Genomic DNA, 230,686 nt, shown 5'->3' on the forward strand with positions numbered 1-230,686 from the left:
TCTGTCCTAACCAATAAATATGCAGAAGGTTACCCTGGTAAACGTTACTATGGTGGCTGTGAGCATGTAGATGTAGTAGAAAATATTGCACGTGATCGTTTGAAAGAAATTTTTGGTGCAGAACATGCCAATGTACAACCACATTCAGGTTCTCAAGCAAATATGGCAGTGTACATGACTGCATTGCAACCAGGTGACAAGATCTTAGGGATGAATTTATCCCATGGTGGGCATTTAACGCATGGTTCTCCTGTCAATTTTAGTGGTATTCAATATAATTTTATCGAGTACGGTGTTAACAAAGAAACGGAACTAATCGATTATGAAGAAGTTCGTGGAATTGCACTAGAGCACAAGCCGAAAATGATCGTTGCTGGAGCAAGTGCGTATTCACGTACTATTGACTTCGCTAAATTCCGTGAAATTGCAGATGAAGTGGGTGCATACTTATTTGTAGATATGGCACATATTGCAGGTTTAGTTGCTGCTGGCCTTCATCCAAACCCAGTACCCCATGCACATTTCGTAACATCTACAACACATAAAACATTACGTGGACCACGTGGTGGCTTAATCTTAACGACTGAAGAGTTTGCAAAGAAAATTGATAAAACAATTTTCCCAGGGATTCAAGGTGGCCCATTAATGCACGTAATCGCAGCAAAAGCTGTAGCATTTGGCGAAGCGCAAAAACCTGAATTTAAAGAGTATCAAGCACAAGTGATTGCCAATTCAAAAGCTTTGGCAGAAAGTTTAACAGAAGAAGGAATCCGTATTGTTTCTGGTGGTTCCGATAATCACGTCATGTTATTAGATGTATCTGCTCTTGGCCTAACGGGTAAAGTAGCGGAACATGTCCTTGATGAAGTTGGAATTACAGTCAACAAAAACACAATTCCATTTGATACGGCAAGTCCATTCATCACATCCGGTGTCCGCATTGGTACACCAGCTGTGACATCGCGAGGATTTAAAGAAGCAGAGATGAAAGAAATTGCATCTATCATTGCTAAACTATTAAAAAATAATGAGGATGCAGAAGTATTAAAAGAAGCAAAAGAAAGAGTTGCAACTTTAACGAGTAACTTCCCATTATACGAATAACCTAATAAGCATTAAAGCCAGCTACGTAATTATTAGTAGCTGGCTTTAATTTTGAACACAAAACTCTAACATGTACTTCGTTTTATCATCACTAATCCTTGTGAAGCAAAAATCTAATTTTATTTACTAATCCACAGTTTTAATCTCTCTCTATAAGTTATTTACATAAGTTATCGATAGCGAAATGAAAATGGACAGAAGCTTTATCCAAGAGATTCATAATTCGGGTGCTAAAACAATTGTCCAAACGCTAAACTACTCGCTAAAAACCTAAACTTAATCGTGGTGCCGAAGGAATAGAGACTATAGAACAGGTGGAAATATTGAATGAGTTAAAATGTCCGGTTTGGCCAAGGGTTCTATTTTTTCAAACCTATGCACTTAAATCAAATAGACGCAATATTAAAAACGTAGGATTACTGTTTGTATCCCGTGTTTTTTGTTATAATTAGTAGAATTTAAATAAAATAAAAGGAGATGCTGCTAGTATGCCGAAAGTATTTGTATTTGACCACCCTCTTATTCAACACAAACTTACATATATTCGCGATGTAAAAACAGGCACAAAAGAGTTTCGTGAATTAGTGGATGAAGTAGCTACACTTATGGCGTTTGAAATTACACGTGAAATGCCATTGGAGGAAACAGAAGTAGAAACTCCAGTTCAACTAACAAAATCTAAAATTCTTGCAGGAAAAAAATTAGGAATAGTTCCTATTTTACGTGCTGGAATTGGAATGGTTGATGGAATTCTAAAGTTAATACCTGCTGCAAAAGTAGGACATATCGGACTTTACCGCGACCCACAAACATTGAAGCCGGTTGAATATTACGTGAAATTACCTGCAGATGTTGCAGAACGTGATTTTATATTAGTAGATCCTATGCTAGCTACAGGTGGTTCAGCGATTGAAGCGGTAAACTCACTGAAATCACGTGGAGCGACAAGCATTAAGTTCATGTGTTTAATCGCAGCACCTGAAGGAGTAGAGGCTCTTCAACAGGCACATCCGGACGTAGACATTTATATTGCCGCTTTGGATGAAAAGTTAAATGATCATGGATATATTGTTCCTGGATTAGGTGATGCTGGAGACCGGTTGTTTGGCACAAAATAAAAGGAGTGTTTGTATTTCATGCGTAAATATAAAGTAATGACGATTTTTGGTACGAGACCTGAGGCTATTAAAATGGCTCCACTTGTCTTGGAACTTCAAAAACACCCAGAAGAGATTGAATCACTTGTAACGGTGACCGCTCAACATCGTCAAATGCTTGACCAAGTATTGGATACATTTAACATAAAACCAGACTACGACTTGAATATGATGAAAGACCGTCAAACATTAGTAGATATTACGACTAGAGCGCTTGAAGGTTTAGATAAAGTCATGAAAGAAGCAAAACCTGATATTGTACTTGTTCATGGAGATACTTCCACTACTTTTGTGGCTAGTCTTGCAGCATTTTACAATCAAATCGCAATCGGACATGTAGAAGCAGGATTACGCACATGGAATAAGTTTTCACCTTTCCCAGAAGAAATGAACCGTCAGCTTACTGGAGTAATGGCAGATATCCATTTTGCTCCTACTATCAAATCTGAAAGAAATCTATTAGATGAGAATAAGCGTCAAGATACCATTTTTGTTACTGGTAATACTGCGATCGATGCTTTAAAAACAACAGTAAGAGAAGATTATACACATCCACTTTTGGAACAACTTAAGGGAAGTAGAATTATCTTGTTGACTGCTCATCGCCGTGAGAACTTGGGTGAACCAATGCGTAATATGTTCCGTGCTATTAATAGATTGCTAAAGGAACACAAAGACGTACAAGTAATTTATCCAGTTCATATGAATCCAGCTGTGAGAGATATTGCTAACGAAATTTTAGGTGATAATGAGCGAATCCATTTAATAGAACCTTTAGAAGTTCTGGATTTCCATAACTTTGCTGCACGTTCTCATATAATCCTGACGGATTCAGGTGGTGTTCAAGAAGAGGCACCTTCACTTGGAAAGCCTGTAATAGTACTTCGTGATACTACTGAACGACCAGAAGGTATTGAAGCGGGAACCTTGAAACTTGCTGGTACAGAAGAAGAAACAATCTACCAACTAACAAATGAGTTGCTAACAGACGAAGTTGCTTATAATGAGATGTCTAAAGCAAGTAACCCATACGGAGATGGTAAGGCTTCACAAAGGATAGTAGAAGAGTTGATAAATTTTCTTCAAAAAGATGAAAATTAAAATTTGTCAATAAAATGTCGGAAAGTATTACAGTCATAAGTTTTTCACTATAAGCAATTGACATCATTTTGCCCCTATTGTATGCTTACAAAGGATAATCATGATAGGGGTTTCATGCTTGAAACACTTGTCAGGTTAACTTTCTACTAGATTCACAGTTTTTACTTAATAAGGAAAAAATGTGAGGATTCTTTTTACGTCGTAACTGACGTCCTTTTAAAGGGGAAGCGTTATATTTCTGCGATTCTCTCACAGCTTAACGGTTCAACTCCTTCATAGGGATATGAATGGACGAAATATTAGAACCACTCCAGTATTATCAGTATTTACCCTTTTGTTAACTCTACATTAGCATGTTTGGGGTAATTACGACCATTCGAAAATATGATTCAGGAGATTAAAGATCAATGCTAGAAATGCAACGTATATTTACGCGGCAAAAAAAGTACATATATTTTTTGCTCGCAGCTTGTGCGCTAGGTTGGGGTTTTACACCTTATTCGACAATTTTTGCAGGCTTGGCACTTGGTTCTTTATTTGGTCTGTATAATTTCTGGATTCTAGTCCGTAGAATGGAGAAATTTGATCGTGTGCTTGAAAGTGGAAAAGGACGAGCAGGTTTAGGTACAACATTCAGATTTGCGTCCGGTGTTGCAGCTGTAGCAATTGCAATTGCTCTTCCAGAGTACTTCCATCTTATCGGTACAGTTATCGGATTAATGATTCCCTATGTTCTGCTAGTAGTAGAACGTATTATGTTTCATGTAAAAAATCAGCAATGAGAATGTGAAAGAGAGGTGAATTAATCGTGGAACATGCAAATCCCACATTTGAACTTTTTGGGATGTACGGTAACTGGTCAAACATTTTAATGCTTGCGGTTACAACACTCATCGTATTTTTAATCGCATTTATTGCGACAAGAAATCTAAAGATGAAGCCAACAGGTATGCAAAACTTCATGGAGTGGATAATGGACTTTGTGAAAGGGATCATTAAAAGTAACTTCGACTGGCAAACAGGCGGACGATTCCATGTTCTTGGAATAACTTTTCTTATGTTTATCGCAGTAGCTAACGTACTAGGTCTTCCATTCTCGATATCATATGATGGAGTTCTTTGGTGGAAATCCCCAACTGCGGATCCGACAATTACCATGACACTTGCAGTGATGGTTATCATTTTAACGCACTATTACGGAATAAAGGCAAAAGGTATGAAGGGCTATGCAGTAGATACATACTTAAAGCCAATGCCGTTCTTATTCCCATTAAAAATTATCGAGGAATTCGCAAATACGTTGACACTTGGTCTACGTCTTTACGGTAATATCTATGCAGGTGAGGTTCTTTTAGGACTAATCGCAGGTTTAGCAACGTCCTCAGTATTTGGCTTTGTTGGAGCAATTATTCCAGCAATGGCATGGCAAGGATTCTCCCTATTTATAGGCGGTATCCAAGCATTCATTTTCGTTATGTTAACAATGGTTTATATGTCACATAAAGTGTCAGCAGACCATTAATATAACTGTTTAGATTCTTAAACAGAAAAAATAAAAACAACATTCCAAGGAGGAAATAAACAATGACAGGTTCAGTAGGATTATTAGCAGCAGCTATAGCAATCGGTTTAGGTGCACTTGGTGCAGGTATTGGTAACGGATTAATCGTTTCAAAAACAGTAGAAGGTATCGCTCGTCAACCAGAAGCACGTGGAGCTTTACAAACAGTTATGTTCATCGGGGTAGCATTAGTTGAGGCGATTCCAATTATCGCAGCAGTTATCGCTTTCATCGTATTAAACCAATAGTATTAACTTTAAAAATCTATGATGGCGGGTTTTACATCCGCCATTCTCTTTATGAATAACACAACATATGAACTAGAAAACAATGATTACTATTAAATAATAGAAGCAAGATCTCTTAATAGCGTTTGAAAGGAGTGAAACAATCGTGTCTTTTGATTACCTTGTACTTGGTGCTAGTGGCCATGATGGGTTGAATATTTGGGATATTTTTGCTACATTATTCTTCTTCATCTTACTTATGGCTCTATTGAAGAAAGTAGCTTGGGGTCCACTTATGGGGATTATGACTCAACGTGAAGAGTTAATCGCAAGTGAAATCGCAGCAGCTGAAAATAGCCGCGGGGAATCTCAGCGTTTACTTGAAGAACAACGTGACTTACTTAAAGAAGCACGTACGGAAGCATTAGCGATTGTAGAAAATGCGAAAAAGCAAGGCGATGCATCTCGTGAGGAAATTATCACAACTGCTCGTTCTGAAGCTATCCGTTTGAAAGAATCTGCTATCCGTGAAATTGATACAGAAAAAGAAAGAGCGATTGCAGCGGTACGAGAAGAAGTAGTTTCACTTTCAGTACTTGCAGCGTCGAAAGTTCTTGAAAAAGAAGTTTCGGAAGAAGATAATCGTGCGCTAATCGAGGCAACGATTGCGAAGGCAGGCGAAGTTAAGTGAGTAATTCAACTGTAGCTAAGCGTTATGCAATCTCTTTGTTCGAGCTAGCAACACAAAAAAATGTAGTACAAGCAGTCGAAAATGATTTACGTGAACTTAAAGTAGTTTGGAATGGCAACAAAGATGTGAAAACTTTATTTACGTCTCCAAAGTTATCTCTAGACAAGAAAAAAGAGTTAATTCGTCAAATCTTTACAAATGCGAACCCAATTGTTATTAATACACTTTTAGTGTTAATTGATAAGAAGAGATTAGCAGAAGTATCCGACATTATTTCTGAATTTATGATTCTTTCGAATGAAGCACAAGGTGTTGCGGAAGCGAAAGTATATACTACACGTGCACTTACAGAAGAAGAACGTGCAAACGTATCTACTGCATTTGCTAAAAACGTAGGTAAACAATCTTTAAATATTCAAAACATTGTAGATCCATCTATTATTGGTGGTATACGTGTTCAAATCGGAAACCGCATATACGATAGCACTCTAAGCACAAAATTAGATCGCTTAAAACGTAACTTGATCGGTTAATATTATGAATTATGAGAGGTGACATACATGAGCATCAAAGCTGAAGAAATCAGTGTCTTGATTAAGCAGCAGATTGAGAATTACGAATCTGAGATGAAAGTTAGCGACGTCGGTACGGTTATCACGATTGGTGACGGTATCGCTCGTGCTCATGGCCTCGACAATGTCATGGCTGGAGAACTTTTAGAGTTCTCAACTGGTGTTTTAGGTATGGCACAAAACTTGGAAGCCAACAATGTTGGTATCGTTATCCTTGGACCATACACTGACATCAAAGAAGGCGATGAAGTACGTCGAACAGGCCGTATTATGGAAGTTCCAGTTGGTAAAGAATTGATTGGTCGCGTTGTAAATCCACTTGGCCAACCAGTTGATGGACTAGGTCCTATCGCAACTACAAAATCTCGTCCAATTGAAAGTCCTGCACAAGGGGTTATGGCACGTAAGTCTGTACATGAGCCACTTCAAACAGGTATCAAAGCGATTGATGCACTTGTACCAATCGGACGTGGACAACGTGAGTTAATCATTGGTGACCGTCAAACAGGTAAAACATCTGTTGCAATCGATGCAATCCTAAACCAAGCAGACCAAGATATGATTTGTATCTATGTGGCTATTGGACAAAAGGAATCGACTGTACGTAACGTAGTAGAAACACTTCGTAAAAACGGTGCTTTAGAATACACTATCGTTGTAACTGCATCTGCATCACAACCTTCACCATTATTATACTTAGCTCCTTATGCTGGTGTAACTATGGCAGAAGAATTTATGTTCGATGGTAAGCACGTATTAATCGTTTATGATGATTTATCTAAACAAGCTGCTGCATACCGTGAACTTTCATTACTTCTTCGTCGTCCTCCAGGCCGTGAAGCGTATCCAGGGGATGTATTCTACTTACACAGCCGTCTATTAGAGCGTGCTGCGAAGTTAAATGAAACACTTGGTTCAGGTTCAATTACTGCATTACCATTCGTTGAAACACAAGCTGGAGATATCTCTGCTTATATTCCAACAAACGTAATTTCTATTACAGATGGTCAAATCTTCTTACAATCTGATTTATTCTTCTCGGGTGTACGTCCAGCGATTAATGCCGGATTATCTGTATCTCGTGTAGGTGGATCAGCACAAATTAAGGCAATGAAAAAAGTTGCGGGAACTCTACGTCTTGACTTAGCAGCATTCCGTGAGCTAGAAGCATTCTCTCAATTTGGATCAGATCTTGACTCTGCAACTCAAGCAAAACTTAACCGTGGTGTGCGTACAGTAGAAGTATTAAAACAAGACTTGAATAGCCCGATTAAAGTGGAAAAACAAGTTATGATTTTATATGCTCTAACACGTGGCCATTTAGATGATATTCCAGTAAAAGATATTACTCGTTTTGAAGCGGAACTTGGAACTTGGTTAGATTCAAACCACACAAACGTTTTAGATCATATTCGCACGACAAAAGACCTTCCATCAGATGAAGATATGAACAATGCAATTTCTGCATTCAAAAAAACTTTCGCTAAATCTGAATAATTTCTTTGTCTAAGTGAAAAAAACAAAAAGGTGGTGAAATACCAGTGGCATCATTACGCGACATAAAAAGTAAAATAACATCTACAAAGAAAACAAGTCAGATAACAAAAGCTATGCAAATGGTTTCTGCTTCTAAATTGAACCGTGCGGAGGAAAATGCAAAAGCATATGTTCCTTACATGTCGAAAATTCAAGAAGTAGTTGGAGCAATTGCATCAGGTACTAGTGATAGTGGACATCCAATGTTAACTTCCCGCCCTGTTAAAAAGACTGCATATCTTGTCATAACTGCTGATCGTGGATTGGCCGGAGCATATAACAGTAATGTTATTCGTGCTGTAGCTAATGCCATAGCAGAAAGACATTCTTCAAATGAAGAGTATGTAATCTTTGCAATTGGTCGTATGGGACGTGACTTCTTCCTAAAACGTGGTTCAAACGTAATTGGGGAAGTAGTCGGCTTACCAGACCAACCTGCTTTTGCTGATATTAAAGAAGTTGCTCGCAAAGCTGTTGGTATGTTCACGGATGGTACATATGATGAACTTTATATGTACTATAACCACTTTGTCAGTGCCATCTCTAGTGAAGTAACAGAGAAAAAGGTACTGCCACTTACGGATATTGCAGTAGAAACAGGCGCAACTGCTTCTTATGAATTTGAGCCTTCACCTGAAGCAATTCTAGAAGTATTACTTCCACAATATGCGGAAAGCCTGATTTTCGGTGCATTACTCGATGGTAAAGCCAGTGAGCATGCTTCTCGTATGTCTGCGATGAAATCCGCGACAGACAATGCAGCTGATATGATCAGCAGTTTAACATTAGTATATAACCGTGCACGTCAAGCAGCGATTACGCAAGAAATTACGGAAATCGTCGGCGGAGCTTCGGCTTTAGAATAGTTTAAGATAGAAAGTAAGACAGGAGGGAACAGTAGTGAACAAAGGACAAGTACTACAAGTAATGGGTCCAGTTGTCGACGTTAAGTTTGACAATGGCCATTTACCAGCTATCTATAATGCACTAACTGTAGCGATTGAACGTCCAAACCAAGCGCCTACAACTTTAACATTAGAAGTAGCGTTACACTTAGGAGATGACTCTGTTCGTACTATTGCAATGTCATCTACGGACGGCCTTAAGCGTGGTACAGAGGTATTCGATGCTGGTGCAGCAATTTCTGTTCCAGTTGGTAATATAACATTAGGACGTGTATTCAACGTGCTTGGTGAGGTTATTGACTTAGGAGAAGAAATTCCAGTGGAAGATCGTCGTGATCCAATCCACCGTCAAGCGCCAACATTTGAAAACCTTTCAACAGAAGTTGAGATTCTTGAAACAGGTATCAAAGTAGTAGATCTACTAGCTCCTTATATTAAAGGTGGTAAAATCGGTCTATTCGGTGGTGCCGGAGTAGGTAAAACTGTTCTTATTCAAGAACTTATTAATAATATTGCTCAAGAGCATGGCGGTATTTCAGTATTCGCTGGTGTTGGAGAGCGTACGCGTGAAGGAAATGACTTATTCCACGAGATGAGCGATTCAGGCGTTATTAAGAAAACAGCAATGGTATTCGGTCAAATGAATGAGCCACCTGGCGCACGTATGCGTGTTGCTTTAACTGGTCTTACAATGGCAGAATACTTCCGTGATGAACAAGGTGCAGACGTACTTCTTTTCATCGATAATATCTTCCGTTTCACTCAAGCAGGTTCTGAGGTTTCAGCATTATTAGGTCGTATGCCTTCTGCTGCTGGTTACCAACCAACACTTGCAACTGAAATGGGTCAATTACAAGAGCGTATCACGTCAACAAATACTGGTTCAGTTACATCTATCCAAGCGATTTATGTACCAGCCGATGACTATACGGATCCAGCTCCTGCAACAACTTTCGCTCACTTAGATGCGACTACAAACTTAGAACGTAAATTATCTGAGATGGGTATTTACCCAGCGGTAGATCCTTTAGCTTCTTCTTCACGTGCGCTTTCTCCGGAAGTCGTAGGTCCAGAGCATTATGAAGTAGCACGTCAAGTGCAATATACTTTACAACGCTATAGAGAGCTTCAAGACATTATCGCAATCTTAGGTATGGATGAATTAGGTGATGAAGACAAGCAAGTAGTTAACCGTGCTCGTCGTATTCAGTTCTACCTATCTCAAAACTTCCATGTTGCAGAACAATTTACAGGTCAAAAAGGTTCATACGTTCCAGTTAAAGAAACTGTTGAAGGATTCAAACAAATTCTTGAAGGAAAATATGATCATTTACCAGAAGATGCATTCCGTTTAGTTGGACGCATTGAAGAAGTTATAGAAAAAGCGAAAAGCATGGGCGTAGAAGTATAATAAATCGGACCAGGAGGTAAAAATATGAAGACACTTACAGTCAATATTGTCACTCCCGACGGCCCGGTATACGATTCTGAAGTAGACATGATTATCGCAAAAACAGCATCTGGTGAAATCGGTATTTTACCTGGCCATATTCCAATGGTTGCACCACTTGTAGTAGGTGCAATAAAATTGAAAAAAGAGGCAAAAACAGAGTACGTAGCAGTAAGCAGTGGATTTGTAGAAGTTCGACCTGAAAAGGTATCGATCTTAGCAACATCTGCTGAGGTTGCTTCAAGTATCGATTTAGCTCGTGCTAAAGAAGCGATGAAACGTGCAGAAGAACGTATTCAAAGTAAACAAGACTCGGTCGATCATAGCCGTGCTGAGCTTGCATTGAAACGTGCGATGAATCGTATCAACGTTCATGAGGGTAATTTTTAAGTTTATTTCTTTATGGAATAACTTTAAAGTCTCTGGCGGTAGCCACAGATTATATTTATCTTGCTAAAGTAGCTCGATGAAAGATTGTTAGCTTACACTTGTAGGCTAACAACTCTATATAATTGTGACCTAATAGCCTAGGCGTATTTGATTTAAAATAAAGCGGGCAGAATTCTTTCTGTCTGCTTTTTTTTTACTATTGCCTAAAATAGGAGGAATATAAATGGGATTATTAAGTAGTGAACAAGCACTAATCGCAATACTTGCTAATGTCTTTTTTATTGGAATATCTTTCTATGCGTTACAGGCATTAATGATGGACAAGATAATAAAGAAAAATCGGGTGTTTCAAGCCCAACTATTTTATATTTTAGCAAGTATTGTGATTGGCTCCATCGTCGCAAATTTTTTCTTGAATCTGACAAATTGGTCAAACCAGCTTCCATTTTTGTTTGACTAAACAGATCCTATATGCTCATGCAAATTATGGAAAAGTTTGTATGAGCATGTAGAATCTGCACGTATTTCCTGGGAAATTTTTTGTTGAGATAGGTTTACTAGCTTACACTATGGGTATTTTAAAATTATCTACACGAAATGGCTGGGTAATACGTATAATAGAACAAGAAAAATAATCGAAAAGCTCAAAAATAGTGTTTTAGATGCTTGTATGTAGTCGAATTACGTTGTATGATGAATATTGTTTTGAATACCTAAAAAATGACATCATACGTATTCTTTTATATAAAGCAAATGGATAATGAACGCGGAGGGAAAGTAGTGGACAAAATTGTTGTTAAAGGCGGCCAAACGTTAAACGGGAAGGTACGTGTAGAAGGTGCAAAGAATGCTGTACTACCAGTACTAGCTGCAGCTCTACTAGCTACTAAAGGCAAAAATGTTATTAAAGATGTACCGACACTTGCAGATGTTTTGACTATTAATGAAGTACTGAAAAGTTTAAATACAGAAGTAATTTATAATCCTGAAAAAAATGAAGTAATAATTGATTCTCAAGAAAAGTTATCTAGTGAAGCCCAATTCGAGTATGTACGTAAAATGCGCGCATCTATACTTGTTATGGGTCCAATTTTAGCGCGAAATGGTTTTGCTCGTGTAGCTCTTCCAGGAGGTTGTGCAATTGGATCACGTCCGATTGATCAGCATTTAAAAGGTTTTGAAGCAATGGGTGCGGTAATTTCCTTTGGACATGGTTTTGTTGAAGCAACTACTAAGGGACGCCTACAAGGTGCTAAAATTTATTTAGATGTTCCAAGCGTAGGTGCTACTGAAAATATTATGACCGCTGCAGCATTAGCAGAAGGTACAACAATTATCGAAAATGCTGCTAAAGAACCGGAAATTGTCGATTTAGCTAACTTCATCAATGAGATGGGCGGTTCGGTAAAAGGTGCAGGAACCGACACTATTCGAATTGAAGGAGTAGAAGAATTACACGGCACAGAGCACCATATTATTCCGGATCGAATTGAAGCTGGAACATTTATGGTAGCTGCAGCTATTACAAAAGGCAATGTCCTTATTGAAAATGCAGTACCTGAACATATGACAGCACTTATATCTAAAATGCAAGAAATGGGCATTGAAATTACCGAAGAGGACCATGGTCTTCGTGTAATTTCTGGAGGAGATCTTAAGTCAGTTGACATCAAAACGATGCCACATCCTGGTTTCCCAACAGATATGCAATCTCAAATGATGGCATTAATGATGACTGCTCACGGAACTGGCATCATTACAGAAACCGTATTCGAAAATCGTTTCATGCATGTGGAAGAGTTCCGCAGAATGAATGGTAACATGAAGATCGAAGGCCGTTCTGTCATAATGGAGTCCCCATCTGACCTACAAGGCGCAGAAGTTGCAGCAACCGACCTTAGAGCGGCAGCAGCACTTATTCTTGCAGGATTAGTGGCTGAAGGAATTACACGCGTTACAGAGCTGTATCACCTCGATAGAGGATATGTCGATTTTGATAAAAAATTAGCGGCATTAGGTGCAGATATCGAACGTATCGGTAGCGAATCGTCAGAGAAAGCCGTACAATTAGTATAATACTATATGAAAAGCACTTTACATCTATACATGTAAAGTGCTTTTTTAGTGAAAAAAACAGCGTGGATGAGTCCCACCAATGTCCGCGAGTAAGATAATAAATCTCCTATCCAAAGGACAGAGAGATTAAAACTAATCTCCGCATTGATAAATCCAGTTTTACTAAATGGAAGAATGATCGTTTCGCAAGTAAATGACCCATCAGAGCAAGTATATATTTATAAAACTTAACCTCCTCTTATATAGATTATCTTCTAATCTAATCATCAGTCTCTTAATATGTGCATATAGTAACTCTATGAAACAAAACATACTCTTTATAATCCTATGCATAGCCCTCCTGTTTTTGCCGTTTTTATTAATAAAAGAAAAACCACAAGAAGAAACGGTACCACCGCCAACATCGGAACTCGAAATTGCTTGTCCAATACTAATCGAAGTGAAAGGGGTTAAGGAGAAGATTCCTTTAGAAACTTATGTTCTTGGAGTAGTGGCAGCTGAAATGCCTGTTACGTTTCATGAAGAGGCATTAAAGGCGCAATCTATAGCAGCAAGGACATATGTATTAAGAGATACGAAATATGGTCAAAAACCAATAGACAAAACAGTATTAAAGCAAGTATACGTTAGTGAGGAAGATCGGAAGAAAAAGTGGGGGGAGTCCTTCCAACAATATGAGGACAAACTTAAAAAGGTCATCGCTGCCACAGAGGGAGAAATTATTGTCTATAAAGACCAACTAATTACTGCGATGTTCTTCTCTTCTAGCAACGGTCAAACAGAAAGTGCAGAAAATTATAGTGGTAATTCTATTCCTTACTTAGTCTCTGTTCCAAGTGAATCGGAGGAACTATATGCTCTAAATAGAACAAAGCAATTTGAATTTACCCATGGAGAATGGTCAAAAGCTTTTAATATGAAATGGACAGCAAACATACCTAAAACTTTTAAAATAACAAAAACGGATACGGACCGGGTAGAATCTGTTCAGATGAATGGTAAGACATGGACAGGCCGTGAAGTTCGAACACTTTTAGGACTACCCTCTACTGACTTCACCGTAACTTTTCAGTCTGATAAAGTAATAGTTGACACGGTTGGATATGGACACGGCGTGGGGATGAGTCAGTACGGTGCGGAAGTGCTTGCTAACGATTCTGTATTGGCAGCAGACATTTTACTTCATTATTACAAAGGTACAGAAATAAAAAAATTCTCACCATGTTTAAAATCTCCTTGATTTGCAAACAATGCAAATAGAGGTGATGAAAATGAGAGAAGAACAAAAGAACAATACTTCTCAGAAGAAGAACAATAATACCCCGAAAAAGCCATGGTTTTGGCCACTGATTTATGCAGGTTTTTCGGTAGCTTTTGTAGGTATGATTTGGGGCTATAATGTGTACGTCAGCGATGATTCTGTAAAAGACTCAGAATGGACAGATGCAAGTAAGGACCCCAACTCAGTAACGATTGAAACAAATGCCCAAGCAGAATCGATGAAATACCCTTTTAAAGAGACTCTGCTAGATAACGTGGAAATCGTACAGCATTTTTACGATATGGAAGCGGATGAGTCGACTCGAGAAAAGTCGATACTCGTATTCGATCATAGTTATGTAATGAATACAGGCGTATCTCTAACTATGAATAGTGAACCGTTTGAAGTAGTTGCAGCAATGAGTGGAAAAGTAGAAGCAGTCAATTTAGATCCATTTGTTGGGGATGAAATCGTCTTGTCACATGCAAATGGTATGGTAACCAAATATCGCTCAGTCACTGGTATTCTAGTAAAAGTTGGAGACGTGGTAGAACAAGGAGACTCACTTGCAACGGCTACAGAGAATGAATGGAACCCAACAGCTGGAGTTCATTTACAATTTGAAGTACTGCAAGATGGTGTTTTAGTAAATCCAGAGACCTTGCTAGCATTTTAATTCATAATAACTAAAGCGTATGCATAAATTGATGGAAAGTGTTCCTTTACTAACGAAAGGAAGAGTTAGTGCACGAAACGATTCGTCATAGATGCATACGTTTAGGTGAGATGGTCATTGAGACTAAAAAAACTGTCCGTGCAATCGCAAGCACAACCGGTCATTCCAAAAGCACTGTGCACAAGGATTTGACGGAAAGACTCCACTTAGTAGATCCGCAATTGGCAAAAGAAGTAAAAGAAATTTTAGCGTATCATAAATCTGTCAGGCATTTACGAGGTGGAGAAGCGACGAAAAGAAAGTGGAAAACTAGAAAAGAAGATAGAAGATGTCGTGATTAGTAACTGATCACGGCTTTTTCTTATTATTTCTTAGTAGATTCAATTAATAAAAGCTTGCTAAATAATAAAAAAGTTGAATTCCGTTCCAGTTGCGTGCTATCCGCAGGTGGAGCAATGTGAGATTTCATCTGTTTCAATCATTCTGCTGCAGCCTCAGTGCTCGTCCACTCCTCTCCTTAAAGTCGATTCTTTAACTCAATTCTGTCCAAGTTCTTATAAAATTACCTCATCTGGAAATAAATCTATAGTTGCACATCATAATAGTTATTTAGACACTAGTTTCATGCCATTTTTTCACAGATTTTATTGTTAAATAACGTGTATTTCTAATAGAACTATGATAAAATTTAAAGTTAGAAACAGATCGACTAATATACATAATGGTTTTAGCAAGGAAGGAGAAACAACAGTAATGTTTGCAAAGGATATAGGAATAGATTTAGGTACAGCAAATGTTTTAATACATGTAAAAGGAAAAGGGATTGTTTTAAACGAACCCTCAGTCGTTGCTATAGATAGAAACACAAAAAAAGTACTTGCTGTTGGTGAAGAAGCAAGACAAATGGTCGGAAGAACTCCAGGGAATATTATAGCAATTCGACCACTACAAGATGGTGTAATTGCTGATTTTGACGTGACAGAAGCAATGCTTAAGCATTTTATCAATAAATTAAATGTAAAAGGATTCTTATCTAAACCTCGTATTTTAATCTGTTGCCCAACAAACATTACTAGTGTAGAACAAAAGGCAATACGTGAAGCAGCTGAGAAGTCTGGTGGCAAGAAAATCTATTTAGAAGAAGAGCCAAAAGTAGCCGCAATTGGAGCGGGAATGGATATTTTCCAACCGAGTGGTAATATGGTTGTTGATATCGGTGGAGGTACAACAGATGTTGCAGTACTTTCCATGGGTGATATCGTTACAAGTGAATCGATTAAAATTGCGGGAGATGTTTTTGATAATGACATTCTCCAATATATTAAAAAAGAGTACAAGCTTCTAATAGGGGAACGTACTGCAGAAAATATTAAAATTGAAATAGGTACTGTTTTCCCTGACAGTCGCCATGAAGAGATGGATATTCGTGGGCGGGATATGGTCACTGGACTTCCTAGAACAATAACTATTGGCTCGGAAGAAATAGAAAAAGCATTACGAGAATCGGTGTCGGGTATTGTTCAAGCAGCTAAAAATGTATTAGAAAAAACACCACCTGAGCTATCCGCGGATATTATTGATCGTGGAGTAATCATTACAGGAGGCGGAGCTCTTTTACACGGAATGGACCATTTGTTGATGGAAGAGTTAAAAGTACCGGTATTCATAGCTGAAAATCCAATGGATTGTGTCGCAATAGGAACTGGGATTATGTTAGATAATATTGACAAAATATCAAGAAGATAAATGCACAGTATCTGCGGAGCGAAAAAATGCCCGTATGCTTATTGCATTAGATAAAGGAGGCTTTTTTATGTTCCGTGGATTTACTACAGTTGCATCAGGAATGATTGCACAACAGCGTCGAACAGAATTATTAACAAATAATATGGCAAATGCCAATACACCAGGGTTCAAAGCAGACCAATCGACGATACGCTCATTTCCGGAAATGCTGATGTCTAGACTTGGACCGACTCAAATTCCAACAAAGGATCCTATTAGTGGTAAATATGATTCTCAGGTAGGGGCTTTAAGTACAGGTGTGTATATGCAAGAAACAATGGCATTGATGTCTCAAGGCCAACTTCTGCAAACAGACTTAAATACAGATATAGCACTAATCGATGGTTCCCTGCCAGTGGATGAAGAAACAGGACAAACAGGAGCCGTATTTTATCGTTTGCAGCATCCTACTGAAGGAGAGGCATACACGCGAAATGCGAATTTCACACTAGATGGTGCAGGATACTTAACGAATCCGCAAGGCCTACATGTATTGGATTCAGAAGGTCAACGGATTCAGCTACAAAATGATGATTTCCAGGTAGATTCAAGTGGTCAGATTTTAGTAGATAATGTGGCAGTAGCCAGAATTGGTGTATCTTTTTCTAGTCAACCAAATACACTTGTAAAGCAAGATAATGGACTATACCGATCAGTTGATGGTACTGATCTCCCATCTGCTTATGACATAGATAATGTTACTTTTACGATGCAACAAGGGTATATTGAAGGTTCAAATGTGGATACCGCTAGAACAATGACTGATATGTTAACTGCTTATCGTGCATTTGAAGCAAACCAAAAAGTACTTCAAGCATACGATAGAAGTATGGACAAAGCTGTTAACGAAGTAGGCCGTGTGAATTAATAAAGCTATTACAATCTTTAACAATGAAAAGAGGTAGGCTTAAATGCTACGCACGTTGATTACAGCGACGAACACAATGTCGCAACTGCAAAGCCAGATAGATATCATTGGGAATAACCTTTCCAATACCGGTACGCATGGCTACAAAGCAAAAGATGCTAAATTCCAAGAACTATTATATCAACAATACAATAACGATAAATTAGATAAAGTCGAACGAGATTCACCTACAGGAATTCGCTACGGTGTTGGTGCAGCACTTGCGCAGACGCAGATGAACTGGAAGCAAGGTAGTCTCCAATCTACCGACCGTAATTTAGATTTTGCTTTTCAAGAGCCAAAGCAATACTTTAATGTGCTTATGCCGGATGGAGAAAACGGACAACAGACAGCTTATACGCGTCAAGGGGCCTTTTATGTTTCGCCAATGGAAAATGGACAGCTTATGCTAGTGAACGGTGATGGTTACCCAGTCGCTAATGCAGGGGGACAAGCAATAACCATTCCGGATGGTGTTACGGATTTTAGTATAAATGAAACAGGAATTTTAACAGCAACATATCCAGACGGAACTACACAACAACGCGAATTAGCGGTTTCTGTACTACAAAAGCCAAATGCAATGGAGCAACTATCTGGAACGTATATTGCAATGCCAAATAACCTAGAAGAGTTAGGGTTAAACGCAGAGGAAATTATGACAGATTTACAAGGTGCAAACCGCGGAGAAATAGCTATGGCAAATGGTATGTTAGAGTTGTCTAATGTGGATACATCTAAAGAGATGACAGACCTAATGACAGCACAACGTTCTTATCAGTTCAATGCTCGTTCTATTACAATAGCGGATCAGATGATGGGACTTATTAATGGCATTAGATAATTATTCGTGTAAGGAGTTGTGTTTATGACAGAAGAAAGTAAAATTTCTGCTAGACAACAGCGTAGATTAGAAAAAGGGCAAAAAACAATAAAGCAAGCTGAAAAGACTGGGCCAACCAAATGGGTTCAAATCCGCATGTTCCCCATATGGTTGCGTATACTATTCGTAATTCTACTCTTAGTTGGAACAGGGATGGCAGGGTTAATGGTAGGATATGGTCTTCTAGGCGAAGGCGAACCGAAAAATGCATTAAAATGGGAAACCTATCAGCATATGATTGATATTAAAGATGGCAAATAATAACGATGATTTATTGGAGGATGATTCTATGTTAACAACAGAGCAAGTTCAAGCAATTTTACCGCATCGCTATCCATTTCTTATGATAGATAAAATTCTAGAATTAGAAGAAGGTAAACGTGCGGTAGGGCTAAAAAATGTAACGATTAACGAAGAATTCTTCAATGGTCATTTTCCAGGATATCCAGTAATGCCTGGAGTACTAATCGTAGAAGCTCTTGCTCAAGTAGGAGCTGTCGCAGTTCTTCAAATCCCAGAAAATAAAGGAAGACTTGCGTTCTTTACTGGAATTGATAATTGTCGATTTAAGCGCCAAGTGAAACCTGGCGACCAGCTGAAATTAGAAGTTGAATTAACAAAACTTCGTGGACCAATGGGAAAAGGTCACGGAATCGCAACAGTAGATGGAGAATTAGTTTGTGAAACAGACATACTTTTTGCACTAGGACCTGTAGTAGAGAAAGAATAATTTGTTTAAATATAATTAGTTGGATTATATAGATTTGTGATAAAGTAGGAGGTTTTATGTTTCATGTATAATGAGTTATCAGCAGGGATTAAAAGTAGTATTACTAGATCAATTACAAAGGCATTTGAAATTTATATGACTAATATCAAATGGGATGAAGAACTTTTTAGTATAGAGGACTTCGTGAAAAGTTGGCAAGTATATATAGTTGAGTCTGCGACTTGGTTTCAGAAAGTTCCACAAGAGATTAAAGAGAGTCCGGAATTCCATGAAGAAATAGCACTAAAAATAAATACTATAATTGAGAAAATTTTGTCAGAGCCTATTAATGAAGAGTTAATTGCTTCGATTGAAATCATGCAAGAAAAATTAGATACTCATTTTAAATATGGCTGTAAAGCAGAAGCTTTATACGTAGAAGCACTTTTGAACGAAATGCAAAAACAGGTATAAATCCCATAGGATAGTTCCTTTTTTCTTGGATAACCTATCGTAAGTCACAAATAAGTGATGACGATATCTAAGAAAGGAGGAATTTTTTTATGTGGAAAAAAGTCATTCCTACTGTAGCGTTATGCTCTTTTCTATTAGTTGGGTGTAACAACAATGATGATGAGGTAATTCCTGACAACAACGAAACTCCAATGGAGGATGTTCGAGACGATATTAATACTCCATCGCCGAACACAAACAACGGAATGGATAACGGTGGGAATGGAACGGTAAACGATGGCAACATCAATGGTGGAACTAATAATGGAACAATGGACAATGGGACAATGAACGGCGAACCAGGTATCAATGATAATGTTGATGGTACTGGAACGGATAACGGAAATGTACCAAACGATGGCAAATGGATTAAAGAACCAAGCACTGACCACGATGATGACGAGTTAATTGATGATAAGGATGCTAATAAATAGTAATTGAATGATCAAAGAAGATGCTGACTCCTAAAAATTAGGGTCAGCATCTTTTTTAATGGGAAAGAATCCCGTTTCGCTAATAAAACGCAATGAAAGCCGCCGCTAAACATAGGAAGTAACCCAAATAAATTAAGAAAGTTAAAATCATAGGACCGCAAGTAAACAACATACTACAAAAATGCTCAATAAATTTTCAACAAAAAAATCCCGGCAGTGTTTAACAGGGATTTTGCTATCTCAAAATTATTAATCATCCTTTAAGGCAGGTCGTGTTTTCATATCGCTTTCAAACTTAGAAAGTAAATCTTCCCCCGTTAAGCCGTCTTCGATTAGTTCTGCTAGCAACGACTCAGCATACTTTCTTCTGACGCGTTTTAGCGTACCTCTAAGCAACACAGATAGATGATCGCCGATTTGTTTCACAGAATAGGTTACCACTTCAAAATGAGCAGGCTCATTTTCTGGATAGGAAATTATCACTTTCACAACATATACCTTGTTAGACATTTTTAATTCATTGAAATATGCTTCGTAATTTTGGTCCGTAAATAGTTCTAAAATCCATGAACGGCTAGAGTTTTCTTGGTTAATAACGATACCATCTTCAATGGCTATTGGAACTTCTTCATGATCTGAAATAATACTCACTGAAATCATTTTGAATGTTTTCATGTACAAATCCCCTTTGGAAAAGCATTAATTAGTTCTCATTATAACATAGGTAATTCAGTGGAAAAAAATAATTGTACAAACTACCAAAATAGCATTATTGAAAAGTTCAAAACCATCTATAGGTGGAGTTATAAAAAAAGAATTTTTTAGAATGCTATTTTTAGCCTGAAAACGGGTTGGAAAATGAATTGTTAGCTTTTGCCAACAATTTACACTGACAGTATGATAGTGCTAACAGTAAAGGAGGTGGCAGATTGAACACTGTTTCAATAATCGGACGTATGACGAAATCTCCACAATTAAAGCATTTATCTGAGGGGAGAATGCAAACGAATTTCATCGTCGCCGTAAATAAAAGCTATAAAAATGATGAAGCGGACTTTGTATTATGTACAATTTGGGGGAAGCTCGCGGAAACAACAGTTAAGTATTGTGGCAAAGGGTCGCTGGTGGGGATAACAGGCAGACTCAATACAAGATCGTATGAGAAGGAAGCTGGAGCAAGGGTATTCGTTACAGAAATAGTTGTGGAGGACATCCGATTTTTAGCAACAAAGAAACGAGACGAGGAGCAACCCGGACAATCAATAAAGACGAATAGTGAGAGTGATTTTGAATTTCCAGTAACACCAAACCAACTACCAGTTTAATGATTGATAAGACCGCAATCTTAGTCAATGATTATCAAAAGAGGAAAACCCTGACCAAAAATTTTATTGGTCAGGGTTTTAATAAAAACGATTAAATAGACAATGTCAGTAATTCTTTAATATCATTATCAGACATTTCAGTGATCCACTGACTAGAATGGATTAACTCCTCTGATAAAGCTTGTTTCTCGACGAGTAATTTATCAATTTTCTCTTCAATTGTACCAATCGTGATGAACTTATGGACATGTACAAAGTTTGTCTGTCCAATACGATAAGCACGATCTGTCGCTTGATTTTCTACTGCAGGATTCCACCAACGATCGGCATGGAGTACATGGCTAGCAGCAGTCAGATTTAAGCCAGTTCCACCAGCCTTCAAGGATAATAGGAATACTGGGAACTCTTTAGCCTGGAATGCTTCTACCAAATGATCACGCTGATTTTTAGGCATACTACCAGTCAAAAATGGAGCATCAATTTCATATAGTTCCGTTAAACAATGTTGAAGCAAATGACCCATCCCAATATACTGAGTAAAGATTAGACATTGCTCTCCACGTGCTGCAATCTCACCAGCAAGTGTCACAATTTGAGCTAATTTTTCGGAACGCTCAAGCATATCCTCCGCATCATCAAATGGCTCTTTTAAGTAAAGGGCAGGATGATTACAAAGCTGTTTCAACTTACTTAACATTTTCAGAATGAGACCTTTTTTCTCAAATCCAGTCAATGTGTCAAGCTTGCTGACAGTTTCTTGTATAAGCGATTCATACAATGCAGCTTGCTCGGTAGTGAGCGCACAGTACTCTCGTTGCTCTAACTTTTCAGGTAAGTTAAGCAGAAGTTCAGGATCTTGTTTCGTTCTTCTTAGTAAGAAAGGCTGAATTTTAAGACGCAATTTATGTTTCGTAGCGTCGGAATTATCCCGTTCAATAAGTGCTATATAATTTTCTTGGAACTTACGGAACGAGCCCAAATAACCTTTATGGATAAAGTCAAAGATCGACCATAGTTCGGATAATCTATTTTCCACGGGTGTCCCAGTTAAAGCGATATGATGACCACCTGTTAACTTGCGGATAGCACGAGATTGTTTTGTATGCATATTTTTAATGTTCTGTGCTTCATCTAAAGTAACACTGGTCCATGTGATTTCTGTAAGTGATTCAATATCCTGCATGGCAGTTCCAAATGTAGTAAGAACAACATCACTTGTTAAATCGATTTCTTTTGTTCGTGAAGAACCATAATGTGTCTGCACTTTAAGTGAAGGTGCAAACTTCGCAATTTCTTTTTGCCAGTTTCCTAACACAGAAGTTGGACAAATAATAAGCGAAGGGGTGGGCTGTTCTGTATTCTCATGGACATGCAGAAGGTAAGCTATCAACTGCACTGTTTTTCCAAGACCCATATCATCGGCAAGGCAGGCTCCGAATTTTTCATTTCGCATGAAGACAAGCCACTCTAACCCTTGCTGTTGATAAGGGCGTAAAGTAGTCAATAAGTTAGGAGAGATTTCCACTGCAGGAAATCCTTTTTTCTCTGATAGCTGTGTCATTATCGTTTGCAAGGACTTTTGCATTTCAAATGCAAACAACGGATCTACATCCGTTTCCTCATCGTCATCAAGTGCAAGAGCAAGTTCTTCAGGAATTTCACGGAACAGCAACTCTTTTACTGTCCAATTCTCATCCTCTGATTTTCTTATAAGCTCTCGAACTTCATGCATCCATGCGGAATCAATACGGAACCATTCATTGCCAGCTTGTATAAACGAGCGATTTTCAGTGACCATTTGTTGGAACTCATCAGCTGAAATCTCTTGTCCGTTCAAAGAAAAACTCCAGTTAAATTGCAGTATCTCATTTAAACCAGCAGTGGTTTTATAAGAATTGGCTGTCTTAGCAACTGTTTTTACACGCATTTTTGTATCCTTAACCGCTTTAAGCCAAGCTGGGAGAACTACTTCGAATCCTAATGCTTGCAGTTTTACTAAGTCATCGCGAAGAAACATCCGCACTTCTTCATCTGTTAATGTAGAAGAATAGAATGTTTCTGTATTAATTCGATCAATCGAAGAGATAAGAGAAAATATCTTCGACTGTGTTTCCTCTATATAATCACTAAATTCACTCCATTTATCTGGAAGTGCTTCGCTAATAGCTAATGATTTTTTCCGATATGCAGGTGTCCAGTAAACACTGCTTTTCTTCCCACGGACTACTGTTTCTAGAAGCCATGTATCCTCCATTGCCTCTGGTTCTGACAATCTCAGTGCGACAAGTAAGCTTGGATGTGTAGTCTGAGACTTTATCGGCCATCCTCCACGTTGGAAAAATGGTATGAGTGCTTCTACATCCTCCATGGATAAACCAGCTTGGAACAGTTTTTGTTTCACAGCGTTCACAAGGAGTGTTTGCCCTTTGTCAGTAATTGGAGCAGTAACATTAAGTTCGTTTTCTTCTATATTTATGAAATTCCATAAGTCAGGAGTTGCCCAAACCTTTGCAGTTTCTTTAAAGATATCTAGCCAATTATTTGAATCATCATTGACACCATCAAACACTGTGAATGGATGCATTTTTCTAGAAAAAAGCTCGACTAATTCAACTGGTGATGCAATTAGTGCATTATCTTCTATTTGAGCGTTTAGACCGAAAAAACTTTCTCGGTGATTCAAATATAAGGACGGTACCCATTTTTCAGCAGGTACAGTGATCGAGGCTAAGCGAAAGTGTCCGTTTTCTAAAGGATGAACATTTAAAGGGAATTCTTTTGTAATAGATAAAGGCTGAGTCATAGTGGCAGGTTTCCTTTCTCTATTTCTTGTTGCAAAGCACGAAGACGACGATACTTCTCGCGAACATTTTCTACGTAATCATTCCAATAGTCAATGTTATTCGATTTTTTAGCAACTTGTTTCATCTTTTTCCAAATTCGGACAGCTTGTTTGTAGCTATAACGGTTTTTCTCCTGGATGAAACGCATTGCATAGTCATGGTAAAGTGGAAGTAATACATCTGGAGCTTCTTCCTTAATAATCGAAAGTCCACAGGCTTCTGCATACTCCAATGAAGAATTAGCCGATTGATGAAGTGCCATCCAATCATAGTAACGCTTTTCCTTAATGAGTAAATTCGAATAAGACTGCAAACCATACAGTCCAAATGATTGATATAATTTTTCTAACTCTGCAGGGTGTAACTGAACCGTATCAAATAAAAGTTCTAATCGACGTATGAGTATAACTCGGGATGGATTTTGTATAACTTCGTTTAAATAATAAGAGACGTGAGGCAGTAGCTGTCGTGCCAAGTTTGTTCCTAACTCTTTTTTACCCGTTTGAAGTGCTTTTTCACATACTTCCACCCACTCAAGTAACTGGTTTCCTTCCATTTTCTCCGCAGCTAATAATAGTTCATCAGTCATGGATAAAGTTAAGTAAAAGTATGGAAGTACCATATTTAAAGGAACACCATCTTCTATAGTTTCTAAGGCTTCTAAATATTTTACTTCTTTCAGACGTTTATTTTTGTCTGTTACGAGTGCCTCCCAAAAGGATAGATACACTTGCTTTCGGTAATGTACAAGGTTTTCCATATCAAAGTAAAAATGCTGAACTCTCACCATTATTTCTTCATAAAAAGGATCTGCTGCAAACATTCGCGGCTTCGAAGATAATTGGTTTAAATGATCATTAAGCTCTTCTAGATACTCATTTAAAAAGTGAAGAACTCGATTTTGCATATTTGACTGTGCAAGAGGTTCAATATAAGGCCAAGATTTTATGAGGATAGAAAGCTCTACATATACGTCGAAAATAGGCTGCCATTCACGTTCAAATGGGCGTGACTTTCGAATTTGCGATTTTAAATCATGAATAGCAAACTCAAGTAAATAAAAACTAGTTGGTGGGTAATTCGAAATAAATTTACGGAAAAAGTTTTCGACTATAATATCCCAACTTCTAGGACTACGTTCATCTTTTAGCAAAGTCAATTGGACTTGATCAGCTTTAGAACGCCAATCAGAAATCCATGTAGACAAAGAATCATTTTGTTGATAAAGGTAGAAAACCGCTGCCACAATATGTCTACACGGCTTGTGTATAGGACAAGGACAGTGAAAACTATCTTTTGTAATATGATAGTTCACCTCAATATTCGTTACATCGCGTACCGTAAAATCGACTCGATGCTCTTGAGGTAAATAATTCGATATAGAAACCGCACCATTACGAACAAAAAAAGCGGCACGACGAACAAGCTCTTCATCCTCTAACATAGAAGGATGTAACTTGTTCGCAATCGTATCCATAGACTTATGGATTTGCTTATTATAATGGGATGCAAGTTTTTGATAAGTAGTAAGGTTCAAACGGATCTCTCCTAAGAAAAAAGGCTTTCCTTCCATTATACGTTTAAAACCTACTTATTAAAAGCCGAACCTAAAATAATTCGAATAAATGGCTTAGTAAAAACAAAAAAGCCTTTACTTATAGTGATATAAGTAAAAGCTCTAATCTTTTTTCCAACGATTTAAAATGTAGTTTCTTCGATCTTTGTCATTGTCCGCAAAATTGACGATATCCATAGTAAGATCACGATACTCTTTTAAGTGGATAACTTTATCTACATACTCATCTTGAAAAGTTTCTATGTATCTTGCTTTACTTTCTCTCGCTTCTAAAATAGGGTTTTCGCTTTTGTAGCGCTTATCTTGAAGCATATATAAAAATTGTTCGTCTGGAATTTTATATTTTTCTTTTATTTTAGTCAGTAACTCTATTGATATACCAAGACTGCCTTTTTCATATTTTGATAATGCGGAATGGTCAATACCTAATACTTTAGCAGCTTCTGTTTGTGTAATATCTAGTTTTTCACGATAAGCCCGCAAATGCTCCCAAAATGCCAAATTCATCCCTCCCATATACAATGCAAGAATAGCGAAATTAAAGAGAAGATGAATAAAAATCGCCAAATTGGAGATAACCATGAAAGGAATGAATATCTATAGTATAAGGAATATACAACAAGTAACATAAATAGAAAATATAGGGATAAGTTCCGTGGAAAGGGGAAGATAGCAGTCGAAAAAATACAATTATACATACCGTCTTTTTTAACATTACTGCGAAATCATGCAAGAAGAAATGAAGGAGAAGTAAAGGTTATTGGTGTGAAGAAAAAGTATATAGAGTATTTTAGTGGATATAGTGAAAACGAGATGACTCAGATTGATCAAATAGTTGCAGAGGATTTCATGGTTTATGATTTAAAATTAGATTATAAAGCCGACTTATTATCTTTTTACTTAGAACATGAAGGAGAACTTAACCAAACAAAAGTTATAGAAAAAGTCTTTAACACGTTTCTCGTTGAATATAATCCAAAGTTGTTTGGTTTTTTTACGATAGCAAAAGGAAGAAATAAACCAAAAACTACGGGAAAATAAAGACACACATAAAAAGCGAATGGGTACCACATTCGCTTTTTGGCATATACGTAATTGGAGGATTGTCCGGTTTTGGGAGTATATTATACTTGAGGGAAAGTAGCCAATGTACAGCGTAAGTAACCTATTTTCAACAGACAAATATTTTAAGCCATTAACTACACGAAAAAAAGAAAATGTGATAAACTAATAGTAATCAGAAAATTCTATTAACGAAAGGAGAGTAGCATATGATACTTGTACAATTAATGAAACCATTTTATACAAAGTATGAAGGCAACAGTATAAAGATGGTGTTTGCCTATCAATACTTTTCCATAAGGAAAGATGATGAGCTTTTTCATTTTATACCGGTAGAGGGCAAGGAGATTATTTTAAATGCGCAGACATTACAGGTAGAAAATTTATCGGAAGTATTTGTTTTTCAAAAAGGGAATAGATTTATTCGACTTCCACTTTATCAATTATTGCTTGTGTCGGATATTCATACACATCTACAAACCATTTTAGAAGAAGCAAATCAAATTGATACAGAAGAAGGATCAATTGAAGGAACAGAAGAAGTCATCAAACTACTAGAAGAACAAAATTTAGAGCGCATGTTTGACTTTGCATTGACGATGAGAGATGAGGAGTTATTTAACAAACTACAACAGTATAATGAAAATTAACGGAGGCTGTTACATTGTATAACTTTAATAAATAGAAAACACCTAACGAGTAGAGATATTTCGGTAGGTGTTTTTATGTGTTATCTAAATTAGTAAGAGGTAAAAAAGTGAAGGAACAACACAAAACCACTGGATCCGAGTACTCCAAACAAAATATCCCCCCAATTAAATCCAAACTTGTCGATTTTCATTTATATAAGCTCCTTTCCTGTCAATTTCCCGGGAAATAACTCGATTATTTAATTTGTCGTAAAATAAGTTCAAAAGTTTCACTTATCCTGTCCAATAAAGGAAGGAGTTAGTCACTTTTTAACGAATTAAATCTTCATATTCACATACAGTAAGAAAAGCATAGTGTAGAAATGTGAAGTATAATATAAATATGACGATATAACGATGAAGGGAGTTGATAGGATGCTTGGGAAATGGAATTCTACTGGACTATCTATTTTAAGGAATATGAACTCTCAATATGCAATGATAAATAAGTCCATGGAACGTATTTCTTCTGGATATCGTATCAATCGAGCGGGGGATGATCCAGCTGGTCTAGCTATATCTGAAAAAATGCGTGCCCAAATTCGGGGGCTTGGACAGGCTTCGAGGAATATCCAAGATGGAATTTCCCTTGTCCAAACTGCAGAAGGTGCGCTGAATGAAACTCATTCTATTTTGCAAAGGATGAGAGAACTTAGTGTTCAATCTGCTAATGATACGCTGACCAATTCAGATCGAGATCAAATGGCGATAGAGTTTGAAGAACTAAAAAAAGAAGTCTCTAGAATTTCTAAAGATACGGAATTTAATACAAAGCCTTTATTAGATGGCTCCCAAAATTCTATTAAAATCCAAGTAGGTGCTAATGCAGGGCAATTTATTGAATTGTCATTTGGCAATATGGGTGCTACTAATATTGGAATACAGAATCTATCTATTTCTACTAGAGACGGTGCAGATAAAGCAATGGAAGAGCTAGATAAAGCTATTCAAAAGGTATCAAGTGAACGGTCCAAAATGGGAGCATATACAAATCGTATGGAGCATGCATATAATAATGCACTTAATATGGAAGAAAACCTGACTGCGGCCGAATCTAGAATTAGGGATGTAGATATTGCAAAGGAAATGATGGCGCTCACTAAAGCAAGTATATTAATGCAAGCCAACCAATATGTCCTAAGCTTGCATATGCAGCAAGCACAAAGTGTACTACAGCTACTAAAGTAACACTATTTCAGTTAAGATAGGTTTATAGAAAACAAAAAGGGGGAAATGGGATGAAGAGGTTTACTGTCCTTGCAGTAATCTTTATCGGTTTAATCTCAGCACCGTTTTCTTCATCAGCGGCACCGCTGGATGAAGTGAAAAGTTTAGTTAGTGAGTACTACAAAGGAGAAATTCCTTCTAATATAGTAGACATAGATTCTATTGATGAGATAATGAAACAGTTAGATCCCTACTCTACTTATTTTACGAGGGAAGAATTTGAGGCATACACGAATTCCATCAATAATACGACGATTGGCATTGGAGTGACAATTGAAGAACATCCGAAGGGAATTCAAGTTATCGGCACATTTGAAGGAGGAGCAGCTGCTCAAGCTGGTATATCACCTGGTGATATTATCCTTTCTGTTGATGGTATCGCAACTAATGGTATGTCAATACAACAAGCATCTTCGATGATTACAGGTAAAGAAGGAACCGCCGTCCAATTACAGATATTGATCAGTAACAATTCCAAACAAGTATTTAACATAACGCGAAAGAAGTTTACGATTCCTGTAGTAACAAAAGAACTCTTAGCTGGTAGTGTTGGTTATATAAGTATGAATTCATTTTCTGATGATGGAGCAGTTCTTGTACAAAAAGCAAAAGTGGATCTAGAAAAGAAGGGCGCAACTTCATTTATACTGGACTTGCGTAATAATGGCGGAGGATATGTACATACAGCAGAAGAACTTATTGGTCTATTTCCAAACAGTCCTGATGCGTTTAAAATTATTACCACAAAAGAGACTACATTAACTAAATCGACGAAGCAACCCTCGTTGTTTCCTGCCAATACGAAAGTGCTGGTGAATGGGTATAGTGCAAGTGCTTCAGAAATGACTGCAGCCGCATTACTAGATCAAAAATCGGCAACTCTCTATGGTCAAACTACATATGGAAAAGGTTCCATGCAATCATTCTTTAGTCTTTCAGATGAATCAATTATAAAATTGACAGTTGCAAACTTTACTGGCCCTAAGGGAACGCTTATTCACAAAAAGGGTGTGAAGCCCAACTACGAAACAGAAGTTGGATACGAATTATTACAAGCGCATCAAGACGCATTAGTAGAATCATATAAAAACTATAAAAAGATGTCCGCATTACTTAATGTACCGACAACGAAACAATTCACTATTACTTTTTCCGGCACTGTAGTAGAAAATACAAAGCAAAAAGTGGAACTAGTGAAATTAGGATCTATCAACAAGGTCCCGGTTACTATTAAAGCAAAATCATCAAAACAGTTCGTTGTCACACCAACAGCACCACTAGAAAAAGGAGCAGCCTATCTACTTCTCATTCATCCGACATTCCAAACAAATGCAGGAATTATGATGAGAAATGGTGCTTATGTGGAAGTAACTGTTCAACCATAAGAGGGGGAACACTGGAATGTTTTTTGAATTTCGTTTTTGGAAATACCTGTTTAACAGAAATGATCTCATTGTCTCGTTAAAGGAAGAAGCCACGATGAGAGACTTTCAAAGTCGTGTATGGTTCGTCGCAATCTTTGGAGTCCTATTATTTGCACTAAGAGATATTTGGGGACTACACACAGAAGAACTAACAGCTCTATTTGTCAACGGCTATGAAGATACATTTACGATTGCTAGAATCATATCTTTAATAGGAACTATTACTTGGTCCTTAATATACATGGCCCTTCATTTCTTTTTAATCTCGTATATTTTACATAAGTTTACTAAAGTAGAATTATCCAAAGTAGCAATTCTACAACTATTCGTTGTTGCAATTCTTTTAATGGAAAAAGCACTTAACTATTTCTTATATGCTGTAGTTGGCTACACAACCGATTACTCAGTCCTTTCATTTGGACCACTAGCAGCTACGTTTCTAGAACATACCTATTTCAATCATTTCTTCAATGAATTATCCTTGATTACTGCATTAATAATTGCTATTCAATATCATTTTTTACGAGCTTTTACTACGCTATCTGCACGTAAATTATTCTTCTTGTTAGTAGCAATTCAAATAGTTTTAGCTTTTATTACAGCTGGCTTTCAAATACTCCCAATTGAGTCATGGGTCGAAGGGGGGCAAACCAAATGAATAAATGGTTAACTATAGGGATTTCCATAGTCGTCGCTACCTTTATAGGAGCTAATGCGGTTCTCATCTATTCAGATAAAAGTCAAATCAGTAGAACATTTTATGTGAGTGATTATGAACGGGCAAATGAAAATACATATGCTACGGAAATCGAAAAAGAATCCATTGTAATTCCTGCTAATGAGATGTCCGTAGCGATTGATGTAGAAGCTGTGAATGATGTCATTGTAGCAGAAGGAGATTCAGTAGAGGAAGGTAGTGATCTTGCTACACTCAAAACAAATTCTGCTGAAGACCAACGCATGCTATGGGAAACAGAGCAGCAGGCCTATATGCAAGAGCAATCAGAGCTTAATGAAATCATAAGCGACCTGGAATCCGATCGTTATGGAGCCGATCCGAGTTCATCGAGTAATGGACAAGCAACTGGGGGCACGGCAGACGAGATTGTCGATGTAAATGTCCAAGTGGACGTTAACGTATCGCAAGATGGTAATTTTGCTCAAGGGATAGCGGAAGCGAAACAAAAACTAGCAGAAGTAGATCGTAAACTTCAAATTGTCGATGCTCAGCTTGCACAGGATTCAGGGGAACTTTCTTTATTAAGCCCAATAAGTGGCACTGTTTCAACTATTGAAGAACGAAATGGGAAATACTTTATTCACTTATTTGCAAATGAAAAATCAGTCATTACTTACGTAAAAGAATCCGAATGGCATGATATTGAAGAAGGGCAAAGCGTGAAAAACTATTCAACTCACCGTGATGGAGTAGTTGAAGGAAGTATTTTAAGCAAAGTACAAGTACCTGCTAATGCATCTAAATGGTTAACAGCATACGAACAATTTGCAAGCAAAACGGATGAACCGTTGTATGAAGTGCAAATTCAGTTAGCAGAACCATTGGAAGTCTTGCCATTTGCCGCAAATCTAAATTCAGTAATCACTACGAACCAAGCAGAGAATGCTGTGCAGGTAAACTCAAAATGGTTACTCAACCGCTCCGAAAATGCAGCAGAAGTTTATACACTTTCAAGTGAGGGCAGAATCGTTCGGACACCTGTAACCGTACCGTTCGACTTGAAACAGCATGCTATTATTTCAGAAGGGATAAGCAATGGCAACATCGTCCTAAATGAAGACCAAAAAACAGACAATGCCGAAGTATTTCTACCATTCCCAGTAGACCTTCCAACCTGGAATAGCATCAAATCAGTCAGTTGGAAAGACTACGTGAAATACTTAACTTACAAATAAATATCATTAAAACAACCGAAAAGCATTGCGCTGTTCGGTTGTTTTTTTGGAGAAGTGGCTGTATGAGAGAGGTTTCTAGCTATGCGAGAGAGTGTCGACTATACAAGGGCAAAAACTAGTATATACGAGAGAGAATTGTCTTCATGCGAGAGGGAATAGCCTCTATGTGAGAGCGAGGCAGGCATATACGAGAGAGTGTCGCCAATAAGAGAGCAAAATCAGTATATACGAGAGAGATCTATCTTCATGCGAGAGCGAATAAGCAGTATATGTGAGACATGCTAAACTCCAAAACTTCCAATCTCTTTAAAAACCCCTATTAACAACTGAATTTAACTTAGTTATACTAGAGTGATACATTACGCACGGCAGGAGTGGATGACAATGGATCCTAGATTTAAGATTGCGCATAGAGAAGCACTGATTGGTGTTGCACTGGCAATTGTACATTTTATATGGTGGTTTGGTTTTGCATATGGGCTTGGCTCGAAACCAGTAGAGGAATATTCATATATTCTAGGATTTCCAGATTGGTTTTTTTATAGTTGTATTGTTGGTTTTATACTTGTGGCAATTACAGTTATTATACTGGTGAAATTCGTGTTGAAGGATGTTTCGTTAGAGGAAGAGGGGGATGAACAGTGAATATACAAGTAATCATCCCAATGGTCATTTTTCTTGCCATTATTTTTTTCATTGGCTTTTGGTCTAGTAAGAAATTAGAAGCATCGACAGGTGGATTTTTACAGGAGTACTTTTTAGGTGGTCGTGAGCTAGGCGGATTTGTATTGGCAATGACGATGGTTGCTACATATGGTAGTGCCTCCAGTTTCCTAGGTGGACCAGGAACCGCCTATACGATGGGATTTGGCTGGGTGTTACTTGCGATGACTCAAGTAGTGACGAGCTATTTTGTGCTCCTTATTCTCGGGAAAAAGTTTGCCATTTTAGCTCGAAAATATAACGCAATTACATTAATAGATTTTCTGAAAGTACGCTATAGCGATAGTAAAGCAGTTGTTTTACTGGCTGCTGCTAGTATCATTATCTTTTTGTTTTCCGCTATGACCGCCCAATGGGTTGGTGGCGGTCGTTTAATCGAATCGCTAACTGGTCTGAAGTATACGACGGCATTATTTATTTTTGCTGTATCAGTTTTAGTTTATGTAGTTATTGGTGGTTTCCGAGCAGTGGCAGTGACAGATGCTGTGCAAGGCGGGGTTATGGTAATTGGAACGCTCATCCTACTAATCGCAGTCATTATTGCGGGTGGCGGAGTACCGAATATCATGCAGGACCTTTTGAACGAAAATCCAAATTTAGTGACGCCATACGGCAACGAAGGGAATTTATCTGCCGCCTATGTGTCATCCTTTTGGATCCTTGTAGGAGTAGGGGTCGTAGGTCTCCCACAAATGGCAGTACGAGCAATGTCGTACAAAAATACGCGCTCTATGCACCGTGCATTAGTAATTGGAACGCTTGTCACTGGTTTCATCATGCTGAATATGCATCTCATCGGTATTTTTGCTCGACCGGTAATGCCAGGAATCGAAGTAGCAGATACGGTGATTCCGCTTGTCGCATTGAAAATTCTTCCTGCTTGGCTCGCTGGTATCGTGCTAGCTGCGCCACTTGCTGCAATTATGTCAACAGTAGATTCCTTGCTTATTCTTGTAAGTTCTTCTATTGTGAAAGACGTTTATATTAACTATATCAATCCAAATGCAACTGAGAAGAAGGTTAAAAATTTAAGTTTTGGTGTAACCGCAATTTTAGGCAGCATTGTCTTTTTATTGGCATTGAATCCACCAGAACTATTAATATTCTTAAACTTATTTGCTTTTGGAGGACTTGAGGCAGCCTTTATTTGGCCGATTGTGCTAGGATTATACTGGTCATATGGCAATAAATACGGGGCTATTGCATCGATGATTACTGGAATTGTCTCCTATATTGCGCTCCACTTTTACAATCTGGCATATGGAAACTTATTTGATTTACATACAGTAGTAATCCCGGTTGTCTTATCACTCATTGCTTACGTGACATTCAGTTTATTGATTAATAAAACAAAATATATATATTAATAAGGAGATCCTCAGATGAAACAATGGAAAATATATGCAATGCTCGTATTTGTCATGTTCGCTTGGGGAGCTAACGTTTCACTACTCAAATACATGGTGGAAGCAGTCCCACCCGTAACACTTACTGCATTTAGAATACTAGTAGCAGGGTTAGTCGTTGTCGTGATTTTATGGAAAATGAAATTACTACGTAAACCATCGCGCAGTGAGTGGAAGTACATTTTACTCGGAACGCTTACTAATGTGGTGGCGCATCATTATTTTCTAAATATGGGCTTATCCATCACTAGTGCAACTCATGGAGGCTTAATCTTAGGAACTGGACCTATGCTTACAGCGATATCAGCAGCAATCATTTTAAAGTACTACCCATCAAAATTTCAATGGTTGGGGCTAGTACTTGGTCTAGCTGGGATTGCGGTTTCCATTCTCATTGGTAGTGAAACAATGGGAGCAAACCTAGGAGATTTCTACGTATTTTTAGCAATATTTGTGCAAGTATTAAGCTTCATGGTCGTTAGTAAGGCTGCACGAACATTGGACCCACGATTATTGACAGTCTATATGCTTCTAATCGGTGCGGTATTCCTATTTGTCATTAGTTTTATTCAAGAACCTGGAGCTATTAAACAATTTGCTAACACAACGCCAACCTTTTGGGCAGTTTTCTTTGCTTCAGCAGTTGTCAGTACCGCAATTGGTCACCTTATATACAACTATGCGATAGGTCAAGCGGGTGCAACAAAAGCGGCAATATTCATGAACTTAAATCCTATATTTGCATTAATAATTTCTGCACTATTCTTAGGGGAAGTGTTGCACCTTAACCATTTCCTTGGACTAATCTTAATCGTGGCAGGCGTTATGCTAGGCTCAGGAGCTGCAGAAGATTTATGGAAAAAAAGAAAATTAGCTGCAAAAGAATAGTTCTTTGACACTATTAGAGAAATTCAACATAATTCAAAAGTATCTCAACAGATCCCCGATCTCTGGTGAAAATATTACAAATGGCATTCTTCTAGGTGCATTGTGTCCATATACAGCAAGTATCCTTTAGCCTATACTTATATAAAGGCTATTTCACAAAAGAGATGGGGGATATTATGGACTTTCCAGAACTATTAAAACAACTAAACAAAAGTATTGATAGTCTAGACTTAGTATCAGCCAGAAAGTATATTGAAGAAAACATAGAGTTACTAACAAAAAATAGACAGCTGTTACGTGGCAATACCAGAGCAATGTTTGATATCATCAAACAGAAAAAAGATACAGGTGAAAAACCACTAAGCCGTCATGAGATGACCGTAATCTATTCTATAAATAAATACGCTACGAAATTTGATCTCACAGGCCTCAAACTAATAGTGAATAACAACGCAGAACTCTTCATCAATGAAGACATTAAACAATACCTAAACGAAGATGCCAAAACTCTACTCCAAGGCATGCATGTACTCCACAAAAGCGAACACAATTAATGTGCTCGTTTTTTTGTTGGACTGAAAATGGGGATATACCGCGTAGTTCCGAGAGTAAGAGCAACCGCTCCGAGAGCAACCACCTCTCGACCACGAGTAACCACTCAGCAAACTCCAGTATTCCGCACTCATCCGTAAGTAAATAAAATTTATCCACCCGACCCCCATAAAAAGGACAACCTCACCGAATAACTAAGTGTCGAAACAAAAAGACAAAATCCAATTCGAGGTGATGTAACTATGCAGATGAAATTTAAAAAAACTGGAGCAGCATTATTAGTAGCTACAATGACGGTAACGGGAGCGAGTTATGCTTGGGCAAACGAAAATTTGTTCGATACGGTAGACTTGAACAAAGTGCTTGATCAAAAAGAAACGGAAACAGTTGAAGTGCCGAAAACTTCGACACCAGACACTGTGACACCGGTTGTGACAACAGGTGATACAGTAGGTGTGGATATTGAGATTCCTGAAGGATACAACGCTGGAAACTTAGTAGCCCTTTCTAAAGCCTATGAAAATGCTGGTAATGAAACTGCTAAAGCTGCGATTAAACGCAATGCAGAACGCGCTATTGCAAAATTTGAAGCAAAACAAGCAGAAACTCCAGAGCCAATTAAACAAGAAGAACCAAAACAAACAGAACCTAAAAAAGAAGATCCTATTGTACAACCTCCTGTGATGGAGCAGCCGAAAACAGAAATACCTGTAACGGAAACACCTGTAGTAAAGCCTGTTGAAAAAGAACCAGTAGTGAAAGAGACTGTAAAACAACCTAAAAAAGAAATAAAACAAGCTGAAAAAGAAGAAAGAAAAGCTCTACAACAAGAACAAAAAGAAGAACGAAAAGCATTACACGCTGAGCATAAAGAAGAAAAGAACGCGTTAAAAGAAGAGCGTAAAGCTGAAAAGCAAGAACACAAAGAGAACAAAAACCAAAAATAAATCCATTTTGACTAAAACACTATTATTAGAGATGAAATAAATCGTGTAGATACTTTTAATTTCGTCTAGTAATCTAAAATTAATACCGATTTTCATTCTCCCTTTAGCTAAAGTATACTTATTGCCTAAGGGAAATGTGGGAACGGAGGGTATGTATGCTCTTGTCAATAATGCAAGGTCTATTTAAAACAAAACCAAAACAGAATATGCAAGAGCTTATTAAAAAAGCGCAAGCAGGGGACAAGGAGGTTCTAAATGACCTCCTTTTTGCCCATACCCAATTTGCGAAAAAAACCGCCAGTTTCATTTGTAAACGACCTATTGAGGAGCAAGATGAAGAATTCAGCATTGCGTTAAATGGATGTCACGAAGCGATCAATGCATACAGTCCTTCTGAAAATACTTCCTTCCAAACCTTTGCCCATTTAATTATAAAAAGACGCATTATTGATTTTATCCGGAAAGAAACAATTCGCAATAAAAAAGAATTACTGTTTGATACTGATGACAATGCATCAGCGGATGCCCATTTTTTATTAAAACAGCATGCAGTAACTACATACTCAGAAGAACAATTTACACTATCAAGGCAAGATGAACTGTTGAAATACAGCGATCTATTATCAAGCTTTAAACTATCCTTTGACGAGTTAACAAAAGCAGCACCGAAGCATAAAGACGCTAGAAAAACAGCCTTTCAAATTGCTCAAATTATCGCAGATTCAGAGGAACTGTACACACTATTAATGAAAACTAAAAAACTACCTTTGAAAGAAATGGAAGCACTAGTAGAAGTGTCGAGAAAAACACTCGAACGGCAACGAAAGTACATTATTGCAGTTGTACTTCTATTAAATAGTGACTTCGTTTATATAAAAGACTACGTGAAAGGAGAAATCATATGATGCGAAAATATAGGGGCATTATTTGTGAAAAGAAGGCAAGCTACACTGTTTTTCTTACAGAAAATGGCGAGTTTCTTCGTGGAGTTCCGCTTATTGCAGACGTTCAAATAGGTGAAGAAGCAGCGTTTCATTTAATTGCTTCAACCACATCTAAAAGACGGATGAAACCTATCTTCATAGCGCCGGCCTTAATAGCAGCAATCCTCCTTTTATTTTTAGTAGCATCGTGGTTTCCCAAAGCTACTCCTGCATACGCCTATATACAGGTAGAAGGTGATTCGACTATTGAAATTGGCGTAGATGAGGACGGCAAAGTTATTTCCCTTCAATCCTCCACAGAAACAATGAGTGATTGGGAAGGACAACCAATGGACTTGGTGTTAGCAAAAGCGGTAGAACAAATAAGTACGGATAAGAATGAACTTGCAGTAACAGCCGTTTATGAAAAAAAAGATAAACCAAAACTAAAAAAACAAATTGAAAAAGCAGTACAAGAAGTGAATAAAAAACCTTTGCCACAAAAGAATTCTATCGAACCAGAACCAAAAAACACGAAACCTAAAGAAGAAAACGCAAAGCCTCCAGGTCAAATTAAAAAAGAAGAACAGTTACCAAACCCAAATATACCAGCAACAAAAACGGAACCAAAGAACTCACCTATTGAAAAACCAGTTAAGAACAACGAGACAAAAGACAAATCAAATGAAAATAAAGCACAACCTAAAGAAAACAAACCAACAAATAATTCCAACAAAGTCCCAGGTCAAGAAAAGAAAAAGAACGAGGACAAATCAAATAACGGAAACAATGGCAATAAGAATAATGGTAACAATAAAAATGCTAATAACTAACCAAACAAACCCTTTGTACAAAACAAAGGGTTTTTCAATGTATCTGATAAAATCACTAAATATATTAAAAATACAATTGACTTTATAATTATGCAGTATTATACTAATCATTATCTTACGTTTGGAGTGATAAGGATGAAAATAGGAATTATAGGTGCTACGGGTTATGGTGGACTGGAGTTAATAAGACTATTGCATAATCATCCCGAAGCCGAGCGTATTGATTTATTCACTTCTTCAGAAGAAGGAATGCAGTTTTCGAATAAATATACACATTTAATGAATATTTACGATCAGAAACTTCTAGCGATCGAACATAATAGACTAACAGAATATGACGTCATTTTTACGAGTACTCCCTCAGGGGTATCTACGGGGATATTACCTTCTTTAATAGGAAGCGGTCCGAAGCTTATTGACTTGTCTGGTGACTTCCGATTGAAAAACCCTTTAGATTATGAGCAATGGTACCAAAAAGCATCCGCACCACCAACGGCATTAGAAAAAAGTGTCTATGGTTTAACGGAGTGGAATGAAACTGCCATTCAACAAGCTGATCTAATCGCAAATCCAGGATGTTATCCGACAGCGGTATTGTTATCTTTATTGCCACTATTAAAGGAAAACTTAATCGACTCAACGAATATAGTTATAGATGCAAAGAGTGGCGTGTCAGGAGCGGGTAACAAGCCATCTCAAATGACACACTTCAGTGAAACAAATGAAAACACGGCAATTTATAAAATACATCAGCATCAACATATACCGGAAATCGAACAGGCTATTAATATGTTTGCAGGTCAGACATCACCGATCACATTTACAACACATTTAGTACCAATGACGAGAGGAATTCTAGCGACAAGTTATGCTGCACTTCAGTCGAATGTGACCGAGCGGCAATTGACAAACGCGTTGAAAGAAAGATATGCATATGATCCCTTCGTCCGAATTATCGAAGATACGAACAAATTTGGAACCAATCAAGTATACGGCTCTAATTTCTGTGATATTCACGTAAAAGTCGATCCGCGTACGAACCGTGCCACTATCGTTTCGGTTATCGACAACCTCGTAAAAGGAGCAGCAGGCCAGGCAATTCAAAATATGAATGTCCAATTTAATATCGACCAAACGACTGGTCTTCAGCAAGTCCCACTATTTATCTAGACAGAGGAGGAATAACCGATGACGACAAAAACCATTGCGATGAAAAGCATCTCTTATAAAAACATTGCCTCGCCAAAAGGTTTCCAAGCAACCGGAATCCATTGCGGTTTAAAGCATAAAAAAAAGGACTTAGCACTTCTTGTTAGCGAGGTACCTGCAAGCGTAGCGGGAGTTTTTACAACTAACGCAATCAAAGCGGCACCACTACTCATCACAAAAGATGTCGTATATGAAACAGGTAAAATGCAAGCAATCATTGTAAACGCGGGAAACGCCAATGCCTGCACGGGTAAACAAGGGATGGCTGATGCATATACGATGCAGCAACTTACAGCAGACAAACTAGGAATTGATCCGTCACTTATCGGTGTTGCTTCTACTGGAGTAATTGGGGAACTCATGAAAATGGAGCCAGTAATTACAGGTATTCAAAACCTAGACCCAGTAGATGAACTGGAAGGTGCGATTGACTTCTCTTTAGCAATCATGACAACAGATACTGTAACGAAAAATACAACTTACTCAACGACTATTGACGGTAAAGAGGTTATCATTGCAGGTACTGCAAAAGGATCTGGCATGATTGAACCAAATATGGCGACAATGCTTGGTTTTATAACGACTGATGCCAATATCGAATCCAACCATCTTCAAGATGCACTAAAAGCGATCACAGATGTGACTTTTAACGCAATTACAGTGGACGGTGACACATCGACAAATGATATGGTTATTGTGATGGCGAACGGAATGGCGCAAAATAATACGTTAACTCCAGAACATCCAGACTGGGAAAACTTCCTTCAAACCTTACACACCGTGTCGCAAGATTTAGCTAAAATGATTGCCAAAGACGGGGAAGGTGCAACGAAGCTCATTGAAGTGGAAGTAAAAGGTGCCATTACGGATATAGAAGCACGCAAAATCGCAAAAACAGTAGTAGGCTCTCCGCTTGTTAAAACAGCTATTTTCGGAAATGATGCAAACTGGGGAAGAATTATTGCGGCAGTCGGCTATAGTGGTGCAACAATCGATCCAAACACCATTACGATTCTACTTGGTACCACAAAAGTAGTAGAAAACGGCGAGCCAGTTCCTTTCTCAGAAGATGATTTAATCATTTATTTGAAACAGCCAGAAGTTAAAATCTTCGTCGATATTCATCAAGGCAATGGTCAAGGAACTGCATGGGGGTGCGATTTGACATATGACTACGTCCAAATCAACGCAACCTACCGCTCTTAAACGCATCGTCATCAAGCTAGGTGGCAGTATGCTTGAGGGTTTAAATGAAAACTTCTTCACTAACTTCAAAAAACTGCAAGCATCTGGCCACAAAATCGTCATCGTACACGGTGGAGGACCAGCGATCAATGCAGCCCTTGCTGCTAATGGAGTTACGACCACTGCTATTAATGGAATACGTGTGACATCTGCTGAAGCAATCAGCATTGTCCAGTCCACTTTAATAGGTCAAGTAAACCCAGCCCTAGTGCATCAGCTGAATAAAAATAGAATCCAAGCAATCGGTTTGAGTGGCTACGATAGTCAGTTATTAGAGTGCACCATATTAGATGAAGCAACATATGGTTTTGTAGGAGAAATCCAACAAGTGAATACGCCCCTAATTGAAACATTACTGCAGCATGGAATCACTCCCGTAATTTCAAGTATTGGCTGCACGATAGAAGGAAATCCGCTGAATATCAATGCGGACACTGTGGCTAGCAAAGTTGCTTTGGCAATTAAAGCTGAAAGTCTGCAGCTCGTAACGGATACACCAGGCATTAAAATTGGCGGAGAAGTACAAGAAGTGGTTACCTCCGAAAAAATTAGTCACTGGATCAACTCAGGAGATATATACGGAGGAATGATTCCAAAAGTTACCGCGGCTCTTGACTGCTTGACAGCTGGTATTCCATCTGTCGAAATCGTCGGCGATCAACTGTCCGGCACAACAATTTTGCAACAGGAGGTATACGCATGAGCTCATTATTCCAAAACTATACGCGCCGTCCCATTCATCTTGTGAAAGGGAAAGGGACCATCGTGACAGATGCTAACGGAAAAGACTACCTCGATTTCACGAGTGGTATTGCCGTGCTAAGTCTAGGACATACGCATCCTGCGATAGTTCGAGCGATTCAAGAACAAAGTGAAAAGCTCTGGCATATATCGAACCTGTTCGAAAACCCAGAACAAGAAAAACTAGCCGAAACACTTGTAAACGATACGCACTTCGCCCACGCCTTCTTTTGCAACAGTGGAGCAGAGGCAAACGAAGCAGCCATCAAACTAGCGCGCAAACATACAGGGAAACACACAATCATTACCTTTGAAAAGTCATTTCACGGACGCACATTCGGCGCCATGTCTGCAACTGGCCAAGACAAAATACGCAACGGCTTCGGTCCATTGCTTGAAACATTCAAAACTGTCCCATTTAACGACGTATCTGCATTAGAAGCAGTAATCGACGATGAAGTAGGCGCAATCATGCTCGAAGTTATCCAAGGAGAAGGCGGCGTCAACCAAGTAACGCCCGAATTTGCTCAGGCAATCTCGGACATATGTTTAGCAAACGGAATTCTACTCATTATAGACGAGGTCCAAACAGGCATTAGCCGCACGGGAACCCGCTACGCATACGAGCAAACCGTCCTAAAACCTGACATCATGACGTTGGCAAAAGGTCTTGGTGGAGGCTTCCCAATCGGGGCAATGCTTGGAACAGCAGACCTGCATGACTCATTAGGTCCGGGCACTCACGGCACAACCTTTGGAGGAAACCCTCTAGCAGTAGCCGTCGCACAAACCGTATTAGATAACGTATTTGTACCTGATTTTATAGCAGAAGTGAATAAAAAATCTGCTTACTTTATCGAGAAGTTAAGTGAAGCTCTGCCAAGTCATAAAGTTGTTGGCTCTGGCCTCCTACTCGGAATCGTCTGCGAAGAAGAAGTAGCATCCTACATACCAGCAGCCGACGAAGCAGGTCTACTATTAGTTTCGGCAGGACCAAACGTCATCCGTCTCCTGCCGCCACTAACCGTAACAACCGAAGAAATCGACCAAGCCGTCGACATCCTTAAAACAATCCTATCTTAAAAAAAACTTGAATTAAAGCGCTCAGAGAACCGCTATTCACAACCAAGGACCTGCCGAATCGGCAGGTCCTTTACTGTATTGTCTATCTATGTGATAGAGAAAATGCTCTTTGCGAGAGAGTTTTCGCTCTATATGAGAGAACTCCTCCTATACGAGAGGTAAATCAGCCTATACGCGAGTGATCAACACCTGTACGAGAGCGATCTGCATCTATTCTGAAATAAACTCCACATATCCCAAAAAGATTTTCTACAAACTACTGCAGCTACTCTACAAATTCAACCCTAGCAATATAAAACCGCAAAAGTGGCTCGGTTGTTAATTGTTCAAAATATGCGACTACTTCATTTTAACTGCATAATATCCTACAAAACGTAAAAATGGATATTTGATAGATTTACCATAAACAGATAATCTATCATGGAGGTGATAAATATTGATAGTAAAACCCTTCCAAAAAACCCTAGATGCAGAAGGACTAAATTCTCTTGCAACAAGACTCCGAGTATCCCATCCAATGCATGGGAAGATGAAGAAAAAAGCAAAGAATAAAGCCGCAGGAGACATTGGTGAAGAGGTAGTCATGCGAGGATTGGAAAAACTAAAACTCCCATACACATTTCACGTCTATCACAACATAAGTCTTTACTCCGAAAAGCTAATACAAATGGACATTCTTATAGTTACACCACACTATGCAATAATCCTAGAAGTGAAAAATTTCAAAGACACCGTCGAAATTACAACCAACCCCAGCCAAATGGTTCAGACACTTGCTAATGGAGTAATAAATGTCTGTCGAAGCCCTGAATCTCAAGTAGAAGAATATATTTATCAACTAACTCAGTTCTACAAACAATTCAAAATACACCTTCCTGTGCTAGGTGCCGTTGTCTTTGCTTTTGAAACACTGCACATCATCAATTCCTCCAACCGGACAACCGTTCTCTTGCAAAATGAATTAATACCATATCTAAGAGCAATAAAAACCGGAAATCCACTTTTAACGCAACCACAACTCGAAAGAATAAAAAATCTCCTTTTACAGAAAAGTAAACATTATCACCCATTCCCTTTAAGTGAATATTATTCTATTGATCCAAAAGATTTAATCACAGGAGTTATTTGCCAAAATTGTGCCTATATCGGAATGAAGAAATATAAACGTCGATGGATCTGCCCGAAATGTAATGCAACGAGTCAGACTGCACACCAATATACAATGAAAGAGTATTTTCTAATAGCGAGAAAAACAATATCAAACAAAGAGTGCAGAGAATTCCTACACCTAAACAACAACCATGAGGCAACCAGAATAATGAAAAAAGCAAACTTAACTAAAATTGGCAAATCCTCAAGCACTAAATACCAAATGATCTTCCGAGATAAACCCCTTTGACTGAGTCAAAGGGGTTTACTTCTATATGGATGGTAAAAAGAATCTCATATCCTTCAGATAGTGATTCCACTCCACACGAGAGAGAGTCAAGAAAGAACACCACATACGAGAGGGAATCCACTCTATGCAAGAGAGCCCCGCGAGTAAACTGCCCGAAAATCCGATACTTCACTCCACCCCCACCATAAACAAAAAGCCCTCCGCCATCGCGAAAGACCTTCCCCTTAAAAACTATGCGTCATCGTCCATACAGCCACTGCATTCGTATCCCCATCATTTGTAAATCGATGCGGCAGCGAACTATCAAAGTAAATACTATCACCTTCATCGATATAGTATACTTCTCCTTCAATTTCAAGGCGCAAGCTACCGACGAGCATAAACCCACACTCCTCGCCTCCATGGAACATAAGTGGATCTTCGGTACCATCACCAGGAGATACAATCATCTTAAAAAAGCTCATCTGCTTACCTGAACTTGGCGACAATAGTTCATATTCCACGTTAGGGCGCACTCGTTTGATCAGATTGCCTTCGCCTTTACGTGTTAACGTCACTGCGTTACTTTCCTCTGACTCAAAGAACGAAAAGACAGGAACCTTCAAACTGTGGCTTAACTTCCATAACGTCTCTAGAGAAGGAGACACTTGTCCCCGCTCAATTTGCGAGATCATACTCTGGCTCACATTTGTTTTTTTTGCCAGTTCATCGGACGTCAGCCCTTGAAATCTGCGTAAATACCTTATTCGCTTACCAACCTCACTTTTAGGAAATACCAACAAAATCACCCCTTATGAATAAACATGCATTAGACAGAATAATAAAACATATAGACTTAATAATATAATACTACTAAATACATAAAAAACACCATATAATACAAGTATATATAATATATTTTGCACTTATTTTCAAATAGAATCAATAATAATAATATTACAACTAATTATTTATTATGTAGACAGGTGAATAATAATAATTTATACTACTAATAATTCACTAGTTTCATAAGGGGAACTGAATAATAGAGAAAACGGGGGATAAAAACATGAAAAAATGGTTAGTAGCAGTACTTATGATTTCAGTATTAATCATTGCTGGATGTAGCGATGATTCAGGTGGCGGTGTATCAACAGATAACTCCACAATTCAAAAAGCACTAAAAGAAAAGAAACTAGTTATTGGGATGTCTCCAGGGTATTTCCCATTTGATATGAAAGATCCAAATGGCGATTTCGTTGGATATGACGTAGATACTGCAAATGCACTTGCTGAAGCATTAGGAAAAGGTATTAAAGTAGAATTTAAACAATTCACATTTGATGGTTTGGTTCCAGCGCTTAGAACTGGTGAAATAGATATGATTTTTGCTGGAATGACTATTCGTGGTGACCGCGCATTAGCTGTAAGTTTCTCAGATCCGTACTTCCAAACTGGGCAAGCTGTGATGGTACCTGGAACAGATAAAACTACAAAAACGTGGCAAGATCTTGATGTGAAAGGAAACAAAATTGCTGTAGGTATCGGAACGACTGGTGCACTTCTAGCTAAAGATGTTTTCCAAAATGCAGAAATTCTAGACTTTGAAGAATTCCCGTCCGCAGCAGCAGCTATGGCACAAGGGGAAGCAGATGGAGTAGTATACGATGAACCGGCAATTGCCGTTTGGAAATTGAAAAATGGAGACTCGGTGAGAGAAATTGAAGAATTGATTTCGACAGAAAATCTTGGTATTGCTATTCAGAAAAATGATTTCGACACAATTCAATGGGTGAACTCATTCCTAAACAGCTACCTTGGAAGCCCAGCAGAACTTGCATCACGTAACAAGTGGTTTGAAACTTCTGATTGGTTAGATGAAGTAGTAGAAGAATAAAACACTCTAGGAGGAATCAGCTATGTACAACTACGACTGGAGTGTCATTCCAAACAACATGGACGTCTTCATTGAAGGCGCACTTAAAACACTGGAAATCTCAGCAATCGCAATCCTTTTTGCGATTCCAATAGGGATCATCTTTGGACTAGGACGTATATCTAAAAACAAATTTATTTATAGCATCTCATCAGCGTATATAGAAATAATGCGTGGTGTACCACTTTTAGTTCTTTTATTATGGATATTCTTTGTACTCGGACAATTTGTTAGGTTGGGTTCTTATTGGAGTGCTATTGTTGGGCTTGCCTTATTTTCTGCTGCATTTATCGCAGAAATTGTTCGCTCTGGAATCCAAGGCGTACCAAAAGGGCAAATGGAAGCAGCACGCTCACTTGGAATGTCGCATACTAAGGCGATGACGAATATAATTTTACCGCAAGCATTTAGACGAGTATTACCACCGCTCGCATCGCAATTCATTATGCTTATAAAAGATTCGTCACTCGTATCAATTATAGCTGCAACCGACTTAACACTGAACGCTAAAAACCTGGTGGCAACATCGTTTGCTTCTATAGAAGTATACACGTTCGTTGCACTAATTTATTTCATCATGACATTTAGTCTTTCGTTAATCATTCGATACTTCGAAAAAAGATTACTGAAAAGTGAAACATAACGTTAAGGAGGGTGTACCCAAATGATTTCTATCAAAAATGTCAATAAAAGCTTCGGCGACCACCATGTCCTAACCGACGTTTCGCTCGAAGTGCCAAAATCGAATGTAATCGCATTGATTGGCCCAAGTGGAGCTGGTAAATCTACCCTGATTCGTACAATCAATGCATTAGAACCAGTAGATACCGGGGAAATAATAGTAGACGGCACTTCCATCCATGACAAAAAAACCGATATCAACGTAGCCCGCACAAACATAGGCTTCGTATTTCAAAGCTTCAATCTTTTTCCTTTCTTAACTGCACTAGAAAATGTAACAATGGCACCAATGAAGGTAAAAGGATTGAGCAAAGAGGCTGCTGAAAATAGAGGGAAAGAGTTACTTTCCTCTTTAGGACTAGACGACAAATTCGATGCTTATCCAAACAGACTTTCCGGTGGGCAGCAGCAACGGGTAGCAATCGCGCGTGCATTAGCGATGGACCCCCAAGTTATGCTATTTGACGAACCAACATCAGCACTCGATCCAGAAATGGTAACTGAAGTACTCGATGCCATCCGCAAACTAGCAAAAGACGGCATGACCATGGTAGTAGTAACACACGAAATGGGCTTCGCCAAAGAAATCTGCGACGAAATCGTCTTCATGGCAGAAGGGAAAATAGTCGAACGCGCCGCACCATCCAAATTCTTCACCAATCCAGACACCCAGCGTGCACAAGACTTCCTATCTAAAGTACTAAACCACTAGTGAGAAATCTAGTGGTTTTTGTTTTACATTCAACCACTAATACCAAAATAACTTAATTACCACAAAATCCATCCTAACCACCAAAAGGGAGTTCTATGTAACATCTGCATTTCCAGACGCCATAGAAAATCACTCCAAACCTGGCAATGCAAAACCTCTTTAACAACTGAGAAAAATCTCGTGTCATTAATAATTATGAAACCCATTTTGTTAAAAGAACTTTCAGTGAAAGACTACATTATTAAGAAATAAATTCAGGAGACGTTATCTCCATTAGTGTTCAAATATGAATATAGAAAAAAGGGGATACATAAAATCTAACCAGGACAGATTAAATAGATAAGAAATTGGCTACCTGTTATATCCAAATTATAAAACTAAAATTAAACGTACACTATCCACCAAAGATTAAGCTAACAATCATGTAATGCTTTCTAACTGCGACATAAAACCAAGCAACTACACAGAACTTATCCAAAAACACCCCACAAAATCCAAAACTCCAACCACAGCAATCAATAATCGCCCATTCCCATAAAATATGCTATAATATTGCAAGGTAAAAAAAGAAAGGAAGTACCCAAACATGCAAAAAAAAATATGTGTGGTCGGACTAGGTTATATCGGACTTCCAACCGCAGTTACATTCGCTAATCACGGCGTCCGCGTACATGGCGTAGACGTAAATGAAAAAGCAGTGAAAATGATTCAAAACAAACAACTTCATATAGAAGAAGATGGCCTACAAGAGCGCCTAGATAAAGCAATAGATGAAAACCTACTAACAGTTTCTACTAAACCGGAAGAAGCGGATGTCTTCATCATTGCTGTGCCTTCTCCGATTAATCGTGATAAAACAGCTAACTTGGAATATGTTCGTCAAGCTACGGCATCAGTCGTTCCTTATATAAAAGAAGGAAACTTGATTGTCTTAGAATCTACAGTGCCACCAAAAACAGTAGAAAATATTATGCTACCGGAACTGATCAAAACTGGTCTAAAAATTGGTGTAGAACTATTTGTTTCTCATTCACCAGAGCGCGTTATTCCTGGACGTATTTTTGAAGAACTTACAAACAATGATCGTATTGTAGGTGGGATCAACGACAAGTCTGCCCAAATGACGAAAGAGCTTTACGAAATATTCGTTAAAGGGACAATCCATATTACAGACGCTACAACAGCAGAACTAGTGAAAGTTATGGAAAACACATATCGTGATGTGAATATTGCATTCGCAAACGAATTAGCTAAAATTGCGGAAACGCTAGATGTGAATATTTGGGAAGCTATCAAATTTGCAAATTTCCACCCGCGCGTAAATATTCACTATCCAGGACCTGGAGTAGGCGGACACTGTATTGCAGTAGATCCTTGGTTCTTAGTAGAACTTAGTTCAGAAGCGAAAATTATTGAGCTGGCACGTAACACGAATGATGGCATGCCTGGATACACAGCGAAAAAGACAAAAGAAATTTTACAAGAAGTAGCGAACAAAACTACTGGTAAAGTTGCAGTACTTGGTTTAGCCTTTAAAGGGAATGTAGATGATATGCGTGAAAGTCCGTCAACAGACGTAATCCAAGAATTGCAAGATCTTGGGTTAGAAGTAGTGTCATACGATCCGCATATTAAAACAAATACGCATCCTACGCAAACACAATCTTTAGAAGAAGCAACCGCAGGAGCAGATATAGTACTTGTGCTAACTGATCATAACGAATTCAAAGCATTACAACCAGCTACAATCCGTGAGAATCTAGAAACAGCAGTGGTATTTGATACGAAAAACTGCCTGCTTCGTCAAACATGGGAACAAGCCGGTTTTGCTTTCTACACGTTAGGTGATGCAAAAAATAAAAACCAAAGTCAATTGGAGCATCAGAACCAATGAAGGAAATGATATTAGGTGTAAAAGTCGACACCGATAATTACGATGAACTCATAAAAAAACTGTTCACACGTATCGATAACAAAGAAAAATCGCTTGTAGTTGCGATAAACCCTGAAAAGCTTATGAAAGCAAAAGAAGATCAGTCCTTAAAAGACCTCCTAAACCGTGCGGAATTTCAAATTCCAGATGGGATAGGAGTCATCCTTGCTTCCAAGCTAAACAAAGGGAATATCAAATCCCGCGTTACCGGTATAGATATGATGGATCGCATCGTAAGAGAAGCAGCAAGAACTGGGAAGTCCATATTCCTTTATGGAGCAAAACCAGGTGTAGCAGAAAGTGCGGCCGAGGCACTAAAATTTACATATGCTTCGCTAAAAATAGCTGGTACACAAGATGGCTATGAAAAAGACAATGAAAAAGTCATCAAAAAAATAAACGAAACAAAACCAGACATCCTATTCGTTGCAATGGGTTCACCTCGTCAAGAAGAGTGGATAGAAGCAAATCGAGACAAACTACATCCATCTCTTTACCAAGGTGTAGGGGGTTCCTTTGACGTATTAGCTGGAAATGTTAAACGTGCACCAGAGTTTTTCCAGAAAACAGGGCTTGAGTGGTTTTATCGTCTTGCGAAAGAACCAAGCCGTTTAAAGAGACAATTAGTTCTACCAAAATTCTTATTAGAAACGTTAAAAAAATAAAAAAATAATTTCTAATATTTACTACTTGATAGCCATTTAACTATTGAAGTATGTAGCAAAAGATGGTAGCATGAAAATGTAAGGATCGTTTCCTCAGAATATATATATTTTTAAAAAGTCGGTTGGTTGCCCACGCAAAAAAGCCTAAGTAGAATTCTACTTAGGCTTTTTTGTGTTACTTAATTTTGCTCGATTACTTTGACAGACCAACTTGTGAAATCGGGCTGTTCTTTTAGAATCATTTCTTTAGGGAAAATGAATGTCCATGGCTTACTAGTGTTAGCTTGAACAGTAAGTGGAGGAAGGCTAAATGCACCTTTTGCAACAACTTCTTTAGTTGCATCCATTACTTCAAGTGGTAACTGGCTAATAGTAATATCCTTTTCATGCCCACTTCTTATTAATACAGTTACTGTCAAGCTCCCATCTTCACGCAAACTTTGTTGTAAGCCCATAAAATTGACTTCGTTTTTCTTTGGGGGAGTTAAGTCTTCAACAATTTTTCGTAATTGATCTTTATTTGCAGTTGCTAAAGACTTTTCCCAATTTTCGTCTAAGTCTAAACGATGGGGAAGCTTTTGTTCAAATGCTATCGTCCAATTTTCCTTTGAAACTTGCTCAACTGGGACAACTAAATGTTCTTCTTCAAATGTAACAACCCAAGGCATAGCACTTTCTGCAGGAATAGATCCTAACTCACTTAAATCTGCATCCATACGACCAACTAGTTTTCCGTCCTCGCCAAACAAAACAAGCGGTGTTATACCCATGTTAATTTCTTTTGCCAATGATTGACGGAAGAAAAACTGTGCATGAACAGTTTCTCCCTCAATTTTCAATTCAATCGGCGCAAGTGAAAGCTGATTTCGCTTTAAAGGTTGTAATTCATTCAGCAAAAACTGAAAATAGTATTGATCCTCTACTTGCTTAGGTTTCCCGCCAAAGAAGTATAATTTTGTTTGAATTTCTTCTTCTGTAGCTTCAGACGCAGTGCCTATTAAGTCTTTCGAAGCGATGGCAGATTCTTTTTGTTGTTTCTTAGAAGTACGTTTGAAAAAAGGGATCATTCTACTTCTCCTCCATTTTGTAAAGTAACACCATGCTCACGTATCAAATTTGAGATCTCTGTTGCGACACCTTTACCAATACCGTGAATCATTCGAGTAAATAGTTCTAAGCCTTCTCGCTCATATTGTCTCATGGGATCTTCCTGGGAATAACTACGCATACCGATTCCTTCTTTAAGCTTGTCCATTGAATCCATATGAGCTAACCAATGCTGATCCACTGTGCCGATTAAGTATAGACGAAGTTGTTCTTTTTCAGTAGCATGGCTCAGTAAATCGATAACTGTGTCTTTATAAACACTAACTTGAGCATTCACTTGTTTTTTCGCTGCTTCGATAGTTAAACCTGTACTCCAAATTGGAAGTTCTATACCAGGCATCTTATCTAAGAAAACTTGGCGCAGTGCTTCAAACTCTTCATCTGTGCGAGAAACTTCTTCATCGTAAAAGAAGTTAAGTTCATGTTCAGGAAACTCCTTGATAAAGGTAACAAAAGTTTCTTCTATATTATCTCCAAAGATTAACTGATCACGAAGCTCATAAATTGTTTTACGCTGCACATTTAATACATTATCCAACTTCAAATTATATTCCCGAACACTATAGCTAGCACCTTCACAAATACGTTGCGTTCTTGAAACAAATTCCATTGCCTTTTTGTTCTCGATAAGTCCGTCCTTACCTGGTTTTACATGGGATACTAGTTTTTCCAACTCTTCTCCTGCAAAACGCTTGAACATTTCATCCTCTAGTGAGATAAAAAATTCAGAAGTACCGGGATCTCCTTGACGACCAGAGCGACCTTTCAACTGATTATCGATCCGGCGGGACTCATGTAACTCTGTTCCGATAACGTAAAGTCCACCTAGCTCTGCTACGCCTTCTCCAAGAGAGATGTCTGTCCCGCGACCAGCCATATTCGTTGCAACCGTGACCATACCTTTTTGTCCGGCCAATGAAATAAGCGAAATCTCCTGGTCGATACTTTTCGCATTTAATAATTCATGTGTAATCCCTACTTGTTTCAAGTAGTTCGAAACCTCTTCCGATTGAATGATAGATGTCGTCCCGATTAGTACTGGTTGCCCAGTAGCATGGAGTTCCTTCACCTTAGATGCTACAGCGTTATATTTATCTTCTATTTTTGCATATAATCGATTTGGTAAGTCTTTTCGTATTATTGGTCGATTAGTTGGTATTTTCATGACGTTCATCGCATACAATTCTTGGAACTCTTTTTCTTCTGTTTTTGCTGTACCGGTCATACCAGAAAGGAATGGATACATACGGAAATAGTTTTGTATTGTAATAGAAGCTTGTGTTTTATTTTCTTCTGTAATGATTAATCCTTCTTTAGCTTCAATTGCTTGGTGTAGACCATTAGAAAGACTACGCCCTTCCATTGGACGGCCTGTGAACATATCTACGAGTAATACTTTACCTTCTTTAACAATATAATCTACATCACGGGCGAACATCATGCGTGCACGCAATGCTTGAATCATATAGTGGTAGAGCGTTTGATGGTTTAAGTCATATAAATTATCAATAGAGAAGAAGTGTTCAATTTGTTCAATACCTTCTTCTGTATAACTTACTGTCTTCGTTTCTAGGTCAAAGAGGAAGTGTTTCTCTTGTATAAATGATTTCACTAGCTTAGCGCATAGTGTGCTGAGTTGATCATGCACGTCCGTTTTTCCTGCGATAATAAGTGGTGTCTTCGCTTCATCTATTAGCACACTGTCCACTTCATCTACTAAAGCAAAGTGATACGGACGCTGTACCCGGGATGCAGCGTTATAAGCCATATTATCTCGAAGGAAATCAAAACCAAATTCAGATCCTATTCCATATGTAATATCAGCAGCGTAAGCAGCAGCCTTTTGAGATGGATCTGCCATAGGTAGTGTAATGCCTACAGTTAAGCCTAGAAACTCATGAATCTGGCCTATTTGTTCCTTGTCTCTGTTAGCCAAATATTCATTCACTGTTATAACATGTACGCCTTTACCTTCTAATGCACGGTAATAGGAGGGAAGAGACGCCACTAATGTCTTACCTTCACCAGTTGGCATTTCAGCAATATTGCCATCTGAAAGGACCATACCACCGATAAGTTGAACGTCAAAGTGACGCATACCTAGAACTCGGTGAGCTGCTTCACGAACTACAGCAAAAGCTTCTGGTCGAATAGTTTGTAGCTTTTCTCCTTGTGCAAGTCTTTCTTTAAATTCAGTCGTTTTGTTTGCTAACTCTTTGTCAGAAAGATTATGTAATACTTCGCCCCATGTATCTATTTCTAATAGTTCTTTCTTATATGAAGTTAGTTTTTTATCATCAACTGAGGGGAAAATCTTAGTCCATATGCGTGCCATTTAGTAATCTCCTTTTGTACGTATACTCTTCAATCAATAATTATAGCATAATTCAAACAGAATATTATAAATTGGTTAAACTTAGCTGTATAGCCAGTAAATAATAAGGAGAAGGAATAATAATCCAAAAAACACTTGTATTTATCCTGTATTGCTATAGAATAGAAAAGAGGAATCTAGCAATTAACTCATTAAATGGAAATGTTACTAAAATATTTCCAATTTATAATTGACAGAATTCTATTACCATTCTATACTTTAATGTGTAGTTGATAAACTATTAACATTTTGCCGTGCTAATAGTTTACTAATTTTTATTTACCTATGAGGAGGAAATTATCCATGGCTAACCAACCAACGAAATACAAGAAATTTTTAGCTGGTGCAGCTTCTGCTACATTAGTAGCAACAGCAATCGTACCAACTGCTTTAGCGGCAGAGGTAGAAACAGCAGCGACAGATTTTTCTGACGTAGCAGCAACACACACACACTACGCTGCAATTATGCAAGCTGTAGAACGTGGATTATTTGACGGGTACACTGATGGAACTTTCAAACCTGAAAACTCTATCGACCGTAAAGGTGTAGTAAAATCTCTTGCGAAATACGTTATTGCTCAATCTGAGTACAAAACTTTCGAAGAGTATATTACTGCTCACAAATTAGCAGATAAAGTAACACCATTTAATGATGTTCCTGCTACTCACGGTGATGCTGAATTATTTAACGCTTCTTTAATCGTTAAAGATTCTAAAATCTTTACAGGAAGCAACAACAACTTAATGCCTGCTAACGTAATTACTCGCCAACAAATGGCTAAAGTATTAGTTAACGGATTTGGTCTTAAAGATCTTGCTGGAGTTGAATCAGAAGTTACTGATACAGACAAAGCACAAGCTGAGTATGTAAACTTCATCAACATCCTATCTGAAAACAAAGTAACTGAAGTTACTACTTTCAACCCAACTGGAGCAGTTAAACGCGGACAAATGGCTTCATTCTTAAACCGTGCATTTGATGCAGCTCATAAAGTTGTAGCTCCTGAAACAGCTACTAAAGTTGTATCAGTAAGTGCGACTAACCTGAAAGAAGTAGTTGTTGCTTTCGACGGTACTGTAGATAAAGCTTCTGCTGAAAACAAAGCTTCTTATAACTTAAAATATGATACTTCAAACGTGGCAATTAAATCAGCTCGTTTACAAGCAGATGGTAAATCTGTAGTTCTTACATTAGATACAGCTACACTTGAAAACCAAGAAGTGCACACTTTAACTGTAACTAACGTTAAAACTTCTGATAAAGCTAAGACTGTTTCTGCAAAAGACTTTGAATTCACACCAGTTGATGCAGCACTTCCAACAGTGGAAAAAGTTGAAGGACTTGGAAACAAAGCTGTTAAAGTTACTTTCTCTGAACCAGTTAATCTTAAATCTACAGTAGCTGGAACTTTCAAATTAGATGACAAAGTAGTTTCTGGAATTCTTTCAGGTAACGGAACTCGTACAGTAATCATTGAACTTTTCACTACTCAAACTACTGGCAAACATACTTTATCTATCAATAATCAAGTAGAAGACTTTGCTGGTTATAACTTAGTGGCAACTTCTGTTGACTTTGACGTAGTTGAAGATGTAACTGCACCTACAGTAGTAGAAGTGAAAGATGTTACTTTAGAAAGTGCAACTGTTGTATTCAGTGAAGACGTTAAAGATGCTGAAGCAGTTAAAGGAAGTAACTACTACTGGATGAATGGTTCTACTAAACATGCAGCTGATGCTAAGGTAGAAAAAATCGACGGTAAAACTTTCAAATTAACTTTCTCTAATGACCATAAACTACCAGCTGTTGCAACTGATTTGTACATCACAAACGTTGTTGACTACAGTGGAAATAAAATTGCTGATGATACAAAAGTATCAATTAGCCCAGTAATTGATCAAACTCGTCCGGAAGTTGTTAGTGCAATTTTTGCTGACACAAACGATAAGTTGACTCTTACTTTTAATAAAAACATCAATCCATCTACATTCAAATCTACAAATGTAGTATTAAAAGATGAAGATGGAAAAGCTGTTAAAGATTACGGTTATACAATTTCAGAAACTGGAACATCAAGCCGTACTCTAACTGTAAACTTCTCATCAGAACTTGATGCTGGAACATACACATTTGAATTAACTGGAATCCAAGATACTACAACATTGAAAAATACTGCACTTCCAATCGTTGAAACTTTAGAAGTTGCTGACGTATCGAAACCATCTGTTACTTCTGTAACTGGTGACAAAAACGTTTACTTCGTAAACTTTGATGCAGCTATGGATATTTCATCATCTGCTTCAGTATTAAATCCAGAAAACTATTATGTGAAGTATGTACAAAGTGGAGTAACTAAAACTGGTAAACTACCAGCAAGCACAAACCTTACTCCAGTTAATGGAAACAAAGGAGTTATTATCACTCTTCCATCTAATGTAACTAAATTAGATGAAATTACAATCCAAGGCGTTAAAGGTGCTAATGGTTCTTACCTTGATGGATTCTCAGTTAAATATGGTGATTCTACAAACCCAATCGTTAACACATTCGATGTTGTTAGAGTAAATGCAACAGCAAAAGATAAATTATTGGTTAAATTTAACCAACCAGTAAGCTCTGTAGATAAATCTCAAATCTCAGTTGCCAATCCTTCACTTTCAGTTGAAAGTTTTGAAATTCAAGCTGATAACACTGTGGTTGAGTTAACATTAAGTGGAGATTTAGCTGATACAAATGCAACTAGTGCTTCTTTATCTTATTCTGCAACTGCATTTAAGAGCTTATCTGATCGTGAAGTAACTGCAACAACTAAATCTGTTCTAGACTCAATTGCTCCAGAAGTAGTTAAAGATGTTAATGGTAAAATTACTGTTGCTACTACAGGTACTCCTGGTATCTTAGTAAATGCTGCTGGTGAAAAAATTACTGTTAACTTCCAAGAAGCAGTTAAAGCTAAAAATATTGCAAACGTACGTGATAACTTCAAATTGTACCAAGCAAACGGTCTAGCTCTTGAGTATGGTGTGGATTACGTAATTGATGCAACTACATCAACTGCACTTTCAGGTGCTGGTACAAGTGCAATCGTACTTGATCTTTCAGGTTCTTCTTATGATGGAGCATTAAATGTTCAATTTGACAACTCAAATGCTAATATCGTTGATGAAAGTGCTGTGAAAACAAATGGTGCAGATAACACTGCATTAGCTGCAGCTAGTTTTGACACTCGTACTTCTGGTTCGACTACAGGATCTACAATCACTACTGCTGTAGCACCAACTTTGACTGCTGCTTATAATGCTTCAAGTTTAGGTACTCCAGAAGTACCAGCAGTTCCTGCAGTTCAAGCTACTGCAGATGTAGATTTTGGTACTGATTTAAGTGGAACTACTAATAATGATGCTCTTAAACTTACTGCTGTTGCAACAGGAGCAGCTGGTAATGGAATTAAGGTTGAATTTGTTAATGCAACTGATAATGCGGTAACAACTGCTACTTTTGATGGTACTGATACTTTAACAGTAGAATTATCAGATGATGGTTCAGGAGCAGCTGGTACAGTTGATGCTACTACTTTAGACGTAGTAAATGCAATTAATGCAGTTACTGGTGCTAGTAAAGTTGTAACTGCTGCAGTAGCGGCTGGTACTAATGGTTCTGAATTAGCTGCTGTTAAAGCTGCTGTAACAACTGCTGGTGGAGCAAATCTTGTACCTGCAGTACCTGCAGTACCTGCTGGAGCTGAAACTTTAGTTCTTACATTCAGTGAAGCAATGAATACTGCTACACTTGATGCTGCTAACGAAATTGTTATCAAGTCTGGTACTACTGTTCGTACATTAGGTACTAATCCTACATTCGTATGGAGTACTGGAAATACTGTATTAACAATTACTACTGGTACATCTAATGATGTAGTAGCTAATGATACTATTACTTCAGTTAACGCTAAAGACGTATCAGGTAATGCTGTTAATTTAGTAGGTTCTGACTTAATTCTTGACTAAGTAAATGTCGGGAACCAGGTTCTAAAACAATTCAGACAATTTGTTTCGTAAGAAACTTGGTTTGAATCTAGTTGAAGACTGTTAGGAAAGCTTTGTGGAGAGAAATCTCTGCAGGGCTTTCCTTTTTTGTTTAGGTAGCAATTTCTGATATTTTTATGTAGTGTGTACTATCCTTATTATTTCCTTTCAGAGTGGAAGGAAATTTCGGTACCAGGTTCTAAAGCAATTCAGACAATTCGTTTCGTAAGAAACTAGGTTTGAATCTAGTTGAAGACTGATAGAAAAGCTCTGTGGAGAGATATCTCTGCTGGGCTATTCTTATTTAGTTGGGTAGAGACTTCGAATGTGTTTATATGTACTGTGTACTATTCTTATTATTTCCCTTCAAGTGAGAAGTAAACGTATATTACGTAGTTGTATTACTATGTAAGGATAATGTAGTCTTTGTGATGTTGTTGCAATATAAAGGGCGAATTATTATCTATATTGTTTAATTGAATTGGATTAGCTAAGGTTACCAAATTTTACACGTAAGGCAATTCTATTCTGTTGAATGGAGTAATTGAATGAAAGAATGCCATGTAGGGAGAGATATCTAGTAGGCTATTCTTTTACCTTTAAAATGATTCAAAAGATTCCTCAATTATATATTAGTATACTGACATAATAATAGTGACCTTGATTCCATTATGGAGTTTGGGCTTATTTTATTTGGGAGGATTTTATATGAAGAAGTATCAAGTGAATGAAGTTGAGCGGTTGGAGTTGTCGGTAGTGAAGGAAGGAGAAAAACGAGTATCTGGTAAAAGAGTAAGTACATAAGAAAATAATGTTGTATCAGGACAGCAAAATACACTAACCACTATATGTTCATGCAATTATGCATAAAATCTGTTATGTTCATAATTATCATAATCGGCTTTAAACGATATAGAAAAAGTAATCCTTCTAGCAGGTAGAGCCCCGGCTGGATTACTTATGTCTGTCAAAATATCGCATTTGAAAGGGAATTCTTTTATTTAATAGTTTAGAGAGTTACACATCTAAGTTAGTTTTATAATGTATCTATATTTTTAGAATATATTATTTATAGTTTTGAAGTAAGTAATGGAGGAAAACAAAAGAAAAGATATTTGAAAAGACTGTTATTGTTCAAATATTGATAATGACCTTCCAAGTTATTTACTTCTCCTCCGTTATACTCCAACCATTTTTCTTTTTCTCGCTCCACTGCTCGATTTTGCCATTCAAACCAAACATAAGTACATTCACTACAATGACTCTCTACCCCACTATTATTGTGTAAATCTCTACGTATAAATAAAGTCTTTTTGCGACAGCAGTAGCAATAAATGATTTTATCCTCACTCTTTTTTATTATCATATTAATAATCAACCTCCAATATAGACTATTTATTGTCTATAACTTGGTTATTTATTCTTTAGTTATTAAAATAAATCAACAAAGTTATCATCGAATCCTTGCTCTTTTGCTAGAGTAGGGGTTTTTCTATTCTGTCTTATGAGTTAGATTATCATTATTTTTAAATGATTAAAAAACAAAAAGTTGTGAAGACTGATTAACAAATTAAAGTATTAAAGAATAAAAGAAAGGTTGGTGCCGCCATGTCTCCACCAAAGAAAATTCCACATTCTCTTCCAAAATGTCTAAATAATCAGGAGTATACATATCCAATGCAGAATGGCGTATCAGAACAAGATGGGGTGAAAATTTGAATCATAAAATACAAGAAGACTTCTTAAATGAACACCACACGATTTAGTTCAGAAACGACGCGGAGTTATCGCATCTCTTTACAACAATTTTTTACGTTTTGTGGGAAACCCTATGATGAAATTAAAGCAACGGATATACGATTGTGGTTATCTTCCATGGCAGAACAAGAGCTAAAAGCTAAATCGATTAAATTGAAACTGACCGCGATCAAATCATTTTATCGTTATTGCATGGAAGAAAACAAACTAAAGAAAAATCCAACCGCAATGGTTAAATCTTCTAAACTTGATGATTCCTTACCTTATTATCTAAACAAGCGAGAAGTTTCCCTACTCCAAGAATTAACCAAAACGAACTTACGAGACAGAGCACTGGTGGAGGCACTTTATACTACCGGTGTCCGAATCAGTGAACTGCTGAATATTAAGTTGGAAGATATTAAATGGGATACCCGGCAAATATGGATTCGAAAAGGGAAAGGAAATAAAGAAAGGTTTGTCCTGTTCACACATGAATGCTCCGAACGATTGAAAGCGTACCTACACGATCGAAATATAGATAGTAACTATCTTTTCTGTCATCCAAATGGTGAGCCCTTAGATCAAGACTTTGTACAAAAACAATTTCGAGAATTCACAAAAACATTGGGATTCAGGGTATCCCCCCACACCATGCGACATACGTTTGCGGCCCATTTAGCGGAAAAAAAGATGCCCCAAAGTTATATTCAAGAACTACTAGGACATGTAAACATCAACAGTACTCGAATCTACACTCGCCTCATGGAAGATGCCCAAAAAAAATTATACGACCAATATCAATAGAAAGATTACAAGTATGATGAGAAAAATTAAAATGTAATCGTGTATAAGGCAATCGTCGCCTAATTCCTTTCGTGGAGTTGGGCTATTTTAATTTTTAAGGTAAATGGAGGATTGAATAGCTATTAATAATCACTTTCTCGTTTTCTTTTATTACAAGAAACACTAATTGAGCATGAATTTGCTATCACCAGTTGTCCCCTTCAAAAAGTAAAAAATCGAAAAATTGCGATTAAAACAGCCAAATTTATAGTTTGATTTCTTTATTTATTGTCAGCAGTATGTTTATTCTAGACAGGATGGAGTAGATACATACGGTGGATTGGAAAAAATGAAAAAAAGACATGATAAAAAAGCCTTTCTCTGAAGGTTTTTAAAAATTTATTATGAGAGGTTATGCTACTTTTTTGTATGTATGATAAAGACCGTTTAACACAGGTGTTGCTTCTAGTTTTGTTTCCGCAGTTGTTGTCGGAAGATACACTGGTGAAGCAATTGGTGTTTTTCCTCCTATTCCTTGATGTGTTCGGTTGGTGTTGTAATAGTTATGGATGTATTCATGAAGTATTTTATGCAAGTGTAATTGGTTAAGTGGTATGATTTGATTTAATAATTCGCGTTTGATTGTTCCAATTACTCTTTCTGCATACCCATTTTGCCACGGTGAGCGATAGGCTGTTCTCTTATTGATGATTACCGATGATGATAAAAATCGCTGAAAAGCCTTTGAACGAAAAATAGGATCATTATCATGAATGAGATATTTAGGTGCATACCCATATGGAGTTGCATTTCGGAACTGTTGAATTGTCCATTTTGCAGTAGGGTTATATGTAACTCCGAAAGAAATAATTTTTCGAGTTCGATGGTCAATAATTACTAATACATAAAGTACTTTGAAGGTTAATGTTGGAATTGTAAAGAAGTCCGTTGCCCAAGTAACGGACTGATGATTTTTAAGGAATGTCTTCCATGATTGAATTTGTTTCTCTGTAGGTGTTTTCCTTGTACTTGGAATATATTTAGCAATTGTATTTGGTGCAGGAGGTTTTTCTATTCCTAGTAGTTTTAGTTTTTCATGTATTTTTTCAGGTGATAGCAAAGGATTTTCATTATGTAATCTCGTAATCAGCTTAATCGTTTCTTGCGATGTTCTTGGTCGTCCCTTTTGGCTTGATTTACGTCTCCAGTGAAGCTGAAAGGCCATTCGATGCCATTTAATCACAGTTTCAGGTTTGACGACAACCAAATGAGACTTCCAACTTATCATATACTTAGACAGAATAACCCAAAGTTGTCTAAAAGCTGGAGTAGGTGTTGGTTTAGGCAGCATCTGTTTTTCATAACGATGTTTATACAGTGCTAATTGACTTCTAAGAGCGATGTTTTCCATTTTAATCTCGTTATAGGATTTAAAGAATAGCAAAGAAAAAGGCATGAGAAAGCTTATCCATTCTTTTAAAAATATATTTAGAGATCGAATAATCGACAAAATAAATCAACTCCTATTTAAATCTTATTTATTATTCATTTTATATAAGATGATAGGAAGCTTCAATATAATAAGAATGATTAAGGAAAATACTTTTAATTTGCTGGGTATATAGAAAAAGAGAAGTTTTGGGTACCAAGTCCTAAAACAATTCAGATAATTAATTTCATAAGAAACTGGATGTTAATCTAGTTAAAAACTGATAGAAAGCCTTGTGGAGAGAAATCTCTGCTGGGCTTTTCTTTTTGTTATTGTATGGCAATGTAGTTTTTGTGATGTTCTTGCAATGTAAATGGTGAAATATGTCTTAACAGTAGAGAATGGAGGAATGTAATCTAGTACTTCAATTGTTGAGTAATCGCAAGTCGTACTTTCTTCTAATAGAACTTCCATACAAGGTTAAGCGCAGCAACATATTCTAATCATTAGTGTAGCGTATAGATAATAATTAAAATTTTCTTCGGTAGAATGCTATTCTTCCGTAATCTCTATAAATCATGATATACCAGTTCCTAATACTGTACTTATGCAGACTGAAAGAAATTTAGTTAAATAGAATTTAATGAAGTAAATTGAATCATTTAACTCCAAATAATCCTTCATATACCAATATTTGTTGTTATACTCAAGTAAAACACAATCTCTAGGAGGTATTAACATGCTACAGGCAATTATTCGCGGAAAGCTTCCTTCTTCAGTGTGGAATAGTGAGGATGTGGTTACAAGTTCAATTCTCGGAGGATTTCAGTATTTGTCTAATCCAGAGTATATTATTCAAGCTTTGAGCTCAAGTGTAGACAAAGACGGAAAGATGCTAACTTTTTCAGCTACAATCAAAAAGGTTCGCTATGTATTTTGGCCAACCCTCAAAAACTGTGAGCCTGATGTGGTATTGGTTTTAACTGATGAAGATGGTGCGGTTCATATCGTTGGTATTGAGGCAAAGTATATGTTTAACAAATCGAGTGAGGAAGATGAATCGGTTCATGTTGAGGAACGAGAAAATTGGCAACGCGATCAACTTTCTAGAGAGCTTGAAGATTTAAATGATCCGGATACACTAAAGAAACTTGGAATTCATGGTGAGTCTATCATCTCAATACAATTAGTCTATTTGACTAATCATACTATTTTTCCAGAAAAAGATATATTGTCTGGTCTTAAATTTTCGAAAGCTCCATTAAATAACCTCTATTGGATGTCATGGGCACGATTTTATGATGTTGCTTGCATGGAATCTAAGACCGAACAGGATCGAATGATTCTTTCAGAACTTCGTGTGGTTTGTGAGCGAAAAAATCTTACACGTTTTAATGGATGGGGAAAAGTGACAAATGTCTTACCCTTTACAGGTTTTTACTCACCAAGATTAACGATTGCCTGGCCCAAAAAGAAACTTAATGCAACAAGATGGAATTATAAGCAAAATGAAGGGGGATTAACTAATGGATGATATTTTACTTCAATCATTTCAAAATGTACATACAGTTGTAAACAATTCAATCAAACTTTTAAAGGATGCGGATGCTTTACTCTCTGAAAAGGGTTATATTCCTATTATTGGTAACGGACTTGCTACTGAAACAAGTAAAAGTATTTTACAAACATCTGATAACTACGGGACACTTATCCCTCAATATATTGCCAGACCTTACGCATTAAAAAAACAACTTGAAAGTAATATTGTAGACCACTTATTAATGATCAACATTCAATTTACACACCCTCAGCATCAGCAACTGATTCCTGTCATCGCTTTCGGGCAATTATTATTTGAGCTTCCTCAGAAAGAAATTCGAAATGTATTTAAGCCTTGGTATATGAAGAATGCTATTTTTGAAACGGGTTTAAAGATAGATGTATCGTCAAACGAGAAAATATATACATGTACTCCATTTGCGGATTGCAATGATAAGTTTACATTTTCAATCAAACCTTTGACATCAATTCAAACAAATAATGATATTTTTGATATCGTCGTGGAAATGTGGAAATTGTAAATCAAGAAAAAGGTTCTTGACGTGTGCGCTAGTGGTGATGCGGTAGTTATACTAATCTCATTTGTTTATATTAGGCACTCACTACTTGTGGGGTCTTTTTTGTATATGAAAAGGGAAAATACCAAAGGAAATAGAATAATGTGGTGATTCCACATCATCGACTAGTTGTTCCTCACTCGGTCCAACTGTAGGAGGTTATACGCATCTATTTAGCTTGTTTGTTGCTCAAAGCCTCCTTGTGCTACTAATGTATAAAACCCTTCAACTGTTAAGGTACAAAATAGTGTTGGTTTAATTCAGGATTCCGAATTCAGTAAAGTCTTCGGAACTAATTAAAAAATACGCAAATCAAGGCATGCGTCTGGGATTTATCTTCTCTACCGACTTTGCAACTTCAGGTGTTGATTAGGTTCATACTATAAATTGAATCTATAAAATAGTAATAGAACAGAAGTCATTAGTTAAGAAAGATTGTGAAGTCTTTCACTTAAACTAACGCAGCAGGTTAGTTCAATAAGAAAAGCGATAAAAATAGTAAAAGATATTGTTAATTACATTCCAGAGGGGGTTACTAATGAATTCGATTAAAGAAAAATTAGACTTATTACATAAAATGATAAAAGAAGTGAATGGGATAGTAGACTTTGATTGGTGTGTAAAATTGTTTTACCCTTATTATGAACACTTTAACGACGGTAATTTGAGATATAGGTCGGGTTCTCTTATTGCTTTTTGGGGTCTTTTGATAGAGTGGGAAGACCAAAGTGGATTTCCATTCAATACAGGTAAAGAAGTATACAACCGTCACGATTTTGATAAGTATCTCAAAGAGTTTCTAAAACATTCTTCCAACATTAAAAAGCAATATCCAAACATTTATTTTGTTATTATTCAAACGCTAAATCATTTAGATAAAAGAGAAGATTTTGAAGGTAGATTTCCCGATATTCCAAGTGACCTATTTAGTACCGTTAGAAAAGAATTATTGCAGATTGATGTTCAAAGAATAAACACTGAGATTTATCGAAATGCCTTTAGAGAAGCTGGTATGTCTTATTAAGCTAACGGGAGCTTTACTTTAAGAAGGAGTAAAGACTTTTTTCTTATTGAACTAACGAAGCAGTTTAGTTGAACAAGGAGTTACCAATACAATATACGATGATTTCTTTGGAAAGGGTCGAAAACAGTATCTTTGGACCAACAATTTAACTTTGGGTCTTTAATTAAGTCACATAGATACTTAACCGATATGAATTAATCTATCGGTTTTTTTAAATATTTGATAGGTTTTTTAAACAACAAACGTATTAATAGGCAGGTACCGAATAAAGAGATGAGGAGGGACTGAATTGAGAGTTACGGAAGTAAATGTTGTACAACAAATAAAGTTAAAAAATGAAGATTGTATTCCATACGTACTTAAAACATATGGTGGGCTACTTAACGCTATTATTCGGAAATATCTACAACGCAATCAACAAGATATAGAGGAATGTATGGCTGATGTATTAGTTTCAATTTGGTTCCACATTGATTCATTTGATTCTACAAAAAATGAATTTAGGCAATGGATAGCGGCTATTGCAAAATATCGTGCGATTGATTATGTACGTAAATCTGAAAAGTCAAAGCAGAATTTAAACAAATTTGAATTTGATGAAAGAATATCTAGTCAACCGATATCAAAGCAAATTGAGTTCGATATGTCTAGCTTGTTGAATGAATTAAATGATACCGAACGAACTATCTTTGAAAAATATTATATTGAAGGAGTGCCATCTAAAGAAATAGCTAATGAGTTTAAAACAAAAGAATCTTGGGTGCATAACAAACTTTCTCGTGGAAGAAAAAAATTAAAAACTATTTTGCAAAAGGGAGAGGTGTAATGTAAATGTCTATTTATAAAGAGTTAAATGAGGTAAAGTTAGATATAAGCGAATTTCAAGAAACCCCTTTATCTATTATGGAACAACAACGTATTATAAAAGGATTTAAAAAGAAAACTAAACCATATAAACAAAAGAAATACTGGTTAGTAGCAAGTGCAGCAGTTGTAGCGGTAGCTATAATTAGCTTGTCACTGGCAATGGATAAAGGGACAATTGCTAGTATGCCATTTGTTGGTGGAGTAGTTGAAGAATTTAACTATCCGAATGAAAACGTTGATTTTTCTTCCTATAAAACAGCTATTGGAGAAACAGTAGAGAATGACCTTGGAAAACTCACCTTAAATGAAGTTATGTTAGATGACCAGCAGATAGTGTTAAGTGCAACGTTTGAACCAGCTGATGATGGTGTGAAGTTTGATTACCAAACACATTTTAGACCTGTAGTAAAAGTGAATGGACAAGATTATACGGTAACAACCGGTAGTCAATCCATCGAATTAAACGATTCCATGTTTACTATTTATAACAATATTAATTTAAGCCAAGTGGTTACAACAGAAAACGTGCATATTGAAATTAGTTATGATGAGTGGAGTTCTAGTACACATGATATTGTTGTAATTGAACAGCCATGGAGATTTGAAGTGCAAGTACCACAAGCAAATTTACTAGCAAAGAAAAAAGTGTTTGATATGAATAAAACAATAACGTTAAATAATGGAGAAATCGTTACCGTTGAAAAAGTGGTATCAACGCCTATTTCAACAACTGTTTATTATGATTTATCACAAACTCAAAGTAGAAATATTTATTTTTCCATTCAATCTGAAGATGGTGTAGAACAAACACCTACAACAACTTATACTTCTGATGACTTAGATGAAATATCCTATGGTCGCATTAATGGATTCGTATTGGAAGAAAGAGTTTATTATTTATTAGCTCGTGATTCTGCTGGTAACCAGTTAATCGAATCACCTGTTCCAATAAATTAAAAGAATATTGTTAAAACTCGAGCTACTTATGCAGCTCGAGTTTTCTTATTCAACTAACGGGTGCTTTAGTCAAATAGAGCAACGTCCTTTAAGGCGTTGCTCCTTCTTCATTTAAAAGTACTTCTGATAATACTCTTTTCTTAACCTTCCACTTAGCTGAGCATAGATCTTGGTGGTTTCACTTTTCTCATGGCCCATAAGACTTTGTATGACTTCAAGAGGAGCTCCATTATTCAACAAATGAGTTGCGTAGCTATGTCTAAGTTGGTGCGGATGAATTTCTTTATTAATTTCAGCACGATTGGAGATTCGCTTGATGATGTATCGCATTTGGGCGACGCTCATTTTGTGAGGCTGTCTAGCGGTTACAAAAATAGCAGAGTTATGATCATTACGGCTTTCTATATAGCGTTTAAGCCATATATCTCAACGTGTATTAAAATAAACCTCCCTTTCCTTGTCACCTTTTCCTCTAACAATCGCAGATTGATTGGACCAGTTAATATGGTTCTTTTCTAATGCAACTACTTCTCCAATTCGACAACCGGTAGAAAACATGAATTCAAAAATCGCTTTTTCGATTGGAGAATGACAGGATTCACGAAGGTGTTCGATTTCCCGCTCCGTTAAATATTTTGGTATCCGCTTACCCACTTTGGGTTCTTTGATTTTGGACGCTGGATTCTTACTCAGGTAGCCTTCTTCGTGGGACCAACGAAAAAATGACTTCATAAAACGAATGCGATGTGCAAGACTTGCTGGTTTTAAATGCTTGCCGGATATAGCGAGATATTCTTTCAGTTGATTTGTATCCAGTACCTCTATCTCTACATCCATAAAATAATCAATTAGTAGCAAAGACTGTAACCGGTAGGCCTTCAATGTTTGTGGTGAAAATCCCTCTATTCGCTTATCAGCCTCAAACGAAGTCCATGCATTCGATAGTAACAACTCTATTCCCCCTAAAATAGTAATATTAAAAGGATTATTGCCAATTTAATAGAATTATAGACATAGGGTGTATTTCAACTAACGTAGCAGTTTAGTTTAATAAGAAAATTATTGGACTTATGATAATTTTAAACAGAATTTTTTTTATAAATGGAACCTTATATCGATTCAAACGTATTTCAGTAAAGACGCAGATTAGATTTATAAATGGATTTATAATGAAAAATTACAGAGTTAAGGCTAGGAGGTATTTTATGGGACCACTCATTTGGGTTTTGTTAGGGTTTATAGTTTGTTTTTGTTTTGGTTCGGTACTGAATATACTACTTAAGACAACTGGAAAACGAGATTGGCTTATTACATTTTTCATAAGTTTAGGTATAGCAATAATAGCAGTGCCTATATTACTAAATTAAATTCATATTAAATATACCAATTGGATGAAGACTAACAGATGGTTATTAAGCTAACGGGTGCTTTACTTCAAGAAGGAGTAAAGCCTTTTTCTTCTTATTGAACTAACGCAGCAGTTTAGTTGAAGAAGAAAATGGGAGTTTTTATGTCGCATTTGACACATAAAGCGTAGTAAAAAGCCGAAATTTAATCAGCTTTCTGTTTCTTGATATTAATAACTCTGTATATACTTTTTAAAATCATTGCTGATAATACAAGGATAACAAATACTCTAGAAAATGTGGTGTTTAAGTCGTTGGATAATAATACTGCCATTAATGCAAACAAGGTTAAGATATATAAAATTTCGTTAGTTACTTCTGATTTAAACATGGTAGTATACCCACTTTCTAAATATTAATTATCTATTATACGTTGCTGAAAGCAACAAGTTTCAAAGATTAAATAATAACTAAGTCACAGTTCGACCATGATGTGTAATAAATGGGCAGGTGCTTATTAAACTAACGGGTGCTTTACTTCAAGAAGGAGTAAAGCCTTTTTTCTTATTCAACTAAAGCAGCAGTTTAGTTCAATTAGAGGATATTATTTGAAGAATGACGAATTTGTCAATATTAGTGTAGTTTTTGAGTATTTCCTTTTACAAATGAGGGGTGACAATATGGAATTATTAGTTCAAGCAGGATTTTTTTTAAATCCAATTTTAGCAATAGTATTTTGCTTAAATTTAGTAGCATTAATCAAAAAAGTTAGTAGTGATAGTAATGCTGGTACCTCTAAAAATACATTTTGGATGACTATTTCAGCTACTTATATCATATTTAGTATAACTTGGTTGTTGATGTTTCTATTGTAATTCATTTACAACTCAATCTTTCTTATTTCACTAACGGGTGCTTTACTACAAGAAGGGGTAAAGCATTTTTTTTATTAAACTAACGCGGCAGGTTAGTTTAAGAAACAGATTGGTTAATTATGGTAATATATTATCAGATATGGGAGGGATTTCATTGGACTCATTTTATATTTTAAGGTTCTTTACGACGTCAGAAATCATAATTTCTACTTTTTTTCAAAATGGTATTTGGGTAATTGGCTTTTTTTACTTGCTAAATAAGACATTTGAAAATAATAGACTTAAGTATTTTTCTAAATATACTTTATGGATTGTTATGGCTATATTATTTATTCATTCAGTAGTAATGGGTATAGAAACTTTATTCTTATTAAACTAAAGCAGCAGGTTAGTTCAAGAAGGATAATTATTATATTTTGAATTAGTTACTTGTTTAAAAATTGGTTAAAGAAGGAGTTTAAATTGTTGATGAGAATGAGAAAGGTAATACTAATCTTAGCAGTTTTATTTTTAGTTGCTTGTGACAATAACGAAATTCAGTACGATGGGAAGTTATTAAATATTGCTGTTATTGGTGAAATTCCAGAATTGGAAAATGATAAGATTCATTTTAAACAATTGTCGTTAGAACAATTTAAAGAAGACACATTCAATGTTGCTAAAAAATTTGATGCTATTATGGTCACACCTGAATTGTTTGAACCTGCATCAGATGATACATATGTAAATTCATATCAAACCTCTGAAATGCCAATCATCTTTTTCAATTCAAACAAAAGACACCTTCCGTTTGTTAGGGATGGACTTACCTATAAAACAGCAGATTTCGATGCATTAGATAACGGTTCTCATACGACAATTTATTTATACAACATGAATGAAGAAAAAGATGATGCTTGGTTCTTTTATTTAGATAATCAAAAAAATATAAATGAACTATATAGAGAGATGTTCCAAAAAGTTGAAGCATTATAAAAAACGGACATAATGAGTTGGTTATTCTTCTACTTTTTATTCAACTAACTGGTGCTTTAGAAGAGTTCTAAAGCATATCAAATAAGAGGTTGGAAATGAAAAAAATACTAAGTTTTTCGAAGAATATAACATTAGTAGCGTAATTATTTTTTATGGAATTGTTTTGCTTTACACCTTGTGGATTGGTATAGAGATAGATGTAAAAAAAATATTTACAATTCTAGTTTTCACAATTATTTTTGGGTTAGCAAATAGTTTGCAATCATCCAAATCACCCAAAAAGTAATTTATTTTTCAGTATTATATATATTTTTGAAATAAACAAGCGGCTGCCTGTAATGGTAGCTTTTTCTTATTGAACTAACGCGGCAGGTTAGTTCAATAAGAATTTTTTTTTGAGAACACCAGAACTTCTAATCAGGAGGTAATTTATTGGGAAGAAAATATAATTTGTGGTCCTTCATTTTATGTTTGATATTATTAGTACTTTCATTACAATCGTTATATGCGTCATATAACCGAACTTGGCAAGTGGCACCACCTGCTTTTACTTTATGGCTACTCACTGTTATTGCTTTCGTTTGGGGTATTATTGGATTTAAAGACAAACGTAGTAGGCGAGCAAGATGGAGAAGTTGGCTTACGGTGCTAATTACATTCCCTCTTTCGGCAATTTTTCTATTAGGGGTAGCGGTAAATACATTTGCGAGAGAACCCATTGAAACAGCACAATCACCTGACTCTAAAATCATCATCGACTTTTACACATTAAACGGTGGGGCTGCTACCTCCATTAGTGTAGAAGGAATTGTAAATGGTCCCCTTTGGTTTAAAAAGAGGATTTATTACGAAGAACCTATGCACAAGGTTGATGTGGAATGGAAAAATAACCATATTATTATAATTAACAATCACACTTTGAACTTGGATAAAGGGGAAACTTTTTCGGATTAAGTTTTTTTCACTAACGGGTGCTTTACATCAAGAAGAAAAGCCTCTTTTATTATTGAACAAAAGGGGCAGGATAGTTGAGGCGGAATGTAGAATATATCTACAAAATCAATCCAATAAAATCAAATTCAAAACAGGAGAAAGTTCTAACTATATGATGGGTATGCCTCTTTTGGGGGGAATTATTAATAAAGGTGGTTAAAGAAATGAGGAGGATTCGTGTTTTAGGTCTAGTTATCTTAACGGCTTTGCTAGTATAGGCGGTACGTATTTAATTATGGAAAAGAACTATGAAAAAGAAACTTCTAAAGTTATTGAAAATGAATTAGATAGTAGTTTAAAAGAAGATGAAAAAAAAGAGTTTGTATGACAGTGGATTCTCTCTATGGTTGGGAAAATACCACTCATTCCAAGATGATTGATGAATGGAAAATTGGAAATGAACCGTTTGTTGACAATCTAGTGGAAGAAGTGATGCAACAAATGACGCATCAAAAGATTATTGCTGAGGAAAAAGAAAGTTCCATTATGATAACACCAGAAAGAATCGACATTTTGTTACAGATGGTAGAAGAAAACAAAGTTAAATATGAACGTCATTCAAAGCATGATAAATATGCACGTCATGAAATGTATCTAGATGTATTAAAACGTTGGAAAAAAGGTGATTTTTCAACAGTTGACGATGACCATAATTTATTAATGTTTATTCAAGGTTCGAAATCGCCTGAAGGGTTAGCAACAGGCGTTGCTTCGGAAGAGCAAGAGATATACTACATATTCCATGTTTTCGGTAAAGAGGTAGATGAAGTTTTTGGTTCGACAGAAAAACAGAATTAAGTTTTTGGTATTCGATGGTACATGGCGGTTAAGCTTCATTTAATATGACTATTACAGATAACAAAGAACCTAAAAGGGCACCAGATAGGAGAGGTTTCTTGAATAAAAGATATAGGATTTTGATTATCTTATCAATCATTCTAGCAGTTTCATGGATAGCTGTATCTTTTTTTAGCCAAGATAAAAAGACTGCTCAAGAGTTTGCAAATAAAGTCTTTTCTTATCCACTTCCTTCAAAAACAAAAGTGCTTGAACAAGGATTTGATTATGGAGTTAACTACGGTGGAGGACCATGGGGCAGTGGGGGACGACCAACTGTAGTTGTCTACCAAAAGTTATATTCTGAACTTAGTGAAAAAGAAGTGTATGATTATTATAAAGAACAAGAAAGAGGTTTCGAAATTTACTTTGAAGGCGACGAAGAGATTCAAGAGACCTTTATTGGTAAGAAAACTTGGTATGAAGGAAAGACCCATGAGAATCTACATACCAAAGATAATACCGGAAAACCGATAGAATTCATTATCCAAGTAAGAAAAGAATTTAATTCTGCTTTCGGAGATTTGGCTAGATAGTAAATAACAAGGAGAAATGGTACTGACTACCCTTATTACTCCTTATTCAACTAAAGGGTGCTTTACTTCAAGAAGGGGTAAAGCCTTTTTTCTTATTGAACTAAATGGACAGCTTAGTTGAACAATGATAAACAACTACAAAGGGGTGAAAATATATGATTACTGCCTCTCTACTCATAGGAGGGTTTTTAATGCCTATCTTGTGTGTTATATTTTGTTTAAATTTGGTTTCTATATTGAAAAAGGTTAAACACGAAGAAAAAACTACAGTCAATACTTTATGGCTTACAATATCGTTTACTCTGATTATGTGGAGCATTGCAATGTTAGCAGCAGCAGGCAAGTAAAAAAGATACCAATATAAAATGAGCTTGGAGATACATTTTCCAACTCATTTTATTGATTTGGAGAAAAATAAATAAGTAATTTTGTTTCACTAACGGGTGCTTTACTTCAAGAAGGAGTAAAGCCTTTTTTCTTATTGAACTAAAGCGGCAGTTTAGTTGAATAAGAACTGAAAAGAAAGGGGCTTTATAAATGAAATATTTATTATATGAATTGCATTTAGCTCAAAATATGGATGGCACGAACGATGAAGAATAGGATAAATTAGATAATCAGTGGAAGGAAAATGCAAAAAAGTACAAAGAGGTATTCAATACATTATCTGATAGATTGCCTCAAGATATTTTTAATCGTTTTAACTCTTGGGGGTTTCACGATTATAGACTTATAAAAATGGAAATTGAACATAAAAGTCTCCTTCACTCAAACGTTCACTTAACTATTTCTAGTGACGATGTTTGGATATTGAGTTTTGAAAATGTCTCTTTTTTTCAATTTCAACATTTGAATTATGATAATGATAAACCTATTTACAATCGTGAAATAGATGACTGGTTGTATGAAGAATTATTACCAATTAACGAATCAACATTATCATTTGAAGTCGTTTTGTCATCTGGAGGAAATATAATGTTACACTTCCCAGATAAATCGGTTTCGATGAAAAAGTTAAAATAGCTACTGCGTTTTTGTTCAACTAACGGGTGCTTTAGTTAACAAGTGGCTAACATAGGGTAGCTTTTTCTTATTGAACTAACGAAGCAGTTTAGTTGAATAAGCAAGTATATATGGATGCTCTATGTAGGAATAGTTCAAGTACAGATAAGTGTTTTGAAACCACCAGAAAATTCAATCGTATATTAATTATTGATTTTTGGAGGGAGATGTGAGGGTGGGAGATATAATTATAGGTTTTATTATAATTATTCCATTATATGGGGTGTTAATCTGGAGTTATTTCAATCCAAAAGAAAGTTTATTATGGGGAAAACGGTGGATGTACCAAGAAGAACCTGAAATTTCTGATGGTGCAATTCGTTATATAAAAGTTGCATCCTTAATCAGTGTTATAGGAATGACGTTTGTTATTATTATTTTAATACTTACACAAGATTAGCAGGCGATTCCTCAATAAGAACATAGCTTTGTTTTTATTCAACTAACGCCGCAGTTTACTTGGAAAAGGAATCTCGTTAGAATGGGTTCAAAAAAATCTATAAAAGAGGTGAAGAAATGTTTGCTTATAAGTATAAAAGGTTAATGGAGGATTTTATAAATGAAATAATTACTGTTGAAGATTTTGAACATGACTACCTATATACATTTAAAAATGAGACAGAAAGAATGGGTAACACGCTATTCGAAGTCTTAAATGGAGTTTTTGAAGCAGTTGATTGTTATTGGCACGAATGCCTTCCTGGACAAGAAACTGCCTTTGAAATTTCCGAACAACAACTAAGAAAAGAAGTAAGTGATGCATTGGTTAAATTAAATAGTTTATTGAATAACCCTTAAAGTTTTTTTGAACTAACGTAGCAGTTTAGTTAAATAAGGGGGTATTGTATGATTTGGATAAAATTAGCATTTTTCGTATTGATTGTGTTTGTTTTAAATATAGTAGTTAAGTTAATTTTGAGGAAAATATTAAATATAGAGAAAGAAAAAAAATCCTTTTTTTCTTACAATCACATAAACGGATTGCATAGAAAAATTGATTCGGCTATGAGATTTACTTATATGATTGTATTTATCGTTATCAATAGCCTAATCATAATTAAAGATTACCCGATAAACTTGATACTAATTGCAGTATTTTTCTACATTTTATTAGATTACGCAATAAGGGCATTTTTTGAGTATAAATACTTAGAGAACCCCAAACAATATATTCTAACTATTAGCGAAGGGGTATTATTTTTACTTACCATTGTTATAGTTATTAAGTTTAATTTACTTGATTTACTTATTAGATTATCTTAATTGAGTAAGTCATCCTTGTTGTACTAACGGGTGCTTTACTTCAAGAAGGAGTAAAGCCTTTTTCTTATTGAACTAAAGAAGCAGGTTAGCTAAATAAGGGTGAAGCATAAATCACAAAAATACATTTTTGAAAGAGGGATATTATGAACCACTATCAAATTGTAAAAGAAGTAATTAATGATTGGGACCCAATGTGCCTTTTACGTTACACATCTGAGGATGAATATGATCCAGAAATAAGTCTCATTGTATCGCACTTACCAACTGCATCTGTTGATAAATTAGCTGGAGTGATACATGTAGTCTTTGGTGAAATGTTTTCGAGGAGTAGAGTACCTTCGATTGATAATTGTTATCCAAGTGCCTTGAAAATTTGGAACAAAATTTATAATAATAAATTTCCAAACTTAAAAAAACGATATTAATCAAAAGCAATATTATTAAACTAAAGGGTGCTTTAGTAAAATATAGAGTTGGATAATACGGCTCTTTTTTTGTTCAACTAAAGCCGTAATGTCTCTAGGCAAACCATAATATCTTTGGAAAAAGGACGTTATAATCCTTCAATCACATTAGCATTTAAGTTAGCTCGTTTATTTAATTGTCATATTGAAGATATTTTTATTTATGAGGAGGACCATCAATGAAACACAATAGAGCAATTTTTTTAATTTTAGGTTTCATTATGCTAATAAATGCACTTCTAATTAATGGTGTTTATATTTTTTCAGGTAAGTTTCCAGAAGGATTAATGGCAGTTGCTTTAACGATTATGGCGTTCTGTTTAGCTTATTTAGCACCCCACTTTTCTGCAAAAGATGAGCGGGCTCAAAAAATCCGTGAACGTGCAGTATATATTAGTTATTTTTGGGGTATTGGTTTTGCCGTTATTTTAATGATTATTTTCAACCCTACATCGTCGCTTAACCTTGCTGCTTTTCAAGTATTAACACTATTCATGGCATTATATATTTCTACTGTCTTTTTAAATATGGTTTATTATGCAAAAAAGTATTAAAAACATTGTTAACGTTGCCAAATAAAAGTTTGGGAGTACATTAAAGCCAATAAAATCACTTTACAATATGTTGAAGCCAAAAATAGATAATGTTACCGAGCATAAAGGAAAAATAGAGTCTTTGGAAAAACGGGTAGAGTTGCTTGAAAAAAGGTTAGATAATCAATAAAAATTTGCTGTTCTTTATTCAAGTAACGGGATTAAACTAACGGGTGCTTTACTTCCATAAGGAGTAAAGCCTTTTTCTTCTTCAATTAAAGCAGCAGTTTAGTTGAAGAAGAAGGTTTTTTTGAGATTGTGTTGAATAAGTTAATATATGTAAATTATAGAACAATAGGGGTGCTTTACTTCAAGTTTGGGGGTGGCACTTTTTTCTTGCCCAAACGTAACAAATTAGTTCAATAAATGAAATATTCATACTTAAAATGGGGTGGAGAAAGTGAATACAACAGATTTTGAACGGATAAATAGAAATAGAAAAAAGATATTTACGTTTACTTTAATTTGGATGGTATTGCTTGGCGGGCTATTATTTCCAATAAAATTTGTCCAATTTATCCCAATATATATAGGAATGCTCGTTGCCTATTTTTATATTGCTTACATGTTATTTGGCCTATATGAAAAACGTCCTCTAGTAATGATTTTCTATGCATTTATATTTAACTCCATTGGTCTGTTATGGCGTGTTCTTTTAGAATGGGGAGAGTATTCAATGATTAGGGATTTGACTATATTGAATGTGATGATTTATCTTATTTCGATTCCACTTTACATTACGCTAGTCTATTTAGTGATACAACGATTGATTGGTAGAAATCAAAATAAAGTGCATAGCTAAAATAAATATATAGTTTTTCATATTCAGCTAACGGGGGCTTTAAGGGTAAGCCTTTTTTCTTATTGAACTAAAAGGGTAGGTTAGTGAAATAAAGGGTAAAACTAATTAGATATAAATTAGGAGAGTACAATGAAAATCTTTCTAGAGTCAACACTAATTTTAGTTATAGTCGTATTTGTTAGTATCATATGGGTAATTCTTTGGGGAAGTATATATTTAGAGATTGGCATTGATATTGATGAAAGATATGGTGGAATGCCTTATGTCTCTATTCTTATTCTGTTTTTGGTGCTATATAAAAATAAATTGCAATTTAGCGGAAGGAATAAAGGAAAAGATAGAGAAAAACTACCGAAATTGATTTCTAAAATACTTATTTTCACTGCAATTAGTCTCTTATTCTTACCGCCAGTACTGAGTTTCTTCTTCAACTCCCATGAAAATTAAAATCTTCGATTTAGAGAAAAAGGCAATACGAAATCTGACGCAGCTCAATAATTTTTTAAAAAAGTGCAGCGCCTAAATGTGAATTAAATTGTGGGTTGGACTAGGAGGCATTTGGTTCAGTGATTGTCACGTTGTAACCTAAGTTTTCAAGTCTTCGAACAGAATATCGTACAATTGATTGTTCTTTTTGTTTGTCAAAGTAATCTTCCCCTAAGTCTACGTACATTTCTTTGCGAGTTAGGAGATAATAGCTGATTCTTAAAATGGCATGAGCCACTGATATCCCTGCACGCTTTTTACCCTTTCTTGATGCAGTACGCCTATACAAGGCTCCCAAGTAGGTCTTGGATCCTCTAACAGAATGAGCTGCTTCAATTAACGCCGATTTCAAGTACTTGTTTCCTTTTTTCATGTTGGTTGATTTCCTCTTGCCCGCACTTTCATTATGTCCAGGTACTAATCCTGCCCAGGAACATAAGTGCGCTGAACTGGGAAATTGCTTCTCCACATCTGTACCGACTTCGGCTAAGATTTGTTCAGCCATTCGAGTGGCGATGCCAGGAATGGAATCCAATCGTTCTATATCTTCTTGATGGGAGGATAACCTAGTAGCTACCTCTTCGTTTAATAGTTCAATCTGCTCAGTTAGAAATTCTATATGGACTAGAATGGTTTTTAACATGAGACGTTGATGTGGATTGATATACCCTCGAAGAGCTAGTTCTAGTTCACTCTTTTTCTTCTTCATTGATCGGCGGGCAAAGCTGGCTAATTTCTCAGGATCATTTTCGCCATCGGCGATAGCCCGAAGCATATCAAGCGACGAAACACCCATGATGTCGGAGACAACGGAACCGAGTTTGATATTCGCTCCTTCTAAAACCTTTTGAATCCGATTATGTTGTCTCGCACGCTCTTCAATAATACTTCGACGGTATCGAACTAACTCTCGCAATTCCCGCTGATTTCGGTCTGGAATAAAACTTGCTTTAAGTAGACCATGACGAAGAAGTTTGGCAATCCATTCGGCATCCTTTACATCGGTCTTACGACCTGGTACTGCTTTCATATGTTGAGCGTTCACTACTAAAAACTCAATGCTCTCGGCTTCTAGCAAGTTAACAATAGGCTTCCAAAATACACCTGTACTTTCCATTGCTACGTGAGTACAACCATGCTCCTTAATCCAGTCAATTAACTGTAATAGAAATACAGTTTTAGTGGAAAACGTTTGAATCTCCTTTCCTTTTGGCGTAATAATACAAGCAGTAATGGAATCCTTATGGACATCCATCCCACAAGCACGTTCAATGATTACTTCCATTGTAATCATCCTTTCTACGGCAAATAGTATTGGAGGCTGGTGCAATAACCAGAGTAGGATTAATCTCCCATGAGTGCTTCCCGTAAGGGAGCGACAGTCTGTGATGCACCGTGGTCGTTGGAGTCAGACTAACGGATGGGCTCTATGGCACCATAGTTCATCGACCTTCCTCTCCCAGCCGTAGTATCCTATACCCAGGTTTTCACATTTTCATTCTCTGTGGTGTAGCGCTGATTTTGCGCTACATGGATGGCTAACGGGTGCTTTAGTAAGGTGCAGTTTAGTTGAATAATAATCTTAATAAGGGGGGATTTAGTGTTTAAGAGAAAAATATTGGCATTTATTTGCACAGCTATAATATCCGCACCTATTATTGGATTGTTTTTTATGCTTATAGAAGGGAGTACAATACGGGAGTTACCTGCGTTAATTGCCTTTACTAGTATATATGCAATTCCTGTTATTCTTTTATTTGGGATTCCTATATCAATTCTCTCGGATAAGATGAACAATCGTATTGAAGGCTATAAACGAGTATTCTTTTCATTAATTGTTCATTTATTTTTTGGCACCAGCTTTGTAGTATTATTGATTTTGATTCTTGATTCAAGGTTTATTTTTACAAATTTCAATGCGTTTGACTCATATTTCTTAGTTGCATCAACACTTATCTCATTAATTGGCTGGGGTATGGACGAGATTTTAAGAATATATTTCAGGAAAAAACAAGAGACTTAATTATGATAAGAGTAATTCGGAGGTTCTTCAACTAACGGGTGCTTTACTTCAAGAAGGAGTGAAGCACTTTTCTTATTGAACTAACGCAGCAGGTTAGTTCAATAACTACATAAGTAAATTCACAGTGAGTTAGACTAGGAATCGATTGGAAACAATTTATATATGTTAATATTAAAATACTGATAATTGAAACTATTTGTAGCTGTAAAACGTATAATAATGTATTGAGGAACGATGGAAGCGATGACTGAAATGAAAGGGGGAAAATGTATGCATTGGGTGATGTGGGTTATTTGGGGCTCCGTAGCAGCTTTAATTTTAGGAAGTTATCTAGTGGATGTTTTGACTCGAAGGAAATATAACTTAAATAAACAGGAAAAGACTTTAAACCAGAGTTCGGCTGAAGCAGATGCTCTTCGAGAAGTTGGTCGGTATAACAATCAAAGTGGAACGCTTTAAATGAATGAACGGATTTGATAATTTAATCAACGGGTGCTTTACTCCTTAATGAAGTAAAGCCCCGTTATTTCAATATGAAACAGTAAGGTATTCTTCCACAATCCGACCCGATTGTGGAAGTTCGTTATTTTTAAAGCTCCTTTAGTTAATAGGAAAAGCCCTACGATATCTCGTCAGATAACCACACCTATTATGTACGGTTATCTGTAGTTTACTATTCCATGCTTACTCTTGCTTATAAAAGTCATAATAAAATTGAATATAAGATTTCCCAAGTATTATTGAATAATCTAGGTTCCATCCCAGTTTTTCATTATCTGACATAGGCCCAGCAAAGATTACATTCTCAATTGTTTCACCGTTATTGAACGTATAACGATCTAACATTCGATCCACAACATGTTCCTCTTTCTGAAACCCTTCTGTGTGACTAATGATTTTGCTTCCAACCTTTAACGGGAATGGAATTGTTATTGTACTGTCATCTATAGTATAAACAATATTGTCCTTTGTGACAGCCATCGTAAAATCACTTGCTTTATAATATGAAACTTCAGAAGTAGAATGATTAATATTACCTTTCCAGTGATTTTCTTTTACTGGGTTATATACACCAGACGCATATGAATCAATAACTTGATAGCGAGAGTATGTAATACCTTTTAACGGATTTAACGCAATTAATGTTGGATCTTTCAGGATTGAGATTGGTACATTTACTATTTTTTTGGTTGAAAGTTCCGTTGAAGGAACAAATCCTGTAACCCCTTCTTTACTTGTAACTAATGTAAGACCATTGCTTGTTGTAAAATAAGTCTTAACTTCCTGTCCTCTTCCTAACGTAACCGCTCCACTATTACCATGTATCGCATAATTTGGTTGTCTAGAGGCAATTACCGTTTCCTTTATGTATTTGGTTTTTGGATTCGGTAAGCTAGCAACATAATCTTTTGCTACATACCCTGCAAAATCATAATCATGTCCCCGATATCTTACTTGTACATAGTCACCAGAAAAGTCCTTTACTATTAATACTGTCTGATAGGGAACACGATGCAATGTTTTAGCATTCGCATTTGGGGCTGCCTTAATAGATACCCCCCCTTTAGAGGAAACATAGACAGTTTCTCCATTAATCAATTTACTACCTGATACCTTTTCTATAATATCCCTTGGCAATTCCTTATAAACGACTAAATCCGTTAATTGTACTCGATAGCCACCACTCATCCACAGATAGGTATGCTCTCCGACAACTTCCTTACCATAAACACGAAAATAATTATTTCGTTTCACTACCATCGATGTAAAATCACCAGAATCTTTAACTTTCTTATAAACTTTTACATCTTTTGAGAAGGTCATTTTCCCTATTTGCCCTTCTACAATTTCGGATCCATCCCAAATAAACTTTTCACTTGCCGAGGCTTCTTGGGAATATATACAACTAAATAGTACAATTAAAGCAAAAACAACTTTTTTCAATCTCGTCACATCCTAATATTCTCAATTATTTTATAGTACCTAAAAACCATTATCTAGTATAGTAGATCACAGATAAATAGTACATTCATTTTTTTCTTTGTTAAACAATTCTGACCACTAACCTCTACAATCTGGCCAGTTTGTAGAACAAACTATTATGGTAATTGTTCAACTAAACTGCTGCGTTAGTTTAAGTGCATTACTTCACAATCTTTATAGTTACGTTAACATAAATATCCAATGAAAAATCAACTAACCTCTAAGAAATCTACAGAGGAGAGATGATTTTAATCAAACTTTATTACAAATTATCGGTCTTTATTAATAATAATCAATCTTATTTAAAAAGCTACAGTTTGATGTTTAGTTATCGAAATAATTGCTCACAATGTTATTAATAGATTCAAAGATAAAGCTAATGAAAGGTAGTTGATAATGAATGATAAATTTGTGGAATTAAGTGCCGAAACCTTCTGAATACTCGCCTTGCAAAAAGCAATAGGATTGATATTATCTATAAAAAGGAAGAGGTAGAAAAGATGGATAATTACTGGAAAGTCAAAAAACAGTTACCTAATATACTGAATCAGAAAGTAATCGATAACTTTTTGCTGCATTTAAAACTCGCTAATCGAGGTCAAGGAACTATCATCCAATACCGAGAATTTATCACTCTATTTTTTAGTCAGACGAGTGAATCGTTTTCCTCCCTTACACCAAAGGATATTTTAGACTGGTTCACCAAAAACCAAGAGCATATTAAAGAAACCACATACAGATTTCGCTTAAGTATACTTTCCTCCTTTTACAAATTTTGTGTACAAGAAGCGTATATAGAACAATCGCCAATCATTAGTGGGGACCTCTCTATGCTTCCACAACCTTTACCACTCTATTTTGAACGTGAAGAAAGTGCAAAAACACGCAGTCTTGCCAAACTAATCTCTTTGAGGAATCAATTATTATTCGAATTCATGTTAACGACTGGTTGCCAAGGAGAGGAAGTAAGTAGACTTAATCGAAGAGATCTTGATATACCCAACCGAACAGCACGGGTGGTGGGTCAAGGTAGAAGAATTCGGTACGTACATTTTGCAGACCAGTGTGCTTATATGATGGGGAAATATATTAATGGTCGTCGGTATCAAGCACGTACGCTTTTTACTAACTATACAGGGAAACGTCTTAGCGTAAGCAGGATACACAGAATAGTTAGAACGATTGGTGTGGAGGCGGGCTTGAAGATAAGGTTGAAACCACACCAATTAAGTCAGATATTCTCTACTGAGTTATTAGCAAGAGGTATGGAGATTCCCTTTGTAAGAGATGAATTGAATCGTGGACCTATCAAAAGGAAGCAAATTTATACCCAACACTCCAACCGTGAAATTATTACTTTATACCACATATTTATAGGGTAAAAAGGTATCTTAATTGAAGATTTATATACATGAAGCGAAAGGCTATTAATCCAACAGTTAAAGAACCATCTTCTAATGTTAAAAAAAGAGCGGAACTGCTAGTGGTTAATTTCTCAGTTAACACATTAAAAATAATAAAAGAGAAGGGATACTCAGTCCAAAGTGTGACGAGTCCAAAAACATATGCGCAAATCAACGTTGCTCCCTATTGACATGTATTTGTCTCAAGTGATCACTTAGATGAATTTTATCTTCGTTATCTACCTGAAAAAGGATTAGTTCAACATGCTTTAATATCATCTATTATTAAAGATTTCGGCTATGATACTATTAGTATAAAACTGCTAGAAGAATTAGATAAACTTGCTAGAAGCGAGAAATTAAAATGGTAGGAACTCACAGATGATCTATATATCAGAGAGAAAGTATGGAGAGGTAGTTATCACTACATCTCTACGTTGGAAGTGAAATAAATATTTAATCTAGACTATTGTTAAATGCTCAGTAAGTCACATCAATGATGAGTTACCAACTGACAAGAAATCAACGTAGCCTAGGGAGTTCTACTTTGGGATATGATTAACAAAATACAAGAATCTTAATTTCTTTAAGAAATTAAGATTCTTTTTTTAGTCTATACAGATTTAAATATAAAGTAAAGATTTATAAAATAATATTTTTTCCATACAGGGATATATTTAACATTACTCAGAAAAGGGGAAGAAAGTGAAAAAGATTAAGTTTTTTTTCACAAACATTCATGTGGTCTTCCACATCCCAAGTAGTTCGTCATAGTGAAAAGAGCCTTTGACAATCTACTTGGAAGAGGAGAGATTAACCCATGGATCATGGATGTTGTACCAAAAAAATGTGAAGGGTGATTGGCTTATATAAAAAGTGATAGGAGGCTTTATATTTTATTCATTACTATCTATTTAACTAATTTTCTCCTGTTCTAGTAGTGAAAGAGTCATATTATTCATTCTTTTGTTTCGTACATAATGCTTAAATTTGAGAATATTATAACATAATACTTTACCTATTGATGATAAAAGTGGAATATTATAACTATTGATACTTAAATAGAGGGGGAGAAGAATGTTAGATTGTGAGTCATTTTTGCAAACTAAAGAATATCGTCATGTGGTTATTTTTGGGCAGTTGATGAGGGCAAGCTTATGAAAGTATTAGATGTAGATTTATTTCAAGAAGGGTTACATCGAAACATCACCATGTTAACTAGGTTAAGTACTGAAACGAAAGCAATCCTACTCGCAGTGGAAGGTTTAGTTCAGATGGAGGAACAATTAAAAGGAGAAGGGGGAAATGCCATTCGTTCCTTTTATGAGGAATGTCATTTACCATTTCTTCAATTTTTCCAGTTGTTTTCGGAACATTATCAACAAATTCTTCATCAAATGGAAGCAGCACTTCACTCACTCGAACCTGATTCTTCCGGTTACATACTTGAATCATTTCTAGAGGGAGAACTAGAGCAGGGTCTAACAGAAATCCGCCAACTGACCGCTAACTTGACGGATGAGACAAATAGCATCATGGATCAGGTGAGCGATATTGTCAGCCTGCCGCACTTAGATGATAGCGGGGTTCAAGAGGGAGTCATTAGTTCTAAGAGAAAACGCGATTATACCATCTCGCAACTTTATGAATTTGATGTAACACAAACGAATGCACTGCATAGCATTGAACAGGATATACAGACAATGGAAACTTGGCTGACTGAATTAGAAGGAATGTTTGAAACTGGACTAACTGATATTCATTTCCAAACAGAAAATTGGGGAGTTTTGACTTCTGCAAATAATTTAAAGACCGATTTGGTCTATCGTACAAAATTGGTTGCCGAACTTCCCACCATATTAGATGTAGATAGTCAGATCACAACTATGCTCCAAACATTTTTAGCTGGGGCTGGTCCATTCAAATATGGCTATCGTGGCTTTATTAACATACAAAATCCTTTTGTGGGTACTGATATGATTGCCTTATCCTGTACGAGAATAGAGGGAAATGGGACCAAACAAGAAAAAATAAACACCAAGAAAAATAGTAATATTCTACAGGACTTAGCTGACTTGGGCATAGGTGCTGTAAGGTCTATACCTTCATTCTTTACAGGGGACTTTGGTACAAAAATGGTCAAAGAAGCGGAGAAAATAGCTCCTAGACAATCTTATAGTTTTGAAAATGTCCAACGCTTTTCAAATAGAACAGCTAATTCGGCTCTTTTAGGTATACCGGCACAACTGGAGAAGAATGTTACAGGTGAAATTTCACCTTTCCAATCTCAAAGAAAGTTTGGTGAGGGTGGTGGAACGGACGCTTTAGCTAATATGTTAGGATATTTAGTTCCAGGGGTTGGAATCGTAAAAGGTATTCGTGGCACTGCTTTAGGGGCAAAAGGCCTTAAAACTGGGGCATCTACTCACAATATAAGACAATTAGCTAAAGAAGGTGCTACTGTTGGAGGCTCAATGTCTGGTGTTGAAATTGGAGGTCGTGAGCTACTAAATCCAGAGGACACTAATTGGAAACAAAATGCTTTGGAGTTAGGTTTGAATGTTGGGGCAGGAGCAGCACTTGATCCTTTAGTTTCATTGTCAGTACCTATTGCCAAGTCTTTGCAAAAATCACTAAATGATAAATCTATTATGAAGGCAGTGAATAGTTCAGCAAAGACTGGTGAAGAAATACCTAAGGTTTCAGGTGTTCCAGATAAGAAAGTAGTCGGGGGAGGTAAAATATCAGTAGATGAATTTTTGAAAGAGATGGCTGAGCTTCCTCATGCAAAAATTACTAAAAAAATAGAGGATGGAATAGTAAGTATACCTAAAGGGAAAAGACCAAATACTGAACTATATTTGACAAAATCAGAAATAGAAGCACATTTGTCATTGTTTGATGATGGTGTAGTAAAGATTCAAAGCAAAGAATCGTTTGATAATGCTGTTAAACTTTATGGAAGTAATATAGGAGATCCAAAAACCGGTACCTATGTCCTTCCTCAAAATATTGTAGGTAAAGCTATAAGCGCTTCAGAAGGAAATCCAAGGGTTTTGGAGAAATTATTAGGCTTAGAACCTGGTTATTTAGGTGATACTCCTGTGTTATTAGAAATAACAAATGCAAAGAATATTAGAGTACCATCAGGAAATGAAGCAGGTGCCTGGCAAGGATACTGGGTACCAGGAGGGTATACAGATGGCGGGATTCCAGAAGCTGTTACTGATCAAATAAAGGCAAGTGATTATATTATTTCTAGTGTATACTAACATATATAAATAAGGAGGTAGAATTATGGAGAAAATTCATCGGGGTGATGGCTTTGCTATTATTGAAAACGAAGGGACTTATCAAATTTCCTGGCCACAAGGACCATACAATGAACCCGTCTTTTATCCAATTACAAAAGAAGTGATGGAAAAAGCATTTAATTCCGATCAGGATGCATATGAAGTAAAGGTTTATGCGGAAACGGGGCAGTGGCCATCCAATGAAAATGAGGAATTAGAGAGTAAGAGAGCTTTTGTTCGAAATTTTCCAGAACTACTCCTTCAAATTCCAGATAATCAAAAATTATTTACTGAAGAAGAGCTAAAAGTGTTACTTCCTATAGCTAAGAAGACTTTATAATAATTTCTTGTTGGCTCTAATTTCATTAAGAATGGATCACAGACAATTATTTTTTAAGACAATAAAATAAATCTTCCTAAACAGCTAGTTGACACTATTTTACTGTTAACTGGCTGTTTATTTTTGTTTGCATAAATTAGTAATCATTATATTCTTTGGGAGATTATAAACGACGTATATAGTGTGAAACATGTTTTTGTTACAGGTAACGTTAGATGGAAAACAACTATCAGTTAGATACAGTCAGATAGATTAATTAATATATGTAATTATTTTCTTCTAGTTTATTACTTTAATTATACTGTATCATACAAAATGTTCCTCTCTATGTATGGTTTGAACCTTCAAGATTTGGGTTATAGACCCTAATAGAGTTAATAGTCTGAGCGGATAAAAGAGTTACGAAAAAAGAGGGAAACACGAGCAATGAATTTTAAAACGGTACGATTGGTAAAAAGTATGATTACTTATCTCGATGAACGAAAACATACAGAAGATAACTTAGTCATTTCTACAATATACTTTATTTTCTCAAAGACAGAACTCCGCTAATTCAATAGATAGTAAAGTCTATTACGTACTTGTGATTTACACAGGTATAAAAATTAATAATACTGTTTTTGGAAAGGAATTATCATGAAAAATAATTTAATTATTTCGATGTTGTTGTTAGGACTGTTGACTAATGGATGGGCAGTATTCTATTTTACTTTACCATTTTACAAAGAGCTAATAGTAATTGGAGCTTTCTCTCTTCTTATTATGGCTGTGATTAATGAACGATTTGTCTTTTTATATGCGATTACGATATCTCTAGTATATGGAGCTTTTCTTACAGCTATTTCTTTTGCACAGCAGTTGTCTGGAGAAATACAAATACAGTACATATATAGCCATTTATTATTTACTAGCTTTCATTTAATATATTGGATAATGATGAATCTATTAAAGAATATTGGTTATCAAAACAGTGAATTGAAGCAGCAAGTAAAACTGCTTCAAAAGTATAGAAAAGTTACAAAAGTTTTAACGCTCACAGAATTTAAAGACCAGGCAGAATGGCTTTTAAAATCGAGTACAAGAAACCAAGAAGAAGTTTATTTTTTAAAATATATAGTGGATTATCCGAAGAAAAAAGTTAAACAAAATTTACAAGAGACACTTGAAAAAGTAGCTCTTCAAAGTATACGTCAAAAATATGATCTCGTATCAAGTGAGACAGGATCTATTTATCTCTTGTTGAAGAACACAAGTCTGGCAGGAACTGAAGTTGTTAAAGAACGCTTTTGGGAAAAGAGTCACGCAGAGCTGAATTTCGTCGATCCTCCTTTTAAAGTAGAAAAAGAGCAGGTTAGGGATATAGAACATCTTAATCAGTTATTGGGTCAAAACTTATGAACAATATCATTTTGTTAATTATGACTTTTTTTTGGTTATTATTAATATTTTATTCCGTACTGACACTTTCTGGTGTATGGTATCGAATTACTTTCAGAAAACCTAAAAAACTGGAAGTTTATCCGAGTGTCGCTCTGTTAATACCTGCTCATAACGAAGGAATTGTTTTAGAAGATACATTAAGAGCCATGGCAAGGTTAGAATACAAAGGGAAACTAGATATTTACGTTTTGGATGATAACTCACAAGATAATACAGCAGAAATTGCCCAAGAATTTTCTGAAGTGTTTTCTAGAATCCATTATATCCCTGTTCCAGTTAGTTATCCTTCAGGGAAATCGAGGGTATTAAATTATGGATTAAGCATTTCAAGTTCGGATTATTTCATTGTTTATGATGCAGACAATGAACCGGAGGCAGATGCTCTACAATTACTAGTAGAAGTAGCGGAGCAAACAAAAAAAGCGGCTGGGGCAGTTGGTTATGTGAAAACGAAAAATGCACATGTTAACACTCTAACTCGTATGATTGGTTTGGAATTTCAAGTGTTCCAATTATTAATGCAATGTGGTCGTTGGAAATTTTTAGGGTTAGGTTCCTTAGCGGGTACCAACATGCTACTCCGAAGAAGTGTCTTAGAAGAACTTGGTGGATATGACGTTCATGCTTTAGCTGAAGATGCGGAATTGACGGTTCGCCTGAGTGCTAAAGGATATGTTTTACCGGTAGTTCCTACCTCTAGAACATGGGAGCAGGAGCCGGAACTATTGAAAACGTTTATAAAACAACGTACACGCTGGTTAACAGGGAATATTTATTTGTTGGAGAAATCCTTTAAAGATATTACCCACTGGAAAGGAAAGACGTTCTTTCTCAGTCTGCAACATGTCTTGACTTATCTTTTATTTGTTATAGTTTTATTATTTTCAGATGTATTCTTCATCATGAGCGTTTTCGGAATGGAACTGCCAAATATGAATGCACCTTTACTTATGCTTTGGTTCATGAGTTACATCGTTTACACAGCTCAGCTATTAAGTGCTTTAGTAGTGGACAAAAACGTGTCCCTTAAGAATGTCCTGTTTATCTTCATCATGTACTTTACATATGCTCAGTTGTTCATCATTCTCCTAATTCGTAGTTTTTCCGTATATTTATGGAGTCGAATTCGTGGGGAAACGATAGCTTGGGATAAAACGAAAAGATTCAAAGGAGGGAGCTGATGCCTCTAAAAATTAGAGTCTTGGTTTTAGGTGCTCTTATCTTGGGAGGTTGTTCAATGGGATCTGTTCAAGAAACCGTTAACGAAACTTACATGAACGATCAGAAACTCATTCATGCTTATCCAAATGAAAAAACATCGGACTATTTATCCGAGAGTATTGGACTTTATATGGAATACTTAGTTTTGATAGGTGACAAAAAATCCTTTCAGGAGCAATATGAAATTCTAACGCAGCAGTTTATAGATAGACAAGCAGAGAATACTTTTATCCAATGGCGGTTAGATGAAGAAAGCAGAACAAATGCATTGATTGATGATTTACGAATCATTAGTTCATTAGAAAAGGCAGCAGATCAATTCGATAATAAAGTGTATCGCAAGTTAGCGGAAGAACTAAGCCAATCCATCACCAATTTGCAAAAAAGTAATGGTTTTTCAGTAGATTTCTATGATTGGAAGTATCAGCAACCTGCAGAACGCGTTACGCTTAGTTATCTTGAAGATACTGATTTACTTTTAGAGAAAACGGTAAATTTGTTAATTGAAGTAAGTGATATAGAGGTATTCTTTCCAGAATATTATGATGTCAACGAACAGATTTATATGAAGAGTGAAGAGATTCATATGATTGACCAGCTATTGATTGCTATAAACCGATTGAAAGTAGGCGTAAAATCTGAAGTATTTCAAAAATGGATAGTTGCGGCGTGGATAGAAGGTGGTCATATTTATGGAAGATATGACAGGCAATCTCAAGATGAAACGGTAGAATATGAATCAATAGCGGTTTATTATTACCTCCATGAGTACTTTTTATTAATTGGAGAAGAAGTATTAGCCAAGGAAGTTAAAATGCACGTAAACACTTTGGTCGAATCAGATATTTTGAAAAATGCTCATTTTTTTGATTATATTCATTACCAACTACTACTTATGAAAACCAGTTAGTTACTTATTTAACTAAGTAAGTGGAGTTAGAATTCTGGAGAAAATTCATCGGGTTGATGGCTTTGCAATTATTGAAAATGAAGCGAACCCGTCTTTTGTCTTGAAATGATGGGAAAACTTTTTAAGTCCGCTATATGCATATGAAGTAAAATTTTTTATGAAGAAACAGGCCAGTGTCTTTTTAGACAATAATATAAATCCTCCTATACAACCAGTCGGCACTATTCTACCGTTGACTGGTTGTTTAGTTTCATTTGAATATATTTATCATACTAAGCAATATAATTGTAGAATGTTTCTAACTTTACCGAGGAATATTGGTTTTAATTTGAGAATTATCAAGGGGTGCCTTTACGGGACATGCTCATGGTAATTCTCTTTTTTACATTCTTAGGTGTTTACACAGAACCTTACTCGATGATCTAAATATACCTTTAAAGGATTAAAATGGAAAAGCTTAGTATTAATTTATTTTACAATGCCTTCAAAATTAACCTGTCAATGTGCAGAAAAATATAGCAATATAACTTAATATAGTTATTTTGGACCAACTTTTTCCATTTTAAATTATATTATAGTTATGTCTAAAAAGTGATTATACAGCTGGTTTGGATATACATGAAGTCCCGTTCCTAGGCTGAAAAAGCGCGTATGTATGGACTAAACAAGGGTTAATAAACGGTTTGAAATAATATCAATATACTTAATAGACATGTCAGATGCGATTAGCAATTAGTCATCAGATTCTTCTTTTATGTGGTTCACTTACCAAACATTGCTATTAGACAATAGAAAATTCCAGTCTTATACTAATTTAGTAATCTCAAAAAGATTATAGGGTGAAGTTAGTATTCCAGGAAAATACTTCATTTTTGTTATTTCTACATCTGTAGGAGCAACTTCACACAAAACAATATTTACCTATGAGGAGAAACTATTCATGACAAACCAATCGTCGAAATACCGTAAGTTTTTAGCTGGTGCAGCTACTGCAACATTAGTAGCAACAGCAATCGTACCAACTGCTTTGGCAGCAGAGGTAGAAACAGCAGCAACAGACTTTTCTGATGTAGCTGCAACACATACGCACTACGCTGCAATTATGCAAGCTGTAGATCGTGGATTATTTGACGGATACACTGATGGAACTTTCAAACCTGAAAATTCTATCGACCGTAAAGGTGTAGTAAAATCACTTGCGAAATATGTAATCTCTCAATCTGAGTACAAAACTTTCGAAGAGTATATTACTGCTAACAAATTAGTTGAAACTGTAACACCATTTAATGATGTTCCTGCAACTCACGGCGATGCAGAACTATTTAACGCTTCTTTAATCGTTAAAGATTCTGGAATCTTCAGAGGAAGCAATAACAACCTTATGCCTGCTAACAACATTACTCGTCAACAAATGGCGCAAGTACTTGTTAAAGGATTTGATCTAAAGGATGTTGCTGGAGTTGAGTCAAAAGTTACTGACACAAAAAATGCACAAGATCAATACGTTGAGTATATCAACATTTTATCTGAAAACGGTGTAACTGCAGTTACTACATTCAACCCAACTACAGATGTAAAACGTGGACAAATGGCTTCATTCTTGAACCGTTCATTTGATGTGGCACACCCAGAAGTTGATAACTCAACTCCAGAAGTTGTTTCAGTAAGTGCGGTTAATGCAAAAGAAATAGCTGTTACATTCAACAGCGCTGTTGATGCAACAGATGCTGCAATTACATCGAAATATGCTGTTGAAGGTGAAGTTATCTCTAACGCAGTAGTTTCAGAAGATGGAAAGACTGTAACTTTAACAACAGCTGATGAGTTAAAAGTATCAAATGCTAAAGTTACTGTTTCACCAATCAAAACAAAAGAAGATGCAACAGTACTAACTTCAGAGTTCAACAAATTGCTAACATTTGCAGATACAACTCCTGTTGATGTTAAATCGGTTGAAGCAAAAGGAACTACAGCAGTTATCACTTTTAATGAGCCAGTACAAAGCGAAGGAACTGTAAGCTTGGATGGTGTTCAACTTGCATCTCCTGCTCAATATACTTTTTCTGGTAAAACTTTAACAATTACAGGTTTAACTGCTGACAAGTCTTATAAAGTAGATGTTGTTGGAGCAACTGACTTCGCTAACAATATTTCTAACCCTATAGCTGTTAACTTCACAGTAGCTCAACCAGTAGTAGATAATTCAAACCCAACTGTATCTACTACAGTTAACGGTACTGAAATCACTTTCGATTTCTCAGAAGAATTGTCTAAACAGAATCTTGATACAATTGCTGGATTAAATGAGTATGCAAAAGTAACTGTAGGAACTACTGAATTCTTCTTAACTGATGCTGATATTAAAGATGCTACTGATAAAACTAAATTCACTGTAGATGCAGTATCAGTATTGGGTGCAGCGAAATTTATGAATACAAAAGTTAAAGTAGAAGGCCAAAAAGACCTAGCTGGTAATGCTGGTGATGCATTTGAATTTGATGCTACTCTAGCTAAAGATACAACTCCTGCTACTCTTTCATCTGCATCATCGAAATTGTTAGTAGCGGATGATACAACTGTTACTACAGACGAAGATGCTTTATACCTTACTTTCAATGAGCCAGTAAAAGTTACAGGTGACTTAACGCTTAATACTAAGAATGGTATTGTTTATACAACTAGTAATGTATTAGCGGTAGATGAAGTTGCTGGAACTGATATTGATGGAAACGGTAAAGTTGAAGGTTCTGAGTTAAATACTGTTAAAATCTCTCTAGATTTAGATAGTAATTCAACTTACTCTTTCGAACTAGCTGCGGGAGCAGTAAAAGACTTAGCTGGAAACGCGAATGCAGATACAATTACATTTAATGTTGCATCTGGTACTTTCCAAGCTACACCTGGAACAGTTACTGCTTCATTAGTATTTGGCACTACACCAGTTGTAGTAGATGCTACTAACAATAGAGTATTCACTGTAGAATATGCTTCGGATGTTACTTCTTCTGCAACAACACTAGCTAACTACACGCTTGGAGGAAAAGTACTACCTGTAGGAACTCAACTTCAGTTTGTAGATGGAACTAAAAAGGTAAGAATTACATTACCAGAAGCTTCTATTACTGCTAATGGTAGCTACGTTCTTGAAGCTAAGAATGTTGTAGATACTAAAGGTAACACGCTTAAAGAAGGTAAAGCTACAACTCAAGTTAGCCTAAAAGAAAGTGTTACTCCAGTAGCTTCTAAAGTAACTGTAGTAGATAGCAAAACATTTACTGTAGATTTCTCAGAAGCAATTGCTAACCAAGCTACTGTTACTGGTTTATCTGTTAAGATTGCTGATGCAACAGTAGTACCTGCTTCAGCTGTAGCAGCTAACGGCAAGTTAACTGTAAAGACAACAAATGACTTTGCTTTAACAGATAACATTGCGGTTGAGTTTAAATCTGCTAACTTATTTGATGCTAATAACAATAAAGTTAAAGACGGTTCTGTTTCTAAATAATTAGCTCTACCCCTTAAGTAGATCGGGTTCTAAAAGAATGATTGAATGAGTGTATGCCTTGTGGAGAGAAATCTCTGCAGGGCTTTTTCTTTTGCCTTTCATATCCATAGTGATTGTCTTTTTACCTATTTATAGGAAAGAAATTATCACTTCAAAGGTGGAGTTAGGTTTATTCGGATAAGTCGATTTAGTGTTTTTCAATTTCCATATAAGAATGACGGTCTTTTTGTGATTTGTGCAATATATATAAATCTCTGCAACTATCTCTAATACTCCCTTTTAGATAGTTGTTTTTTAGTTGCATAACATGACATATATTGTCCTTTTATTATTGCTAATTCCTTCCAATTCAATAGACATAGCCTATTCTCCTGTTTATTATTATTAAGTTAGAATATTTGAGAGGTGGAAATAAGATGAAGAAAGTATTAGTTTTAATAGCTTTATTCCTGCTATTAAATGGAATATTTCCTAAACAATCAGTTGATGCTGCTGGATCTTTCACTGATGTAAAGCAATATGAGAATGAGATAAGTTTCTTGGTAAACAAGGAAATTATAACAGGTTATAAAGATGGTACATTTAAACCGGAGAATGACTTAAACCGTCTCAATGCAATAATGATGATTCTACGAGAAAAAGGTATTACAGAATTTAGCGCTCCTAATCCTGGATTTACGGATATGACAACAGATACATACGGATACGATATCGTAGCTAAAGCTGTCGATATGGGGTTTATTTCTGGTAAGACTGCTGCAAATGGATCTAAGTTTTTTGATCCAAAAGGAACTCTAACTCGAGGACAAATGGCGAAGATTTTAGTGCTTGCCTATGACTTACCTATAAATAATTCTTATACTTTCAGTGATATGCCAAAGGATGCTACTACAAGTGGTTATATAAGTACCCTGGCGTCAGAAAATATTACAACAGGCTATCAAGATGGTACATTCAAACCAAACGGTAAAATCAGCCGACAACATTTCGCTGTCTTTATGGCTAGACAACTGGATGAATCATTTAAACCGAAGCCTGATTTAAAAGTTAGCTTCATTGATGTGGGTCAAGGAGATTCTATTTTAATACAAGCTCCGAATGGTAAAACGATGTTGATTGATGGAGGTACTAGAGCTGCTGGCTTAGACGTAGTGGCATACCTAAGATCAAGAGGGCTAACGAAATTAGATTATGTTGTAGCGACTCACCCGGATGCTGATCATATTGGAGGTTTGATATCTGTTCTTAACAGTTTTACTGTAGGTACATTTATTGACTCAGGTAAAGTACATACGACTGAAACTTACCTGGATATATTAAATCTAATTGACTCTAAAAATGTCTCTCTTACTATTCCAAACATTGGGGAGAAGTTTACTTTAGATCCTACTATGGATATCCAAGTAATTCACGTAAATGGAGAAGCCACAGACAACAACGATGCATCAATTGTGTTGAAAGTCACTTATAACAAGGTGTCATTCCTTTTAATGGGCGATGCAGATACTAAACTAGAAGCTGAAATTATGGCTAAATTTAATGTGCAATCTACCATATTAAAAGCAGGACATCATGGTTCTAATACTAGTAGTTCGGCTACTTTTATAAACAAAGTAAAACCAGCTACTACAATACTTTCATATGGGGAAGATAATTCCTATGGTCATCCACATACTGAAGTAATTAGCAGGTTAAAATCTGTTGGGTCAAAAATATACTCTACCGCAGAAGCAGGAAATATAACCGTGACAACAAATGGATTAACACATTCAGTATCAGCAAAACCCTGGACAGGCTACGTGAGTTCTACCCCGAACCCAGAAACTAAACCTACTCCAACAATGCCGGATTTAAGTACAGGAACTTACGTTATACCAGGAGCGCCAACTTCTTTCAAAAATTGTACTTCTATGCGTGAATACTATCCCTATGGTGTTAAAATTGGTCACCCTGCATACTCTTTAACTCACGACAGAGACAAAGATAACATGGCATGTGAGCAATAATGGGCGACAAATATACACTCGATCGCGTAGATGATTTTTTTGCTGTATTCCTATCAAAAGCAGATGAAACGAAGCGATTATTAGTTTCTAAAAACCTGATTAAAGTTCCTTTAAGAGAAGGAGATCTAGTCGAGATAGATAAATCAGAAATAGGATATGACATCAAAGTGTTGAAGGAAGAAACTGAAGCTACCAGAGAAAAAGTTAGTTCCCTTCTTGAAAAAATAAAAACTAAAAACAAATAAACATTTGCGACCCTATTTATAAAAGGGTCGCTTCTTTTATATCTCTTAATAATTTCATACATAAGTTAGAGTTGCACAGATTCTTTAGGACCTTTTAATCTAGATTACAAAAATTTCAATAGCCTTGCATAAATCACAATATGATTAAAGACGTTTACTTCCTCTAACGAAGGAAATAGAAGTAGTGTAGTACCTGTAAAGTCCAAAGGGTATTATCTCATTCAAGCATTCCTATCAATAGAATAGGATTGTGTAGTTATTCTCTAATACGAGGAGGAAATTATTCATGGCTAACAAAAAAACAAATTACCGTAAACTTTCTGCTGGTGCTGCTTCAGCTGCCCTAGTTGCCACAGCAGTCGTACCTACTGCTCTAGCATCAGAGGTGAAAACAGCTGCAACAGACTTTTCTGATGTAACTGCAGCACACACTCACTACGCTGCTATAATGCAAGCTGTTGAACGTGGTCTATTTGATGGTTACAAAGATGGGACTTTCAAACCTGAAAATTCTATTGACCGTAAAGGGGTAGTAAAATCTCTGGCGAAATATGTAGTTGCCCAATCTGACTATAAAAATTTCGAAGAATATATAACTGCCAACAAACTAGTAGACAAAGTAAAACCATTTAATGACGTACCTGCAACACATGGCGATGCAGAATTATATAATGCATCTTTAATCGTGAAAGATTCAGGAATATTCCGAGGCAGCAATAACAATTTAATGCCGGCTAACAATATTACTCGTCAGCAAATGGCCCAAGTACTAGTGAACGGGTTTGATCTAAAAGATCTTGCCGGAGTGGAGTCAAAAGTAACGGACAATTCTAAAGCACAAGCACAATATATAAAATACATCAATATTTTGTCGGAAAATGGTGTTACAGAAGTTACCGCGTTCAATCCAACTGGTGATGTAAAACGTGGGCAAATGGCTTCGTTCTTAAATCGTTCATTTGATGTAGCTCATCCAGACGTTGTGGATCCGACTCCTGAAGTTGTTTCCGTAAGTACGGATAACTTAAAACAGTTTTCTATTGCTTTTAACTCCAAAGTAGATAAAGCGACTGCTGAAGATATTGCGAATTATTCTCTTACGGATGTAACAACTGGTGCTACTGCAGATTTAAAGAACGGTTCTGTAGAATTACAATCTGATGGAAAAACTGTAGTCGTAACATTAGGTACGGAGGCTCGCCAACAAGACGAAGTGAAAGTGATCGTTGAAAATATAGTCAATCAAAAAAATGTTGCTATTAAAAAATTCGAAGAAAATGTGACATTCTTTGATAGAGTTGCACCGACAGTTGAGACACTTCGCACAGTTGGTCCCCGTTCAGTAGAGATTAACTTCTCTGAACCGTTAAAAGTTGCACCAACTGTTAAATTAGATAATGGGTCTATCTCTACAGCTGCTACAATTGATCCTTCTAATCGATCTAGAGCAGTAGTAGAATTTGGAATCGCACCTTCAGAAGGTGCACATTCACTTGAAATAGAGGGTGGCCAAGATTATGCAGCATATAAAGTAGCTAGAATTAGTAAAGAGTTTAACTATGCTGTGGATACAACAGTACCAACAGTTGCAATTGATAAAGCTACACCAGAACGAGTTACTTTTAAATTCTCTAAACCAGTTAAAGTGACAAACTCTGGTAACATTTCGCTCTATCATACTGTTAATAACAGTACTAATTACGTAGGATCTGGTCTTACTGCTGTAAATCCAGTCAATGGATTTGCGGATACATTTACAGTAAACTTTGCAACACCTCTTCCAGAAGGCACATCGAAGCTATTCTTAAATTCAAAAGAAAATGCTTTAGAGGATGCTTGGGGTAACGATGTTGCATCTAGCGAATTATCAGCAATGGTAGTTTTAGATAAAACATCTCCTACAGTGACAAATGTAGATGCTTCAACTGATAAGAAATTTGCAATTACTTTCTCTGAAGAAGTAAATGAAGCAACTGCCAAATTAGCAGCAAACTATGCTTTAACAGATTCAGCAGGTAAAGCTGTCTCCCTTACCGGAGCTAATTTCGTTTACGACAATGCGAAAAAGACAGTAACTGTTACTTTACCGACAAGCTTAAAACCTGGGTCTTATAAATTAGTAGTGAAGAATATAGAAGATATATCTTATGCTAAAAATAAGTTAACATCTCAAACACTTGATGTTGTTATACCGGACTCAACAGCGTGGGATGTCCAAAGTGCAGTTAAAAGTGGAAATAATATTCGCGTAACATTTAACGAACCCATGAGCTCAGAAGGGTTGACCAATCTTTCTAATTATAGTTTACGTAATAATGGGGCACTTGTTAATACCCCAGCCGGAACATCAATAGTTGTCATCAATAATTCAACAATTGAGATTCGCTTACCTGCTGGAAATACAGTTATCGATAGTATTGACGGGGTACGTGTTAGTGGGGCACTTAAAGATGCTGCAGGTAATGTATACAGTAATACGGATTACATCTTAGAGCCGGTAACGACAGATTCTTTAGGTGACATATCACTAGTAAAAGATTCTGCTATAGTACCTACAGCTAATACGGTTCAGTTCCAATTAAACCAGGAGCTACAAGGTTCATTGAATCCAACAATGTTTACTGTAGCAAATCCATCACCTACTGGAACATTTACATTTGGTGGAGCCTCTTATGTAAATAACAATGGAAAAGCAACTGTAACATTAACACTTGCAGCAAACAGTACAACATCGTCATTTGCACCAAACCAAGTATTAGATGTTGTAGCTACAGCTGGTGCATTGACTAATACATTTGGAACACCAAACTCCACCTTCACTGTTCCTGTGAAAGATGGGATTGCTCCAAGTGTGGAAAAAGGTAATGATGGAAAATTATTAATTGCTAATAATATAGCAACCGGTAATGTTTCTGATTTTACTATTGACTTCAATGAAAACCTATCCGCATCCACTGCTCTTTGGGCAAGTGATTTAGTAATCACGGATGTAAATGGTGAGAGGTTAAAAGCTGGAGATGACTATACGATAACTACATCTGCAAACGATGATATCGCTACGGTTGCTTTAGTAAATAGATACGCGACATACACTGGAGTCCTATCTGTTGCTTCTGTAACGAATCCGGCATATATCCGAGACGTAGCAGGCAATACTGCAAACGCATTTGCAACTACAACCCTAACGATCGAATAGTTTGAATACGAATATATTGTAAAAGATAGATAGGAAAGCCCTGTGGAGATAACTCTACAGGGCTTTTCTTGTTTGACTTTAATAATGCTCTTACTTATTCCTTGCAACATCTGGTTAGTTATTTTGTGGAATCAGAAAGAAGTACCTCTTGATTGTTCCAACCTTCCTGAATATCTCTATTTACAAATTAAGTGTTCGAACATTCTCCAAAACAATTACCCATAATTGAGCGCATCTCAATAATAAATACATTCCAACCAAAGAAATCCAAAAAGTTAAGGAAAGGGATGCCTTCCCTTAGTTCAAAGCCCTTTCTTATTCTTCCACCATTGCGTGTATGGTACGAAAGTATACCAAGAGATTATACGAAAGTGGAATACTGAAAATTCAAAAACTATACATTTGAGGGAGGCTCAACTGTCCTAGGCTGTATATACTGAAGTTAGTTCCAAAGCAAGTTGATCAAGTTGAACTTTAAAGGAGGCAGTGAATGACGTAGATAGACGTACTAAAATCCAAAATTGAATACCAAGAAAAAAGTGGCATTATAATCATTTTATCTATTACCATTACAACAGGCTGGGGAACCGAAAATGCAATGAGAGACTTAGCCAAAGAATTCACTTAGGTGGTAAAACCACTTTAAACAAAATTAAAGCACTCGAAGTAAAATTACTTTCAGACTACGAAATGGTACATGGAACCAAGTCTACCTTCTCAAAAGTAATATAAACTTCGGAACAAGCATAAAAATGGAAAGTTCAAGAACAAGTAATAACAAAAAAACTAAAACTAATTGGAGGAAATATAAAATGAGTCTTAAAAAGAAACTAGCAATGGGTATTTTAACTGGAGGATTAGCAGTAAGTATGATCGGTGGAGGAACTTATGCTTATTTCAATGATGTTGAAGTAAACAACAGCAGTTTCGCTGCGGGTACGTTGGATATTAACGTTAAAGGTAATGACAAAGATAATGCCATTATTAATGTAACCAATATAAAACCAGGCGATTGGATGCTTCGTACATTTAAATTAAATAACACAGGCAGCCTAGATGTATCCAAAGTATTACTAACTTCAAAATATACCGTTGCTGATGCAAAATGGAATAATGCTGGCGCAGATTTTGGTGATCATATTAAGGTTAAATTCCTTGCAAATAACGACAAACTGTCTCCAGTTATTTGGGAAACTACTTTAAGTGAATTATCTAAAACAGACGTTGTTAACAATAAAAATTTATTTGATTTGATTGGAGAAAAAGACGGATTAAAAGCAGGTAACTCCGATACGCTTACAGTTCTGTTTGAGTTCGTTGACAATGGTCAAGATCAAAACGTTTTCCAAGGGGATTCTCTACAACTTGAATGGACGTTCGATGCAAAACAAACAGCAGGAACATTAAGATAATTCGAACCTTGGGAGGAGAGCCCTTCTCCTCCCTTATTTAATTTTACGAATCCATAGCTTCTAATTCTTATATATATTTCTCAACATATAACCTAATTTTGTGTTTTGAGGAATATATTTAAGGAAATCCAGCAAGAAGGTTAGAAAGGTGGAATCGGATTGAAAAGTAAACGTAGGCGCAGATACAAGAGAAAGAAATATGATTTTATCTTAATTTCAAAAATTGCACTCATTTGTTACTTGGCTATCTTTGGCCTCGGTTATTTAACGTCTGACACTTCCGCATACCTCAGCAGCCAGTCGGAGGTATCCCAGACTATCACTGCCGGTATATGGGAAGTTCCTGAAATTCTGGTTAATGCATGCGGCGAAGAATACACAATTGATGAAGTAACGGGAGACGAAATCTTGGTAAACCCAAAAGACAGTGATGAAAATCCTACTGAAGCAAACGAAGATGATCTTGACTGTGAGGCTAAAGATGAAATACCTGAAGAAATAATTGATTTGGATCCTGCAGAAGAGTTATTATGCGAGAGTAAAGATGGCACTATTATAGGTGATGAAAACGACGGGGATTCTGCTTCAAGTGAGAAAGTCAAAGCTGACTGCGAGAATAAAGATGATAAGTCTAATGAAGAAATTGATAAGGATAAAGTAGTAGAAGATGTAGAAACAATTGAACCGATTAATGAGAAACAAAATGAATTAGAAAATGGAAACAATGAAGAGAATAAAGAAAACACTAACAAAGAAGATTCGGTTAATAGCAAAGAGGGTGAAAGTACAAAACAGCCGAGTGATATTACCCCGACAGATAAAGACACTACAACAGACAACGCAACAGATAGTAATAGCACCAAAAACAAAAATACTGAAATAAACGATGCTGTAAAACCAGAAACAAACATAGAGAAAGTAGAGGGGGATACAAATGAGATATAAAAAGGTAACAAAAAAAGAAAAAACAATGAAGTGGATCAATAACATAGTCTCCGGTATTTTAATGATTCTGCTTATCAGTGTAACAATCGTAGTAGTTATATCGAAAGCCTCCGGTGGAGAACCACAGCTTTTCGGCTACCAGCTTAAAACAGTTCTATCAGGATCCATGGAACCTGATATTCAAACAGGTTCAATCATTGGCGTAAAGTTAGCTGAAGAAAAAAATGACTTCAAAAAAGGCGATGTCATTACATTCATGGAAGAAGATATTTTAATTACTCACCGTATCACTGAGGTGGTCGAAAGTGGAGACTCCGTACTTTACCGGACAAAGGGTGATAACAACAATGCAGAGGATATGAATCCGGTTATTTCCGACAATGTGGTAGCGGAATATACTGGTTTCACATTGCCATACGTAGGATACTTCATTAATTTTGCTCAGTCTAAGAATGGTGCATTATTACTGTTGATACCTGGATTCCTGTTACTTATCTATTCTGCATATACGATTTGGAAAGTACTATCTGTCATTGAATTGCGCCCTAAAAAACCAGTAGATGTAGTAGGAGAAGATAGCGGGAATACTCCATCCTGACCTAATCGACAGAGAATGCAAGGAGGCATTACCATGATTAAACTCTTTCGGTTATCCATATTATTAATAATTAGCTTTATCTGTGTCTCACCTGTAACCACTGTGTTGGCAGAAGATGAAAAGGCTGAGAATGACTTAGCCATCAGCCTTTCACCAAACGAAAAATTATTTGACATTACTAATATGAAGCCCGGTGATTGGGCGCCGAGGACTCTTACAGTGAAGAACTCTGGAGGCGCAGATTTTGTCTACCAGATGCAGTTGCAAAACAGTGGAGAAAAAAAGCTCTTCAATGAGCTAATGGTGGAAATTAAAGCTGGGGATATAGAATTGTATCAAGGGAAATTGGCAGAGCTTAAATCGTTACCGGAGAGAAAACTTACAAGCGGTACCGAAGAAAATTTAGATATCACTATCCGCTTTCCAGAGCATCTCGGAAATGAGTTTCAAGGACTAAGCTCGGCTTTTGTTTTCTCTTTTACGGCTGAAGGAAAAGATAATACAACTGTCCAAGCCATGACAAAAGGACAAGTTGCCAGCGTTAGTACAACACCATCCGAATACAGTCAGCCTCCCTCCTCGGCAACTATATTTTATCTGATATTAACTGGTACTTTAATTGTAGCAGGTGGAATCGTGTGGATGGTCATCAGATATTACAGACGGATGAAGGAAGCGAGACTTTAAGTTGTCTCAAAGTGTTGGTTAGTTTTTAGAGGAACTTTAGAAAAGCTGACACTGCATGGAGTAACATGCAGTGTCAGCTTTTTTGATTTCTTTATTAGAGGGTTATTAGCTCTTAAACTAGAATATAGTTATCAGTAAGATAATTTTTATTAGGGAGGAAGAGAATTGAAAAGAGTAATGAAGAAACTCAGTTTATTTTTTGTCCTGGCGCTTTTAGTGCAGCTTGTAGCATTTCCAGGCCTATCATTTGCGGCTGAAAAAGATACAGAAGCGCCAACTTGGGCAAATCCAGTAAATTATTTAGCACTGGGAGATTCGTTAGCTACTGGTGTTACACCGGAAAACAAACTAGGAAATGGCTATCCGGATTATATTGCAGCGGCTTTGAAATCTACCAATGCATTAACTACATTTAACAAAGGGTTTACTTTACCAGGTTATACAACTTCGGATGTTTTAAAGGATCTCCAAGCAAATGTGACCAAGCCTGTAGTTGGTACTGGCAATAAAGGAGATAGTGCTGAGTTGCATAAGTCTATCGCAGCAGCAGATATAATTACTATTAGTGCAGGAGCGAATGATATACTCCCTTATTTCAAAGTAGACGCAACTAATAGTCCGGCTGAGGCACCAAGTGTAGATTTGGCTAAAATTACTGCTGCTCTCAAACAGGTTAACGTTAACTATAGCCAAATATTAAAATCCATTTACTCGATAAACCCAAATGTTCAAGTGTATGTAATGGGTTACTATAATCCATTTCCACATCTTGATAAAAAATACCAAGTACAAATCGCTCAGTTAATGAGTGGAATAAATGGAGCGATTCAATCAAGCCTAGCAGGCACAACCGGACATTTTGTTCCTACTGCTGAAAAAATCGCAGAAAATTACCCTGCAAATCTACCAAACAACCAAAATATCCATCTAAGTGAAGCGGGTTATAAAGTAGTTGCAGATTTGTTCCATCAAAAACTAGTAGAAACTTTTCCATGGATTTCGAAGGATGTATTAAATGTAGCAGTTTCAAACAAAACCACTGCAATCCTAACTTGGAAAGCCGCTTCAGACAATACAGGCATAACTAGTTATGCTATTTATATTGGCAAAGAAAAAGTAGGTCAAGTAACAGGAGACACACGCACGTATAAAATGGAAGGTCTAGAAGAAAATAAGGCTTACACGTTTACAGTAATAGCATTAGATGCTGCGGGCAATACAAGTACTGTGAATCCTTCTAGCACGATTACTACAGGGGTAACACCCAAAGCTTTCCCAGATATCCAACAACATTGGGCCAAAGATTATATTACACAGGCAGTGACTGCAAGAATAGTAAAGGGCTATCCAGACGGTACCTTTAAGCCAGAAAATAAGATTACTCGTGCACAAGCAGCTTCTATTATAGTAAACGCATTAAAACTAAAAACAGACAAAGCAGCGCCATTCAAAGACATTGATATTTTCGCTGCAGAAACACAAGCGGAGATTGCAGCTGCTTATCAATATGGAATTATAAAAGGAAGCAACGGGAAGTTCCGCCCAACCGAATATGTCACTCGAGCGCAGTTGGCACTTATGCTGAAAAGAACGGTAGAATCGGTTACAGGTAACCCATATACGGCAGCAATCCCAGCACCATTTACAGATATTACCCACTACGATGATGAAACAAAAGCAGCCATATCCATGCTGGCTACATTTAAAATCGTAAATGGTTCTGAAGGTAAATTTATGCCAGAAGATACTGCAAAACGAGGTCAAGCTGCTAAGATTCTGATGAATTCATTAACATACTTAAAATAGTATATTATTACCCAAGCGGCTCTATATTGAGCCGCTTATTTAATTTTTCTTATCCCCCCCACATAATCTCCCGAAGTATGCTAACAATTCTAAAAATAGAATCCCTACTCCTACTAAATTGTTATATACTAGGAGTAGGGGAAACTATTAACAATTGATTTCGTCTAATTTTTGCTGTGATGTTCATAAAAAAGGGGGATGTTTATAGATGAAAAAACAAAATAAGTTTCTAACGAGTTCAATAGCTATATCTTTAGTAGCAACAGCAGTTGCACCTACAGCTCTAGCAGCAAGTTTCTCAGATACTACTGGTAATACACACGAAAAAGCGATTTTTGCATTAGTAGAAGCTGGTGTTATTAGTGGCTATCCAGATGGTTCGTTCAAGCCGACGAAAACATTGACACGCTCTGATGTTGTGAAGTTGATTGGAAAATACTTAGTAGCTGAGGGGTTTGTTGTACCTGAAGACTATAAGTTTAAATCTCGTTTTACAGATATAGCGAAAACTAACGTAAATGATGAATTATTACAATATGCAGCTGTGATCAAGGATAATGGAGTGTTTTGGGGCACAGAAGATAAACTCCTTGCTCATCAAAATATGACTCGTGAAGATATGGCAATCGCTTTAGTTAGACTCATGAATATCGGAGAAAGTGAGAATTTTGAAGATTATGTAGCGAAACAAGCATTTAAAGGCGATGTAAAGGACTTGGCAAACGCTAAAGTAGCTGCTCGTCCTTATATTACTGTACTTGACTACTTTGATATTACAAATCCTACATTGGATAAGTTTAACCCTAAAAGCACAACAACGAGAGGACAATTTGCAACTTTCCTTCAACGAGTAATTGAGTTAAATGGCGTATCGATTAAAACTTTTGAAGCGACGGGTGCACAAGCATTAACAGTAACTTTCAATAAAGTTATAGATTCATCAGCAAAAATTACTGTCAAAAAAGGAACCTCAGTCGTAGGAATCACAAATGTAGAATTCGCAAAAGATAACAAGTCTGTCAAGCTTATCCTATCTGATAGATTAACTGCAGGTACATATGATGTATCAGTTACTGGAATATCAGATACAAGCTTATCCATGTCAACTTCCGTGAAAGAGGAGAAAGTAACTTCTATTGAGTTTCCCAAAAATGCAGCTGTCCCAAATACTGCAGGAAACAAGGTGCGAATACCGTATAAAGTAGTAAACCAATACGGGGAAGATATGACAGCATATACTCAAGGATTAGTGGTAAATACAGATGTGACTGGAGCAGGTAGCAATGTTGCTGTAAAGCCAGCTGAAGGTTTTATAGAAATTTCGAAAGCGACAGCATCTTCTACTTTTAAACTGGGAGATAATATTTCCATTACTTTATTAGATACAAAGACTTCTACATCTTCTTCTAAAGTGGTAAAAGTATCTGAACTATCTAAGGTAGCTGAAGTGAGCATTAAAAATGTGTATAACGATTTAGATCCAAGCCTTACACTAAATCCTGATGCTACATACGAAGATTTTCATCTAGTTCTTAAAGCAATAGACCAATATGGCTTAGAAGTACCATTTCAAGATATCTCGAAAGACGTTACCGTAAGCATTTCGGATACATCAATCGTGGACGTGAACAAAAGTGCAACCACACCTACTTTTTCACAATTAATAATAGAAGGTCAAAAACAAACAGTGTTGGAGCTTAAACAGCCAAAAACGAAGAAAGCTGGTAAAGCAACTATTTCCATCAACTCAAAATCTACCGGAAAAACGGCAAAATATGAAGTGGTCGTTGCGGAAGGCGTGAAGGCAGATACAATTTTGCTACGCAACCCAAATTTAGTTGTTGCAGATGAAAAGACAGAAGTACCTTTCGAAGTTCGAGGTATAGATGGAAAAGAAATTACAAATGCGGTAACTTTGAATAATGCTAATGGATTGAAAATAACGACTAGTGATCCTAAATTGAAAGCAACGATAGAAGCTGATCCATCAACAGGTAAAGCAAAACTAATGCTCACTGATTCATCTACAGCAAATACAGATCGCCAAGTTTTAATATCTGCAACAACAGCAACATTGAAATCTGCAACACTTTTAGTAACTGTTAAAGCAAAAGCAGAAGCAAGTAAAGTTGTCGCAACAAAAGACGTTGAAACCAATCTATTAGTTGGAGGGTCACTTTCATTAAACAAAGACTCTATTATTGTACTAGATCAGTATGATCGTGAATTTCTTCTAGATGATTCCAAACTTGCAATGGCAGAAACAACAGCAAACGCTAGTAAATACTTTGTTCTAGTATCTGCAATGGATGACAAAGTAACAGTCTCAGCAAATAAAACTATCACCGCTAAAAACGACGTGACAGTTACTGGTAATAAAAAAGGAGCAGATACGTTAAAGCTTTCTTTACAAAAGGTAGACTCAAAAGGGAAAGCCCAAACGATTGATTCAAGTGCCTATGAAATGAACCTCAAAGTAATAGATAAAGCGAATATCATAGCTTATGAGATGAAAAGAATTGAGCAAATATATGATAACCCAGCAAGGTTAAACATAGAAAACTATGCAACTGAGTTGATAGTTTATGGGATTACACCAGATGGCAACAAACTGATTGTGCCTAAAGCGGAGTATACTGTTATCACAGGGCATAATGACCTTATCTATAATGAAACAAATGGGAAAATTTCCGTTCGTGGAATGAAAGATATTATAGACAAAGATGATCAAACAGTTCTAGTGAAAGTAATAGTAAATGCTAATCTTAAGCCAGTTACACTAGACCAAGAAATCCTAATAACAAAAACCGAGCCACTTGCAAACAGTATCAAGCTTCAATCATCTAATGGTCTGACAGTTGGAGACCAAGTCTTAAAGGTCCCGGCAACAACAGCAACGGTAAATATTGCATCAGCAGATTTACGAGCAGTACTGAAAATCACTGACCAATATGGAGAAGATATTTCTAAAACAGCAGCAAGCCGCATCAAACTAACGGTAACAAATCTTGTAAACGCTGATGCGGACAACGTAGTACCAAGCGTAATAGGTAATGGAACCAACAATCTATCATTTAAAGACGTAGAAACAGGAGACTCATTCTACTTAACTTATGTCGTAGATGGCAACATACTAACAACTCAAGTACTAGTAGGTCAATAAAACAAAAAATCCTCTCATCTATTGAGAGGATTTTCTTATTCACTTTAAATATATCTAATAAGCCGCCATATAAAAACAAGTAACTAACACATGGCACCATCCAATCACCACTAAACCTCATCCAACCATCATATAACCTTCAAGCAACTAACACAAAAAAAGCGCCCACCAGTTTTTCAAGGGCGCTCACAGAAAAAGTCTAAACTTTAATATTTCTAATTTTACTTGTTATATACGTCCAAAATGTAACGAGTCCATATGCGGTAATAATCGACACAATTGGAAAGACAAGCAGTCCATATCTTGGAATGGTTAAGAAAATATTTGAAAAGAATATATATATTAAAAGTAAAGTGCTCAGGTAAACAAGAGGTTTATGTTTTCTCAATAAAATAGCAGATAAGAAACCAATCGCTACGACGAACATATTTTGAAACTTGAAAAAGCCGAGCCAAAATGCGGAAAACACGCCATTATAAGGTCCTAGTCCATCAGGGTTTCCTAAACTATCGAAAAATAACCATAAAGTTTTACCAACCGTAAACCAGCTCAACCAGAGTGGGAGATCTGTTTCGAACCCTTCAATAATTCGTTGTTTCCCAAATTCAGAATCAGATAATCCCGCCTCTATGGATTGTTGAACAAGCACGTCCTGAGGGATTAAGTAAAATGGATTAGCTCCACCTAGAAGGGGGCCACCTGAATGCGAAGAAAACAGATAATGTTCCCCGAACACGATTAGATTTCTGACGACCCAAGGCATCATGACGACAACGGGTCCGATCACCCAAATAAAACCTATTTTCACACCTTCTTTAAATCCTTTATGACCAACAACGATGAACCAAGCGAACAACAACATGGGAGCTGGCGTTGCACGGAACATTAATAGAAGTGATGCAACGATTCCAAATAAGATATGATAGCGGTATTTATCTTTCGCTAATGCAAATAAGAACAACCAAATCGTCAGAAGGAATAAAAAGATTGCGGGAATTTCAGTAAGGGCGGTTCTGAAATAATGTAGCGGACCGATATGTGTCATATAGAAAATACTAGCAAGGATTGCTACCCATTTATGTTTGAATAACCGCATCGAAATCGAATAGATTAGGATGACAATACCCAAATTCAACAGCATATTTGACATTCGATAAACCATAATATGATTCGTATTAAGTAAGTCTGCTATTTTGAATAATACGGTTAAATAAAGCGGATGGCCGTATGTTACATAGGCATTAGAGCCTTCAATATTATAGCCGTAAACTCCATCATTAATGAGTTGCCAAGCCATTTTCGCATAAAGTGACCCGTCTCTTGACCCGTATATCGAAATCGCTTCTCCAAATCGCTCCGGTTCGTTAAATAATGTTCCGGGGTGCATGATTAAGAAAAAGAGATTTACGATCAAATATATAAATAATATACCAATAAATACAATGTGATTCTTAATGAATTTCACGTGAATTGTTCACCTCTAACTATTTAGCTACAAGATATACTCCAAAAATAATAATAGCCATTCCACCCCATTGAGTTAGGGAAATTGTTTCCTTGAAAATGAAAAGTGCAAAGATTGCACCGAAAATATAACCAATACTTTGACTTGGATACGCAACGCTAAGTGGCAGCTTACTTAAAATAACGAGCCAAATACCTGTCGCAATAACATACAGCGTAGCTCCACCGATGAATAGAGGGGATAAGATGACTCCGATGAGGGTTGAAACGTTCCATTGTTCAATTCCTGTTACAGCCAGTTTCCATAAGATTTGCCCCGTTACGAGGAGAGAAATATTTATTAATAACAATAGATAAACCATGTCTTATTCCTTCTCTTCTAATTTTTTTTTCAATATCGCTTGTTCCTGCGTTAACGTCGTTAACTCTTTGTTTAGTTTAGATACTCTTCTAGTTAAATCGAAAATAAGTAGAAGGGAAAACAATAAACCAAATAGAAATAATAGAGAAGGTGCGTAAAAGATGCCAATATAGTCGCTTAACTTATTGATGAAATTCACATTAAGTGTAAGAAACCCCATTGCAACACACGTAACAATCCATAAGAGAGAATACTTCGTCTCCAGAATTCCTCTTCGAACCGACTCGATGATGATAAAAAATAAGAAGAGAACGATTAAAAATGAAAGTAAGCTAATATTCATATTAGTTCTCCTTAATTAATTTTTGCATAATAATGGAAAGTGTCACTTTGAACATATAATAGAGTGACTTAATGGGTGTAATAGATGACACGCCGCCTTGACGGGCATGCATATTAACCGTTTTTTCAATAATCACCATTTTTTTTCGTCGTAAATAAATAATGACTTCTGGCTCTGGATAATCACGTGGATAATCATAAGCAAATAAGGCAATAACCTTCTTATTCATGGCACGGTATCCAGAAGTTGCGTCTGTAAATTTTTGACCCGTTAACAAAAAGATGAGGTATTGAAAGTAATAGATACCAAATCTTCGTGCTAAACTTCCTTCGTATGCGGTCTTTTCCACAAAACGGGATCCGATACACATGTCGCAATCACCTGCAAGAACTGGTCTTACAATCGATGCCAAATCCTCTTCGTTATGTTGTCCATCTGCGTCGAATTGAACAGCAACATCATAACCAAACTCATGCGCATATCTAAAACCAGTTTGAACTGCACCACCGATACCTAGATTATTTATAAGATCTAACAAAATAATGTCCGGATGCGATCTCACAATTTCGGCAGTTCGATCTCTAGAACCGTCATTGATCACACATATATCCACAGAACTATGGGTCGTTCTTAATTTCTGTAGTTTATTAATTGTATTTTCAATCGCTTCCTCTTCATTAAAAGCAGGAACGATGATTAAAACAGTCGAATCTCCACTATGAGTATTCAACGGAAAGCCCCTTTCATTACAAATACTAGTATTCAAATCAATACTCCTGATAATAACATAGTTTATATAACTCAATCAAATCCATCATCCACACTTTAAATGCGAACTAATTAATGAGACACAAGTGATTTCATATATTTCTTTAATATTTCTTCGACGCCTTGACGTAAATCAGGTCGTTCTAAAGCAAAGGCTATAGTCGTATCGATAAAACCTAGCTGCTCGCCTATATCGTAGCGCTTACCTTCAAAATTATAGGCATAGACAGGTTCATTTCTATTCAGTCGCTCAATTGCGTCCGTTAACTGAATCTCGCCACCAGCTCCAATTTTTTGATCCTCTAGTAGAGAGAAAATAGCTGGTGTTAAAATATATCTTCCGACAATCCCAAATTGAGAAGGAGCATCCTCCTGTTTTGGTTTTTCGACAAATTGCCGAACCATCATTAAACGCTCGTCCGTACTAATCGGGTCTATAATGCCGTATCGATGAACGTCCTCCAAAGGCACTTTCTGTACACCAATCACACTACTTTGTACCTTATCAAAATGATTGATAAGCTGTGCTAGACAAGGAACTTCACTGGAAACGATGTCATCTCCAAGTAAAACAGCGAATGGCTCATCTCCTATAAATTTACGTGCACACCATATAGCATGTCCAAGCCCAAGTGGTTCTTTTTGGCGAATATAATGGATATCCACATTGGAAGGCGCTTGTACTTTGTTTAACAGATCATATTTTTCATGCTCTAATAGGTTTGCCTCTAGTTCAAATGCATTATCAAAGTGGTCTTCAATCGCACGTTTATGCTTTCCTGTGACGATAATGATATCTTCAATACCAGATGCAATAGCTTCCTCTACTATATATTGAATAGTTGGCTTATCTACAATTGGTAGCATTTCTTTTGGCATAGCCTTTGTAGCAGGAAGGAATCGTGTACCAAGACCTGCCGCTGGAATAATAGCTTTTCTTATAGAACCCATTGTATACACTCCTCTATTTATTTAACTTTATAACAATGATGTCACCCTTGACTCGAATCGAATCTGGATGAGGCCATGTTGGCATCTCTTCAAACCATTCACTATCTTGAATTGTGTTTTTTTCTAGTTCGCTTGCTAAGTGGAATGATTCACCAAACTCGTTGGCGAACAAATACTGGTAATGGTATGGCTGTGCTAAAATTGTTTCCCCAATAACGCCCGTCATAGATGGTAATTTGTCAGGAATTGTTGAGGAACCCAACTCGGACTTCAAATAATATGTACCAAATATCGCAAGCTTCGTGACATTTTCATAACCATCCGTTTGTTCCATACGGTCCAATACTCGGTTCGCATAGGAAATGGACTTTTCATACTTTAAAGTGGTATTAAAATAGGAAATGTTGGCGATTAGTCCAAAGTTAAAAACGGTTAATCCGAGTACAATAACTGTAGACCAAGCTATCCCTTGACCAAATCTTTTTTCACTAATCATTTGGTCATAAAACAAAATTGGGAGTATATAAAAACTAACAAGTCCCATTACCATTAGCATATGGTATTCCACACCAGGCGACACGAAATACATACAATAGGAAAGTACTGGCATCATTACGAAAACGCCAACTACAAGTACAATATGTCCAATTGATAGTCTACGTAAAGCCCATATTAAACCTGCAATAGTTATAAATACCAACACGATATTCAAAACATCCATGAAAGTCATTGGTATATCTGCCTGGAAGCCTCCAAAGAAAAAGTTCAGCATGGAATCCTTAATAGCGACAAAAGCCGATAACAAGTTCAAGGAACCAGCCCCGATTTCACTCAATCCTTGATAATCAGTAATCTCCCCAGCAAAATAGGTTTGATAGGTTTTAAATGTAATAGCATAAAGAATCATGCCGATACCAATTGTCCATACATAGCTAGTCCACTTATAAACCATTACTTTTATCTTTCTATTCCCAAATAATAGATCTTGCAACCATACTAATGCGATTAATGTTAGTGCAAATGGTAAATTTGCCTGATAAATGCCGACAGATAAATAAAAGATTAAAGCTCCCGCTATAAAGCCATATTTAAATTTTTGTGTCACTAAAACAGCTAACGCAGCGAGCAAGAATCCCATCATGTATCCATCGGCCGTGAACATATAAGAAAAGGTGGAAGCGACCGTCGGGAAACTTACGACCAAGCCGGCTGTTAACCAAATGGACAAGGTTTTCCGAAGCTTTAAAATCTCTACAATCAGCACGACTGTAATTGCTAAATAGAAAATAGACATTACTCCGATGACAAACGGTAGATCAAAGAATGAACTAATCCCACTAAAAGGACCGAGGAAAAAGCGTCCTAATTTAAATTTCAATTGTGTATTATGAATATTAATAAGTCCATCATGGTTAGGTAAATAATTGACAAATGCGTATAAATGAATCAAAAAGCCAATAACAACACTGGCTATAAATGCAGACTTCCACTCTGGGCGAAGCCACGTCTTGAATTTTTCTAAAATTTGTTCTGGCATACAAGTACTCCTTTTATTTATATTAATCCCTTCAAATTATAGCATAGCTCCACAGGTGAAATGTAGTCGAGTAGCAAGAGGGTTTATTGGTATAATAGATGAGACGCCAATAACGTGTAGTATAAGCACTTTAGAAAACACTAAGTTATATGAGAGAGGTTTTATAATGAAACATATAATAACGTTCGTACTTGTTTTATCTTTCATTTGGGCAATAGATCAACAAGAAGTAGTAGCTGAAACTGATCAGCCCAAGATAGGAGTTCTGTTTCATGGCCCAAGTAATACATATACAAAGACTAAAAAATGGAGTCTCTCCAATGACAAGGCAGAGAAACTCTATCAGCTCTATCAATCTCAAGATTTTCAAGTTTCCAAAATTACTGAAAATGAATTAAAAAGTTTAAGTGAGTTGCGCAAATATGACGCGATAGTATTCCCATATACGGTCATGATGAATGTAACAGAGCGTGAAAATGTGAAATTATACGTGCAAGATGGGGGAGGGGCTATCTTTGCTTTTGGAACTGCCCGAAATGAGTCTGCTCATATGGATACAGTTCTCATAAATGATAAAACTCCACTTATCTATGATACCTTAACTTGGATATGGGAGTGGGACAACCTTACGGAAGTATTTGCATCGCGTTTTATAGATGATGTTCAGTTAACCAACTTCACAGTGAACAATACATCGAACAAACATCCTATTTTAACGAACTCATATAAAGAACTTGGCAAAACAAATTTCTCCTTTACCAATACGAGACCTGCTGGGGATTGGGTGGAAGTGATAGAACCTTGGAATAATGCCATTTCACCACTACTAACTTATACAAATTATTCCGCAACTGACAAACCAGGTACTGTAAAAAAAGGCACAACAGGTGCTGCTTATGCAGTAGAACATGGCAAAGGTAGAATGGTGTATATAGGATTTAAAATGTATGACCACATAACAGCTGGGAAATTGCAGAGCTGGGACAAGACAACCGGCGACAAGGAAGGGCAAGTATTCTTAAAGCATTCCCTAAACTGGGTTGCCGAGCCACACACAACGGAAGTAAAACGAAAATATAATGTCTCACTAACGCAAAGTAATGTATCAGCTTATCAAAGAGCAAGTGACTTTGTTGTGTATAGTACAGTTTCAGTAGAAAACAAAGGCAATGTTCCAGCGCGGGGCACAATTCACGTAGACGTATTAGATTCCAATGACCAAATTATTGCTACGACTAAAAAAATGTATTTACCTGGACTATCTCCGGACAAGTCTAGTTATCGTATACGCAATGAAAAGTTCCAACTTTCTTTACCTAAAAAACTAACAAATGGAACGTATACGATTAAAGCTATATTTACCGAAGGAAGAAAGGATAGAACTGGAATTGCTCAGCAAATTCCGGTAGTAGCTTCAACAAAAATATTTAAAAAAGTATCCTCTTCCAACTATGCGGTCATCGGCGAGGTACCATTCTTTCCAGACGTCAGTAAGTCAAATGCAGCCTATCAAGATATGCTATCTCTTTATCAACTTGGAATTATTAAAGGCTCTAAAGGTAAATTCTATCCAACTGGGACACTTTCGCGTGTTCAAGCAACAGAAATGATTTTACGATCACTTGGCATTAATGCATCCGATTCTGCAACAATGAGCGTCACAGATATGAAAAAAGGAGATTATGGCTATTCAGTACTTGCAACCGGTGTTCGATATGGCATTATTGAACCGCAAAACGGCAAGATCAATGCCTTCCAACCAATGAACCGGGATGTTATGGCAAAAGCAATCGTAAAAGGATTTAAGTTACAAGGCATAAGCGACCATAACTTTAAAGACATAAGTCCAACTCATCCATACTATAAAGAGATTACTACATTATATACAAGAGGAATCACCACCGGTTTCACAGTAGACAATACGTATCGACCAAATGACACGGTAACCAGACAGCAATTCGCATCCTTTATCAACCGAGCATTGCACTAATAATTACGGAAAAGAATCGATCTAATCGGTTCTTTTTTTCTTGGGAAAATAAGAGAGTACGAAAACAAATTTCCATCAAGATATACTTTTAATCGTACTGCAAAATAATGGTTAAATCTCAAATTTTTCTTTTATAAGACTTGAATTTTCACAAAAAGTTTAACATCGTTCTTTTTGATAAACAGAAAAGCCGAACATATGGATGTTCGGCTTTTCAACAATTAATATATTCTTTTCTGAGCTCTGTCTAAGAAATCTTTGGATGGAGTTGAATAAGTAATATACCCACTCATATTTGTAACCCAGTAACCTCCACCAACATCGTACTGTCCACCGTTATCACTACTATATCCATAGACTCTATAAAACTCGCCCGGATTTAGTATACGTTCATAAGTAAGTTTACCATTTGCATCCTTTTTCCAGAGATTTATCGGTTTCAGAATATCGAGTCCACCTACTTGGTTTCTATTAAACTCAATGCCTCTCCATTCCATATAACCATTTCTATACTCAATGTGTGTATCCATCTTAGTAATATAGTGGTTATCACCTACATTATATTGTCCACCATATAAATTGTCGTAACCATAAACTCTATATAACTCATTTTCTTTTAATACTCTAACGTATTCTAATTCGTCTCCCACACGTTTCCATAGATTAATTGGTTGGTCAATTTTAATCCAACCTACTTGTCCGACATTAAGTGTGCCTTTATGCCAATCTATTGGCAATGTTGGAAGTTGAGAATCCATTGTACCATTTAAAAAAGGCATAGGATCAACAGCAGAATTACTAGCTCTACCTCCAGGATGTACCTCAAAATGAAGATGCTGTCCTGTCGAACTTCCTGTAGTTCCCATTAAACCAAGTTGTTGACCTTTACTAACGCTTTGACCAACTGCAACATTTAGACCAGGACGCATATGTCCATATAAAGTATCAATAATTTTACCATTGAAATTATGACGAATTATAACATAATTCCCCAATGTACTACTGCATTCATTTGAAACATTAGCACATCCATCAAAAACTTTTGTCACTGTTCCCGCAGTAGAAGCATATATAGGAACAATTCCATTTGCAGCGATATCAACACCAGCATGCAGCCTACCCCATCGAGGACCGTAGAAACTTGAGTATCCACCTTCAGCTGGCTTCATAAATATTGTGGATGCTGCCTCTGCTTTCATTGATGTGTTGAAGTTAAAAACGGAAGTTAAAATTACTAAACATACGAAATACTTGATTTTCTTCAAGATTATTCCTCCTAATTTGAAATCTCTCAAAGATTATCATAATACAAAAATAAATAAAATAGAGTAACTGGAAAAGGGTGCCAAAGAATTAAATGTCGAATAATGAAAAAGAACTAATATTGTTTACTATTGATTCTTTATGATTACTTATTAATAACCAAAAGACTTACTAAGGTTTCAATCTTAGATTATCCACGATAGATATGTATTAACTAGGGTAGAAACAATTCATAATCAATAAACAGTCCCATTTCGAACAATATTTGCTTAAAAGCGGGCTGTTATTTTCAACTTTGTTTCTCATGTTTTTTTAAATAGATTTCACATATCTGTAGATGATTATGTCCCAAAGACGAGAAATGTCACACTGCACTCCAATACTAGAGACTCATTGCCATTATGATAGCCATATTTAAAATCCTCGGACAAACAATTCAGAGATTGAGTCCACTGTTTATAACTTACACAAAATGCCTGCAAATTTTCAAAAAATCTAGTAACTCAAGGGTTAATCTATATCTCGAACAATTGGAATCTTTCCCTAATACCTAACATATGGTGAAAGGTATAGGAAATTTGGCAGTCCTACAATGCAACTAAAGATTAATAGGGGGCTAGTTTATGAAAGAAAGTAGAAAGCTTAGACAACGGACGTATAAAGCTGCGCTGGCAATGTCCTTAGCAACTGGGTCACTTGTAACATTGTCACCACCAAATGCATTTGCAGCGGATGTGCAAGAAAAATCATTCTCAGATGTACAAGCATCTCAGCATTTCTATGAAGCAGTAAAGAATTTGACTGCCCGAGGAATAATTACTGGTTATGAAGATGGCACGTTTAGACCCTCCAAAAACGTTAGCAGAGCACACGCGGCGAAAATAATGGCGCTTACTCTAGAATTAGATACAAAAAACGTTAAAGATCCTGGATTCAAAGATGTGAGCACAAACCATCCAAACTATGGAGCGATTGCTGCCCTTGTAGAGGCTGGCGTGTTAAAAGGCTATGAAAATAATACATTCAATCCAGATGGAAATTTAACACGAGCTCAAATGGCTAAGATTCTAGTGAAAGGTTTTAAGTTTGAAGAAGAGAAGTTTAGCAACTTACCATTTAATGATGTAAAAGACAATGAATGGTATGCGAATTACATTCAAACATTATTTGCCATGAAAATTACAACTGGTAAGAATGCGAGCATGTATGATCCAAACGCATCTGTCACACGTGGACAAGTTGCTTCCTTTATTTATCGAACGGAACTTACCAAAAAACAAGAAGCAATTATTATACAAAATATCTCCAATAATGAACTATCAGTTTCAGATGGAACGTATGCAATTCCAAAAAGCTTGGCTAATATCATAAGCGAATCCAATTTAGCAATATTGAAAGGTTCCCATGTACAATACACAGCGAAAGACAAGGAAATCGAAAGTATTAGCAACATGGAAATACAAGCAAACGGAACTGCTAATAACTATCTCGTATTCGATGCAAAAGGCGATAAATTTAATGGCGAACTTTCCACTAACGGCAATTTCATCACGATTAAAAATGTGATATTAGATCTACTGCAAATAAACAAGGGAACTACCTCAATCACAGTAGATGCTAAAGTTGAAAAGTTAAAAGTCTTATCTAAAAACACACAAATCACGCTCGGCACAAATGCTAAAATTGGCGACCTTATACTACCAACAGGGACACAAGCAAAAGATATCATACAAAACTATGATAAAGTAAAAGGAAATATCGCCAAGATTAATGGCGTAGCGAACTCTACTACAAATCCAGGGACAACCCCTTCACCAGGCGGAAGTAACACAAGCCCAGGAAATAATTCAGGACCCGGTGAAAATCCAGTAATAGAAACAGCATCTATCCCAATATACTCTGGCAAAACTACAATTACATCCGGTGATATCATTGAGTTAACTGTAACCAAGGGAAATAAAGTCTACTATACGCTTGATGGTAGTAATCCTACATCTTCTTCGAATGCTGTAGACGTTAAAGACGGTAAAGTAAGCATTCCTGTACTAGGAAAAGGAAACGTGACATTAAAGGCTTATACCGTTTTAAATAATGGAAAAGATAGTAGTGTAGCCACTTATGAGTTAACCGTATTGGATGACGAAAACCCAAACCTTGATGTGATAAGTGCAGCAATCAGCACACCACCAGCAAAAACCACGTATCAAGAAGGAGATTCGCTAGACTTAACCGGACTAGTAATCACCTTAACTAAATCCGATGAAACAACCGAAGATGTTGGGTATGAAAACTTTGCGGCAAAAGGTATTACAGCAAGCAAAGAACATGGATCCATGCTCACAACAGCAGACTCAAGTATAACTTTTACCCACACACTAAGTAACCAATCAGTCGAACAAGCTATTACCGTTACTCCTAATAGTGAAGAGAATTTTGAACTATCGCTTATGCATTTCAATGATACCCATGCCCACTTGGACAATGCTGCAAGACGTGTGACAGCGGTGAATGAAGTACGAGCTGTCAAACCGAACTCATTGTTATTGGATGCTGGGGATGTATTCTCAGGAACCCTCTATTTTAATGAATTTAAAGGACTAGCAGACTTAGAGTTTATGAATTTAATGAAAGTCGATGCAATGACATTTGGTAACCATGAATTCGACCTAGGTTCATCAGATGAAGGTCACAAAGCATTAGCAGATTTTATCAAAGCAGCGAACTTCCCATTCGTTTCAGCAAACGTAGACTTCACAAAAGACGATCTATTTACTGGCCTGTTCAATACGAAAATAGAAGGGAATCCTGAGAATGCCAATATTTATTCTGGAATTGTAAAAGTAGTGAACGGTGAAAAAGTTGGGATTTTTGGTTTAACAACTGCCGACACGAAAGACATTTCAAGCCCAGAAAAAATCACATTCTCGAACTATATTGACGATGCGAAAAAGATGGTTGCTGAGTTTGAAAAAATGGGCATTAACAAAATTGTTGCCATCACACATATTGGCTATGACGACAATCCAGCAGTAGACAATGATGTTGAACTTGCTAAGGCGGTCGAAGGTATCGACGTAATCGTAGGGGGGCATAGTCATACAACATTGGCAACGCCTGTTCTGATTGGTGTTAATGACGAGCCAACAGTTATAGTTCAGTCCGGTCAATATGCGGAAAACTTAGGAACACTCGACGTAACATTTGATGAAAACGGAGTTATTGTAGGGCATGCAGGTAAGTTGATCAAAATTGCAGACAAAGCAGCTGACCCTGATGCGGCAGTATTGTTGAAGAAATACACAGATAAGATTAAGGAAATTGAAGGAAAAGAATCTGGTGCAATTGCTATGAATGCATTAGAAAACCCACGTACAGACAGTAATAGTGTACGGAAAAATGAAACACCGCTAGGCAATGTAATCACGGATGGCATGCTAAATAAAGCAAAAGAGTATAACAAAAATGTAGTCATGGCATTCCAAAATGGTGGTGGAATTAGAGCTCCGATCAATCAAGGACTTATTACTATTGGAGAAATAATCACAGTTCTTCCGTTCGGAAATACATTGGCAACGATGGACTTAACAGGAGCCGAAATTAAAGAAGCATTTGAAATTAGCTTCAAAGATCTGCCGCTTGAAAATGGCGGATTCCTACATGTATCAGGTGCAAAAGTAGAATATGATTCCTCCAAACCAGCTCGCCAACGTGTCGTATCAATTGCTTATAAAAATGCAGACGGAACTTACACAGAAATAAAAGAAGACATCACGTATACAATTGCAACAAATGCCTTCACTGCTAAAGGCGGAGATGGTTTCGATGTACTGAAAAAAGCATACGAGCAGGGAAGAGTAACCGATTTAGGTTTATCTGATTGGGAAAACTTCCGTGACCACCTTGTAAGTTTAGGCACAGTGGATCCAAAAGTCGAAGGACGGATCATGGATGTAGCAGGAAAAGAAGTGGAATTCCCTGGAGGCGATATTCCTGCTAAAGATTTCTCAGGTACACCTAATGCACAAAAAGTATACAATGGCGACGTGACCGTTTCAGTTACAGATATTGCATTCCTTGGAAATGCAATTATCAAGGGGAATTTAATAATTACAGGAACTCCTTCTAATAATATGACACTTTCTAATATTACGGTTAAAGGCAACTTAGACCTTACAGGGCTCAACGGAGAAAACTTGAATTTTGATGGAATCACTGTGGATGGAGAGACAATTTTTTAATGCCAATTACCTAACCTTCGAATAGTAATTTGAAAGCTTGGTAAATTATTATAATAACTTTACTAGAAATCCCTATATAAAAGGAGAATTGTATAGATGAGTAAAAGGAATTGGAAAAGGCCCATAAATGCTTTCTTATCTGCAAGTTTAATAGCCGGTCTAGTAATTCCAGTGTTGCCATCGAAAGTTTTAGCAGCTACTAATGCATCGGATTTAATTATTTCGGAGTATATAGAAGGCAGTGGTAATAATAAAGCGCTCGAGCTGTTCAATGGCACAGATGCTACAGTTGATTTAAGTAAATATTCCCTAGAGTTATACCCGAATGGTGGAACAACAGCAACCAAATTAAACTTATCGGGTCAATTAGATACAGGAAAGACGTATGTTATTACTCATGGAAGCGCGAATGCCGATTTAAAAGCTAAGGGAAATTTAAGTAATTCAACCGTCATGGCTTTCAATGGTGACGATGCTATTGTCTTAGAAAAATCCAATGAAGTTATTGACTCGTTTGGGCAAGTAGGAGTACGAATCATGTGGGGTGAAAACGTTACCCTTGTAAGAAAAAGCTCAGTTACTGCTGGAGATAAAATTCAAAACGATGCATATGATGTCAATTTAGAATGGATTAAATATGGTATCGATACATTCGAGAATTTAGGCTCCCACAAAATAGACAACAGTGTCCCGGATCCTGGAGAAACTCAAGTAGAAGCAGTAACAGTTTCTATTCCATCATCGACTGTTCCAGCAGGCACTGAAGTTTCATTAGCTACGAACACGGACGGCGCTTCAATTTACTATACGACAGATGGAACTGATCCAACTAGCTCAAGTACTAAATTTGAAGCCCCAATTGTTATCGATAAAGACATGACAATTAAGGCAATCGCGATAAAAGAAGGTCTTGTAAACAGTCAAATTTCTACATTCACTTACACAGTTATCAGTGAAACAGGAGCATTATCCATTGGAGAGGCCCGCAATACAGCTATTGGTCAAACTGTGACTATTAAAGGGATAGTAGCAGCAAACTTGAAAAATACTGTTTCTGTACAAGATGCGACAGGCGGCATTGCAATACGTCCTTCAAGTCTGCCTGTTACAGTAGGAGATGAAGTAACACTTACTGGGAAATTAGCTGATTTCAGAGGACTTCTTCAACTAGACGGGACGACGATCATCAGCAAAACAGAAAATGTCGGAGCCCCAACTCCTAAGGTCGTAGCAGGAGCTGAAGTTAATGAAACCAATGAGTCCCTACTTGTCCAAGCAAAACAAATTACATTAACGGCAGTAAATGCAGGGAACTATACAGCAACGGATGGGACAACAGACTTCATCGTTCGCGATGAAAACAACGCATTAGGTTTAATCGTAGGTAATACGTATGAATCTATTACTGGTATTGTTCAGCAGTTTGATGCGGATTATCAAATTATCCCGCGTTCTGTTTCAGATATTGTAGCGGATAGCTCCATCATTCAACCTGTTATAGCAAATCCAGGGAGTGGAACTTTTGTTGGAAGCACAACAGTAGCACTATCCACAACAACAGCAAATGCAGCGATTTATTACACAGTGGATGGAAAAGATCCAATGGAATTTGGTGTAAAATATGAATCTCCAATTAATATCACAAAAACTTCAACACTTAAAGCGGTCGTAAAAACACAAGATGGAACTTTTAGTGAAGTAAAATCATTCGAATATACAATTACAGATAGTCTACAAATCCATGATATCCAAGGAGCAGGACACTATACTACTTTTGACAATCAAACAGTAGAAGGAATTCAAGGAGTCGTTACTTACTCGTTCTTGTTAAATGGTGCAACCTACTATCATATCCAAACACCAGATGAGTTAGCGGATACAAACCCACATACTTCTGAAGCCATTGTCCTTTACAGCGGAACAAACACATGGCCGATTAAAGTAGGAGATTTAGTAACAGTCACTGGGAAAGTGAGTGAATTTGCATATGACGGCTACGATGATCGTCAAACAACAGATTTGAAAACAACACAAATCAATGTTCGAAATGACCAAGGAGGAAAAATCTCAGTCATTAAAAGTGGTGTAGCTTTACCAACTCCAATCATAATCGATGAAACTAGAATGTCTCTAGCTAAAATTGATAGCGACAATCTTACAGTTTTCAATCCAACAGTGGACGCAATCGATTTCTGGGAAAGTATCGAAGCAATGCGCGTGCAAGTTGGAAACGTGAAAGCAGTAGCCCCTCAAGAGCATGGCGACTTAATCACAGTTTTGGAAAAAGCTCCAACGAACTCTCTTCATGGCGGAGTTTTATATGAAAAGGACAACCAAAATCCAAATCGCGTGCAATTCCGTTTAGAACCAAATGGACCAGGTCGTGATTTCGAAGTAGCAACTGGAGATAAGTTTAAAGGGCCGATTACTGGAGTCGTAGGCTATTCATTCCAAAACTTTAAGATCTATGTCTCTTTAGCTGATATGAAGGCTGCTCATTCAAAAGGAACTGCGACACCAGAAAAAACAACAATTGTAAAAGCAGATGATAAGCTAACAATTGCTTCTTATAACTTAGAAAACTTCTCGAATAACAAAACATCCACTACAGACGACAAAGCGCGTAAATTAGCAAGAGCAATTGCTACGGATATGCAAAGTCCTGATATTGTTGGTGTAACTGAAGTACAAGATAATAACGGAGAAAGCAGTGGAGACTCGAAGGCAGATCAAAGCTATACAAGACTTATTACAGCGATTAAAACAGCTGGAGGAGCAGACTACAAATATGTAAATATTGACCCTGTAAACAACTCAGATGGAGGTGCACCAAATGCAAATATTCGGGTTGGATTCCTATACAATCCGGACCGAGTAAAATTGACAGAAGGTGGTTCACCAGGAAGTGCGACAACGGCGGTTGGTTACAAAGATGGCAAGCTAACACATAACCCAGGTCGTATCGATCCAACAAATAGTGCATTTAACAGCAGCCGTAAACCATTAGTAGCTCAATTTGATTTTAAAGGCGAGAGCGTCATCGTTATTGCTAATCACTGGAACTCCAAAAGTGGTGATACACCATTATTTGGATCCATTCAACCACCGAAATACGACAGTGAAGGCCAACGTAAAAAAATTGCAAAAGTCGTGTCTGACTTTGTTGTAGATATTAAAACGAAAAACCCAGCAGCGAATGTTGTATCACTAGGTGATTTTAACGATTATCAATTTGCCGATGCCCTTTTAATTCACGAGGGTGAACAGATGACAAATATGATTAACAAAGTGGAAACGTCAGATCGATACACATACCTCTACCAAGGTAACTCACAAGTACTAGATCATATTTTAGTAACGAAAAATTTAGAATATAAAACGAAAATTGACATTCTTCATATTAATGCAGATTTCACTGATATGGCAGGACGTGCAAGTGACCACGATCCAGTAATGGTACAAATTGATCTATTAGAAGAAGATGTTGTTATTCCAATTACAGCTGAAAAAACATACGACATCAAAAATCTTCAAACGAAAAAACTAACTATTAGTAAGCCTAGTGTTTCTATTACTCTTGATGATTCATCCGAAATCATGGAAGGCATTCTGGTCATGAGTGGTTATGCAGAATTCCATGGAGCTGGCTTTGCAGAGCAAACGGTAACGATTAAGCCAGAAAATGCTGGCGCAATTATGGATTTCAAAGGTACCATTGTCCAAAAAGTAATTATTGATGGTACGAACATAAAAGAAATAAGAGGCGCTGAAAATATTCAAGAATTTGAATTTATTAACGGAGCAGATAGTAAAAATATTAAATTCACAAATTCCAAAGGGGAACCCATTGTGGTTCCTTCTTTACCTGGTGAAAATCAAGCACCAGTATTAAAGAAAGGTATTCCGAGTCATACAGTTAAAATTGGAGAGAGCATTTCAATCCTATTAACGGATTATTTTGCAGACCCAGAAAACCAAGTACTAACTTTTACTTCTACATTAGGAACGATAGAAGGGGCAACGTTAAAACTAACCCTTGAAGAGGGAAGTCATATTGTAGGAGTTACCGCTACAGATGGTGAAGAAAGTGTAACAACAAGCTTCAGTGTACGCGTAACTTCGGCTAGTTCACCTACCGATGAATATTACAAAGATGCCAACGGTAAAGAAGGTCAAGCATTAAAAAATGCACTACATGAAATAATTGACGACCATACTCAACTTTCTTACGACCAAGTATGGTTAGCATTACGTGAAACAGATGAAGACCCAAACAATAAAAACAATGTCATATTGTTTTACTCTGGAGTATCCCGTTCTAAAACTGCCAATGGTGGAAACGTAGGTCAGTGGAACCGAGAACATACATGGGCTAAATCACATGGTGACTTCGGGACAAGTAAAGGACCCGGTACGGACATCCACCATTTGCGTCCGACAGATGTACAAGTGAACAGCTCAAGAGGAAATTTAGATTTTGATAATGGGGGAAGTCCTGTTAATAATTGTAATGGGTGCTATAAAGACGGAGACTCATTTGAACCGCCTAATCGTGTAAAAGGAGATGTCGCTCGAATTTTATTTTACATGGCAACTCGTTATGAAAAAGGAGATAAAGTAGATTTAGAACTAAACGAAAAGCTCGGTAACGGTAGCGCACCATATCATGGAAAGCTCTCCACCTTACTAAAATGGCATGAGCAAGATCCAGTAGATGAATTTGAACGCAATCGCAATGAAACCATTCAAAAATGGCAAGGTAACCGTAATCCGTTCATCGACCACCCGGAATGGGCAACATCAATCTGGAACTAGCACCTAATCCTAGAAATTTTAATAAATTGAAGTCCTGTAGAGATCCATCTCTGCAGGGCTTTTTATAATCTTCTTACACTTTCTATACGAGAGCAACAGACACCAATACGAGAGTTATCCTTATCTATACGGAAGAGTCACCGTCGTTACGATAGCCTCCCTACCTCACCCCCCATAAAAATACTAATTACTAATTTTTCTCATAGCATGGCCCATCTATTCATACAATGTATCAGTATCATATTTTGCATCAGTGTGCCTGATGCTTGTACAAAAATCCTAATGATACTTGCAGAAAGGATGCGGTCTTGAAAGAACATGCAGAAATGTTATTGCACAAAATTGCTGAACAGGGGGAAATCGAATGAGGAAGAAAATGTTTAATAAGGCCTTTAGTGCGTTCTTAATTCTAATGATGGTCTTTGCAATGCTAGCTCCAACAAGTGCGTTTGCTAACACAGGAAAGACGCCGTTTAAATCACAGGAGCCAAGCGAAAGTACATTGGCGATGAAAGCGGCTATTGCTGAACAACTAAGTCTTACAAATAGTGGTCCAACACTTCACAAAGATTTACAAGGATTATCTGGGGATGAAGAAGTGGCAGTAATTGTTCATCTTTCAGAAAAACCTGTAGCTCTTGAAAAAGGAATTACAGAGTTAGCGGGTAAAAGTTTTACGAAATCAGCGGCTAGCTCTGTCAAAGCAAAAGTAATTTCACAGCAAGCATCTGTAAAAAAAGAAATGAACAATAAAATGATTTCTTATAAAGAAATTTTCTCATATGACACTGTATTAAATGGTTTTGCAGCAAACGTAAAAGCTAGTGATCTTGCCAAATTACTTACTATTAATGGTGTTACATTAGTTGAGCCAGATGCAGTAGTTCACGCATCTGAAGGGCCGGATGCGACAGAACCAACTGATCCAACCACACCAGCAGACCCAGCAGACCCAGCAGACCCAACAGACCCAGCAGACCCAGCAGACCCAACAGACCCAACAGAACCAACAGAACCAACAGAACCAACAGAACCAACAGAACCAACAGAACCAACAGAACCAACAGAACCAACCACACCAGCAGATCCGACAGACCCAACAGATCCAATAGTACCTCCAGTGCTAAATACAGATCTTGAACTTGTTAAAGAAGACACCTTAGAAGCAAAAATGAATACAAGTATCTCTTTCTTAGGCATTGAAAAGCTTTGGAACGAAGGAATTGAAGGACAAGGGGTAAAAGTTGCTGTACTTGATACAGGTATTGATGCAGATCATCCAGAATTCGCAGGCATTTATAAAGGTGGAAAGAACTTCATTCCAAATTCATCCACTTATACAAAAACACGTACAGAAGATGATGCATCGGAGACATTACCTTCTGAACGTCCAACAGGAACACCTGAATTTAATACAACGGGAAGTTCATTTTATACATCACATGGTACACATGTTGCTGGTACAATTGCAGCAATCGGGGCAAACGAATATGGCATTAAAGGGATTGCACCTAAAGTAGATCTTTATGCATATCGTGTACTGGGAGCATATGGCAGTGGCTCAACTTCAGGTATAGTAAAAGCTATAGATACAGCTGTTATTGAAGATATGGACGTTATTAATCTATCACTTGGCGGAGGAGCAAACTCTGAAACGGATGCAGGATCATTTGCTATAAATAATGCCATGATGGCTGGGACTATCGGAGTTGTCGCAACAGGTAATGATGGTCCAAACCGTGGCACGATGGGAACTCCTGCTACAGCACGTTTAGGAATTGCAGTTGGTAACACAACTAATCCCGAAACGATGCATAACGGAGAAGTAAAAGTTTCAGTTGGAGACTATAACTTAACGAAACAACTTCAGTTAATGGGTACAACTTTTGGAAAAGATTTAGCAACACAACTGCAAGGCGAGTTTGACTTAGTGGCAGTACCTGGGCTAGGGGAAGTAAAAGATTTTGAAGGAATTGATGTGAAAGGGAAAGTAGCTTTGATTGCTCGTGGTTCAATTGCATTTGTCGATAAAATTGATAATGCGAAGGCGCAAGGAGCAGTTGCTACAATTATTCATAACTCAGCAACAGGATCGGGTACACCAAATGCATCAGGTACATTCCTTGGAGATTCATTTGCCTTCATTCCAACAGTTGATATGTCTTATACGGATGGAATGGCAATCCGTACGGAATTAGCAAAAGGAACAGGGAAAGTAAGCTTTGGTAAATTTGCTTCCACGAATACTGTTGGAGATGATGTAAATGACTCCAGTTCACGTGGACCTTCTACACCAAACTTTGATATTAAACCAGATGTAAGTGCACCTGGAACAAATATTATGTCTACTATTCCAATGTACAAAAAAGATTTCCCTGATGCAGTTTACGGGGAAGCATATGATCGTAAAACAGGAACTTCTATGGCAACACCACATATTGCAGGTATTGCTGCACTTGTAAAACAAGCAAATCCTGATTGGAATGCTTTTGATGTAAAAGTAGCGCTTTCCAATACTGCGAAAATATTGGATACAACGAAGTACGATGTATTTGCTCAAGGAGCAGGACGTGTGAATGCATATGCAGCAGCACATCCAGAAATTCTTGCGTATGCATTAGATACGGCTGTATTAGATAGCAATGGAGCTATTGTGGATAACGTGAAAGGAACAGTTACTTTCGGTCCTCAATCATTGAAAGATGGTAATATTTCCGTCACAAAAGAGATTTTAGTGAAAGATATTGCTGGTAAAGGTGGAAGCTATAACGTCTCAGTAGATGTAACCAAGTCATTTGGTGATGCAAAAGTGACGATAGACAAACCGACATTCAATCTTGCTGGAGAGCAAATATTAAAAGTTACGTTAACTGCTTCTAAAGCAACTGCACCAAACGGTTCTGAAATACTAGGATATATCCATATTAACGGTGGGGCTTCAGAAGTTTCCTTGCCATTTGCGGCTGACTTTGGTGGAGTGGCAGCAACGACAATACAAAATTATAAAATTACAGAAACAGATTTATCTTTTAATGGTGATGGAGTTAAAGATACTGCAGTCTTATCATTTACCTTAACTGGTGACGTAACTACTAACTATATTGAACTTTGGGATATTATGGATCCTGAAGGAGGCGAATATGGAGATGGTTATATTGGATACTTGCATTCAGGTGCAGCACTAGCAAAAGGATCTTATAACCTGAATGTTGCTGGACAATACAAACCATGGGGTACCGCACCTGCAACAACGATTCCAGATGGTCTATATACAGTTGACTTCACTGGACTTGCAGCTTCAGGAGTAGTTTCCGACTATGTAGGACCAATTGTCGTGAAAACTACAAAACCAGTAATTACTGGATCAGTAGCTGAAGGTAATGCAACAGGTAAAGTAACAGACAAATATATCGATTACAATGAAGAATTATATTTATACGGTTTAGAATACAACTTAAATGACAAATTAAAAGCTTCGTATATTGCCACTGAAAACGGGGTAGCAAAAGCAGCCGTTTCATTTAATTTGAATGAAGATGGTAGCTTTACATTCCCAGTAACAGCTGACACAGATTCAGTAAAAGTAATTATTAATGACGCTGCAGGAAATGTTGGCGAAGCATTAATTTATGAAAAAGTAGTGGAAGTCCCAGAGCCAGTACTATCAATTTCAGTAAACCCAACTAAGCTAGATTTAACAGCTGGAGAAACATCTCAACTGACTGTGACCGAAACATCTACGCCTGTAGAAGGTGATGCAACTACTAAAAATGTAACTTCAGACGCTAAGTATGTAGTAGCAGATGAAAATATTGCAAAAGTTGCAAATGGATTAGTAACTGCGGTTGGCAAAGGTTCTACTACAATTACGATTACACATGGAAAAAATGAAGTGACAGTAAATGTGACGGTTAAAAATCCTACAACAACAAACCCTGGAAATCCAAGCAATCCTGGAACACCAGGTGGAGGCAGTCCAGGAACACCGAATCCAAGTCCAACTAAACCAGATCCAGTTAAACCAACACCACCAGTAACACCTACACCACCAGTGACACCAACGCCAAAACCAATTATATTTACAGACGTACCTGCTAAACATTGGGCTGCGGATTATATCCAAAAAGCTGCATTATTAGGCTTTATGAAGGGATATCCAGATGGCTCATTTAAACCAGAACAATCTTTAACACGTGCACAAGCAACATCGTTAATCGTTCGTGCATTAAAATTAGAAACACAAGAAGCAGCACCATTCTCGGATATCGCAAGTTATGCGACAGAAACAAAATCAGAAATTGCTGCAGGCTTTAAATTCGGCATTATCAAAGGGGAGAATGGGAAATTTAAACCTTCTGAAAAAGTGACACGTGCGCAGCTTGCTTTAATGATTGAACGCGCATATGCATCTAAAACAGGTAAAAAATATGTAGCTACTAAAATAGCACCATTCTCTGATATTACTGCCTACGACGAAGAAACAATCAATGCCATCTCTATGCTTTATGAGCTACAAGTAGTGGATGGTTCTGATGGTAAATTTAAACCGGCAGATCCGACAACTCGCGCCCATGCTGCGAAAATATTCACTAATTTTATGGGTGGATTAAAATAAAGTAATTAACTCTCCTTCTGTCCTAAAAGGCGGAAGGAGAGTTAATTTTGTTCTATTATGAAAACCGCAAAATCCCTGCTCCGCCAGTATATTTTCATTTACTGAAAGTAACTCAAGAAGAGCCCCAAGTACCATCAGTGAACCCCATTAAACTCCCATGGATAGCGAGTATCGTAATAGCATATTGAAGTCCTTTTTCACCAGCTTAAAATAGTACAAACTTCCGTTCTACAAGTAAATATCTCTGTTCAGCGAGTATCAATCTACCGAGAGAGCTTATTCATCAAATGAAAGAAAGTTAGTCTTTAAATAGAGAACAACCGGCACAATATAAAGAGTTATATAGTTAATGGAATCTAATATAAATACAAAGGGAGACAATGCCTTTGGTTTTACGACAAAAAAAGAACCTCCATAACCGCACAAAGTAACGTTATATTCTAAATAAACTGGTTATACTGAACTATATAAAAGATAAAAATTTGGAAACTGTGAAGTGCGTTCTGTATCTGGGCACCTAGGACGTATGGAGTGATTGGTGCAACCGGCCTGATTAGATGTGAGCTTATTGCTCAATTTAATTGGGCTTTTATTATTAGAGGGGAGGGGTTTAGGATTAGCAAAGAGTATGGTAAACGAATTATTACAGTGACACAGAAAATGACTGGCTCCAACAGGTCAATTATTAATTTAAATTCATTTAAGTCGATTCTCCAACTGGCTGATGAAAAAAAGCTTCCGATATTTTTAAACAAGAATCCGGATGAAGGTCGTCCCATTTTTTTTATAGTAGAAGGCAATTATGTATATAGCTATGAGTCGGCAGGTAGAGAGCTAGTTCGAAATACTACTACAAATGTTTCAGCTTTTCGTAACGTGTATGCGGAGAGTTAATCCGATTGAAACTTTTATTAAAAAGTATCTTTCTAGTAATTTGAACTTATTATTTCTCTATCGATACGTTTCACTTATTTTGACTTCATTTCTCTATTTATCTGGATCTCAACCCTCACTCATTTTTAAAGTTGGTGCTGTTGGGTCTCTATGTATTGCAGCATGGATATTGACGGGATTACAACGGAGATATCGGGAGAATACAAATATAGTAAAAACAATTGTTTTAATTGAAACGTTTGGTATGACTTTGTTGCTCATATTTACTGGTGGCGTTTACAGTCCATTTAGCTGGTATGCATTGAATCCGATACTTGTTGCAGCAATCCTTTTAACCCCGCTATTTTGTTGGGGAATATTAACATTTTGTCTAGTAAGTGCAACATATATTGCACAACAGAAAAATAATATATTCATGCTTCTAGAAGGAAAATCCTATATCTATCTCGGCTTTATATTAATAACGATGCTAATAGGTTTGTTTTCTAGATTAACAAAAGAATTAAGGGAACACATAGAAGAGCTACACCAGGCAAATAATAAGCTAGCAAATATGAATGAGATATACGAGGAGACATTAAAGCAAATTATGTCCTTATATCACTTGTTGGAATCCCACTCTTCCAATATTAGTCCAAAAAAGCTAACAGAGACCATGACGCTAGCATTGATGAAATGCATGCAAAAGGATATGGCCTTCTTTTGGATAAAGGATTATACCTCTCAAAAAAACTATACTTCGAATGAGACAACTAATAGAAATCTAGATATGGATTTAACAAGAGACTGGGAGTATATAAGGCAACAAAAGAACGCCTTTACACATATTTATCAGAATGAACAGTATTGGATGAAGGTTATTAGGACAACGGAGTATATAGGAGTAATTGGTGTAAACATGTCTACTAATACAGAGATAAGAAATACTCTATTACTTCACCGTACATTCGAGTTTCTCGCAGAGCTTAGTGAATTGCTGCTGGAAAGAATTCATATGGATCGTATGATGGTTCATATGAAAATTACCGAAGAACGAAATCGGATTGCAAATGAAATACATGATAGTATATCACAGAAATTGTTTGGGATCGTCTATTCATTGCATAGTCTACAAGTTAAAAGTCGGAATATTGAAATTAGTGAACTTGAAAAGGAATTTGAGTTTTTGTCACAGACAGCTAATACGACAATGAAGGAACTACGGGCTTCTATTTATCAGTTAAGTACGGCTAAGAAGGGTGAAAAGCCGTTTCTTACGCTTATTGAAAATTATTTGGTGGAATATGCAAAGCTAAATGACATTCGTATTGTCTATGATCTTACTGGTGAAGAATCGTCCATTTCTACAAATAACAAAAACGGTCTATATCGAATCATATGTGAAGCGTGTGGAAATGCGGTAAGACATGGTAGGTGTACAGTAATCGAAATAACACTAGCTTTAGAAGAAGATAAAATTTATCTAGTCATTAAAGATAATGGAATAGGTATTCAGACGAAGATGGGATGTATGGAAGGACAAGGGATTGGGCTACCTAATATGCAAGAAATTGTCTATTCTATGGGGGGCACATTTCAGATAGGTGCACCTTATAAAATGGGAACTACTATTCAAATTGATATACCACAAGTTAAAAAGCAGAAAAAACAAGAGGTGTTGGGATAATGAGGGTAGTAATAATTGACGATCATCCATTAATTCGAAGAGGCTTGAATTCATTATTTTCCTTAAACGAATCTATGGATGTAATTGGAGAAGCTACTAATAGAAGAGAAGCGATGGAACTATTGAATGCAGTAAAACCAGACATAGCAATCGTAGACCTCCGATTAGGTGAGGAATCCGGAATTGAACTAATAATAGAGGCCATGCGTGTAGGTATTACCAGCAAGTTTGTCATACTTACTTCTTCCACGAATGAGGAAGACTTTAAAAGAGCAAAGGAAATTGGGGTGGTTGGTTATTTATTAAAAGAAGCCCTACCCGAAGAGCTTCTACATGCACTTCAAATGATTGGAAAGGGTCGTAAATACTATGATCCTAATGTTTTAGATCTACTCATGAAAGCTCCAGTTCCCTTGGATGAAGATGGTCATATTGAACAACTAACTCCTAAAGAGAAAGAGATATTAATCGAGCTAGGCAAGGGACATTCTAACAAAGAAATCTCCAAGACTCTTTATATAACCGAATTCACAGTGAAAAAACACGTCAGCCAAGTATTTGCGAAGCTAGGTCTTGCAGATAGAACTCAAGCAGCCTTATACGCCAACGCCACTGGCCTCGTCAAATACGTTGTGAATTCTTAATAGAATTAGTGGGGGTGGCATATTGATCTAATAAGTAGAGTTCTAAGAGGGTTTAATAGTTAAAATACAATAACAATAGAATAGGCGGAAAAAATATGAAAAAAATCGTGACTTTTATAAGTGCATTAATTCTTTCTCTTATACTTGCCTTACCTACAGTGAATGCTGCTAGTTATAGCGATATACCTTCTACACATGCATATCAAAAAGAAATATCATACTTATCTAGTTTGAATATTATTAACGGATATAGCGATAGTACATTTAAACCTTCCAATCTGGTGACTAATCGACAGGCTGCAGTTATGTTAGTAAGAGCGTTGAAGCTCGAAAATGAAGATACAGTGAATCCTGGTTTTAAAGATGTACCAACAACAGATTCAAGCTATAAAGAAATTGCCATTGCTACAGCAAATGGAATCTTTCCAAAAGGAACTAAATTTTCTCCCAACTCTCCTATCACACGTGAAGGAATGGCGCGTGCTTTGGCAAATGCATTCAACCTAACAGGAACATATTCTGGTACTTTTTCTGATGTATCAAAAGATTATTGGGGATATGAATATATTGTAAAATTAGCAGCTAATAATATCACAACAGGTTATGATGATGGATCATTCAAACCAAAGAATACATTAACACGTGCACATTTTTCGGTATTTTTAGCACGCTCAATTAATCCAGAGATGCGTCCGACCGCAGTAAACAAACCACAAGTGGGGATAGGATTCTATCAAGGCCTAGTTCCAAAAAATTATAAAAATCCAGTAGATTTAAGTTATTTCAATACTTCAACGGAAGGCTATAGTGGTGATTATTTTAACAAAGCTAGTTATACAGGCAGTAAAACTAGTGGTACTTATTCATTACATTTAACAGATGAAAATGAATATGCTGATAGTAATCACACATATAGTGAAGATAAAACCCAGTTTACGTTTGACTCACATTGGACGCCTAAAGTTACGGTAAAATACCCAGTAACTGTAGGTGACAAAACTAGCTCTCGACATTTATATAAGGAGTATACTTACAATGAAGCGATTTATGACGGAAATGGTGAATGGATAGATAGTAAGGAAATCCTTATGAAAGAAAGAGAAGAAACAATTACTAATAAGGTCATTTCTATCAATGGTACGAAAGACATTGGTGATAAGGAATTTCATAACCTAATTGTAATTGAACAGACAACAAATGACCCGTTTTTTGGAGTAGTAACCTACTATTTTTCGAAGAATGAAGGGTTAATGGGGTATTTTGGAAAGTCAATGACCTCTTCGAAAGAATTCCCTTATGAATAGCAATCATTCTAGTCTACTTAATGGGTGATCTAGGATAAGAAAATAACACTCTTTTTGTCCTTATGGGATGGAAGGAGTGTTTTAACTATGATGTAGAACTTCCTACTCCGCGAGAAACTCATGTTTGTAAGTAATTTTCCAAAGAAATTCAGGTAATCGCGTCGCTAGGTCTGAACACTTACCCAAGTAACCCTATACACTAACGCAATAGGTAAAGAGTTATCTGATCAGTCCCAGATGACTCTTTTTAAAATCGAATAAATCTTTATTTAGGCACTAATAATTACTTGTAAATATTTTAATTATGTATAAAATACCACTTTAATTACTATAATATTACAAAAAATGTTTGAAATAGACTTTTAACTAGATGTAACAAGAGATGTAATAATTCATGGTAACAATCACAAGATCACAAGAAATGTTTCAGAAGCAACAGACAACGAGAGCTATGTCTTCATGGTATCAAACGGTAAGTTGACGGCAAAAAATCTTGATATAGAATTAAATAATACCCAGTCAATACCTGATGCAAATTCAGTAGGTATCACTGTACAGACAGGAGCATCTCTGGACTTTGATGGAGGAAAGATTTCCGCACATAGTGAAAACAGAAGTGCATACGGAGTATACGCCCAAAATGGAGCAACTGGAGTAAGCATAAAGAATACGGAGTTTGTACTTAACGCAATACCTGAAGAAAGATACGATATTGCGATTGGATTAGAAACTGCAGATGCGAAAAACCCTGATCCATTTAGCATTCTTACGAAAGAAAACAATACTCTTCAGAAGGAACATATGAACTGTATCTCTATGTGCCGGCTGAATTCGAAGGAGAACCAATAGCGCTACTGGAAGCAGCAGTGACGAATGGACAAAAATACTATATTTAAAATATTTTCTTTTAGAATTATCTATTAGTCTGATATAGTTGTCCCAATAGAACATATTATTAATTTATCATAATAAATAAGGAGGAATTCACATGAAGAATATCAAAAAATCATACCAAAAATTATTCAAATTAGCATTAGCTTCATCAATTGCCGTAGGAGCAATGATAACTGTAGCTCCATATAATACGGAAGCTGCAGGTTTCTCAGATTTAAATTCGACTCATATACATTATAATAGTGTAATGGATTTATCGGCCCGAGGTGTTATTAAAGGATTTACAGATGGTACATTTAAACCGGAGGCTACGGTTACTCGTGGACAAGCCGCAAAGATTATTGCTTTAACATTAGACTTAGATACTAAAAATGTTGTGAATCCAGGCTTTGAAGATATTAAAACGGATAATGAATACTATGGTCCAATTGCTGCGCTTGTAGCTGAAGGTATTTTGTCAGGAAAAAAAGATGGTACATATGGTCCGGGTGAAAAGCTAACGCGTAGTCAAATGACGAAAATTATTACATTAGCATTCGGATTTAAAGAAGGAATGCTAACGGAAACCAAGTTCAAAGATGTGAAAGCAAATGACTGGTACAATGGATACCTTCAAACTCTATTGGACAATGAAATTACAACGGGGACAACTGCAACTACTTTTTCGCCATATGATAATGTGAAACGTGGTCAGATGGCATCGTTCGTCGTACGCGCGGAAACAGCTGCAGAACCAGTAACTGTTATTGGTGTTTATTAAATCTTGATAGGTACCAGGTTCTCAAACATTCTTAACTCTCGCAGTTATTGAATAGAAGAGGAAAAAGCCTTGCAAAGAATTATCTTTACAAGGTTATATTAATTTATCTTTAGTTTAATATGTTTTTTAATTTAGGAATATAATAATTCTCTATATATTGGGAATCTAAATCTACATAAAGGCGACCATCACTTAATAACCAAAAAAGTTCCCCGCCATTAGTCATTGATTCCGGATTTCCAACTGCTATTGCATTAGTTGGCTTCGTTCGTTTGTAAACTTCAGGCCCATCTTCTGTAAGGTGTGTTCCATCGGACAGTTGAAAGTACTTATCTTCTTTAGTGTTAAAAAGAAAACTTGGTCCAGAACTATAAATATGTTGTACATTAGAAATAGACGATACTCGCATGAAACCAATATTTGTTTTCATTGCTAGAAAGTCACCGTCGATAATTAACCTGTTATTAGAAACAAATACGTCATTGTCTTCAGTTAGGAAGGCATACATATCATCATCATTAACTGCAATTTGTGTTACAACTTGTGCAAATGGTAATTTCACAAGTTCATCTTGCTGATCTGCCCATTGGTTTAGTTGTCCTATACTTTGCACGGATCCATCTTTTTGTAACACAAACAGTACTTTGGAGCCTGCCTCAATTTGTTTTACATTAGAGGGTGTAAGTTTCTTTATCGGAAAATCTTCATTTGTACCAAGCTTCAGAAAGTCATTTCTATCATAAATATATAACTCACCGGATTTCGTCAAAGCGGCAACAAATGTCCCACCAGATGCAATGGTTTCAATGTTGCTCAAGGACTTAATCTGTTTAGCCCCAGTATATTCATCATTTATTTCCCATACAGTACCATCTTTCTTCAGAATATATCCATTTTCCAATTCCTTCACATTTTTCGACAATTGAGTATACGTTTTTATATAACGATCTACTCCTGTCTCAATTCCAGAATTCCATTTAATAACATTACCGCTTATTGATAAAGCTGCTATTAGAAACTCTTGCTTTTGAGCGTCAAATCCTATAGACAATGGTATTTCTGGCAAAGAATTATCCATTTGATAGGACGGTTCTAATACTCTTGCAAGAAATACCGCAAAGTGAATGCGTGTTAATGGAATGTTGGGTTTAAATGATCCGTCATTGTAACCTGTTGTAATATTATTTGACGCTAAAATAGATATAAAAGCAGCTTGGGGGTTAGTAACTGGAACATCTCTAAATGTTTTGTTATATTGCTTCTTTAGAGAAAATGCATTGACTATTATTTTAGCCATTTGAGCGCGTGTCAGAACTGCATTTGACTCAAAAATAGCATTCCCGTTTTTATCCGTCTTTCCACTAATAATCCCCAACTCAAGTGCACTCGCAATATATGCATAACCGACATCACTTTCCCCTACATCCGAAAAATTAGGATTTTTTATATTTGTATAATCGACTTCAAGCGAGCGTATTAACATAGAAACGGCTTCCAATCTCGTAATTTGGTCATTTGGTCTAAATTTCCCTTGTTCTTGTACAATCCCTTCATCAACTAAAAACTGAATTTCCTCTTTGTACTCCTTCACATCAGTAAATGCGGCATTTGCTATTCCAGGTAAACAAAAAATCGATAAGAAAATCAAACATAGAATTTTTTTCATAATGAGCCCCTTTAATCATTATTTTGATAATTGCAGTTTATTAGTTGAAGATTTTATTAAGACTAATGATGTGCACTTCCTATAACATTATTAATGGAAGAAGATAGATAAATATTAATCATTTCATGTATATGTTAGAAACTCAATAAACATGTCCAATAGATTTAGGGATAAAAAAGCATCCCTGTAAGACAGCGTCCCTGTGTCATCCACAATTTTGGGGGCAATTGAGTCTGACGCAGGGACGCTGGAAACGACCGAGGAGCTATAGAGTTACTACATATTCAAAGAGTGAAAAGTTCGCCGTGGGATTAATAGTGGGTACTTACGAGACTTAGTTATCATACCCACCTCCCATGTGAAATCTTACTCTAAATACTATGTGTTTTTCTATGCAATTCTCTGCTTCGTCATTTTGCATTTCAATGTACAGTTATTATGCAATACACATATGTTCATGCAAACCCACATAAATCAAATACTTTTCATAATTGTTTCTTACACAGGGACAAAAAAAGAGAACAAAAACAAAACGAAAAGTAGCAGCAAATGTTACTCATTCCTCATGTTCCTGAAAGAACTCAAATAATTTTTGTTTGCATAATTCTTCAAAAACCCCAACAAAGTAACCCGAGAGATTATAGATTTTTTTCTTTTGCGTAGCATGTAAAACAATAGTCAGTGCTTGGTAACCAACATCTTCGTAAAACTTTTGCTCTTTAGGGAGTAGCTGAATGCTACGGTAGGTAAGACTTCGATAAACTCCGTACAAACGGCTTACTAGTTGTTGATCGACTCCCAGCATAGCAAAAACTGTAGATTTGAAGTGCTGATAGAACGTAGGCTTTTTATTTTCATGAAAGTTATACACAGGATTTACAGAGCAGACGTTTTCTGTAGAATACGTATTATGTAATAATTCTTTTTTAGAGATTAAAGAGATATCGGTTTCTTTTTCCGAAATGATAACCGTAGCCCTTTGTATGACAAGGTTTTCCTGCTCCCCACGAGCTGTCAAACTCGACTGGTCATAGGAAGGTAAAATGACTAAAATATTGGCACCTTAGCCTTTAGAAACTCTGCGAATGGTAGGTACCTTTTTGATGATCAATAGCTTTTCTAACTTACGTAAAGATCTTCTAACAGTCGCCTCTGATTTATTCGTAGCATGACAAATCGTCGACACTTTTAAATGAGCAGCACCAGGAAACTTACATCCATATTGTGCTACCAGAGAGAGCAATACGCGGTCGGTCTGATTCATCTCCCCGTAATGCGCAAGAATATGTTTCTCCACATGCATATCCATTTCTTCAACTGTTTTAAAGGATTGATAGTCCGTAAGATAATTAGTCATCTGTTCTTTCCTCCCATTTAAACAATGATAAGTCGCACGTCATTAGCTAAATAGAAGTATTTTGGAAGAAAGGATACATAAAGCAGAAAGAAAATCGCGCCCCTACTTATCATACCGATTATAATTTAGCACCATTCCTGTATAATGAATTTACGTAATATTTCATTAATTTATTAAAGGAATCAAGACATTTAATTGCACTTTAATGGTCCACTTAGTTCTTGGTTAGTTTAATGTTGTAAATAAGACGCTACCTCAGGTAGGGATGTTTAATTAGATTATTATTCCTTAAAGAGCGACAACTATTTTTGCAACAGGTGCTATAGGAACAATAATTACAAAAGGATGCTCTTTAATAAGGAGTAGGGTGGGGGATATTATGTTAGAAAAGTTAGCTCAAGAGATTGCCAATACGACAAGTCAGGTTATTGGTCATGATGTACTAATTACTGATCAACACGGAATTGTTCTTGGTTCAAGTGATCTCACAAGGATAGGTACATTACACCAAGCTTCTCTCGGTGCTATTTTCCGCCGAAAAGAAATGACTCATAGTGAAACTGTATCAAGGAAGATGAAGGGCGTTAAAGCAGGAATGACCATACCGATTGAATTGTTTGGGGACTATGTGGGAACGGTTGGGATTACAGGGGAACCTTCTGAAGTAGAAAAGTTTGGGATGTTAGCAAAAAAATACGCGGAAATACTATTACGAGAAGAAATCTCTAATAAGTCTTCTCTCTTGCGTGAGAGAGCACTGCAGAGTCTAGTTCAGGAAATTTCTATATTTAATTCCATACATAATGATGAAATGTTATTACAAGCTCGAGGTAGAGAATTGGGATATGACTTGAAGCGAACACGCATCGCCATTGTTATTGATTTTACTCAATTCAACCATATGCCAAATGAAAACCATCAACAGTTGTTAAAAATGGGGTCACCAGAGTTACATTTAGACTTTTTAAAGATAGAGCCTAGAGTAAAAAAAGTTTTTTCTAGTAGTGAAGATATTACAATTTCCTTGGGATCAGACAAATACGTTGTTCTCCATATATTAGATAATAAAATTAATGAAAGTGAAGTTTATACAAATGTAAAAAATAAGTGTAATGGACTCATCTTAGGTTTAAAAGAGTTAGAGGTTTACGCATCCATTGGTATTGGCACAATCGGGTATGATTTAAACGGTATAAATGCATCATATCATGCCGCTTGGAGAGCAATTCGTATTGGTAAAAAAGTGGATAATTCTCCTGAGGTTTTTAATATAAAGGATTTTATCTTGGAAGAATTATTATCTTATATTCACGAAAACAATGCTCGTCGTTTCATAGATGAAACGCTTATCGAGTTGAAGAAATCTCCAGATTATGATGAACTATCTCGTACTATTCTAGTATGGTGTGAATCCAGCTTAAGTCCAATTAATTCTGCAGAAAAATTGAATATCCACCGTAATACTCTTTTCTATCGATTGACTAAAATCGAACAGATAACAGGAGCTAATCTAAGGGATTTCAGAAAAGTACTGCCATTTTATATAGCCTTGAAGATAACACAAATCAACGATTCTGAAATGGAAGAAATTTAGAATGTGCTCTGCGCACAAAAAAACAATGTTTTTTAATGGAATATTTAGTCTCTAAACATAATGCATATAACCACTTTACAATATAAGATATTTATATAAACAAAATTCAGAAAATTAAAAATGGTGGTGGTTGTATTTGGAAATTTTAGATTGGTTGATTGTTATTGGTTATTTTGCCTTGATTGGTTTGATTGGATATCAAACAAGCAGGCGTATAAAAAATGTAAAAGACTATAATGTTGCAGGAGAGAAAGTTACATGGACCGTACTTTTTGCAAGTTTGTCGGCTTCCGTATTAGGAGGAGGAGCCTCGACTGGTATGGCGGGAAATGTTTATAACGATGGATATGTCTTTATGTTTGCCTTTTTTGCCTATGGGATTGCTAGCATTTTAGTTGGTTATTTTATTGCTCCCCGGTTAAAAGCTTATAAAGGAGCACAAACCGTAGGAGATATTATGGAAAGGCACTACGGGAAGTCAGCGAAATTAATAACGGGAATTCTCTCGGTAGGATTATGTACGGGAATTTTAGGTGGGCAAGCGTTAGCGTTAGGTACAATGTTTAATGTGATTTTAGGTATTCCACCCGTTGTAGGTATTCTCATCGGTATGGGATCTGTCATTGTCTACACGGCTTTTGGCGGAATAATGGCAGTTATACATACGGATAATCTTCAATTTATCCTGCTGGGTGTCATATTACCGCTTACACTAATCATCGGGCTGTTTTCGGTGGGAGGAACGGATATATTAGTTGCAAATATCCCTGATCTACATTTTACGTTGTTCGGAAATTGGGAGATAGCTACGTTTATTGGGTTATTCGTTACTTTTCTTTTAGGGGAAGCTCTGATTCCACCGTATACACAACGAGTTTTTTCAGCTAAAGATTCTAAAACAGCTAGAAAAGGGTATATAATCTCTGGTTTCTTTTCCTTTGGATTCTTCTTCATCACAGCGTCTTTAGGCTTAATCGCTTTTGTATTATTCCCTGGGATTCAATCAGACCAGGCTTTGCCAACTATTGTAAAAGAACTTTTACCAGTTGGTGTTCTGGGACTAGCGATAGCTGCATTAATGGCCGTCATTATGTCTACGGCAAGTTCGTTTTTAAACTCAACGACCGTTTCTTTTATGCGCGATATCTATCCTTTTATTACGAGAAAAAAACAATCAGATAAACACGAATTATTTACAGGAAGAGTATTGACCATAATTGTCGGCATTGCTGCTTTGATTTTTGCTTTAAATGTCCCGAGTATCATAGCGGCATTGGAATATTCTTATTATCTTTGGGCACCGACCATTGTATTCCCGTTGGTGATGGGAATTATGCGGAAAATTCATAATCCAAAAGCTGGTATATATTCAATCATTGTAGGAATGGCTATCACTCTAATTTGGACTTTTCCCTTACAAGAACCTTTTGGTTTATCGGGGGTTCTCCCTGGATTTATAGCGAATATCATTACCTATATGACCATTTATCTATTAACAAAAAACAATAATGTAGTAGATTTAACAAATACAGTAGATAAGGGGATGCTCATGAATGATATTGTATAGTTTTTTACTCTACTTCATCCCAGTTTTACTGATAATAGTTACCCTTATTACGGGTTACGTATGCACAAAACAATATATAAATGATGTCATTAAGAAATAGCAAGTGTGGGGAGTAATAGAAGAATCGTTAGATAGAAAATGTAGAAGGAGGAATAGTATGAAAAGAACGGTAGCAGTTTTAGGTGGAGGAAATGGTGGGCATACGTTAGCCGCAGATTTAAGTTTGGCAGGACATACAGTTCATTTATTTGAAATGGAAAAATTCAGTTACGCAATGAAAGGCGTTTTTGAATCGAAACGCATTGAATGTCTTGGTGATGTCTTAAATGGAACTGCAGAAATAGCTATGGTAACAAATGATATTGACCAGGCATTAGACGGTGCAGAGATTATCCTTATCGCTGTCCCTGCTTTTGCACATAGAGATTATGCAAAGCTTTTAGCAAATAAAGTGAAAGCAGACCAATTAGTCGTTCTTTTACCCGGGACGCTTGGATCGTTAGAATTCGCAAAGATTTGGGGAGATTTAGGGGTAAATAGCGACGTGGTGTTAGCGGAGTCAGATACCCTTCCATACGCAACAAGACTAGAGGGTGCTGGAAGAGTTCGAGTTAATGTAAAGATTAAAGTCCAAATTGGGGTGTTTCCGTCTATCCATACGGATTGGGCGGTTGCGTTACTCAATGATATCTTGAATATCGTACCTGTAAGTAATATCCTTGAGGCAGGGCTAAGTAGTATGAATCCAATTGACCATCCTCCAGGAACGATTTTAAATGCCGGTCGCATTGAGCGTTCCAATGGAGAATTTTATATTTATGAAGAAGGAATGACTCCATCGGTTATTCGAGTTATGGAACAACTGGATGAGGAAAGATTAAATATAGGTCAACAGTTCGGTTTGAATCTGATGACGATTGCGGAGCTTCTACATACTTCAGGGTATGGCCCGAAAGGCACTACCTGGGAGGTATTAAACGGCAGCCAAAGTTTGACACCGATTAAAGGACCCACTTCTTTAAATTCACGTTACTTATCTGAAGATATTCCTTTTGGATTACGAACATTTGCATCTATCGCAAGTCATATTGGCTTAGAAACACCAGTCATGGATTCATTAATCACTTTAGGAGAAATTCTTGTAGGGGAATCCCTTCAATCAGATGAAAGAACAATCAAAGAACTAGGTATCAGCGAGCTTAGTAGCGAAGAAATTATAGAATTTATCCGAACAGGAAAGCGTAAAGTGGTTGTGTAAGTGATTAACAAACATTAGCATGCGAGGTAAAAGTTAAAATAAGCACATCAATAAAATCCCTGAAAACTTACTATTAGTAAAGTTTTCAGGGATTTTTATGAGATTCAATTACAGTGTTTCCGTACCGGCAGAGGAACATTAAGGATGTTGAAAAGAAAAAAATACCTAAATCATTATAATTAAAACCGACCTATTGAGTTATAGACATGCTTTAAAAGCATAGTATAGCTATATTGAAAATAGGGGGTAAATTCATTGTCTAATGCTTATATAGACATATTGGCATACTTTGGAATTGGCGGTGCCCATCCTGGAGGCTTTAGTCTAACCCAATCTATATTGGAAGCTGAAAATATACCACCAACCCATTCTGTATTGGATATAGGTTGTGGAACAGGGCAAACGGCAGCTTTCTTAGCCGAAAGATTTAATAGTCAGGTGACAGCGATTGATAAGCATCCCGTTATGGTAGAAAAAGCAAGACAACGATTTAAAAATAATAAGTCATCCGTCCATGTGATGGAAGGAGATATACAAAATATGGAATTTGTAGATAATTCCTTCGACTTAGTTATAGCCGAGTCTGTTATTGTTTTTACGGATATATCGAAGACGTTAAATGAACTTTCTAGGGTTTTGAAAAGTGACGGGACTTTAATTATGATTGAAATGGTAGCGGAGCAATACCTATCAGAAGAAAAACAAGAAAAAGCATGTAGTCTTTACGGTATCAATGAAATATTAGATAAAGATGAATGGATATTGCGTTTACATCAAGCTGGGTTTACTCAAGTTGAAATAATGAGGACGCCATCTGTGCTTCTTCAAAGTGAAATTAACGACATCAATCCATCGGAAAACATAAAAATGGAACTCTTTGAGCTATGGGAGGAGCATAACGAGTTTATATTTCATAACCGGGATTTCATCGGGTATCGTGCATTTAAATGTCGTAAAGCATAGTAGTAGGAGACGCGTGTCCCTGTGTAAGAAAATATTCTGACATTAAAAAGCTTGAACAAAATTTTAAATAAAGATGTTTAATCCGTTTTATGCGGGGTATATATTTAGTACAAGGCGGAACTACCGTAGGAAGGGACTGGTAAACGATGTGTTTACAAAAGACTTCGATGGATGATTTGCACAGCCTTGGCGGAAAATTTGCTTTACTGACGAAAGGTACGCTCGTCGGGAACCGATATATTTAGGTTCCGTTCCACCGTGTTTGTTTTACATGTAAGTGGAAGTTAAGTTTTTTGTGGAAGTGCACCTTAATGTCTAATAGTTTTTATTAGACCACATTACTGCACTGACGAGATGAAGTTTTAATTTGTCAGTTCCGGTTTAACCAAGCAACATAACAAATTTTCCGAGTGTATTCCCTGTTTAGGGAAAGAAGAAAGCGCAGTCCTTTTAGGATTGCGCTTTTTTCTTTTTTATGAAGTTTATTATTCATTTTCCTTAAATACTTCTCCAGCAATTCCCATTGCATGAACTGCTTTTGGAAAGCCTACGTATCCAGTACAGTGGAGGATGATTTCGATAATTTCTTCTTTTGTTAGACCTACATTTATGGCTGCTTGTAAGTGAACTCTTAGTTGATCGAAAGCACCTTGGGTGATCAGACTTGTAAGTGTGATGATTTCCCGTTGTGCGTGGGAAAGGGTGTTTCTCGAGTAGAGGTCGCCAAATCCAAATGATACGATCATGTTCCATAGATCGGGTGAAATATCTTTGATGCCTGCCATGCCATTACGTACGTCTTGCGAAAATAGTTCTTCCATAGCATTTATACCGGCCTCGTACCGTTTATTGGTATCCATATTATTGCCTCCCCATTGTTGGTGGTATTTCGTTTTCATCTACTAATACTTCAATGACAATTGGTTTGTTTGTTTGTTCAATCTTATGTAATGCTTCTGCTATTTTATCGGTTAACTCATAAGGGTTAAGGCAGGTAAATGCTTCGAGTCCCATAGATTCGGCAAAGCGTGCTACATTTAGCGGAGTTTCATAGACACCGCCGATAGATGTACCGATCATTTTTTGCATGCCTTTTTCCACCATATCTAAGCGTCCATTGTTTAGTACGATGAACAACACCGCGGAGTTATAATTGTACGCTGTTGAAAGTTCCGTGCCATGCATGAACATACATCCGTCTCCAACTAAGCATATGATTGTTTCTTCCGGGGCTGCAAGTTTTGCGCCGATGGAATAGCCAATTCCGTTGCCCATTGCTCCGAATATATCATCAAAGAAGAACGTTCCTGGCTTATATATGTCAAAATATTTGATGCCGTAAAAAGAGTGGCTCCCATCATCTCCGAAAACAATTGCATCGTGGGGAAGTGCATATCGCATCGAGCGCAATGCTTGGATAGCAGACATTCGTTCACCAGGGTTATTTTCCTGCAGCAATATATCATCGATTGGCTTTAAGAATGCTTCGCTATTTGTTTTTGGTATATCTTTTAATATTGCAGTCAGGTTTGCTTTTATATCTCCAAGTATAGGTGTAGTTGGCACTTGTAACGATTTACCTATAAAGGTTTGGTCATAATCGAAATGGATCAGATGCTCTGGATACATCGCTTCCGATAATCCAGCGATAGACATATCACTTAACTGCGAACCAATAACAAGCATTAGGTCCACTTTTTCTTTTACATATGCAGTTGCTTCGTCTGTACCACCTAATCCGAATGCACCTAGTGACAGCGTATGGTTGGAAGGAAAAGTACCTTTTCCACCTGGAGTGGTAATGACAGGGATATTCCAATGCTCAGCAAGATGCTGCACTTCTGCGTAGGCTTTACTAGAATGCACACCTTTTCCTAAAAAGAGAAGCGGACGCTTTGCTATATTTAGTTTATCTATTGCATCGCTCGTATTAGGGGAAATCATTGCATGCGATTCGGGTAAATCTAGCAGGAATGGTTCAATCTGTTCTAACAAAATATCAAATGCGATGGACAGATGTACGGGTCCTTTTACTCCCGATACTGCTTTTTCTAGTGCATGCTGCAGGAATGGCTGAAGCATATCTCCTCGTTCGACCCGAGCGCTAAATTTCGTGACAGATTTGAACATGTCCACGAGGTCCGCACCAAATATACTAGAATCCTGACCCATTGCTTTTCCGGTATCCTTCATCGAAGGGTGTCCAGTAATGATTAATAAAGGGAGATTAGATGCTTTTGCCTGGCCAGCAGCCGTGAGTAAATTAGTACCACCTGGACCAGACGTCCCAACTGCAACTCCAATTTTTTGATTCATCAAGGCGTAGCCAGCAGCTTCAAACCCTGCAGCCGCTTCGTGCTTACTTAATACAAATTCCATATCATGATTTAATATCTCAAACAGTATAGGGGATATTGCCTTCCCAGGAATGCCGAAAATATGATGAATTCCCCAATGCTTAAAATTTGCAACTAATACCGATGATGTTGTTTTCATGGTGTCATTCTCCCTTTAAGGTCATTATTGTTCTAAATAGATTCTCTCAATCTCGTCAACAGGAAGGGGTTTACTAAAGAAATATCCTTGCGAAATATCACATTGATGGGTTTTCAAGAATTCTAGCTGTTCCTTTGTTTCCACGCCTTCAGCAATTACCTCTTTATGAAGATTATGTGCTAAGGAGATAATTGCTTTAATAATGACAGCATCTTGTTCATTGTTCATAATTTCACTGACGAACGATTTATCGATTTTAATATAATCGATTGGAAAATTCTTAAGGTAATTAAGCGAACTATAACCAGTCCCAAAGTCATCAATACTAATGCCGATACCTAGTGCTTTCAACTGCTCCAATACGTGGATAGAGTATTCGTATTCCATCGCCATATACTCCGTAATTTCCACAACCACATAAGCTGGATTGATACCTGTTCGTTCCAGTACCTCTTCCATATAAGTAATGAGATTTCTAGTTAGAAATTGTTGCGTTGATAAATTAACGGACACTTTTACAGGTGTCATTCCAGCATCTTGCCACTTTTTGTTTTGCGTACAGGCCTCATCAATGACCCATTCCCCAATTTGAGTGATCATCCCGTTTTCTTCTGCAAGTTTTATAAACTTATCTGGAGGTATCTGCCCAAGCGTTGGATGTTGCCAGCGTATTAACGCTTCAAACCCAATCAATTGACCAGTTTCGTTATTAATCTGAGGTTGATAATGGAGAACGAACTCATTTTTCTCCAGTGCTCTTCTTAAGTCTACCTCGAGCATATAGTCGTCCAACATGGCATCTAATAATTCAGATGTATGCACGACATAGCGATTTTTCCCTTGCGATTTTGCCTGATACATTGCATTATCCGCATAGACCATCAGCTGTTCCATTGTAATGGGATAGTCGGGATATATAGCAACTCCAATACTAGCAGTCGTATATAGTTCCTTGCCGTCCACAAGAAATGGTTGTAGCAAGAGTTGAAGTATCTCTTCCGCTTTTGCTGTGACATAGTCTGTATCCGTAAAATCTTGCAATAGGAAAATAAATTCATCGCCGCCCATTCGTGCCAGCATCTCATTTTCTGCTAGGCAACCACTTAAACGAGTACTTACCTCGATTAATAACTTATCGCCGTAGGAATGACTAAAGTTGTCATTAATGATTTTAAAACGATCCAAGTCGATATATAGGAGGGCTAAGGTCTTGTGATGACCTGTACTTAGTTCCTTAATAATGGATTCTATTTCCTTATTCATATATCGTCTGTTTGGCAGATTTGTTAAATCATCGTGAAAGGCTAAATAATTATATTGTTCCTGCAATGTGTATCGATCTGAAATGTCTCTAAACTGGCCAAAGGCACCAATCATTTTGTCATCCTCGTAAATGGGTTGTGCATCGAATAGGCAAACTACTAGGTTACCTGCATCATCTTCAAATTTTATTTCTTCATTTTTAAATATTTTTCCACTTTCCAATACTTCTTTGAAATACCTTCCAGTTAAATGGGATTCTAAAATGTTTCTTCCCACGACTGATTCTCTACTGTTCTTTGAAATCATTTGAGCGAAATTATTAAACTCGGTTGTAATTCCTTTTTCATCTGTAATAACAATGCCGTTTCTCGTTCTACTTAACATAATCTGGTTCATAATATTAAGTTTCTTGTTTTGTTTTCTCAATAAGAGTTCTCTTTCGATCGAGTCAACAGACTGGGCGAGCATTGATAAAAACAGCTCATTTTGAAACTGGATAGGCATCATGATACACACACTACCGAGCAAGTCATTGTCATCTGTATAGTTAAATGTAGTACCGTAGCAAGCTATTTCTTGAAGAAAGGTATGATAATGTTGTTCGCCTATCAGACTAATCGGATGTCTTTGCTGCAATGTCAGGCTAATAACATTTGTACCCGTCTCTTCTTGAATGAACAGGCTACCAGGTTTAATACCGAATTGTTCAATAGTAGACTTGATCGTTTCGTCTCCCTCAATCTCAAGCAAATACCCTGCAGCATCCGAAACGACAACGAGTATCGGAGTGCCTTTTAAGGAATCTAGTAACTTGTTGGAGAAAAAGCTAACCACTGATAATATTTCACTATACGATTTTCGCTTCTGTTCAAAAGCCACTTCGCTTAAAAAAGTCTTTGGTCTAGACACCTCGTTTGGATCCATCCCTGCAACCTTGCAGATTCTCTTAGACTCTGTAATGTAGTATGGCTCTGTAGTATTCATATTCTCCTCCTATAAAAATCTCTTTCCTATGTATACCCTCTTTTCAGAAAGGTGTGTAGTTTTTCATATAAAATAACAAAAAAAAGAATCCACTCCTACAAAGGTTAAGACTGCTACGAAATAACCTGTAGAAAGAATTCCTAATCATAATTACTTTACTCTAAAAAGGGATTAAATTCAACAAAATGTCCCTGTGTAACAAACAATTCTGACAATAACGGATTTCAATATGTGTCCCTAGAATTGTGTCCTACACAGGGAACAACGTACTAATACATTACGTTTCCTACTCTAAAACATAACGTTCCCTGCGCCGTTACTACCGATAGACTCATTGGTTAATACAAGAGGAGTTTATTATTCTTAGGCTACCTAGGAATAAACGAATCATGCATGAATCTAAAGGAATATGGCATTGACGGATTTTGAAGAAGTATTGGAGCAGTTTGACCCGATGATTTCTGCTTGTATTCGAAAGCTAAACATTTATAAGAATCATGAAATCTATCGGCAAGCAGGGAGAATTGCATTATGGAAAGCATGGGTGAAGTTCGATGAGGGTAAGGGGAATTTTGCACCTTATGCTTATCGTTCCATATACGGTGGAATGTTGGATGAGTTGAAAAAAGAGAAGCGTCAGGAAGAGTACACTGACCCTGTGGAGGATGAGAAACTAGCAGTCATGCTAGAAAAATCAATTGTTCTAAGTATAGTGAGTGAGGATTTAGAAAGAGCGATTGAATCCTTGCAAGCACAAGAGCGAGAACTACTGCTATGGATTTTTGTGGAGGGAATCTCGCTCCAGCAGGCAGCGACTCGAGTAGGAATAACGATACCAGGTATTAAAAAGAGACGGGAAAGAATCCTTGTAAAATTGAGAGAGCGAATAGAAACATAAGGTTTTCAAGAGAATCCAAGCCGAGAAAGTAAATTTCGACACTTTCTCGGTATTTATTTAGTAATAGTTTACCACTCGGACAGGAAAAAATGGTGAGGGATAGGACTAAGTTCTAAATATCCTATAAGAAAAAGGGGGAATTAGGAATTATTTTTAAAATATTCAATAAATTTAGTTAATTTAGACTAGTAAGTTCTGAAGTGTTTTGATAGGATAGACATGTATAGAGAGGGGACAAAAAGGGGGAAGTGTGATGAAGAAGGTTAAAGGGAATTCCGAATTGGTTAATCCCGAGACGTTAATGCTAGAATCCGTATTTACTGGGAAGGAAAAGACACGAATCGTGACGACCCATGGTATTTATTATTCAGAAGAGAGTACTTTACATTTGTTGGAAGGCGCGTGTAATCGCTATGCATCGACATTAGAAGGTCGTTTAAAGGCAATAAAAAAATTGATGAATTATTCTGTAAAGACACCTCTGTTGATAGAACCAAATCTTTTCGGTGCTTTTCCAACTATGTCCTATAGACATTTGGAGTGTGTTTGGATATTCAATCACCCTATTCATGTGGAGGAGGTAACCAAAGGAAAGTCAATAATCCATTTTCCAAATGGTCACTCGGTTTTTGTCAATGCTTCCAAGCATGTATTGCTCAAACAACATCAAAGACTACACACCTCGTTAAATATATATGGTATCCACCACCATCGAAAAAAGTAGGGGATAAAGGAACCATAAAGTAACGTTTCAATTGTTTACGTAACTAAAAAGCTAAAGAATAGCATTGAAGGGTACTAAAATTATTGTCTCCTAACTAAATATTTTAAGAGTGTGGCGTCTGAAGATACTTTCAGATGCTTTTTTCTGCATATTATTGCAGTATAGTAAGTTTGTGGAATATTTTCCCTACTGTAGAAAAAATGCTGTAAAAACAAGAGTAATATATGGGTTTATCTGTTAAGATAAATACACATAATTGGAAAAGGTATAAGGTGGTATTGGTATGTTAAGTAAGCTTTTGCGTAAAAGGCAACCAGTAATAACCAGCGATTTAACTAAAAGAAAAGAACTTGCGCAAATAGAACAATTGCCTGCCCATATAGCTGTTATTATGGATGGAAATGGTAGATGGGCAAAAAAACGCTCTTTACCTAGAATTGCTGGACATTATGAGGGGATGCAAACGGTTAGAAAGATAACAAGGTTTGCCAATGATGTCGGGATAAAAACGTTAACGCTGTATGCATTCTCTACGGAAAACTGGAAAAGACCCAAAAAAGAAGTAGATTATCTGATGAGGTTACCAGAAGAATTTATGGGCACCTATTTACCTGAGTTAATCGAGCAAAATGTTCAGGTACAAATGATGGGGAATATCGATCTCCTCCCGGACCATACAAAAAGAGCAATAACAAAAGCAGTAGAAAAAACCTCTGATAATGATGGACTTATATTAAATTTCGCTTTGAATTATGGTAGTCGAGATGAAATTATTCAATCAGTTCAACAAATTGTAAACAAAGTGCAGCTCGGGACCATTTCCTGTGACGATATTACAGAAGAGTTAATCAGTAGTCACTTAATGACAAAAGACTTAACGGAACCAGATTTACTAATCCGTACAAGTGGAGAGATTCGCCTGAGTAATTTCATGCTTTGGCAGCTAGCGTATACGGAATTTTGGTTTACTGATACACTATGGCCTGATTTTGATGAAGCTTGTTTAATGGATGCAATCGAAAGCTATCAAAAAAGAAATCGAAAATATGGTGGACTTAAAGAAGAAGATGTAGAAGAAAAGTAAGAGATTGACAAACTTAATAGAGCAATAGAAACCCCATATCCATGAGTTATATGGGGTTTTGCCATATGAATTATTATTGAAAATGTTCATTTTACATACAATTTAGGTATTCAAATTTCTTCACATAATTGCAACCTTCACAAGCAAAACCAATTTGAACTTTGGTTTCTGGATGCTGATAGTAGATTTCATTCCAACCACATATATCACATTCCATCACATGAAAAATATCTCTAGGTCCGATGATAGTATCAAGTAGTAAAACAAAATCATTTTGCAATAACACACACTCCTTCGTTTTTTATTACTCACTATATCAGTAGGAATAGAAAAATATCGTCGAAACCTTGTAAAGAGTTGAAAATATTTTATACTATATTTTTTTACTGTTCTTTATTCATTGGCAAAGAATTTTGTGTAAACGGAAGATTTAAAATGAAAAAACATTATAATTTAGGCATAGTCTTGTTGTGGATGATTTTAATCTATTTTCTTTTCACAGCAAACTGTATACGAGTCTATTAGGTTAAGTAGCGTGGCTACTATGGTATTTACTAATATATTGGAATTATTTTTTCCAAATCCCGCATTTGAAGAAGAAAGTTTGGAACGGTAACATAGAAATCTTCGCACTCGTATTACCGATGTGGGCAGTGAAGCTTGCATTGTATACTTCTGTCTTCATTGGAAGTTTAGTAGGGATTTATCCGGCATTGAAGGCTGCTAGTATGAAACCTAGTAAGGCTTTGAGGTTTGAGTAGACTTTTGGAAAATTGTAGTATATATGAATAGAATTTGGTGTTAAACTTTTCATAGAATATTAGATTGGAGTGTCGTATTTGATGAAATATTTCATATATCCTGTAGTTTTGTTTGCGTTAGGACTGTTGTCTCCGGATATTTCCTATGCACAGACTGGAAACGATGAATTATCTGGAACAGATAGAGTAATTGTGGAGCTAATAAATGAGGAGGGTCAAGAAGAGATTGAGAGTTTAACTTGGGATGAGTTAGAAAAGATGGAAGATACTCAACAGGTAGAAGTATTAGAACCCGATTATATTCGCTCCATCGGTGTTGTTCAGACTAGTGAAGTGATGGAACCAACATGGTCAGTAAAGCGAATTGGTGTAGAACAGATGAAGAAACAGCTAATATCGAAAAAAAACGATGTAATTGTGGCTATTATTGATACTGGAGTAGACAATACACATCCATTGTTAGATGGTAGAGTGATGGCAGGTTACGATTTTGTAGATAATGACAGAAATCCGATGGACAAGCATATGCACGGAACGCATGTTGCTGGAATTATTGCACAATCCACGCCTGAGAATGTAAAAGTACTCCCTATACGTTCTCTAGATGAAAAGGGAAATGGATATGACACGAACATTGCTAAAGGAATTCACTATGCTGTAGATAATGGTGCTTCTATTATAAATATGAGTTTAGCGGGCGAAAACTATAGCACATATTTGGCAAATGCTATTGAATATGCGATTCAGCACGATGTACTAGTTGTAGTCGCATCAGGAAATAAAGGAATGAGTACGGAAAACTTTTACCCTGCATCCGAAAAAAGAGTAATAGTCGTTTCTGCAACAGATCAACACGATCAGGTAGCGGATTTTAGCAATACGGGTGCGTCGATTGACATTGCTGCTCCTGGTGTAAGTATTCTTTCCAGTATTCCAGGAGGAAAATATGCTCTTATGGATGGAACGTCAATGGCTGCACCTCATATTAGCGCTGTGTCATCCATGATAAAACTAGATGACCCGACTCGAACTATTCAAGAAATAGAAAAGTTACTCAAACAATATGTAGATGATAAAGGTGCAACTAACTGGGACTCACTTTATGGAGAAGGAATTGTTAATGTTTCTTCCTATGAAAAGCATTCTCTCATCCAGCAAACACTTGCATCGGCAAATTATATCAACTTACCAAAATACACAAACGTTCCACTTAACAAAAAGTGGACAATCAATTTTAATCGTATACTCACCGACACTAAAATCATTTCTGTAGCTCTATACTCAGATGAACAAGAAGAACCCATTAAGGTTTCTTTTACAAAAGGTACAGCTAAGTTAATGGTTACACCCATTACTAATTTTGAACCAAACGCTCCCTATTTGCTCGACATTAGAGTTGTTGGTGGCGATCGATACCTGATGAATTTCCAAACAGGTTCCATGTAGAGTAGCTGTACCAAACGAATAGAAACCATATTGACCGAAGGTGATCAAAATGGTTTCTTTTTCGATTAATAATAACTTTTCTATAAGTCTTTCTTTAAGTAGTAGTGCTTGTAGTCTCTTCCTACGTTATCTAAACTACCAAAGACTTCGTATCCATTTTTTTCATAAAACCCCAATGCTTGAAAGCTTAAAGTATCTAACTTTATAAAATCACATTCTTTTTCCCTTGCTATCTTCTCCATTTCTACTAATAATTTTGTTCCAAATCCTGATTTCCGTATATCTTCATCAATCATAAAAATATGGATTTCTAGCCAATTCCAACATACTTCAGCTAATATTCCACCCCGTACATTCCCATTATCATCTTTCAGATATAAATTAATTTCTTCGTATCTTCCTCTTAAATCTTCTGGAAAGTATTTTAAATTAAACTTATACAGCTCCTCATTAATATATTGTTTATCTGTTTTGTTTGTTTCTCTAGAAATATGTAAGTTCATAAGTGATTTCTCCTTCTATATTATGGAATAGGAAAGGTATGGAATTGGAATACTGAATTTTCACTTAATTGTTGGTAGGGATACTTTGTCAACCCAATCCTGAATGAATCGCTCTTGATGTGTATTCAAATTAGGTAGGTCATGACGGGGAAAAAAACGATGTTCATGACTTTCATCAGTTTTATGAAGTAACTCCCCTGTAAAGCTATATGTATGAAAAATAATCTGAACGCTGAAAATTTTATCGCCATTTTGATACTCTGTAAATCCTTCGTCACCTGAATAAAGACCAAACAATTGTAATTGTTCAACTGTTAATCCTGTTTCTTCAAGTGTTTCTCGAATAGCAGTTTCAAGAAACGTTTCTCCAGGCTCCATAACCCCACCCGGAATTCCCCATACATCCTGATCTGTACGATGTTGCAGTAAAATCTGATCCTTATGCTCAATAATAATCCCGCAACCTACTGTCATTAGCATTTCATTACCGATTAACGCCCGAATTGTTTGTATGTAACTCATTATTGCCTCCATAATCTTATGTTTTGATGAATAAATAGCATTCTAGAGACGAGGTCCTCCTTAGAAAACTATTTCTTTAATAATAGGTTCGACAAATAAAACGTGTAATCCTTCTTACTATAAGTTTATCTGGTGCTATATGGTTTCTGGCACGTCCACCATATTTAAAATAAGACTATAGTTTCTCATTGTGAAATATCTTGATTTCAAAACTTCTTTTGACTTTACTATGTAAGTAACTTACCATTTATGTAGAGCTTTTTTAATAAAGGAGGTATATATGATTAAGGAATGGAATTTATTACGAGCAGTTACATGTTTATGTATTGTTTTTTTACATAGCACAACGCAAACGGCTTCAATTGTTTCTTATCCCGAAATCGAGTACTATCAATTTTTTCGAATTCTTTTGTGTTTCGCAACCCCAACATTCATCGTTTTGTCGGTTATTATATTAGCCAATAGGTATTCTGAAAAATTACCAAGCAACTTCTGGGAAAGTAGATTTAAGTTTATTTTTCTACCATTTCTCTCTTTCGCATTAATAGATGCGTTAGTCGTTTCATATTCTACAAATACTGGTACATATTTTGCGGTGAAACTACTAAAAAATATAATGACAGGTTCCTTTGAAGGATGGTTTATCCTTGTTATATTCCAATTTTACTTTTTACATTTTCTTGTAACAAAATATAAAGTGTCGATGGCTTGGTTGGTTCCTGCAAGTATTTTAATAATGTTATGGTACTTAAACTGGATGGAAAATAATCCAGATATATTCTTAGATTTCAACTATATACTCAAATTACCCTTTCTAGCTTGGGTGGGTTATTTTGCATTAGGTTATATAATTGGAAAGAATTATACAGTTATTTCCCAAAAACTATTTAAGCATAGATGGGCAACATTGTTATACATAGGTGTATCTTTTTCGCTTGTTTTTCTTTCTTATGAAGCTGGAAATACTCTAGTTTATTCACGTAGATTTGATTTATTTCCATTTGTTTTATCGGTAACCTGTGCGCTGATTGCTTGGGGCCAGGCTATTCCTAACTTTAAAGTAGTGAAAATGCTTAATGACAATGCTTTTGGAATTTTCCTTGTTCACTGGCAAGTTCAGGTATTTTTAGCACCAATTACGGCAAATTACTTCCAACACACAAGTACCCGAGTTGTGGCATTGTTTATATTCTCTTTATTGATATCTTTAATCGTTATCAGATTAATCTCGCTACTACCTTTTGGAGAATATATTGTAGGAAAAACAAAGAAAAAAGCTCAAAATGATATCAAACTAGAACCGATTACAACATAAAGAAAGTCAGCAATCTTTTCAAATAAATTTAAGTGCTATAACTGCTACCAAGCGGTATAATATTCACTAGGTGATAAATATGAAAACAATCTCAATCTTAATACCAGCTTACAATGAGGAGCAGGTACTACATACTTTGATCAACCGATTAGATGCAGTAACAAGTGGACTGCCAAATTATCAATTTGAGTATTTATTCGTTAATGATGGCAGTACGGATAATACCCTATTTTTGTTAAAACAATTGGTGAATCATAGAAATGATATATCATATGTGAATCTTTCTCGGAATTTTGGAAAAGAGGTGGCGATGCTTGCTGGGTTTGACCATACAAAGGGACAAGCAGTTATTATTATTGATGCAGACCTACAAGACCCTCCAGAGCTCATCCCTGAAATGATTAGCTATTGGGAACAAGGCTATGATGATGTGTTTGCAAAGCGTCGTAGTAGAGCAGGGGAATCTTGGTTTAAAAAATGGTCCTCTTCCAGGTACTATAAGATATTGGAGACCCTTTCAAATATCCCAGTACAGCGCGACACAGGGGATTTTCGTTTGTTAGATCGTCGTTGTATTGATGCATTACAACAGTTACGCGAAGGTCAGCGGTACACTAAAGGTATGTATAGCTGGATTGGCTTTAACAAAAAGGAAATTCTTTTCGACCGTGATCCACGTGCAGCAGGGGAAACTAAATGGAATTATGGAAAACTTTTTAATCTGGCCATCGATGGAATTACATCTTCAACGATTGCGCCACTTCGCTTCTCTTCGTTGTTGGGTGTAATAATTTCTGTAGCGGCATTCTTCTTCATGATTATCGTTGTTATTCGTGCGTTTTTATATGGTGATCCTGTACCTGGATATCCATCTCTTATGGCAGTAATTCTATTTTTAGGTGGTATTCAGCTTTTATCATTAGGGATTATTGGAGAATATTTAGGGAAGGTTTTCTATGAGACTAAAGACCGACCTGTGTATTTTGTAGAAGAATATGTTTCCACTATCAAAAAAGATGATTCGGCTGAATAAGCTGGAATCATCTTTTTAATATTTTTCGGGATAGTAAAAAAGTAAATGGAATTGTAACTACGGAAGCAATAAGAGCACCGATTCGATCATCCACCCCAAAATATGTAGAAAGTATATATAGTACAATTGTCGATATAATTATTTGGACGATATATGTCAAAGGAAATCGGAAAAATTTTCGCCATGTAGGTTTTGTATTATATGTAAAGTAGGAGTTCAAATAAAATGATCCTATCATACTTATGACAAAAGCTATCCAGTGGGAAGGCAAAAAATGCCAATCTATAACCTGAGAAAATAGTAAGTACCACCCATAATAATGAAGCGTATTTAAAACTCCAACAATTATAAACTTCATTAACTCATTACGCATTTCAAAACCTCCATAAAGTGTATTGTACCTTAAACTATACTGTATCGTAAACTTTGCTAAAAAAAGGGTCATGTACCTAGAGGATTTTAGTTAAAAGGTAACTATGATTCGCTAGTATTCGACAGTACACTTAAAAGAGTACATTAGAAATGGGGGAAACGATGAAAAATTCACTAAAAATAATGGGAGCATTTCTCATCATGCTCCTCATCTGGAATAGTTATACGAATGTGACCAAAGCCTCTACTTTTCGTGAAGTATATACCGTGAACAGTGCATCCGGAGTTATTTTAAGAGAAGCTCCATCGACTGGTTCTACGTCACTTCATCACATGACTTACGGGACATCTGGAACTGTTTTTTCTGTAGAAAATGGTTGGGCTCGAATTCAAGTCGACGGTATAACAGGTTATGCGCCAGTTAGCTTTTTGAAAAAAGCAGTAGGGAACATAAAAATAGCAAGCTCTAAGGGTGGCGTTATTGTTCGAGAATCTGCAAGTGCAACCAGCAAGAATCTTGCAACACTTCAATATAAAATGATTGTCGAAGAATTTTCCGCTGAAAATGGATGGTCATTCGTTCAATACGGCAATATTACTGGATATGTTGCCTCTAACTTTATCGGGAAGCCAACTACTTATCCAGCTACAGTGACCTCTAAAAGTGGCGTAGTCGTGAAGAACATTGCGAGTTCGAGTGGTGCAAGTATTGGGGCACTAACAAATGGAAAGAATGTTTTAGTCCATTCAGAGTTAGCAGGTTGGGCATATGTGACTGCTGGAGATATGAGAGGGTATGTAGTAGCGAGCTTTCTTTCAAAGGGAACAGCTGCACCAATCACTAGCAATATAGTAAATCCCAAGCAGATCATTACACATCAAAAAATGACGACTTATTTACAACAGATCGCAGCAAAATATCCAAGCTTCACAGAACTAAAACAAATAGGAGCATCTGTAGAAAAGCGTCCCATTTATGCAATCCGTATAGGAAATGGTAAAAAAGAAGTATTATTTGATGCTTCCGTTCATGCAAGAGAACATATGACAACAAATGTTTTGCTCGAAATGATCGACACATATAGTGCACACTATGCGGCGGGTAGTTCTTACCAGGGATACAATGTTAAATCTGTTTTGGACAAGACAGCAATCTGGTTTGTGCCAATGGTCAATCCTGACGGGGTAACACTTGTCCAATTGGGAGCAAATGCAGTAGCAAACAAGTCAAATGTCCTTGCTATTAATGGAAGCAGTAACTTTAACCGTTGGAAGTCCAATATTCGCGGCGTTGACTTAAATGATAATTTTGACTCGAGATGGTCTAAAATTAACAATTCTAGACCAGGCCCTTCCTATATGCAATATAGAGGTCCTCGTGCATTTAGTGAGCCAGAAGCACAGGCATTAGGAAATTTCATGACTAGTAGACCTTTTAAAACGAATATCTCTTATCATTCATCTGGTCAAATTATGTATTGGTTTAATTATCAAAAAACAGCAGAGCTTAATAGAGATAAAGCTTTAGCCAACCAATTATCACAAATCACTGGATATAAGGTAATGCCTCCGCAATACCTTCCAGGTTCGGGAGCATCTGGTGATTACTTTATCCAAGAAACTGGGATGCCAGGTATCGTCCTCGAAATTTCACCATATGCAGGTGACAACCCTGTACCTTTAAGTAGATGGGATCGTATATGGACCGAAAATTCTAAGATTGGTTTATATATCGCAAATGAAGCATCTAAAAGATAGTCCTTTTACCTACAAATCGACATGATTTGTAGGTTTTTTTACATTTGAAACAATAATCAACATCACCTAGTTTACATACCTTATAAAAGGGGTACTCAGTTGCTAATGGTACAATGTAAAGTAGGGTGGGGAAAAAATGAGGAGTATGTTAGTTAAAATGGTGTTGGGATGTTCGTTAAGTTTAGTTTTCTTTTTTCCTAATATTGCTCTTAGTAGTTCAGGGGAGACAACAGAGACAAATAGAGTAATAGTAGAAATAACAGATAAAGAAGGAAATAAAGAAACAAAAAGCATTCCTGTAGATGAAGTTCAACCAAAATCAACCTTTAGGATATCCTCTTCTATGAGAGATCAGATAAACATTCTGCAACCAGATTATATACGAACAATTGATATGGCTCAAACAACAGATAAATATACTAAATCATGGTCGGTTAACCGGGTGGGAACAGAATGGATGAAATCAAAGATTGCTTCAAATGATGAAGAAGTAATCGTTGCTGTTATTGATACGGGGGTGGATTATACCCATTCCTTCCTAAAAGAGAGAATGATAGACGGTTATGACTTTGTTGATAATGACTCGGATCCAATGGATGAGCATTTCCATGGTACGCATGTCGCTGGAATTATAGTAGAATCAACAACAGCTAATATCAAAATTATGCCAATCCGTGCGCTCAATCATTCTGGCAATGGCTATGATTCAAATATAGCTAAAGGTATCCATTTCGCTGTGGATAATGGTGCATCTATCGTGAACATGAGCTTCCAAGGAAATGAATATTCCGAGCATTTAGCACAAGCAATTGACTACGCACTTTCTAAAAATGTACTAGTCGTCGTATCATCTGGAAATCTTAGTGATGATACAGCTAATTACTATCCTGCTTCCGAAGAGAAAATATTAGTTGTATCCGCAACTGACCAAACTGATCAAATTGCTAGTTTTAGTAACACCGGTCAATCCATTGACATATCAGCACCTGGCGTCAGTGTCGTTTCCAGTGTGCCAGGAGAAAAGTATGCCGCCTTGCATGGCACATCTATGGCCGCTCCATATGTGAGTGGTGTCGCAGCTATGCTAATGTTAGAAGCACCAACTAGTTCGATAAAAGAAATTGAAAAAACGTTAAAAACTTATGTTGACGATAAAGGTGTTACAAACTGGGATCCATTATATGGTGAAGGTATCCTTAATGTCTCTAATTATAAAAAGTATTCCCTAATATCGAGCGCGGTTAGTGCAAGTGATTATATTAATCTTCCCGAACATTCCAATGTTCCATTAGATAAGACGTGGACCATATTGTTTAACCAAGTATTCTCGGACGACTCAACGATTGCTGTTAAACTATACACTGAGAACTATGAGATTCCTATAAAGCTCACACCAAACTTAGCTAACAAAAAAATAATGGTAGCTCCTATCGAGAACTATCAAGCTAACACGGATTATCTATTAGAAATTCAAGTGAAAAATGGAGATAGATATTTGATGAGATTTACAACAAAATAACTCTTTTTAGACTTGTAGATACGTTAAAATTATCTACAAGTCTATTTTTGTGTCGAGGAATTGTGTTGGTAGTTGGAGGAGATTATGTTTTGGTTGAATTAGTTTAGGAGGTGGTTGGATGTTGTTGTATGGTGGATAGAAGAATTTATGTGTCAGTTGGTAGAAGTTATGTGGTAGCCAGTTGCTGTTTAAAACATTGAATAAGCCGCCACAAGGGCGGCGGCTTATTCAATGTAATTTTATATTCACTTGTTTTCTAAATATCTGCGGGCGCCTGCATAATTTCTTTTATATGCCCCAGCATTCATCGATTCAATTTTCACCTTGGATGAAGCATTCGGAGCATGAAGCATTTTACCTGACCCAACGTATAAACCAACATGATAGACTTTTCCTTTACCACTGGCTCCTGCAAAAAATACTAAATCCCCAGGTTGTAAATTCTTTTTAGATACAGCAGTTCCTTTTGTTGCCTGATAAAAGGAGTCGCGTGGGATAAGGATTCCATGGTTTTTATAGACAGCATAAATAATTCCTGAGCAGTCAAAGCCATATGCCGATGTGCCAGCCCATAAGTAAGGAAGGTCTAGAAATCTTTTTGCTTCATTAACAATATCCTTTTGAGATGGTTTTGGAATGGCAGCGTAATTTTTATATGTTTTAGCATCTTTTTTACTTAATAATTTGACTATATTTCCTGGTGTTTGCACGTAAAACCACTTTTCATCTTCTTTAATAATTGGGAGAATAGTAGAGTAACTGATATCCATAAACTTTTTCTTTTCTGCGTTATTATTATACAAAGTTGCCACCTTTGAAGTTACAATTGCAATGGAACAATTAGTATAGTTGGTCGTTGTAGATTTAATATGTGTTTTAGGAACCCAACCTGGATATCCTTCTTTTTGATAAGGTACATATTGATCTTTTATAGCGACACGAACCCAATTGCCCGTACTTTTAAGAACTGTTACTTCGTCTCCATATAGAGCCTGTGTATCTGTCTTTCCGACAAGCCACCATTTTTGTGATAGACTCATATCTTTTGTCCATTTCTTTATATCTACAGGGATTGAAGTGGAAGGTCTATCTACTTTTCTAGACATATTAGGTTTATTCCAAAGAGAGGTTACGGAAACATTTACTTTGAAAGTCTCTTTTTTACTTGGCTCTTCACACGATTTTGGAACAGGCACAGGAACCGGAACCGGAACAGGCTCTGGAACGGGTTCAGGAGATGGGGCAGGCTTACTTAAATCTTTTCGAAAAACAGGATTTAGTATTCTTGCTAAAAATACTACGTAATTAGATTTCGTTGTTAGCGAATCAGGTTTGAATGTATTATCTGGGTAGCCAGTTGTTATTTTGTTTGCGATAAGGGCTTGAATAGACTCATTGGCCCAATGAGAAGAATCGACATCTTGGAAAGAGAGAGTTGTTGTGCCAGTGAGCTTAAAGGCATTAGTTAAAATAATAGCCATCTGTCCACGGGTTAAAGGATCGTTTGGCTTAAATTCACCTGCTGCGTTGCCACTCATAATTTGCTCATCAACAATTGCTGCTATTAAAGGGAAATACTCATCTGTTGGATTTACATCAACAAAATCAGGAGTTGGTCTATTTTCTAGGTTAATCGCAAGGGCATTTATTAGGATTTCTACTGCTTGTATACGGGTAATAGAGGTATCTCCACCGAAGTCCGTAGTAGGATCAGATGTAAGTATTCCTTTTTCTATAAGATAGGTAATCTCAGCTATAATAGGGGAGTCTTCCGGAATATCTTTAAAAACTGGAGCAGCCAAAGTAATTGTTGGCAATAAGAATAATGTGAAAGCTAAGATTAAAATGGTGACTTTTTTGGACATAATTACCTCCTGAATGTTAAATAGTGTGCAAATAGTATATGGTTAAACATTATTACCTAGAACAATTTAATTACAAATAAATAGGACAATAATAATGGGTAAATTCCAGTAAATTTAATACTAACTGTAAATTTAGAAAAGTCAATTTATTTTTATTGGGATAATAGTAGGTAAAAAGGATAAGTATTTTACGCTATTTGGCCAAAATATAAAACTTTGTGTAACCTATTAGGTTGAAATGCGTTGTTAATGATGAGAGACTTCTTGTAGACTGATAGATTAGGAGGGGAAGTATATGAAGAAGTTAATGTTGATTTTAAGCTTTATATTAGTGTTAGGATTTTCATCTATTGTTCAAGCCGCAGGATTCCAAGATGTGCAAACGAGTCATCCATTTTATAAGCATATCAATTACCTATATGACGAGGGCATTGTAAATGGTGTGGATGCAGATCATTACAAGCCAAGTAATTTTGTGACGAGAAGCCAAGCTGCATTAATGGTAGCTCGAGCTTTGAACTTGAACTTAACGGCTAAGAATACTATTTTTACTGATGTAGGGGATGATTACCATGCATCTGGTGCTATTCAATCTGCAGCTGATGCAGGTATTATTAACGGATATCCTGATGGAACTTTTAAACCGAATAATTATGTAACAAGAGGTCAGATGGCTAGTTTTATCGCACGCGCATTTGAGATGGAGGAAGAGGCACTACCATTTGCGGATGTCCCCCTGAATTCTTCTGCATATTCGGATATTCGAAAAGCCACTGCATTTGGAGTAGTTAGTGGCTATGCGAATGGGGAGTTTAGACCGAACAATTCAGTAACTCGTGCACATTTTGCTGGGTTTTTGGCAAGAGCGTTGAATGATGATTTACGTTTGACGGCAGATACCTGTGGATATGATCCAAATATTAAATCAAACCCAGATCGTCAAACGATGAACTGCTTGCTTACAACTGCAGCTAGAAATGCTGAAGTGCCAATTCCAGCGGAAATCGTTAAGGGGATAGCTTCCGTAGAGAGTAATGGATGGATTCATTTCCAATCTAATGGTGAGCCAATTATAAGTAGCGATGGCGGTATTGGGTTAATGCAAATTACGAGTACAGCAGGTTATGACGTGGAACGTATAAAATATGATTTAGTATATAATATTGATACTGCTATCGATATGCTTGGAAAAAATTATAAAAGAAGCAGTTTGCCAAAAATAGAGAATGCTAAACCAGAAGATTTAGAGGGATGGTATTTTGCGATAATGGCATACAATGGGACGAAAGCAGTCAATAGTCCGGTCTATCAGGCAACCGGAAAAAGAAATACAAACGCATATCAAGAACGAGTCTATCAAACTATGGAGAAAAATGGATTATTAGAAACGAGTATTGACTTGTTAGATTTCAAAAAAGAAGACTTTATTTACGCGGAGGAAACAAACAATATAGAATTTGTTAAGAAATCATATCCATTAACTTCAAGCACCCTTACTACTGAGGAGTATGGAAATGGAGATAAAGTAAAATACAATGGATCAGGTCTTCGCAGTTCACCAAGTACTCAGTCGCCACTGACCTCGATTACAAAAGGTTCTGTAGTAACTATCATAGGTTCACCGGTATTTGATGAAAACAAAAATTCTACTAATCATTTTGTTTGGTATCCAGTCCAAACAGTTATAAATGGAAAAAGTGTAACTGGGTATATTGCTTCTCCGTACATTGTAAAGTAGCTTAAAACCGATTCCTTTCTTTGGGAATCGGTTTTTTTCTATGTTCTCCCCAGAAATTTTGCAATTCCTCACATAATTACACCTAATCACCACATAAACCTAATGTTTCAAATATACTTCTGCCTATTAACGTAATAGTAGTTTTTTAAATTTACGAATTAATTACACTATTTACTTATTATCTTTGTTACAATTGTGTTGGTTTAATATTCCAAGTTGAGAAAGAAGGAAATTATTTTATGTGGAAAAAAGTTTCAGCATCAGCACTTGCGTTATCGCTTACAGTAGGGGGATTTGCGAATGTTGACTATGCTTCTGCGGCAAAAAGTCCAGATGTTACACGTGGTGATTATGTAAAAACAATGATCGACGCTATGGGTATAGAGTTAGGTACTGGTAAATCCGTTAAATTTAATGATGTTCCTGATTCGTTAAAGCCCTACATTGAGAAAGCGCTGGAGTTAAAGCTTATAACTGGAAAGTCTGCGACTGTTTTCGCTCCAGATGAAAAGCTAACTCGTGAGCATGCATTTATTATTGCAACAAGAGCTATTGAAACAGATAAAACTTTTTCGGAGAATTTGTTAAACAAATTTACAGATAAAAATAAAATTAAGGTATCCAATCATAGTGAAATTGCAAAGGCAATTGGATTAGGATTCTTAAATGGATATCCAGATAAAACTGTAAGACCTTCTAATATTGTTAGTAAACATGAAATGAATAATATATTAAAACGCTTCTTGACAGAATATAAAAAGTCTCCATCTACTGTTTCGTTAAGAATCTTAGGAACTTCTGACATTCATACGAACATCGTAAACTATGACTACTATAAGGATACTGATTCTAATAGTTTAGGCCTTGCAAAAACTGCTACGCTTATTAAGAATGCTCGTTCAGAAAATAGCAATTCGTTACTTTTCGATAACGGAGATGCAATTCAAGGAACTCCACTCGGTTCGTACAAGCAAGCTGTAGATAAATTAGTAGATGGGGAAGAACATCCATCTGTAACGGCAATGGAACTACTTCAATATGATGGTGCTACATTCGGAAACCATGAGTTTAACTACGGTTTGGACTATTTAGATGAAGTAATGGATGATGCCAATTTCCCATATGTAAATGCAAATGTTCGTGATGCAGCAACGGGTAAATTAGCTTATGAGCCATATGTGTTAATTGACAAAGAAGTAGTTGACTCTAAAGGGAAGAAATCTATTATTCAAGTTGGAGTAACAGGTATCGTACCACCTCAAATTCTAAAATGGGACAAGTCTCACTTAGAAGGAAAAGTAAAGGTAGACGATTCAGTACAAGCAGTAGAAGCAATTGTTCCTGAGATGAAAAAAGCAGGAGCAGACGTAATTGTAGTTCTTTCCCATTCAGGTCTTGGAGATACCAAGCATGAGGTTGGCGAAGAGGATGTTACGTATCTTCTGACGAAAGTTAAAGACGTTGATGCTATTATTACAGGACATGCGCACCAAGTATTCCCTGGTAAAGTGGATGCATCTTTAACTAATGTGGATATCGAAAACGGCACTATTAATGGTATTCCAGTTGTTATGCCTGGTAAATTCGGTAGTCATTTAGGTGTAATCGATCTAGATCTAGTGAAAAAAGGTAACGAATGGGAAGTAAAACAATCTAAAGCGGAAGTTCGCACTATCGCTAAAGATTCAACGGATGTTGATAAAACAGTTGTAGACGCTGTAAAAGAAGCACATGAAGGAACGATTAAATATGTACGTCAAGCCGTAGGAACAACTACAGCTGATATTCATAGTTACTTCTCACAAGTACAAGATGATCCATCGATTCAAATCGTAACAAATGCGCAAACGCAGTACGTAAAAGCTAAACTAAAAGGTACAGCTAATGAGAAATTGCCAGTCCTTTCAGCAGGTGCGCCATTTAAAGCAGGAACAAGAAGCGATCCTGAGTACTACACATATGTACCAAAAGGCGAGCTAGCAATTAAAAACGTAGCTGACTTATATTTATACGACAACACTGTAGCAACGGTTAAAGTAACTGGAGCAGATGTTAAAGAATGGTTGGAAATGTCTGCGGGTCAATTTAACCAAATTGATGCAACCAAAACTGGCGACCAACAGCTGATCAATACAGACTTCCGCTCATACAACTATGACGTAATTGATGGGGTAACCTACGAAATTGATGTGACGAAACCAGCAAAATACGATGCAGATGGAAATCTAGTAAATGACAAATCATCACGTATTACAAATTTACAATACGATGGTAAACCAATTGACTTAAAACAAGAATTCATCGTTGCAACAAATAACTACCGTGCAAATGGAACATTCCCAGGCGTACGAAATGCAACAGCAATTGAAATCTACCCAGATGAAAACCGTCAAACAATTATCGACTACATTCTTGCAGAGAAAACAATCGATCCATCTGCTGACGGCAACTGGAAATTCGCAGCACTACCAGGTAACGCAACAATCGTATTCGAATCCTCTAAACAAGCAGAAAAAGTAATCCCTGCTGACGGCAATATTAAGTATGTAGGTGAAGGTACGGATGGTTTTGGGAAGTATTCTATTAAGTGACCCTGTGTAGCACACAATTCTGATATTTAACTGTAGTATGCACACTCTCTAGGTTTTCTCTGGAGGGTGTGTTTTTTTGTGTCCCTGTGCAGTTGAATATTCAGAAAACTATAGACAGTTATTTCGCTTTTTATTACACTAAGAATGTAGACTGCTATAATCTCTTATCCATTCTCTGCTTTCTCTACCCTCGAAATTTGTCCCTGTGCACAAAACAATTCAATGAAAAGTGAGGTATTTTATTCCATTGACTAGAAGAAGAAATTTAAATCCGGATTCTTACTACCATGTTGTTATGCGAGGAAATAATCGACAGCCAATATTCGGAACTCACCGAGATATGTTAGAACTTATGAGAATCTTCGAACGTGTCCACGATCAATACGCCTTCCATCTGCTAGCCTATTGTTTTATGACAAACCACTATCATTTATTGATAAAAACAGAAAGTGCTTCACTTAGCAAAATCATGGGGCTCATCAATCGGAGGTATACATATTTCTACTCGAAAAGGTATGACCATGTAGGTAGAATATATGAGCGTCGTTATTTTGCAAAAGAAGTGAAATCATATCCAGGTTTACTTGCAGTTAGTAAGTACATCCATCGGAACCCCATTAATACAAAGGAACCGCTCGTTGGTAGAATAGAATGGTATCCGTATAGTTCTTATCCTTACTACTTCAATGAAAGTAAAAAGCCCCCAAGATATCTTCAGACACATATACTAAAAGAATATCTACCATCCCCATATAAAAATACAAATCAAGCGTACTGTGATTTTTGCAATATTGTCCCTGTGCAGCAAACAATTAGATAACATTATCCCTGTGCATGAAACAATTGCGAATAGTTTCTTGCACAGGGACAAGACACTAAACCGTATATTCGATATTCCAACAATGTTAGACATTGACTTGTATATCCCTCAAATCTATGATTATGATAGATATGCAATATTCAATCAGTCACCTGGAACTACATTCTGAAGTAGAAGGGCGGAAATGGTTAATGATTACAAATAATTTTTATTCACAAGAAAATGTAGGACCTTTCGAAGTTTATAATTTAGGAGATTTTGAATTAGAAGAGGGTGGAATCATACCAGATTTGAAATTGGCTTATAACACGCATGGCGAGTTAAACAGTACAAAAGATAATGTGATTGTGATACCTACTTGGTTTTCTGGCACAAGTAAAGATTATGAAACTTATATTGGTGTAGACAGAGCAATAAATCCGAATGAATATTTTATCATTGTCATTAATCAAATAGGTAATGGCGTTTCCAGTTCCCCTCATAATAGCCCGGAGCCGATCGCAATGGCGAATTTTCCTAAAGTACGAATTGGGGACGATGTGCGAGCGCAACATAAATTCATTACTGAAAAGTATGGAATTAAAGAAATTGCTTTAGTCGTTGGTGGATCCATGGGTGCTCAACAAACGTATGAATGGGCAGTTCGATATCCGGATATGGTCAAACGAGCAGCGCCAATTGCTGGGACTGCTAAAAATACCGTGCATGATTTCTTATTTACGAAAACATTAAATGATGCAATTACGTCTGATCCAGGTTGGAATGGTGGAAACTATTCAACGCATTTAGAAGTGGCAGATGGATTAAAAAGGCATGCAGATATTTGGGCAGTGCTTGGACTTAGTACAGAATTTTATAGTCAGGAAAAATGGAAGCTGTTCGGTGTGGACTCGGTAGAAGTATTCACAGAAGGTTTTCTACAGCCTTTATTTCAAAGTTTAGATCCTAATTCACTCCTAACGATGGGCTGGAAATGGCAACGAGGCGACGTCAGTCGAAATACAGGAGGCAACCTGGAAGAAGCACTTGGGCGCATAAAAGCTAAAGTGTTCGTCATGCCAATTAACGAAGATATGTTTTTCCCTGTAAGAGATTGTGAAGCAGAGCAAAAACTAATCCCAAACAGTGAACTAAAAGTGATCAATAGTATTTGCGGCCACTTCGGACTTTTTGGAGGAGAAGGAGCAGATTACCATAACCAAATAGATGACTATTTAAATGAGCTTCTTGCTATAAATGTGGTAGAGCCCATTTTAGAATAGTGAAATGTCCCTGTTTAAGAACCGATTATGAATTGTTTCTTGCACAGGGCTAAATTTTATGTAACAGGAATTTCATGTTTTGTATACACTATAGACACATAACTATGTAGATAAGGACAATGGTATATAATACAATAGTTTTATAGAGGAGTGATTAATTTGAAAGACAAAGGTACTGTTTATATTCCAGAGAACCCAGTTTCGCGATTCTTATTTAGCGATACTCGTTCTGCGGTTATTTGGTTAATTATCCGACTTTATGTCGGTTATACATGGTTGACAGCAGGTTGGGGAAAATTAAACAATGATGCTTGGACAGGGGAAAATGCTGGAGCTGCAATTACGGGCTTTGTGAAGGGTGCACTTGCAAAATCACAAGAAGGCGCAGATGTGGCTGGATGGTATGCAACTTTCTTGGAAAACACCGTACTACCGAATGCCAAGTTGTTTTCGTTCGTAGTAGCAATTGGAGAAGTATTGGTAGGATTAGGATTAGTGTTCGGCTTACTTACTGGTATCGCAGCCTTTTTCGGTGCTCTCATGAACGTCAGTTTTCTGTTTGCTGGAACGCTTAGTGCTAATCCATTGCTATTCATCTTAGCCACTTGGTTAGTACTTGCTTGGAAAGTAGCAGGATGGTACGGATTGGATCGCTGGGCACTGCCATTATTAGGTACGCCTTGGAATAGTAAAAAGAAAAGTGCACCGCCTAAATAGGTAATTAAATAAAAATCCCGCAGAAAAACTTCGTGTTCATTACTAACAATGGGTTGGAAATGGCAACGTGGCGACGTCAGTCGAAATACAGGAGACAGTCTAGAAGAAGCACTTGGGCGAATAAAAGCAAAAGTGTTTGTTATGCCTATTAGCGAAGATATGTTTTTTACAGTTTTGTGAAGCCGAGCAAAAAATGATTCCAAACAGTGAGTTAAAAATAGTTAATAGTGTTTGCGGTCATTTCGGTCTTTCTGGAGTAGATGGAGCGGATTACCATAGACAAATAGATAATTATTTAAATGAACTTTTGTCTATCAATGTGGTAGAACCAGTTTGATTTTTTTGTCCCTGTGTAAGAAATAATTCTATTAAATTAGCCCTCAGGAATTTACTTCTTGAGGGCTAATTTGTATGGAAATTAAATAGTAAGCTGTCCCTGTGTAAGAAACAATTGCAAATTGTTTCTTACACAGGGACAGCATATCATGTTCAAACTTGAACGAGCATATAGTACAAAAAGCAACAAAGGGGAAAATATATTGAATCGTAAAATACTTGATAAACAAGCGATTTTGCTTAATATTACAGCAAAAGATTGGGAGGATGCTGTACGTATTTGTGGGAATTTACTTGTGCAAACGGGAAAAGTGGGAACAACTTATGTGGAGGCAATGATTCGTAATATACATGAGCTTGGACCATATATTCTAATAGCACCTAGTGTTGCTATGCCTCATGCACGTCCGGAAGATGGCGTGATTAAAGAAGGTATTAGTGTTGTCGTTTTAAAAGAGGAAATCGCATTTGAAAACGGCAAAGAGTTTAAGGTATTAATAGGCTTGGCTGCTTTAAATAGTAAGTCGCATATTGACATTTTACAAAAAATTGCGGAGGTGATTTCTCAAGCAAAGTCTATTGAGCGTTTAAAAAATGCAACTAGGTATGATGAAATTCTTCGTTTATTCAATGAAAAAGAGGAGCATGAGTCGTGAAAATACTAGCAGTTTGTGGAATGGGTTTTGGATCTAGCATGATGTTAAAAATGACAATTGAAAAAATATTAAAGGAGAAAGGTATTACTGCGGATGTAGAGACTGCCGATTTTACTACAGCATCGAGTATATATGCAGATTTTATATTCACTAATGAAGAATTTGCTAAACAATTGGAGGGGGGAAAAGTAAAGGTTGTTAGTGTGAAAAATATTGCGGATTTAAATGAAGTAAGAGGTGCATTGGAGTCAGTATTAAACACATAAGGGGGATAGCGTATGGCTTTTTTTGAATTCTTAATGAATGAAATTTTAAGCATTCCTGCTGTGTTGGTTGGTTTAATGGTATTTATCGGACTCGTTGCTCAGCGTGCCGCTGCGACGAAAGTGATGTCTGGGACGCTTAAGAGTATTATTGGTTTCCTTATACTGGGTGCTGGTGCCGGGGTCATTGTAGGTTCTTTAGATTCGTTAGGTGGAATTATTGATGAAGCTTTCCATATTCAAGGGGTAATACCGAATAATGAAGCGATTGTTGCTATCGCTCAGCAAATGTTCGGTACGGAAACAGCACTTATAATGGGATTTGGATTTATTGCAAATATATTATTTGCCCGTTTTACACCATGGAAGTATATCTTTTTAACGGGACATCATACATTCTTTATGGCAGCTTTGTTATCTGCTGTGTTAGGAACTACTGGGATGGATGGAGCTACTCTGGTTATTGTAGGTTCCTTATTATTAGGGTTTTTCATGGTAGCGATGCCTGCACTTGGTCAACCGTTTATGAGGCAAGTTACTGGAAATGACGATATTGCAATTGGTCATTTTGGGACGTTTGGTTATATTGCTGCCGGCTTTATTGGGAAATGGTTTGGCAATAAATCAAAATCTACTGAGGATATTGTAATCTCTGAGAAATGGTCATTTTTGAAGGATTCCTTAATCACTACTGCTTTAACAATGGTAGCTATTTTCATCATTTTAGCGGTTCTAGCAGGTTCTGATGTGGTGTCTAATTTCTCTGGAGACCAAAACTATATTATGTTCAGTATTATGCAAGGTATTATGTTCGCTGCTGGGTTAAGTATTATTTTACTCGGAGTCCGTATGATTCTAAATGAAATCGTACCAGCATTTAAAGGTATTGCAGATAAGCTTGTTCCGGGGGCAAAACCTGCACTAGATATACCGATAGTATTCCCATATGCTCCAACTGCTGTAATGATTGGGTTCCTTTTCAGTTTTGCTGGAGGGCTTATTAGTATGGCGTTGTTAGGTGTATTGTCATTGCCTCTGATCATTCCTGGTCTTGTTCCTCATTTCTTTACTGGAGCGGGTGCGGGAGTATTTGGTAATGCAACAGGCGGTCGAATTGGTGCTGCTGCAGGTGGATTTGTAAATGGTGTTTTAATCAGCTTCTTGCCAGCGTTTTTACTACCTGTGTTAGGAGAACTTGGTTTTGCTAATACAACATTTGGTGATTCTGATTTTGGTGTAATCGGTATTATTATTGGATACATTGCAAGTCTATTTAACTAAAATTAAAGGTAGCCTTCTTTCGATTGGGAGAAGGTTACCTAATTTTATGAGGAGAGGTATTTTATTGATAGAGTCGATTGAACAACTAAGATTGACAGCTACTGTGCTGAGAAAAAGGATATTATCTACTGCTTATTATAAAAAACAGGGCCATGTTGGTGGTTCCTTATCTTGTGCAGATATTTTAGTTAGTTTATTTTTTCATCAATTATCTATTGATCCTTCTAATCCAAGATGGGAAGATAGAGACCGCTTTGTGTTATCAAAGGGGCACACGGCATTGGGGTTATATGCAACATTGGCACTGAGAGGATACATTTCCGAAGAGGAACTTAAAACCTTCGATCAATTCGAGTCACGTTTACAGGCACACCCGGATATGACCAAGTTAGATGCGTTAGATATGTCGACAGGTTCCTTGGGACAGGGATTATCAGCTGCGGTTGGTATGGCAATAGGTGCGAAAAGGTTAAAGAAAGATTTTCATGTGTATTGTTTGATAGGCGACGGAGAATCGCAGGAAGGTCAAGTTTGGGAAGCTGCAAATATTGCTGAAAAGTATAAGTTAGATAACCTCATTGTTATTATGGATCAAAACGGGCTGCAGCAATATGGTTGGAAAAATGGCCATGACAGAATGAATCCAGAGAGTAACGGAAGAAGGAAGTTTGCCAGTTTTGGATTTGAAACATGGGAAGTAGATGGACATAGTATAGAAGATTTAGTTGCTGTGCTGGACGAGGTGAAGGGTAGGGGGAAGGGTCAACCTAAAGCAATTATTGCTAATACGACAAAGGGTAAAGGTGTTCGTTTTATGGAGAATAATTATGTTTGGCATTCTAAAGCGCCTAATGATGAGGAGTATATTACAGCGCTAACTGAACTAGAAGGGGGGGATTAACGGAATGTCCATAAGTGTCCGCGACCAATTTGGAAAGCAATTAGCGAAGTTAGCAAAAGCGGATTCTAGAGTTCTTGCACTTGATGGAGATCTTGGAAATTCAACTCGTCTCGATTCTATAGAGAAGGAAACAGCCGATTCCTTTTTACAGATGGGGATTGCGGAACAAAATATGGTAGGGGTAGCAGCTGGTCTAGCTTCGGTAGGATTTCAGCCTTGGGTGTGCAGCTTTGCCACTTTTTTAACCAAAAGAGCATTAGACCAAATTATAGTCAGTGTTGCCCAGACTAATTTTGATGTGAAGCTAGTTGGCAGCTATAGCGGATTGCTAACAAGCAACACTGGTAAAACGCATCATTCCTTAGATGATATCGCGATCATGACGACAATCCCAAATATGACTGTCATAGCTCCAGGCGATGCTAGGGAAACGGTTGCTGCTATGAAAGCTATGCATAGAACAGTGGGACCTATGTATTTAAGGCTTACTAGGGATGAAACGATTCCTTCCTTTTTACCTGATGAAGACTTTGAAATTGGAAAAGGTAAATCTTTGGCGGAAGGTACGGATATGTTAGTAGTAACTACCGGGAGTACTACTTATCGTGTTGCCGAGGCTATTAAACAAATGGAAGACGTTTCGATTGCTCATCAACATTTCCCAACCCTAAAACCATTTGATAAAGAGCTGTTAATAGAAGGAGCTAGAAAAGTTCGTCAAGTAGTAACGGTGGAAGAGCATTATAAACGTGGTGGTCTCGGAAGTATTGTTTCGGAGATATTGTCAGAAAGCTTACCAAGGAAGATTTACAGAATTGGAGTTCCCGACAATTTTTTTGGTTGTGGAACAGATGAAGAATTATTAGAGGCAACCGGGCTTTCGGTGGAAGCTATTAGGAAGTCGTTGATTGACTTGTCCCTGTGTAAGAAACAATTTTGAATTGTTTCTTACACAGGGATGTTTTTTATTAAAATGTAAATTTTGGTGGGTTAATTGGGTCTAATTATGGGTAAATGAAAGTAGTGAAGAGCCATGGGTACTTCGACATTCATAAAAAGTAACATATTGTTCAAATAGCTTTGTAGAGAAAGTTTACAAATTAGATGTTTCAAAATATTACTAGTCTATTAAGTTTTAACGACAATCACAAATCTAGCCAGAGTTTAATATAAAATGTAGCTAATTACCATTTAGACCCTTAGGAGGAAAAGACATGACAGCAATTGAATTAAATGATGAATTTAAAAAAATATTAGAATACGGATACATCTTAGGAAACGAAAATAAAACGATCAAAGCAAACGAGTTTATCGATGAGATGTCAGCTCAATTAAAAGTTTTATTTGAAAGAACAAAAGAATAATGATCCTGTGTAACAAACAATTTTGATAAATACTAGTTTCATAAACCAATTAAGAAAATCGCCCTCAAGACTTCCGAGTTTGAGGGCGATTTTTACTTAATGAGAGTTATCGGAATAGTTTGCAGCACAGGGACCAAAAAGGAACAACTAAAAAAACACCAAGAAAAGACAAATAAATACCAAAACAAACATTGATTTCTCAAAAAAAGGGATTATAATTAACTTAAAAATACATGTCATATACAGGTGTTTTATAGAATAAACTAATTATAAATAACACCATAAAACAAAAAAAGAGAATTGTATGGTGCATATAAAGATTCATATGTATTTTTATATTTTGAAAGGTGAGGGAAACATTGAATGTTGCAAATATAGGTATTATTTTTGATGAAGTTAATGCGGGGAAAAAATGGGCGAATGGCAGCAATGTATTTGAGAATTTTTTGTTTGAAATTTTAGATCACTTTAGACTGCCTTATAAAAAAATAAATGAAATAGATGAGTATAATGACTTTGATCTGTTAATCGTAGGTCACACGAGTAATAGTGTAGCGGCTAGCGCAAAAATATTAGCATATGCTCATGCTGGTGGAACGGTAGTTTCTTATGGCGGATTGGATGCTATTCGAAGTAAATTAGGGTTTGCTAATATGTTTTCATCTAGTAAGGGTTATGCAGATTTATCTGCTTTTTTAAACCAACCTACCCCTCTGCGTTTTCTGGATGCACAGCCGTGGATTCAAAAAGGTAATTTAGAAGTGAAGGAATTTGGCTCTGTAAGTGATGAGGCAAAGACATGGCAGGGAGCATCTGCGCTACAAAAAATTCAATATGGAACAGGAACGATTGAACGATGGTCCATCCCTATTCCTCAAACAATAGTGGGATTACAGCAAGGAACGAAAGCTGTTGTGGAGGATGGGACACCAGCACCGGATGGTTCGGCAAATTTAGATGAGGATATCCTAAAAGCAGAGGACGGCTTTGAACTCGATTGGGTTTTGGATAGAGCGTTTACTGAAAGTGGAATGCCTTATTTCCCACATCCATATGCTGACCTTTGGAAAGAAGTAATAATAGAGCATCTCATAAAAATTGCACTAGGAAAAGGACTAACACTTCCATTTCTAGACTTTTGGCCTGCTGGTGTAGAGCATGTGGCAATGATATCCCATGATAGCGATTTAAATGTAGATGAATCTGCTCAAATTACTTTAGATACTTTGAAGGCTGCAGATGTACAGACTACGTGGTGTATGATTGCGCCAGGATATAGCCCATCGATATACGATCAAATAAAAGAGAATGGCCATGAAATCGCCCTCCATTATAATGCTTTAGAAATGGAAGACGGGGTATGGTCCGAAGAAACTTTCCACTCTCAAAAAGAGTGGTTAGAAAAAACGACAAGCACGGCCAATATTGTTTCGAACAAAAACCACTATACACGTTTTGAGGGTTGGGGCGAGCTATACGTTTGGTGTGAAAATAATGGGATACAAGTGGATCAATCTAGGGGTCCAAGCAAAAAAGGAAATGTTGGGTTCTTATTTGGAACATGTCATCCTTATTTTCCGATTGCTTGGGCAGATGAAAAAAATAGATTATATGATGTTCTAGAAATTGGTTTCTTAACACAGGATTTAAATCACAGCACACTATCAGATGTGAGTGTTATTCAACCATTTTTAAATGGAGTAAAACTCGTAAATGGAGTGGCGCATTTTCTGTTCCATCAACATCATATTTACAACCAACCAAAAGTAAAAGAAGCTATTATTCAACTAATCACAACTGCTAAAGAACAAGGATTTACATTCTGGACTAGTAAACAAATAAATGATTGGGAACGAGCACGTCGTTCTGTAACAATTGATGGTACTAGTCGTTCTGGTATTAAGGTAACTAGCCTAGATGAAGAAAGTGATTTTGTGTTACTCATTCCTGTAGCTGATAATGTTGAATCTGATTTGGTAGTGAAGCGATTCGGTATTTGTTGTAAGCAAGTTAGAGTGAACTGATTATAATATGGGGGGCTAATAATGGGAGATAATATACTAGCATTACATTGTGGCCCGAAGGTAAAAGTGACACCTTTTGGAACAGGCAAACGTTTTGGATCAGAGGAAGCAAAGGAATTACTAGAGGCACTCGAGCAAAATACATTATTTTATCACTTTGGCAATAAAGTAAAACAGTTTTTACAGGATTTTAACGATCTATATAATGTAAAATACAGTGTCGCGACATCCTCTGGAACAGCAGCACTTCATGTTGCACTTGGAGCAGCAGGTATATCGGTCGGAGATGAAGTAATTACAAGCCCTATTACTGACCAAGGAACGGTGGTTGGAATTCTCTATCAAAATGCTATACCTATTTTTGCTGATTTGGACCCCCATAGCTATACTATGACTGCTGAATCTATCGAAGAAAAAATAACAGCAAAGACGAAGGCAATAATAGTTGTGCATTTAGCCGGCAACCCATGCGATATGGACCCTATCATGGAACTCGCCAAAAAGTATAATCTTAGAGTAATAGAGGATTGTGCACAGAGTTATTTAACTACTTATAAAGGGCAACTTACTGGTACAATTGGGCATTACGGATGTTTTAGTACAAATGATTTCAAGCATATTTCTACTGGTGACGGAGGAATGGTGACAGTAAACTCAGGGGATGAATCAGATTATTTTACGACGCATGCATTTGCAGATAAAAATTATCGAAGACAAGAAGATAATGTGATGAAGGATTTAGAATACTTAGCGCCGAATTACCGTATGACAGAGTTACAAGGTGCGGTTGGAATTGCACAGTTAAAAAAGCTTAATTGGATTTGTACAAGACGCAATGGGTTAGGGGAACGCTTACAGCAAGGAATCGCTACCGTTAAAGGTATTAATCCAATGAAAATTACCGGTGAAGGTTGGTGTAGTTATTGGTTTTATATGCTAACTTTAAATTTGGAACAGCTTACATGTACACGAGATGAATTTTCGGAAGCTTTAGCAGCAGAAGGAATTCCAAACCAACCTGGATATATTCCGAAGGTGTTATATGCACAGCCTATATTTCAAAAGGAGCAGGCGTATTTAAATAGCCATTATCCATTTAATCTAGGTTCCTATGATTATTCCATAGGAAGCTGTCCAAACGCCGAGAATATTTTAGAAACGGCCATTCGATTAAATATAAGTGAATTCTATACAGATCAAGATATAGAAGATATGATTATAGCCATCAGAAAAGTTGCTTCCTATTACTATAGGCACAATTCATAACAAAGTAATTACTTATTAGATCAACGTTGATTTCCGCTCCAACGCACTTTCATGTTTCGAAGCTAGCGCAGCGATGCAGAAACAGGCGGACGCTTTCCGTGGACACGGCTTCAATCTCCTCGTCACTACGTTCCTGCGGGGCTTTCAGCTCGTGCACCTGTCGCTTCGCTATCGGTGCAGAAAACATTTGCTGTTCCCACTGGAGTCGCCGCCTTACGCTCCAATTAATAAAGTTCCTTTTAACTAAATGGAGTTATTGAATATAGTGTTACATAAAGATGCGTATTTTATAAAGAAGTAAGTAAATATTTCTGGAAGGAGGGTCACCGTGCGTGATAATTTATTTGCAGATTACGGGATCCCCGTTTCAGCAGAGGAAGAAAGAACAGCTGCTATATGTATGAATTCAGAAGGTGACTATAGATTTGTGATTGCTGCGAAAGGGTTTGTTATTATTGTCAATTTGGAAACCGACGATGTAAAACAAGTATTCTTTCCGGAAAACAATGACGAATATCCTTATTCCTCCTTTAGTAGCAATGGATTATTTTATACTGGTGCAGCAAATATGTTTATGGTATTGGACCCTTTTAAGGAACAATTTATTCATTATAGTGTGATTGAAAATGGGGAAGAAATTGTAGGCTTTAGTTTTGCGGAGGATTTAGCAGGTAATATTTATTTCACTTCGTATCCCCACTGTCATTTACTAAAGTTTTCACCTCATTCAAAAGAGATTAAAGATTTTGGCAGTATGGACCTGACCGAAAAGTATCCAGGAACTGTTGCGATTGATCAGACAGGATGGGCATATTTAGGCATTGGAACGGAAAATAAAAATATTGTTGCCTATCATATAGAAAAAGGTTTGAAAAAAGGCCTTATTGAAGGACCGCAAAGGAAAAAAGGAACTGGATTTGTCTATCTAGGAGAAGATGGATCTGTATACGGACATATAGGAGATACCAGTTCTCCTGAGAGGATGAAGTTCTCTAATGGTGACTTCGAAACTGTCGCTATAGAAAAACTACCTCTTTCTTTATATGCAGGTACTGCATTTCAACGAATTCATCGATATAAAGAAGGAAACTATCGGGTAGAGAAATACACCCTTTCAGAAGGTTTAATTGAACTTATTCATAGAGAAACAACACAAACTAAAAAAATTCAGTTTAGCTATACTTCCGATGGAGCAAAGTTATCAACCATATATCTCGGACCAGATGATCATATTTATGGTACTTCCATGCATCCACTACAATTTTTCCAGTTTAATAGTTCCACGAACACAATGACTAATTTTGGTGGAGAGGTTATTGAAAAAGGAGGAGGCGGGAATATTCCAGCCTATGCTTCTAGTGGGAATTTACTTATTGGAGTCGCATACGCAGGTGGAAAGCTATATGAATTTGATACGACGAAGAAGTTCAAAAAGAGTCAAAATCCGAAGTTGGTATTACAAGAAGAGAGTATCCATCGACCTCGCTGCGCAATTACTCTAAAGGACCAAGAACATATTGTTTGGGGAGGATTTCCTGGATATGGAATGGTCGGGGGATCATTAGGTATCTATCATATGAAAACGGAAGTAAATCTTCTGCTGACACATGAACAATTAGTAGAGAACCAAAGTACGATTAGCCTCGGACAATTGAGCTCTGGAGATATTCTGGGTGGAACGAGTATTGAGACACCAGGGGGAGCAGAGTCACGAGAAAGAGAAGCACGTTTATATGTATTAGACTGGAAGACTCAAAAGGTAAAAAATAGTTTTGTTCCAATTCAAGGTGCTCGGGAAATTGCTCAAATTTTTGTGGACCAATTCAATCGTGCTCATTGTCTAACAGATCAAAGTATCTATTTTGTATGTGATCCATCTACCGAACAAATACTTTTTCAAACAGATTTATCTAACTGGGGGCAAATTGTACGAAATAGTTTTGCTTATGATGTAACGACTAATAAGCTCTTTTGTCTTCTAAGTGAAGCATTGCTTCGTATAGAGATCCAAGAGAAAAAGTGTGTAGAACCCCAAGTTATTCATGCTCTACCAATGAGTGCAAGTAGTGGTCTTGTACTCAAAGACAATCAAATTTACTATGGTAGCGGAAGTCATTTATGTAGTATTCAAACTAGCGAAGATTAGAGGAGGGATGAAGACCATCTATACAATAAAAGCGATTGAAAAAGACGGTGCCCAACCGTTATTACAGAATATAGGGAATATAGACGACTGGCATGAAAAAAGATCAAAGATACACCAGGATTGGTTAACTTGTATTGGTGGTCTTCCTCCTTTAGTTAAACCAGAGATGAAGATTAACTCATGGGAGATCTTTACCGATTATTACCTGATCAACATTTGCTATGCTACAGTTTTTGAAGACTGGGTACCTGCCAATCTTTTAGTTCCGAAACTACAACAAGTAGAAAATTTAACATCCAAAAGTGATGTACTTCATTTACTTAACTGCACGAATAGCGAGCAGTTTCCAGCAGTGATCGCTCTCCATCCGACGAGCGATAATGGAAAAGATGATATATGTACAACAGCGGGAAGAAAGAATAGACAGTATGGATTGGAGCTTGTAAAAAGAGGATATGTAGTCTTAGCTCCAGATACGATAACTGCAGGAGAACGCGTTTTACCAAACGACAAGCCTTTTCAAACAGCGACATTTGATAAGAAACACCCTGAGTGGTCCGCGGTTGCTAAGATGATTATTGACCATCAACAAGGTATTAGCTTACTAGAAGAACTTAGTATAGTAGACAACACCAACATTGGAGCTATTGGGCATTCGTTAGGTGGGTATAATAGCTTCTTTCTAGCTGGAGTTGACAGAAGGGTTAAAGCAGTTGTTTGTAGCTGTGGATTCTCTTTGTTTGCACAAGATCCAGAACAGCATCGGTGGGGTAAAAGAGAGTGGTTCAGCCATATTCCAAAGATTAGTGATTATATAAATGAAGGAATTGTACCATTTGAGTTCACTGAAATAGCTGCTCTAGTTGCTCCGACTCCGTTATTCATGTGGATGGGGCAAAATGATCACATATTTCCTCATTGGGAATCTGCAGCCAAAGGGTTAGTGGAACTTAACACCTTATATGAATGGATGGAAACAGGAGAACGCTTTATATCATTAATAGGAAACTCTGGGCATAACTTTCCATCTGAGATTCGTCAACTGGCCTATAGCTTTCTAGATCAATGGCTTAGTTAAAGTAGTCGTTCAAGTTTTCAAAGCAAATATGCTATCCTAAATAAATAAATATAAACTAATCAATATGGTAGGGAGTTGAGACAATTGCTAAAACGGAAAAGTGCATTTGAAGATCGCTATAACAAGTTCATACATGAATTAAAAAATGAAATTATTTCGGGAAAGTTAAAGCCTGGAGAATTCATTCTCCCTGAAAATACATTAAGCAAAGTATATGACTTAAGTAGAGTATCTATTAGAAAAGTATTGGCAGAGCTAGTAGATGAAGGCCTTATCGAGAAGATACCAGGAAAAGGAAACCGGGTAACTATTCCAAATGATACGCAAAAACAAACAATTACTTTAGGATGGTTTTCACATTCTTATGAGTTAGAAGTTGTTCATAAAATTATTGAACGATTTGAGATGCTCAACCCGTTCACGAAAGTAAATCTTCAATTACTACCTAATAGTCAATATGTTTATAATCTAAAACAATCTTTGAAGCATGAGAGCGGACCAGATGTATTTATATTATCTGATTATCATTTTCGGGAACTAATGGATTCCAATTCATTGGATATCATAGATCCCTACTTACCGTATTTTATAGAACCAGAAAAAGATAGTTATAAACAAGTATTTGAAATGTTCACTTACGACAAGAAAATTCCTGTAACACCTTTTGTATTCTCTCCAGTGATGATTTGCTATAATCGACGAATGTTTGAAGAGGCGGGAATTGCAAAGGATTTCAAAATGGAAAACTGGGATGATTTACTAGAGTTAGCAACCCGTACTACGAAGGAAATGGATAGAGAAGGCATGATTAACGAATATGGCTTTTGTTTTTCCTCCTCTACGAATCGTTGGCCGGTTTTTCTTTTGCAGAATAAGGGTAGTTTCATGGCAACCGATAGATCTAAATCCGTTATGAACAGTAAAGAAAATATAGAAGCATTGAATTACTGTGCTGATTTAATGTATAAGCATCAAGTTTCTCCAATTTTCTCTCATGGGAGTAATGAACTTGCGGAAAATCTTTTCATGCGAGAAGGAGCAGCAATGATTTTGACTACTTACTATTTTATGAATGAATTTAGAGATCATAAAATTGAATGGGACGTTGTTCCGCCTCCTCAAAATGATGCTCAAGGAACATTAATCATAGGAGGAGCTTTAGGGATTAGTGCAAATAGCAAAATAAAAGAATCTGCTCAAGCATTTGTTCAATTTATGGTAAGTACAGAAGCACAAACATTACTCAAGCAAAATGGTTGTACGATTCCAATGCTTCGCAAAGTTGCCGAGGATAACCATCTTCTGCAATCAGGCATTCATCCTGAAAAGTATAATGCTTTTAAAGAAGCTATGGGATTCTCCAAGACAATGAAAGACCTTCATCTCACCATTGAGGAGACTGAACTCGTAGAACGAGAGATGCAATTTTTCTGGGCCAATATGGAAAAGGCAGAGGATACGTGTAAACGAATTGAAGAACTTCTAAATTCAAAACAAGCGGTAAATAACGTTTAAACCTATTTGAAGTTCATCCATTCTCAAAGGAAATATGTTTTTAAAGAGGTGATTTACATGGAACTAACTGGTTGGAGAGGTTCACTATATCATTATATGGATTGGGCATTAAAGCTTGCATATCTCAATATTCTTTGGTTAGTAGGGATAATCATTGGTATAGGAATTGCAGGTTTTTTTCCCTCAACCGCGGCAATGTTCTCTGTAATTAGGAAGTGGACCCAAGAGGAGGAAGATATAAAGGTATTCGCTCATTTTAAAAACGAATATAAAAAGGAATTTCTTCAGTCCAATAAATATGGCTATTCCTGGGCAGTTCTCGGAGTAGTAATATATGTAGATTTACAGTTCTTCCGTGGCATTCCTACTATTTGGGCATTAATTATTTCATTGTTCTTTTTTATACTTGGTGCCATTTATATAGTTTCTTTACTGTATGCATTCCCTGTTTACGCTCAATTTCAATTAACTATAAAGCAATACTTTAAAAATTGTTTACTCATTGTCCTTTCTAATCCATTATTTTCTGTATTAATGGTCTTAGGATTTTATTTCCCCTATTATTTAATGACTAAGGTTCCAGGGTTAATACCATTTTTCGGAGGCAGTCTTATAAGTCTAGTGTTAGTGATTATTTCTAATAGAATGTTCGTAACATTAGAGAAAAATAATAAGAAGTATATAGAAGAACAAGAAATAAAATAGTGAGTGTTTAATATGTACAAATCAAATTATTATAGAATACATGTATATTACATGTACTGAATGGAGTTAAAAGAAAGCAGGAATTTGAAAGGGGAGATTAGTTATTGAAACTAAAAGTCAAAAAAATTGACCCGCTAGATTCACCTTTAGCAGTATCAAATAATATCCCGATTAAAAGAAAAAAGAATTCGTTGAAAAATAAATTATGGCGAGATCGCTATTTGTTACTACTAATCTTCCCCGGAGTTCTATACTTTCTTATTTATCGTTATATACCAATGGCAGGGATACTTTTAGCATTTAAGGATTATAGCCCGTTTCGAGGATTCGCAGAGAGCCCTTGGGTAGGGTTAAAGTATTTCAAACTAATCTTTGAAGATGCAGAAGTTATTCAAGTTATATGGAATACGTTACAAATTTCTATGCTACAAATCTTTTTTGCTTTTCCTATCTCTATAGTACTTGCCTTAATGCTGAATGAAATTAGAAATCAAGTTTATAAAAGGTTTCTCCAATCAATTGTGTATTTACCACATTTCTTATCCTGGGTAGTCGTAGTTGGGATAACCGTTATATTTCTTAGGAGTGAAGGGTTGATCAACGGAGTTTTAGTAAATTTTCTGGATCTCAATCCAATTCCGTTTTTAACAGATCCTACTTTGTTCAAACCTATAGTCATTTTACAGGTTATTTGGAAGGAATCAGGATGGGGTACTATTCTTTTCTTAGCTGCATTATCTGGTATAAGTCCACATCTTTATGAGGCTGCTGTGATAGACGGAGCAAGTAGACTGAGACAAATGTGGCATATCACTTTGCCAGCTCTTAAAAGTACAATTGTCATCTTATTAATACTTCGTTTAGGAAATGTCATGGATAGTGGATTCGAGCAAATCTTTCTAATGTTGAATCCTTTCAATATGGAAACAGGAAATGTATTAGATACGTATGTGTATTTTAAAGGGATCCAGCAGGCTAACTTTAGTTTTGCCACAGCTGTAGGGCTGTTTAAAGGAATTATAGGTTTAATACTTGTTGTACTTGCCAATAGACTTGCGAAGAAGTTTGGAGAAGACGGCTTGTATTGAAGGACTTATAGATTTTGGTAGGGGGGTAGATTATGTTCAAATCTTCTGGTGGGGAAAGGGTAATGGAAATCATTAATAACATCGTTTTGTTATTAATCGCTGTAACGATGCTCTTTCCCTTCCTTTACATTTTTTCTGTTTCATTTTCAAGCGTAAGTGATGTACTCAATAGTGATTTCCTTTTATGGCCAAAGGAATGGGTGACAGACGCCTATTCGTATATCTTAGGGTCGGATCAATTTATCCGTTCTTTAGGGGTAACCGTTTATATTACTGTGGTTGGAACATTTGTTAATCTAGTTTTCACATCAACGATGGCCTATTCTTTAACAAGAAATATTATTGGACAACGATTAATCTTGTTCTTAGTATTGTTTACAATCATATTTTCTGCGGGAATGATTCCAACTTATATAATTGTGAAAGAAACTGGATTATTGAATTCGTTATGGGCATTGATCATACCAGTGGCGATCAGTCCTTTTAACTTAATCATCATGACTCAATTCTTTAAAGGAATTCCGGAGGAACTAACAGAGGCTGCCATTATAGACGGGGCCAATGATATTCAAATTTTTACTAAAGTAATTTTACCGTTATCTAAGCCTGCTTTGGCAGCATTTGGTCTGTTTTATGCAGTGGGTCATTGGAATAGCTACTTCTCGGGAGTGCTCTACTTGAATGATCCGTCGAAGTGGCCAATACAAGTTATTTTACGCCAAATTGTTATTGTAAATGAACCAAATGCTGCACTGGGCGGTCATGCAGCAATGTTAGAGGCTTTACCTCCTCCAGAAACGGTTCAAATGGCGGCAATTTTATTGGCAACCTTACCAATACTTATTGTTTATCCGTTCTTACAAAAACATTTTGCAAAAGGAGTGATGCTTGGATCTGTAAAGGGTTAGTAACTAGAAATTTGTCTGTACTACTGTTTTACGAAGCCTTACAATAAGATAATTGGAGGGGTTAATGTGAAGAAAAAGCATAAAATAATTAGCTTTCTACTTCTTTTCCTAAGTTTTATGTTAGTTGCATGTACGGATGAAAAAACAGATGAAAAAGCAACTGTGGATGAAGGAAATGAAACAGCAGGAGAAAAAGCACCAGTTACACAAATTGATCCATTTGATCATTCAGAGAAATATACAATTACGGGGATGACATTCCGTTTTGGTGATCCACCTCCCTTAAAAAGTCCTGGGTTAGATATGATAAATGAGAGATTTAACGTAGATTATAAACCAGAGATTATCCCTCAAGGTGATTATGTGGAAAAATCTTCTGCCATTGTAGCATCAGGCGCTATGCCAGATTTAATTGGATTTCAAGCTGGCGATACCCGTTTTTATCAGTGGGCAGAAGATGGAGCATTTCTACCTTTAGATGACTATTTATCACATTATGCAACGTTAGGAAACATTCCAGACTATATTTATAATTCTTTTAAAGTAGATGGAAAGATTTACGGCATTCCACGTTATTCTAATCCATATCCTGTAACGCCAATTATTCGTCAAGACTGGTTAGATAAATTAGGAATGGAAGTTCCAACAAATTACGAAGAGTTAGAGAAAATTGCCATCGCATTTACAAAAGAAGATCCAGATGGGAATGGTAAGGACGATACGTATGGGGTAGCTATTGGAGAAAATATTAACCCAAGTTTTAATATGGGAACTTACTGGGACTTCAATTCTTGGTACCACCAAAATGATGATGGTGATTTTATCCCTGGTATCATTTCGGATGGAAGAAAAGATTTAGTTCAATTTTTTGCTAATTTGTATAAAGAAGGCGCGATGACAAAAGACTTTGCAGTACTTGATTGGGCTAGTACTAATAATGAGTTTTACTCTGGTAAAGCAGGAATTTTCGTTGCTGGTGTTTCAGGAATGTCACAGGAATACTTTGATGGATTATTAGCTATTAATCCGGATGCAAAGCTTGTAGCAATTCCACCATTTGAAGCACCTGACAAATCGAAAGGATTTACAATGGGTTCAGGTAACTCAGGTATTCTTGCTTTAAATGCTAATCTTGCTAAAGATGAGGGTAAAATATACCGTGCATTAGAGTTAGTAGACTTTGGGAAAACATATTTCCCAGCTGAGGAAAAAAATCCACAAAATGCGGACTTTGATTTCTATTTAGGTAAAGAAGGAACAGGTTATAATATGGAAAATGGATTACCTGTTCAAGTTCCAACATTCTCTTCTGAAGGACTTTCTCCGTCAACTTATTTCCTAGATAACAGAGAACAGGTGCCTGAGGATGCGAAGATTACCTACGCAGATAGCTATACATTACCAGAATTGAAAGAGATGACCGCATCATTACAAGAAATGTTTGAAACGACCGATTTATATGTGGATCCTTCTCATGGAGTGCAATCCCCAACAAACCAAGAAAAGGGTACAGATCTATTTCAATTCTTAATCAATGAACAATCGAAAATGATTGCTGGCCAAAGACCATTATCAGACTGGGACGCACTTGTTAAAGAATATTTAGCAAAAGGCGGCGAAGCAATCATTAAAGAGACAAACGAAGGAATTAAGTCAAAAGGTTATACAGAAAGAGAATGGAAGTAATAAGAATATAGCCTGTTCGCTCATGCGAATAGGCTATTTTTAAAATATTTTTCCATCTGAAGGAGATAAAAAATGAAGTTGGAGGGTATCAGTTGAAAACAGTCGAAGAACTAGAAAACTTAATGACCGAGCCATCGGATGCACTGGTAGAGGATATGCGTAAAATAGACGGAAATATTTTAATATTAGGTATTGGAGGCAAAATGGGACCGACATTAGCTATTATGGCTAAAAGAGCGATTGAAAAAGCTGGAATAGACAAAAAAGTGATTGGTGTATCTCGATTTTCCAATGGCACCTTAAAAGAAGATTTAGAAAAAGCCGGAATTGAAACAATTTCCACAGATTTATTAAACGATGAGGAATTGAAACTTCTTCCGAAAGAGAAAAATATCATTTATATGGCAGGCAATAAATTCGGGACAACTGGAAATGAACACTTTACTTGGGCAATGAATACATATTTGCCTGGTAGAGTAGCAGAGCATTTTAAAGGAGCAAATATTGTGGCTTTCTCTACTGGAAATGTTTATCCACTGGTACCACTTTCCCAAGGTGGCTGTGATGAACTGCATGAGGTTGCTCCAGTTGGAGAGTATGGTCAATCCTCTCTTGGGAGAGAAAGAGTGTTTACTTACTTCTCTCATAAAGATAATACGCCACTAACTGTTTTTAGATTAAATTATGCAATTGATATGAGATATGGCGTATTACTAGAAATAGCTCGTTCTGTATATAACGGAATTCCTTTAGACTTATCGATGGGTCATGTTAATGTTATTTGGCAAGGTGATGCAAATGAATATGCAATTAGATCATTGTTAAGAGCTAGCTCTCCTCCTAATATTCTAAATGTAACGGGACCAGAAACGTTATCAGTTCGATGGCTTGCAAATGAATTTGGAACGTTGCTAGGAAAAACTCCGGTTTTTGAAGGAGTAGAACAAGAAAATGCATTATTAAATAATGCCAGTAAAGCACATAAGGAATTTGGATATCCGCGTGTCTCCATAAGAGAGATGATTGAGTGGACAGCAACGTGGGTAGCCAACGATGGAGAAACGATTAATAAACCGACGCACTTTCAGGAACGGAAGGGGCAATTCTAAATGTCTTTAACACCAGAATTACAAAAGCATTTACAAGATGGAGCCTTTATCCCAGCTCATCCTTTAGCCTTGACAAGGGAGAAACAATTAGATGAATATGCCCAAAGAAGATTGACTAGATATTATATGGAGGCTGGTGTAGGTGGAATTGCAGTAGGTGTTCATACAACTCAATTTGAAATTAGAGATCCACAGTTTAATTTGTACGAAATTGTTTTACGGTTGGCGATGGAGGAAATTGAAAAAGCACAGTTACAGCGTCCATTCCTGAAAATAGCAGGTGCTTGTGGTAATACGGAGCAGGCTTTAAAAGAAACGAAAATAGCTAAAGAGTTAGGCTACGATATGGTACTTTTAAGTAACGGTGGGTTACAAGATTATTCTGAAAAGGAACTTATTGATCGAACGAAAGTTGTTGCAAATGAGTTGCCAGTGTTTGGTTTTTACTTGCAACCAGCTGTTGGGGGAAGAATCTTCAGTTATAAGTTCTGGGAGGAATTTGCAAGTATTCAAAACGTAGTAGCTATTAAAATGGCGCCTTTTGATAGGTATTTAACAATGGATGTAATTAGAGCTGTGTGTGCTTCACCTAGAAGAGATGAAATTGCACTTTACACTGGAAATGACGATAATATTATTTTGGATTTATTGACAATGTACGAATTTGAAGTAGATGGTAGGAAGGAGAGCAAAAGCATAGTTGGTGGTCTCCTAGGTCATTGGTCGGTCTGGACTCATGAAGCCGTGAAGCTTTTTGAGAAAGTAAAAGATGCTAGGCTTCATAGTCAAATAGATAAGCACTGGTTTTCTATTGCACAAAATGTCACAGATGCGAATTCAGCATTCTTTGATTCTAAAAATAGTTTCAAAGGGAGTATTGCTGGGATCAATGATGTGCTGAGCAGACAAGGTCTACTGCAAGGAAATTGGTGTTTAACTGACCATGAAGTTTTAAGTCCAGGTCAAGCAAAAGAAATCGACCGTGTTTATGAAACGTATCCACAGTTAAATGATGATGTTTTTGTACAGAATTTTCTTAGAAAAGACACGGAGTAGTTAATAGGAAAGACACATTAACATTCATGTGTCTTTTCGTTTTAAAGAAGGAAGGTTTTAACTTTACTAATAAATGCGGAGGATAGTCTATGAAAATAGGTTTAATAGGTTTGGATACATCTCATAGTGAGATTTTCACGCGATTGTTAAACGATTCGGAGGACGCTCATCATGTAAAAGGTGCTCAAATAACACATGTTATTCCAACTTACTCCGAAGACTTACGCATCAGTCGGGAACGTTTCCCTCAATACTACGAAATCGTCACCAATAAATATGGAGTTATTCCAGTTGAAGATGTAGAAGAGTTTATGACGGTCGTTGATGCAGTAATTATCGGAACGGTAGATGGTAGAAATCATTTAGAATGGTTTAAAAAAGTGGTTAGTTATAGTAAACCAGTATTCATCGATAAACCGATTGTCATGAACAGTTGGGAAATGAAAGAATTAATCAATCTTAGTAAAATTTATAATACCCCTGTTATGAGTTCCTCCTCTTTGAGATTTTCAGAATCAGTTGTACAAGCAAAAAGTGCAGATATCCAGAGTGGCTATTTTTTTGGACCGACCCCTCGTCAAGAGCAAATGCCAGGATACTTTTGGTATGGGATTCACTTAGTTGAAATGGTTGTCACTATATTTGGTACCGAAGTTGAAAAAATGAAAGTAGAGACATATAAGGATTGCGAACAAATTCACATGACATTTTCTAACGGAAAACACGCCATCATTCGAGGAGAAAACGAGTGGCATAATCGATTTGGAGCAACTATGCATACCAAAGAAAATGTTCATTCCTTACGTTTATGGGAAGAGGAGAAACCGTATTACGCAGGGTTAATCGAGCAAGTCGTACAATTTTTTGAAACTGGCATATCTCCGGTACCCATTGAGGAGACGAAGGAGATTGTTGGGTTACTCGAGGAGGTTTCGTCCCTGTGTAGTAAACAATTCTGAATGTTTTTAAATATACTTACTTTAGGTATAGTCCATTACACTTTAAACGTTTATACTAAATGGTAGATGGTGGTAATGTAGAAAGTAGGTAGATATAATGGCATCGATTGATCGCGAACTTTATGAATACATTCTTGTAAATTCAAGTAATATTACAACCAAATGGTTTACCGCAAAATGTGATTTTGACAGCCCTTTTTATTCTAATAATTTGAATCCCGAAATAGACAAAGTTTTAAAAGAGCAGCATGCATTAACTATTAGTACCGTAGCTTATGCTTTTTTGGAGGAAGAAAACGGCTTTCAGGAGCAACTTTTAATATGGGCTGAAACAGTAGCCCAAAGTAGAATTGAACATAATATACCGATCCATGACGTCATAAAGGCGCTAAATAAAACGCGTGAAACAATATGGCTATTTGTAGAGAACTTTGCATTTGCACATCATGATGATTTGCTCAATACCGTTGTGTTGAAGTGGAGTCGCTTGTTTAATACCGCATTCGATCAACTTATTCATAGTTTTTCGGAAAGGTATTACTATCTATCTAACAATAGATTGAATGCCCAACAAGCGTTGATAAATGAACTTAGTGTACCAGTCATACCAATTTTAGAGAGTGTCGGAGTTTTACCTATAGTAGGGGATATCGATACATTTAGGAGCAGGTTATTATTGGAAAGTGTCCCTAATACATGTGTGGAAATGAATATAGACAAACTTTTCATAGATATTTCATCTGTCACGTTTATGGATACAATGGTAGCAAATGAATTATTCCGTTTAATAGATGTACTTCAATTGCTTGGCATTAAGACTGTCTTATCTGGTATTCGACCTGAAGTGGCGCAGACTTCGATTCAACTTGGAGTCAATTTCGGGAATATTTCTACTTTTAGTTCATTAAAGCAAGCCTTGTTAAGGACTGGAGTTTATACTATTAGTGGAACTAGTAAAAAATAGAAGTTTAAAAAATAAAACACTTACAGGAGAGGTCTGTAAGTGTTTTTTTATGTCCCTGTGTAGCAAATAAATCTGAATGAAAAAAATAACGGGATTTAAGTATTAATAAATCTATTAATTTAAACCAATTATATTAGTATAAAATACTAATATATAATTTTGAATTAGGTTCAAAAGATATGCATTATATTTAGTAAACTAATACTATTTTACAATCTTTTGAATAATTAGAAATTTCGGTATTCGCACTAGTTTAATTGTGATAAATTGGTATTGTCACACTTAATTGGAAGTGTGAAAACTCAAGTTAAAGGGGAAATGAGATTTGAAGAAGTTTAAGTTTACGAAGTTCTTTAGTAGTATGCTAGCTGTGATTATGGTTTTATCTCTATTGGTTCCATTCTCAAATGCTAGTGCTGAAGAAGTTAAACCATTCAAGCAGAATAGTCAAAGTGAAAGTACTATTCAACTGAAGGCTGCTATAGCGGAACAATTGAGCTTATCTAAAGATGGCCCAACCCTTCATGAAAGTTTACAAAATGTGTCAGGCAATCAAGATGTTGCAGTAATTATTCATTTATCCGAGAAGCCTGTAGCACTAGAACAAGGAATTAGCCAAGTGAAAGGCAACAAATTCTCAAATGCGCGCGCAAATCAGGTCCGTGCAAATGTAAAAGCTCAACAAGCAAAAGTGAAAAAAGAACTAACTGTTAAACAGGTTCAATTAAAGCAAGGATATACGTTTGATACAGTATTGAACGGATTTGCAGCAACAGTTAAAGCAAGTGACATTCCGAAATTATTAACTGTAGAAGGAATTACGTTAATCGAACCAGATGCTACTGTTTATGCATCAGAAGAAAATACAACTAAATCTTCCGGTCTTATAAAAGATGAAACATTAGAAGCTCAAATGAATACAAGTGTTTCCTTCCTAGGCATTGAACAGCTATGGGATGAAGGAATTGAAGGACAAGGGGTTAAAGTAGCGGTACTTGATACAGGTATTGATGCAGATCATCCTGAGTTTGCTGGTATTTATAAAGGCGGGAAGAACTTCATTCCAAATTCATCTACTTATGCGAAAAATCGTGCAGATGATGATGCTTCCGAGACATTACCTTCGGAACGCCCAGCGGGAACACCTGAATTTAATACAACAGGAAGTTCATTTTATACATCACATGGTACACATGTAGCCGGAACGATAGCAGCAATTGGTGCAAACGAATTCGGTATTAAAGGGATTGCACCTAAAGTAGATTTGTATGCTTACCGTGTACTTGGAGCGTATGGTAGCGGAGCAACTTCAGGAATAGTTAAAGCAATTGAAACAGCTGTAATAGAAGAGATGGATGTTATTAATCTATCACTTGGTGGTGGAGCTAACTCTGAAACGGATGCAGGTTCATTTGCGATTAATAACGCGATGATTGCTGGAACTATTGGAGTAATTGCAACTGGTAACTCTGGTCCAAATCGTGGAACAATGGGAACTCCGGCTACTGCACGTTTAGGGATTGCAGTGGGTAACACAACGAATCCTGAAACAATGTATAACGGACAAGTAAATCTTACGGTTGGAGATTACAACTTAACGAAACAACTACAATTAATGGGCACAACATTTGGGCAAAATTTAGCAACACAACTACAAGGTGAGTTTGACCTAGTTGAAGTACCTGGGCTAGGGGAAGTAAAAGATTTTGAAGGAATTGATGTCAAAGGGAAAGTAGCTTTGATTGCTCGTGGTTCTATCGCATTTGTCGATAAAATTGAAAATGCAAGAGCGCAAGGAGCAGTTGCTACAATTATTCATAACTCAGCGACAGGATCGGGTGCGCCAAATGCATCAGGTACATTCCTTGGAGATTCATTTGCCTTCATTCCGACATTTGATATGTCTTATACGGATGGAATGGCAATCCGTGCGGAATTAGCAAAAGGAACAGGTAAAGTTAGCTTTGGTCAGTTTGCATCCACAAAAACACTTGGTGACGATGTAAACGATTCTAGTTCACGTGGACCATCTACACCAAACTTTGATATTAAACCTGATGTAAGCGCACCTGGAACAAATATTATGTCTACTATTCCAATGTACAAAAAAGATTTCCCTGAAGCTGTTTACGACGAAGCATATGATCGTAAAACAGGAACTTCTATGGCAACACCGCATATCGCAGGTATTGCTGCGCTTGTAAAACAAGCAAATCCTGATTGGAATGCTTTTGATGTAAAAGTAGCGCTTTCCAATACTGCTAAAATATTGGATACAAATAAGTATGATGTATTTGCTCAAGGTGCAGGTCGTGTAAATGCGTATGCAGCGGCACATCCAGAAATTCTTGCGTATGCATTAGATACGGCTGTATTAGATAGCAATGGAGCTATTGTGGATAACGTGAAAGGAACAGTTACTTTCGGTCCCCAATCATTGAAAGATGGTAATATTTCCGTCACAAAAGAGATTTTAGTGAAAGATATTGCTGGTAAAGGTGGAAACTATAACGTCTCAGTAGATGTAACCAAGTCATTTGGTGACGCAAAAGTGACGATAGACAAACCGACATTCAATCTTGCTGGAGAGCAAGTGTTAAAAGTTACATTGACAGCTTCTAAAGCAACTGCACCAAATGGTTCTGAAATACTAGGATATATCCATATTAACGGTGGTAATTCAGAAGTTTCCTTGCCATTTGCGGCTGACTTTGGTGGAGCAGAGGCAACACAATTAAAAGACTACAAAATTTCAACAACAGATTTATCCTTTAATGGTGACGGAGTTCAGGATTCCGCAGTTCTTTCGTTTACATTAACTGGTGACGTAACAACAAACTATATCGAACTTTGGGATATTATGAATCCTGAAGGTGGGGAATACGGGGATGGCTATATTGGTTACTTACATTCAGGTTCCGCACTAGCAAAAGGATCTTATAACCTGAATATTGCAGGACAATATAAACCGTGGGGCACAGATCCAGCAACTACTATTCCTGATGGCTTATACACTATAGACTTCACTGGTGTTGCAGCTTCTGGAGTTGTGCAAGATTATGTTGGACCAGTTATCGTGAAAACAACAAAACCAGAAGTTGCTGGAACAGTAACTGAAGGCGTTGCAACTGGTCAAGTAACAGACAAATATATCGATTATAATGAAGAACTATATTTGTATGGATTAGATTATAATTTAAATGAGAAATTAAAAGCTTCCTATATTACTACTGTCAATGGTGAAGCAACTGCACCAGTAGCGTTTAACTTGAACCAAGACGGTAGCTTTACATTCCCAGTAACAGCTGAAACAGATTCAGTAAAAGTAATCGTTAAGGATGCTGCAGGAAATGTGGGCGAAGCATTAATTTATGAAAAAGAAATAGTAGAACCAGTAATAACTCTTTCTGTTAACCCAACTACGCTAGACTTAACAGCTGGAGAAACATCTCAACTGACTGTAACAGAAACATCTACACCTGTAGAAGGTGATGCAACTGATAAAGATGTAACAACAGAAGCAACTTATGTCGTAGCAGACGAAAGTATCGCTACAGTTAAAAATGGAGTAGTAACTGCAGTGGCTGAAGGTACGACAACAATTACTGTTTCATATGGTAAAAATGAAGTTACTGTAAATATTACAGTAAAAGCACCTGTCGTTGTTGAACCTGTAGTAACACTAACTATCGACCAAGATCAGGTAGAAACTAGACCTGGTAAGGAAGTAAAAGTGAAAATTACAGAAGTTACAACTGTAGATGGTAAGACAATAGAAAAAGACGTAACGAACCTTGCGTCATACAAAGTTAACAAAAATAACGTGGCGTCCGTTAATGCTGGCGTGGTAAAAGGTAAAGGCCCTGGAGAAACAACAGTTACCGTAACATATGGTAAGCATACGCTGACATTCGATGTGACTGTAGTAAACCCGGGAAAGGGTAATAATAAGTAAAAAACACTAAAAGAAGCAGCCCTACTCGATAGAAATGTTGAGTAGGGCATTTTTTTGTCCCTGTGTAGCAAACAATTCATAAATTACTGTATTTAGGACTAACTTCTGTCTTTAAAGGAGCAACTATAACACTTCGAAGAGAAGAGATAGTTAATTATCAGAATAGTTTAATGCACAGGGAACAAGCGTAAAAAATGTTGTTGACTATAAGAGTATTTTGAATTATCATACTTGTAACCGGTTTCATAAATTCGAAAAACCGGTTGAATATTTTTTTAACACAATATGTAACCGGTTCCATGATTATTCTTACAATTTAAAATAGATACATTTATAAGTAAATATGAGGGGTGACGGGATGGGCAATGATATTAAAATTTTATCTCCATGTGGGATGTTGGGATATGGTTTCCCAGAGGAATCATTTCTACTAGGAATAGAAGAGGAACCACACGGAATTGTGGTGGATGCAGGTTCTACAGATGCAGGACCCCATAAACTCGGGGCGGGTGTTTCCATTGTTAGTAGGCGTGCTGCCAAAAAGGATTTAATGATTATATTAGAAAATGGAATTCCGAAAAAAATACCGATTATCATTGGTTCGGCAGGTGGAGCAGGAGCACAGGTTCATGTGAATTGGACGATGGAAATCATCGAGGAAATTTTACAAGAATTAAACCTCCAAGTGAAAATAGCTATCGTATGGGCAGATATTGCGAATGATTTAGTAATAGATTCAAATGTGCAAGGGAAAATAAAACCACTAAGCCCTAATATCCCACCTTTAACGGAAGAGGTGATTCTCGAGACCAATGGGATTGTAGCGCAGATGGGGCATGAACCTATTCTGGAAGCTCTTCAAGAAGGAGCAGATATTATCGTTTGCGGAAGAGCCTATGATCCATCTCCATTTGCTGCAATAGGAATATTCCATGGAAAGGACCCAGGGCTTTCCTATCATCTCGGTAAAATATTGGAATGTGGAGCTCTTTGCGCAGAGCCTGGAACGACGAAGGATAGTATTTTAGGCATCATCGGTGATACTTCTTTTAAAGTGAAGTCATTAAATCCAAAACGTAGATGTACATCAATTAGTGTGGCCGCACACACTTTTTATGAGAAAGAGCATCCATATATTCTGCATGGACCTGGTTTCACTTTGAACCTTGAACAATGTGAGTTCAAAGAATTAGAAGGTGGAGTTGTAGAAGTTTTTAATAGTAAGTATATACCTGAAAGTCAGTACTTTATCAAGCTAGAAGGAGCTCGAAAAGTTGCTTACCGTACTTTTGTATTAGCAGGAATAAGAGATCCGATTTTATTGGAAAATATTGATGATATTGAAGCCAGAGTGAAACAACAAGTAAGCGAATATTATGACGAAGTTCCAAGCAATTATTACCAAGTGAACTTTTACAATTATGGAATGAATGCAGTACTTGGAGACAAGGAAAAAGAAGTATTCAGTGGTCATGAAATAGGCTTAGTAATAGAAGTAATTGCAAAAGATCAAGAGCTTGCAAATAGCATTTGTTCTACCGCAAGATCAACTTTTTTGCACTTCCCTCATGAAAAAAGAAAATCTACAGCAGGGAATCTTGCTTTTCCTTTTGCACCAAGCGACATTGAGTTCGGCGCCGTTTACGAGTTTTCTGTATATCACTTAATGGAAATAGTAAATAATCCGTTCCGAATTGAATATAGATAGGGTGGGTACAAATGGAGAAATTATTTGATATAGCAAAGGTATTAAGGAGTAAAAATTCAGGTCCATTTGAACTGACAATGGATATTTTATTTGATAGTTCTGAAAAATATCTGAGGGTTAAAAACTCAAACAAAATTACTACGGAACTGATTTGCGAGCTTTATAACGTAATAGAAAGTGATGTACGTCATATTGTTTTCTTTGATCCCGCGATGGGCATAAAGATAACAATTCTCAGGGAAGTTTCTTCCGGAACTGTTGGAGAAAGAGATGTATATGGCGCACAGCAACATGCACCGTTGATGAACATACTAATAGATTAGGGTGTTAGACATATGAAAAAAATTGCAGTGATCGGCAGTATAAATAGTGATTACTTTGTTGAGGCTGACGAGCTCCCAAAGACAGGTCAAACGATAATTGGAAATAACTTTTTTAGGGCACTCGGAGGAAAAGGCGCAAATCAAGCAGTAGCAGCATCTCGTTTAGGAGCACAAGTTTCATTTTTTGGCTCTGTCGGCAAAGATGATAATGGCTATTTTGCAAAGGATACCTTTATACAAGAGAATATAGTCACTTCTTTTCTTCAATTTGAGAATAATGCGCATACAGGAGCAGCCTTTGTTGAGATTAGTAACTCTGAAAACCGAATCATTGTCATTCCTGGTGCGAATAGCTATACAAACAAGAAATATGTAGAGAATTGTTTAGAACAGATTTTGAAGCATGATATTTTTATATTCCAACTAGAAATCCCAATGGAAACAATTGACTATCTTATACCAATTCTCTATGAGCATCAAAAGATAATCATAGTAAATCCGGCTCCAGCTCAACTGATAAAACAAGATATTATAGATAAAATTACTTACTTAACTCCAAATGAATATGAATACCAAGAGGTACTGGATCAGCCAGTTATTAGTATGGAGGATGCACTAACCAAGTTTCCTAATAAACTAATGATTACTTGTGGGCAAGATGGAGTTAAATTCTTTGATGGGAACCGTATAGTACATATACCAGCCCATGTCGTAAAGGCCGTAGATACAACTGGTGCTGGAGATACTTTTTGTGGTGCATTTGCTGTTGCAATAGCTAATGGTAAAGAATTAAGTGAATGTATCGATTTTGGAAATATTGCTGCAGCTTTGTCTGTTCAAAAAAAAGGTGCACAAGCTGGAATGCCACGTAAACAAGATGTAGATCAAATTATTAAAGAGGAGCGAATCCATGACACAGAAAGGGATATTCCACAAAATTAAAAAAGACTGGGTCATTTACTTAATGCTCTTTCCGGCTATATTATACTTTGTCATTTTTAATGTGATTCCTATTATCGGCATGAAGCTCGCTTTTCAGGATTACCGTGTTATTGGGGATAATATTTGGGTCGGTTTGAAGCACTTTAAAGTATTATTCAGCTCTCCAGCTTTTTTTGATGTATTACAAAACACGATTATTATCAGCTCTATGAAAATTATTTTCTTTTTCCCAATTCCGATCGTTCTTTCATTGATGATTAACGAACTTAGAAATGGTCCTTTTAGAAAATATGTTCAATCTGTCATTTATTTGCCTCATTTCTTATCATGGGTGGTAATTGCAGGGGTATGGATTAGCTTATTAAGCCCTGATGCAGGTGGTATAAATGTTATCAGGAATTTTTTTCAACTGCCAACACTCGATTATATGACAAGTAAAGATCATATCCGATGGGTGCTTGTATTTTCGGAAATGTGGCGAAGTGCAGGATGGGATTCAATCATTTATCTCGCAGCTATTATGAAAATCAGTCCTTCTTTATATGAAGCAGCGCGTATAGATGGTGCTTCTACTTTTCAACAGATGCGTTTTATAACATTTCCACAATTGCTAAGTACAGTAGTAGTCGTTTTCATATTAAATTTAGGTTTCTTCCTTAATGCAGGTTTTGACCAAGTATTCAATATGATTAATGATTCTACTATTAGTAAAATAGATATTTTAGATACGTATGTGTATCGTATTGGGATTCTAAATGGACAATATGCTTATGCAACGGCAGCCAGTCTTTTTAAAGGGGTAATTGGTGTTATTTTAATACTAAGTACTCACTTTATATCGAAAAGGTTGACGGGGAAAGGAGTGTGGTAAGTGATGCGACGTTTTGTTAAGCGGTTTACTTGGTCCCAGTTTATCATTAGTACGGTATTGTTAGTCTTATCATTTATGGTACTGGTTCCTATCCTAAATTTGATGGCGATGTCCTTCTCGGACCCTTTACAAGTGCATAAGCTTAGCGGATTGGATATTATTCCTAAAGGATTTTCGTTTATCAATTACGAGGTGTTGTTTTCAAACCCACTTATCGTAAGAAGTATATTTAATAGTTTGTTTCTGACGATTGTCGGTACTGCCCTAAATCTATTTTTAACAGCTTTAGCTGCGTATGTTTTAGCAAGGACAGACTTTGTTGGGAAACGCGTGGTTATTCTCTTTTTAATCGTCATAATGGTTTTTGAACCCGGTCTAATTCCGGAGTATCTATTAGTAAAAGACCTAGGACTTTTAGACACCTATGCTTCTCTATTACTCTATAAAACAATTAATATTTTTTACTTGTTTATCCTGATGCGATTCTTTGAAGAAGTTCCTGATGGTATTTTAGAGGCTGCACGAATTGATGGAGCAGGTCATTTTCGAATCTTTACTCGAATTATGTTACCACTTTCTAAACCCGGCTTGGCTACATTGGGGTTATTTTATGGAGTTTATCATTGGAACGAATATTTCCGAGCGACGATTTACTTAACCGATCCTAATAAATGGCCATTGCAAGTAGTCATAAGACAATTTGTTGTAGAGAGAGATAATACGACTCTCTTAGGGGCACAGAATCTTCTATCTTATGAGCAGGTGCAGGCACTAGACTTTGGTTCTTTACAAGCAGGAACAATTATTATTTCCATCGTCCCATTGCTTGTTTTCTATCCGTTTATTCTTAAATATTATGCGAAAGGAACACTTGAAGGAGGGGTAAAAGATTAAGATACTTATTAGCATTTAACTGCAATACCAAATCAAAGGGGGAATTAAAATGAAGAAGATGCTTTTATTAGTTCTAGTTTTTGTCATGATTTTTGTAGCGGCTTGTTCTAACGATTCAGATGATGCAAGTGAAGCAACTGTCGATAAAGATGGCGTAGTTAATCTGAAAGTTGTATTCAAGGATGAAGGACCATCTAATCCAGTAGCAGTTAAGTACTTTTCTAATTTAGAAAAGGCTTTAAAAGAAGATAAAGATTTAAATGTGAAGTTTGAATTGGTTGAAATGCCTCAAGGTAACTATGCAGAGAAGTTAAATCTACTGTTAATGAGTGGAGAGATTCCAGACTTGATCTATTTCCAAGGTGGAGATCAACAAATTGCTAATCAAGATCTACTCGAGGATTTAACTCCATACATTGAGAAGTCAGAGTATATTAAGGATACTTTGCTACCTCATAATGAAGAAAGATTAAAAAATTATCCATACCTACTATGGATTAAGCCATTAGATTCAAAGACACCTGTTATTCGTAAGGACTGGTTCGAGAAGGCAGCTAGTTCAGATGCATTAATGGCAGACCCAACCATCGAAAATTACCATGCATTTTTTAAAGAAGTTGTTCAAAATGCAGACGGTGGTAAACCAGCTTATGCTGTAACGGTAGCTGGAGATATTGCGGAACTGGATACCGTTTTTAAAATGGCATTTGGTTTAAACCAAACTTGGTTGGAACAGGATGGAAAGTTTATAAATTCAAAGGTTTCTGAACAAGAGAAGGCTAAATTAACATTTTATAACCAATTATACAAAGAAGGATTATTAGATCCACAGTATTTAACGAAGCAATGGGATACAAAAGAAGAAGCTTTTTATGATGGTGATGCAGCTGTTATTACTGGTACAAACGGAAAAATTATTGATATCTATAATGGCAAAATGACACAAGTAAATGGTGCAGATGCTGAGGTTGTAGTACTTCCACCAGCAAAAGGAGAATTCCAAGGTTTTACTGCTACAGATATTACGAAAGAATCTCGTGGCTTAGCAATTTCATCTCAATCTAAGAGCAAAGATGTGGCTTTTGCAGTATTAGATTATTTAGCTAGTCCAGAAGGGCAAAAACTTGATCGTCTTGGTTTCGAAGGTGAGCATTTTAACATAACTGATTCCGGTATTGAATTAACAGAGAAATACTACAATGAATGGTACGCAAGATTCTGGGAACCAGAAGCTTTTGAATTAGAAAAACCACTTGTCACTCCATTATTAAGTGAGCCTGCACAAAATTCGAGAGATCTTGCAAATGAATTCTATAATCCTGACAACAGTTTCATAATTCCTGAAGAGTTTGTTTCTAAATGGGATGCGATGGAAAATATTTATAAAGACTTTTCTGCAGATGTTATTACTGGAAAACGACCAGTTAGCGAATTCGATAAGTATGTAAAACAGTGGAATGAAGCTGGCGGAGATGAAATTACAGAATATGCCAACGAAACAATCAAGTAAGGGGTAATATAAATGGTTTCTTTTCAAAATCGAGTAAAGGGAGTCCTCCTATCAACGGCACTTGGTGATGCGATGGGAGCAACAATAGAAAAATTAAACTATCAGGAAATAAAAGTGCAGTATGGTCGGGTAGAATCCCTTGAAACAAAATGGTATAAAGCGGATATCCCTGAAGAGGAAAGACTAGGAAGAATGAGGGGGAATGGAACAATTACAGATGATACCCTCATGACAAATGCATTGATACAGGTGTATTTAACAAAAAAACGACATCTAGATGCATATGATATGGGGGATGAATTCGTCAAGGAAATTGCATATAAAAAGCAATACATTCCTGAACTGGGGAAAGAAGCAATGATTATGGATCGACTGTTCTATCCAGAAAAGAATATCTTTATACGGCATGTGCTAGCAAACTGTGAACCAAGAGAAGGTGGTATTGGCAATATGGTTAACTGTGGTGCAGCTATGTATATAGCACCTATTGGTATAGTCAATGCAGGTAATCCTAAGGCTGCATATGATGAAGCAATATTATTCGCCATGGGACACCAAAGTAGTTATGGTCTGGAGGCGGCTGGAGTATTAGCCGCCTGTGTTGCAAAAGCCTTTGAAGCCAATACCACCATTGACGAGATAATTGAAACCGCTTTATCTCTCGCAAAAGATGGAACGAAGGAAGCTATTAAGGATTTAACAGATGCCGCAAAAGAGTTACGCATGAAAAATGCTGACATGGATGAAGTCATTGAACTATTGCATAAAAAAATGGAAAAGTATTCACCAATGAAGGATGACGTCCATCGAAAGTTTGAGAAAATCGGTGTTCCATCCAATCACTATACTCCAAGCAGGCTATTTTCCATTGAAGAGCTTCCAATGGCACTTGCCTTTATCGTGTTAAACGATGGAGATTTCTACACCTCTATCTTTGATGGTATTAACTCTGGTAGAGATACAGATTCCATTGGGGTAATGACAGGCGTCATACTCGGAGCAATGTATGGTGTAGATGTTATTAAAAAAGAAGATATAAGGCTATTAGAAGAAACAAACAAAACAAATTTCATTTCTTTAGCGGAGCAATTTGCTGAGGTCGCTGAAATAATTATAAAAGAGGATATTGCTCTTAATCAAAAAAGAATGAGTATCTTTAAATCGTAATAACCGGAATTGGAGTGAATCACGTGTTACATGAAAATTATTTGGAAAAGGTGTATGCGGGATTCTTGGGAATGAACGTTGGAATTAGACTTGGTGCACCGTTAGAACCTACAGAATGGACATTCGAAAAAATACAAGAAGTTTATGGCGATATTAGAGGTTACGTAAAGGATTATCATATGTTTTCAGCAGATGATGATGCGAACGGTCCTATATTCTTTATCCGCTCTCTCTATGATGATGCGAAGGATAGGGAAGTGACGGCAGAAGATGTAGGGAAGTCGTGGTTGAACTATTGTAGAGAAAACATTGGGATGATTTGGTGGGGTGGAGAAGGTATAAGTACAGAGCATAATGCCTATCTCAATCTAAAAAACGGGATTCCGGCTCCTCAATCAGGCTCAGTAAAACAAAATGGAATTGTCTTAGCGGAACAAATTGGTGGCCAGATTCTCATTGATAGTTGGGGATTAATATATCCAGGCGATTTTAAAAAAGCAGCTCATTTTGCAGAAGTGGCTGCTAGTGTGTCTCATGATAAAGAAGGTCTTTATGGTGCAAGATTTATAGCTGCTTGTATTTCTAAAGCTTTCACTGCGAAGTCCGTTCAAGAAATAATAGACACAGGATTATCGGTAATTCCAGGGGAGTCCACTTATGCAAAAGTAGTAAATGCAGTAATGGCATTCCATCTTCAGAAGCCAGATGACTTTCGTGAATGTCGCAACTACTTAGAAGATGAATGGGGATATGATAGATATCCTGGAATATGTCACATTATACCGAATGCAGGAGTATGTATATTAGCACTTCTTTACGGGAATGGAGATTTTGCAAGAACTATTGAAATTGCAACAATGTGTGCATGGGATACAGATTGTAATGCAGGAAATGTAGGGACGATTATTGGAGTGTATGGTGGAATTGATGATATTCCTGCTCATTATAGAAGTCCAGTCAATGATAGTATTGTTGCTTCCAGTGTATCAGGTTACTTAAATATTGTTGATATCCCAACATTCTCAGCAGAACTGGCGCTATTAGGATATAAAATGGCAGGCGAGACCCCACCCGAAAAAATACAGAACAAAGTAAAAAATGGGGAAGTGTTCTTTGACTTTGCACTTCCAGGATCCACACATGGCTTTAAATCGGATAATCCTTTTAAAGCGTTTATAAAGCACAGTGATAAAGTTGGACAAGGATCACTGGAGGTTATTTTTGATCGGATGTATGGAGACAGTCAAAGTAAAATATTTTATAAGCCTTTCTATCGCCGTGAGGAATTTAATGATGAAAAATACAAACCAACTTTTGCTCCAAAAGCTTATAGTGGACAGCAAGTAGCTGTTGAAATTTATCTAGACAAATGGCAAGGGTCGGGGATTTTTATTACTCCATATATTCGTAATACCTTTACAAAGGAATGCATGGTATTAGATAAAATAGAACTTGAAAATCAACAAAGGAACAGCATAAAATTCACTATTCCAGATACAAATGGCGCATTGATAGATGAAATTGGATATATTCTCGAGAGTCCTTCCGAATCCCTTAACCGTGCATTCGGGGCACTCTATTTAAAAAATTTCCACATCTTTGGAAAAGCTGAATATAGTATAGACTTTTCCAAACAATTTGTTGAATTTCTAAGTATCACTCCATTTGCCCATCATAATGGTAAGTGGTCATTAGTTGGAGATAAGATGACCTGTATATCAGAAGGTAATTGTTCGAGCTATACAGGTAATTACTATACAAGGGATGCCATTATTGAAACTGAGATTAATCCAATCAGTGGGAGTAGTCACCAAATGATTTTTAGAGCACAGGGGATTCAACGACATTATTTAGTCGGATTTGATGGAGAAGGTAAAGTATCCCTTATTTTCAATGATTTTGGTTATGAACGCTTAATCACTGTTCCATTTAGCTGGGAAAACGGTAAAAAATATTGTTTTAAGGTTGAGTATCAAGGAACAAGTATCCGATTTTCAATTGATAATGAGGAGCTTATAGAATTTGAGGATGACAAAATTACCTCAGGAATGATTGGTATTGGTTCTCTGGATAAGGGGGAAACGGATATCCTTTCGTTTCATGTAAAGGAAATAGGATGAAAACTAAAGGTTTGGAGATGTCGAAGTCATTCACGACTTTTCTCTGAACCTTTTCATCATAACTTGGCAGGGAGTTTGAGTTTTGTGAAGAAAAACGTAACGATTAGAGATGTAGCAAGAGAATCAGGTTTGTCCATCGCAACTATATCTAGATATCTGAACGGTAAAGGATATTTAAGCGAGCAATCAGAAAAGAAAATTAAAGATGTCATGGAGCGACTGGATTATAAGCCAAATGAAGTTGCTAGAAGTCTATCTAAGGGGAAAACGAATACTATTGCCTTAATTATCCCTGATATTACTAATCCATTCTTTCCCGAGTTAGTAGTCGCTATTGAGGGTGTTGCAAGAAGAAGAGGATATAGTTTATTTTTAATTAATACAGAGGAAGAGTTGCTTCATTCCACTGGATTTTGGAGGAGCCTTGAAAGTCGATTTATAGATGGTTTGATATTGGGATCCTTTCAATTTAACGGTGAGGTATTAAAAGGAATGGAGAATATGAACCTACCTTTTGTTCGTATTGACCGCGGAGCAGAAGATGATGAAGATAACTCGTTTGGAGTAAATAATAGCGATGGGGCTAAACTTGCAGTAGCGCATTTAATAGAGGTGGGTTGCCAGAAGATTGCTCATATAAGTGGACCAAGCGCCTATCCATCATCCTTAGAGAGAGTGAAAGGCTACCGAGAAGCGATGAAAAAGTATCTGCCCCTTCAGGAAGAGTGTATTTATGAAGGTGACTTCTCTTTAGAAAGCGGCCAAAAACTCACAAAAGAATTAATGAATAACCACGGAGATTGTGATGGGATTTTTTTCGGAAACGATCTTATGGCTATCGGGGCATTAAAAACGTTAAAGTTAATGAATATCCGAGTGCCACAAGATATAGCAATCATTGGATTTGATGGCATTCAGTTAACTCAAATGGTAGATCCCGAAATAAGTACGATTGAACAACCGATCTATGAATTAGGGAAACTCGCAACTACTCACCTAATCGACATGATAGAAAAAAAGAATGAAGGCAGTGCTTATGTTAAGCTAGACGTACATTTGAGGAAAAGAGAGTCTACTTTGGGAAACATCCCCAGGGTGTAACGCTTTAAGTTTATTTTAGAGAAACTATATTATTACTTGAACTAGAAGCATAAAAAAGAGGTTTCCTACTTAATGTGGGGAACCTTTTGTAGATATTTCAATAAATAGGTTCTATCCTCTGTTTCTTCAATAACTCGGCAAACTGATTTGCGGGTACTGGTTTGGAAAACAAATAACCCTGAACTGTGTTGCAATTATAGTTTTGTAGAACCTTCAATTGCTCCATAGTTTCAACGCCTTCTGCGATTACATCCATGTTTAAGTGATTTGATAATTGCAGAATCATATGTACGATAAAATTTGCATCTTCTTGCTTAGTGTTACTCAAATCTTTAATAAAAGAACGATCAATTTTTAATATGTCAATTTTTCCATTAAAATTATGCAAATGGGATAACGAAGAGTAGCCAGTTCCAAAGTCATCTAAAGCAATTTTAATCCCTAACTTTTTTAACGCATCTAATTGGGAGAATACAATTTCCTCGTTTCTCATAATAGAAGTTTCGGTAATCTCTATCTCTAAATAACGAGCTTCAAGCTTAGTTTGCTCCAGTGTTTCCCTAGTACTGTTAACTAAATCTGTCTCCATGAAGCGTGAGGCAGATAAGTTGATAGACACTGGAATAGCAGGAAGTTTCGCATCTTGCCATGCTTTATTTTGAGCACATGCAGTTTTCTTAACCCATTTGCCAATATCATTAATAAAACCTATTTTTTCAGCCAACGGAATAAAATCATTGGGCGATCTTAACCCTAATTTAGGATGATTCCATCTAATAAGTGCCTCGGCTCCAATAATAACATTTTCTTTCGTATTCACTTTAGGTTGGTAATACAATTCAAACTCGTTTCTATGTATTGCATATATAAGGTCCAATTCCAGGCCACTCAGCGATGATGCAAATACTTGATTGCTGTTTGTTCTTTCAACGTTATTTAACTGAGACTTGCTATTTTTTTGATGATTATTTTTATTAACTGCGCTATGCTTAATAGACGAGGGATTCTGTTCAAGATTCGCTTTAGGCTGCATTGGGTTTTCTCCTTATATATGATTTGGTTTTGAAAGAGAAGTCCAATAAGACTTTATCATAACAATCTTATTGGACGTGTCATCATTAGTTTGTGAAAGGTAAGTCATAAGTAGTAATTGGTTGTTTAAATGATTTTGCCTCTTCATTGTTACCATTTGGATAAAGTGCAACTGCTAATACGATTAATAAGATAATAGATAATTTTTTCATGTTTTTTTCCGTCCTTTTTTATATGATATGGGGTGATTCTGTTGGAAATGAAATATTTAGGCTTAGAGATTAGTAAACTGAGAGCTGAGGCGGGTATTTCCCAAAAAGAGCTCTCAAAGGATATTTGTACACAGTCAACAATTAGTAGAATTGAAGCTGGTGAAGTATACCCAGCAATAGATACATTATTGAAAATAGCTTTAAAACTACAAGTCCCAGTAGAATACTTTATTGAAATGCTATTTCATAAAAACGTTTTTAAAAGTGAAGAACTAATAAATGCTATTGAGTTTCACTTAAAAGAGCATAATTATCAAAAAATAATATCGATTATTAATTCAAATCAAATTGATAAAGATAATATTTGGTTAGATTTATACTGTGATTATATTTTAAATACTGCTAGATATTATTTAAAAAATATTTCACCAGAAGAATGTATAGTTAACTTAAAAAGTATTTTAAACTATTCAAATCCAACCACTATCCAGTTCAGATTTTTGCAAATAAAAATTAATAATACTATTGCTAACGTCTACGGTGAAAATGGTGAGAGTCAGAAGTGTTTATTTTATTACAATAAAATATTAAAAGAGCACATCCACAAAAACTACAGTGATTATAAAATATATAAAACTCTAATAACTGTTTTATTTAATAAATGTAAAATCCTTTATGATCTCAAAGAATACGATGAAGCTCTAAATACAGCAAATCAAGGAATCCAAAGGTCAAAGGAAAGTTCCTTTATGTTCCTAACTGGAAAATTCCTATACTACAAAGGCCAATGTTTAGAAAAGAAAGCGGCTCCTATAGATGAAATCAAAGAAGTGTATCAACAAGCACTGTTCTTCTTCGAGTTTCAAAATTTGCCTTTTTACATTCAAGCAATTAATCAAAATAAAAAGCAATTTTTACGGTAGACTGGGAGTCTTGGATTGATTCTCATAAAGTTTCTATTGGTAGAGTGATTTCCCCCATTTCCAAAAGAATATTACACACATTCGTTACTAAAAGATCATTTTACAAATGAGTACTAATTGCTTAACTATTCGTGTTTAAAATCCTTTTTACATTTCAAATATACTAGATAAATTGAAAAAAATCTGTAGGATATGCATAAATGGATATTTTCTTAAGTAATCTATAATTAGTTTCAACAACTTTTATTTAAAATTTTTCCTTAACAAGAATATCGGTCATTTTCTTAAGCTTTCACTTTGTAGAAGAAGCATCATAAATGGATATAAAATGGTGATACTAATGCTATTAGGAGGAATGCTCAATGAAAGTGAGAATAGAGTGGATTTACAAAACGAAGCGAGGAGCGGAGATGGATTTCTTTTCAGAGGAAGTGCCCGCAGCGCAAGCATTGTTATTTGCCGAAGATATGGAGCGTACCGGTCGACTAAAGCAAGTTACTTTTGTGGATAGGTTTGATAGTTCGTGGACAGTAAAGGAATTGAAGGGGTATTTGAAAGGTATTGAGACGGAGCCACATAATGTCACGGTTTATTTTGATGGGGGATATGATCGGGATACGAAAAGTTCGGGGCTAGGTTGTGTTATTTATTATGAACAAAATGGCAAGTCTTATAGACTTAGAAGAAATGCTGCTACGACGGGTTTGGAATCGAATAATGAGGCGGAGTACGCTGCTATGCATTTAGGTTTACAGGAATTGGATTTGCTAGGAGTTCATCATTTGCCTGTTCGATTTATAGGTGATTCACAGGTTGTGATTAATCATTTAAATGGTGAATGGCCAGTAATTGAGCAGGATTTAACTGGGTGGGCAGACCGAATTGAAGGAAAACTATCGAAGCTTGGCATACAAGCAGAATATGAGTTGGTGCCAAGGAAAATGAATGGAGAAGCAGACCGTCTTGCTACTCAAGGTTTAAATGGTATTGAGATTCAGGCTGTTATTGAGTTAGTAAAGGATTGAATGTTAAAATGATGTTGATCATTAACTATATACAATATAAATAAACACCAGTGCCTAAGAGAGACACTGGTGTTTATTTATATTTCTAATTTTATAAGTGTGCTGCATTTTCCTGTTTTGCTGGTGAATCATTATTATCTTCTGGTAATGACTCTTCTTTTTTAGCTAATTTTTTATGTTGTGACTTAGGAAATGCTTGTTTTGCCTCAGCTTTTGAGTTAGCATCCTGTACGTTTTCGTTATAATATTGGACGCTTGTCATTGCTCCCTCTTCCACCATACGATTATCATCTGGGTCGTTTGGATCAGAGTAACCTGTCTTAGTCGCCTGACTAGGTTTTGTGTTCTTAGAAGACATCATCGAATCGATCTTCGTTTTCGAATTTTTTACTGCTGTTTTTAATTGAGCTTTATTGTTTTTGTTTGTGAAATATACTGCTGCTAGCGCAGTAGCTGCTCCTATTATCAGAGATCTTTTATTTCCGTTTGCCATAAATCATCACTCCCTTTCTTTATATATACCCAAATTTTTTCATGCTCAATCCTTTTACTATTTATTTCATTTTCGTTTGTTTTTATATTCAATGGCAGTACAAATGCCCGATAACGTTTATCCTCATAATAGTGTAAAATAATTGTCTACATACATAAAAAGGAGAATAAAAGCATGACAGGAAACACACACATCATCGGCGGTCTTGCAGCAAGTCTTGCTTTTGCCCAAGTTTCAAATTATGATCCGGTATTATTAGTTGGAGCAGGCGTTGTTGGGGCAATCTTCCCGGACATATGTCACGGAGGTAGTAAAATCGGTCGCAAATTTAAAGTATTATCAAAGGTGATTAACACGCTTTTCGGGCATCGTTCATTCACACACAGTTTACTATTTTTAGTATTAATGGCATTTCTTTTGAATGGTTTTATTAACAATGATTCCATCATACTTGGTTTTCTTGTTGGGATGGCAAGTCATTACATACTTGATATGGCAACAAAAAATGGTATTAAATTATTGTACCCACTTAAGATAACGGTTCGATTTCCTGTAACTACGAGAACTGGTGGTACAGTTGAATATGTCGTATTTGCAGCTTTATCAGTACTAACTGTCTATTTTGGCTACGGTGTATTTGGTAAATATATATAAATCATTCAACATAGGATGTAATTCTGTAGAATATTTTGTCATAACTATATAAATAAAAGAGGCTTATTCCACTTGTCCCGTGGGCGAAACAGTGGAATAAGCCTCTTTTGTTAGTTATTGCACTCTTGCGAAACCGAAACCAGAAGCATAGTCGTCGCCAGTTGCTGCGCCGCTACCTCCTTTAATATCTACTGCTCTCGCACGGGTTTGTAAATTTGTGCGGAGTTGTGTATGGGACCAAGAGGGGTTTTGGGACCATACCTTTGCTGCCAGTCCAGCTACATGGGGAGTGGCCATTGATGTTCCGCTTATTGTATTATATCCACCATTATTCCAAGTAGAATATATAGATGCTCCAGGAGCTGAAATTTCTATATCTCCTTGTTGAATTACATAGTCTCCGTCAGTGGAGCTATATCCGCGTGAGGAGAAATCAGCAACCCGGTATGTACCGTTTTGTTGACGATTTTCTAGAGCTGCTACAGCCACAGCATTTACTAAGGCTCCTGGATAACCTATTGATCCTTGGGAAGGACCTGAATTTCCTGCAGCTGCAATTATTAATACTCCTTTGTTATAAGCGTAATTTACGGCACTTGTTATTAAACTATTACTAGCAGAAGAGCCAAGAGACATATTAATAACTGTTTTTGTTCCCGTAGAAACGGCTTGATCGGCTGCATGTCTAATTGCTGCAGCGATATCATCTGAATATCCCGATCCATCATCTCCTAGAACTTTATAAGCCCATAAGTCAGCACTTGGTGCTACTCCGTAAATTCCTGCTCCATCACTCCCACCATCTGCAAGGGCAGTGCCAGCAACATGCGTACCATGTCCATTTGCATCATTGCAGCTATTATTGACAATTGGAGTAGCGGTAGTAAAGTTTTTACATTGTTCCACTGTATTAGTTAAGTCATAATGATTAATATTTACTCCAGTATCTAAAACCGCAATATTAATACCTGCTCCACCAGAAGTAGCCGTTAAACTTGAATTATTATAAATAGCTTTTATTCCCCAAGGGGTTTGCTCGGTTGGATATTCACCTGCCATTGTTTCGAATTCAGAAGAACGTACATCTGCATCAAGTGTTACTTTGTCAATTTTTGTTACGGTTATATTTTTGTTTTTTTGAAGTGCTTCATATTGATTTTGGTTCATATTAGTGGAGAAACCATTCTCAGTTAACTCCCAACGAACTTGGTATTGATTTTTTATATTATTTTTTGTAGATTTATTATTACTTTCAACATAAACTCGAAATGTCTCTGATCCTTTAGCAGAATCGATTAATTCGGAAGAAGTTGCGTTTACTAATGAAGTACCTTGCAGTGGTATTGTTAATGACCCGATTAATGCTGCGCTTAGTAATAATAATTTTGCTTTGTTCATTTCTCCAAAACTCCTTTTCGATTTTTTTGTAGTGCAATTTAAAACTAGCATACAAAAGTAATTTTGTTTATTGGGAAAATTTAAACTACTATAGTATTATAAGAAAACTAGAAAGAATGTGATTATATGAAAATAGGACCATTGATCAAATATCATCGCACGAAGAAAAAAATGACCCAAGCTAAACTCTGCGAGGGGATTTGTTCAATCACGCATCTAAGTAAAATTGAGAATAATTTTAGAGAAGGAAATGCTGAAACAATTCAATTATTACTAGAACGCTTAAAAATTGATATAAAAGAAGTGGAAAAAGGGGAACGCAATATTCAATACCTACTCGATGAATTTGTTTCTTACCTTCAATATTATGACTTAGAAAAGTTACCTCTAGCTTATAAACAATTAGAAAATTTTAAGGACTTTATTATTTTTACAGACTTTATGTACTTGTATGAACTATATAAGTTTAGGTACTTTCTATCTATGAATGAGCTAAAGGAAGCAGAGAAACAATATAAATGGTTACATGTTCAGAAACAGAATTTTTCCCAACATGAGAGGTATTTACTTTCCTATTTCCATTCGATATCTTTAGTAACAAGAGGTAAATATACGGAAGCTGATAAGAATCTAATGAAAATTATTCGACAAAATATTAATCTAGGTGTTTTTAAAGGAGAGGTTCTTTACCATATTGCGGTAGTTAAAGGCCACTTGGAGGAATCAAATCAAGCAATAATTTACGGAGAAAAAGCTTTGGAATATTTTAAAGAACAAATTAACTTTAAAAGAATTCTTTACACGTTGTTATCGCTTTCGATGAATTATTCACGTGTAAAGGTCTATGACAAAGCACTAGAAACATATGGACACTTACTAAGAAACGCTGAAATATTTAATTATGATTCTTTACTTCCTCAGGTTTATCATAATATTGGAGATTTACATTACATAATGGGGAATTATTCTATAGCAAATGCCTATTTTAAGAAGAGCCAAACAAGAATGCTAAGAGATACGGAAGATTTTCTATTATGTCTTTTCAATCTTGGACAAACAGAATACCAACTACAAAATTGGGATGCGAGCAAAGGTAATTTTGCATTATTAAAAGAAGAAGCTAGTAAACTTAAGGTTCACCATTATGGAATGTACGCAACCTTTTATTTAATACTCTTAGATAACAAAAAGTCCAAAGCCATGGATTATTTAGAGAAGAAGTTATTGCCGTATATTTCTACTGATGGGCGTTGTGCTGATGCGTATAAACTTTTTTCAAACCTCCTTTCTGATTTTTACAAGGAAGAGGGTAAATTTGATAAAGCAGTTTATTTTAAACTTTAAGGAGGTGAATCTTTATGAAGAAAGCTTTCGTAGTTTTAGCTATCATAGTAGTTTCTATTTCAATTAACTTGAATGTAGACAAAGTAGAATCTGTCGCAAATAGTACAATGTCAGATAGTCTATATCTTCCTATTCATCCTCCTATTATTTAAATAAGGTATCGCTTTTTACCAGTCTTTGAGTCAATTAACTCTGAGACTGGTATTTTTTTATGATAATTGAAATCTAAATATTCTCATATTGACTAATGGGTAGTGGAAATGGGATAGTAGAGAGAATATTATTATAGGGGGATTTATATATGACCAAAGCTTTAGTATTAGGTGGAACAAGGTTTTTTGGTGTGCAGTTAGTCGAATCTTTGTTGCAACAGGGAGTTGAAGTGACCATTGCCTCGCGTGGTAATGTGGAAGATCCGTTTGGAGATAAAGTAAGTCGTATTAAAGTTGATCGTCTCGATGTGGGTGATATGCAGAAGAATTTTGTACATACGGATTGGGATATCGTATTCGATCAAATATGTTATTCATCTCAAGAAGCGATTGATACAATCGATGTGTTTGCCGGTAAAACGAAAAAGTATGTATTCACTTCTTCTAAATCCGTTTATGAACTAGGTGGTGGAGAACAAGGATTTATAGAAGAGGATTTCAATCCATTTGAATACAACTTAAATATTGGGCCAAAAGAAGATTTTTCGTATGGTGAAGGAAAAAGACAGGCAGAAGCAGCATTTTTCAGTCGTGCACCTTTCCCGGTTGTCGCTGTAAGATTTCCTATTGTAATTGGTATAAACGACTATACGGATAGACTCAATTATTATATTAAAAAAGTTCGAGATCAAGCGGATATTCATTTGGTCAACTTAGAAGCTGCCATGGATTTTATATCAGAGGAAGAGGCTGGCGATTTCTTAGCTTGGGTTGGGCAATCCGATTTTGAAGGTCCGATTAATGCGACATCTAACGGAAATGTGAAAATAGGAAAATTGCTTGCCTATATAGAGGAAAAGGTTGGCAAAACAGCGATAGTAGTAGCAGATAAGAAAAAAGAGAGTGATTCACCCTACAATATTTCTAAAACTTGGTTGATCAGCAATGAAAAAGCTGAGCGGCAAGGATATGAGTTTAGGGAGCTTAAAGAATACCTCCCTAGCCTAATAGAGGAGGCATTAATAAAAATAAATGCTAAATAGGTTCCTAGACTCTATTTAGCAAAAGTGAGTGAAAGATACTCGTATCACAAGCATACAATCATTATATATTCCACCAGGAGGAGTGTTTGGTATAAAAGCTGTAATTGGTGTGTCGTCAAATATAAAAGAGGATTTGCTATCAGTTCCAATGAGTAATGTGCGTGCAATAACACAATTTGGAGGAGTTCCAATTGTGTTACCAAATTTAGTAGGAGATGAAATTACAGAAATCGCAAATACAATTAATGGTCTTTTACTAACTGGTGGTGGAGATATTGACCCGACATTATTTGGAGAAGAGCCACTTCCGGGTCTAGGTAATATTGTTCCAGAGCGAGATCTATTTGAAATGGCACTTGTTCAAAAAATGCTAGAGTTAAATAAACCTGTTTTAGGAATTTGTCGTGGAGCCCAAATTATGAGTATTGCGATGGGCGGGGATATGTATCAGGATATTTATTCTCAAAAGGATGGACCATTACTACAGCATGATCAGCAGGCTCCAAATTGGCATGGCTCTCATTTTGTTGAAGTGACGGAGGAATCTTTGTTACGCAAAATAGTTGGAATGGAAAAATTTAAGGTGAACAGTTATCATCATCAGGCACTTAGAAATATGCCAACAGGTTTTATCGTCAGTGGTGTTGCTAGTGATGGCGTAATTGAAGCTTTTGAAAGTACGAAGCACCCATTTGTTATGGGAATACAGTGGCATCCGGAGAGCTTGTTAACAAAAGGGGATGCTAGTTCGTGTACAATATTTCAAGCCTTTATGAATGCATGTATGAAATGAATGTAGAATGTTTTGTCTAGCTGTTGGACCTAAGCTTTAATAAAAACGACTGTTTATACAGTCGTTTTTATTATTCTCCTTTTTACTTAAAAAATGTAATTCATGAAATGTTTTTTCTAGGGAAAGCTATTTGAATCATGAATGAGGAGGTATTGCTTTGAAAATAGGGCTGAGGCTAGGTTTTTTTGTTTGTGTGCTTTCCTTTTTAATATCGATTAATGTTTCGGCCGCGGAGAAAGAGCCGACGCGTGAAGAAATTTTGGAAATGCGCATGGACTACTATATAAAGTATTCAAGTGAGATGCTCCCGTGGTATTACTTGGCTGCAATTGACCAATACGAACGCAATTTACAAGAAGTTCGCAGTGATCTCCCAAAACGAGAGGGAGTTGTTGCGTTTCAATTTTCCGATGACTTTTGGGTTGGATTATTGAATCCTATAAGAGATGATCGGAATAGTACATCCATCACTTTTTTTGATGGTAGTGGACTTGATGGGAATAATGATGGCTTTGCTGATCTTAAACACGATGATGATGTGATGTTTACATTAACTAATTATTTAAGCGAGCGTGTCGTAACAGAAGAAGATTTTGAAAAAACTCTGAAGGACTATTACACTCGAGATGAAGCAGTTAAACAAATTATGACAAATGCTGAAATTTATAAGCATTATAATACGGTAGACCTAGATGGACGTGCATTTCCACTGGCACTTCAGCATAATTACAGTTACCGCAGTACTTGGGGTGACAGAAGAGGCTGGGGCGGACGACGGATGCACGAAGGAACCGATTTGTTCGCTTCCTATGGTGTACCTGTGAAGTCCACAACTTATGGAATTGTAGAAACAAAAGGTTGGAATGATTATGGTGGCTGGCGTGTTGGAATTCGTGATGTAAATAATACTTATCATTACTATGCTCACTTATCAGGCTATGCAAAGGAATTAAAAGAAGGAGATATTTTGGAGCCAGGAACCGTTATCGGCTATGTCGGAAGCTCGGGTTATGGTCGGGAGGGGACCTCTGGCAAATTCCCACCACATTTACATTATGGAATGTATAAATTTAACGGACGTACAGAATGGGCTTATGATCCTTTCCCATTGTTAAAACGTTGGGAGCAGCAGGAAAAGAGTGCGAAAAAGAATCCAGCAGCAAATTAGTTGCTGGATTTACATTTCTATAAAAGCAAGCGTTAACCAAAAAAAATGAAGGAATAACACACTTACATAGAGAAAAATAGCAACATTCAATAAAACTACTATAAATGGTCTCGATTTTAATTTGGAAACAATACCTATTAGTAAAATAGGAAGAGCAATTTTTATCAGATAAAAGCCTATTAAGTTACCTTCATATAGGTTCCGCATAATAGGATTTGCTTCTGTAATATGATGACTTTGAATACCAAAATCGGTAAAGAAAGCATCGAGAGTAGCAAGTATTAATAGGATTATTCCTAATTTGACTAATTTATTTTGTATGAATGAGAGGGGATTTGTAAGCAATAGAAAATGTACTCCTTTTACTTTTTTCTATTAGTATGTGATTGAAGCAGCGGATTATACTCTTCATTTGCAAAATAGCTTACAATGAGAGGAGGTAGGAAAGGATGTGCTAAAAATGAAGGATGTTCCATTTGTTTGTTCTTGGTCGGGAGGGAAGGATTCTGCGATGGCCTATTATCGGGCAATGAAAATGGGGATGAAACCGAAGAGGTTACTGACCATGTTCGAAGAAGAAGGAGAAATTTCTAAATCTCATGCACTACCATTTGAAGTAGTGACAGCTCAGGCAGAACGGTTAGGAATACCATTATCTATAAAAGAAGCAAGCTGGAGTTCCTATGAGGGACTATTTACCGAAGCAATGGACGAATGTCACGCTGAAGGAATTACTCATGGCGTGTTTGGAGATATTGATCTTGATGGGCACTTAGAATGGGTTCAAAATACATGTGCAAAATCGGATATAGTTGCGGTTCATCCCTTATGGAAAGAACCACGCCATAAAATTATTGTAGATTTGATAGATGCAGGATTTGAAGCCTGGATTGTAGTAGTGAACACTACAATGATGCCAGCTGAGTTTGTTGGTAGGAAGTTTTCAAAAGAGTTGATAGTACAATTGGAAGCTCTAGGAATTGATGCTTGTGGAGAAAATGGAGAATTTCACACGGTTGTAGTGGATGGTCCCATATTTTCTAGTAGAGTGCCTATAAAAATTGGACAGACTATAGTAAAGGGTGACTATATTTTCTCTCCGGTAATGATTAATGATTAATACAAACGGAAAAGGGTATCGTAAAGAAGAAAATACATATTATTTTGAAATGGTGGAGGAGAAAAATGACCAAAATGAATAGAGGAATTATAACTGCTTTATCGGCAATAGGGCTAGCACAGGGTTTGAAGGTATTAACACATAAGAAATTGACGGGCAATTGGGATTTGAAACAGGCGTTTACTACAGGGGGAATGCCAAGTTCTCACTCTGCAGGTGTCGCAGCATTAGCATCCTATGTTGCTGCCAATAAGGGAACTCGACATACAGAAACTGCTCTTGCTGTTGTTTTCGGGGCAATTGTTATGTATGATGCGCAGGGAATTCGAAGACATACAGGGGAAATTGCACAATTAGTAAACGATTTGGAAGATAATATTGCAGCAATTTCAGGGAATTTTCCAAGTTTTGAATATGTTCAACGAGAAGGCGAATTAAAAGAACTTCTTGGACATCAACCAGTAGAAGTAATGGCAGGTGCAATATTAGGAACTGCATTTGGGGTATTATGCGCTAAATTAGAAGATTAATTAATCCATTTAGATAGGAAAGGCCGAGTTAGATAGTAATTCTAACTTGGCCTTTCCTTTATTTATAGTCCATCTTCATACTCAATCTCTAAATCTGTTAAACAATTTCTAATAAATTGACAAAATAAAACCAAGTTGAAAAGATCCAACTTGGCTAATAAGGTTATTTTTTAGAATCTGTATAGGTTTTAACTTCCTTTTCACCATTATAAGCAATCTCTAAGTTAAAATTTTTATATTCTTCAATACCAAAGGCAAGTGTGACTCTTTGAATGACATCTTCATCTGCCATATCTTTGTTTAGTTGTAGCTCGCCTAAAACAGAATGAAGAAGTTCCTTGGCTTCTTCTCCTTTGATATCAGCAGCATCGAGTTCATTGGAGTAAAGAGAGTCTTTCGGTTCTTTACTGTATTGAGCAACTACCGCCTCTTTTGTATCAGCAGTATCTATTTTTAGATTAAACGTTTCGAATGCTACTTCTTTTGGCTCCTCTTCAGGAGTTTCTACAACACTATCCTCTTCTGTTGTTACTTCTTCTTGTTTTTGAACTTCTGATTCATTTAGTTCGTTTTCTTCTACCTCATCATTGTTGTCTCCACAAGCTCCTAGCAGTAATGCCGAAGTTAGAAATGTAGATGTAAGTACTTTAAATTTGGTGGTTTTCATCTAGTTGGCTCCTTTCCAGGTGTTTAAACCTACTCTTTTATTATATAACCCAAATTGTTAGCCCTAAACATTTCCATATAATTTAAAATAAATGTAGAAAATGATTATGACTATAACAATGGGGGTAAAGAACTGTAATATTAAAGTGTAGGAAGGTGATGGAATGGGAAATTATAAAGAAATTACAACAGTTAATCAGTGGAAGAATATCTTTGATGAGTCAAAGGATAAAGCAATCCTAGTGTTTAAACATAGTACAACATGTCCTGTGAGTGCACATGCATACGGGGAATTTACAGCTTTTAATAATTCAATAGAAAGTTATTTAGTGAAAGTTATAGAAAATCGAGCAGTATCTAATGAGATCTCAAAGGACCTTGGCATTCAACATGAATCTCCTCAGGCGTTTGTCATAGCAAATAGCGATGTTGTATGGAATGCCTCTCACTGGAAAATTACGAAAAAGGAGTTAGATAAAGCAACTGCATCATTATAAAAGATTGGAGCAATGAAATGGAATCAATACTAAAAGTAAAAAATTATTTAGTGGATAATGCCGAGAAGATTATACGAGACATGACGGATACAGCAAACGACAATCATAACCCGAAATTATCAACGGAAGAGCTGGAACAATTCATTCAAAAAAATACGCAGTTTTTAGTATTGTTGGCAGATTCCTTACAAGGTTCAAGAGAGTCGGCAGAGGAAGAACTGAAACAATGGAGTAAACAGACGGGGGAAGAAGAAGCTAAATTGTTCCGTCGATTTTCTAACATTATGAAACCGTACGCAAATCGCCGATTAATATTTTTACAAAAAATTTCTCAAATATCCATGGAGCATGGACTGTCTACAGAAGATGTTATTAAAGTAAATAATCGCTTTTGTTATTTAATGGATGTCAGTATGGCAGAAACGATTAGTGCGTATGAAATGTATCGGGACAAGTCAATAAAAGATCATCAACGTGAAATCAATGCACTATCTGCACCAATTGTTCCTATTCAGGACGGTGTGGCAGTATTACCATTAATAGGAGCGATTGATTATACACGGGTGCAGCATTTATTAAATTATGTTGTTCCGACCATTCCAGATTTGAAAATTGACTATCTCATTATTGACTTTAGTGGAACTATGGCAATAGATATGGAAATAGCACAGCATATATTCACTATTCACAATGTGCTCGGATTATTAGGTATCCATGTGTTATTCTCCGGTATTCGTCCTAACTTATCGATGACTGTTGTGAAAGCAGGGATTGATTTTACCTCTTTTAATACATATGGTAGTGTAAAAATGGCCATTAATAGTTTGAAGTAATAATCTGCAATAAATTCAATCCTATCTTCGAGGATTGGATTTTTTTGTATTTCTGTTTAATTTTTCTTTGTGGTGGGTAACTAATCTATGTCAAGGATATAAAAAGTTGAATTGAAGGAGGAGAGAGTATGCTAGATCGTTATTACTGGAATGATACCTTATCTTATATACCGGAGTTAGTTGTTGCAATTCTTGTGCTTCTTATTGGATTTATCGTTGCAAAAGTATTGGAAAATGCAACTCACAAATTATTACGTAAATTTAGGGTAAATGAACGGTTAGGAAACACGAAGTCTAAATGGACCGTAGAAAAAGTTATTAGTAAGGTTGTTTTCTTCATCGTATTGATTTTAGCACTTGTTTTATTCTTTAATATATTGAATTTAAATACGATGGCAGCACCATTTGTTTCGATGTATTCTGGTTTGACGGGGGCTTTCTTGAACATTTTGAAAGCTGCTTTGATATTATTATTTGCTTGGGTTTTAGCTACTGTTGTGAAAAAAGGGATTCAAATGCTTGGATCAAAGTTCAATTTGAACAAGTATTCGGAGAAAGCAGGGTTTGACGCAAAACCTGAAAATCAAATGAAGTGGACAGATACTGCAGCTAAAGTTGCGTATTACTTAATCTTCCTATTATTCATTCCAGCAGTGTTAAGTGCACTAGGAATTGATGGGTTAAGTGGACCGTTTGAAGGAATGCTCGCGAGTTTCTTTACCTTTATACCGAAGTTAATATCAGCGGTACTTGTATTTGCAATTGGTTGGTTTGTTGCGAAACTAGTTCGTAACTTACTAGAAAAGTTATTGCATTCAGCAGGATTGGACCGCTTAGCTGATAAATGGAAATTGTCCTCGTTTGTTGAGGGAACAAGTTTATCTAAAATTGTAGGCATCCTTGCATTTGTTTTAATAATGATTCCAGTTTCCATTACAGCACTGGAGATTTTAGATTTAGAAGGTATTTCAGGACCAGCCATTGCAATGTTAAATGATGTCATGACAATGCTGCCGAAAATTTTTGTAGCAATTGTACTTGTATTAGTTGGTATTGTTGCAGCTAAATGGGTCAAGGATGTGGTTGTATCTCTCCTTGAAAAATTAGGTGTGAATTCTATTTTTGGAAAAATGGGCTTCCAATCTGCTAATGGAGCAGCACCATCGTTTGCTATTTTAATAGGGACGATTGTACAAGTCATTATTATCCTACTATTTGTAGTGGAAGCACTTCAATTATTAGAGCTAGACTTTATGGTAACACTGGCAACAGGTATCTTTGCTTACTTGCCATCTGTAATTGCAGCTATTATTATTCTAGCGGTAGGCTTCTGGTTAGCTAGTTTAGTAGAAAAAATAGTTGGAAACGTGATGACGCATTCATCAGGAACACCACATTTCCTTCGTTATGTAGCAAAATATGCTATATTAGCATTTGCATTTTTCATGGCATTAGACCAATTAGGCATTGCCGCATCTATTATTAACGCAGCATTCATCCTTATTCTTGGAGGAGTGGCATTAGCATTCGGACTTGCATTTGGACTAGGTGGTCGTGAGCATGCTGCAAAATATTTAGCGAAAATGGAAAAAAGCTTAAATGATGCAGAAGTTTCTACTGAAAGATATCAACAAGAAAAAGAAACAATGAAAGAATCATTTAAAGAAAACTTTCAAGATCCTAAAAAAGCGGAACAAAGCTTAAAGGGCACAAGTCCCCATATGGACGAAGTGAACCCTATTCAAGAAGCGGATGTAAATGTTGTAAACCCGGCTCATGAGGAAGATTCCCCAAGCACGGGTTATAATATCCCATCAACGGATGATCTTCACCCGTTTGAAGACTTACCACCAATTGATGAAAGAAAAGATGAACAATAAAAATATGAATTGGCTCCAGCGAGTATAAAACTCGCTGGAGCTTTTTTTGGAAAGGAATATTTTTTGCATTTAGAAGGGAAAATTATTAATGACCACCATGATCATCGCTCGATTATTGCCGCGGATCAATCGATTCTTGCTATTGATCGATCGATTATTAGTGGCTATCGCTCGATTTTATAGGATCATCAATCGATTATCTTCAACCATCGATTGATTCACACTTTTATATGGTTGGAATTTCCCGTTAAAATAGTTATCGTTTTACTACTAATTATGTATAATAACATTAAAGTTATAATATTATATAAATTCAGAATAATTGAATGTGAGACAGGATAAAGGGGGAATAGAATGTTAGTATCAGAGAGATTGGCATACTTAGCAAAGAAAACACCTAAGAAAATTATCACTTCTTTTCAAGGCAGGGAGACAAGCTACAAGGAACTGTTCGAGCAGGCAAAACGTCTTGCAGGATATTTTCAATCGAAAGGGTATGAGCAGGAAGATATCATAGCCGTATACTTGATAAATTCCGATTATTTTCTGACTTGTTATTATGCATGTCAGTTAGGCGGATTTACAATTCTTCCGATTAATACGAAGTTAACTGCTCCAGAAGTCAATTATATATTTAAGCATTCAGAGGCAAAGGCCTTAATATATGATACTCGATTACACTCAATACTAAATGACCTTCCAGAAACAATGAATAGTTTCGAGGATATTTTATATTTAGGAGAAGAAAATACGCTTCTGGAAGTGTTCAATAATGATAGTTTGTTATTTAATGAAGGAAAAGTAGATGAAAATACAACGACTGTTATCTTTTACACATCTGGTACGACAGGTAAGCCAAAAGGGGTTATGCTTTCGGCGGCGAATGTTCGAGCAACGGCGAAGCTTTATGTGGAAGCACTTGAACTAAACTCAGCAGATCGTATGCAAATAGTAGCTCCTCTTTTTCATTGTGCAGCAAGTCATGTATTTAGTATCCCGGTTATTTATGCTGGTGGAACTGTTGTTATTGAAGAAGGCTTTTCTCCAGAACAAACAATGGATACATTAGAACAAGAGAAAATCACTGTCTTTTTTGGTGTTCCAGCGATGTATAGTATCTTATTGAATAGCCCTAAAATGGAAATACTCAAGTTAACTAATCTAAGATTGTTTACGTATGGTGCAGCGCCTATGCCATTTGAGTTAATCCGTAAAATAAAAGCAATGTATCCAGAAGTGAAAGTTCAAAATATATATGGGCAAACGGAAAACTCGCCGGCGGCAACGACGTTGAAGGATCGTTATGCCCTGGAAAAAGTAGGATCTGTCGGAGAGCCGGTACCCGGAACACAAGTGCGAGTAGTTGGCGAGCAAGGTAACCCTTTGCCTATTGGTCAAGTAGGTGAAATTGTTGTGAAGGGCCCTCAGTTAATGAAGGGATATTTGAAAAATGACGAAGCAACACGACAGGCCATTAGAGATGGGTGGCTGTACACTGGGGATTTAGGACGAATGGATGAGGACGGTCTATTATATATTGTCGACCGAAAAAAAGATATGATCATTCGTGGTGGAGAAAATGTATTCCCAGTAGAAGTAGAAGAGGTGCTTTATGAAATACCGGAAGTACTAGAAGCCGCAGTAATTGGTGTCCCTCATGAGGTATATGGGGAAGTTCCAAAGGCGTATGTAGTTTTGAAGGAAGGGAAACTGCTTAAAGAAGAAGATATATTGGGTAAATGCTCCAAAAGTTTAGCGAAATATAAGCTCCCCGTAGAAGTCGAATTTATCGACAGTTTACCACGCAATGCAAGTGGAAAAGTCCTAAAGACTACATTACGAGACTGATAATAATGACATTCTACTTCTGATAAGGAATAGGATGTCTTTTTTGTATTTCTCCAAATAATTAGCTAACCTGCAAAATTCATGTACAAGCGTAACTGATATAAAATAAAAAACAGGCAAAAAGATGCCTGGTCTTCTAAAAAAATGTAGATATGCTATTGATTTATGCTTCGAGCGTCCACATGTAACGGAAATCAGTAGTATGATTCATTCCATAACTACGTATTCATAATGTATTTTTATATACTTATCTATTAAAAAAGCTTTCGGAGAGAAGATCCGAAAGCTAGAGTGTATTGAATCATGCAGCAATTACGATTTTCTTTTTCAGGAATCCAAGGGTTATAGCTGTTATAAAGGATCCCACGAGAATAGCGAATGCATACAATAGTATATTTATCGCACCTCCATCAACAAGGCCGATCACAAAAATTCCACCGTGAGGAGCGCGCAAACCAATGTCAAACAGCATTACCAATGCACCAGTGACTGCAGCTCCGGCAACAGAAGCTGGGATAACGCGTGCGGGATCTGCTGCTGCAAACGGAATAACACCTTCCGTGATAAAGCTAGCACCGAGCACATAAGCTGTCTTGCCGGCTTCTCGTTCAGGTTTTGTGAATTTATTTTTGAAAAGTGTGGTAGAAATCGCTACGCCAAGTGGCGGTACCATTCCTGCTGCCATGACAGTAGCAATGAAATTAAAGTTTTGTGCATCAAGCATAGCAATGCCAAATGTATAAGCCGCTTTATTGACAGGACCGCCCATATCAATAGCCATCATGCCTCCTAGAAGTAATCCGACAAGCACTAGATTTGTCCCACCAAGGCTTTCAAGAAAACTTGAAATGCCTGTATAGACTTTCGTCAATTCAGGATTGACTAACATCATGATTATTCCAGTAATGGCAATTGAAAACACTGGGAAGAACAATACTGGATTTAACCCTTCAAGTGAATTAGGAAGTCTTGAAAATATTTTTTTGACTAACAGCGTAACATAACCAGCTAGGAACCCGGCAATCAGTCCACCAAGAAATCCGGAACCACCACTTGCTCCTTCAACGCCTGTTACGGTAATAGCAATCAGTCCACCGACCATTCCTGGTGCAAATCCCGGACGTTCGGCAATACTCATTGCGATAAATCCGGCTAGAACTGGAACCATTAGGAAGAAGGCATTGCCTCCACCAATAGTATTCAGCATAGCAGCGAATTCATTGTACTCAGGACTGTTAGGATTTGATGCATTTATGCCCCAGAAGAAGGAAATGGCAATTAGAATACCCCCACCTACGACAAATGGTAGCATATTGGAAACACCGTTCATTAAATGTTTATAAAACCCGCCTTTACCTTCACTAGAGGATGCTTCATCCTTTGACTTGTCATGCTTATAGATCGGTGCATCTTGGTTAACCGCTCGATTCAGTAAATCGTCTGTTTCATAAATGGCTTTGCCAACTGCAGTCTGGATGACATGTTTACCATCGAAACGAGCCATATCCACTTTGGTATCTGCTGCCACGATAATAGCTTCTGCTTCTGTAATTTCCGCATCGGTCAGCCGATTTTTTACACCACTCGAGCCATTGGTTTCCACTTTCAGTGTAATACCAAGTTCTTTTGCACGATCATTGAGTTTTTCTGCCGCCATATAGGTATGGGCGATTCCTGTCGGACAGGCTGTAACCGCTAGAATCTTTTTAGCGGATGAACGAGGTTCATCCTTTTCTTCAAGCGGCTTTTCTGACCCTTCGGCTTCCATCTCCTTGTCTGTAATCGCTTGCAAAACTTGCTGTTTAGAACTGGCTGCAAGAATACGTGAACGGAATTTTTCATCCATTAAAAATGTTGCTAGTCTTGACAAGGCTTCCAGATGATCATCATTGGCACCTTCAGTGGCTGCAATCATGAAAAATAGATGAGCGGGTTGGCCATCCAATGATTCATAGTCGAGACCATGTTCAGATCTGCCGAATGCAATGGCTGGAGCATCGACTGCTACTGACTTGGCATGAGGAATGGCAATGCCTTCGCCGATACCTGTAGTGCTCTGATTTTCACGCGTTAGGATATCCTTCAGGAACGCTTGGCGGTCCACTAGTTTTCCGGCCTGTTCCAATTGTCCAGTCAATTCTTCCAGAACCTGTTGTTTTGAAGTGGCAACTAAATTCAGTATAATTGTTTCTTCTGTCAATAATTGTGTAATTTTCATCCTGTCACATCCTTCATCAGATTGGGGTGATTTCTACTTGTTCAAGTAATACTTCGACGCCTTGTTGATCACATAAATCTGAACGGAAGGCCGTGGCGCTTCCACTTGCAACACCGTAACGAAAAGCTTTTTCAGGATTTTCGTCTTTTGAATAGGAAGCGATGAAACCAGAAACGAGTGAATCGCCTGATCCTACGGTATTGATGACAAGACCAGTCGGCGCTTTAGCTCTTAAAGAGAGGTCTTTGGTAACGAGTAAAGCCCCGTCGCTGCCCATCGACACGATGACATGTTTGATGCCATTTTCTAAAAGTCTTCTGGCATAGTGATGGGCATCCTTAATAGTTGTGATTTCGGTATCGAATAATTCTCCTAGTTCCTCGAGGTTAGGCTTGATCAAAAAGCAGGGTACTTTTGTCAGTTTTTTCAGTGCTTGACCGGAAGTATCAAGTACAAAGTGCACTCCGTTCTCCCTACAGATTTCCGCAAGGTGAAGAAAATAGCTATCGGAGATGGAGATAGGAAGACTGCCCGCAAGAATGAACCAATCGCCTGTTTTCATGCCTTTTACTTTATTCGTGAGAACTAGTAATTGTTGCTCCGTTAATTTTGGACCTGGCCCGTTTAATTCTGTTTCTTTATCTGCCTTTATTTTAATATTTATCCGGGTTATTTCAGAAGTTTCAATGAAATCAGTATCTACTCCTTCTTTTTGTAGAAATTCTTCTATATAGCTACCTGTAAAGCCGCCTGTAAATCCTAGGGCTTTGCTCTTAACACCAAGTCTGTTCAATACTCTGGAAACATTAATACCCTTGCCGCCAGGATAATAATATACTTCTTCGGAGCGGTTTAGTTTTCCATTTTCGAAAGCCGCCAGGAAAACGGTATAATCGATTGATGGTGTAATAGTGCAAGTATAAATCATTCGAGCACCACCTTTACTGAAGTTTTTTTTCTGAAAATATCCAAAGTTTCTGCCGGTATACTATCGATGATGAGTTCGGCCTTTTCCAAATCCATGATTTTCGCAAAACTAACTTGATTGATTTTTGAATGATCAGCTAGCACAAAGGTTTTTCTAGACAAGGAACTTGCCAATAGTTTGATAGCTGCTTCTTCAGGATCGGGTGTCGTATACCCATATTGCTCATGCAGACCATTAACACCAAGAAAACAAATATCAAAACGATAATTTTTCATAGCCTGGGCAGTTTGAGAACCGACAAATGCACTCGTTTTAGACTTAAATAATCCACCGGTTAAATACGTGGTGATGCCATAATCTTTCAAGGCATCAACGAGGGTCAAACCATTAGTTACAACCAAAAGGTTTTTGTTTTGCAAAAATGGAATCATTTGAAAAGTTGTGGTACCAGCATCCAAATAGACGCTGTCTCCTTCTTTGATCAGTTCCGCTGCAGCTTGTGCAACATGAATTTTTTCGGCTAGATTTTGAGTAGATTTATCTGTCACACTTTGTTCTATTAGATTGTTCCTAGTCAGAATAGCGCCTCCGAAAACGCGTTCTAGTTTCTGCTGGCTTTCAAGTTCTGTTAAATCTCTTCGAATTGTCGATTCGGAAGCCGCAGTTTCATCCACCAATTCTTGGATTTTTACCGTTTGTTTTTTTTCTAGCTTTTTTAAGATATAAGCATGTCTCTCGTTTGTTAACAAGTAATCAACCGCTTTCTTGAATAGAGTTAAATTTCTGTTAAATTAATAATACCTGAATTCATAATTTAATTCAATCACAAACATTCATAAACGTCCAAAAACAATCATTTTTTTCTCTCTTTCTTAATTTTGCTCTCAACCTTTATCTAATGATGAATGGCGACAATAAACTAAGTCTTTGAGTATCTTTATAACGAGATATTATCCTGGTGCATTTTTGAAAAAATGATATAAAAGTAATGCGTATTATTTTTAATAATATTTTTATGATTTTTATACAACTAATTTTTAAATACGAAAACGAAAAAATATTAAGTAACTCTATATGGGAAAATTTAATGACAAAAGTCTATGAGCTTATAGGTCTAGTATTTTTGGAGGTTTTTGATAGGAATTTTGACTATAAGATTATGTAATGGTATTTATTATAATAAAGGAAAAGTTTTCTAATACTTATAAAAAAATTCTAGTTTATAGATTTTTTGAAATTAATAATTTTATTAGGTTTATAAACTAATAGATCGAGGGTATTGGGTATTAGTGGAACTTTGAATGTAGGAAGTACCTGTGGGTTCTGTTGAAAGCACTACACAGTTATTTTATAAATGTCATAAAATTTCAAAGAAAAGGGAGATGTTTGGAATGTCAGGAATTATTCGCGTAACACCAGCTGAGTTAGATGCTATGGCTTCTCGCTACAATCATGAATCAGGGGAGGTTGCTTCACAAATTGGTCGCCTAGATGGCATGATCGGTGAATTACAATCGATGTGGGAAGGTTCTTCTAGTGCTGCATTCGCTGAGCAATATGAAAGACTAAAACCTCATTTCAATGAAATGCGTGAATTATTAAGTGAAGTAGGTATTCAATTAAGCCGCGCTGGTCAAGCACTACAAGATGCAGATCAACAAGTTGCTAGTCAAATTCGTGGATAATTTATCAGTTAGCTTGTAAAAAAGTAGGGCGTCATTCCCACACAGGAAGGCGCTTTTTCCTTAATTGGGGTGAAAAAAGTGTATATAGAAATTACTGTTGATCTTTCTAAATACGATGGAAAAATCATCGATTTAAGACTTTCCGATTATTATACAATGAAAAAAATGATTGATATTGCCTGGCAAGCCAGTTCTATTTCAAAAAATCCACGCGAAGGTCATTGGGTGCGCGTTGTGAATAAAGATAAAATATTCCCGGGACATTTGACGTTAGCCCATTGCGGTATAACGACAGGTGATCGAATTGAAATTATTTGATAGGAGCTACAAAGATGGTCAATCATTCACATACATACTTGAAAAACCGAATCGGTGCGGAAATTAATGAAGAACCTTCTAAAACTACTTTTGTCTTTCAGAAAGAGAGAGTTGGGTTTAAACGAACAGAAGAGATTATTTTTTTAAAAGAAGTTAATCCAAAAATAAAAAAAGACATAGTCATAACCGACGATGAGTTAATTATTCAAGCAGATATTCCCGCATCTTTTAAGAGATATGATGCTATCCATGTGGAGGATGAAAAGTCTAGGTGGATGTTTGCATACCAATTAGTGGAAAAGGTATATTCACATCCATACCCGCGCTTAAATTTAATCGTTTCTCCGGAAAATATTGTATATAGCAAAGGGATGGATCCGAGTTTTCTTTATTTTGGAGTGTTAGGTAGTTTACCACCCTTTGAAACAAATGATGAGCGGGTCTGGTTAGAAACAAAAGCCGTAGTTGCAGCTGCAATAGACGGCTCTTTCACATTTGAGGAGTATTTAAAGTATTCAGAGATTTTGGAATTGAAGGATCTAGGCTCTACGATTATGACGATGAAGGAAAGTGACTCGCTACTCAACTATATAAGTCAGCAAATGGAGCTATTAGAACAAAAAGAACTAGAAAATGTGAAGCTTCCTCGAAAGAAATGGAAATTAACTAAGTGGTTATCGATTGGGTTAGGTGTACTTATAATTCCTGCTATTGTATTTGCAATTATTTACTTCGTACATGAAAAGCCAAAAAACGAAGCCTTTATCGATAGTCAAATGTCATTCCTCGGTCAAAACTACAGCCAAGTAGTAACAATATTAAGCCCTTATAGCGTTAAGTCCATGCCGTTTATCGTGCTGTATGAACTTGCCTATTCCTCCGTTACAAATGAACGCTTAGATGAAGAACAAAAGAAAAATGTACTTTCTAATATTACCTTGCAAACGGATCCTGATTATTTGAAGTATTGGATTTATCTCGGACGTGGTGAGGCAGAAAATGCTGTGGATATCGCTAGAGCAATGGAAGATGGAGAGTTAATCACGTATGGTCTGTTGAAATTAAGAGAAGAAGTGAAGGCAGATAAAGATTTAACTGGTGAAGAAATGCAAGAAAAGCTAAATGAAATAGATCAAGAAGTAGCGGAATATGAGAAGTTAATGGAAGAAATAGAAGAACAAGAACAACAAGCAATAGAACAACAGGAACAGCAAGAACAAGAAAAAGAAAAAGAAGAACTAAAGAAAAAGGAAAAAGAACAACAAGCACTGGAACAAAAACAAAAGGAACAACAAGAACTAGATCAAAAGCAAAAGGAACAACAAGCACTAGAGCAAAAGCAAAAGGAACAACAAGATCAGCAAAAAACGGAACAACCAAAGTAATAGCAAACAAAAATATTGCTCCCTATATAAAATTCGAAAATGAATTGAAAGAAGGTGTACCTATTGCAACAATTATGGTTGTTTTATGACGAAAACTATCAGCAAATTACAATTCCTGAAAAAGGTTTTACCGCTTTGACGATTGGTCCAGCAATTGAACATGATATAACGATTCAGACGTTCCCTTTTATAAATGGACCATTAACGTTAAAAAAAGAGGAGGATGGACTCGCCGTTTATAGCGAAGATAATTCCTTTGGAAAATTAACAGACGATGAGGGATTGACAATTGAACAAAAGGAAAAGTCCCTCCACCTATATGCTTTTTCCACTCCGGTCTCTTCCGGAACATACTATATAGACTTTAAAAATGAAGTTTCATTTGATACCCAATTAGAAATCGCAACATTTCAAAGGCTGAAAACTAGTTTTCCAAGAATAGAATCTGGACATTTTTCACTAAATCAAATCGCAGATGGGTGGATTATAAAAAAAGACTACGGGTGTCCATTATATGTAAATGGGAAATTAGTGGATTCTAACACGATTCTAGCTAACGGTGATGTGCTTCAGTGGGCTTTTATGGAGATGAAATTACTTCAAAAAGACTTAATAGAGGTAACTGCTGCAGTTCCTTATACGACGAAACTTCCTATAATTGACATTCCGGCATCTGAAATATTGCAGATGTATCCAGATTATCGTCGAACACCAAGAATGATTTATGATCTTCCAGATGACAAAGTTTCGTTAACATTTCCTACCCAAGAAACGGAGGCTTCTGGAAGAGGATTATTGCTTATTATAGCACCGCCACTTGTGATGCTTGTTGTAATGGCACTTGTAGCTATTTTCATCCCAAGAGGAATTTTCGTCATTATTTCTATTACTATGTTTTTAACAGTATTAGTTACCTCTACCGTTCAATACTTCCGAGACAAAAAGAAAGATAAGCGAAATGCGGAAAAAAGACTTCGAGTTTATACCGCCTATTTAGAGAATATGAGAGAACAGCTTTATGAATTATCCGAGAAGCAGAAGAAAGTATTGACCTACCATTTTCCCTCTTTTGAAGAAATGAAACAAATGACGGAAGACTTGTCTAGTAGAATTTGGGAAAGAACGCTAGAAAGCCATGATTTTTTAGAATTCAGATTAGGAACAGGAAATGTGAAAGCTAGCTATGAAGTTAAACTATCCTCTGGAGATTTAGCAAACCGAGAAATAGATGATTTACTAGAACAAGCTCAGCGAATGGAAAAGGTTTACAAAGAAATTCCAGACGCACCAATTACAACGAAGTTATCAGAAGGCATCTTAGGTTTAACTGGTAAAGAAACCGTTATAAAGCGTGAATTACAACAAATAATTGGTCAA

202 protein-coding genes, 3 pseudogenes and 1 riboswitch (2 of these 206 running past the window's edge) are annotated in these 230,686 nt (G+C 36.6%); of the genes and pseudogenes, 165 read left to right on the forward strand and 40 right to left on the reverse strand.

Features of this window, described 5'->3' with window-relative positions; translation table 11 throughout:
• From glyA to MKX39_RS03260, 24 genes are all read left to right on the forward strand, one after another.
• On the forward strand, positions 1–1,104 hold the 3' portion of the coding sequence (gene glyA / locus MKX39_RS03145; protein WP_281249768.1) for a serine hydroxymethyltransferase. The gene continues 156 nt to the left of window position 1, outside the view; only the last 1,104 of its 1,260 coding nucleotides appear in the window; its start codon lies beyond the left edge, outside the window; it ends in the stop codon at positions 1,102–1,104.
• 488 nt (positions 1,105–1,592) lie between these two features.
• Positions 1,593–2,222, forward strand: a complete 630-nt coding sequence (gene upp, locus MKX39_RS03150) for a uracil phosphoribosyltransferase (protein ID WP_093538717.1) — start codon at positions 1,593–1,595, stop codon at positions 2,220–2,222.
• An 18-nt stretch (positions 2,223–2,240) separates the two neighbouring features.
• Positions 2,241–3,362 carry a non-hydrolyzing UDP-N-acetylglucosamine 2-epimerase gene (gene wecB, locus MKX39_RS03155; RefSeq protein WP_340768241.1) on the forward strand — a complete coding sequence of 374 codons (1,122 nt, stop codon included), beginning with the start codon at positions 2,241–2,243 and terminating at the stop codon, positions 3,360–3,362.
• Positions 3,363–3,769: 407 nt separating this feature from the next.
• Entirely contained in the window at positions 3,770–4,144 is a 375-nt protein-coding gene (locus MKX39_RS03160; RefSeq protein WP_093538716.1) for an ATP synthase subunit I, read from the forward strand.
• 26 nt (positions 4,145–4,170) lie between these two features.
• The gene (gene atpB / locus MKX39_RS03165) at positions 4,171–4,884 is read left to right on the forward strand and encodes a F0F1 ATP synthase subunit A (RefSeq protein WP_093538715.1); all 714 of its coding nucleotides are present in this window, start codon (positions 4,171–4,173) and stop codon (positions 4,882–4,884) included.
• A 62-nt stretch (positions 4,885–4,946) separates the two neighbouring features.
• Positions 4,947–5,171, forward strand: coding sequence for a F0F1 ATP synthase subunit C (gene atpE, locus MKX39_RS03170; protein ID WP_093538714.1), 225 nt, complete (start codon positions 4,947–4,949; stop codon positions 5,169–5,171).
• A 145-nt stretch (positions 5,172–5,316) separates the two neighbouring features.
• A complete protein-coding gene (atpF, locus tag MKX39_RS03175) occupies positions 5,317–5,841 on the forward strand; it encodes a F0F1 ATP synthase subunit B (RefSeq protein ID WP_340768242.1) in 525 nt (174 codons plus the stop codon).
• Positions 5,838–6,374, forward strand: a complete 537-nt coding sequence (locus MKX39_RS03180; protein WP_093538712.1) for a F0F1 ATP synthase subunit delta — start codon at positions 5,838–5,840, stop codon at positions 6,372–6,374. The genes atpF and MKX39_RS03180 overlap by 4 nt, the downstream gene beginning before the upstream one ends.
• Before the next feature lie 27 nt (positions 6,375–6,401).
• Positions 6,402–7,910 (forward strand): F0F1 ATP synthase subunit alpha, encoded by a 1,509-nt coding sequence (atpA, locus tag MKX39_RS03185; RefSeq protein WP_093538711.1) that lies wholly within the window; start codon positions 6,402–6,404, stop codon positions 7,908–7,910.
• Between the two features lie 44 nt (positions 7,911–7,954).
• Complete coding sequence (locus MKX39_RS03190) at positions 7,955–8,815, forward strand: F0F1 ATP synthase subunit gamma (RefSeq protein WP_340768244.1); 861 nt, start codon at positions 7,955–7,957, stop codon at positions 8,813–8,815.
• A gap of 34 nt (positions 8,816–8,849) precedes the next feature.
• The gene (atpD, locus tag MKX39_RS03195) at positions 8,850–10,265 is read left to right on the forward strand and encodes a F0F1 ATP synthase subunit beta (RefSeq protein ID WP_093538709.1); all 1,416 of its coding nucleotides are present in this window, start codon (positions 8,850–8,852) and stop codon (positions 10,263–10,265) included.
• Positions 10,266–10,289: 24 nt separating this feature from the next.
• Complete coding sequence (locus tag MKX39_RS03200) at positions 10,290–10,694, forward strand: F0F1 ATP synthase subunit epsilon (RefSeq protein ID WP_093538708.1); 405 nt, start codon at positions 10,290–10,292, stop codon at positions 10,692–10,694.
• A gap of 223 nt (positions 10,695–10,917) precedes the next feature.
• Positions 10,918–11,154, forward strand: coding sequence for a DUF1146 family protein (locus tag MKX39_RS03205; RefSeq protein WP_093538707.1), 237 nt, complete (start codon positions 10,918–10,920; stop codon positions 11,152–11,154).
• A gap of 320 nt (positions 11,155–11,474) precedes the next feature.
• Positions 11,475–12,770, forward strand: coding sequence for a UDP-N-acetylglucosamine 1-carboxyvinyltransferase (murA, locus tag MKX39_RS03210; RefSeq protein ID WP_340768245.1), 1,296 nt, complete (start codon positions 11,475–11,477; stop codon positions 12,768–12,770).
• A 346-nt stretch (positions 12,771–13,116) separates the two neighbouring features.
• Positions 13,117–14,010 carry a stage II sporulation protein D gene (gene spoIID / locus MKX39_RS03215; protein ID WP_245762774.1) on the forward strand — a complete coding sequence of 298 codons (894 nt, stop codon included), beginning with the start codon at positions 13,117–13,119 and terminating at the stop codon, positions 14,008–14,010.
• A gap of 31 nt (positions 14,011–14,041) precedes the next feature.
• Positions 14,042–14,707: a M23 family metallopeptidase gene (locus MKX39_RS03220; protein ID WP_093538705.1), complete on the forward strand. Its 666-nt coding sequence runs from the start codon at positions 14,042–14,044 to the stop codon at positions 14,705–14,707.
• 68 nt (positions 14,708–14,775) lie between these two features.
• The gene (locus MKX39_RS03225; protein WP_093538704.1) at positions 14,776–15,048 is read left to right on the forward strand and encodes a sporulation transcriptional regulator SpoIIID; all 273 of its coding nucleotides are present in this window, start codon (positions 14,776–14,778) and stop codon (positions 15,046–15,048) included.
• Between the two features lie 412 nt (positions 15,049–15,460).
• Positions 15,461–16,453, forward strand: a complete 993-nt coding sequence (locus MKX39_RS03230) for a rod shape-determining protein (RefSeq protein WP_093538703.1) — start codon at positions 15,461–15,463, stop codon at positions 16,451–16,453.
• A gap of 67 nt (positions 16,454–16,520) precedes the next feature.
• Complete coding sequence (locus tag MKX39_RS03235) at positions 16,521–17,360, forward strand: flagellar hook-basal body protein (RefSeq protein WP_340768246.1); 840 nt, start codon at positions 16,521–16,523, stop codon at positions 17,358–17,360.
• A gap of 43 nt (positions 17,361–17,403) precedes the next feature.
• Entirely contained in the window at positions 17,404–18,243 is an 840-nt protein-coding gene (locus tag MKX39_RS03240) for a flagellar hook-basal body protein (protein ID WP_340768248.1), read from the forward strand.
• A gap of 24 nt (positions 18,244–18,267) precedes the next feature.
• A complete protein-coding gene (locus MKX39_RS03245; protein ID WP_340768250.1) occupies positions 18,268–18,543 on the forward strand; it encodes a DNA-directed RNA polymerase subunit beta in 276 nt (91 codons plus the stop codon).
• Between the two features lie 28 nt (positions 18,544–18,571).
• Positions 18,572–19,012: a 3-hydroxyacyl-ACP dehydratase FabZ gene (fabZ, locus tag MKX39_RS03250; RefSeq protein ID WP_340768251.1), complete on the forward strand. Its 441-nt coding sequence runs from the start codon at positions 18,572–18,574 to the stop codon at positions 19,010–19,012.
• Between the two features lie 63 nt (positions 19,013–19,075).
• Complete coding sequence (locus tag MKX39_RS03255) at positions 19,076–19,465, forward strand: hypothetical protein (RefSeq protein WP_340768252.1); 390 nt, start codon at positions 19,076–19,078, stop codon at positions 19,463–19,465.
• An 89-nt stretch (positions 19,466–19,554) separates the two neighbouring features.
• Positions 19,555–19,938, forward strand: coding sequence for a hypothetical protein (locus tag MKX39_RS03260; protein WP_340768254.1), 384 nt, complete (start codon positions 19,555–19,557; stop codon positions 19,936–19,938).
• A gap of 249 nt (positions 19,939–20,187) precedes the next feature.
• Here the strand turns inward: MKX39_RS03260 and MKX39_RS03265 are convergent, their stop codons facing one another.
• On the reverse strand, positions 20,188–20,613 hold the full coding sequence (locus tag MKX39_RS03265; protein WP_093538697.1) for a YwpF family protein: 426 nt from the start codon (positions 20,611–20,613) through the stop codon (positions 20,188–20,190).
• A gap of 254 nt (positions 20,614–20,867) precedes the next feature.
• Between MKX39_RS03265 and MKX39_RS03270 the strand changes: the two genes are divergently transcribed.
• On the forward strand, positions 20,868–21,263 hold the full coding sequence (locus MKX39_RS03270; protein ID WP_340768255.1) for a single-stranded DNA-binding protein: 396 nt from the start codon (positions 20,868–20,870) through the stop codon (positions 21,261–21,263).
• 91 nt (positions 21,264–21,354) lie between these two features.
• On the opposite strand, the gene MKX39_RS03275 is transcribed toward MKX39_RS03270, so the two are convergent.
• The 3 genes from MKX39_RS03275 to MKX39_RS03285 all read right to left on the reverse strand — a co-directional run bounded on the left by MKX39_RS03275 (position 21,355) and on the right by MKX39_RS03285 (position 26,183).
• Positions 21,355–24,066, reverse strand: a complete 2,712-nt coding sequence (locus tag MKX39_RS03275; protein WP_093538695.1) for a DEAD/DEAH box helicase — start codon at positions 24,064–24,066, stop codon at positions 21,355–21,357.
• The gene (locus MKX39_RS03280) at positions 24,063–25,643 is read right to left on the reverse strand and encodes a hypothetical protein (RefSeq protein ID WP_340761488.1); all 1,581 of its coding nucleotides are present in this window, start codon (positions 25,641–25,643) and stop codon (positions 24,063–24,065) included. The genes MKX39_RS03275 and MKX39_RS03280 overlap by 4 nt, the downstream gene beginning before the upstream one ends.
• A gap of 141 nt (positions 25,644–25,784) precedes the next feature.
• Positions 25,785–26,183, reverse strand: a complete 399-nt coding sequence (locus MKX39_RS03285; protein ID WP_340768256.1) for a helix-turn-helix domain-containing protein — start codon at positions 26,181–26,183, stop codon at positions 25,785–25,787.
• 264 nt (positions 26,184–26,447) lie between these two features.
• On the opposite strand from MKX39_RS03285, the gene MKX39_RS03290 reads away from it, so the two are divergent.
• From MKX39_RS03290 to MKX39_RS03375, 18 genes are all read left to right on the forward strand, one after another.
• On the forward strand, positions 26,448–26,723 hold the full coding sequence (locus MKX39_RS03290; protein ID WP_340768258.1) for a hypothetical protein: 276 nt from the start codon (positions 26,448–26,450) through the stop codon (positions 26,721–26,723).
• Positions 26,724–26,953: 230 nt separating this feature from the next.
• The gene (locus MKX39_RS03295) at positions 26,954–27,394 is read left to right on the forward strand and encodes a transcriptional regulator (RefSeq protein WP_340768259.1); all 441 of its coding nucleotides are present in this window, start codon (positions 26,954–26,956) and stop codon (positions 27,392–27,394) included.
• 414 nt (positions 27,395–27,808) lie between these two features.
• A complete protein-coding gene (locus MKX39_RS03300) occupies positions 27,809–28,621 on the forward strand; it encodes a flagellin N-terminal helical domain-containing protein (RefSeq protein WP_340768260.1) in 813 nt (270 codons plus the stop codon).
• A gap of 50 nt (positions 28,622–28,671) precedes the next feature.
• Entirely contained in the window at positions 28,672–30,045 is a 1,374-nt protein-coding gene (locus MKX39_RS03305; protein WP_340768261.1) for a S41 family peptidase, read from the forward strand.
• Positions 30,046–30,061: 16 nt separating this feature from the next.
• On the forward strand, positions 30,062–30,742 hold the full coding sequence (locus MKX39_RS03310; protein WP_340768262.1) for a hypothetical protein: 681 nt from the start codon (positions 30,062–30,064) through the stop codon (positions 30,740–30,742).
• A complete protein-coding gene (locus MKX39_RS03315; RefSeq protein WP_340768263.1) occupies positions 30,739–31,998 on the forward strand; it encodes an efflux RND transporter periplasmic adaptor subunit in 1,260 nt (419 codons plus the stop codon). The genes MKX39_RS03310 and MKX39_RS03315 overlap by 4 nt, the downstream gene beginning before the upstream one ends.
• Before the next feature lie 378 nt (positions 31,999–32,376).
• Positions 32,377–32,643, forward strand: coding sequence for a YhdT family protein (locus tag MKX39_RS03320; RefSeq protein WP_093538686.1), 267 nt, complete (start codon positions 32,377–32,379; stop codon positions 32,641–32,643).
• Positions 32,640–34,088, forward strand: a complete 1,449-nt coding sequence (gene panF / locus MKX39_RS03325; RefSeq protein ID WP_340768264.1) for a sodium/pantothenate symporter — start codon at positions 32,640–32,642, stop codon at positions 34,086–34,088. Before MKX39_RS03320 ends, panF begins: the two co-directional genes overlap by 4 nt.
• 15 nt (positions 34,089–34,103) lie before the next feature.
• On the forward strand, positions 34,104–35,015 hold the full coding sequence (locus MKX39_RS03330; protein WP_340768266.1) for a DMT family transporter: 912 nt from the start codon (positions 34,104–34,106) through the stop codon (positions 35,013–35,015).
• Between the two features lie 176 nt (positions 35,016–35,191).
• A complete protein-coding gene (locus tag MKX39_RS03335; protein WP_340768268.1) occupies positions 35,192–35,569 on the forward strand; it encodes a hypothetical protein in 378 nt (125 codons plus the stop codon).
• Between the two features lie 240 nt (positions 35,570–35,809).
• The gene (locus MKX39_RS03340; protein ID WP_340768269.1) at positions 35,810–36,514 is read left to right on the forward strand and encodes a hypothetical protein; all 705 of its coding nucleotides are present in this window, start codon (positions 35,810–35,812) and stop codon (positions 36,512–36,514) included.
• Between the two features lie 155 nt (positions 36,515–36,669).
• Positions 36,670–37,419, forward strand: coding sequence for an RNA polymerase sigma-I factor (sigI, locus tag MKX39_RS03345; protein ID WP_340768270.1), 750 nt, complete (start codon positions 36,670–36,672; stop codon positions 37,417–37,419).
• Entirely contained in the window at positions 37,416–38,270 is an 855-nt protein-coding gene (locus MKX39_RS03350; RefSeq protein ID WP_340768272.1) for an anti-sigma factor domain-containing protein, read from the forward strand. The genes sigI and MKX39_RS03350 overlap by 4 nt, the downstream gene beginning before the upstream one ends.
• A 135-nt stretch (positions 38,271–38,405) precedes the next feature.
• On the forward strand, positions 38,406–39,440 hold the full coding sequence (argC, locus tag MKX39_RS03355; protein ID WP_340768274.1) for an N-acetyl-gamma-glutamyl-phosphate reductase: 1,035 nt from the start codon (positions 38,406–38,408) through the stop codon (positions 39,438–39,440).
• 18 nt (positions 39,441–39,458) lie between these two features.
• On the forward strand, positions 39,459–40,685 hold the full coding sequence (gene argJ / locus MKX39_RS03360) for a bifunctional ornithine acetyltransferase/N-acetylglutamate synthase (RefSeq protein WP_340768275.1): 1,227 nt from the start codon (positions 39,459–39,461) through the stop codon (positions 40,683–40,685).
• Entirely contained in the window at positions 40,648–41,427 is a 780-nt protein-coding gene (gene argB, locus MKX39_RS03365; RefSeq protein ID WP_340768276.1) for an acetylglutamate kinase, read from the forward strand. Before argJ ends, argB begins: the two co-directional genes overlap by 38 nt.
• Positions 41,424–42,548, forward strand: coding sequence for an acetylornithine transaminase (locus MKX39_RS03370; RefSeq protein ID WP_340768278.1), 1,125 nt, complete (start codon positions 41,424–41,426; stop codon positions 42,546–42,548). The genes argB and MKX39_RS03370 overlap by 4 nt, the downstream gene beginning before the upstream one ends.
• Before the next feature lie 529 nt (positions 42,549–43,077).
• Positions 43,078–43,947, forward strand: a complete 870-nt coding sequence (locus MKX39_RS03375; protein WP_340768279.1) for a nuclease-related domain-containing protein — start codon at positions 43,078–43,080, stop codon at positions 43,945–43,947.
• A gap of 224 nt (positions 43,948–44,171) precedes the next feature.
• Here MKX39_RS03375 and MKX39_RS03380 read toward each other — a convergent pair whose 3' ends face one another.
• Both MKX39_RS03380 and MKX39_RS03385 read right to left on the reverse strand, forming a co-directional pair.
• Complete coding sequence (locus MKX39_RS03380; protein WP_340771320.1) at positions 44,172–44,504, reverse strand: cupin domain-containing protein; 333 nt, start codon at positions 44,502–44,504, stop codon at positions 44,172–44,174.
• A 45-nt stretch (positions 44,505–44,549) separates the two neighbouring features.
• Positions 44,550–44,735 (reverse strand): annotated as a pseudogene (locus tag MKX39_RS03385) (helix-turn-helix domain-containing protein); the annotation flags it as partial.
• Positions 44,736–44,995: 260 nt separating this feature from the next.
• Between MKX39_RS03385 and MKX39_RS03390 the strand changes: the two are divergent.
• From MKX39_RS03390 to MKX39_RS03410, 5 genes are all read left to right on the forward strand, one after another.
• On the forward strand, positions 44,996–45,823 hold the full coding sequence (locus MKX39_RS03390; protein WP_340768280.1) for a transporter substrate-binding domain-containing protein: 828 nt from the start codon (positions 44,996–44,998) through the stop codon (positions 45,821–45,823).
• A gap of 22 nt (positions 45,824–45,845) precedes the next feature.
• Entirely contained in the window at positions 45,846–46,505 is a 660-nt protein-coding gene (locus MKX39_RS03395) for an amino acid ABC transporter permease (protein WP_340768281.1), read from the forward strand.
• Positions 46,506–46,526: 21 nt separating this feature from the next.
• Positions 46,527–47,255 (forward strand): amino acid ABC transporter ATP-binding protein, encoded by a 729-nt coding sequence (locus tag MKX39_RS03400; RefSeq protein ID WP_340768282.1) that lies wholly within the window; start codon positions 46,527–46,529, stop codon positions 47,253–47,255.
• 586 nt (positions 47,256–47,841) lie between these two features.
• A complete protein-coding gene (locus MKX39_RS03405) occupies positions 47,842–49,149 on the forward strand; it encodes a nucleotide sugar dehydrogenase (protein WP_340768284.1) in 1,308 nt (435 codons plus the stop codon).
• Positions 49,146–49,853: a WecB/TagA/CpsF family glycosyltransferase gene (locus tag MKX39_RS03410; protein WP_340768287.1), complete on the forward strand. Its 708-nt coding sequence runs from the start codon at positions 49,146–49,148 to the stop codon at positions 49,851–49,853. The genes MKX39_RS03405 and MKX39_RS03410 overlap by 4 nt, the downstream gene beginning before the upstream one ends.
• A 179-nt stretch (positions 49,854–50,032) precedes the next feature.
• Here the strand turns inward: MKX39_RS03410 and MKX39_RS03415 are convergent, their stop codons facing one another.
• Together MKX39_RS03415 and secA2 are read right to left on the reverse strand one after the other, a co-directional pair.
• Positions 50,033–50,920: an accessory Sec system S-layer assembly protein gene (locus MKX39_RS03415; protein WP_340768288.1), complete on the reverse strand. Its 888-nt coding sequence runs from the start codon at positions 50,918–50,920 to the stop codon at positions 50,033–50,035.
• Positions 50,917–53,295, reverse strand: a complete 2,379-nt coding sequence (gene secA2, locus MKX39_RS03420; protein ID WP_340768289.1) for an accessory Sec system translocase SecA2 — start codon at positions 53,293–53,295, stop codon at positions 50,917–50,919. The genes MKX39_RS03415 and secA2 overlap by 4 nt, the downstream gene beginning before the upstream one ends.
• A gap of 342 nt (positions 53,296–53,637) precedes the next feature.
• Here secA2 and MKX39_RS03425 point away from each other — a divergent pair, with 342 nt between their 5' ends.
• Positions 53,638–57,342 carry an S-layer homology domain-containing protein gene (locus MKX39_RS03425; protein ID WP_340768290.1) on the forward strand — a complete coding sequence of 1,235 codons (3,705 nt, stop codon included), beginning with the start codon at positions 53,638–53,640 and terminating at the stop codon, positions 57,340–57,342.
• Between the two features lie 1,087 nt (positions 57,343–58,429).
• Here MKX39_RS03425 and MKX39_RS03430 read toward each other — a convergent pair.
• Positions 58,430–58,726, reverse strand: a complete 297-nt coding sequence (locus MKX39_RS03430; protein ID WP_340768291.1) for a hypothetical protein — start codon at positions 58,724–58,726, stop codon at positions 58,430–58,432.
• Positions 58,727–59,106: 380 nt separating this feature from the next.
• Here MKX39_RS03430 and MKX39_RS03435 point away from each other — a divergent pair, with 380 nt between their 5' ends.
• Positions 59,107–59,904, forward strand: coding sequence for a tyrosine-type recombinase/integrase (locus tag MKX39_RS03435; protein WP_340768292.1), 798 nt, complete (start codon positions 59,107–59,109; stop codon positions 59,902–59,904).
• A 391-nt stretch (positions 59,905–60,295) separates the two neighbouring features.
• Here MKX39_RS03435 and MKX39_RS03440 read toward each other — a convergent pair whose 3' ends face one another.
• Positions 60,296–61,393 carry an integrase core domain-containing protein gene (locus MKX39_RS03440; protein WP_340768293.1) on the reverse strand — a complete coding sequence of 366 codons (1,098 nt, stop codon included), beginning with the start codon at positions 61,391–61,393 and terminating at the stop codon, positions 60,296–60,298.
• Between the two features lie 658 nt (positions 61,394–62,051).
• Here MKX39_RS03440 and MKX39_RS03445 point away from each other — a divergent pair.
• From MKX39_RS03445 to MKX39_RS03465, 5 genes are all read left to right on the forward strand, one after another.
• Complete coding sequence (locus MKX39_RS03445; RefSeq protein WP_340768294.1) at positions 62,052–62,846, forward strand: hypothetical protein; 795 nt, start codon at positions 62,052–62,054, stop codon at positions 62,844–62,846.
• Entirely contained in the window at positions 62,839–63,393 is a 555-nt protein-coding gene (locus MKX39_RS03450) for a hypothetical protein (protein ID WP_340768295.1), read from the forward strand. The genes MKX39_RS03445 and MKX39_RS03450 overlap by 8 nt, the downstream gene beginning before the upstream one ends.
• Before the next feature lie 574 nt (positions 63,394–63,967).
• Complete coding sequence (locus tag MKX39_RS03455; RefSeq protein WP_340768297.1) at positions 63,968–64,453, forward strand: hypothetical protein; 486 nt, start codon at positions 63,968–63,970, stop codon at positions 64,451–64,453.
• A gap of 289 nt (positions 64,454–64,742) precedes the next feature.
• On the forward strand, positions 64,743–65,279 hold the full coding sequence (locus MKX39_RS03460; protein ID WP_340768299.1) for a sigma-70 family RNA polymerase sigma factor: 537 nt from the start codon (positions 64,743–64,745) through the stop codon (positions 65,277–65,279).
• Between the two features lie 5 nt (positions 65,280–65,284).
• A complete protein-coding gene (locus MKX39_RS03465) occupies positions 65,285–66,277 on the forward strand; it encodes a DUF4179 domain-containing protein (protein WP_340768301.1) in 993 nt (330 codons plus the stop codon).
• A gap of 111 nt (positions 66,278–66,388) precedes the next feature.
• Here the strand turns inward: MKX39_RS03465 and MKX39_RS03470 are convergent.
• Positions 66,389–67,228 (reverse strand): annotated as a pseudogene (locus MKX39_RS03470) (tyrosine-type recombinase/integrase).
• A 254-nt stretch (positions 67,229–67,482) separates the two neighbouring features.
• Here MKX39_RS03470 and MKX39_RS03475 point away from each other — a divergent pair.
• The 17 genes and pseudogenes from MKX39_RS03475 (at position 67,483) to MKX39_RS03555 (ending at position 76,470) form a co-directional block, all read left to right on the forward strand.
• Positions 67,483–67,644 carry a hypothetical protein gene (locus MKX39_RS03475; protein ID WP_340768302.1) on the forward strand — a complete coding sequence of 54 codons (162 nt, stop codon included), beginning with the start codon at positions 67,483–67,485 and terminating at the stop codon, positions 67,642–67,644.
• Between the two features lie 587 nt (positions 67,645–68,231).
• The gene (locus MKX39_RS03480; protein WP_093496229.1) at positions 68,232–68,498 is read left to right on the forward strand and encodes a hypothetical protein; all 267 of its coding nucleotides are present in this window, start codon (positions 68,232–68,234) and stop codon (positions 68,496–68,498) included.
• A gap of 154 nt (positions 68,499–68,652) precedes the next feature.
• Entirely contained in the window at positions 68,653–68,877 is a 225-nt protein-coding gene (locus MKX39_RS03485; RefSeq protein WP_340768304.1) for a hypothetical protein, read from the forward strand.
• An 86-nt stretch (positions 68,878–68,963) separates the two neighbouring features.
• Positions 68,964–69,473, forward strand: coding sequence for an amino acid oxidase (locus MKX39_RS03490; protein ID WP_340768305.1), 510 nt, complete (start codon positions 68,964–68,966; stop codon positions 69,471–69,473).
• A 432-nt stretch (positions 69,474–69,905) separates the two neighbouring features.
• Positions 69,906–70,427: a DUF5412 family protein gene (locus tag MKX39_RS03495; RefSeq protein WP_340768306.1), complete on the forward strand. Its 522-nt coding sequence runs from the start codon at positions 69,906–69,908 to the stop codon at positions 70,425–70,427.
• 363 nt (positions 70,428–70,790) lie between these two features.
• Entirely contained in the window at positions 70,791–71,264 is a 474-nt protein-coding gene (locus MKX39_RS03500) for a DUF6241 domain-containing protein (protein WP_340768308.1), read from the forward strand.
• A 98-nt stretch (positions 71,265–71,362) separates the two neighbouring features.
• The gene (locus tag MKX39_RS03505) at positions 71,363–71,839 is read left to right on the forward strand and encodes a hypothetical protein (RefSeq protein ID WP_340768309.1); all 477 of its coding nucleotides are present in this window, start codon (positions 71,363–71,365) and stop codon (positions 71,837–71,839) included.
• Positions 71,840–72,030: 191 nt separating this feature from the next.
• A complete protein-coding gene (locus tag MKX39_RS03510; protein WP_340768310.1) occupies positions 72,031–72,186 on the forward strand; it encodes a hypothetical protein in 156 nt (51 codons plus the stop codon).
• Positions 72,187–72,577: 391 nt separating this feature from the next.
• Positions 72,578–72,862 (forward strand): hypothetical protein, encoded by a 285-nt coding sequence (locus MKX39_RS03515; RefSeq protein WP_340768311.1) that lies wholly within the window; start codon positions 72,578–72,580, stop codon positions 72,860–72,862.
• Between the two features lie 214 nt (positions 72,863–73,076).
• Entirely contained in the window at positions 73,077–73,301 is a 225-nt protein-coding gene (locus tag MKX39_RS03520) for a hypothetical protein (RefSeq protein ID WP_340768312.1), read from the forward strand.
• Between the two features lie 116 nt (positions 73,302–73,417).
• On the forward strand, positions 73,418–73,699 hold the full coding sequence (locus MKX39_RS03525) for a colicin immunity domain-containing protein (RefSeq protein WP_340768313.1): 282 nt from the start codon (positions 73,418–73,420) through the stop codon (positions 73,697–73,699).
• Positions 73,700–73,747: 48 nt separating this feature from the next.
• Positions 73,748–74,164 (forward strand): DUF4181 domain-containing protein, encoded by a 417-nt coding sequence (locus tag MKX39_RS03530; RefSeq protein ID WP_340768316.1) that lies wholly within the window; start codon positions 73,748–73,750, stop codon positions 74,162–74,164.
• A gap of 143 nt (positions 74,165–74,307) precedes the next feature.
• The gene (locus MKX39_RS03535) at positions 74,308–74,589 is read left to right on the forward strand and encodes a hypothetical protein (RefSeq protein ID WP_340768317.1); all 282 of its coding nucleotides are present in this window, start codon (positions 74,308–74,310) and stop codon (positions 74,587–74,589) included.
• 90 nt (positions 74,590–74,679) lie between these two features.
• Positions 74,680–74,811, forward strand: a pseudogene (locus MKX39_RS03540) (helix-turn-helix transcriptional regulator); the annotation flags it as partial.
• Positions 74,808–75,182 carry a hypothetical protein gene (locus MKX39_RS03545; RefSeq protein ID WP_340768318.1) on the forward strand — a complete coding sequence of 125 codons (375 nt, stop codon included), beginning with the start codon at positions 74,808–74,810 and terminating at the stop codon, positions 75,180–75,182. The pseudogene MKX39_RS03540 and the gene MKX39_RS03545, both read left to right, overlap by 4 nt.
• 439 nt (positions 75,183–75,621) lie before the next feature.
• A complete protein-coding gene (locus MKX39_RS03550; RefSeq protein WP_340768320.1) occupies positions 75,622–76,023 on the forward strand; it encodes a hypothetical protein in 402 nt (133 codons plus the stop codon).
• Positions 76,024–76,152: 129 nt separating this feature from the next.
• Positions 76,153–76,470, forward strand: coding sequence for a hypothetical protein (locus tag MKX39_RS03555; RefSeq protein ID WP_340768321.1), 318 nt, complete (start codon positions 76,153–76,155; stop codon positions 76,468–76,470).
• A gap of 100 nt (positions 76,471–76,570) precedes the next feature.
• On the opposite strand, the gene MKX39_RS03560 is transcribed toward MKX39_RS03555, so the two are convergent.
• Complete coding sequence (locus MKX39_RS03560; protein WP_277587610.1) at positions 76,571–77,794, reverse strand: IS110 family transposase; 1,224 nt, start codon at positions 77,792–77,794, stop codon at positions 76,571–76,573.
• Positions 77,795–78,109: 315 nt separating this feature from the next.
• Between MKX39_RS03560 and MKX39_RS03565 the strand changes: the two genes are divergently transcribed.
• Together MKX39_RS03565 and MKX39_RS03570 are read left to right on the forward strand one after the other, a co-directional pair.
• Positions 78,110–78,532: a hypothetical protein gene (locus MKX39_RS03565; protein ID WP_340768322.1), complete on the forward strand. Its 423-nt coding sequence runs from the start codon at positions 78,110–78,112 to the stop codon at positions 78,530–78,532.
• A 270-nt stretch (positions 78,533–78,802) separates the two neighbouring features.
• Complete coding sequence (locus MKX39_RS03570; protein ID WP_340768323.1) at positions 78,803–78,991, forward strand: hypothetical protein; 189 nt, start codon at positions 78,803–78,805, stop codon at positions 78,989–78,991.
• A 225-nt stretch (positions 78,992–79,216) separates the two neighbouring features.
• On the opposite strand, the gene MKX39_RS03575 is transcribed toward MKX39_RS03570, so the two are convergent.
• The gene (locus tag MKX39_RS03575) at positions 79,217–80,476 is read right to left on the reverse strand and encodes a hypothetical protein (RefSeq protein WP_340768324.1); all 1,260 of its coding nucleotides are present in this window, start codon (positions 80,474–80,476) and stop codon (positions 79,217–79,219) included.
• Between the two features lie 539 nt (positions 80,477–81,015).
• On the opposite strand from MKX39_RS03575, the gene MKX39_RS03580 reads away from it, so the two are divergent.
• The 16 genes from MKX39_RS03580 to MKX39_RS03655 all read left to right on the forward strand — a co-directional run bounded on the left by MKX39_RS03580 (position 81,016) and on the right by MKX39_RS03655 (position 106,685).
• Positions 81,016–81,897 (forward strand): tyrosine-type recombinase/integrase, encoded by an 882-nt coding sequence (locus tag MKX39_RS03580; RefSeq protein WP_340768325.1) that lies wholly within the window; start codon positions 81,016–81,018, stop codon positions 81,895–81,897.
• Positions 81,898–83,075: 1,178 nt separating this feature from the next.
• On the forward strand, positions 83,076–85,190 hold the full coding sequence (locus MKX39_RS03585; RefSeq protein ID WP_340768326.1) for a ribonuclease YeeF family protein: 2,115 nt from the start codon (positions 83,076–83,078) through the stop codon (positions 85,188–85,190).
• Between the two features lie 25 nt (positions 85,191–85,215).
• A complete protein-coding gene (locus MKX39_RS03590; RefSeq protein WP_340768328.1) occupies positions 85,216–85,551 on the forward strand; it encodes a hypothetical protein in 336 nt (111 codons plus the stop codon).
• 636 nt (positions 85,552–86,187) lie between these two features.
• On the forward strand, positions 86,188–86,949 hold the full coding sequence (locus tag MKX39_RS03595; protein ID WP_340768329.1) for a hypothetical protein: 762 nt from the start codon (positions 86,188–86,190) through the stop codon (positions 86,947–86,949).
• A complete protein-coding gene (locus MKX39_RS03600) occupies positions 86,946–88,172 on the forward strand; it encodes a glycosyltransferase (RefSeq protein WP_340768331.1) in 1,227 nt (408 codons plus the stop codon). The genes MKX39_RS03595 and MKX39_RS03600 overlap by 4 nt, the downstream gene beginning before the upstream one ends.
• 56 nt (positions 88,173–88,228) lie before the next feature.
• Positions 88,229–89,122, forward strand: coding sequence for a hypothetical protein (locus tag MKX39_RS03605; RefSeq protein ID WP_340768332.1), 894 nt, complete (start codon positions 88,229–88,231; stop codon positions 89,120–89,122).
• A gap of 940 nt (positions 89,123–90,062) precedes the next feature.
• Positions 90,063–92,627, forward strand: a complete 2,565-nt coding sequence (locus tag MKX39_RS03610) for an S-layer homology domain-containing protein (RefSeq protein ID WP_340768333.1) — start codon at positions 90,063–90,065, stop codon at positions 92,625–92,627.
• 416 nt (positions 92,628–93,043) lie between these two features.
• Positions 93,044–94,633 carry an S-layer homology domain-containing protein gene (locus MKX39_RS03615; RefSeq protein ID WP_340768335.1) on the forward strand — a complete coding sequence of 530 codons (1,590 nt, stop codon included), beginning with the start codon at positions 93,044–93,046 and terminating at the stop codon, positions 94,631–94,633.
• Complete coding sequence (locus tag MKX39_RS03620; protein WP_340768336.1) at positions 94,633–94,878, forward strand: DUF3006 family protein; 246 nt, start codon at positions 94,633–94,635, stop codon at positions 94,876–94,878. Before MKX39_RS03615 ends, MKX39_RS03620 begins: the two co-directional genes overlap by 1 nt.
• Positions 94,879–95,164: 286 nt before the next feature.
• Positions 95,165–98,074: an S-layer homology domain-containing protein gene (locus tag MKX39_RS03625; RefSeq protein WP_340768339.1), complete on the forward strand. Its 2,910-nt coding sequence runs from the start codon at positions 95,165–95,167 to the stop codon at positions 98,072–98,074.
• 812 nt (positions 98,075–98,886) lie between these two features.
• Positions 98,887–99,486 carry a TasA family protein gene (locus tag MKX39_RS03630; protein WP_340768340.1) on the forward strand — a complete coding sequence of 200 codons (600 nt, stop codon included), beginning with the start codon at positions 98,887–98,889 and terminating at the stop codon, positions 99,484–99,486.
• Between the two features lie 159 nt (positions 99,487–99,645).
• A complete protein-coding gene (locus tag MKX39_RS03635) occupies positions 99,646–100,431 on the forward strand; it encodes a SipW-dependent-type signal peptide-containing protein (RefSeq protein WP_340768341.1) in 786 nt (261 codons plus the stop codon).
• On the forward strand, positions 100,421–101,029 hold the full coding sequence (gene sipW / locus MKX39_RS03640; protein WP_340768343.1) for a signal peptidase I SipW: 609 nt from the start codon (positions 100,421–100,423) through the stop codon (positions 101,027–101,029). Before MKX39_RS03635 ends, sipW begins: the two co-directional genes overlap by 11 nt.
• A gap of 33 nt (positions 101,030–101,062) precedes the next feature.
• Positions 101,063–101,716: a hypothetical protein gene (locus MKX39_RS03645; protein ID WP_340768344.1), complete on the forward strand. Its 654-nt coding sequence runs from the start codon at positions 101,063–101,065 to the stop codon at positions 101,714–101,716.
• A 165-nt stretch (positions 101,717–101,881) separates the two neighbouring features.
• Positions 101,882–103,522: an S-layer homology domain-containing protein gene (locus MKX39_RS03650; RefSeq protein WP_340768345.1), complete on the forward strand. Its 1,641-nt coding sequence runs from the start codon at positions 101,882–101,884 to the stop codon at positions 103,520–103,522.
• A gap of 208 nt (positions 103,523–103,730) precedes the next feature.
• A complete protein-coding gene (locus tag MKX39_RS03655) occupies positions 103,731–106,685 on the forward strand; it encodes an S-layer homology domain-containing protein (protein WP_340768346.1) in 2,955 nt (984 codons plus the stop codon).
• 199 nt (positions 106,686–106,884) lie between these two features.
• Here the strand turns inward: MKX39_RS03655 and MKX39_RS03660 are convergent, their stop codons facing one another.
• The 6 genes from MKX39_RS03660 to MKX39_RS03685 form a co-directional block, all read right to left on the reverse strand.
• Positions 106,885–108,150 carry an ArnT family glycosyltransferase gene (locus MKX39_RS03660; RefSeq protein ID WP_340768347.1) on the reverse strand — a complete coding sequence of 422 codons (1,266 nt, stop codon included), beginning with the start codon at positions 108,148–108,150 and terminating at the stop codon, positions 106,885–106,887.
• A 19-nt stretch (positions 108,151–108,169) separates the two neighbouring features.
• Entirely contained in the window at positions 108,170–108,511 is a 342-nt protein-coding gene (locus MKX39_RS03665; RefSeq protein WP_340768349.1) for an EamA family transporter, read from the reverse strand.
• 3 nt (positions 108,512–108,514) lie between these two features.
• On the reverse strand, positions 108,515–108,853 hold the full coding sequence (locus tag MKX39_RS03670) for a DUF2304 domain-containing protein (protein WP_340768350.1): 339 nt from the start codon (positions 108,851–108,853) through the stop codon (positions 108,515–108,517).
• A gap of 1 nt (position 108,854) precedes the next feature.
• On the reverse strand, positions 108,855–109,583 hold the full coding sequence (locus tag MKX39_RS03675; RefSeq protein ID WP_340768351.1) for a glycosyltransferase family 2 protein: 729 nt from the start codon (positions 109,581–109,583) through the stop codon (positions 108,855–108,857).
• Positions 109,584–109,693: 110 nt separating this feature from the next.
• Positions 109,694–110,572 (reverse strand): UTP--glucose-1-phosphate uridylyltransferase GalU, encoded by an 879-nt coding sequence (gene galU / locus MKX39_RS03680; RefSeq protein WP_340768352.1) that lies wholly within the window; start codon positions 110,570–110,572, stop codon positions 109,694–109,696.
• A 13-nt stretch (positions 110,573–110,585) separates the two neighbouring features.
• Positions 110,586–112,109, reverse strand: coding sequence for a glucosyltransferase domain-containing protein (locus MKX39_RS03685; protein ID WP_340768354.1), 1,524 nt, complete (start codon positions 112,107–112,109; stop codon positions 110,586–110,588).
• 166 nt (positions 112,110–112,275) lie between these two features.
• Here MKX39_RS03685 and MKX39_RS03690 point away from each other — a divergent pair, with 166 nt between their 5' ends.
• Positions 112,276–114,099 (forward strand): S-layer homology domain-containing protein, encoded by a 1,824-nt coding sequence (locus MKX39_RS03690; RefSeq protein WP_340768356.1) that lies wholly within the window; start codon positions 112,276–112,278, stop codon positions 114,097–114,099.
• Between the two features lie 221 nt (positions 114,100–114,320).
• On the opposite strand, the gene MKX39_RS03695 is transcribed toward MKX39_RS03690, so the two are convergent.
• Positions 114,321–115,364 (reverse strand): M23 family metallopeptidase, encoded by a 1,044-nt coding sequence (locus MKX39_RS03695; protein ID WP_340768357.1) that lies wholly within the window; start codon positions 115,362–115,364, stop codon positions 114,321–114,323.
• 621 nt (positions 115,365–115,985) lie between these two features.
• Between MKX39_RS03695 and MKX39_RS03700 the strand changes: the two genes are divergently transcribed.
• The 9 genes from MKX39_RS03700 (at position 115,986) to MKX39_RS03740 (ending at position 135,192) form a co-directional block, all read left to right on the forward strand.
• Complete coding sequence (locus tag MKX39_RS03700; protein ID WP_340768358.1) at positions 115,986–119,600, forward strand: S-layer homology domain-containing protein; 3,615 nt, start codon at positions 115,986–115,988, stop codon at positions 119,598–119,600.
• A 96-nt stretch (positions 119,601–119,696) separates the two neighbouring features.
• Positions 119,697–124,415, forward strand: coding sequence for an endonuclease (locus MKX39_RS03705; RefSeq protein ID WP_340768359.1), 4,719 nt, complete (start codon positions 119,697–119,699; stop codon positions 124,413–124,415).
• A 364-nt stretch (positions 124,416–124,779) separates the two neighbouring features.
• Positions 124,780–129,030 carry a S8 family serine peptidase gene (locus MKX39_RS03710; protein ID WP_340768360.1) on the forward strand — a complete coding sequence of 1,417 codons (4,251 nt, stop codon included), beginning with the start codon at positions 124,780–124,782 and terminating at the stop codon, positions 129,028–129,030.
• Positions 129,031–129,505: 475 nt separating this feature from the next.
• Positions 129,506–129,589: riboswitch (cyclic di-GMP riboswitch) on the forward strand.
• Positions 129,562–129,924, forward strand: coding sequence for a DUF5305 family protein (locus MKX39_RS03715; protein ID WP_340768361.1), 363 nt, complete (start codon positions 129,562–129,564; stop codon positions 129,922–129,924). Its footprint overlaps the riboswitch before it by 28 nt.
• 169 nt (positions 129,925–130,093) lie before the next feature.
• Complete coding sequence (locus MKX39_RS03720; protein ID WP_340768362.1) at positions 130,094–131,590, forward strand: sensor histidine kinase; 1,497 nt, start codon at positions 130,094–130,096, stop codon at positions 131,588–131,590.
• A complete protein-coding gene (locus tag MKX39_RS03725; protein WP_340768364.1) occupies positions 131,590–132,234 on the forward strand; it encodes a response regulator transcription factor in 645 nt (214 codons plus the stop codon). The genes MKX39_RS03720 and MKX39_RS03725 overlap by 1 nt, the downstream gene beginning before the upstream one ends.
• Before the next feature lie 95 nt (positions 132,235–132,329).
• Entirely contained in the window at positions 132,330–133,538 is a 1,209-nt protein-coding gene (locus MKX39_RS03730; protein WP_340768365.1) for an S-layer homology domain-containing protein, read from the forward strand.
• Between the two features lie 459 nt (positions 133,539–133,997).
• The gene (locus MKX39_RS03735) at positions 133,998–134,387 is read left to right on the forward strand and encodes a hypothetical protein (RefSeq protein ID WP_340768366.1); all 390 of its coding nucleotides are present in this window, start codon (positions 133,998–134,000) and stop codon (positions 134,385–134,387) included.
• A gap of 139 nt (positions 134,388–134,526) precedes the next feature.
• Positions 134,527–135,192 (forward strand): S-layer homology domain-containing protein, encoded by a 666-nt coding sequence (locus MKX39_RS03740; protein ID WP_340768368.1) that lies wholly within the window; start codon positions 134,527–134,529, stop codon positions 135,190–135,192.
• Between the two features lie 109 nt (positions 135,193–135,301).
• On the opposite strand, the gene MKX39_RS03745 is transcribed toward MKX39_RS03740, so the two are convergent.
• From MKX39_RS03745 to MKX39_RS03755, 3 genes are all read right to left on the reverse strand, one after another.
• Positions 135,302–136,858, reverse strand: a complete 1,557-nt coding sequence (locus MKX39_RS03745) for an S-layer homology domain-containing protein (protein WP_340768369.1) — start codon at positions 136,856–136,858, stop codon at positions 135,302–135,304.
• Between the two features lie 556 nt (positions 136,859–137,414).
• Positions 137,415–137,876 (reverse strand): hypothetical protein, encoded by a 462-nt coding sequence (locus MKX39_RS03750; protein WP_340768370.1) that lies wholly within the window; start codon positions 137,874–137,876, stop codon positions 137,415–137,417.
• A gap of 45 nt (positions 137,877–137,921) precedes the next feature.
• Positions 137,922–138,215, reverse strand: coding sequence for a helix-turn-helix domain-containing protein (locus MKX39_RS03755; protein ID WP_340768371.1), 294 nt, complete (start codon positions 138,213–138,215; stop codon positions 137,922–137,924).
• A gap of 379 nt (positions 138,216–138,594) precedes the next feature.
• Between MKX39_RS03755 and MKX39_RS03760 the strand changes: the two genes are divergently transcribed.
• The 4 genes from MKX39_RS03760 (at position 138,595) to MKX39_RS03775 (ending at position 143,597) form a co-directional block, all read left to right on the forward strand.
• The gene (locus MKX39_RS03760; RefSeq protein ID WP_340768372.1) at positions 138,595–139,809 is read left to right on the forward strand and encodes a CdaR family transcriptional regulator; all 1,215 of its coding nucleotides are present in this window, start codon (positions 138,595–138,597) and stop codon (positions 139,807–139,809) included.
• A gap of 136 nt (positions 139,810–139,945) precedes the next feature.
• Positions 139,946–141,376, forward strand: coding sequence for a sodium:solute symporter family protein (locus MKX39_RS03765; RefSeq protein WP_340768373.1), 1,431 nt, complete (start codon positions 139,946–139,948; stop codon positions 141,374–141,376).
• Between the two features lie 157 nt (positions 141,377–141,533).
• Positions 141,534–142,634: an NAD/NADP octopine/nopaline dehydrogenase family protein gene (locus tag MKX39_RS03770; RefSeq protein ID WP_340768374.1), complete on the forward strand. Its 1,101-nt coding sequence runs from the start codon at positions 141,534–141,536 to the stop codon at positions 142,632–142,634.
• 255 nt (positions 142,635–142,889) lie between these two features.
• Positions 142,890–143,597: a class I SAM-dependent methyltransferase gene (locus MKX39_RS03775; protein ID WP_340768376.1), complete on the forward strand. Its 708-nt coding sequence runs from the start codon at positions 142,890–142,892 to the stop codon at positions 143,595–143,597.
• A 485-nt stretch (positions 143,598–144,082) separates the two neighbouring features.
• Here MKX39_RS03775 and MKX39_RS03780 read toward each other — a convergent pair whose 3' ends face one another.
• The 3 genes from MKX39_RS03780 to MKX39_RS03790 are packed head-to-tail and all read right to left on the reverse strand — an operon-like array spanning position 144,083 to position 148,340.
• The gene (locus MKX39_RS03780) at positions 144,083–144,457 is read right to left on the reverse strand and encodes a carboxymuconolactone decarboxylase family protein (protein ID WP_340768378.1); all 375 of its coding nucleotides are present in this window, start codon (positions 144,455–144,457) and stop codon (positions 144,083–144,085) included.
• A 1-nt stretch (position 144,458) separates the two neighbouring features.
• On the reverse strand, positions 144,459–146,093 hold the full coding sequence (locus tag MKX39_RS03785; RefSeq protein ID WP_340768379.1) for a thiamine pyrophosphate-binding protein: 1,635 nt from the start codon (positions 146,091–146,093) through the stop codon (positions 144,459–144,461).
• Positions 146,094–146,117: 24 nt separating this feature from the next.
• Positions 146,118–148,340, reverse strand: coding sequence for an EAL domain-containing protein (locus tag MKX39_RS03790; RefSeq protein WP_340768380.1), 2,223 nt, complete (start codon positions 148,338–148,340; stop codon positions 146,118–146,120).
• Positions 148,341–148,755: 415 nt separating this feature from the next.
• Here MKX39_RS03790 and MKX39_RS03795 point away from each other — a divergent pair, with 415 nt between their 5' ends.
• The 3 genes from MKX39_RS03795 (at position 148,756) to MKX39_RS03805 (ending at position 151,046) form a co-directional block, all read left to right on the forward strand.
• The gene (locus MKX39_RS03795; RefSeq protein WP_340768381.1) at positions 148,756–149,238 is read left to right on the forward strand and encodes a sigma-70 family RNA polymerase sigma factor; all 483 of its coding nucleotides are present in this window, start codon (positions 148,756–148,758) and stop codon (positions 149,236–149,238) included.
• Positions 149,239–149,491: 253 nt separating this feature from the next.
• Complete coding sequence (locus MKX39_RS03800; RefSeq protein ID WP_340768382.1) at positions 149,492–149,962, forward strand: competence protein ComK; 471 nt, start codon at positions 149,492–149,494, stop codon at positions 149,960–149,962.
• 283 nt (positions 149,963–150,245) lie between these two features.
• On the forward strand, positions 150,246–151,046 hold the full coding sequence (locus MKX39_RS03805) for an isoprenyl transferase (protein ID WP_340768383.1): 801 nt from the start codon (positions 150,246–150,248) through the stop codon (positions 151,044–151,046).
• A 91-nt stretch (positions 151,047–151,137) separates the two neighbouring features.
• On the opposite strand, the gene MKX39_RS03810 is transcribed toward MKX39_RS03805, so the two are convergent.
• Positions 151,138–151,332 carry an acyltransferase gene (locus MKX39_RS03810; protein ID WP_340768385.1) on the reverse strand — a complete coding sequence of 65 codons (195 nt, stop codon included), beginning with the start codon at positions 151,330–151,332 and terminating at the stop codon, positions 151,138–151,140.
• A 556-nt stretch (positions 151,333–151,888) separates the two neighbouring features.
• On the opposite strand from MKX39_RS03810, the gene MKX39_RS03815 reads away from it, so the two are divergent.
• Positions 151,889–153,253: a S8 family serine peptidase gene (locus MKX39_RS03815; RefSeq protein ID WP_340768387.1), complete on the forward strand. Its 1,365-nt coding sequence runs from the start codon at positions 151,889–151,891 to the stop codon at positions 153,251–153,253.
• A gap of 80 nt (positions 153,254–153,333) precedes the next feature.
• Here MKX39_RS03815 and MKX39_RS03820 read toward each other — a convergent pair whose 3' ends face one another.
• Together MKX39_RS03820 and MKX39_RS03825 are read right to left on the reverse strand one after the other, a co-directional pair.
• Positions 153,334–153,756, reverse strand: a complete 423-nt coding sequence (locus MKX39_RS03820) for a GNAT family N-acetyltransferase (RefSeq protein WP_340768388.1) — start codon at positions 153,754–153,756, stop codon at positions 153,334–153,336.
• Between the two features lie 60 nt (positions 153,757–153,816).
• Positions 153,817–154,278 (reverse strand): NUDIX hydrolase, encoded by a 462-nt coding sequence (locus MKX39_RS03825; RefSeq protein ID WP_340768389.1) that lies wholly within the window; start codon positions 154,276–154,278, stop codon positions 153,817–153,819.
• Between the two features lie 280 nt (positions 154,279–154,558).
• Here MKX39_RS03825 and MKX39_RS03830 point away from each other — a divergent pair, with 280 nt between their 5' ends.
• Together MKX39_RS03830 and MKX39_RS03835 are read left to right on the forward strand one after the other, a co-directional pair.
• Positions 154,559–155,593, forward strand: coding sequence for an acyltransferase family protein (locus tag MKX39_RS03830; RefSeq protein WP_340768390.1), 1,035 nt, complete (start codon positions 154,559–154,561; stop codon positions 155,591–155,593).
• Between the two features lie 79 nt (positions 155,594–155,672).
• Positions 155,673–156,626: a glycosyltransferase family 2 protein gene (locus tag MKX39_RS03835; RefSeq protein ID WP_340768391.1), complete on the forward strand. Its 954-nt coding sequence runs from the start codon at positions 155,673–155,675 to the stop codon at positions 156,624–156,626.
• A gap of 7 nt (positions 156,627–156,633) precedes the next feature.
• On the opposite strand, the gene MKX39_RS03840 is transcribed toward MKX39_RS03835, so the two are convergent.
• Positions 156,634–156,999, reverse strand: a complete 366-nt coding sequence (locus tag MKX39_RS03840) for a GtrA family protein (protein WP_340768392.1) — start codon at positions 156,997–156,999, stop codon at positions 156,634–156,636.
• 161 nt (positions 157,000–157,160) lie between these two features.
• On the opposite strand from MKX39_RS03840, the gene MKX39_RS03845 reads away from it, so the two are divergent.
• Entirely contained in the window at positions 157,161–158,756 is a 1,596-nt protein-coding gene (locus MKX39_RS03845; RefSeq protein ID WP_340768393.1) for a M14 family zinc carboxypeptidase, read from the forward strand.
• 136 nt (positions 158,757–158,892) lie between these two features.
• Positions 158,893–160,275, forward strand: coding sequence for a S8 family peptidase (locus MKX39_RS03850; protein WP_340768394.1), 1,383 nt, complete (start codon positions 158,893–158,895; stop codon positions 160,273–160,275).
• A 245-nt stretch (positions 160,276–160,520) separates the two neighbouring features.
• Here MKX39_RS03850 and MKX39_RS03855 read toward each other — a convergent pair whose 3' ends face one another.
• Entirely contained in the window at positions 160,521–162,140 is a 1,620-nt protein-coding gene (locus MKX39_RS03855; RefSeq protein WP_340768395.1) for an S-layer homology domain-containing protein, read from the reverse strand.
• A 295-nt stretch (positions 162,141–162,435) separates the two neighbouring features.
• Between MKX39_RS03855 and MKX39_RS03860 the strand changes: the two genes are divergently transcribed.
• From MKX39_RS03860 to MKX39_RS04030, 35 genes are all read left to right on the forward strand, one after another.
• Positions 162,436–163,878: an S-layer homology domain-containing protein gene (locus MKX39_RS03860; RefSeq protein WP_340768397.1), complete on the forward strand. Its 1,443-nt coding sequence runs from the start codon at positions 162,436–162,438 to the stop codon at positions 163,876–163,878.
• Between the two features lie 239 nt (positions 163,879–164,117).
• A complete protein-coding gene (locus MKX39_RS03865; RefSeq protein ID WP_340768399.1) occupies positions 164,118–166,469 on the forward strand; it encodes a bifunctional 2',3'-cyclic-nucleotide 2'-phosphodiesterase/3'-nucleotidase in 2,352 nt (783 codons plus the stop codon).
• Positions 166,470–166,716: 247 nt separating this feature from the next.
• Positions 166,717–167,289: a transposase gene (locus MKX39_RS03870; protein WP_340768400.1), complete on the forward strand. Its 573-nt coding sequence runs from the start codon at positions 166,717–166,719 to the stop codon at positions 167,287–167,289.
• 191 nt (positions 167,290–167,480) lie between these two features.
• Positions 167,481–168,551 carry an alpha/beta fold hydrolase gene (locus MKX39_RS03875; protein ID WP_340768401.1) on the forward strand — a complete coding sequence of 357 codons (1,071 nt, stop codon included), beginning with the start codon at positions 167,481–167,483 and terminating at the stop codon, positions 168,549–168,551.
• Between the two features lie 159 nt (positions 168,552–168,710).
• Positions 168,711–169,268: a DoxX family protein gene (locus MKX39_RS03880; RefSeq protein WP_419958056.1), complete on the forward strand. Its 558-nt coding sequence runs from the start codon at positions 168,711–168,713 to the stop codon at positions 169,266–169,268.
• A gap of 193 nt (positions 169,269–169,461) precedes the next feature.
• The gene (locus MKX39_RS03885) at positions 169,462–169,605 is read left to right on the forward strand and encodes a hypothetical protein (RefSeq protein WP_340768402.1); all 144 of its coding nucleotides are present in this window, start codon (positions 169,462–169,464) and stop codon (positions 169,603–169,605) included.
• 202 nt (positions 169,606–169,807) lie between these two features.
• On the forward strand, positions 169,808–170,260 hold the full coding sequence (locus tag MKX39_RS03890) for a PTS sugar transporter subunit IIA (protein WP_340768404.1): 453 nt from the start codon (positions 169,808–169,810) through the stop codon (positions 170,258–170,260).
• On the forward strand, positions 170,257–170,526 hold the full coding sequence (locus MKX39_RS03895) for a PTS sugar transporter subunit IIB (protein WP_093537172.1): 270 nt from the start codon (positions 170,257–170,259) through the stop codon (positions 170,524–170,526). Before MKX39_RS03890 ends, MKX39_RS03895 begins: the two co-directional genes overlap by 4 nt.
• Before the next feature lie 12 nt (positions 170,527–170,538).
• A complete protein-coding gene (locus tag MKX39_RS03900) occupies positions 170,539–171,804 on the forward strand; it encodes a PTS ascorbate transporter subunit IIC (protein WP_340768406.1) in 1,266 nt (421 codons plus the stop codon).
• 64 nt (positions 171,805–171,868) lie between these two features.
• Positions 171,869–172,705 (forward strand): transketolase, encoded by an 837-nt coding sequence (locus MKX39_RS03905; RefSeq protein ID WP_340768408.1) that lies wholly within the window; start codon positions 171,869–171,871, stop codon positions 172,703–172,705.
• 4 nt (positions 172,706–172,709) lie between these two features.
• The gene (locus MKX39_RS03910; RefSeq protein WP_340768409.1) at positions 172,710–173,645 is read left to right on the forward strand and encodes a transketolase family protein; all 936 of its coding nucleotides are present in this window, start codon (positions 172,710–172,712) and stop codon (positions 173,643–173,645) included.
• A 274-nt stretch (positions 173,646–173,919) separates the two neighbouring features.
• Positions 173,920–174,069, forward strand: a complete 150-nt coding sequence (locus tag MKX39_RS03915) for a hypothetical protein (protein ID WP_340768410.1) — start codon at positions 173,920–173,922, stop codon at positions 174,067–174,069.
• A gap of 359 nt (positions 174,070–174,428) precedes the next feature.
• Positions 174,429–176,093, forward strand: coding sequence for a hypothetical protein (locus MKX39_RS03920; protein ID WP_340768412.1), 1,665 nt, complete (start codon positions 174,429–174,431; stop codon positions 176,091–176,093).
• A 21-nt stretch (positions 176,094–176,114) separates the two neighbouring features.
• Positions 176,115–177,359: a DegT/DnrJ/EryC1/StrS family aminotransferase gene (locus tag MKX39_RS03925; RefSeq protein ID WP_340768415.1), complete on the forward strand. Its 1,245-nt coding sequence runs from the start codon at positions 176,115–176,117 to the stop codon at positions 177,357–177,359.
• Positions 177,360–177,687: 328 nt separating this feature from the next.
• The gene (locus MKX39_RS03930; RefSeq protein WP_340768417.1) at positions 177,688–179,505 is read left to right on the forward strand and encodes a hypothetical protein; all 1,818 of its coding nucleotides are present in this window, start codon (positions 177,688–177,690) and stop codon (positions 179,503–179,505) included.
• A 7-nt stretch (positions 179,506–179,512) separates the two neighbouring features.
• Positions 179,513–180,583 (forward strand): alpha/beta hydrolase family protein, encoded by a 1,071-nt coding sequence (locus tag MKX39_RS03935; RefSeq protein ID WP_340768418.1) that lies wholly within the window; start codon positions 179,513–179,515, stop codon positions 180,581–180,583.
• An 84-nt stretch (positions 180,584–180,667) separates the two neighbouring features.
• Complete coding sequence (locus MKX39_RS03940; protein ID WP_340768419.1) at positions 180,668–182,098, forward strand: extracellular solute-binding protein; 1,431 nt, start codon at positions 180,668–180,670, stop codon at positions 182,096–182,098.
• A gap of 57 nt (positions 182,099–182,155) precedes the next feature.
• Positions 182,156–182,803 (forward strand): YesL family protein, encoded by a 648-nt coding sequence (locus MKX39_RS03945; protein ID WP_340768420.1) that lies wholly within the window; start codon positions 182,156–182,158, stop codon positions 182,801–182,803.
• A gap of 164 nt (positions 182,804–182,967) precedes the next feature.
• A complete protein-coding gene (locus tag MKX39_RS03950; protein WP_445678043.1) occupies positions 182,968–183,891 on the forward strand; it encodes an ABC transporter permease in 924 nt (307 codons plus the stop codon).
• A gap of 32 nt (positions 183,892–183,923) precedes the next feature.
• Positions 183,924–184,799, forward strand: coding sequence for a carbohydrate ABC transporter permease (locus MKX39_RS03955; RefSeq protein ID WP_340768421.1), 876 nt, complete (start codon positions 183,924–183,926; stop codon positions 184,797–184,799).
• Positions 184,800–184,865: 66 nt separating this feature from the next.
• Positions 184,866–186,485 carry an extracellular solute-binding protein gene (locus MKX39_RS03960; protein WP_340768422.1) on the forward strand — a complete coding sequence of 540 codons (1,620 nt, stop codon included), beginning with the start codon at positions 184,866–184,868 and terminating at the stop codon, positions 186,483–186,485.
• Positions 186,486–186,577: 92 nt separating this feature from the next.
• Positions 186,578–187,594, forward strand: a complete 1,017-nt coding sequence (locus MKX39_RS03965) for an NAD-dependent epimerase/dehydratase family protein (RefSeq protein WP_340768423.1) — start codon at positions 186,578–186,580, stop codon at positions 187,592–187,594.
• Positions 187,595–188,650 (forward strand): dihydrodipicolinate synthase family protein, encoded by a 1,056-nt coding sequence (locus MKX39_RS03970; RefSeq protein WP_340768424.1) that lies wholly within the window; start codon positions 187,595–187,597, stop codon positions 188,648–188,650.
• A gap of 89 nt (positions 188,651–188,739) precedes the next feature.
• Complete coding sequence (locus MKX39_RS03975) at positions 188,740–189,609, forward strand: Gfo/Idh/MocA family oxidoreductase (protein WP_340768425.1); 870 nt, start codon at positions 188,740–188,742, stop codon at positions 189,607–189,609.
• Positions 189,610–189,706: 97 nt separating this feature from the next.
• Complete coding sequence (locus tag MKX39_RS03980) at positions 189,707–190,573, forward strand: STAS domain-containing protein (protein ID WP_340768427.1); 867 nt, start codon at positions 189,707–189,709, stop codon at positions 190,571–190,573.
• 325 nt (positions 190,574–190,898) lie between these two features.
• A complete protein-coding gene (locus tag MKX39_RS03985; RefSeq protein ID WP_340768428.1) occupies positions 190,899–194,528 on the forward strand; it encodes a S8 family serine peptidase in 3,630 nt (1,209 codons plus the stop codon).
• Between the two features lie 358 nt (positions 194,529–194,886).
• Positions 194,887–196,236: an acyclic terpene utilization AtuA family protein gene (locus MKX39_RS03990; RefSeq protein WP_340768430.1), complete on the forward strand. Its 1,350-nt coding sequence runs from the start codon at positions 194,887–194,889 to the stop codon at positions 196,234–196,236.
• Positions 196,237–196,247: 11 nt separating this feature from the next.
• Positions 196,248–196,559, forward strand: a complete 312-nt coding sequence (locus MKX39_RS03995; protein WP_340768431.1) for a DUF4387 domain-containing protein — start codon at positions 196,248–196,250, stop codon at positions 196,557–196,559.
• Positions 196,560–196,571: 12 nt separating this feature from the next.
• Positions 196,572–197,501, forward strand: coding sequence for a ribokinase (rbsK, locus tag MKX39_RS04000; RefSeq protein ID WP_340768432.1), 930 nt, complete (start codon positions 196,572–196,574; stop codon positions 197,499–197,501).
• The gene (locus MKX39_RS04005) at positions 197,470–198,372 is read left to right on the forward strand and encodes an ABC transporter permease (protein WP_340768435.1); all 903 of its coding nucleotides are present in this window, start codon (positions 197,470–197,472) and stop codon (positions 198,370–198,372) included. The genes rbsK and MKX39_RS04005 overlap by 32 nt, the downstream gene beginning before the upstream one ends.
• Positions 198,373–198,375: 3 nt before the next feature.
• Positions 198,376–199,266: a carbohydrate ABC transporter permease gene (locus MKX39_RS04010; RefSeq protein WP_340771326.1), complete on the forward strand. Its 891-nt coding sequence runs from the start codon at positions 198,376–198,378 to the stop codon at positions 199,264–199,266.
• 49 nt (positions 199,267–199,315) lie between these two features.
• Positions 199,316–200,776, forward strand: coding sequence for an extracellular solute-binding protein (locus MKX39_RS04015; protein WP_340768437.1), 1,461 nt, complete (start codon positions 199,316–199,318; stop codon positions 200,774–200,776).
• A gap of 12 nt (positions 200,777–200,788) precedes the next feature.
• Positions 200,789–201,943 carry an ADP-ribosylglycohydrolase family protein gene (locus MKX39_RS04020; RefSeq protein WP_340768438.1) on the forward strand — a complete coding sequence of 385 codons (1,155 nt, stop codon included), beginning with the start codon at positions 200,789–200,791 and terminating at the stop codon, positions 201,941–201,943.
• A gap of 23 nt (positions 201,944–201,966) precedes the next feature.
• Complete coding sequence (locus MKX39_RS04025) at positions 201,967–204,063, forward strand: ADP-ribosylglycohydrolase family protein (RefSeq protein WP_340768439.1); 2,097 nt, start codon at positions 201,967–201,969, stop codon at positions 204,061–204,063.
• Between the two features lie 84 nt (positions 204,064–204,147).
• Positions 204,148–205,164, forward strand: a complete 1,017-nt coding sequence (locus MKX39_RS04030) for a LacI family DNA-binding transcriptional regulator (protein ID WP_340768440.1) — start codon at positions 204,148–204,150, stop codon at positions 205,162–205,164.
• 97 nt (positions 205,165–205,261) lie between these two features.
• Here MKX39_RS04030 and MKX39_RS04035 read toward each other — a convergent pair whose 3' ends face one another.
• Both MKX39_RS04035 and MKX39_RS04040 read right to left on the reverse strand, forming a co-directional pair.
• Entirely contained in the window at positions 205,262–206,197 is a 936-nt protein-coding gene (locus tag MKX39_RS04035; protein ID WP_340768441.1) for a putative bifunctional diguanylate cyclase/phosphodiesterase, read from the reverse strand.
• A gap of 85 nt (positions 206,198–206,282) precedes the next feature.
• Positions 206,283–206,408 carry a hypothetical protein gene (locus tag MKX39_RS04040; RefSeq protein WP_340768442.1) on the reverse strand — a complete coding sequence of 42 codons (126 nt, stop codon included), beginning with the start codon at positions 206,406–206,408 and terminating at the stop codon, positions 206,283–206,285.
• A gap of 47 nt (positions 206,409–206,455) precedes the next feature.
• Here MKX39_RS04040 and MKX39_RS04045 point away from each other — a divergent pair, with 47 nt between their 5' ends.
• Positions 206,456–207,331, forward strand: a complete 876-nt coding sequence (locus MKX39_RS04045) for a helix-turn-helix domain-containing protein (protein ID WP_340771327.1) — start codon at positions 206,456–206,458, stop codon at positions 207,329–207,331.
• Positions 207,332–207,693: 362 nt separating this feature from the next.
• Complete coding sequence (locus MKX39_RS04050) at positions 207,694–208,356, forward strand: ribonuclease H family protein (protein WP_340768443.1); 663 nt, start codon at positions 207,694–207,696, stop codon at positions 208,354–208,356.
• A 91-nt stretch (positions 208,357–208,447) separates the two neighbouring features.
• Here the strand turns inward: MKX39_RS04050 and MKX39_RS04055 are convergent, their stop codons facing one another.
• Positions 208,448–208,849, reverse strand: a complete 402-nt coding sequence (locus MKX39_RS04055; RefSeq protein ID WP_093537200.1) for a hypothetical protein — start codon at positions 208,847–208,849, stop codon at positions 208,448–208,450.
• A 174-nt stretch (positions 208,850–209,023) separates the two neighbouring features.
• Between MKX39_RS04055 and MKX39_RS04060 the strand changes: the two genes are divergently transcribed.
• Positions 209,024–209,503 carry a metal-dependent hydrolase gene (locus tag MKX39_RS04060; protein WP_340768445.1) on the forward strand — a complete coding sequence of 160 codons (480 nt, stop codon included), beginning with the start codon at positions 209,024–209,026 and terminating at the stop codon, positions 209,501–209,503.
• 114 nt (positions 209,504–209,617) lie between these two features.
• On the opposite strand, the gene MKX39_RS04065 is transcribed toward MKX39_RS04060, so the two are convergent.
• The gene (locus MKX39_RS04065) at positions 209,618–210,901 is read right to left on the reverse strand and encodes a S8 family serine peptidase (protein ID WP_340768447.1); all 1,284 of its coding nucleotides are present in this window, start codon (positions 210,899–210,901) and stop codon (positions 209,618–209,620) included.
• Positions 210,902–211,027: 126 nt separating this feature from the next.
• Here MKX39_RS04065 and MKX39_RS04070 point away from each other — a divergent pair, with 126 nt between their 5' ends.
• The 5 genes from MKX39_RS04070 (at position 211,028) to MKX39_RS04090 (ending at position 215,401) form a co-directional block, all read left to right on the forward strand.
• Complete coding sequence (locus MKX39_RS04070; RefSeq protein ID WP_340768449.1) at positions 211,028–212,245, forward strand: helix-turn-helix domain-containing protein; 1,218 nt, start codon at positions 211,028–211,030, stop codon at positions 212,243–212,245.
• Positions 212,246–212,259: 14 nt separating this feature from the next.
• Positions 212,260–212,397, forward strand: coding sequence for a hypothetical protein (locus MKX39_RS04075; protein WP_175496261.1), 138 nt, complete (start codon positions 212,260–212,262; stop codon positions 212,395–212,397).
• Between the two features lie 149 nt (positions 212,398–212,546).
• Entirely contained in the window at positions 212,547–213,440 is an 894-nt protein-coding gene (locus MKX39_RS04080) for an NAD-dependent epimerase/dehydratase family protein (RefSeq protein ID WP_340768451.1), read from the forward strand.
• A 91-nt stretch (positions 213,441–213,531) separates the two neighbouring features.
• On the forward strand, positions 213,532–214,233 hold the full coding sequence (locus MKX39_RS04085) for a gamma-glutamyl-gamma-aminobutyrate hydrolase family protein (protein ID WP_340771329.1): 702 nt from the start codon (positions 213,532–213,534) through the stop codon (positions 214,231–214,233).
• Positions 214,234–214,390: 157 nt separating this feature from the next.
• A complete protein-coding gene (locus tag MKX39_RS04090) occupies positions 214,391–215,401 on the forward strand; it encodes a M23 family metallopeptidase (RefSeq protein WP_445678016.1) in 1,011 nt (336 codons plus the stop codon).
• Between the two features lie 9 nt (positions 215,402–215,410).
• Here MKX39_RS04090 and MKX39_RS04095 read toward each other — a convergent pair whose 3' ends face one another.
• Positions 215,411–215,746, reverse strand: coding sequence for a DUF5658 family protein (locus MKX39_RS04095; RefSeq protein ID WP_093537205.1), 336 nt, complete (start codon positions 215,744–215,746; stop codon positions 215,411–215,413).
• A 115-nt stretch (positions 215,747–215,861) separates the two neighbouring features.
• Between MKX39_RS04095 and MKX39_RS04100 the strand changes: the two genes are divergently transcribed.
• Both MKX39_RS04100 and MKX39_RS04105 read left to right on the forward strand, forming a co-directional pair.
• Positions 215,862–216,521 (forward strand): Dph6-related ATP pyrophosphatase, encoded by a 660-nt coding sequence (locus tag MKX39_RS04100; RefSeq protein WP_340771334.1) that lies wholly within the window; start codon positions 215,862–215,864, stop codon positions 216,519–216,521.
• Between the two features lie 65 nt (positions 216,522–216,586).
• A complete protein-coding gene (locus MKX39_RS04105) occupies positions 216,587–217,051 on the forward strand; it encodes a divergent PAP2 family protein (RefSeq protein ID WP_340768453.1) in 465 nt (154 codons plus the stop codon).
• Between the two features lie 163 nt (positions 217,052–217,214).
• Here MKX39_RS04105 and MKX39_RS04110 read toward each other — a convergent pair whose 3' ends face one another.
• A complete protein-coding gene (locus MKX39_RS04110; RefSeq protein ID WP_340768454.1) occupies positions 217,215–217,718 on the reverse strand; it encodes a YusW family protein in 504 nt (167 codons plus the stop codon).
• 163 nt (positions 217,719–217,881) lie between these two features.
• Here MKX39_RS04110 and ytxJ point away from each other — a divergent pair, with 163 nt between their 5' ends.
• The 4 genes from ytxJ (at position 217,882) to MKX39_RS04130 (ending at position 222,775) form a co-directional block, all read left to right on the forward strand.
• Positions 217,882–218,214, forward strand: coding sequence for a bacillithiol system redox-active protein YtxJ (ytxJ, locus tag MKX39_RS04115; RefSeq protein ID WP_340768455.1), 333 nt, complete (start codon positions 217,882–217,884; stop codon positions 218,212–218,214).
• A 17-nt stretch (positions 218,215–218,231) separates the two neighbouring features.
• Positions 218,232–219,047, forward strand: a complete 816-nt coding sequence (locus tag MKX39_RS04120; RefSeq protein WP_340768457.1) for an STAS domain-containing protein — start codon at positions 218,232–218,234, stop codon at positions 219,045–219,047.
• 128 nt (positions 219,048–219,175) lie between these two features.
• Positions 219,176–220,927, forward strand: coding sequence for a mechanosensitive ion channel (locus tag MKX39_RS04125; protein ID WP_340768458.1), 1,752 nt, complete (start codon positions 219,176–219,178; stop codon positions 220,925–220,927).
• 354 nt (positions 220,928–221,281) lie between these two features.
• Positions 221,282–222,775 (forward strand): class I adenylate-forming enzyme family protein, encoded by a 1,494-nt coding sequence (locus MKX39_RS04130; protein ID WP_340768459.1) that lies wholly within the window; start codon positions 221,282–221,284, stop codon positions 222,773–222,775.
• A gap of 301 nt (positions 222,776–223,076) precedes the next feature.
• Here the strand turns inward: MKX39_RS04130 and MKX39_RS04135 are convergent, their stop codons facing one another.
• From MKX39_RS04135 to MKX39_RS04145, 3 genes are read right to left on the reverse strand one after another with little or no spacing between them, the layout of a single operon-like run.
• The gene (locus MKX39_RS04135) at positions 223,077–224,993 is read right to left on the reverse strand and encodes a PTS fructose transporter subunit IIABC (protein ID WP_340768461.1); all 1,917 of its coding nucleotides are present in this window, start codon (positions 224,991–224,993) and stop codon (positions 223,077–223,079) included.
• Positions 224,994–225,009: 16 nt separating this feature from the next.
• Positions 225,010–225,921, reverse strand: a complete 912-nt coding sequence (gene pfkB / locus MKX39_RS04140; RefSeq protein WP_340768463.1) for a 1-phosphofructokinase — start codon at positions 225,919–225,921, stop codon at positions 225,010–225,012.
• Positions 225,918–226,670, reverse strand: coding sequence for a DeoR/GlpR family DNA-binding transcription regulator (locus MKX39_RS04145; RefSeq protein WP_340768464.1), 753 nt, complete (start codon positions 226,668–226,670; stop codon positions 225,918–225,920). Before MKX39_RS04145 ends, pfkB begins: the two co-directional genes overlap by 4 nt.
• A gap of 642 nt (positions 226,671–227,312) precedes the next feature.
• Here MKX39_RS04145 and MKX39_RS04150 point away from each other — a divergent pair.
• From MKX39_RS04150 to essC, 4 genes are all read left to right on the forward strand, one after another.
• A complete protein-coding gene (locus MKX39_RS04150; RefSeq protein WP_090565261.1) occupies positions 227,313–227,606 on the forward strand; it encodes a WXG100 family type VII secretion target in 294 nt (97 codons plus the stop codon).
• A gap of 78 nt (positions 227,607–227,684) precedes the next feature.
• Positions 227,685–227,924: an EsaB/YukD family protein gene (locus MKX39_RS04155; RefSeq protein ID WP_093537215.1), complete on the forward strand. Its 240-nt coding sequence runs from the start codon at positions 227,685–227,687 to the stop codon at positions 227,922–227,924.
• 14 nt (positions 227,925–227,938) lie between these two features.
• On the forward strand, positions 227,939–229,309 hold the full coding sequence (gene essB / locus MKX39_RS04160; protein ID WP_340768466.1) for a type VII secretion protein EssB: 1,371 nt from the start codon (positions 227,939–227,941) through the stop codon (positions 229,307–229,309).
• Positions 229,310–229,372: 63 nt separating this feature from the next.
• On the forward strand, positions 229,373–230,686 hold the start of the coding sequence (gene essC, locus MKX39_RS04165; RefSeq protein ID WP_340768468.1) for a type VII secretion protein EssC. 3,165 nt of this gene lie beyond the right edge of the window; the window shows 1,314 of its 4,479 coding nt (coding positions 1–1,314); the start codon lies at positions 229,373–229,375; the stop codon falls past the right edge of the window.

The organism is Psychrobacillus sp. FSL K6-1464 (assembly GCF_038003145.1).
GTDB classification, from domain to species: Bacteria; Bacillota; Bacilli; order Bacillales_A; family Planococcaceae; genus Psychrobacillus; species Psychrobacillus psychrotolerans.

Excerpts from the sequence above, each read along its gene's own strand:
- MKX39_RS03625 (WP_340768339.1), top strand. The coding sequence starts at position 95,165 with ATGGCTAACAAAAAAACAAATTACCGTAAACTTTCTGCTGGTGCTGCT.
- MKX39_RS03685 (WP_340768354.1), bottom strand. The coding sequence starts at position 112,109 with ATGCCAGAACAAATTTTAGAAAAATTCAAGACGTGGCTTCGCCCAGAG.
- MKX39_RS03705 (WP_340768359.1), top strand. The coding sequence starts at position 119,697 with ATGAGTAAAAGGAATTGGAAAAGGCCCATAAATGCTTTCTTATCTGCA.
- MKX39_RS03915 (WP_340768410.1), top strand. The coding sequence starts at position 173,920 with ATGACAGCAATTGAATTAAATGATGAATTTAAAAAAATATTAGAATAC.
- MKX39_RS03295 (WP_340768259.1), top strand. The coding sequence starts at position 26,954 with ATGATACTTGTACAATTAATGAAACCATTTTATACAAAGTATGAAGGC.
- MKX39_RS03405 (WP_340768284.1), top strand. The coding sequence starts at position 47,842 with ATGCAAAAAAAAATATGTGTGGTCGGACTAGGTTATATCGGACTTCCA.
- MKX39_RS03850 (WP_340768394.1), top strand. The coding sequence starts at position 158,893 with ATGAGGAGTATGTTAGTTAAAATGGTGTTGGGATGTTCGTTAAGTTTA.
- MKX39_RS03645 (WP_340768344.1), top strand. The coding sequence starts at position 101,063 with ATGATTAAACTCTTTCGGTTATCCATATTATTAATAATTAGCTTTATC.
- MKX39_RS03595 (WP_340768329.1), top strand. The coding sequence starts at position 86,188 with ATGAAAAATAATTTAATTATTTCGATGTTGTTGTTAGGACTGTTGACT.
- MKX39_RS03865 (WP_340768399.1), top strand. The coding sequence starts at position 164,118 with ATGTGGAAAAAAGTTTCAGCATCAGCACTTGCGTTATCGCTTACAGTA.
- MKX39_RS03780 (WP_340768378.1), bottom strand. The coding sequence starts at position 144,457 with ATGGATACCAATAAACGGTACGAGGCCGGTATAAATGCTATGGAAGAA.
- MKX39_RS03560 (WP_277587610.1), bottom strand. The coding sequence starts at position 77,794 with ATGGAAGTAATCATTGAACGTGCTTGTGGGATGGATGTCCATAAGGAT.
- MKX39_RS04040 (WP_340768442.1), bottom strand. The coding sequence starts at position 206,408 with ATGAAAAAATTATCTATTATCTTATTAATCGTATTAGCAGTTGCACTT.
- MKX39_RS03395 (WP_340768281.1), top strand. The coding sequence starts at position 45,846 with ATGTACAACTACGACTGGAGTGTCATTCCAAACAACATGGACGTCTTC.
- MKX39_RS04125 (WP_340768458.1), top strand. The coding sequence starts at position 219,176 with ATGCTAGATCGTTATTACTGGAATGATACCTTATCTTATATACCGGAG.
- MKX39_RS03845 (WP_340768393.1), top strand. The coding sequence starts at position 157,161 with ATGAAAAATTCACTAAAAATAATGGGAGCATTTCTCATCATGCTCCTC.
- MKX39_RS03445 (WP_340768294.1), top strand. The coding sequence starts at position 62,052 with ATGCTACAGGCAATTATTCGCGGAAAGCTTCCTTCTTCAGTGTGGAAT.
- MKX39_RS04150 (WP_090565261.1), top strand. The coding sequence starts at position 227,313 with ATGTCAGGAATTATTCGCGTAACACCAGCTGAGTTAGATGCTATGGCT.
- MKX39_RS04120 (WP_340768457.1), top strand. The coding sequence starts at position 218,232 with ATGGAATCAATACTAAAAGTAAAAAATTATTTAGTGGATAATGCCGAG.
- MKX39_RS03900 (WP_340768406.1), top strand. The coding sequence starts at position 170,539 with ATGGCTTTTTTTGAATTCTTAATGAATGAAATTTTAAGCATTCCTGCT.
- MKX39_RS03530 (WP_340768316.1), top strand. The coding sequence starts at position 73,748 with ATGATTTGGATAAAATTAGCATTTTTCGTATTGATTGTGTTTGTTTTA.
- MKX39_RS03955 (WP_340768421.1), top strand. The coding sequence starts at position 183,924 with ATGTTCAAATCTTCTGGTGGGGAAAGGGTAATGGAAATCATTAATAAC.
- MKX39_RS03515 (WP_340768311.1), top strand. The coding sequence starts at position 72,578 with ATGGAAATTGAACATAAAAGTCTCCTTCACTCAAACGTTCACTTAACT.
- MKX39_RS03425 (WP_340768290.1), top strand. The coding sequence starts at position 53,638 with ATGGCTAACCAACCAACGAAATACAAGAAATTTTTAGCTGGTGCAGCT.
- MKX39_RS03665 (WP_340768349.1), bottom strand. The coding sequence starts at position 108,511 with ATGGTTTATCTATTGTTATTAATAAATATTTCTCTCCTCGTAACGGGG.
- MKX39_RS03330 (WP_340768266.1), top strand. The coding sequence starts at position 34,104 with ATGAAACAATGGAAAATATATGCAATGCTCGTATTTGTCATGTTCGCT.
- MKX39_RS04080 (WP_340768451.1), top strand. The coding sequence starts at position 212,547 with ATGACCAAAGCTTTAGTATTAGGTGGAACAAGGTTTTTTGGTGTGCAG.
- MKX39_RS03975 (WP_340768425.1), top strand. The coding sequence starts at position 188,740 with ATGAAAATAGGTTTAATAGGTTTGGATACATCTCATAGTGAGATTTTC.
- argJ (WP_340768275.1), top strand. The coding sequence starts at position 39,459 with ATGACGACAAAAACCATTGCGATGAAAAGCATCTCTTATAAAAACATT.
- MKX39_RS03805 (WP_340768383.1), top strand. The coding sequence starts at position 150,246 with ATGTTAAGTAAGCTTTTGCGTAAAAGGCAACCAGTAATAACCAGCGAT.
- sigI (WP_340768270.1), top strand. The coding sequence starts at position 36,670 with ATGCTCTTGTCAATAATGCAAGGTCTATTTAAAACAAAACCAAAACAG.
- ytxJ (WP_340768455.1), top strand. The coding sequence starts at position 217,882 with ATGGGAAATTATAAAGAAATTACAACAGTTAATCAGTGGAAGAATATC.
- MKX39_RS03840 (WP_340768392.1), bottom strand. The coding sequence starts at position 156,999 with ATGCGTAATGAGTTAATGAAGTTTATAATTGTTGGAGTTTTAAATACG.
- MKX39_RS03785 (WP_340768379.1), bottom strand. The coding sequence starts at position 146,093 with ATGAAAACAACATCATCGGTATTAGTTGCAAATTTTAAGCATTGGGGA.
- MKX39_RS03230 (WP_093538703.1), top strand. The coding sequence starts at position 15,461 with ATGTTTGCAAAGGATATAGGAATAGATTTAGGTACAGCAAATGTTTTA.
- MKX39_RS03725 (WP_340768364.1), top strand. The coding sequence starts at position 131,590 with ATGAGGGTAGTAATAATTGACGATCATCCATTAATTCGAAGAGGCTTG.
- MKX39_RS03655 (WP_340768346.1), top strand. The coding sequence starts at position 103,731 with ATGAAAAAACAAAATAAGTTTCTAACGAGTTCAATAGCTATATCTTTA.
- MKX39_RS04005 (WP_340768435.1), top strand. The coding sequence starts at position 197,470 with ATGACACAGAAAGGGATATTCCACAAAATTAAAAAAGACTGGGTCATT.
- MKX39_RS03925 (WP_340768415.1), top strand. The coding sequence starts at position 176,115 with ATGGGAGATAATATACTAGCATTACATTGTGGCCCGAAGGTAAAAGTG.
- MKX39_RS03265 (WP_093538697.1), bottom strand. The coding sequence starts at position 20,613 with ATGAAAACATTCAAAATGATTTCAGTGAGTATTATTTCAGATCATGAA.
- MKX39_RS03545 (WP_340768318.1), top strand. The coding sequence starts at position 74,808 with ATGAAACACAATAGAGCAATTTTTTTAATTTTAGGTTTCATTATGCTA.
- MKX39_RS03320 (WP_093538686.1), top strand. The coding sequence starts at position 32,377 with ATGACAATGGATCCTAGATTTAAGATTGCGCATAGAGAAGCACTGATT.
- MKX39_RS03935 (WP_340768418.1), top strand. The coding sequence starts at position 179,513 with ATGAAGACCATCTATACAATAAAAGCGATTGAAAAAGACGGTGCCCAA.
- MKX39_RS03475 (WP_340768302.1), top strand. The coding sequence starts at position 67,483 with ATGGGACCACTCATTTGGGTTTTGTTAGGGTTTATAGTTTGTTTTTGT.
- MKX39_RS03875 (WP_340768401.1), top strand. The coding sequence starts at position 167,481 with ATGATTACAAATAATTTTTATTCACAAGAAAATGTAGGACCTTTCGAA.
- argC (WP_340768274.1), top strand. The coding sequence starts at position 38,406 with ATGAAAATAGGAATTATAGGTGCTACGGGTTATGGTGGACTGGAGTTA.
- MKX39_RS03945 (WP_340768420.1), top strand. The coding sequence starts at position 182,156 with ATGGAACTAACTGGTTGGAGAGGTTCACTATATCATTATATGGATTGG.
- MKX39_RS03995 (WP_340768431.1), top strand. The coding sequence starts at position 196,248 with ATGGAGAAATTATTTGATATAGCAAAGGTATTAAGGAGTAAAAATTCA.
- MKX39_RS03335 (WP_340768268.1), top strand. The coding sequence starts at position 35,192 with ATGGACTTTCCAGAACTATTAAAACAACTAAACAAAAGTATTGATAGT.
- MKX39_RS03375 (WP_340768279.1), top strand. The coding sequence starts at position 43,078 with ATGAAGAAAAAAGCAAAGAATAAAGCCGCAGGAGACATTGGTGAAGAG.
- MKX39_RS04060 (WP_340768445.1), top strand. The coding sequence starts at position 209,024 with ATGACAGGAAACACACACATCATCGGCGGTCTTGCAGCAAGTCTTGCT.
- MKX39_RS03260 (WP_340768254.1), top strand. The coding sequence starts at position 19,555 with ATGTGGAAAAAAGTCATTCCTACTGTAGCGTTATGCTCTTTTCTATTA.
- MKX39_RS03605 (WP_340768332.1), top strand. The coding sequence starts at position 88,229 with ATGGGATCTGTTCAAGAAACCGTTAACGAAACTTACATGAACGATCAG.
- MKX39_RS03860 (WP_340768397.1), top strand. The coding sequence starts at position 162,436 with ATGAAGAAGTTAATGTTGATTTTAAGCTTTATATTAGTGTTAGGATTT.
- MKX39_RS03570 (WP_340768323.1), top strand. The coding sequence starts at position 78,803 with ATGCATTGGGTGATGTGGGTTATTTGGGGCTCCGTAGCAGCTTTAATT.
- MKX39_RS03200 (WP_093538708.1), top strand. The coding sequence starts at position 10,290 with ATGAAGACACTTACAGTCAATATTGTCACTCCCGACGGCCCGGTATAC.
- MKX39_RS03350 (WP_340768272.1), top strand. The coding sequence starts at position 37,416 with ATGATGCGAAAATATAGGGGCATTATTTGTGAAAAGAAGGCAAGCTAC.
- MKX39_RS03315 (WP_340768263.1), top strand. The coding sequence starts at position 30,739 with ATGAATAAATGGTTAACTATAGGGATTTCCATAGTCGTCGCTACCTTT.
- MKX39_RS04015 (WP_340768437.1), top strand. The coding sequence starts at position 199,316 with ATGAAGAAGATGCTTTTATTAGTTCTAGTTTTTGTCATGATTTTTGTA.
- MKX39_RS03435 (WP_340768292.1), top strand. The coding sequence starts at position 59,107 with ATGAACACCACACGATTTAGTTCAGAAACGACGCGGAGTTATCGCATC.
- MKX39_RS03615 (WP_340768335.1), top strand. The coding sequence starts at position 93,044 with ATGAAGAAAGTATTAGTTTTAATAGCTTTATTCCTGCTATTAAATGGA.
- MKX39_RS03160 (WP_093538716.1), top strand. The coding sequence starts at position 3,770 with ATGCTAGAAATGCAACGTATATTTACGCGGCAAAAAAAGTACATATAT.
- MKX39_RS03830 (WP_340768390.1), top strand. The coding sequence starts at position 154,559 with ATGATTAAGGAATGGAATTTATTACGAGCAGTTACATGTTTATGTATT.
- MKX39_RS03815 (WP_340768387.1), top strand. The coding sequence starts at position 151,889 with ATGAAATATTTCATATATCCTGTAGTTTTGTTTGCGTTAGGACTGTTG.
- MKX39_RS04020 (WP_340768438.1), top strand. The coding sequence starts at position 200,789 with ATGGTTTCTTTTCAAAATCGAGTAAAGGGAGTCCTCCTATCAACGGCA.
- MKX39_RS03555 (WP_340768321.1), top strand. The coding sequence starts at position 76,153 with ATGAAAATCTTTCTAGAGTCAACACTAATTTTAGTTATAGTCGTATTT.
- MKX39_RS04075 (WP_175496261.1), top strand. The coding sequence starts at position 212,260 with ATGAAGAAAGCTTTCGTAGTTTTAGCTATCATAGTAGTTTCTATTTCA.
- MKX39_RS03790 (WP_340768380.1), bottom strand. The coding sequence starts at position 148,340 with ATGAATACTACAGAGCCATACTACATTACAGAGTCTAAGAGAATCTGC.
- MKX39_RS03980 (WP_340768427.1), top strand. The coding sequence starts at position 189,707 with ATGGCATCGATTGATCGCGAACTTTATGAATACATTCTTGTAAATTCA.
- atpA (WP_093538711.1), top strand. The coding sequence starts at position 6,402 with ATGAGCATCAAAGCTGAAGAAATCAGTGTCTTGATTAAGCAGCAGATT.
- argB (WP_340768276.1), top strand. The coding sequence starts at position 40,648 with ATGACTACGTCCAAATCAACGCAACCTACCGCTCTTAAACGCATCGTC.
- MKX39_RS03620 (WP_340768336.1), top strand. The coding sequence starts at position 94,633 with ATGGGCGACAAATATACACTCGATCGCGTAGATGATTTTTTTGCTGTA.
- MKX39_RS03370 (WP_340768278.1), top strand. The coding sequence starts at position 41,424 with ATGAGCTCATTATTCCAAAACTATACGCGCCGTCCCATTCATCTTGTG.
- MKX39_RS04010 (WP_340771326.1), top strand. The coding sequence starts at position 198,376 with ATGCGACGTTTTGTTAAGCGGTTTACTTGGTCCCAGTTTATCATTAGT.
- MKX39_RS03835 (WP_340768391.1), top strand. The coding sequence starts at position 155,673 with ATGAAAACAATCTCAATCTTAATACCAGCTTACAATGAGGAGCAGGTA.
- MKX39_RS04110 (WP_340768454.1), bottom strand. The coding sequence starts at position 217,718 with ATGAAAACCACCAAATTTAAAGTACTTACATCTACATTTCTAACTTCG.
- MKX39_RS03510 (WP_340768310.1), top strand. The coding sequence starts at position 72,031 with ATGCCTATCTTGTGTGTTATATTTTGTTTAAATTTGGTTTCTATATTG.
- atpE (WP_093538714.1), top strand. The coding sequence starts at position 4,947 with ATGACAGGTTCAGTAGGATTATTAGCAGCAGCTATAGCAATCGGTTTA.
- fabZ (WP_340768251.1), top strand. The coding sequence starts at position 18,572 with ATGTTAACAACAGAGCAAGTTCAAGCAATTTTACCGCATCGCTATCCA.
- MKX39_RS04065 (WP_340768447.1), bottom strand. The coding sequence starts at position 210,901 with ATGAACAAAGCAAAATTATTATTACTAAGCGCAGCATTAATCGGGTCA.
- MKX39_RS03205 (WP_093538707.1), top strand. The coding sequence starts at position 10,918 with ATGGGATTATTAAGTAGTGAACAAGCACTAATCGCAATACTTGCTAAT.
- secA2 (WP_340768289.1), bottom strand. The coding sequence starts at position 53,295 with ATGGCACGCATATGGACTAAGATTTTCCCCTCAGTTGATGATAAAAAA.
- MKX39_RS03630 (WP_340768340.1), top strand. The coding sequence starts at position 98,887 with ATGAGTCTTAAAAAGAAACTAGCAATGGGTATTTTAACTGGAGGATTA.
- MKX39_RS03430 (WP_340768291.1), bottom strand. The coding sequence starts at position 58,726 with ATGATAATAAAAAAGAGTGAGGATAAAATCATTTATTGCTACTGCTGT.
- MKX39_RS04130 (WP_340768459.1), top strand. The coding sequence starts at position 221,282 with ATGTTAGTATCAGAGAGATTGGCATACTTAGCAAAGAAAACACCTAAG.
- MKX39_RS03585 (WP_340768326.1), top strand. The coding sequence starts at position 83,076 with ATGAAAGTATTAGATGTAGATTTATTTCAAGAAGGGTTACATCGAAAC.
- MKX39_RS03820 (WP_340768388.1), bottom strand. The coding sequence starts at position 153,756 with ATGAACTTACATATTTCTAGAGAAACAAACAAAACAGATAAACAATAT.
- MKX39_RS03745 (WP_340768369.1), bottom strand. The coding sequence starts at position 136,858 with ATGAAAAAAATTCTATGTTTGATTTTCTTATCGATTTTTTGTTTACCT.
- MKX39_RS04105 (WP_340768453.1), top strand. The coding sequence starts at position 216,587 with ATGACCAAAATGAATAGAGGAATTATAACTGCTTTATCGGCAATAGGG.
- MKX39_RS03690 (WP_340768356.1), top strand. The coding sequence starts at position 112,276 with ATGAAACATATAATAACGTTCGTACTTGTTTTATCTTTCATTTGGGCA.
- wecB (WP_340768241.1), top strand. The coding sequence starts at position 2,241 with ATGCGTAAATATAAAGTAATGACGATTTTTGGTACGAGACCTGAGGCT.
- MKX39_RS03800 (WP_340768382.1), top strand. The coding sequence starts at position 149,492 with ATGAAGAAGGTTAAAGGGAATTCCGAATTGGTTAATCCCGAGACGTTA.
- MKX39_RS03240 (WP_340768248.1), top strand. The coding sequence starts at position 17,404 with ATGCTACGCACGTTGATTACAGCGACGAACACAATGTCGCAACTGCAA.
- MKX39_RS04070 (WP_340768449.1), top strand. The coding sequence starts at position 211,028 with ATGAAAATAGGACCATTGATCAAATATCATCGCACGAAGAAAAAAATG.
- MKX39_RS04050 (WP_340768443.1), top strand. The coding sequence starts at position 207,694 with ATGAAAGTGAGAATAGAGTGGATTTACAAAACGAAGCGAGGAGCGGAG.
- MKX39_RS03855 (WP_340768395.1), bottom strand. The coding sequence starts at position 162,140 with ATGTCCAAAAAAGTCACCATTTTAATCTTAGCTTTCACATTATTCTTA.
- MKX39_RS03600 (WP_340768331.1), top strand. The coding sequence starts at position 86,946 with ATGAACAATATCATTTTGTTAATTATGACTTTTTTTTGGTTATTATTA.
- MKX39_RS03885 (WP_340768402.1), top strand. The coding sequence starts at position 169,462 with ATGATTCCAAACAGTGAGTTAAAAATAGTTAATAGTGTTTGCGGTCAT.
- MKX39_RS03730 (WP_340768365.1), top strand. The coding sequence starts at position 132,330 with ATGAAAAAAATCGTGACTTTTATAAGTGCATTAATTCTTTCTCTTATA.
- MKX39_RS03535 (WP_340768317.1), top strand. The coding sequence starts at position 74,308 with ATGAACCACTATCAAATTGTAAAAGAAGTAATTAATGATTGGGACCCA.
- MKX39_RS04035 (WP_340768441.1), bottom strand. The coding sequence starts at position 206,197 with ATGCAGCCTAAAGCGAATCTTGAACAGAATCCCTCGTCTATTAAGCAT.
- MKX39_RS03255 (WP_340768252.1), top strand. The coding sequence starts at position 19,076 with ATGTATAATGAGTTATCAGCAGGGATTAAAAGTAGTATTACTAGATCA.
- MKX39_RS03310 (WP_340768262.1), top strand. The coding sequence starts at position 30,062 with ATGTTTTTTGAATTTCGTTTTTGGAAATACCTGTTTAACAGAAATGAT.
- MKX39_RS03760 (WP_340768372.1), top strand. The coding sequence starts at position 138,595 with ATGTTAGAAAAGTTAGCTCAAGAGATTGCCAATACGACAAGTCAGGTT.
- MKX39_RS03970 (WP_340768424.1), top strand. The coding sequence starts at position 187,595 with ATGTCTTTAACACCAGAATTACAAAAGCATTTACAAGATGGAGCCTTT.
- MKX39_RS03245 (WP_340768250.1), top strand. The coding sequence starts at position 18,268 with ATGACAGAAGAAAGTAAAATTTCTGCTAGACAACAGCGTAGATTAGAA.
- MKX39_RS03500 (WP_340768308.1), top strand. The coding sequence starts at position 70,791 with ATGACAGTGGATTCTCTCTATGGTTGGGAAAATACCACTCATTCCAAG.
- MKX39_RS03735 (WP_340768366.1), top strand. The coding sequence starts at position 133,998 with ATGGTATCAAACGGTAAGTTGACGGCAAAAAATCTTGATATAGAATTA.
- MKX39_RS03670 (WP_340768350.1), bottom strand. The coding sequence starts at position 108,853 with ATGAATATTAGCTTACTTTCATTTTTAATCGTTCTCTTCTTATTTTTT.
- MKX39_RS03340 (WP_340768269.1), top strand. The coding sequence starts at position 35,810 with ATGCAGATGAAATTTAAAAAAACTGGAGCAGCATTATTAGTAGCTACA.
- MKX39_RS04055 (WP_093537200.1), bottom strand. The coding sequence starts at position 208,849 with ATGGCAAACGGAAATAAAAGATCTCTGATAATAGGAGCAGCTACTGCG.
- MKX39_RS04045 (WP_340771327.1), top strand. The coding sequence starts at position 206,456 with ATGAAATATTTAGGCTTAGAGATTAGTAAACTGAGAGCTGAGGCGGGT.
- MKX39_RS03390 (WP_340768280.1), top strand. The coding sequence starts at position 44,996 with ATGAAAAAATGGTTAGTAGCAGTACTTATGATTTCAGTATTAATCATT.
- MKX39_RS03400 (WP_340768282.1), top strand. The coding sequence starts at position 46,527 with ATGATTTCTATCAAAAATGTCAATAAAAGCTTCGGCGACCACCATGTC.
- MKX39_RS03305 (WP_340768261.1), top strand. The coding sequence starts at position 28,672 with ATGAAGAGGTTTACTGTCCTTGCAGTAATCTTTATCGGTTTAATCTCA.
- MKX39_RS03275 (WP_093538695.1), bottom strand. The coding sequence starts at position 24,066 with ATGACTCAGCCTTTATCTATTACAAAAGAATTCCCTTTAAATGTTCAT.
- MKX39_RS03755 (WP_340768371.1), bottom strand. The coding sequence starts at position 138,215 with ATGACTAATTATCTTACGGACTATCAATCCTTTAAAACAGTTGAAGAA.
- MKX39_RS03415 (WP_340768288.1), bottom strand. The coding sequence starts at position 50,920 with ATGATCCCTTTTTTCAAACGTACTTCTAAGAAACAACAAAAAGAATCT.
- pfkB (WP_340768463.1), bottom strand. The coding sequence starts at position 225,921 with ATGATTTATACTTGCACTATTACACCATCAATCGATTATACCGTTTTC.
- MKX39_RS03220 (WP_093538705.1), top strand. The coding sequence starts at position 14,042 with ATGAGAGAAGAACAAAAGAACAATACTTCTCAGAAGAAGAACAATAAT.
- MKX39_RS03410 (WP_340768287.1), top strand. The coding sequence starts at position 49,146 with ATGAAGGAAATGATATTAGGTGTAAAAGTCGACACCGATAATTACGAT.
- MKX39_RS03590 (WP_340768328.1), top strand. The coding sequence starts at position 85,216 with ATGGAGAAAATTCATCGGGGTGATGGCTTTGCTATTATTGAAAACGAA.
- MKX39_RS03825 (WP_340768389.1), bottom strand. The coding sequence starts at position 154,278 with ATGAGTTACATACAAACAATTCGGGCGTTAATCGGTAATGAAATGCTA.
- sipW (WP_340768343.1), top strand. The coding sequence starts at position 100,421 with ATGAGATATAAAAAGGTAACAAAAAAAGAAAAAACAATGAAGTGGATC.
- MKX39_RS03700 (WP_340768358.1), top strand. The coding sequence starts at position 115,986 with ATGAAAGAAAGTAGAAAGCTTAGACAACGGACGTATAAAGCTGCGCTG.
- MKX39_RS03910 (WP_340768409.1), top strand. The coding sequence starts at position 172,710 with ATGTCCATAAGTGTCCGCGACCAATTTGGAAAGCAATTAGCGAAGTTA.
- MKX39_RS03235 (WP_340768246.1), top strand. The coding sequence starts at position 16,521 with ATGTTCCGTGGATTTACTACAGTTGCATCAGGAATGATTGCACAACAG.
- MKX39_RS03450 (WP_340768295.1), top strand. The coding sequence starts at position 62,839 with ATGGATGATATTTTACTTCAATCATTTCAAAATGTACATACAGTTGTA.
- essB (WP_340768466.1), top strand. The coding sequence starts at position 227,939 with ATGGTCAATCATTCACATACATACTTGAAAAACCGAATCGGTGCGGAA.
- MKX39_RS03990 (WP_340768430.1), top strand. The coding sequence starts at position 194,887 with ATGGGCAATGATATTAAAATTTTATCTCCATGTGGGATGTTGGGATAT.
- rbsK (WP_340768432.1), top strand. The coding sequence starts at position 196,572 with ATGAAAAAAATTGCAGTGATCGGCAGTATAAATAGTGATTACTTTGTT.
- upp (WP_093538717.1), top strand. The coding sequence starts at position 1,593 with ATGCCGAAAGTATTTGTATTTGACCACCCTCTTATTCAACACAAACTT.
- MKX39_RS03455 (WP_340768297.1), top strand. The coding sequence starts at position 63,968 with ATGAATTCGATTAAAGAAAAATTAGACTTATTACATAAAATGATAAAA.
- MKX39_RS03465 (WP_340768301.1), top strand. The coding sequence starts at position 65,285 with ATGTCTATTTATAAAGAGTTAAATGAGGTAAAGTTAGATATAAGCGAA.
- MKX39_RS03740 (WP_340768368.1), top strand. The coding sequence starts at position 134,527 with ATGAAGAATATCAAAAAATCATACCAAAAATTATTCAAATTAGCATTA.
- galU (WP_340768352.1), bottom strand. The coding sequence starts at position 110,572 with ATGGGTTCTATAAGAAAAGCTATTATTCCAGCGGCAGGTCTTGGTACA.
- MKX39_RS03525 (WP_340768313.1), top strand. The coding sequence starts at position 73,418 with ATGTTTGCTTATAAGTATAAAAGGTTAATGGAGGATTTTATAAATGAA.
- MKX39_RS03610 (WP_340768333.1), top strand. The coding sequence starts at position 90,063 with ATGACAAACCAATCGTCGAAATACCGTAAGTTTTTAGCTGGTGCAGCT.
- MKX39_RS04100 (WP_340771334.1), top strand. The coding sequence starts at position 215,862 with ATGAAGGATGTTCCATTTGTTTGTTCTTGGTCGGGAGGGAAGGATTCT.
- MKX39_RS03710 (WP_340768360.1), top strand. The coding sequence starts at position 124,780 with ATGAGGAAGAAAATGTTTAATAAGGCCTTTAGTGCGTTCTTAATTCTA.
- MKX39_RS04135 (WP_340768461.1), bottom strand. The coding sequence starts at position 224,993 with ATGAAAATTACACAATTATTGACAGAAGAAACAATTATACTGAATTTA.
- MKX39_RS03580 (WP_340768325.1), top strand. The coding sequence starts at position 81,016 with ATGGATAATTACTGGAAAGTCAAAAAACAGTTACCTAATATACTGAAT.
- MKX39_RS03300 (WP_340768260.1), top strand. The coding sequence starts at position 27,809 with ATGCTTGGGAAATGGAATTCTACTGGACTATCTATTTTAAGGAATATG.
- MKX39_RS03770 (WP_340768374.1), top strand. The coding sequence starts at position 141,534 with ATGAAAAGAACGGTAGCAGTTTTAGGTGGAGGAAATGGTGGGCATACG.